This is a genomic window from Chitinophagales bacterium (genome assembly GCA_019694975.1).
GTDB lineage: Bacteria > Bacteroidota > Bacteroidia > Chitinophagales > UBA10324 > JACCZZ01.
This window is the reverse complement of the sequence record JAIBAY010000005.1, coordinates 57,672-288,357: the sequence shown is the minus strand read 5'-3', so window position 1 is coordinate 288,357 and position 230,686 is coordinate 57,672. Positions and strand designations below refer to the sequence as shown.

Sequence of the window (230,686 nt, the reverse complement as noted above, 5' to 3'; positions counted from 1 at the left end):
CAGGTTCACCAGGTAAATATTGATGTGAACCTTTGGGTCAGAGCGCCAGTAAGAATAATCAATTGTTTATCGCGCGACTAACAGCAAGCAAAAAAATGTCAGTCAGCAGGTACAGATGAAACCCCGTTTTCCTTTTTTTCTAATTCCTGTTCCTGTTTCCATTTTCGTCGTTCCTCTTTCTGTTTCGTTTTTTCAGCGTCTTTCTGAAACAGGTCTTTGAATTTATTAAACTCCCGCTTATAGGAAAGTGCAACGCCATTCTTGGTTTTATATCTTTCATCCACTACATCATACTGACTCTTGCTGAAGGCTTTTCCACTCAACCGGCCATCGGGTGTAATTTTGTAATCAACGGAAAAATCACCTGCCACATTGGTTGATCCCGTTGTTGGCGCAGCAGTATTATTCGCACCGGCGAAATCAAAATTGCCCCCGGCTTCCAGTGCAAGCCTGTCATTGAAGAAGCGTTTTGTCAATGCCACTTCTAATTCGTTTCGCTTGGTATAGTCATTTGGATTGGTGGAATTCAGTTTCGCTTCATAAGACTGGTAATTCAGGTTTACATCAATGTCGTTACGGATCTGTGAGGTCCAGTAGCTTAACTGATTCAGCAGGAATTCGCTCACGCTGTTGTTTACATCTGATCCGATGCTTTGGTTGCCGGTGCCGGAATTGGTAGGCAAAAACCGGTTCAGAATCAGTAATCCGAATACCTGCTTGTTCAATTCTCCTTCGTCCTGTTTCACTTTCTGCACCTGCTGATAAGCGGCGCTGCTGAGCGTTGTTTCATCCGGCAGCAAGATGTCAAAGGTAACATCAGGTAACAGTAACGAACCGCTCAGCTTCAACGCCACTCTAACCGGAACGTGACGTTGCAGGTCTTTGATTTCCTGGTCGGAGAAAGTGATTCCGGATCCAACCGCAAGGTCATATACAGATGCCTTGGTGGAATAAAGGGCATCAATATCAATCTGGGCTTCATAAGGGTCACCCGTCCATGAAATGGTACCGCCTTCATCAATCGTGAAGAATTTGTTGAAGAAATTTTGCAGTGTAAAAAGATAATCACCTTCCGCAATGGTATAGGTTCCGTACATGTTGAAATCTCCTTTCGTATCTATTTCCATCCTGATATTCCCGTTGCCGGTGCCTGAAATAATATCACCTGCTTTTTGGTCAAAGATGATGCTGATCTTCGCATCAGGCGTAATATCCATGTCAAAATTTAAGCGAAGGCCCTGTAAAAGTTCGTTGCCTGTGTTGGTAAAGTTTAAGGTATCATTGTCACGTTTCATATAGCGTATGAAGGAACGGTCGCCTATGCCTGTGCCTGAATTAATGGGAATGGCAATGGATGTTCCCTGCTCAGAGGCAACACTTGCGCGGATTTCCATATTCTCCACAGGGCCTAAGAACTGAATAATGCCGGATGCTTCAGCGGTTCCATAAAACAGGGTATTGTCTTTTTCCGTTGTATTCAGCGCCTGAATGCGGTTGGTATTCATGGATAGGTCAAAAACGAAGTCGCGAAGGTGATCATGTACAACCTGTCCTGTTGCTGTTGCTTCATGCTCATTGGCATCAAAGAGTTTCATCTTGCCAATGTCAATGTTGTAGGTGTTAAAAATGACTGTTTCGTTATAGGTCTTGTAAGTTGTTTGCAGGTAGTCCACTTTCAGCGATAAGAAGGGTATGGTAAGATTGCCGGCAAGCACAGGTTCATCCGGTGTTCCGGTAAGTTGAAGTGTACCTGCTGCCGAACCGGTTGTATTAGAGAAAAACCCGGGCAACAGCGTTTCAAAAAAGCTCAGGTCAAATTGGTGGATGTCGAGTTTGAAATTCATTTTGTCTTCCACGCGACGCGGGAAATATGAACCGGTTGCTTTCACATCATATGCAGCATCTGTCAACTGTACTTCGGTGGTTACTTCATCTGTTTCCGGAACATAACTCATTTGTATCGCAGATGATGCAATGGAGCGTTTGTTCACCGACAGGTCATTTATTTGCAGGCTCGCCTGGAAGCGGGGAGCGTGAAAAACATTGAGTACTTCCATGCTGCCTGTTAGATTTCCATCAATATCGAATCCGGCCTGTTGTATGAAGTGATAGAGGTCGGCTACCGGAATCTTATTGAATTGGAAGAGCAGGTTAGTGGCACGCGGACGGAGGTTGATATTCGTTACAGCAAGTGACTGGTCGTCATGGCGCAGCGTGAAATTGTTGAAACGCAGCCGCTCATCCTCGTAATGCAGGAAATTATCAGGTGAAACGGCCCATCGTTTATTATTCAGCACCAGGTCCGATGGCAATACTTTCATCATAATACCTGCCGTATCGCCGGTTACCAGGGCATGAAGGTTCATAAAAGTGCTACCTGGTATGTTGGCACCTGATAAGTTAAACAGGGCGGAATCACCTGATACCTGTAAATGAATGCCCGGTTGAGTAATGGACGTGGAATCACCGATCTGCAAATCGCTGGATACGGCGCTGAAAAGTAACTGATGCTGATTGGTGTTTGCCTGCAGGGACAATGTATCTACAAAAAGGTTTTTGTACTGCAATGCAGGAATGGTACCGGCGAATGTGAGGGTGTTGCCGAGCGAATTAAAATGGCCATGAACAGTACTGTTGCTTAAGCCGCCCCAGCCGGGAAAGAAAAAGTGTAACACGCCTGCAACATCATTCAAGGCAATATCAAAATCAAAATCCTGTTGTTCAGTTGCTGCTGTTGTATGCGGTAAGGATGGGAAATAATAATCCAATACCGAGAGAAAAGAGTTCGGTAATCGTGAAAGCAGAAAATGTCCGTTGAAAACGGCCTTGCCCTGATCGGCGGTCAGTTCAAAGTGTTTCGATCCGTTCGGTTCATTGATTTGCAGACTGACGGTATCCAGCGTAAGCGATTGGCCGGGTTTTGAGAATGTTGTATTGAAAGCGATGGCTTTGCCAAGCAGGTTGTCAATGTTATCGCCAGTCATATTCATGTTAAGCTGTGTGCTTACCACATAAGCACTGTCCGTGAACTGCAGTTTGTTTAAACGGGCACCGGTAATAGCTGCCTGGAAATTATAAACTGGCAGTGACTGGTTCAGATCAACGAAGCCGGCAAAATCAAGATTCAGGTTTTCATCATGCAGTTCAACATTACCGGTGAAAAGTCGCTTCGTGAAGGTTCCGTCAACCAACAAGTGCTGGTAGTTGTATCCGTTGAACTGCAATTGCTGCACTTCACCATTCATGCTTGCATCGAGATCAGCTATCTTCAGACCGGTGCCGGCTATTTTTGCATTGAAGCTGATGACACCCATTAAACTGTCGGCATTGGCATAATTTCCGATATCAAACTGGTTCATGGCCAGGTTGCCACTGTACGATGCATTGGTATATTTTTCATTGAACTTCATATTCAGGTCAGTGCTCACCTGTCCGATTTTTGAATTCATTACTCCGTATGCTACAAAATCATTGAAGAAACCTGTAAAGGAGCCATTGAAATCAACAGTGCCAAGTTTGCTGAATTCTTTGGGCAGCTTCAGACCGTTGATTATGGATCCGGCATCGTCAGCACTTGTAACCAGCTGATTGATCTTCAGGTCAACAAAAGTGGCCGCGATATCCGGCAATCCTTTGATGTCCACACTTCCGTTGAAACGGGTAAGAGCAGCTGTCTGCAGTTTAACCTCTTTGCCTTTCAGGTTATCTACTGTGCCATAAAAATTCCCGGATGTCAGCACCGTTCCGGGAAGCTTTTGAATTTGCGGCATAAAGAAGGCGATGTCTTTCAGCGAGATACTGGCATCGTTCAGCAGTGCTTTCATCGTTACCGCGGCATTGTAGTCGAAGAAGGCATGAAAATTCCGGTAGTTCATCGAATAATAGTTATTCACCGAACTGTTTGGTGTTTCAATTCTTAGCTGTTCGGCTATTGCTGCAACAGGTGTTACGGTTGCATTTGTTTCCAGGTGTTCGACGGTGAATCCTGATTTTTCAAGGAAGCTTAAGTGGCTGATATTTGCCTTGATGGTGTCAAGTATCATTGACCCATTGCTGATCTCAAGGTTGAGATCTTTGTATTGCTGATGATATCCGTCGAAGCCTGCTGCAGCCAGCGGTTCATTCATATCATCAAACTGAAACTGAGAGTCCTGAAAGCGGAACCGCTTCACCATCAGCTTCAGCGGTTTGGTGTTGAGGTGTACGATGGCCGTATCAGTGGCAGAAAGTGTGTCATTGGGGTCGATGTACCGTTGCAGTTTGGCGATTTTCAGGTCGGCCCGCTGAAATGTAATATCATGCAGGGCGATCACGGAATTGACAAGATCAAGTTGCCGAACGGCAATACTTAACTTCGGGATCTTAAAATCGAGCCGCACATCATTGTATTCATCGAGCATTACAAAGTGTGTTTCGTTGAGCACTACGGCTCCAAGGTTAAGCACCGGTGGTGTTGTTTCGATTGGAGAAGGACCTTTCTTGCTAAAAGCATCCACGATAAATTGAAAATTGAAGGCTTCGCCATCCTTTGGGTTATGCAGGTACACTGAGGCGCCGTCAAGCTTTATGCTTTTTATGACATACCTGCGCTGAATAAGATCAATCAACCCGAGTGTAACATCAATTGTTTTTGCCGCCACAAGAGTATCGTTGTTCAGATCCTTAATCAATATGTCATGTAAAAGGAGGTGGTCGAACAAACGGAAGTTTATGCTGCCAACCCTGATTTCAGTGTGTAACATGCCGGACAGGTAGTTAACCACTTTGTCGCCGATGTAACTTTGAAACTTCGGATTATCAACCCTTGCAGCGATGATTCCTGTAAGCACAAGGAGCATCCCCAGCACGATCAATAGTATATTTCCAATTTTGCGGAAGGTGCTCAAACCTGCAGGGGATAAGAGTTTCAGTGATTAACAAAATTACGGCTTATTTTTGCAAACATCCTGCCGAACTCCAATACCGTGTACCTGCTTGCCATCGAATCTTCCTGTGATGAAACATCCGCGGCTGTGCTTTGCGATGGTGTCATCCTTTCAAATATCATTGCTGCTCAACCTGTTCATGGCCGTTACGGTGGCGTGGTACCGGAACTGGCCAGCCGTGAACATATGAGCAATATTTTGCCTGTGGTGGATGGGGCACTGCAAAAGGCATTGGTTGAAAAGGAGCAACTCGATGCAGTAGCCTTCACAGCGGGTCCCGGCTTGATGGGTTCGTTACTGGTTGGCAGTTCTTTCGCAAAGGCATTCGCGTGGTCGCTGCATATTCCATTAATCACCGTTCACCACATGCAGGCCCATGTGCTTGCCCATTATATTGATGACCCCAAACCGGCTTTTCCGTTTTTATGCCTCACTGTTTCCGGCGGCCATACGCAGATTGTATTGGTAAAGAGTCATCAGCAGATGGAAGTAGTGGGCGATACGATTGACGATGCAGCAGGAGAGGCCTTTGATAAAACTGCCAAGATGCTTAATCTTCCTTATCCGGGTGGTCCGCTGATTGATGCCAGCGCGAAGGAAGGAGATAAGTATGCGTTTAATTTTCCGGAACCCGGAATAGCGGGACTGAATTTCAGTTTCAGCGGACTTAAGACATCCATCCTGTATTTCCTGCGCGATCAGATCAAGAATGATCCGCTGTTTATTGAAAAGAGGATGAACGATATATGCGCATCCGTTCAATACCGGATTGTTACCATCTTGCTCAATAAACTGCAAGCAGCGGCAAAACAGTATGGCATCAGCCGCGTTGCTATCGCCGGAGGCGTGGCTGCTAATGCAGGATTGCGGAGTGAATTGAAAGCATTGGCTGATGAAAACGGATGGACTGTATTCATTCCGGCAATGCAGTATTGTACTGATAATGCGGCAATGATTGCAATGGCAGGATATTACAAGTTTCTTGCTAAGGATTTCGGGCCGCTGGATGCTGCTCCTTCACCGGGTTTGCAATGGCATTGATCCTGCATGCTGAGTTAGCATTTGTTCAATCCTAACCCATTAAGTTCACGAACGAAAACATCTTATTTTTGCACCCGGGAAATCGCTTTTCTTATGAATGAAAACATCAAAACTTTTTCGCTGGCAGTTATCACGATCTGTGTTTTTATTATAACAGTGATTGATATTCTGAATCTTGTTCAGCAACGGAACGACCGGTTGGCTGCCCTTAATTACCCTAATGCCGGAACTGAGATAAATACACCTGCCACATCGGTGCCTCCGCAGGAATCATCCACATCCGTAATACCTCCGTTGGGTGATCAGCCGCTTACCACGATAAAATTTGACGAGATGCAGCACGACTTCGGTGATATGATGAAAGGAGATGTGGTGCATTATTCCTTTAAATTCAGGAATACAGGAGCAAATCCGCTGGTGATAACGAATGCACATGGATCCTGCGGTTGTACCATTCCTTCCTATCCAAAAGAACCAGTACCTCCTGGCGGTGAATCAACGATTGAAGTACAGTTTAACAGTGCTGGCAAAGAAGGATTACAGAATAAAAGTATTGCGGTGACGGCAAATACGGAACCCCGGCAGACGGTACTTACCATCAATGCCAATGTGATAAAGAAACAATGAAGAACTATCTGTCGCTGATAAAATTCAGCCATACCATATTTGCGCTCCCATTTGCCATGATTGGTTTTTTTCTTGCCGTATGGCAGGAAGGATTTTCCTTCAGCTGGCAAAAATTAATGCTGGTGCTGAGCTGTATGGTATTTGCCAGGAGTGCAGCAATGGCGTTTAACAGGGTGATAGATGAAAAATTCGACAGCAGGAATCCGCGAACTGCGAACCGTGAAATTCCCGCAGGGGTCATTTCAAAATATAAAGCATCATTGTTTACGGCAGCATGTATGCTGGCATTTATGGGTTGTACCTATTTCATCAATTGGCTTTGCTTTATGCTGTCGCCGGTGGCGTTACTGGTAATACTTGGATACAGTTACACGAAGAGATTTACGCATCTTTCGCATTTTGTACTGGGACTTGGGTTAGCACTCGCACCTGTCGGGGCATACCTTGCCGTGGCTGGTTCCTTTGGCTTACTGCCCGTTTTACTGGGCATGGCTGTACTTTGCTGGGTGAGTGGATTTGACATCATTTATGCCTTGCAGGATGTTTCATTTGATAAAGAACATGCACTTCATTCGGTTCCGGTGTGGATTGGTAAAGAGAAGGCCCTGTTGGTTTCTTCAGCCATTCATATTTTATGTTTTGCATGCCTGATATTGATTGGAATACTCGGTCATTTTGGAAGCTGGTATTGGACAGGATGCATCATATTCACCATACTGCTGATATATCAGCATACTATCGTTAAGGCTGACGATCTTGCAAGGGTTAATGTCGCTTTCTTTACCACCAATGGAATAGCCAGTGTTATTTTTGCCATCTTTGTTTTGATTGATATTTATTAAGCGGCGCACTTGGCACGAATACTTGCTTTGGATTATGGAGTAAAACGAACGGGCGTTGCTGTAACCGATCCGTTGCAGATAATTGCAACCGGACTCAGTACTGTTGAAACAAAACAGCTATTCGGTTTTCTGCGTGATTATTTCATGCAGGAAAAAGTGGAATGTTTGGTGATTGGCGAACCTAAAAACCTGGATAATACGCCGTCAGAAATCAGTGCTGAAATCAACCGGTTTATTACATTGTTTAAGGAAAAATACCCGGCAATCGCTGTGAAGAGAGTTGATGAAAGATTTACCTCAGTGCTGGCTCAGCAGGCAATCCTGGCAGCGGGCAAAAACAAAAAAGCACGCCGGGATAAAGCAATGGTGGATAAAGTGAGCGCTGTCATAATTTTACAATCATACTTATCGTCGGTTCAAAAATGATTCTGCCTATCATAGCATATGGTGACCCTATCCTGCGGAAAAGGGCATTGGCAATAGATAACAGCTATCCCCGGCTGGCTGATCTTATTGCTAATATGTTTGAAACAATGTATGCTGCAAGCGGAATCGGACTCGCCGCACCGCAGGTTGGTCATAGCATCCGGCTATTCATTGTTGATACAATTCCTGTACTGCAAAATCTTGATAAAGAAGATCCGGATCATGATTTTAAAGGTGAAAGCGGATTAAGGCAGGTGTTTATCAATGCAAAAGCCATTGAAAGGAAAGGCGAAGAATGGAGATATAATGAAGGTTGTCTGAGTATTCCCAGGATAAGAGAGGATATTGAGCGAACTGATGAGATTTTGCTGGAATACCAGGATGAAAACTTCATCAGTCACCGTTCTGTTTTCAAAGGATTGGCGGGCAGGGTAATTCAGCATGAGTATGATCATATCGATGGCATTTTATTCACCGATCATTTAACACCACTGAAAAAAAGGTTGCTGAAGAAGAAAATGGAAAATATTTCCAAAGGACTCGTGGAGGTGGATTATAAAATGAAATTTCCACAGAAAAAATAGCCCGGCCGGGTTAGCATTTACTTTTTCTTAAACGCTCCGTTCTGCAGTGCATTGAAGAACTGCATCCAGGCACTTGGACTGAGGATTGCCTGTGGCTGATACTGGCCGGCATAATAATAAGTGTAGGAATAGTTTTGTAAAGATTTTGTGGCATTGAGCGTTCCATCTTTGAGCGTTTCGCCCAATTCACGCAGTTTATTCGCATCCAGGTTTTTTCGTGCACGTTCAAGATCGTCATCCGGAATATTGAGGTGAACAAAAGCATCTCTGAACTGATCCTTTGAAAACCACGGATAGACCCTTGCTTCGGGCAGCATTTTAATATCAGGCTGCAGAAAGATGAGCGCCGTATAGCTTTCCTTGTCGGGAATATCCGGCACCACCACCAATCCCTTCTGATAGCCCACTGATGTGATTTCAATCGTGTCGCCAACACGTGCTGCAAAAGTGAAAAACCCCTGAAAATTGGCGATCGCACCCAATTTTATGCTTTTGTTATAAACACTGGCAAAAGGCACCGGTGTGGTGGATGAATCCGTTGAGAGAACGACACCGCTGTACTGAATCAGCCGCGGGCTTTGCGCCATTGACAGATTACATGCAAGCAAAACAATCAAAACAGTGAGAAGCGAATTGAATTTTATCATGGAGGATTCAAACCTACGCCATTTCAATGAAATTTCAGAAATTCCGGGTGGTACCGATCTGATGAGAAGACAATAAGCCGCGTGTAAATTCCGGAATAGACAAAGAGATGACCGTATTACAAATACAAATTAAGGGATAGGGATTTGCCGGATACCTAATGCATGTATTTCTTCATGGATTGGAAACCTATTGCAGATTGCACAAAAAAGTAAAGCCCAACCGGCCATGCAATAAAAATCACTCCGAGGATGAGGTAGATGCCCATTGACTGTTGCGCCAGCACAACTGTAACAAAGGGTGTTACCAGCAAAATCGCACCAACTATCATAAAAACAATTAAGGTCGGATAAGAATACAGGTAGGTATTCCGGTAAAATTTACTGTTCAGGAATTCTTTCTCCGACAAAGTTGCATGTTGAGCAGCCCTTGTTCGTGCTGCATTGATCCAATAGTAATAAACCTCAAATTGCAGCGGATCCTTGGTAGTATTGTAATCTTCCAGGTAGATCTCGTGTGTGTTTTTATGAATCAGAATTTCGTATGCCTCATTCACCAGGATAAAATTATCAAGTGCATCAGGGGAACGGTTGGTGGAAGGATGGTATTCTTTTGCTTTTTTGCGGTATGCACGTTTGATTTCCATCTCACTGGCATCCTTCGGAATACCGAGAATTGCGAAATAATCAGGAAGCATAAAAGGTAGATTTGGGAGAAAAGTTAATTATTAATCGTCTAATTTCAAAGATCAATGATCAGTATGCAGCATTATGCAGCCATTCTCGGCTGAATTATCAGGGTTATGCACAGCAAGATGCAAGTTGAATAACAACATGAGATTTTAAGAGCTTATCTTTTAACTTTGCCAGCCAAACTGTAAGAGCGCTATATGATTCCAATTATTCCCAAAGGATTTGTTTCACGTCACATCGGAGTAAACAACAATGATATCAGCGAGATGCTGCATGTAACCGGCGCATCTACACTGGATCAGCTGATTGCTGAATCAGTACCTGAAAAGATTAAAAGCAGCGAACCATTAAATGTTGGGGATGCTGTTTCGGAACAGGATTACCTTGCATCAATCAGGGAGATTGCGGAGAAGAACAAACTGTTCAGAACCTATATCGGAATGGGTTATTACAACACGTTCACGCCGCCTGTCATTTTGCGCAACCTGTTTGAGAATCCGGGTTGGTATACACAGTATACCCCATACCAGGCGGAGATTGCGCAGGGCCGCCTGGAATCATTGCTGAATTTTCAAACCATGGTCATTGACCTGACCGGTATGGAAGTAGCCAATGCCTCATTACTGGATGAGAGTACAGCTGCCGCAGAAGCAATGATTATGCTATACCATGCCCGTGAACGGAAGGATGAGCATAAGGCAGTGTTTTTCGTTTCCGAAAAGCTGTTTCCGCAAACCATAGATGTTTTGAAGACACGGGCTGCTCCGCTTGGCATTCAACTGCGTATTGGTAATCATCAGTCAGTGGCATGGGGAGATGATATTTTTGGTGCCATAGTTCAATATCCGGATGGTGATGGCCTCGTGGTTGATTATAGCGAATTCATTCAGCAGGCGCATCAGGCCGGTGCAAGGGTAGTGATGGCCGCCGATTTATTGGCGCTTACACTTTTAAAATCGCCCGGAGAAGCCGGGGCCGATGTGGCGGTAGGTTCTGCACAGCGCTTTGGTGTGCCAATGGGTTTTGGCGGCCCGCATGCGGCTTATTTTGCTGCCAAAGACGAATATAAGCGACAGATGCCGGGGCGAATTATTGGTGTATCTATTGATGCACACGGAAAGCAGGCGTTCAGAATGGCCCTGCAAACAAGAGAGCAGCATATTAAGCGGGAAAAGGCTACCTCCAATATTTGCACTGCGCAGGCATTGCTGGCCAATATGGCGGCGATGTATGCAATTTATCATGGTCCTGATGGACTAAAGGAGATTGCCGCACGCGTTAATGAATATGCTGCCGCCTTGCATGCCAAAATTGAAGCTGCAGGATTTAAACAGTTAAACGTATGCTATTTTGATACGCTCAAAATCAGTACGGGCAGGATCCCAGCAGAAAAAATCAAACAACTGGCACTCGATTCAGGCATTAACTTTCGTTATTTTGAATCGGGTGAAATTGGAATTGCACTTGATGAAACTGTCCGGTCAAAAGATGTAGAGGATATAGCCGGAATATTTGCCCGGGCTGCCGGATTCACCGGCGATTTATCAGTGCCAGCTAAGGTTGCAACAGGCATAGATCCGACAATCCGCAGGACATCGCCATTTCTGCAGCATCCCGTTTTTCATAACCATCATTCTGAAAGCCAGCTGATGCGTTACATGAAAATGCTGGAAAACAAAGATCTGTCACTGAATACCTCAATGATCTCACTTGGCTCGTGCACCATGAAATTGAATGCCGCAAGCGAAATGATTCCGGTAAGTTTTCCGGAGTTTTCCCAGTTGCATCCCTTCGTGCCGTTGGATCAGGTTGCCGGATACCTCCATATCATCAAGGCACTGGAAGATGATCTTTGCAGGATCACAGGATTCAAAGCATGTTCATTACAGCCGAATTCGGGTGCACAGGGAGAGTATGCCGGACTTATGGTCATCATGGCCTTTCACCATGACCGTGGCGATCATCACCGTACTGTAGCCTTGATTCCTTCTTCGGCACATGGCACCAATCCTGCCAGCGCAGTGATGGCCGGCATGCAGGTGGTGGTGGTGAAATGTGATGAAGAAGGTAATGTGGAAGTGGATGATCTAAGGGCAAAAGCAACCGAACATAAAGCGAACCTGGCCGCATTGCTGATCACTTATCCTTCTACGCATGGCGTTTTTGAAGAAAGCATCAAAGAAATTTGTGACATCATACATGCCAATGGGGGATTAGTGTATATGGATGGCGCTAATATGAATGCACAGGTAGGCCTTACAAGCCCTGCTGCACTGGGTGCCGATGTCAATCATATTAACCTGCACAAGACATTCAGCATTCCGCACGGCGGCGGTGGACCCGGTATGGGACCGATTTGTGTTGCCGCCCATCTGGCACCTTATCTGCCATCTCATCCTGTTGTGAAGGTGGGAGGAGAAAAAGGTATAACAGCTGTTTCCGGCGCTCCCTGGGGCAGCGCCAGCATTTTGCTGATCTCTTATGGTTATATCAGGATGCTGGGAAGCATTGGATGTACACTCGCTACAAAGTTCGCTATCCTGAATGCCAACTATATAAAATCACGGCTCGAAAAAAAGTATTCCATTTTATATGAGGGCAAGCTGGGCCGGTGTGCACATGAAATGATTGTTGATATGCGTGAATTTAAAAAATACGGGATAGAGGTGGAAGACATTGCCAAGCGGCTGATAGATTATGGTTTTCATGCACCCACCGTTTCCTTTCCTGTTCCGGGCACATTGATGATTGAACCGACAGAAAGCGAAGACAAGGCCGAACTCGACCGGTTTTGTGATGCATTGCTCTCCATCCGGCAGGAAATACAAGAGGTGATGGATGGTCAGGTAGATAAGGCAGATAATGTCTTAAAAAATGCTCCGCATACCATGCAAGATGTCACAGCTGATGAATGGCATCATTCCTACACGCGGGCAAAAGCTGCTTATCCGCTTGCTTATTTGCATCAATTTAAATTCTGGGCAACTGTAGGCAGGATCAATAATACCTATGGTGACCGCAACCTGGTTTGCACCTGTCCGCCGGTGGAAGCCTATGCTGATGCGATGGAGGAAGGAGGATGGAAAGAGTAATTCAAAGGTTATTTCTCCCTGAAGTAGATTAAATGCAAAAGAGACGCAAATGATTGTATGACGCTGCCCGCATATCGGGCAGCCTTTAAGTTCGCACGTAGCTATCTTACTTAGTCCTCCTGGCTTAATTATCAGATCCTGGATTTCTATGGATTTAATGGTGATATGGGTTTGTTCACTATTGCTGAAAACAAGAATGAATCTTGTAGCCCGGAAATGTTGCAGAAGAAAATTTGGGAAGATGATTTATGAGTCCTGTACAGGATTTTACTTCGTCTGAAACCAAACATGGTTAAAAAAACAAAGGGGCTCCGAAGAGCCCCTTTATTATCCTTTCGACTGAAAAAGAATTATTCTTTTACCACCTTAATCATTTTTTCATTAGTACCCTGACTTACTCTTACGAAGTATACACCGGGAGCGAGAGTTTCATTGATCTCGAAGGGAGCAGATGCATCTACGTTAAGGTACTCATGTAAGGTTCTTCCACTTAAGTCAACCAGGCGAACGGTAGCAGCTTCATTTGAACCGGAAGCCACATTGATCACCAGTGAATTGCTGAATGGGTTTGGATAGGCTTCAGCAGCGAAGATATCAGCTGCACCAGTTTTGCAAGAGATCGTAACAGACTTTTCAGAAGAAACGTCTTTGCAATTGGTTTCATCGATAGTTACCCTAACCTTGTAAAGGCCGGAAATGGTAGCATTGTAAGTGGAGTTTGTTGCACCACCAATCTTAACACCATTTCTGAACCATTTGTACAGCGGCGTACCACCCATAGGAGCGATAGTTCCCGTGAATGTAAGCGGTACAGAACCTCCTGAGCATGCGCCAATGCTGAATTTGGAAGTAGGAGCTTCTTTAACAGTTAATGTTACTGTTGCTGTGCAATCGCCACCGTCACCGGTAACGGTGTAGGTAGTGGTCGTGGTCGGGCTCGCAGAAACAACAGCACCGGTTGTAACATTCAGGCCTGTAGCAGGTGCCCAGGTGTAGGTAGTAGCGCCGGATGCGGTGATTTCTTTCGATTTCTTAGCGCAAACTTCCGGGGTACCGGGTGTAATATCAAGAGAACAGATAGGCTTGCAGGTAATAGGAAGGATGATGTTACTGATACCTGTGAATCCCCAGGTAGCGTAAGTGTACCATCCACCTCCATAGTAATTTGGATCCCACTCTTCAACAGCCGTGATAATACCTGCGCAGGAACCGGTCCTGTCTAAAGTAGTAACCATTGCAATGGTATCATTCTTTTTGTAACCGAAGTTAATACCGCAATAGAAAAGACTATCTGCCGGCATGGTAATTTCAGGGCTGAACTGTACATAAGTCAGATCGCCGTTAGTAACGTCAGTAACTACGTCGCTGTACTTAACCAGCTTGGTACCGAGAATTGTACCAGGTCCACCGGGTGAACCATCGGCAAATGTTCCGTCGTTGTCCCAAACACGAACGTTGAATTTGTCAACCGTATTAGCGGCTTTGGCAAATCCGAAATAAATAAGGCAACCTTTGATGGTTGTTCCAGGCAGATAGAAAATATCCGCTTTGGAAATATCGCCATATTCATTCTGACCTGCTACCCAACCACCGGCAGTGGACCAGAGGGCAAGCGTATCATCAAAGCAAAGGTTTGCAAAGGTGTCACAATCCTGGGTACGTAAAGAAGAACCCATCATGGATGGTTTTGCTTTTCCCAGGTTGGCTTTGATTTGGGCTGTACGCACGGGTTGCGTGGTTTGTGCGAAGGCATTGATTCCGATCAATGTCACAAGCACGATTAGAAAGGAAAATCTTTTCATGTGTTATTTGTTTTGGTTTAAGTGAAAAATTGAATTTGTGAAAGGAGCTTCAAATATAGCGTAATATTCAAATAATGCTACACCCTGCCTGATTTTTTTTGAAAGGAAATTTTATGGTTGACCGTAATAAGAGGAAGAGAAAACTTATAAATTATCTTCTTTGCTTTTGCAGGAATCGGTTACAGTAAATTAACAGCATTTTACTCCACCATTATTTCTGAATTGGTACGTTTTATGCTACCTTCGCGGCTTCAAAAAAACAATAACATGAAAAATTCAGGATCAAATCTTAATTACATCGCAACGGCTGCTTTCAGCCTGTTATTTGTCTTGTTTGCGCAACTGACTTTTGCCCAGCAACAACCTACTACTGAACAGAAACAGCAACGTAAAGAACAAAAAGCTGCTAAAGAACCTTCAGCAGAACAAAAGCAGCAAATGAGCGAGCAGCAAAGCACTGATGCGAAAGAGCCCACTGCAGAACAAAAGGAGAAAAGAGCCGCTCAACAGGAAGGAGGTGCAAACATGTCTGATGACGATATGAAAAAGACCTACGATGAGCATATGAAAAGGTATAATGAAACCTATGCTAAACTCGATAAAAAAGCTGCTTCAACCAATGACCCTCAGATGAAGAGCGATATTGCCGCTTTGCAATCACAGATGAATGAAGCAAAAACTTCGATGGATAATTTTATGAAGAATAAAGATTCCATGACGCCGGAGCAAAAGGAGCGCGCCAAAAATTCACTGAGGGAACAACAGGAGCAGCTGAAAAAGAATTATGAACAGCTGCGGACTAAATACGGAGCAGGTGAGTCAGGAAAATCAGAACAGAAAGGAGAACGGGCTCCTGCGAATCCCAAATAATTTATATAGGAATGACATAATGCTAAATCTCCCGGAAAATTCCGGGAGATTTTTTTTTGAATACGTTAGCCGATTTGTTGGCCATATCCTGTATTATCTTTTGTAAAGTAATTATCAAACTCTTTCTTCTATTGCTGCACGAAGGAAAGTGATTAACGCCAGGACATTATACGGCCGGTAGTATGCCTATATCCGGCACCCCATAAAAGAGCGATATTCATGGCGCATATTCGTCCGGGCGCGTATTTTTCAACTGAAAGATCATTCTTAAACTGCTACCTGCGTTGGTTTTCTTTCCCCGATTTGCTGACGCCACATAGCATAGTACAATCCTTTCTCTGCCAGCAGTTCGGAGTGATGGCCCTCTTCAATAATCTGGCCCTGCTCCAGCACATAGATTCTGTCGGCATGCATGATGGTGGATAAGCGATGCGCAATCATGATGGTGATATGCTGTTGATTTTTAGAAACCATCCGTATAGTATCAGTTATTTCTTCTTCCGTGAGTGAATCCAGTGCTGATGTGGCTTCATCAAAAACCATCAGGGAAGGCCTTCTCAGCAAAGCACGGGCAATGGATAACCGCTGTTTTTCACCTCCCGAAACCTTCACACCACCTTCACCAATCACGGTTTCAAGTCCCTTATCGGCACGTGCAAGCAAGCCCTGGCAGGAGGCTTTTTGCAATGCATCCATTATTTCTTCATCGGATGCCGCCGGATTTACAAACAAGAGGTTTTCCCTGATGCTGCCGGAGAATAACTGGGTGTCCTGTGTTACAAAACCAATCTGTTCCCTCAGTTCATTCAGATTGATTTCTTTTCCATTTATCCTGTTATACAGAATTTCACCGGCTGCCGGCTGATATAAACCAACCAGCAACTTAATAAGTGTTGTTTTGCCGGAGCCACTTGGCCCTACAAAGGCAATTGTTTCACCTAATCCCACATCAAAGGAAATATCTTTGATGGCAAACAGTTTCGAACTCTGATGCCTGAATGAAACATTTTTGAATTCAAATTCATTGACCTTGCCAATTGATAACGGATGGAGCGGGGTATGTTCCGCAGGCATGGACATGATATTGTTGAAATTGGCCATCGATACTTCTGCCTCACGGTAGATATTAATGATGTTGCCTAATTCCTGTAGCGGGCCAAAAATGAAAAAAGAATAGATGAATAATGTGGTGAACTGCCCGACCGTTATTTTTTGGGTGAAGATCAGGTACATCATCACTCCGAGTATCGTAACCCGCAACAGGTTTACACACGTACCTTGTATAAATCCAAGGCTTCTCACATAGCGGACTTTTTTCAGTTCCAGCTTCAGGATTTTGGCGGTGGTACTGTTCAGGTGGTCAATCTCCTGCTGCGCAAGTCCCAGGCTCTTCACCAGTTCAATATTGCGCAATGACTCGGTGGTGGCACCGGCCAGCGCCGTTGTTTCAGCAACAATCAGTTTTTGCATCTTCTTGATATTCCTGCTCAGGACGGAACTGATAATACCGATAATCGGTATGGCTGAAAAGTATATGGGGGCAATAACCCAATAAACCTGTACGGAATAAATTACCACCCAGATAATACCCACTAAGGAAGTAAAGAGAATGTTGACCATGGCACTCACCAGCTTTTCCATATCCGTTCTCACCTTTTGCAATTTTCCCAGAGATTCCCCGCTTCGCTGATCTTCGAATACCTCATATGGCAATTGAAGCGAGTGACGGATTCCATCCGTATAAATATCGGCGCCGGTTTTCTGAATTATTACATTGATAAAATAATCCTGGAAATTTTTTGCTATACGGGAAACCATGGCAACACTGATAAGTGCCAGCAACCCCATCAGCACGCCATGAAAAAATTCATTTTCGGAAAGGTTATTGAAATTATTCCCGTAATGGTCAATCATCTTGCCCAGGATAAACGGATCGAGCATGCTGAATACCTGGTTGATGGCTGCAAGGACTAAGGCCAGGATTAAGAGTTTCCAATACTTTTGGAGATAGGTGAGTAGTACTTTCATATCGGATAAGCAATCGTTTAATCGATGATGCAATTCTCAGGGCAAACGGCAAGCAATCTGAAAGCAGGATTTGCCATGTAAATCTGAAGTATAGAGTTGGTTAGTTCGCGCTTATTGCTAATTAAGTGTGAAATTCTGCGAAGTTTTATTTATGATTACAAAATAAAACTGAATGGAAGAATAACGCAAAATTTAAATAAGCGTTCCATCTGCCTATGGAAAAATCTGTCTGTTGAAACCATGCTTGTTTCGCCGGATATCATCACACAATGACGGTATAATATGGCTATCGTCGAGAAGGCAGTCCGCTCATGGGGCGTTTCATGGATCCCATCTTATTGAAGGTCTTCATCATCTTTTTCATTTCATCAAACTGTTTCACAAACTGGTTCAGTTCCTGAATGGAATTACCACTTCCTTCCGCAATGCGCTTTCTACGGGAACCATTTAACAATTCCGGGTTTTCGCGTTCTTCCTGTGTCATGGAAAGGATGAGCGCTTCAATCTTCTTAAAGGAGTTATTGTCAATATCGATGTCTTTTAACGCTTTGCCCATGCCGGGTATCATGCCCATCAGGTCTTTGATGTTTCCCATTTTTTTAATCTGGGCAAGCTGTTGGAGAAAATCATTGAAGTCGAATTGGTTTTTCCTGATCTTTTTCTGAAGGCGTTCCGCTTCTTTTTCATCAAACTGTTCCTGTGCTTTTTCTACCAGCGAAACGATATCGCCCATGCCCAGGATACGTTGTGCCATCCGTTCAGGATAGAAGAGATCAACCTGATCTGTTTTCTCACCGGTGGAAACAAACTTGATGGGCTTTTGTACTTCATATTTTATCGAAAGTGCAGCACCGCCTCTTGTATCACCATCCAGTTTTGTGAGCACCACACCATCAAAATCAAGTCGTTCATTAAACGCTTTGGAAGTATTCACCGCATCCTGCCCGGTCATGGCATCCACCACAAATAACACTTCCTGCGGCTGCAATGATTTCTTCAGTTTTGCGATTTCATTCATCATCTCTTCATCCACAGCCAGCCGGCCGGCAGTATCTACAATCACCGTATCAAATTCCTTCAGCTTTGCCTGGCGGATGCCATTTTCGGCGATTTGAACCGGATTGGTATTGCCTTCTTCCGCATAAACCGTAACGCCCACCTGTTCACCCAGAATTTTCAATTGTTCTACGGCAGCAGGCCTGTAAACGTCACAGGCAATCAGTATGGGTTGCCGGTTTCTTTTTGTCTTGAGGTAACTGGCAAGTTTGGCAGCGAAAGTTGTTTTACCGGAACCCTGCAACCCGGAAAGCAATATCACGACAGGGTTGCCTTTAAGATTAATGTCGGACTTGCCGCCACCCATCAGCGCCGTTAATTCATCCTGCACAATCTTTACCATCAACTGTCCGGGAGAAACTGCTGTCAGTACTTTTTCACCAAGCGCTTTTTCTTTTACCCTGTCAGTAAAATCTTTTGCGATCTTGTAGTTGACATCGGCGTCAACAAGTGCGCGTCGGATTTCTTTTACCGTTGCGGCAATATTGAGGTCGGTAATTCTTCCCTGGCCTTTTAAATTTTTTAATGCGCCTTCTAATCTTTCGCTTAGGCTTTCAAACATGACAAATGGAATTAAAGATTGAGTATAAATCTATACCGGAGGGCCAAAGTTCTGAATTCCCTCATTAATGTCAAAACCCTGTTCACCGTTTGATGAAACAGGGTTTTGATAATGCAAGTAGGCAGTGTAAAAGTTATTGCCCGAGATAGCTTTTTAACAGTTTACTCCTGGAGGTTGACCGGAGCTTATTGATGGCTTTGTCTTTTATCTGGCGGACGCGTTCGCGGGTAAGTGCGAATTTTTCTCCGATATCCTCGAGCGACATAGGATGTTCCACGCCGATGCCGAAGTATAACTTAATCACATCCTTTTGGCGTTCCGTTAAAGTGGACAACGAACGTTCAATCTCCCGCCGCAGGGATTCACGGTATTCGAGTGCTTCGTCTGTTTGCGGTGAGTTGGGATTTTCCAGTACATCAAGCAGTGAATTATCTTCTCCTTCCACAAATGGTGCATCCACAGAAACATGACGTGCTGCAATGCCCAGTGTGGTTTCCACTTCTTCCGTGTTTATTTCCAGTACCGTTGCCAGCTCATCAGCAGAAGGTTCTCTTTCAAATTCCTGCTCCAGCGCCGAGAATGCTTTATTGATTTTATTCAGTGATCCAACCTTATTCAATGGCAGACGAACGATACGGCTTTGTTCAGCCAGTGCCTGCAGGATCGATTGCCGGATCCACCAAACGGCATAAGAGATAAATTTAAAACCGCGTGTTTCATCAAAACGTTGCGCCGCTTTAATCAGGCCGAGGTTACCTTCATTGATCAGATCACTTAAGGAGAGACCCTGGTTCTGGTATTGCTTGGCTACGGATACCACAAAGCGAAGGTTTGCTTTAGTGAGTCGTTCCAATGCATTCTGATCGCCTTGTTTGATTTTTTTTGCCAGGTCCACTTCCTCTTCCGGAGTGAGGAGATCAACTTTTCCAATCTCCTGCAGATATTTTTCCAGTGACTGAGACTCCCTGTTGGTAATGGATTTTGTAATTTTTAGCTGACGCATAGATGGAGTGGGGGTTTTACGAAAAACGAGCAAAGATACTATAAAATAGCTTGCAGCTACAGGTATGCTCAAACATTTCCGGCATTTATAGGATGATTTCTTACCATTGATCCGGCATGACTCGTCTGTCGTGCACAGTTTCAATATTGATGATTTCGCATTTTTCACCAAATATTTTTTTTTATTTACTTGGAATTTCTACTTTTAAACGCTCCCCATTTAAAATACTCCGGCCTGAATCAAAGTTGGGTAACTATAGTGACAGAGGCGAATGGAGGAACAAAGGTCAACAAGCCGGGCTAATAACAGAATCATTAAAGATCACGGTATCGCAAGGATGAAATCAGTTGCTTCAAAAAATAAAAAGTATGTATTAGAGTATGTTATAAAATCGTCGCCGGGTATTCTCTACGATTTTTTATCAACTCCATCAGGTCTTGCACAGTGGTTTGCCGAAAAGGTGGATTCACTGCAGGAGACTTTTACTTTTTCATGGGATGGTTATCCACAAAAAGCCAGGCGCATTGAAAAGGCGGAAAATGAACGCATACGATTCCGTTGGGAAGGATCACCGAAGGATGAGTATTTTGAGTTTAAGATTCAAACTACGGAAATAACCGGCGATACAGTACTGCTGATCACAGACTTTGGTAACCCGAAAGAAATGAAAGACCTGACCAGGCTATGGGACAGCCAGGTACATGAGTTGAAAAAACGCCTTGGCGGATTATAGGCTGATAGGGTCGCGTATCGCTTATCTCATGGTGCTGTATGCCGCAGCAACCTTGCATATAGCAAAAAACTTTCCAGTATAAACCCTTCCATTTGGTTAATTCCCGACACCGGAATTTTCCTTGCCACTTTGATAAATCCCGCAGCATGCATAATTGAGGTCAACTCTTTGCCGGAAAAATGACGCATCATCCGGTAGTTGTCTTTCCCGAAATGGTGCAGCCAGGGTGAATCATGCACACAGATCCATGTTCTCTTTTTGGAAAGTTCATCATGATGCCGCAGCAATGCATGCTGCAAGCGATTGTCTGGCTTGCCGGCTACAAACAGGGCGCAGCTGATAAACTTTCCCCACCAAAACATGGTCCTGATGGCGAGCGATTCATTTCCTTTAAAATACCTTGGAAAGTCAAGCAGTATATATGGAAGGCCAAGATGATTTTCACCCTTTGATATTTTCCCGGTTGTACTATCGGTTCCGGTGGGAAAATCTATGCCTTCAAAAACCGCTTGCTCATTGGCACTGGATACGCAGTTAGCAAATGCATGATATATCTTTTGCGTGATACGGATTTTCGTTTCGAAAAATGAACGGTCTGATACTGCTTCAATCTCGTCTTTTGAAAGGATTATCTTTGCTTTTTCCGCCATATCGACGAAAGATAATTGAAAAAAATAGACCGGCTTTTACTCAAGTCCTTTGCAGGACCCTTCGTAGCGATCTTTTTCATCACGCTCTTTGTGCTGGTGATGCAGTTCTTATGGAAGTATGTTGATGACCTTGTTGGCAAAGGTCTGCCGGCATACGAGATCGGAAGGTTGCTTTTTTACGCATCCGCCAGCATGGTACCACTTGCCTTGCCGTTAGCCGTACTACTCTCATCTATAATGACAATAGGAACATTGGGCGAACATTATGAGCTCACTTCCCTTAAATCTTCCGGCATCTCGCTTCTGCGCATCATATCTCCGTTGATGATTGTTGCATTGCTGATAGCATGTGCGGCATTTCTTTTTTCCAACTACATTTTGCCGGTGGCTAACCTGAAATTCGGCGCATTACTCTATGACATCCGTCAACAACGGCCTGCCGTCAATATCCGCCAGGGAATTTTTTACAACGATATTGATGGCTACAGTATAAGGGTTGGTGATAAGGATGCTGATAACCAAACGATCCATCATATCCTGATTTACGATCATACCAGCGGCAAGGGAAATGACTATGTGATTACCGCGGAAGATGGAAAAATGTTTATGACGGATGATAAGCGATTCCTGGTTTTGCAGTTGTTTAATGGAAAGCAATACCAGGAACTGGCTCCTCCATCCGGTAAAAAATCAAAGGAATACGAACAACTGCGGATCGCATTCAGGGAATGGAAAAAGGTGTTCGACTTGTCGGAATTTTCGCTGAACCGGACGGATGAAAACCTTTTTAAAGACAATTACCAGATGCAAAATCTCGGTCAGCTGAAAAAATCAATTGACACGCTGCAGATTGGACTGAATAAAACATATCTTGAAGCGAAGGCTTTTTGTGCGACCTACTTTTCATTTGAGCGCACCAATTTTGACACTATAAAAATTCAACCCGACACTGCTCAAACGCTGGTAGCAGTTGATTCATTTGCCATGTATAACAGGGCGCTGGCATCATCCAGGAATATCAAGGGATACCTTTCCATATCCGCCAAGAATATTAAGTTTAAGCAGGAGGTGCTGCGTAAGTTTGAGATTGAGCGGCAGCGCAAATTTTCACTTTCGTTCGCCTGTTTCATCTTGTTTCTCATTGGTGCACCGCTGGGAGCTATCATTAAAAAGGGAGGCTTCGGGCTTCCGTTTGTGGTTTCGGTTTTCTTTTTTGTTATCTTTTATACACTTTCGATAATGGGAGAGAAGTTTGCCAAAGAAGGAGTGCTTACACCATTGCAGGGTATGTGGTTCTCGACTATGTTGTTGCTGCCGATTGCGGTGTTCCTGGTTTACAAGGCATCTATCGATTCTGTTTTATTCAATGTGGATGCTTACATCGGAATTGTCAAACAGCTTGTGCTACGCTTGCCCTTTGTGAAAAAAACGCAGCCTCACTGAAGCAGTCAGCATTATTTTGCCGGCTGATATATCGCTGACCTGACGATTCCTTTTTTATGCAGGAAATGACGGCAGCTGACAGAAAGCACTCCAAGGCCATAGACTACACTCCTCCTGAAATTAATGGATGATGCCGCTTCAAAATACTTAGTCGGGCAGGTGACTTCAGCGATTTCAAAACCCGCCATAAAAATCTGCGACAGCATCTGGTTATCGAAAACGAAATCGTCGGAGTTGGCGTGGTAATTAATTGCTTGCAGGACGGGCCGTGAAAAAGCGCGATAACCGGTATGATACTCCGATAATTTTTGATTGATCAGCAGGTTCTGCATAAAAGTGAGCACTCGGTTGAAATAATATTTATAGATCGGCATTCCGCCGGTTTGTGCGCCTTTTCCTAAAATGCGAGAACCCAGTACTACCGGATAAATATCATTGGCGATGATAGAAGCCATCGCCGGTATCAGCTTCGGTGTGTACTGATAGTCCGGATGCAGCATGATCACGATGTCGGCATTCAGCGCAAGTGCCTTATCATAACAGGTTTTCTGGTTGCCTCCATATCCTTTATTTTTTTCATGCACTACGATGTGGCGGATTCCAAGGCCGGTTGCCACCTTCACCGTATCATCGCGGCTGGCATCATCAACCAGCACCGTCTCATCCACCAGGTCATGAGGAATTTCCCGGTAGGTTGCCTCCAGTGTCTGCGCAGCATTGAATGCCGGCAACACGACCACAATTTTTTTTCCGTTCAGCATCTTGAATGACAAAAATAATTCTATTCGTGAAAGCAGGAAACAAGCAATGATGTAATGAAACAAAACGACAGGCGTCAGGACAACTGCTTAGCGGGCATTTGCTTATTCGCAAGAAATATATTTCCTGCTTAAGCAATAAATGAATCGTGTAAAGAAATACAAAATTTGACCGGTGAATCCCAACCTTATTTTGCAATCGCTTACTCAATGAATAATGGCCTTCTTATTTCACCGATTATTTTTTGGTGAATAGCGTAGTCAAAAAATTTTTCAATTGCGGCGCTGCCTTTTTCACCCAAAGAAACAGAGTAGTCATTCACATATAATCTGATATGCTGCCACATTACTGCCTCATCCATTTCCTGGGCATGCTCACGCACAAAGCTAATTGCCTCCTCAGGATGAGCAAATGCATACTGTACGCTCTGCCTGATTAGCTGACCGATGAATGCACCGATACCGGGCTCATGCGAACGTTTAATGGCGATTCCTCCCAGCGGAATAGGATGGCCGGTTGCTTGTTCCCAGCGTTCGCCTAAATCCACAATTTTTCGCAGTCCCCTTTTTTCATAGGTGAAACGGTTCTCGTGAATGATGACGCCTGTATCGATATTTCCTTGCAGCAAAGCATTTTCAATTTCGCTGAAGACCATTTCTGATTTGATGCCATGCTTCGGAAAAAAGGTTTCAAAAAGGAAATTGGCAGTGGTGTATTTTCCGGGAACGGCTACTGTATGCGTCGCCATATCTCCTTCATGTATCGATTTTCGGCTGATCAGCAACGGGCCACAGTTATTGCCCAATGCGCTGCCTGCAGTAAGCAATGCATATTGATCCTGAATGAATGGATAAACAGCAAAGCTGATTTTGGAAACATCCAGCTCGGCTGCCAGTGCCTTCCTGTTCAGTATTTCCACTTCAGCAAGCACCGGTAAGAAAGTGATTCCGCCGGTTTCAATTTTTCCATGAAGCAGTGCATAGAAAATAAATGTATCATTTGGGCAGGGAGAAAGGCCGATGCTGAGATTCATTGTTCAAAGTTACAGTGTTTCAAGCTGGACTGCCGATTTGGGATATTGAAAGGTAATAACAAGCAGCGGGAACTGCGCTCCTGAAAGGATGGGAAAATAATTCGGCTATTTTTGATAGAAACGGACAACCGTCTATGACACCGAAAAGAATTGTGCTTGCCTCACAGTCGCCCCGCCGGCATGAACTGCTCTGGAATCTCGGGATTGAGTTTACGCTGTTTGTAGCGGAAGTGGAAGAGGAATATCCTGCTGAATTACCGTTAAGGATGGTGCCATCTTTCCTGGCGGAGAAGAAAGCAAAGTCGGTGCTGCCACATCTTCAGTTTGATCAGTTGCTGATTACTGCAGATACCGTAGTGCTTTTTCAAAACAGGATTTTCGGGAAACCGGCTGATGAAGGCGAAGCTATTGAAATGCTGCAAATGCTTTCCGGCAATATGCATGAAGTGATTACGGGTGTTACGTTAGCCACCCGAGAACGGATCACCACTTTTTCAGAACTCACCAGGGTTTATTTCAAACACCTGACCACCGAAATGATTGAACACTATGTAAAAAGATTCAAGCCTTTCGACAAAGCTGGCGCTTATGGAGTTCAGGATTGGATCGGGCTGGCAGGCATCGAAAAAGTTTCCGGCTGCTTTTATAATGTGATGGGACTTCCTGTCAGCCGGCTCGTGGAAGAGTTACGGAAATTCGGATGGGTTCATGAATTTGAAAAGCAGGACCGGTGATAACACAACGTATCACGAGTGCCGTTATCAGCAGATTTGGTTCAGTTAAAAAGTATCATGCTATTTAAGAAGCTGCATTGCTTCCTGGGGTATTTCCAAACCCAGTTGTTGCATCTTTTTCAGTTGAGCCTTTGCGGCATCGGTTTGCTGTGTCTGCATGTAAAGCAGCAGGAGGTTGTTATTTCCCTGCGGATCAGCAGGACTCTTGTCGAGGAATATTTTCAGATAGTCAATCGCCTGGTTAAAATCATTTTTGACGAATGCGATGCGCGCCAGATGGAAATAGCATTCATAGTACCCGGATTTTTCAGTTTCCTTCAAAAAATACTTTTCAGCAGTAGCAATGGAATCCTGGTCAAGTTTCATTTTTCCCATGTAGAAATTCAGGTATTTTTCTTCCGGGTTCAAGGCATAAGCAGTGTTGATCAGCGTATGCGCTTTAACAGGATCTGTATCATTTAGCCTGGCACCGAGCATCATGTTGGCATAAGCGGAATGTGGTGAAGTGCGTACAGCTTCTGTCCAGAATGTAATGGGATCACTGAATTTTTTTTGATGATTAAAGTTGACAATGGCCAGCACAAGACATACGAAGATGACTGCCAGCGCTCTGTTTTTTTCCGACAGCTTATTTCTGAGGAAGACCGTCTGACTGAGGAGTAACAAGACTCCAACAATAGGCAGATACAGCCTGTGTTCGAAATCCTGATCATTCAAGGTGCCCGGCACAAGCAATACCGGCACCAGGAACAGCAGAAATACAGCGGCCCCGGTAAGTAACAGTCTAATATTTTTTTCGCTGGCGAAATAAATACCTGCCGACATCAACGCCAACGAGATGAATCCATACAGGTTAGCGGTATCCTTGCTTATTGGGAAAACGCTGAGATTCACGGGCAGAATAATCTTACCAAAGTATTGTAGCACAACCGGCAACCTTGAAGGCAAAGCGGCAAATACTGCTGCCAATTGTAACTGCTCATTTTTCAAGGTGGCCTGCGACCTCGTATAGAACCATATCAGGAAGGCAAGTATCCAGGTGCCGTATAAGATGATGTTCCTTTTGTGGAGCCAGTTAGTATGCAGGTAAAAAATAAGCAACAGCAAAGCAACCGGTGGTGCAAATACTGCTGTTTCCTTGGTGAAAAAGGCAAGCAGCAGCAATATGAATTGCAGGAATAATGTAACAGGCTTGCCTGCAACATGGTAGTTTATGGAAACAATAAAGAAGCCAAAAACAAATACAGCGAGCAATGTGTCATTTCTTCCCGGTATCCAGGCTACTGCCTGAGAAAGCACAGGATGTACGGCAAAAAGTAATGTGAGTGCAAAAGCCTCCCATTCCTTCATTTGCAGTTTTTTCAGCAATACAAACAGCAGTAATACAGCTAACAGGTGCAGGATTATATTCACTACATGGTACCCCTTGATATGCGTACCATTTACCTGGTAATTGAGCACAAAGGAGTTCAATAGCAACGGACGGTAATAGACATCTTCCGTCGGATTAAACACACCTCGTTTAAAACTGGTAATGAGATTGGAAAGGTCTTCGTTGTAAGCCTGCTGTTCTTTGATAAATATAGAATCATCTAATTCGGTAAAGTCAAAGTTTACCGATCTGCCGTAAAGCATGACGACTGTGAGCGAGAGCAGGAGAAAAGGATAAGGAATCCTGAACGTTCCCAATACCGCAGGTATAACCTTATTTTTTTCTTTCAGTGATTGTTTCCTGGGCTCCTTCATAAAATTGGCAATGCGCAAAACGACGGCAATTTATAAAGATGCAATTGAAAATACAGGAGCACACTAATTCAATAGCAGATAAAATTGTTGATTACAAGTGACAACCAAAGACGGGATACAGGCAAGAGTAATTTTTTCCAGCGGATTTGCTTTGCTCAGCGTAATGCATGGTAACACCGGAATCATAATGAATGAATCATGATAATTTCATCCTGATAAATCAACTGCGCGATTAACCGGTAGGCAGAAAATGTTCATCCGTTTGGAACAAATTAAGGATGAAAGCAGCATTATTTTCTATGGTTCATTTTACCCTTATCAAATGATGTTGTCTTGCCGGAAAGCATCAGCATCAACCGTTTTGGAGACAGCGTGAATGTCTTATATTTGCGCTACTTCATCAAAAAATGATCAAAATGCATTTTAAGAAATCAAAGCTGACCGTAATTTTTTTAACCATGCTTACCGGGCTGATGTCCTGTAATTCACAAAAGAAAGAAAACACCTCCGCGGCACTTGAATCGTACCTCAGGCAATACAATCTTGAATATCAAAAGCTGTATGCTGCTTCTGCTGCTGGCCAATGGATGCTGAATACGCATATTGTGGAAGGGGATACAATGGCTTCTCATAATGCTGCCCTGGCAGATGAAGCCATGGCGAAATTTACCGGTAGTAAAGCGAATATTGATTCAGCAAGAAAATACCTGGCATTGAAAGACCAGCTTACGCCGATACAGGTTCGGCAGTTGCAAACCATTTTATTCAACGCAGGCAATAACCCTGAAACAGCCGGTGATGTTGTAAAGAAGCGCATTGAAGCAACTAATGCACAAACAGAGAAGTTATACGGCTTTCACTATACGCTAAATGGTAAACCCACCACGGTAAATGCGCTTGATGAAATATTACAGAATTCAGATAATATGCAAGACCGGCTGCATGCGTGGACGGCAAGCAAAGAAGTGGGCAGTACACTGAAAGATGGCCTCGCCAACCTTCGTGACCTCAGAAATCAAAGTGTGACACCACTTGGCTACAGTGATTTCTTTAACTATATGGCATCGGAGTATGGAATGAGTACGGATGAAATGATGCAGCTGACGCATGGCATGATAGCTGATGTCTGGCCCTTGTACAGGGAATTGCATACATGGGCACGTTATGAGCTTGCTGCAAAATACCATCAACCGGTTCCCGATTACCTGCCGGCACAATGGATGCCCAATCGCTGGGGACAGGACTGGTCATCTATGGTAACGGTGAAGGGACTGGATATTGATTCTGTGCTCAAATCACACGATCCTGAATGGATTGTAAAGCAGGGTGAAAAGTTTTATCAGAGTCTTGGCTTCGGGCCGTTGCCTCCATCATTTTGGGCGAATTCAAGTTTGTACCCTGTGGCCGCTGACGCGGGATATAGTAAAAACAACCACGCTTCTGCCTGGCATATGGACCTTGATACTGATGTGCGATCGCTAATGAGTGTTGAAACCAATACCAGGTGGTGGAGCACTGTGCTGCATGAACTAGGTCATATTTACTACTACCAGTCTTATTCAAATCCTGATGTTCCCTATATTCTTCGCAGTGGCGCCAACAGGGGTTATCATGAAGCATTTGGCACCATGATGGGCCTTGCCTCCCTGCAAAAACCATTTCTGGAAGGGTTGGGCATGATTAAGCCCGGGCTGCAAACCAATGACACATTGAAATTGCTGAGTGAGGCTTTGAATTATGTGGTGCATATACCATGGGGCAGTGGAGTAATGACGGAATTTGAATATAACTTATATGCGAAGAACCTTCCGGAAGATCAATATAACAAGACCTGGTGGGAACTGGTGAAGAAGTACCAGGGAATTGTTCCTCCCGCTGAACGGGGAGAAAACTATTGCGATGCGGCCACCAAAACGCATATCAATGATGACCCCGCAGGCTATTATGATTATTCCATTGCCAATGTACTGTTGTTTCAGTTTCACGATTTTATAGCAGACAGCATTCTTCATCAGGATCCGCATGCGACCAATTATTGGGGTAATAAGGGAGTAGGTGACTTCTTAAAAAAGGTGATGTCGCCGGGCGCCAGTGTTGACTGGCGCGAACATCTGAAGTCGAGTATTCATGCTGATATGAGTGCCGGACCAATGGTCGACTACTTTGCACCACTGATGGATTATCTTAAACGGGCAAATGCCGGAAGGAAATATACATTGCCTGAGACAGTACCGATGTAGATTGTATAAGTTGATACAATCAATGAACAATCAAACACCTGATCCAATTTTTTCATCCACCGAAATTAATAACACGAAAGACAATGATTTGCACTACGACGCCGCACATTGAAGGAAAAACCATCACCGATTATCTTGGAGTGATATCGGCGCAGACAATTATAGGTGCCAATTTCTTTAAAGACATTATGGGTGGACTCACTGATTTCTTTGGCGGCCGTTCCGGCACCTATGAGAAAGTATTGGAAGAGGCCAAAGAATCAGCGATGGCTGAACTATCTCAAAAGGCGCAAAGCATGGGAGCTAATGCAGTGATTGGCATTGACCTCGACTTTGAAACAGTGGGCTCTAATGGCAGCATGCTGATGGTGATTGCCAGCGGAACAGCTGTGCGCTATGCATGATAAGCATGGCAGCTATTATCCTTTAATCCTGATTGCAATTGTCTCAAAAAAAAAGTGAGTAAAAATAGTGTTTGCATTATACAAGTCAACCCTACAGGTTCCGCTCAATCTTCCTGATTAACCGGTTTGCAGTTGGCTTTGTGAAGGGCAGGAAAAAATCGAGGAGATTCCCTTCTTTGTCAATGAGATATTTTTGAAAATTCCATAGCGGACTGATTGAAAATTTTCCATTCAGTTTTTTTTGTGACAGGAACCGGTACACGGGATTCGCATCCTTGCCTTTTACATGTGACTTCTCAAAAATCTGAAATGAAGTCAGAAAATGATCGCTGCAGAATTCACCGATGCCCGAATTATCCAACGGCTCCTGCTGTCCAAAATCGTTGGTAGGGAAAGCCAGTATTTCAAATCCTTTCTTCCGGTAAAAAAGATACAATGTTTCGAGGTCGTGCAGCTGTGGAGTATAACCGCAATGCGAAGCGATGTTCACTACCAGGCATACTTTACCCTTGTATGTTGTAAAGGGGATTTCAATACCCTCCAGATTTCTGAAATGCAGATCATGAAAACTCATCGGCAGCATAACAATGTAAAGGTGGAATTGTTCCGCTTCATGGCATTACGTTTAAGTGATTGAATTATTCAACATGTAACTGACCAAGAAATCAGAGAAATGCACGGATGGATGTTTACAATTCTATGGCAGTTACTATAACCAATGAAAAGATTTTCGTTAATTAGCGCCAATATTTTTAACTAAAAGGCATCCCATGAGACATTTTAGCAAACTCTTTTTTGCTGTTGTGCTGACAAATTTTCTGTTTGCATCGCAGTTAAGTGCACAAAGTACGAAGCGCCCCTGGTTGATTGGCGCGGGGTTGAACGTCATCGACTTCAATGCCCCATACAACTTTGATCAGATTGCGAAGACGGAATATTGGAACGTTCTGCCAGCCATCAGCAAACTTTCACTGGCGCGTACACTGAATCCATCGCTGGCAGTTGACTTGCAGGCAGGTGGTTCAAGGATTACCACTATTAACGGTGGTGAAGAGATTGGTGCCAGGGGATTTCTTGACCTGGATGCCGATTTGCGTTACAAATTTGACAATGGTTACATCATCAAGGAAAATGCTGTTGTGGCACCTTATGTTTTTGCCGGTGTGGGCATAAACTATTTGTCACAGGATCAGGTTCGTCCGAATGTAGGCGGTGGCCTCGGATTCAATTTCTGGTTTTGGAAAGACTTCGGATTATTTGTTCAGTCTGCCTATCGGTTGGTTCCCGGTGGTGATGAAACTGTTGCCGGAAAGCAAAATTATCTTAACCATTCAGCAGGTATAGTAGTGCGTTTTGGCAAAAATGATACTGACAAGGACGGCATAGAAGATGATGAAGATGCATGCGTTGACGAGCCTGGTCCTGCATCCACAATGGGTTGCCCTGACCGCGACAATGATGCAGTGGCTGATAAGACAGATGCCTGCCCGGATGTTGCAGGTCCTGTTGCATTGAATGGTTGCCCTGATGCTGATGCTGATGGCATCGCTGATAAAGACGACCGTTGCCCGAGTGCCGCTGGTTCAAAAGCACTCAATGGCTGCCCTGACCGTGATGCTGATAACGTTGCAGATATCGATGATCTGTGTCCTGATCAGAAAGGGCTTGTTGACATGAAAGGTTGCCCTGATACAGATGGGGATAAAGTTTCTGATAAGGATGATAAGTGCCCTACCAGGGCAGGTACTGTAGCCCTGAAAGGTTGTCCTGACCGTGACGGCGATGGTATCGCTGATGATGATGACCGCTGCCCGCAGGACGCAGGACCACAATCAAATGGCGGTTGCCCTGTACCAAAAGCTGAGGAAATTCAATCAATCAATGTCAGTGCAAAATCAATTCAGTTTGTAACAGGTAGTGATAAGATTCAAACCGGATCTTACGGCACACTGGATAACATTGCTTCGCTGATGCTGAAATACCCGAACACACGGTGGAGCATTGAAGGCCATACTGATAATGTTGGTAAAGAAGCGAAGAACCTCGCACTCTCCAAGAGCCGTGCTGCCTCTGTGAAGAATTACTTCATTTCGAAAGGAGTAGGAGCTGAACGCCTTGATTCGGAAGGTTACGGACAAATTCGCCCGATTGCTGATAACAAGACTGCAGCAGGACGTACCGAAAATCGCCGTGTAGAAATTAAGTTGATAGAAATAAATGTAAAGCAATAAAAGGCCTGACAGTTAAATGTAAGAACCGCCCTGCTGATTGAGCAGGGCGGTTCTTTTTTTGAGAACCTGTCAAAGCAGATTCCTGCTGATTGATTTGATACATTTGTGGCCTTATGCGTAAGTCGTATCTCTACCTTCATACTGCCATCCTGTTATGGGGATTCACCGGCATTTTTGCCAGGGCCATTGACCTTACGGAAGGTGTGCTGGTTTGGTACCGATTGCTGTTAACATCCGCCTGCTGGCTTGCCATTGCATTATTCACCGGCAAAGTGAAAAGACTGCCTTTTAAGGAGGCGCTACGCATCAGCTACGTGGGATGCCTCGTTGCGGTTCATTGGCTGTTTTTTTACGGCTCTATCAAATATTCCAATATTTCGGTTGGGATGAGCTGCCTTGCCATGATTGCCGTCTTTTCCTCGATCCTGGAACCGCTGCTTACGGGCCGCAGATTTCAATGGTTTGAACTGGGGCTTGCGCTTTTCGCCGCAACAGGCATGTTCCTGATTTTTGAATTCAATGTTCAGTACAGAACAGGCGTCCTGCTTGGCCTGATCTCCGCCTTTCTCGGATCGTATTTCACTATCCGCAATAAAATGCTGATGTCTGTTTACAATTCCGAAACAGTAACAACTTATGAATTGTGCAGCGGATTTTTGTACCTCACCTTATTGATGCCGCTCTATCTCTGGTTTTTTCCCACCGAAAAATATCTGCCGGCTCCCGGCGAATGGATATTGCTTACGATATTTACCGTGGTCTGTACGGTAATTCCCTTCAACCTTTCGATGAAGGCACTGAGAAATATCTCTGCTTTCACGGCCAATCTTTCCATTAACATGGAACCCTTATATGGAATTACCCTTGCATTTATCTTTTACCATGAACAAAATGAACTGCATCCCGGGTTTTATGCCGGAACGTTGATCATCCTCAGTTCTGTGGTGGTATATATGTTCCTGAAATTTCGACAGCTTCGTAAAAGCCGTAAACCGGCAACGGAAGACCTTGCAAGTGCTGAACTGCTTTGAACAGCATCTAAATACAATTCCTGGTTCAGGCGAGGTTATTTATCGCTGCGCTGTGATCCAGTAAGTAATAACTTCCCATCGGCCAATTGTAAAATGTTTCACAGAATCAGCATGTTCATCAAGGCGCAAATCATGCTGCTGATATGCCTGGTTCGATTCTTCTTCATCAGGTTCGGATAAAATGGCGGCAGGATGCTGCTGCAGCACATGCTCATCATTCATAAAATGATACCAAACGGGCCTGGAAATAACCTTGCTGTCCCAGGTAAAGGCCGGTGCCCATGGCCCAAGCACCAACGCATCTTTCTTGTCGGCTAATGTGTGTGCAAAGTATACGTTGATCTCTTTTGTTTTGAATGCGCGGCTGGCATACATGGCAGCATAATCAAAACCATTTACCAAAATAAAAGCAAAAAGCAAGAGGATGCCTGAAATCTTCCATGCAGTTTTGTATAACAGGTTGTACATTAATTCAGCGAGAACAATACTTGACAGCAGGCCACCGGAGAAGTAGTAGCTAACCAGGTACCTCGATGGTAAATAAATCATTGTCAGTTTATGAAGTTCCCATATCAACCAGCAAGTACTAACCGCAAAAGCAACTTTAAATTGAAAACCTGCGCCGATTTTCCATAGCAGGCAACCTGTTAAAAAGCAACAGATAAACAAACTGTTGATCATCCAAGTGGCTGAACTGAAAAGCACACAAACCGTATTGAAAGCAACTGTTCGAATGCTGTTTTCCAGACTGGTATATTTACCGGCTGCTTCTTCCTGCAGGACATAGTTGAATATCTCCCGGTGCGGAAAGTACCAGGATAACAGGTAAAATGAAAGAAAGGCAACAATGAGAAGGATAGAAAAAAATACCGGACCGTAGCCGAAGAATGGGGCAATTGTCTTTTGGCCGAAAATGATCCGGCAAAGTATCACGGTGGCAGGAATAAGCGGAATGATATATATAAACTGGATTTTAACAAAGAAAGCCAAAGCAAGTAACAGGGTTGCAATGAACAGGGTCAAATGGTTTTGCATGCTATTGCTGATAAAATGAATCAGGTAGATCAAGCCTGCCGCAATAAGCGATACCGAAAGCATTTCACTCAGGCTGTAATGCGAATATTGAAACACATGATATTGAATCAGCGTAGTCAGGCATAGAAACGGAACCAATTGCCGGAAATATAGATGAGTAGATAGAAGCAGCAATATCGAAAAAATAAGCAACAGGATGGTGAGACGTGCGATGATAATTTTGGTGCCGAAAAGCTGAAGTGGAAGGAAAAGCAATAAATTGAAAAGCGGGGTTTTAACCAGGTTGTCACTTTCCCAAAAATCGAGGTAGCCATGGTTAATGTAATTTCGAAGTTGGCTCGTGTTTAATCCTTCATCGGTAAATGCGTCACGACTACCGGAAAGATGAATGTCGGGATCGGCGGTGAGAAATGGCATATGCGCCATAAGCACGATCAGCAGGAATAGTAATACAATGCCCTTGCTGCCGTTTTTTTTGGGAATCATGTTTTTGTTTCGTGTTAATGAACCGTGTTGGTCGTAATGAAAGGTGCGAAATATTTCGGCCTTATATGCCAGTCATAAGGTTTATATGTGATGCGGAGTTTATGTGGATTTTTGAGTTGAAAATGATTACTGATGAGCCTCACTATTCCGGCAGTTCCGCCAAAATCAGCTTTGTACCATTTGAAAATTGCAGAAACCATTGCCTGCGAATGATCATGGTTGAAAACAATGTCGCTTTCAAGAAACGCATACATCGCCTCATTTAATTGTGTGTCCAGCCGGTGAGGCTGATAAAAGGTGATAGGAGGACAACTTGAAGCGCCGCAGTTTAAGGCAAAATGAATCCTGTAATCCAAATGTACGCGCTGCAGCTTTTCGAAACTCGAAGGATTGATTTTTCTCAGATGACCCATGCTCCACCAGATTGATGAATTTCTCAGGATACCATGTTCAATGTCATTCAATGAAAGGTGCTGACCGGCGATGAGAATATTTTTTTTGCTGAAGAAGCGGATCCTCTTAACAAAGCGGTTCAGTGCCGGCTGCGCATGCTGCAATTTAATCTGAAGAAAGGAATTGTAGATATTCAACCAGAATGACTTTCGCTCATTGATACCTGTTAAGTCATTTATTAATGCATTGCCGGATAAATTACCGAGTGCCGACAGCAGCGGTTCCACAGGCTTATCTGATCTCACTGCTAAGAGCAGCTCTTGCGAGAGTAAGGTGGCAGTCATAAGATACCGGCTTGATGCAGTGGGTGCGTGCTGCTGCTGATCAGTACATTGTTGTTAACACATTAATCACTCTTTGCAGCATTTCATCATCCACATCAAGGTGTGTAACCATGCGTACCTGGTTTTTCCCGATAGGGACAGCCAGTATTTCATGTGCTTTGAGCTGCTGTACAAATCCTGCCGCATCAAACTCATCGCGCAAACGGAAGATGATGATATTGGTGTCAACCGGCAGAAGCCAGTCGATGTAATGTGCGTCTGCTAAAACTTTCCCAATTGCCTGTGCCCTTCGATGATCATCTTTCAGGCGGTGGATGTGATGATCAAGGGCATAGATACCCGCGGCGGCGAGAATACCTGCCTGCCGCATACCGCCACCAAACACTTTACGATATTTTCTTGCCCGCCTGATAAACTCCTTATCAGATAACAGCAGTGACCCAACCGGGCAACCTAAACCTTTGGACAGGCAGCAGGAGATAGAGTCGAAGTGTTTTCCTACTTCAACAGGTGACACATTCAACTCGACGAGCGCATTGAATATCCGCGCACCATCCAGATGGATTTTAATACCTGATTCATGGGCAGCATTGCTGAGGGCAGTCATTTCCTGCAAAGTATAGTAGCTTCCACCACCGCGATTGGCAGTATTTTCAATACTCACCAGGCGGGTGACAGCATGATGGTCATTTACAGGGTTGATATTGTCAGTGATATCGAACGGCGTAATTCTGCCCCTGTTGCCATTGATCAGCCTGACGGAACAACCTGAATGAAAGGCAATGCCGCCGGCTTCGTAAAAGTAAACATGATTGGAACGTTCGATGATCACTTCATCACCGGGCTGCGTATGTGTTTTAACTGCGATTTGATTGGTCATGGTGCCGGATGGACAAAACAAGGCTGCTTCCATGCCGAATAATGCAGCCGCTTTGGCTTCCAGTGCATTGATGGTTGGGTCATCACCAAATACATCATCGCCGACCGGTGCGTTCATCATGGCATCTAGCATGGTTTTGGTTGGCCGGGTTACAGTATCACTTCTGAGGTCAATCATCTATCGTAGGGTTAAAAAACTTTTAGAACCATGAGCGGAAGCTGTTATGAAAATTGCAGGAGTTTATGAAAGAAATCAAGGCCCAGCGATGGTTTGAGCAAAAATGTGTAAACGATGCCGAAAACAGCGCCATAGAAATGAGCATCATGGTTAATGTTATCACCACCCTGCTTCGCCATGTACCATGAGTAACCAAGATACAGAATGCCCATTACAATGCCGGGCATCGGAAGAAAATAAAAATAGATAGTACCCAGGGGATCAAAGAAAATAAAAGCAAACAAAACAGCAGAAACAGCTCCCGACGCCCCAAGGCTGTTATACCATGGATGATTCTGATGCCTGATATAAGTCGGCAGATCCGATATAATCATGCCACCAAGGTATAAGATCAAAAAATACCAGGTGGCACGCATACCAAAGTGCGCATCATAATAATATTTAACAATTGAACTGAAAGAATAAAATACAATGATATTGAAGAGCAGGTGGGTCCAGTTGGCATGAATAAATCCGGAAGAGATGAACCGGTACCACTGCCGGTCATGTTTCACGACATAGGGATTCATGAGGAGTCTGTTCCTGAGGTCCTCTGACTGAAAAGCTGCAATGGAGACGGCCACCGTGATTATTATCAGCACTAATGTGATATCGAATCCCATATCAATTTTTTACAGGAGCAAAGATGCAGACATAAGTTGAGATTAGCAGCAGCGACTGCCTGATACAAATTATCACAAAAACCAGGAGTGACTTTATTCACCATGGTGATATTTTTCATTCCTGATAATTGTAAAAGCCCGGTAAAGCTGTTCAGCCATAACCACCTTTGCCAACTGATGAGGCAGGGTGAATTTTGAAAGTGATATCATCCCGTTGCACCGGTGATAAACACGCTTGTCGAAACCATAGGCACCTCCGATAACAAATTGAAGTGACCTGACCGCTGCGTTCATTTTGCCGGAAATAAAACCTGCCAGTTGAATAGAATTCATTTCCTCTCCTTGTTCATCCAATAGTATGAGCATGGCATGATCTTCCATTTTTTTCAGCAGCATATCCGCATCCTTCTTTTTTTGTGATGCAGGATCAGCCGATTTCTCCGGCTTGAAATTAAGGTACTCAAATGAAGTGTAATGCTTGAGACGTTGTGCATAGAGCTCAAAGAGGGCACGCACATGCTTGTCATCATCCTTCGAAAAAGTGATCAGCTTAATCTTCATTGGTGCAAGATAAGTTGCAGGCGATTAATGAAACAGGTCATTTATTACGGAGTTGGCTTCGTGTGATTTGGTGTATTATGTCATGAACCCCTGGATGCATTGTTAATTAGCGAAGAATGATGTAAAATAGGTTTCCCAAGGGAGTTGATTGAAGATGCGCATTCGCCATCGTTGCATCAACAGCAGGTTTTTTGCCGGAGCCTGGAATGAAGCATGAAAACAACATCAGCCATACAGTAAATTGTTGTTTGCGGTGAAATAAGCCAAGAGTAATTATTCTGCTTTATATTTGGCACCTTAAAGGTCGAATGATGAGTTGGTGGTTAGTGATATTAATTTTGTTTGTCGGATGGCTGCTGGTTTTCCTGGAAGTTTTTTTTATTCCCGGCATCACCCTGTTTGCCGCTATTGGCACGATGACGATGATTGCCGGTGTGGTCTTTTCATTTTCAAATTTTGGCGTTTTGGCCGGCACACTCACATTGGTTGGCACCGCAGTTTTCACCTTTCTTTCCATTGTCGTGGGCTACAGGACAGGCGTATTCAATGGCCTTACCCTGCGTGATACGGTAAAGGGAAAGATGAATGAGATAGATACTGCATTGATAAAGGTAGGTGACAGCGGTATCGCACTCTCTAAGATCAGCTTCATCGGTAAGGGATTATTTAACGATGTAACGTATGAAGTGCAGTCAATGGGGGAGTATATTGACGAAGGTAAACCCATTGAAGTGATAAAGATTTCTATGAATAAAATTTTCATCAGGCAAAAAACATAAACTATGGATCCGGTCTTTTTAGGAATAGTAGCGGTGCTGGTCATCATACTGATATTCTTGTTTCTGTATATCGTTCCGCTGAACCTTTGGATAAGGGCATTGGTAGCCGGCGCGCCGATTGGCATCGGGCAACTGGTGGCCATGCGTATCCGGAAGGTGCCGGCTGCTTTGGTGGTGGATGCACTCATCAATTCCACCAAGGCCGGCTTGCATGTTTCTTCCAATGAAATTGAAACACATTTCCTGGCCGGAGGTAATGTTAACCAGGTTATACGGGCTATCATATCGGCTGACAAAGCAAATATTCCATTGGATTGGAAAATGGCCACTGCCATTAACCTGGCCGGGCGTGATGTATTTGAAGCGGTGCAGATGTCGGTACAGCCTAAGGTAATTGATACACCACCGGTGACTGCTGTAGCCAAAAACGGTATTCAGCTTATTTCCAAAGCACGTGTCACGGTAAGAACTAACATCAATAAACTGGTGGGTGGTGCCGGGGAAGAAACAGTGCTGGCGCGGGTGGGTGAAGGTATTGTGAGTTGTATTGGTTCTGCCATGTCGCATAAAGATGTACTGGAAAACCCTGACTCTATATCCAAGGTAGTGCTGGCGAAAGGGCTTGATGCAGGGACGGCATTTGAAATTTTGTCGATCGACATTGCAGATATTGATGTCGGTAAGAATATCGGTGCACAGCTGCAGATGGATCAGGCCAATGCAGACAAGAATATTGCGCAGGCGAAGGCGGAAGAACGCCGTGCTATGGCGGTTGCCACCGAACAGGAAATGAAGGCCCGTGGAACAGAGATGAGGGCAAAAGTGATCGAAGCGGAGGCACTCATTCCGCAAGCTATGGCAGAGGCATTCAGAAACGGCAATATGGGTATTATGGATTACTACAAAATGAAAAATATCCAGGCTGATACTTCGATGCGTGAATCACTTGGCGGTCCGCATGAGGTGAAAAAGGATTGAGATGGAAGGGTAAATAGATATTGTGAAATGAGTGAGTATTCAGCAAACAACAATCAATCTTACTTTAATAATGTTCAAAGCGGATTTTATCCGGAGTTGTTTGTTTAGCAATAATTCTTTGCTCTGAAACGGATCAATGTAAGTTGCATGGTAATGCATAGAAATAAACTTTTCACCTGGGAGAAAGCAATGTATGGTCCCGTCAGATCTTATGCTGGCATTACAATTCAATAAAGCTTCGGTGGTTTGCCTTTGGTTGACACCACGCTGCGGACATATCCTTCCCATTCTCCGATAATCTGCCGCCATTCATCCGTTTGGAGGTAGTTCTCATCTTTTGTTAAATCAAATTCCGGCAGATAGATGCCTGATATTCCTTTCTCCAGGATGCCATCATCAATCACTCCTTTTTCCCGAAAAATCAGGATAGGCAGGCCAATCTGAAAAGCCATAGCCACTTCAATATGGCACCATGGACTCGACAGCCATCGCCCGGAAAAGTCGGTTGATGATTGATTTAGATCGCTGTTTGGTTTAGCGGTACCCTTTTCTATCGATATTCTTTTGAGCGCCACACTGATCAGGCCATTTGATTCGAGCATCAGTCTGCGAATACCTGTCAGCGGCTCGCGTGTGCTGTAATCAGTTTTACCTATGGTACGGGGTTGAAGTCCGCGACTTATGAGGTACTGCTCAATTTCATTCACAAAGTTGACCTGGCTTTGCAGAAAGGGATTCGGGTAGCTGAAAAAAACAGAAATGCCGGCCATAGATTGACAAATTAAGGTTGCTGGATGGAGTCTTAAAAGTAATTACTATTATTTCATTTTTCCGATCCAGTATAAATACCCTGATTATACAGGAATTAAATCTTCGTTAAGCCTATAAACCTTGCCTTTGACATTTGGTTGAAGTAGCGCATTGTTTGCATAAGCAAGCAACTGATTAAGGTGCTGTCGGGTAACAATCTTTTGTATTCAGCTTTCCGAAATCAAATAAAATTGGTTGTGTTTGAAATTACCGTTTGACTACTTTAAGTGCCGGTGAAAGTTCGGCTGTGGAACCCGATTGCTGACATCAGTGAATACCCTTAATTCGCCTCACCAGTGAATGAAATGCTTCGCCTGTTGATGCTTCAAACCTGCCCTGATTGATATTGGCCTTTTGTTGTGCGTTTTTGGTGATGTTGTATGAAAATACAAAACCGGCATACGGGTTATCCCATCCGCCAACCTGCCCGAATCGCATATCATGAAAGTCAATTCCGGCGGAGTCATTCTGCGTGATGCAATAGTAATCCTGGGAGAAACGTATGAGCTTTTGCACGCCCGGGTCATTACGGAAATCGCCCAGTAATGAATCGTTTTTTGGAATGAAGGTTAGCTCCATATCAGGTTTGGTGTCAAATATGGAATGATAACCAATATAGAATCCATTGTCAGTTTTGGCAAGATCGTACCAGAGAAAGTTGTTTAACGGTGTTGGAGTGGTCATAAAATCATCTGCTGCTATCTCATTTGTATGCAGAGATTGCTCAAAAAACTGGTCGACAGAAATCTTGTTAACCACTGTAAAGAGCAGGTATGCTGTACTTATGATTAAGCCGCCATACAAAAAATACTTTCGCGAAGGCGCCCTGAATTTCAGTAGCAGCAGGATGATAAATGACAGCAGCAGCGAGATCGTATAGAATGGGTCTAATACGAAAATGGTGTTAAAAGATACCCTGTAATGGCTGAATGGCTCAAACCACCCTGTGCCATAATTGGTCAGGGAATCTATAAAAATATGAGCGAAAAATCCGGTTGCAAAAATGAGATACCAGGTTGTGTAGCCGAAGTTCTTCTTCTGATATAATCGCTGAAATAGCCAGGCAAGGAGAGGAGGTATGATGAGCGCGCATGTGATGGAATGGGTGAATCCCCTGTGAGAAAGCAAGGAATCCGGCACGCTTTGCAGCAAGCCTGGAAATACGTCCAGGTCAGGCGCATTATTGGCTAATGCGCCCCACAACATGGCACGCTTACCCATTTTTTTGCCGGCAATTGCTTCGCCGATTGCTGCGCCAAGGACGATATGCGTAATTGTATCCAGAAATATCGGTTTTGGATAAAGATAGGTCAGTTCACCAAAAATGGTTGCTTTGGTGCCTTCTTCTTCTTAAATCGCTCCATATTTAATGACTAATGACACTGCCTCATAACGCATTTATATAGTCATGCTAAGATGATTTTAAGGATGGCATACGACCTAAATCCGGTCTCTAAAGGCTTTCTGAGCAGGATCAAGTATGCAGAGTGTTAATTTAGTAGATAGTAATTTAGCCATTGATAATCAAATATTTGTATTGAAATGTTTTTTGGTTAGTGAAATTTCTGATTCGTATATTCCTGATTTTTCGCCGGATTTCTTTTACACAGCATTTCCGTGTTTGTTGTTTAAAACTATTTTTTTCACCGCCCCTTCTTTTTGCTGCTTTTCAGATTACTTTTGTCGCGGGCAAGGCTTATACGACCAGCTCCCGTTGAACTCCCCCAGGGTCGGAAGGCAGCAAGGGTAGATGGTTGTAGCGGTGCGATGTAAGTATCTTGCCCACTTTTCTCCAATTAAAAAACAGTTTATATCCGGTATGAAGTTTTTCATCGACACGGCAAATATCAGTCAGATTGAGGAGGCGAATGATCTCGGCATACTGGATGGGGTGACTACCAATCCTTCTCTGATGGCAAAGGAAGGTATTAGAGGAGAAGAAAATATTCTGAAACACTATTCTAAGATTTGTGATCTGGTGGGAAAGAATGTTAGCGCGGAGGTGATTTCGACCGATTTTACCGGCATGGTTGCAGAAGGAAAAAAGCTTGCAGCACTTCATCCTGCTATCGTAGTAAAGGTGCCGATGATCAAAGATGGTATTAAAGCGCTGAAGTGGTTTTCTGACAATGGAATAAAAACCAATTGCACACTGGTGTTTTCAGCAGGGCAGGCCATTATGGCCGCCAAAGCCGGCGCCAACTTCGTATCTCCGTTTATAGGTAGAATTGATGATGCAAGCTGGGATGGTGTTCAGTTGATTGAACAGATCGTGCACATATACGGCAACTATGGATATAAGACAGAAGTCTTAGCTGCTTCGATCAGAAATCCGTTACACATCGTTCGTTGTGCTGAAGCAGGCGCTGATGTTTGTACCTGCCCGCTGGATTCGATTTTGGGATTACTGAAACATCCGCTTACAGATATTGGCCTGGAGAAGTTCCTGGCCGACCATAAGAAAAGCCAACAATAAAAAGCCGAAACTAGTAGCCATAGTTAGGACTTTTTCTCCCCCGATTCTTCGGGGGAGTTTTTTTTGCCTTCCTCAATTTTGCGGGTATCTTGTCATCCTTATCCATCTGTTGCTTTGACCCATCCACCTTCCGATCAGCGGCTCGTTCGCGGACTTGGCCTCATGCAGGCTACCGCTATTAATATGATCGATATGGTTGGCATCGGACCGTTCGTCACCATTCCTTTAATCATTGGCGCCATGAACGGGCCACAGTCTATTCTTGCATGGTTACTGGGTGCTCTGCTGGCATTCATGGATGGATTTGTGTGGAGTGAACTGGGTGCTGCCATGCCGATGGCAGGTGGCAGCTATCAGTTTCTCCGCAAAATATACGGAGAGAAAAAATGGGGATTGCTGATGTCTTTCCTGTACATCTGGCAAACCGTCATACAGGCGCCATTGGTGATTGCTTCCGGAGCAATTGGCTTTGCCATGTATGCACAATACCTGATTCCTTTGTCAGCCTTTGAGCAAAAAGTAGTGGCTGGCGGTGTTATTATTGTTATTTATGTTTTGCTCAACAGGCGCATTGCTTCCGTTGGACGGTTATCAGTACTTCTGTGGACCGGTGTTATTTTTACCATTGGCTGGTTAATTTTTGGCGGGCTTTCTCATTTTGATCCGGTGCTGGCATTTACATATCCGGAAAATGCATTTCAATTCAATATGCTTTTTTTTGCGGGCCTGGGCAATGCTTCAATTAAAACCGTTTATTCTTATTTAGGTTACTATAACGTCTGTCATTTGGGAGGAGAGATCAGGCAGCCTGAAAAGAATATTCCAAGAAGCATCTTTATTTCCATTGCCGGCATTGCCAGTTTGTATTTATTGATGCAAATCTGCATTTTGGGTGTCATTCCCTGGGAACAGGCACGCGATTCATCATTTATAGTATCCTTGTTTTTTGAAGCCATCTATGGCAAGACCGCCGCAACCATAGCTACGGTCATGATTCTATGGATCGCCCTTTCATCGTTGTTTGCCGTCATGCTTGGATATTCACGGGTACCTTATGCAGCGGCCGTGGATGGCAACTTCTTCTCTGTTTTTGCCCGGGTGCATCCGGTCAAGAAGATACCGCATATCTCCCTGATGATTCTTGCCGCCACGGCTTTTGTTTTCAGCTTAATGTTCAAGCTGAAAGAAGTGATCACCGCCATTATCGTAATGCGGATACTCATACAGTTTGTCGGTCAGGCTGCCGGCGTGATTTACCTGAGGCATAAAAAAGATCCGTTGCAGCTTCCTTATCGGATGTGGCTTTACCCTGTGCCGGCCGTTTCCGCTATTATCATCTGGTTATTCATTTTCTTTTCCAGCGGATGGAATTATATTCTTGGCGCTTCAGGCATCATCCTGGCTGGCTGTTTCATTTTCCTGCTAAGAGCGCGCAGTTTGGCCGAATGGCCATTTTACAAATCCGGTATTGAAAAGGATGCTTCCTGATCGGTGGCAGCAGAACATAACACATCTTCATTTTATTAACAGTTACTATAAGTGTTCTTCTGATTGGCAAATACACCGCTCATTTTTGTAAGCAGGTGTAATCACTATGTATTCCGTGCCTTCATCCATTTCCGGATTGTAACCGCCCTTCATTAATTGTGAAATAATCCTTCGGATATTGTTTCATCAATGATGTAATAAGAATCCTGGTAAGTGTACTATATCGAAAAATGATCAGCCTTTTAAAGCATCGCTGAAAACGAAGTAAAGTATTAGCATAAATCCCCTGCATAATTTTAATCTGTTCCATGCGCCGGCAGCGCCTATTTTGTGGTCGCAATGCTATTTGCTTATCTCGCATTTCGTTCGTTCCTTTGTGAGCCTTCCGATTGAGGCGCTAAATACTGCCGGTAATGATACTATTGCAAGCTGCAAATGAATCTGTGAGTCCAACAGTTGTCAATTATTTTCCGATTTTATTACAGTTTATTTTTGCTGGCGGTTTTGTGGCAACCACCATGGTCGGAACGCATTTTTTAGGGCCTAAGTTGCAGACGAATAAGAAACTGAAGGCTTTTGAGAGCGGCGTGAAATCTGTTGGCAATGCAAGGCAGCCTTTCGCCATTAAGTATTTCCTGACGGCCATCTTATTTGTTTTGTTTGATGTGGAAATTGTCTTTCTCTACCCATGGGCCGTGAATTTTTCGGATTTGGGATGGAACGGTATCATTGCGATGGGACTGTTTATGGGACTTTTGCTTTCAGGTTTTATTTACATTGTAAAGTCAGGTGCCCTGGATTGGGAATAGGAGCTTTGACAGACGGGTAAGCGGATCAGATAGACGTGCTTGTTTGAATCATAATGAACAAACCGGCGCGAATTGTTTTTTAAAAGGAATTGATAAAGATTAGAGTATGGAAACAACTATCAATTCAGACCGGAAAATTACAGTTGCAGAAGCCCCTGAAGGCATCTCTGGTGCGGGCTTTTTTGCCACAAGTTTAGATAAGGTAGTGGGACTGGCGAGGAAAAACTCGATATGGCCATTGCCATTTGCTACATCCTGCTGTGGCATTGAGTTTATGGCTTCCATGGCTTCTCATTATGACTTCGCGAGGTTCGGAGCAGAAAGAGTGAGTTTTTCTCCACGGCAAGCCGATTTGCTGATGGTGATGGGAACGATCGCCAAAAAAATGGGACCTATCCTTAAACAGGTATATGAGCAGATGGCTGAACCTCGCTGGGTGATAGCCGTGGGTGCCTGTGCATCAAGTGGAGGCATCTTTGATACATATTCAGTTTTGCAGGGTATTGATCAGATTATTCCTGTTGATGTCTATGTTCCTGGATGTCCGCCAAGGCCAGAGCAGATTATCGACGGATTGATGCGTATCCAGGATTTAGTAGCCAATGAATCATTAGGAAGAAGAAACTCGCCTGAGTACCAGGCATTGTTGAAGTCGTATGGGATAGAAGTGGTGAAGGGTGCTTAGTAAAACGTGAATGGGAATGCTTCAAAAGGACATTGCTGATTATTAATTGTTATAGTTTACATCAGAAAAGAAATGTACAATCATGTCAGTCATTGATGCTGCATTAATACTGGATAAAGTAACGAACCGTTTTGGCGATTTGGTTTCATCGTCCGGGGAGTCTTTCGGCATATTGACCGTGAATTGTACCAAGGATAAGATCATTCCGTTGCTGGAATATTTACGTGACGATGAAACGCTTGCCTTTACTTTTCTTACAGACCTTTGTGGCGTACACTACCCGCACCGTGCGGCACACTTTGAGGTGGTTTATCACCTGCACAGTTTTACTAACAATGTAAGGCTGAGAATTAAAGTGGCGCTGCATGATCCTCCGTCAATACCTTCCGCTACCGTTGTCTTTGAATCTGCCAACTGGATGGAAAGAGAGACTTATGATTTCTATGGGATAATATTTGAAGGCCATCCAAACCTGAAAAGAATACTTAATGTGGATGAGATGACGATCTTTCCGATGAGAAAACAATATCCGCTGGAAGACAATACCAGGAAAGACAAGAATGATGAAATGTTTGGCAGGGATCCAAAACTTATCCTGGCTGGCAATTGATTAATTAAGATTTGGCAGCATCCTGTTTGAGGCTGCTGTCTGAGATTGAATAAAGAAAGATACTACAGACAATTAAAGATGCTTACGGACAATCAACACATCAAGCTTGCTTCGCAGGATCTGGAGAAGGAGACCATCACGCTCAATATAGGTCCGACACATCCTGCCACGCATGGCGTTTTTCAGAACATTGTGGAGATTGACGGAGAGCGTATCGTAAGTGGAACATCTACTATCGGCTATATCCACCGTGCATTTGAAAAGATTGCAGAGCATCGTCCGTTTTATCAGATCACGCCGCTGACTGACAGGCTGAACTACTGTTCTTCCCCCATCAACAATATGGGCTGGCACCTGACAGTTGAAAAGCTGCTGGGTATCAAGACGCCGAAGCGGGTCGACTACCTTCGTGTTATCATCATGGAGCTGGCGCGAATTGCTGATCATCTTATCTGCAATTCCATACTGGTGGTTGATACCGGCGCCTATACCGGATTTTTATACTGCATGCAGCAGCGTGAAAAAATTTATGAGATTTGGGAAGAAGTTTGCGGCAGCAGGTTGACAACCAATATTGGCCGCGTGGGTGGCCTGGAACGTGACTTCAATGACATCGCTTTCCGAAAGCTTGAAAATTTTGTGGCCGAATTCCCAAGAGTATTAAAGGAATTTGAAAGCCTGGTTGTCCGTAACAGGATTTTTATAGAAAGAACTGCAGGTGCAGGCGCCATCAGTGCGGAGCGTGCCATGAGTTACGGCTTTACCGGGCCTAACCTGCGCGCAACCGGTGTAGACTATGATGTTCGTGCCATGAATCCTTATTCCTCTTATGAAGACTTTCAATTCAATGTGCCGGTAGGAACGAAGGGTGATACGCTCGACCGATTCCAGGTTAGGGAAGAAGAGATGTGGCAATCGCTCAGCATCATTCAGCAAGCCATGCAGAAGCTGGCATCGCTTGATGACAAAACCACTTTTCATGCCGACGTGCCTGCTTATTATTTGCCGGTGAAGGAAGAAGTGTATAACAACATGGAGGCGCTGATCTATCATTTTAAAATTGTTATGGGTGAAATTGATGCACCGAAAGGTGAAGTATATCACGCCGTAGAAGGGGGCAATGGTGAATTGGGTTTTTACCTGATCAGTGATGGGGGAAGAGCGCCGTACAGGTTGCACTTTCGCAGGCCATGTTTCATTTATTACCAGGCTTTCACCGAAATGGTGAAAGGTTCATTGATCTCAGATGCAATCGTAACACTCAGCAGCCTGAACGTGATAGCAGGGGAATTGGATGCCTGATGACGCTTGTATTGATTCAATAAACATTTGCTTTGTAAGTAACTGCCAGATAATATGCTTGCTATTCGCACAGGAAAAAAGGTTGAATTCTCTGAAGCAACTTTGCAAAAGGTGACGGAGATTATCAACCGCTATCCGGAAGGAAAACAAAAATCGGCATTGCTGCCATTGTTGCACCTGGCGCAGGATGAATTTGGCGGATGGCTGAGCGTAGAAGCTATGGATTATGTAAGCCGCCTGCTTCATATTCAGCCTATTGAAGTGTATGAAGTGGCTACCTTTTACAGCATGTATAACCTGAAGCCTGTTGGCCGTTTTTTGCTGGAAGTATGTCAGACAGGACCTTGCATGATTCGCGGAGCCGAAAAGCTTGTTAGCAGGCTGGAGGAAAAGCTGCAGATTAAAACCGGGCAGACCACTGCCGATGGCCTGTTTACTGTAAAAACAGTGGAATGTTTAGCTGCCTGCGGGTATGCCCCTATGTTACAGTGCGGCGATCACTATCATGAGTTCCTTGATTCAGATGAAAAGGTGGATCAGTTGCTGAACGAACTTCGGCAAAAGGCGCAGTTGAATAATTGATTATCAATTGTGCAAAGCTTGTAATCAGTGTTATTGGTTAGTGAAACTTGAGTACTGGTTATAAATTTATCTAGGTGAAGGATGGCAAGCGTAACTGTTCCGAGGGCATTTTTCGTGAGCAAACAGTAAGCGAGAATAATGAGTATGAAAATATTACTTGATAAAGTGGGCGTTGCAGGAATTGAAACCTTGCCGGTATATCGTGCGCACGGTGGTTATTCGGCTGTGGAGAAAGTATTGAAAATGGCACCGGCTGATGTGGTGGAAGAAGTAAAGAAATCCGGTTTGAGGGGCAGAGGCGGCGCGGGGTTTCCTACCGGAATGAAATGGAGTTTCATCGATAAGAAATCAGGCAGGCCGAGATATCTTGTTGTAAATGCAGATGAGAGTGAACCGGGAACATTCAAAGACCGGTACCTGATGGAGAAAATGCCACACTTGCTGATTGAAGGTATCGTGGCTTCCAGTTATGCATTGGAGGCCAACTTGTCTTTTATCTACGTGCGCGGAGAATTCCGTTGGATCATAGCTATTCTGGAAAAAGCAATAGCGGAAGCAAAGGAAGCGGGATTGGTGGGAAAAAATATCATGGGTTCCGGATATAACCTGGAGATCGTCGTTCAAACAGGCGCAGGTGCATATATCTGCGGCGAGGAAACGGCATTGATTGAATCGCTTGAAGGCAAGCGTGGCAATCCAAGGCTGAAACCTCCCTTTCCGGCTGTAAGCGGTTTGTATGGTAATCCAACTGTGGTGAATAATGTCGAAAGCATCGCTGCGGTGCCCTGGATTGTGAATAACAGCGGCGAGTCCTATGCAAAAATAGGCACACCGAAGAGCGCGGGAACAAAGCTGATTTCTGCCTGCGGAAATATTAATTATCCGGGCGTATATGAAATTGAGCTGGGCCTGCCAGTTGAAGAATTTATTTTTTCACCTTCTTATTGTGGTGGCATAAAGGATGGTAAAAGGCTGAAAGCTGTGGTGGCAGGTGGCAGTTCCGTGCCAATACTTCCTGCCGGCCTGATTCTCAAAACAGCTAATGGTGAACCGCGATTGATGAGTTATGAATCGTTGTCAGACGGCGGATTTCTTACCGGTACCATGTTGGGTTCCGGCGGTTTTATCGTGTATGATGAGGATCAGTGCATTGTGCGGAACACGTGGAATTTCACCCGCTTCTATCATCATGAAAGTTGTGGTCAGTGTTCACCTTGCCGCGAAGGCACCGGGTGGATGGAACGTATTCTGCATAACATTGAATACGGTCATGGAAAGCTATCCGATATCGATCTGCTTTGGGATGTGCAGAGAAAAATTGAGGGCAATACGATTTGCCCGCTGGGTGATGCGGCTGCCTGGCCGGTAGCTGCCGCCATCAGGCATTTCAGGGATGAGTTTGAATGGCATGTTCGGGAGCCGAAAGAATGCCTGGTAAGAAATTACGGATTACCGGAAGCAACAGTTGCAACAGTGTAAAATGGTTCACAAAGTCAGTCAGCAAAATTATTTACCACATCATAACCGGATGGCAAAACAGCGGTTAGTAGCAATATGATCAAAGTCACCATTGACGGCATAGCACTGGAAGTTGAAGAAGGAACTACCATTATGAATGCTGCACGCAGGATTGGCGGCGACGTGGTTCCGCCTGCCATGTGTTACTATACTTCATTAAAAGGAAGTGGCGGCAAGTGCCGTGCCTGCCTGGTGAAAGTGGCACAGGGTTCGGCCAAAGATCCGCGGCCCATGCCCAAACTTGTTGCCTCCTGTTGCACACCCGTTCAAGACGGTATGGTAGTGCTCAATTCTACATCACCGGAAGTGCTGGAAACGAGGCGTAGTATCGTGGAGTTCCTTTTGGTAAATCATCCGCTCGATTGCCCGATCTGTGATCAGGCAGGAGAATGTGAGCTGCAGAATTTCGCTTTTGAGCATGGACTGCAAAAGACACGCAGTGAATTTCACCGAAGGGAGTTTGATCCCATTGACATCGGTCCGCATATTAAACTGCACATGACGCGCTGCATTCTCTGTTACCGTTGTACACAGGTTGCGGATCAGCTGACCGACGAACGGGTGCATGGTGTACTCTGGAGAGGAGAGGCCTCTGAAATTTCCACCTATATTCAGAAAGCCGTAGAGAATGATTTCTCAGGGAATATGATTGATGTCTGCCCGGTAGGGGCGCTCACCGACCGTCACTTCCGTTTCAGAAACCGCGTCTGGTTCCTGAACCCGATGGATGCACACCGTCACTGTACTAAATGTTCAGGAAAAGTTGTGTTGTGGCTTCGTGGCGAAGAAGTGTACCGGGTAACTGCACGTAAAGATCAGTATGATGAGGTGAAGGATTTTATCTGCAATGAGTGTCGTTGGGAACATTTTGAAACTAAAGACTGGGTGGTGGAAGGACCGCGCACAGTGGAGAAATGGTCGGTAATCACAGCCAATAAATACACGAAAGAAACTGTGGAACTTCCCGATCAGCTTTATTCCAAACTGGACAATACGAAATGGGATGCGTTTGAAGGGGTGACTTAAACACGAATGTGGCATTTGCAGAAGAATGCCGGGCTTCCTGAATTTTTAACGGACTAAAAGATCGTCTATAACTTAATCAGATCGGATGACATTGCTTGGATTAGTTCCTACATTGATATTAATCGTTGCCTTATTTGCCGTGACGATGCTGGTTGCCCTTTACTCAACTTTTGCCGAACGCAAGGTGGCTGCTTTTATGCAGGACAGGATTGGGCCCAACCGTGCCGGACCTGGTGGCATATTTCAGCCATTGGCCGACGGATTAAAATTCTTCATGAAAGAAGAAGTAATTCCCGTTGCCTCGAATAAATTTCTTTTTGTCCTTGGTCCATCCATTGCCATCACCTGTGCACTGATGACAGGCATCGTTGTTCCCTGGGGCGATACGCTGACTGTTTTTGGCACCACCGTTTCGTTACAGATTGTTGATCTCGACATAGGTATTTTATATGTATTTGCAGTTGTATCGGTAGGAGTTTATGGTATCATGATTGGCGGCTGGGCCTCCAACAACAAGTTTTCACTGATGGGCGCTATTCGTGCCTCCTCGCAAATCATCAGCTATGAGCTCAGCATGGGACTTGCCATCGTGGCATTATTGCTGGTGACCGGTACCATGAGCCTGCATGAAATTGTTAGCCAACAACATGGCATGCACTGGAACATCTTTTACCAGCCTTTGGGATTCCTGCTTTTCCTAGTGTGCGCTTTTGCTGAAACCAACCGCACACCATTTGATTTACCAGAGTGCGAAACCGAATTGGTAGGAGGATATCACACTGAGTACAGTTCCATGAAACTCGGATTCTACCTGTTTTCCGAATACATCAATATGTTTATTTCCGGTGCCATCATGGCTACCTTGTATTTCGGCGGATATAATTTCCCGTTTATGGATGCACTCTTGCAGGCAACAGGCTCCCAGAACCTGGTGACACTGACAGGACTGGTTTTCCTTTTCCTGAAAATCTTTTTCTTCATCTTTTTCTTTATGTGGGTACGGTGGACGATACCGCGTTTTCGCTATGATCAGCTGATGAACCTTGGCTGGAAAGGGTTGATCCCGCTGGCATTAATTAATATAGTGGCTACGGCCGCAGGACTGATGATATTCCGCAGTTGAACCGGGAGGCAAGGCAGATGTTAAAGATGATCATGTTGTAATTAAAAGAAGCAATGCAAGCACTTACCAATAGAAGAAAAGTACTCGAGCAGAAAAAAATGACGCTGGTGGAACGGATGTACCTGCCGGCCATCTTCCAGGGTATGGCCATTACCATGCGGCATTTTTTCAAACGGAAGGCAACAATACAATACCCTGAAACGAAACGGGCAGTGCCGGCTGTTTATCGCGGCCTGCACGTGTTGCGCCGTGATGAAAACGGTGCTGAAAGATGCACCGCATGCGGGTTATGTGCAGTGGCCTGCCCAGCAGAAGCGATTACGATGGAAGCAGGAGAGCGTAAGCCGGGAGAAGAACATCTCTACCGTGAAGAAAAGTATGCTGTGAAGTATGAGATCAATATGTTGCGGTGCATCTTCTGCGGATTTTGCGAAGATGCCTGCCCTAAGGAGGCGATCTTCCTGGAAACTACATTCGCGCCGGCGAGTTTCAACAGGAATGATTTTATTTATGCCAAGGACAGGCTGGTGGAAGGCTACAAGCGCAATGAGATCATACCTCCCATCACCACGTTAAAAGATGCATAATTGCGGAAAGAATCAGGTTGTGATGTTCATCAATAATTTTTAATAGAATGATCCCATGCTAACTTCCGCTTTCTACTTCCTCGCATTTGTAACCATCTTTTTTGCACTGATGGTAGTCGTTTCGAGGAACCCGATTCACAGTGTACTGTACCTGGTGCTTACCTTTTTCTGCATTTCTGCCAATTATATTTTCATGCTCGACGCAACCTTCATCGGTATGGTAAATGTGATTGTTTATGCCGGGGCCATCATGGTGTTGTTTCTGTATGTGCTGATGATGATGAATCTCGACCGTGTGACGGAGCAAAAGCGATCGTTGATGTTCAAGGTAAGTGCTGCTGTTGCGGCGGGATTGCTGCTGCTGGTGCTTGTATCCGCTTTGAAAGATGCAGCCCTTCAGACCAACCCTGATACGTCGGCAGCCGCAATAAAAACCGGCAGCATCAAGACACTTGGCCTCATCCTTTATTCCAGGTACCAGTTACCCTTTGAAATAGCCTCCATCCTTTTCCTGGTTGCTATGATTGGTGCTGTAGTGCTGGGCAAAAGGGATGCATCACCAAAGACAATTGGTTTGGAACCTGTGAAATAATAAATCAAAATTTTCGAACGCAGCTAATCCGTCAGTTACCCTTCAACCTGAAACCAAGATGCCGCAAATTTTCCATACTGTTCCGATAGGACATTTTGTTTACCTCAGTGCTGTCTTATTTGTAATTGGCGTTGCCGGCGTACTGACACGCAGCAATGCCATCATTATTTTTATGAGTATTGAACTGATGCTGAATGCCGTTAACCTGCTGCTGGTTTCTTTTTCTGCCTACCACCAGGATCCCGCAGGACAGATTTTTGTATTCTTCATTATGGCAGTGGCTGCTGCTGAAGTGGCTGTCGGTCTAGCCATCATTACCATGATTTACAGGAATACACATTCGGTGGATATTAATGACATGAGCAGGATGAAAGGTTAGATTATTGGAAATGTAAAGCGCTGGGATGTAAGCATGGCCCTGGCAATTTTACAGGACAACAGGTTCCCGGCAGCAAGTGCATGACGATAGCAGCATAATTTTTAGCCAGTTTGTTTTGCTTTTACCAGGCTTATCGTCTTACTGAAATAGTAATTCACAACCTATCTCTTACTGTTCACTTCTCTTCAACATGAAAAATAAAACAGTCATCATAACGGGCGCCAACGGCAATTTAGGAACGGCAGTGGTGTCGAAATTTTTACAGAACGGATATCAGGTTGTTGCAACGGTGTTACACGAAAGCATGCTCGATGCTTTTGAGAAGAATGAAAGGCTGGAAGTTAATGCGGTGGATTTGTTGCATGAAGGCGCCACCGCTGATTTTGCGGCCTCTGTTATTGCCAGATATCAATCGGTGGAAGGCGTATTGATGCTGGCCGGAGGATTTGCAGCCGGAGACGTGGCAAAAACAAACGGCGATGAGTTGATAAAGATGTACAACCTGAATTTTGAAACGGCGTATAATATTGCCCGCCCGATGTTTTTGCACATGAAAGAACAGGGTTATGGTCGCCTCATTTTTGTAGGAGCGCGGCCGGGTCTCGATGCAGCAGCAGGTAAGTCTGCGATTGCGTATGCACTTTCCAAATCAATGGTGATTAGGCTGGCTGAATTATTAAATGCCGATGCAAAGGGGACAAATGTTACGGCAACAGTAATTGTACCCAGCACTATTGATACGCTATCAAACAGGAAGAGCATGCCCAATGCAAATTTTGATGATTGGGTAAAGCCAGAAGCGATTGCTGACGTGATGGAAATGGTCTGTTCAGCAACAGGAGACTCGCTGCGAGAAACGGTGCTAAAGGTATATGGCAATGCATGAGGACTGTTATCATTCATGCACTATTGCACGATCATAATGACCGGTGATGTCACACTGTTACTCCAATGCCCGGCCCTGTCTTTCAGCTGCACCGTGAAAGTTGCCTCTTCTGAAGTTGCCGTCTGATCTTTCAGGATAATATGTTCCAGTATCACCTTTAATTCACCGGCAATTACAAGGGAGGAACCTTGCGGAGCAAGTGGAATAATGTGAAATTTTTCCGTCAGCGGAAACCGGTTATCTGTTATCCATAGCGATAAGGAGTCTGCGGCATAGTCGCCAAGGTCGCCATCTCCATCAATGTAACTTACGACAAATAAAAGTGAATCCTGCAGATTGTGCACAACAGACGGTGCAACGGAGAATAGCGCGATTTCCGGAACGATGCTTACCGGAGGATTTGCAGAATCGTCCTTCTTGCACGAATGAAGAAAGCACAGCATCGCGAGCAGTAATAATTGCTTCAAAATACTTTGGCCGGAATTTTTCATTGCACGATAAAGGAACAATAAGTTTGAATGTATAGCTGGGATCCGTTTTCCGGAATTTCAGTAGGCGAGCTGTGGTCCTGATCCTGAACATAGGCTCGCATGTAAACGATGTCATTATGTTCAAATGAAGCGGTATTCACAACACAGGAGAGATAGAATGGAAGGTCCTGGCCAAACAGATGCTCAATATGCGGAGCAAACTGCAATTGTAATGGCACTTCAAGCGCCTCACTCCAGTCAAACGGATCGGTTGAGAATTTAACTATATTGAAAGTAAACTGGAAGGGCAGCGTAAGATCATCGTAAATGCCAATCCAGATTTTCACGTTTGTATTTTGTGTTACCATAAATGGGTTGGTGGTAATACCACCGCGCAAAGTATCCACCCTGTAATCACCCTGATCGGGCAGGTAAGCAACGAGCCCGTACAATGCCGGCTGATAATTGGGAATGGATGGAGAATTGCCGAAGAGATCAGGCGCACCTTGCATGATCCATTGGCTGATCTTCTCCCTTTGAGTTGGATATAGAGTATCATAGAGCGGCATCTTGCCTAATGTGGCATCATTGGTGGTTAAACGGTACCATAACCAGGAAGCTGATGTATCGTTGGGTACCACCCTGTACGTGAAAAAGGAATCCGCAGTGTTTTTCAGCACCGCCGCAAGCACAAGCGTATTGTAAGCGCTTTGCACGGTGCGGTAGTCCGGTTCAAAAGTTCCGTCATGACAGCCGCTGACTGCGCATTTCACCGCAAGAATATACTGATGAATACCTGCGAATGTAGATGAGTCGGGTGGCACCACGGGTACTAAGTCCTGATCGTAGGTGATGGTGTCGAATGGATTGAAAGGAAGTTCCGGCAGTTCTGCAATGGGATTCCGGTTGCAGGAAAAAAACAGGCAAGCCAACATACACGGCAAAAGAAACCGCCTGTTCAGCGTGATGCGGGCTGAATTGTTTGATTCAATAAGGCTTTGGTGCATGATGATGATGATAACCTGTTCGCTTTAGCTGTTTATACAAATGCCTCTTCTAAAATTCTTCCGGGCAACAATCCTGCAGGAATGTATTCATGAAAGCCGAGAATACGGGCAATGGTTGGCACGAGGTCAATTGTTTCGCCCACAGGATCAGCATCATTGCCTACCACCTGGTCCTGCTTCACTTTACCTGCAGGCCCCACAATGAGTCCGAAGAGTCTTCGCGAATTGTTATCACTGGTATGATCGAAAGCCCGCAAACCATTTACATCATACACACTGTTCGGTAATTCATTTCGGCCATGATCCGGCATGCAGATCATGATGGTATCATTCTTCAATACAGGATCCTGTTGAATTTTATTCCAAAGCCAGCCAACACCGTAATCTGCTTTATGCATATAGCTGAGGTAATTGGTAAAATTGAAATGACAGGCATCAAGATCGAAACTGTTGATGACAAGCAGTTCAGGCATAAATTTTTGCAGTACCTGCCATGCGTAAGCGATGTTAGTCAGATCACCGGTTAATTCAGCGGTACTGATGCCGGGTGGCAGGGGCCATTCAATTTGACCGGCAGATGTTTTGTTCAGCGTATCATAAATGAAGGCTTTGATTTTTTCGCGGTCATCTGCCGTATTAATGATGCCGGGATAATCAGCCGCGGTTCGGTCAAAGTTTTTATCCAGGAAACTTTTTATGGATTCGATCTTCGTGACATCATCCGGCTGAAAGGTGATGGCATCATTTAAATAGTCGAGACCATAACTGCCGAAGGTGGTTGCCGGTCTGATATAATTTGCACCATACATTGCGCCATACATTCCGTTGCGGCTGTAGTTTAAAGCAGGATATGGGCCAAGCCCTTCACTCATCCACCAGCAATTGACAGCGCTTCTCGCCGGATCGGTATGCTTGCGGTAATACTCAAACACGGTCGGAAAATCCGGATTTTGATTAAGGTCAAGGGATGATTGGGTATAATTGCCGGTGATGGCTGCCGTATGCCCGTTGAAATGGCCGGTCGGCCCCGATGCATAACGCATTTCTTTAAATAAGGTGCCTTGCTTGGCGAGTGGTGTGGTAAGCACCGGTTGCCATGGCATATAAACGAGGTTGGAAGAAGGTTCATTGCCAACGAGCATGTTACGTAACAGGTTACCAGTAGTAGATAAGCCCTGTGCAGACAGATAGGCCTGATCAATTGATTCCTGTTGCCTGACACCGCCGGCAAATAAAACCACCACTACATGATTCACAATACGGTCACCGGTGCCGGCGAATAAACGGCCTTCCGGCAGCAGGTAAGGTGCTGCAAACATGCCTGCTGTTGCCAAACCTGCTTTCCTGATAAATGCTCTTCTTTTCATAGATCAGTTTGAACCGTATTAATAGAATAAATATTCATTTGACTGAGCAAAAGCAGCATAAACCATTTCACTCGTGATGGTGCTGTCATGATTGATCAGGTCCTGGAAGTAATAGGCTTCATAAGCGGTTGGATTCCGGAGGTAGAATTTCAGGTAAGTCCCGTTCACGAAGGCTGTAATGTTGCTGCGCATCTCTTCATTCGAAGGAATACTGATCTGCGGATCAGCCAGCATATTCTCCAGCAATACACGGTTCATGAGTTCTTTATCGCCAACGGAAAGAGCGAGTTCTGCAAGATTTCCCAGATCATCTGCCGGAATGGATTTGTCTGTCAGATTGGAATAAAGAATGGAGATAAAGTGTTCAGCGCTTTTTTGCTTTGTCTTTTCCGCATTGTTCGCGTAAACACTTACCGGTGTTATTTCATAAATGACATTGTCATAAATCACCTGTTGGGAAATGTCTTTTTTACAACTGCCGGATAAAATGCATCCGCAAAACAATAACAGCCATGCTGCGAATTGAATGCGGTGCTCCATGTGAATTTGCCTAAAATCCAGCATACTCTGCCGTTTTAATCAATTGTTTTTGAAACGCCGGATAATCCTTGTTCAGTTGCAGCAAAGCGGCACCTTCCGAAAGTTCCTGGGAGGTAGCATCACGCAAGAGCAGCTGACTGTATGCTTTGATTACGAGTCCTTCATAAAATTCATTGTTAACCGTTGCGATGTAAATGAAGTCACCTTTGCTGTTACCATCCTGCTGAAAAAGGAATGCCGGGTTGCCATCTACCATCGTTGTACCATTGATCAGTTCAGATTGAGTTGGTGATCGCCTGTATAAATCGCTGAAAGCCCCTTTTACAAAATTTTCCGAGCCCATGTTGGTCATGTCATAAAAATAATTGTTGAGGAATGCCGCGTAAAATTCATTCAGCGTTGCTTCGCCAATCATGAATGCATCAGTTATATTTTGCAGCACGTAGAATCTGTTCAGCTCGTACTGGTAATAAATGAAATTATCCACGTTGCCGGCCAGTGAATCGTAGTAATATATCAATGTTATCAGCTTTACTTCCTGCGCGAGCGCCGCACTGTCTGCTGCATTAATGAAATCTGCACTGGCAATGCTGAACAGCACCCGGTAATAGTCTTTTGTATTCATGAGCAGTTGGATAACCGTATCCTTTGCAGCATCACTCAGTTTATTATTGATCAGGTAAAGACGGTTGCTGATGATTTCCTGCTGTGTTGGCGCCCTTCCCATCAGATCAATATACATCCTGTTGATATAGCCGTTGATCTGTGCTTCAGAAACACCATTGTATGGTGGAGGATTATTTCCGGTAATAACTGTATCGATGTGAAGTGCATCAGCTGACTCTTTCGTGCAGCTCAACCAGGCGGCAGACAACAAGAGCATTGAAAAAAACAGCAGGATGGGAAATCGCATGCGTCAATTTACAAATAATAGATGAACCGCAGTTTTATGATATCAAAACGGCATTGCCGGGATCTTGTTGCAATACATCATTGGTTGCATTACATGATTTTTTTTTAAAATAAAAATCCAAGGTGTTGCCGGATTCGTAATTACCGCAATTTTCTTCACCCAAATAAAAAATCCTTTATGAAACAAAAGCTCAACACCCTGGTAAAGGCAGGCCTTATGTTACTGGTAACCGGCTGTCTCCTTTACACCGGCAGTCACCGCGATCAGCTGATAGCGTCCAGCCATCGCGAAGCACCGCTCATCTCAGATGATCCGCTGGCAGACAACACGGATCTTTATTGCTTCCGTTCTCCGGAAGATCCTAACCGGATCATCATCATGGCCAACTACATACCGTTGGAGCTGCCCATGGGTGGTCCTAACTACAACACTTTTGGCCAGGATATCAATTATGAGATCCACATTAAAAACAATGCAGCTACAACGGGTGATGATATCACCTACCGGTTTAAGTTCGAAGCGGTTAATGAAGATCCAACAACCTTCTTTAACATACGGCTCGCGCAGCAAAACATCAAGACCACTTATAAATGCCTGAAAAGCACAGCAGGTGGTGCATTTCAAAAGATTGCTGAAGGACCTGTTCCGCCCAATAACATCGGTCCGCGCTCCATTGAAGATCCTGTAGTGGGTTTAGGAACAAATTATGATCAGCTGATTAGTGATGCCATCACAACGGCCGACGATGGTTCGCAGATCTACTGCGGTCCTGCTGATGATCCTTTTTTTGTTGACCTCGGCGGTATTTTTGATCTCGGACAAACGCGCAACGGAGGAACAGGAGCTGATGCGGCACGTGACGGTATAGCAGGCCGCAATGTGCATGTGATTGCCATGAGCATTCCTATAAACAAACTGCAAAAAGACGGTAAGAGCGTGCAGCAGGCCGCCAATATTCTCGACGGTGATTATGTCATCGGTGTATGGGCTTCTGCAAGCCGTAAGAAGGTGAAGACACTCGATGGCGAAGGCGGTGCCGTAAGCACTGGAAAATATGTGCAGGTTTCGCGCCTTGGCATGCCTTTGACCAATGAAGCAGTAATACCAATCGGTAAAAAAGATCTATGGAACTGGACGACGCCTTACAATGATGCCCAGTTCGAACAGTATTTTACCAATCCTGAGCTGGCGCTTTATATGGACGATGCTTTGTTTGGAACTGCTGTGCCGGCATTCTCGCCACTGCGCATTCAAAAGGCATCTCAAACTGTATTGGGCAACGTGAATTTCGGAAACGGAAATGACGGCCTTTATGTATTGTATGGAAATGCCGCCACAACAGGAACAGCATTGGATCCTGCGATTTTTGGCGGATACCTCTTGCGCGATAACGAGCCACGTTCTGTTGACATTCTGCCTATCTTCTATACCGGTGTTCCGAACCTTGCTCCTTATCAGCTGGCAGTAGGCAAGCCGGATGGCAATCCGCTGGCACCTGGCAAACCATTCGTCAACAATTTCCTGCCGACATTCGGTGATATGCTTCGCCTGAACATGGCTGTGCCGGTCACACCACGTGATGATCCCAAATTCAGTTCTGAAGGCCTGATACAGGCGGCGGTTTTGGGTTTAACAGATCCTGCATACAATGGAACAACAGATCTGCAATTCATTCCTAACATGGATGGCTTTCCTAACGGAAGAAGGCTGGAAGATGATGTTACCCGTATCGAACTGCAGGCGGTAGGTGGTGTAGCACTCGCAGCGATCGGTCTCTGGTATGATGATCATACTATCGGAACAGGCCAAAGTCCTGTAACGCAAGACCTGTTGGATGTGCTGACCTATTCCACCGGTGTGGAATCCAATGACGCACCATTCAAAACATCATTCCCCTTCGTGGCCAGTCCGTGGAACGGATACGACTATCATTACAACTACACGTACTAATCACTTTTGTCAACTACCACAAAATAAACAGACATGAAATCAATCATAAAAATTGCTGCTAAAGCGGTGCTTGTGACCGGTGTCATCGGGGCTTTACTGTATTTCTCCTCCAGGCATACAGATCTTGAAGCATCGAGCCACCGCGAAGCGCCGATGATTGCCAATGATCCATTGGCCGACAATACCGACCTGTATGCATTCAGGAGCCCTGATGATCCGAATTACATCACTATCATTGCCGGTTATGTTCCGCTGGAGCTGCCGCAGGGAGGGCCAAACTACAATTCATTCGGTACTGATGTCTCCTACGAGATTCATATCAAGAATGATGCATCAACTACGGGCGACGACATCAGATACCAGTTTCGTTTCCGCAAGGTAAATGAAGATCCTTCCACGTTCTTCAACATCCGCCTGGGAGCACAGAACCTGAAGACAACATATTCCTGTTATAAAACGGAAAATGGAATTTCAAAAAATATTGTTGCCAATGGAACAGTGCCGCCGCCGAATATCGGGCCGCGTTCTATAGAAGATCCAACACTGGGATTAGGAAGCACGTACGAACAATTATACACTTCAGCGGTGACAACAGCTACGGGTTCGGGTGGTGAAATCATCTATTGCGGGCCGGCTGATGATCCGTTCTTTGTTGATCTTGGCGGTGTGTTTGATCTCGGGCAGACCCGTGCAGGCGGTACCGGCGTGAATGCACCGGTTGATGCGGTTGCCTGCCATAATGTGCATGTTATTGCCATGAAGATTCCGATTTCCACCCTACAAAAGGACGGTAAAAATGTGAGCCAGGCGGCGAATATACTGGACGGTGATTTTGTCATAGGCGTATGGGCTTCAGCCAGCCGTAAGAAGATCACTACACTCAAGTCCAACGGGTCCACGGTATCCATATCAGGACAAGCGCCATTTGTTCAGGTATCGCGTTTAGGCATGCCTTTGACCAATGAAGCCGTGATTCCGATCGGTGACAAGGATAAATGGAATGCTGCTTCACCTTATGACGATGCAGACTTTGAGTCATACTTCTGCAATCCCGAATTGGGCCTGTACATGGATGATGATCTGTTTGGCGGTGCCGTGCCCGGACTGGCTCCTTTGCGCATTCAGAAAGCTTCGCAAACGGTATTAGGCAATGTTGACTTCACCAATGGTGCTGACGGATTATTTGTACTGTATGGCAATGCTGCCACAACGGGAACAGCGTTGGATCCGAATATTTTTGGCGGTTATCTGCTTCGCAAAGGTCAGCCAAGATCAGTTGATTTGTTACCGATCTTCTACACCGGCGTTCCGAACCTGGCACCGTATCAGCTGGCAGTCGGCAAACCTGACGGCAATCCACTGGCGCCCGGCAAGCCATTTGTGAATAATTTCCTGCCAACGTTTGGTGATATGTTGCGGCTGAACATGGCGGTTCCTCCCACACCGCGCGATGATCCTCAGTTCAGTTCAGAAGGTTTGATTCAGGCGGCAGTACTTGGATTAACTGATCCGGCATACAATACATCTACGGCCCTTCAGTTTATTCCCAACATGGACGGATTCCCGAATGGAAGGAGACTGGAGGATGATGTTACACGCATCGAGTTACAGGCAGTAAGCGGTGTAGCACTTGCGGCTATCGGACTCTGGTACGATGATCATACGATTGGCACCGGGCAGAGTCCTGTTACCACTGACTTGCTGGATGTGCTCACCTATACTACAGGTGTTGAGAAGAATGATACGGCATTTCGCACAGCATTCCCATATGTGCAGGTACCATGGAGTGGTTATGGAAAATGCAGTGGGCCTGCCGGTGTTTACCTGACCGGTATGAGGACAGGAGGTTTGGATATCGGAGCGCCTGAAATGGTGGCCGTGCAAAATTATCCGAATCCGTTTACGGAAGTAACCAACTTCAAATACCGTTTATCCACTGATGCCCGCGTAACAATACGCATCATTGACCTCACCGGTAAATTCATTGCTACGGTTGAAGATCAACCAAAGAAAACAGGCAGTTATGAAGTAAGCTGGCATGTTCCTTCCGGCCTGCCTACCGGAGTATACATTGCCACGGTTGCTTACAATGGAATCATTAATGCTACCATGAAAATCAATCATGTGAAGTAACTCACCGTGGTATCTTGCAAAAAACCGGATGAGCTGAATTTTCAGCCATCCGGTTTTTTTTACATAACATTAACCAGGATACTTTATGTCTGACAAAGATTAAGGCATGCGTTACAAAGGAAAAATTCCCCTTGATGATGATGCAAAACTGCCGTGGCAATATAGATTAGCAGACAAGGGAATTGATTTATAATTGATCAGCAGATTGCAACGTGGAAGAAAACCATTGATCATTCTCAATACGATATGCTGGTTTACTTTTCCTGCATAAAGCAGGTTTCTATTGCAACACTATTTTCTTCACCAGTGTTTGATTTTCATCTCTCACCTGCACCACGTAAATTCCTTTGGCAAAACCATTAAGATCCAGTATTGTCTTCTGCCCGTTCCAGTTCAGCTCTTTCACCAAATGACCCATCACATCGAACACAGAAACCCTGAAATCTTTATCAGGATGATTAGCGCCGGTGATAATGAATGTGCCATTCGACGGATTAGGATACAAGGCGAAATCAAAATTTTTGATTTCACCGGCAGTTGTTATCCCTGAAGGATCATCAAACCAGGTAATGAGGTTACAGTTAACATCCAGTGTGGGATTGAATCCATCATCGCAATTGGAGCAGGTGGTGCCTGTCACGCAATTCGGGTTATCCGGATGGCATTGATCCACATACGTTGAGAGAAATTTATAGCCAAGACTTACATTGGATGTTGCGATATAAGGCGTCATATCAAAATCAAAATAACGTGCGATGGAACCCGGGCACCATCCGGCGCGGCTGTAAGTCCAGGTACCGTTTTGCGGCGAGCAATCATCGGGATTAGGATTGCAGGTTGTCCAGTTATGCTGCGAGAAAGCATTGCTGCCATTCACCTGGATATCATGCGTGGCATTATAGAATTCAGCTGCATTGCCGGTATTCAATGTGCCCCAGCCATGGCCGGTGCTTACGAGTTTGAGCGTGGACGCGACGGTAAGCGGAGGATAGGTAAAATTGAAATCAGGAACAGGTTGAAGATTTGCATAATCACCAAACGGATAGATTTCTTTCCACACCTGCGTTACTTTGCTATAGTTATGAGGAGGAGCACCTTCTTTGAAATCAAATTTCAATTCATACAGATATCCATTGGTAAGTGTAAGGCAATTTGCCCTGAACGTAACCTTGCCTTGCAGCAATGACATATAATCAGCCAGATTAATGCTGTGTGAACAGGGAACGCCATAGGGCGTGATGTAACGGATTATCTCGAACCATTCGCCTTCATGACTCATGACGTCTACGCTGGCAACACGGTCCCATGGATCACAGCCACCGGTCGGACAGGTAACGGACAGCGTTGCAATAATTGTATCGAATGCGCCAACATAGGAGGGAAGATTTCCGGTCGCAATCAGTGAAGGTGTGCCTGAATCAAGCCACAGCCCGTTAAAGGCAGCAACATTATTGATATCTGCAACGCCTTGTACTACCGTGGCATCCACGTTTTGCGTATAGACGGCACCAAAGTTACTGGTGGCTTCAATTTTAATGGTGTAGTTTCCATAGGCCGGCGGTGTCCACCAGGCGGTGAAGTGGTTGCCCGGATGACTGGCAGCGGGAAAAGATTGTCCGTTGATAATAAACTGCACGCTCTGCACCGAAAAGAGTGGTGTATCAGGTATCGTTACCATGGCAGCGAGTTGCATGGCAGCCAGCTGCGGCATATAGATGCTGGAAGCGGCAACCGGGTTGAGTGCATCCACAACGGGAACGTTTAATGCAGGATCCACGACGGCGAATGCATTGGTCACCGGCGCTGCAGGATCATACGTTCCATTGCCGGGTTGATCGGCCTGCACTACAACGGTGCCCGGAGTGCTTGTCAGTGTCACTACATTTCCGTTTATCGTTGCCGGCCCTGAGATAACTGAGTAACTGATGGGTAAGCCGGACGTAACGGTGGCATTCAGTTCGAATGGAGGATCTGTTGTGAGTTTGGTGCCAATGGGAGGGAAGGAGATAGACTGAAAAGAAGGATTGAGTGTGCCATTGAAATTTGATGTGGCGCCGGTGAGTGCAAAGTTCAGCAGGTCGCCGTCATACGTTGGCGAATTCACTTCGGTGAGCAACTCGCTGATGCCCGTATTGTCGGCGCCGGGTACTCCCTGGTTGAATTTATAATACATCTGCAGGTTTGGTTCAGTGCCGGTGAGTTCATTAGTCATCAAATCCTGTATCTCCGACTGTGAGAGCGCCTTGTTCCAGACTGACACTTCATCAATGTGCCCGTTATAATTGAAGTTGAAACCGCTCAGAATACTTTTACCGATAGCGAAGGGTGTAGTGGTGTTGGTAATGCTTCCTGATGCAGCGCTGCTTCCGGAAGGATTGCCATTCACATACAGTGTCAGTTGTGAGCCGTTGTAAACCCAGGCAAAATGCTGCCATACCTGCGGAACGGTGGTAAAGTTGGGCGCAACATACTCGTATAATGTGTTCGATGAATTGATAAACCGGCATTCGATGGAGCCATTATTCAGCTGAATCATATAAAATCCGCAGGAAGTGGCACGGAAGCCCATCATACCCTGACCATAGCCGAGGGCATTATCATAAAACCAGCCTGTCATAGTGATACCTGAAGAACCGGCGATTGCAGTTGAACCATTCGTCACGCTCACGTAATCATCCACACCATCGAAATCGAGGTATTGATTGGATTGTGCCTGCAGCTTGAATGGCAAAAGGAAAAAAGAGATGAAGACGAGGGAAAGAAACGCAGTGTAACTTTTTTTCATAGGATGGCTTATGCTTTCTGTTAGCGAATGAAAGTAAATGTAGCATGAAAATCCCGAATCTGTGAAAGCCGGGGCAGTGAATTGAGTTTGGTGATCTGTCGCGGCAAAAGGAGTTCGATAGTCAATGGTCAATGGTCAATATTCAATATTCAATATTCAATATTCAATATTCAATATTCAATATTCAATAGTAGATAGCCGATAGCCGATAATGACCAGTCTATTATGTGAATGTGACAACCAATACTTAATGTTAAGATTCGGATACTCTGTTTCAGTTTTCGTGAAACACACCATTATCCACCCAGAAATAGGTCCAGGTACCACCGGAAGCGGTTGACCAGTCGCTCAGATCGAATGATCCGTTGCCATTCACCTCATTTTCAATTTTATAAACTTTAACGGCCTGGTTGTTCCTGTTCCAGGTTAATTTGGTATTGGGAATACATATTTCAGGTCCAAGGTCTGAGGGCTGCATGAAGAAGGCAGTTCCATTGTTATAACCAAACACGGTGGCTATATTATTGGCATCAATACAAACAGCGGTTTTCTCTTCGCAGGCAATGGCTTTGGCATTCATGTTCCAGTCCTGCATCATGCGCGCAAGAAATGTTGTTGTTCTACCGCGGCGATCAGGGTTATCAAAATGAGTATCAGTGATAGTTTGTGATAGGATGGGAATACTGATGAAGTCATCTTTTCCCAGTGCGACTTTCTGATTATAGGGATTGTTCAGTGCCTGTGAAGAAGTAACCGTGCCGTATTGCGCGGAGAAATAAACATTGCCCAGTATGGCACAACCTGCGCTCGTTCCTCCAACCGGCACATGCTTCGTATTGATCAGGTAGTTGATAGCATCTTCCACCTTTGTATTTTTCCAATACTTCACATAATCCCACTGATCACCGCCGGCAATAAAAAGTGCCTCCGCATTTTTGATTTTCTTTTCAATATTGGCCTTGTTGGCTTTGTTTACGGAATTGATGATGATGGTCTCAACGGAGTTCACATTGCCAAGCCCGTAAATGTAGCTGTCGTATGCATTCGTGCCTGTGGCACGTATCACCACAAAGTCGCCTCCGCCACAGCGGTCGATCATCCATTTAAATGCCTCATCCACATCGGTTCCTCCGCCCATCAGCACAAAGCCTGATTCGGTGACTGTCTGCACATCGCCATTATCTCCGATCAGTGAAGTCTGGTCACCATCTTTTTCCTCTGTGATTGAATTGCCAGCTGCCGGCAGCGGCTGCTCAGCTTTATTACAACTGAACATGAAAGCAAGCAGGAACAGGAGCAGGAAAGATTTGCTGTGTGTTGTGAAAGTGCCTTGTAAACTGGTTTTCTTAATTGACTTCATCATGGTGCTGTTATAGTTTTTGTTGATTCACGAAGTGGCCAAAGTTATTCAATATCGGATTATGAAAAAAAATATCGGGAGATAGAAGATTAGGGTTCTGGTTCGGTGATTAGCCGCTGTTAATCATTCATGATCAAATTTTTTGCCGCCGGTTAGAACGGGCGGCAAAGGATAACGGAGTGGCCTGGCGGTGATGCGCTGCTTCTTTTGAATTTGTCAATGGTGGAAATTGATCACTCAATATTCAATATTCAATTCGATCAACTTGATTCCCGGATGATTGAAGATCATTCAAGAAACGATGTTCCGATTAGCTATACCGTTATCCCTTGCCATTGAATTTATTCAACGGCAAAAAACGGAGTGGCTTGGAGGTGATGTGATACAAGAATGAAAAGGTTCACTGATGGGTATCAACTTGCTCAATAATCAAAATTGAGAATTCAATTTACAAGACACCCTAATGATACATGACTTAAAAATAATTTGACCGTATAAGACAGCAAAGAAATAGCAGCCGGTACATTCTTTATTTCATCCACCAGACCTTTGCATCCTGGTCATCGCCTGACGCGCCAATGGCGTTCATCCAGTTATCCTGGTTGTAGGCTACTTCGGAAGGTGGAATCGGGAAGCGGTAAACATCACTGGCCGATCCTTCATACGGTGTCAGTCCCGTTCTTCTTGCCAAGGCAAATGCTTCCTGCGGCTGGCGGAAGAAATCAATCCAGCTTTGCGCATATATTTCCCTCAGCTGCACTTCTTCGCTGCCGGTGAAGAAGTCAACATTATTTTGTACGGATATGAAATCAAGATTAGCAGGCACTGTGATGTTAGCGGAAAACAGCGTGCCCGGTGGCAGGTGCGAATTGTTCATCACCGTCTGCCAGAAATTGAGCGAGAACTGTATGCCATCAAGGAAAGCCGAACCCGCCATGCCCTGATCCTTTGCCACGCCAATACCCAGAAGGAAGGCTTCAGCACGGATGAAGATTACTTCTGCTCCGGTTATCAATATGTCAGGCTGATAATCCATATCACGGCAGAGATAATAATTGACCGGTGAATAAAGGCAGTCGGAACCTTTGATGGTGTAGTTGATGTCGCGATGATATTCATAAGGAATGCCGCCATCCGGCGTTGCAGCCGGCGGGTCGTTGGGAAATGCCATCCAGCCATTGTTGTTATTAGTCTCAAAAAAATAATAGGCCCGTGGATCGAAGATGCCACTGCCATCGGTGCTGTCGTGGCTGGATAACTGATGCCACATCGTTGTTCCCATCCGCACATCTTTCGATTGGTTGAAGGACCATCCCTTGCTTTCATTGCGATAGCCCAGCCGGTAAGGATATAATGCTGCACATTCACCGGCATCATTGTTCAGTTGTCCGAATTCATTCAGTCCGAATACAGGCCGCTGATTATCAAAAATATCTTTGATGATAGTTCCCGCCAATACCGGTTCTTTATTTACCATGCGCATCGCATAACGCAGCCGCAGCGAGTTGGCAAACTTTTGCCATTTGCCAAGGTCGCCGAAAAACAAGTTGTCGAAGTTTTTAAAAGTTAGTATCGGTTCTTTTGCAGTGGCAGCGGGATCAATATGATTTGCTGCCCATTCCAATTCTTTCAGCAAGTTTTTATAAATGGATTCCTGCGTATCAAACTTCGGATGCAGCCTTGTTACATCCTGGAAACCAAAACCGGCATCAGAAAAAGGAATGTCGCCGAAGAGGTCGGTGACCTTGAAGGTTTTATAAGCGAGGATGATCTTTTCCATCGCCATCATATTTTTCACTTCAGCCGCAGCAGTATCGAGCGATTGAAACCGTTTTTCAAGCTCACGCAGATTCGGCAGCATGGTGTAATAGTTGTCCCATATTTCTTCCGTTCCAAGCGTGTAATTATTCCACCGCACCTGAGGCAGCGCCACCAGCTGCGTCTCTTTATACAATACGGAAATGTTTACATACAGCTGCTCATTCCATCCCGACTGAAGTGAGCTGATGACTGCGTTGAACAGTGCGCCATCGCTTGCCGTGTTAAAGCCATTGGGATTTTTATTGATCTCATCAAAATCTTTTCTGCAGGAAGAGCTGAAGACCACCGCTATCAGCATAAGGTAAATAAAATGCTTATGCAACATGACAAATGCATATTGCAAGCGGTTTTTACGAATGTGAACAGGTGTCTGCATCTTTCTGTTTAAAACCCAGCGTTGAGTGAAAATGAAAACGACCGCACACCGGGCAATGAAGCCCATTCAAATCCCTGTGCATCACCTGCACCCATGATGCCTTCGGGATTGATATGGTCGGGTAGTGTATTGTAAATATAAAACAGGTCGCGCCCTGTCACCGAAACAGACAACTCACGGAAGATTTTCAGCTTTTTGACAGCGCTGGCAGGAAGGCTGTACGATAAGCTCACTTCGCGAAACTTGACCCACGTATCTTCCACAATGCCCGGCGTTGACAGGAAATGTCCCCATCCGCCGGCATTCGGCATGTATTTGTAGTAATAATGAACCACCGTTTCATTGGGTGTGCCGTCTTCATGCACACCCGGAAGGATTACACCCGAATTGCTTTCATTGCCTTCGGTATCTGTAAACGGAAGTGCATCTCCGTCGCGCTCAGTGAGTGTTGCAGGACTTTGCCCCGTCTGCAAACCGATGACATAGGAACCGCAGTAGATATCTCCGCCCCACTTGGTATCTATCAGTGTGCGCAAAGTGAAATTCTTATACCGGAATTCGGTGGTCCAACCCGCAAGAAAGTCCGGTGCAGCATTCCCGATAGGAACACGCGTATCGGTGATCTCATATTTTTTTCCATCATCACTCACTACAGGCTGACCATTTTTATACACGTAGTCCCATCCGAGGATGGTTCCAAAATCATCTCCTGCATGCAATGCCATCTGTGGACCGTTTTCACCCCAGATGTCGGCAAGAATGTATGTGTCGGCAAAATCACCGAGGCTGACTACTTTATTCCTGTTTCTGGAAATATTCAATCCTGTTTTCACGGCTACATGATTTTGCTGCAACACCGTAGCGCTAAGCGTGACTTCCCATCCCCGGTTACTGAGTACGCCTTCGTTAATAGATACCAGCGGTGCACCGGAGGAAGCGGGCAACGGAAGGGAGATGATCTGATCGAAGCAGTATTTGTAGTAATAGGTAAAGTCCAGCGTGATACGATCGTTGTTGAAGCCGAGGCTGGTGCCGGCTTCATAAGAATTCACCCTTTGTGGTTTTAGCGCTACAGGAGGAATGGTTCCCGGATACAAGGAGTACTGATCTCCGCCCCACAAACCGGTGGTGTAATAAAATTCAGTGAGGTAGGGATCGGTATCGGTAGCAGTTTGTGCGGCACCCATCCTTATCTTAAAGAAGCTGAGCCAGTCATTCCTAAAGTTGAATGCATCGGATGCTATAAAACTGACGGAGATGCCCGGATAAAAATATGAGTTGGCATTTTCCGGCAGCGTGGACGACCAATCATTGCGGCCCGTGAGTTCTGCAAAAAGGAAATTTTTGTAGGATAGATTCAGAAATGCATAGAGTGAGTTGATTCGTTTCCTGTAAAAGGTTGCCTGAGGAATGAGCGATGCCGGATCATCTCCTTTGCTGATGACGATGGTGTTGCCGTCAGCATCCTGTCCGTATACAGTTGGCGTATAATTGGAGAGGCTATACCAGTTGGGGAAATACCATGTTCCTGAATGCGCACTTTGGTTACGCATATTCCGGTCCCAGCTGGAGCCGCCGAAATTGACGGAGGCATTAATACCGGAGTTGAAGATCTTATTCCTTGTTGCCGTCAGCAGAAACTCATTGTTATAACTCCGGTCGCGTTGCTGTGTTACGGCATAATATCCGCCTAAGAGACCAATCAGATCGGCAGGTTTATTTTTCTGTTCAAACTCATCACCCGTATAATCAATACCAGTGCGGCCGGTAAAAGAGAGCCAATCAGTAATGGCATAGTTAAGGGTGAGGCCGCCGGTCAGCTTAATCCGGTCAAGCGTTGTATTGTTATTATAATAATTCCACCAGAGGTACTGATCGATATACAAATACGGATACCCTTCGAGCGGATCGCGTGTTCCGTCGGGCAGTGTGTAATGGCTGAGGTCTTCACCCAGGTAACTTCGAGGCCATGAATACAATAGTCCTTTGCTGAATGAACTGGGATCTTCACCCAGCATAGGGCTGTTCAGCCGGTGATAATCAGTATAAGCTGCCGATAAACCCAGGCTGATACGGTCAGAAACCTTCAGGTTGGAATTGGTGCTCAGGGTGGTTTGGTTGTAATTGCTGTTGTAAACTATTGGGCTATTATCGGTGCGGGTAAGTGAAACCCGGAGTGAGCCAGCTTCGCCTGCACCTTCTACTGACAGATTGTGTGTTGCCGTATGGCCGGTTCGGAAGGGAATCTGCAGGTTTTCCGGCTGTGGTGACCATGGGCGCATCACACTGTCCCACCATAGTATCATCTGGCCGTTATAAGCGGGTCCCCAGGAAACAGCTGATCCGGGATAACCGAATTCCGCATCGGTTGATAAAGATGGTAACATTGGAGTGCCATCGGAACTATAGGTGAAATCAGGTGCAGTGTACAGCGTGGAAGGCGCGCCTCCACCATAAGTATTTTGCACGTCGCGGTAGCGGTATGGATCCGAAATTTTATAGGAAAGGTTATAAGAAATACCAAGTCCTTTTTGCTGCCTGCCTTTTTTAGTGGTGATCAGCACCACGCCATTGGCTCCCCTTGAGCCATACAATGCTGAAGCCGCACCGCCTTTCAGTATTTGTATGTCTTCCACATCTTCCATATTGATGTTGTTGATGGCGGAACCCCAGTCACGGCCCCTTCCTACATCCACCATTCCGGGATCGTTGCTGATGGGAATACCATCTACCACGATCAATGGCTGATTATTGCCACCGATACTGTTGTTGCCGCGGATGGTGATGCGTGTGGTTCCGCCGTCCACACCGTCGGGGTTAGCTATCTGAACGCCTGCGGCTTTGCCGGTGAGCGCGTTGAGGACGTTTGGCGAATTGGATTGCCTGATTTCGTCGCCGCTGACTTTTTCAGTGGAGTAGCCGAGCTCGCGTTTTTGCCGGTTCAGTGCAAGCGCTGTTACCACCACTTCATCAAGTTCTGAATTGGGTTGCAGGGTGACATTTACAACATTTTGTGTTCCCGCAATTATTTCCCGTGTCGCATATCCGACAAAACTGAAAAGGATGGTATCGCCTGCCATAACCCGGCGGAGCGTGTATTTACCATCAGCGTCGGAGTTCACTGCATTGGTGGTGCCCTTTACTACTATGGTGACGAAAGAAAGTGGTTGTCCGTTTTCTGCAGAAGTAACAGTGCCGGTAATGTCTGATACCTGTGAAAAGGCGTAACCGGCACCAAACAGCAGCAAGAGGGCAATTAGTGGTAGAATTTTTCCCATCACGCGAAGGTTACTTTACTTTTTTGAGGCTGGTTCAAGGTAGAATAATTGTAAGTTATCTCAAAATATCAGGGTAAAGGGACCTGGTGTTCCTTTCATTATTGTTTTTTAAAGAAAACAAAGAAGAAAAATCAGGTTAAGGCCGAAAATAGTTGACTTTTCATCCCCGTAAAATATTTTTCAGTTTTTTAAATCGCAGTGCATCCGGATTTCGTATCTCCCTTTGCCTGTCGGCAAAAAAACTTTCCACTCAAAAAAATATACCATGGAGTTGATAAAAAAAAACTTTTACATAATCTCTGCGATTATTCTCATCCTTTTTGTAGGAGTAATTGTTGCCTTTCGTAAAGAGGAGCCGGATGTGCTGCCACTTAAGAACCGTATCGGCGGCACTTCTATGGGCAATGAATGGTTGAACACCAAAGCTGCCATTGAAGGATTACTGGAAAAGATCCGTAAGAACCCCGATGACGCCAGGTCAAAAATTCAGCTTGCACAGGCATATATTCAGGAAGCCCGTGTGACGGGAGATTATAACTATTACGATATGGCCTGTATCAAACTCCTGAACGGTTTGATCAGCAATGATCCGAAAAATTATGAAGCCCTGGCCACTCTGGCGACAGTGTACCTGTCGCAGCATCATTTTCAGCAAGGCCTCGATATGGGTAAAGCAGCGCAGCGCATCAACCCGCATGCGGCATTTGTGTATGGTGTGCTGACCGACGGATACGTAGAGCTTGGAAAGTATGACAGTGCAGTGTACATGGCAGATTCCATGTGTGCCATCAGGCCTGATTTGCGTTCCTATTCGAGGATTTCATATCTCCGTGAAATTTTTGGCGATGTCCCGGGTGCCATAGAGGTGATGAAGATGGCGGTAGATGCCGGAGTGCCGGGCCTGGAACAAACAGAATGGGTGCGTGTGTACCTCGGAAGATTATATGAGATCAATGGCAAGATTGATACAGCTGAAATGTATTACAAGGCAGCCAATAAGCTGCGTCCTAATTATGCCTATGCGATTGCCGCTTTGGGACGGGTGGAACAGGCCAGAAAAAACTACAGTAATGCTATCATGTACTTTGAACAGGCCGCTTCACTGGTGAAGGACTATGCATTTGGTGATGAACTGATGGATCTGTACAGGCTGACAGGACAAACTGAAAAGGCCGATTCGATAGGTAAGGAGACGATCAAACTGTTGAAGCAACATGCAAATTCCAATGATGAAAACGGCGATGCCGGCCACTATGCAGATAAGGAGCTGGCCACTGTTTACCTTAAAATGAATGATAAAGATGCGGCATTGAAACATGCTATGGCCGAATACAAGCGCCGCCCTGACAATATTGAGGTGAATGAGCTTATGGCATGGATCTATTATAAGCGTGGTGACAGCGCTGCAGGCATTCCGTATTTAGAAAAAGCAATGCGCACTGGTTCACGGAATCCGGTGCTGCTCTGTAGAGCAGGCCTGATCTATTGTAAAAATAATCAGTATGAGAAAGGCAAGACACTGCTGCAGCAGGCATTTGAGATCAATCCTTATCTTGCCGGAGACCTTGCGGAGGAAGCAAGTGCATTGATTACACTGCCGGCCACGAAACAGGAAGGCGGGGCTGCAACTTTAGTGATGTAGGAAATTAAATCAACCTGGAATGACGCAATTTTACCGGCAAACAGCATGAAAAATTCCGTAGCGGCAATTAGCATAAAGGCCACCTTGCTTACAGTGGCTATCGTAATGGCAGGCGGTGCGGCTGTTTATGCTCATTCGATGAATTATGATTTCAGCAAGATGTCGAGAACTGATATCGGGCTGGCGTATCTGCTACTGGGCTTCCGGCACATTATTCCGGCTGGAGCAGATCATATGCTTTTTATTCTCAGCATCTTTTTACTCTCAAGCAACCTTACTAAGGTGATATGGCAGGCCACCGCATTTACCATTGCGCATTCCATAACGCTCGGATTGGCGATGTATGGACTAATCACACCACCTTCCGCTATTGTTGAGCCGGTAATAGCTTTATCCATTGTATTGGTGGCTTTTGAAAATATCATCACTGCAGAGTTACATCCATGGCGCATCTTTATCATATTCCTTTTCGGACTCGTGCACGGTATGGGTTTCGCCAGTGTGCTAATCGGGCTGGGACTGCCACAAAAGGAATTCCTGACCGGGCTCATCACTTTCAATATCGGGGTTGAGCTGGGGCAGATTACCATTATTCTACTTGCTTATTTTTTATTCGGTAAATGGTTTGGCCAGTATCCCTGGTACCGGAAAAGAATTGTTATACCACTTTCCTGTTGCATCGCTGTCATTGCTATGTATTGGACAGTGGAAAGATTATCCGGCACCATTGGTTAGGTATATGCCGATATGATGGTATTGACCATCTGTCAATCAACCATTTCTCTCTAAAAGGCAACCTTACATCTGACGGTCACATTTTTTTTAATTATTTTGAAGTCAAATCACAGCTATGAATAAATGCGTACTCTTTGCTTTATTGTTCAATATTGCACTGCCGGGCTATGCGCAATTCCGATACATCTCACCGCAACCCGGTTCAATCTACCAACACCCCGAGCGTAATATCATTTTACGCGATGGTCGTGAGATAGATGAAGTTTCCATTCAACAGCCGGCACTTTTTAAGATCTCAGGTTCGCGGAGCGGATATCATGAAGTGAACTGCCGGCTTTCTGATGATGGTAAAACTATTTTAATACAGCCTGTTACACCGTTTTCATTTAATGAGGAGATTACAGTTGACATTTCCAATGGTATCAGGACGCAGGCAGGAGAGGAGTTACAGGGTTTTGTCTTCCGTTTCCATACCTGTCCTGCACCAACTGCGGAAGCCACGCTTGAGTTTGAAAAGTACAGAAAGAAGATGATGGAGGAACTTTCAGGTAGCAGCAGTGAAGACGGCTTGACTGATCCTTCCTTGCAGTCGCCACCACTTGAAATCAACGTGAACACTAATCCTGCACCGGGCGAAGTATTTTTTCATAGCATCAGCCTGACAGGTGCACCGGTGGAACAGGCTGCTATTATGAGCAGCGACGGCCATTTTCTTATGAGAACAGAATCGCAGGTGAAAGGACTGAACTTCGACATCAACCGCAACGGTTATCTCACGCTGTACGATGAAACCACGGCAAGCTACCAGTTGCTGGATTCCAATTATAATGTGATCAATTCATTCCAGGCAGGTAACGGTTATATTACCGATATTCATGAGTTTGTCATTCTCCCTGACGGGCATTCTTTTATCATCGGCCTCGATTATCAAACGGTTGACATGACGGTATATAACCCCAATTACAGTCCGCATGCTACAGTGATAGGAGCGGTATTACAGGAACTTGATGCTTCAAAGAACGTGATCTTTGAGTGGCGCAGCTGGGATTATGTCGATATTCCTGAAGCCCTGCATGAATCGCTCTTCTTCAGTTTTATTGATTATGTGCATGCGAATTCTATAGATATTGATACAGATGGAAATATTTTGCTCTCCTGCCGCCACCTCGACCAGGTAATTAAGATTGACCGGAACACAGGTGATATGATCTGGCGGCTTGGGGGTGTGATGAACCAGTTCACTTTCCTGAATGATACACTTGGCTTCAACTATCAGCACGATGCTCGCAGAATTGCCAATGGTAATATCACATTGTATGATAACGGTAATTATCACCCTGTGAAAACTTCCTTCGCCAAGGAGTACAGGCTGGATGAAGTAAACATGACCGCGTCCAAAGTATGGTCATACACTCATCCTTTCATCAACGGAAAAACGGTGCGCGGCTTTGCAATGGGAAATATGCAACGACTTCCCAATGGCAACACCTTTATCAACTGGGGGTCGATCTATATCGGCAGCGTGCTGGGTAAAGGATCACCTAACCTGACGGAAGTGGACAGTCTTGGCAATATTGTTTGGGAAATGACACTGGATCAAAGCACCAAAGGTGTTATTTACCGCGCACACCGGTATGTATGGGAGCCTTGTGCAAGGCCAACAGAAAATACACTCAAATCAAAAAATATTACTGAAAGCAGTGCGAAACTCACCTGGGGCCATGCAACAAATGCAACCGGCTATACCATTTTTTACAAATCGCTTACCGATTCAGTATGGAGTTCAAAATCGGCTTCAGGAACGAGCAAGGTCCTGAATGATTTGTTGCCGGGCACAGTGTATCAATGGTATATTCAAACCAAGTGTGATACGATACCAACAGTTACATCAGCAACAAGTAAATGGAAGAAATTTACCACACTGCCGCAGAAGAATGCCGCGGTTATTGCGGATGAATCGGATATCCATGTTTACCCGAATCCGGCAAACAGTTATCTGACGATTGATGGGTTAAACGGAATCGATAACCATATCACACTGTTTGATGTCTGGGGCAGAATGGTGCTCGCTTCATGCTCGGTTGCCGGTGAAACATGCACCTTTAATATCAACAACTTGTTACCCGGAATTTATTTCCTGAAGATAGTGCAGGATGAAAAGCAGCTGATTAAAACTGTTGAAATATTGAAACAGTAATCTTTTGTTGGGTCACTTTCCGCAAATATGGGTGCATGGCACTCTCCGCCCGTGAGCGGGATTCATTTAGTCTAGCAGTAGCATGCATGCCTTCAACATGGTTTCGATATTCAACAAAGAGAAGCAATCACAAAACAGGCAATCCATGTAGTCATGCCGAATTTATTTTGGCATCTGTCCATGAACGGAAGAGATCCGGATCCTGGCCAATCGGGACAGGTTGACTCCGGGTATTTTGAGATAGCTTCCAGGACTAACAGGCGCGTTCATGTTTCTGCAGAAGTTTTCTAACTTTCGGCTTAACCTGTCTTTTAACTTTCTAAAATTATACCTGATGAGGAATGCTGCTTTCCTGATTGTGTTGGCTGCTTTTTTTTACAGCCATGCTTCCTTGGCACAATACCAGTTTATTGCGCCGTTACCCGGATCAACGGACCACAACCCCGACAGAAACATCATCATTCGCGATGGCAACCTGATGGATGCTGCGATTGTGAACAGAAAAAACCTCTTTTCCATACACGGTTCACTGAGCGGTATTCATGATTTTGATATCGTGTTGTGCCGGGATCAGCGGACCATCCTGCTCAACCCACTAACTGCTTTTACGGAAGGAGAAACGGTAACAGTGAACATCGGAAACGGATTGCAGCGTTTGGATGGCACTGCCGCGCCGGCTTATACATTTCATTTTTCCATTCACCGTAAATATGATACCGGTGAAATGAGCAGAATCAACGCCGCGAGAGCGGAGCAGTGGGAACAGGAGTTTGGTAATCAAGTCATGGGCACGGGCAATGAGAAATCCGGTGACAATGCAGGCACTTCACTACCGCCATTCTATATTACTACCAATACCAACCCGTCGCCGGGTGAGATATTTTTTCATAACTATAATTTTTACGGGTACGAAACATATCACCATTGTATCATTACCAATAACGGTGATTCCATTTATTCCAGTGGTGCAAATAACATAGGATGGGATTTTAAAATCAATAAGAATGGTTACCTGACGATGTACAGGAATTTTCCGCCAAAGTTTGAGAGTTTTGATTCTTCCTTCATACAAATTGGCAGTTACCTCACTAAAAACGGTTACCTCACGGATATACACGAATTCCAGATATTTCCCGATGGGCACTATTATCTGCAGGCATACTCCAACACCTTTATGGATCTTTCAGTCTATGATCCTTCCTATAATAAAAATGCGCTGATCACCGGTCTCGTGATTCAGAAATTTGATAAGGACAAAAACCTGCTTTTTGAATGGCGCAGCATAGACCATATTCCGGTGATTGAAGCACCGCATGCTTATTTCGGTAATCCCACCATTGATTACGTGCATGGCAATGCCATAGAGGAAGATCTCGATGGCAATATTATCATCTCCTGCCGTCATCTCGACCAGGTGAATAAGCTAGATGTGAATACAGGCAATTTTATCTGGCGGCTGGGTGGTGTAAAGAACGAATTTACTTTATTGAATGATTCCATCTGGTTCACGTATCAGCATGATGTGCGGCAATTGCCCGATGGACACATCACCCTTTTTGACAACGGGAATTTTCATGCAGATCAATGTTCCTATGCGCGAGAGTATGCGCTCGACGTGGTAAACAAAACAGCTACATTGGTATGGTCATATAAACATCCCGACGTCAATGGCAAGCATGTATATGGTTCTGCCCTGGGAAGTGTGCAGCGCCTGAGCAATGGTAATTCATTTATCAACTGGGGTGGTATCTTGCCGGGAAAGGATTTTCCCAATCTTACAGAGGTTACGCCGGAAGGTGAAATCGTATGGGAGATGAAGCTGAAAGATAAATACAATGATGTCATTTACCGTGCTCATAAATATGAATGGAATCCCTGCGCGCGCACGTTGTCATCAAAAATGAAAGCTAAAGATATTACGGCTACATCCGCCAACCTGGAATGGCACGATGCCAATGGTGCCACTGCCTATAAGCTGCAACACCGTGAAGTGGGCACAACCCAATGGTCGAATAAAACCATTGATGACGGAAGCAGTGCAAAATTGTTGAAAAACCTTGAGCCTGCAACAACGTACGAATGGCATGTGCAAACGATTTGCAGTAATGGTGTCACCTCGCCATATACTGACATGGCCACATTCACCACATTACCACAAAAGCAGGCAGCAACTGCATTAACAATAGCTTCAACCGTTTATCCGAACCCTGCGAAGGATGTAGTGCATATTGCACTGGAAGATGGAATACAGCAAAACATATCGGTACAACTGCAGAACCTGTTAGGTGTTGTGCTATATCAGGATGTTTTCATCGCTTCGGTTTCCGGCAACCTGCTTACCCTTCCCGTGAAAGATTTTCCAGCTGGTATTTACTGCCTGCTTTTGAAATCCGGCAACACGGAGTCTGCCATGAAAATCGTTATCGAATAGATCGAAAGGGAAATGACAAATAGCGGTAATGAAAAATGCATCGAAGGAGGATTGGGTTTTCAAGTTGTTTTCTCACTGCACACCGATTATAAACCTTACAAGGCGTGATGAAGCCATGTATTGCTGGCAACCAACGCGGTTTGACAGGCAACTCAGAAAAATCGTGCAGTACTCACGTCATATTCCGGGAGCGGAATGCCCATTGGTTAACCGGTGGCAGGGTGGATGAAGATCATCATCATATTGACCGCTAAAACATTTTGACTGCATGATTGTTTTAAGGCTCGAAGCGGGTAGCATGATGCCGGCAATTTCGAAGATCTTATCTTGCTGTATGATGTTCAATTATTCATTAACATGAAATTTTTTGCTGATTCACACGATGGCCAGCTATCACATCAGGGACTTTGAGGCATTGTCGGGCATAAAGGCGCACACGATACGCATTTGGGAGCAACGCTATGGCCTCCTGAAACCTACGCGTACTGATACCAATATCCGGCAATACAGCGATGATGAACTTTTGATGCTGCTCAATATTTCTTTGCTCAATAGAAACGGGTTTAAGATTTCACAACTGGCGAAGATGCAGCGCAGTGAGATGGAGGAACAGGTAAGAATCATCACTTCCAGCAATTTCGAGCATGTGAACCAGGTAGATGCACTGACGATGGCGATGGTGGAGCTCGATGAGGCGGCTTTTGACAGGATCATCAATATCAATATCGCACAAGCAGGGTTTGAATCAACTATGGAAATGGTCGTCTTTCCCTTCCTGCAAAAGATTGGCATCATGTGGCAGACAGGATCGGTAAATCCGGCACAGGAGCATTTTATTTCGAACCTTGTAAGACAAAAGTTAATTGCAGCCATTGACAGGCTGCAACTGGAAAAGGAGAAGCTGATCAGCAAATCGCTTTTGTTCCTGCCGGAAGGTGAACTGCATGAGTTGGGTTTGCTTTTCCTCAACTATCTGCTGCGCAAAAACAACCATCATGTACTATACCTCGGACAAAATGTACCATTCCGGGATATTGAAAAAGTGGTAACATTATTCCGGCCCAACCAGCTGTTCAGCGTATTCACCAGTTGTCCGGTACCAATGCAACTATCCGCTTACGTGAGTAAGCTGTCGAAACTTCTTCCCAAAGGGCGGATTTATTTGTCCGGCAATCTTTTATTGCGACAAAAGATCAAACTTCCCGCTAACGTTGAGTTGATCAGGGAATGGGCAGCTATAAAATCAGTCATCTCTGCATAATCCCACTGACTGATGTCGTTATTATTTAGGTACCTCCTTCTTCCTGAAAAGTGTTCTCCTTTCAATGATTTAAAGTGAAGCTGTCTCAAGATAGCTGAAGTCATCCTGTCCAGATTGATCAGGATCTCTGCAATTGATTAACAAATGCCGGAATCAATTCAGCATGACCGCATTGATTACCTGTTTTGAGATGGCTTCGGGTTATTCAGTATCCGGACGTTCATATATTACCTATGTCATTGCATACTCTATTGCGCTTAGGTAATTCAATTGTTTGTATTGATAGCAGCCTGCCGGTATGTCATTGAAAGTTTGAATTGTATTCTCAGAACATCCGCAGCAGGCGTAATTTGTCTGGTGGTACATTGAACCTTACTGCAGAGATGAAGCGATATTGAGCGGACGGTTTATTAAACTGCAACCATTTGCAAAATGTGTAAGCAATTTATATAAAAAATAAACAAAAAAGGAGAGCATGTTTCACTCCGGATATCGGCTATGCAGTTTTTTTATTGACCGTTTTGTGACGGATTGCTGGTGAATTTATAAGGATACTGGCATGGTCATTGAACAATAAGGAGTAGTCTCCAAAGATTGCATAAAATAAATGTTTAAGAAAAAGATTGAAAAGATAAACAAATATTGTAGCTTTGTCCGGTCAATAATTGTTAATGTCTAACTCTTGCAGTTATGTCAACATTGGAATTTAATAACCAGGTGGAGCAATCTTCACAATCGCTCTATGCTTTTGCATTCAGCCTTACACGTGACATCGAAGATGCCAAAGACCTTATCCAGGAAACAGTTTACCGTGCCTTGCTGAACCGCGATAAATTCAGGATTGGCACTAACCTGAAGGCATGGCTGTACACCATCATGCGTAACATATTCATCAATAACTACCGTCGCAATCAGAAGCGGCCGACGCTGACAGATTCCGACGCGAATGAATTTGTGGTGAATAACCGGGCAGTTACGACCGTGAATGGCGGAGAGGTGAGGCTTGGTATGCAGGAGATAGAAAAGGCCATAGCAGATATTGATGAAAGTATCAGCGTTCCTTTTCTGATGTACTATGAGGGTTACAAATACAATGAAATTGCAGATCATCTCTCCATACCATTAGGCACTGTAAAGAGCAGAATATTTTTTGCGCGCAAAGAGCTGCAAAGAAGACTTCGTCGGCACTAACAACAGCCGTGTGTGGCGCTATCTGTTCCATTGAAGGTAAGAGAGGATCAGCAGAAAGAATAGGAATGATAGCATACGGCCGCTCCTTGCCGCTGTAACTGGTATTTATTAATATGCTTCGCTGATTTCATCCCCACCTTAACAGAAGGAATTGCTTACCGGCTAATCAATTAGGTATATCTGTTGTTTCTGTCTATTTTTTCAAAAAATTACAAATGCATCCGTTGTTGCCATTGGCAGTAGCCATTGCTCCGGGCATCGCTATTGCAATCTTTGTATACAGCAAGGATAAATATGACCGTGAACCCAGGAAACTGCTCATCATATCTTTTCTGATGGGCATGACGGCGACTATACCTGCCATCCTGATGGAGCAAGCCGGAAGCTCCTGGTTACCACTTATTGATTCAACGCAGCGGACAGCATTGCTGGCCTTTGTAGTGGTGGGTGGCAGCGAAGAGCTGATGAAATATTTAATACTGGTTGCATATGCCTACAGGCGAAAGGAATTCAATGAACCATTCGATGGAATAACCTATTCTGTAATGATCAGTATGGGGTTCGCCACACTGGAAAATATATTTTACGTCAGTCAGTATGGAATGGGAAATGCATTGCTGCGGATGTTCACCGCTGTGCCCGCCCATGCCACATTCGGTGTGATCATGGGCTATTATGTCGGGCTTGCCAAATTCAGGAAGGGTTCGTTCTTACTGTTGTTGCAAGGATTCCTGTTTGCAGCACTCATGCATGGCGCGTATGATTTTTTTCTCATGGCTGACAATATTCCGCTGATTGCCGGCGGAGCAATCGTTTCGCTGATACTCGGCATCCGTTATTCATTATTGGCCATCCGGCTGCATCAGCAGCAATCACCATTTATTTAAACGCAGGCAGGTATTAACGCTCTGCTGCATTGCGATTTTTAGAAGTTATCACAAAATGCCTGGCGTCATCCTGTCCCGATTGATCGAGATCAGGATCTCTTCCATTCATTGACAGCTACCGGAATAAATTCGGCATCACCGCATTGATTGCCTGTTTTGAGATAGCTTCTTGTTTTGAAACTGAGGGAATACAATTCGTCCGGCTGGATGCATGCTGTTAAGCTAAGTGTATTTCCCGATCTCATTTAGTAAACCGGCACCCGATTTCGTTGCCTTTCCTGAGTATGGGCCAACACTGATGTCAATTTGGAAACCGGTATTTTTTATCTTCTTTAGCAGGAATCATCGCGGTCTGTTAACTTTCCACCAAGAATTGCGCTTAGTTGAAAAAGGTTATTACTATTTCTGATGCTGCAACACTGGCCATAAACAGTCAGTGGCTGCAGTGCGGCGGTCAACTGGCCAGTAAGGAAACTGTGCTCAGCACTTTGGAGCATTTAGGGTACGTACAGATTGACACCTTGTCGGTCGTGGAACGCGCGCATCATCACGTGCTGTGGTCGAGGATGGGCGGATACAAGCAGGCCTGGTTGTCTGACTTGCTGCATGGAAAGAAAATTTTCGAGTACTGGTCGCATGCCGCAGCTTATCTGCCCATGAAGGATTTCCGTTTTTCCCTGATCCGTAAATCGGAATATGCCAAAGGCAAATCTCATTGGTTTGCTCAGGACAAAAAAGTGAAGCGCTATGTGCTGAACCGTATTAAGCGGGAAGGGCCGCTTCAGTCAAAGGATTTTGAAGCACCGGAGGAGAACCGGCAAAGCTGGTATTACTGGAAACCTGCAAAACGTGCGCTTGAACAACTGTTCATGGAAGGCAAGCTGATGGTTAGCCACCGGCAGGGGTTTCAAAAGGTTTACGACCTCACGGAAAATATATTGCCCACTGCAGTAAATACAGCGTTGCCGACGAAAATGGAATATGCAATGCACCTGGCAGAACAATCCATTCGTGCGCATGGCATACTGACGGAGAAAGAAATGTATTACCAGCGTGGCGGCTGGAGCGAGTATGTAAGCAAAGCCGTGCGCAGGATGCTGAAGGAAGGGCAGGTAACGGAGTGGAGGATGGAAGGACATGAAGCGGTAAAATGCTATTGTGCTGCGGGCACAGCATTTCATCCTGCTACAAGGATGCCGCAACAGGAAGTGGAAATTCTTTCTCCGTTTGATAATCTCCTGATACAACGCAGCAGGCTGAAAAGGCTCTTTGATTTTGATTATACGATAGAATGTTATCTGCCGGAACACAAAAGAAAATTCGGTTATTTCACCTTGCCGGTATTGTATGGCAATAGTTTTATTGCACGGATGGATCCCAAAGCCGACCGGCAGCAAAGAGTTTTTTATATTAAGAATCTGGTTTTTGAAAAAGGAATACAACCGGATGACGAAATGCTGACTGCATTTGCCGGCAAACTGAAACAATTTGCAGCATTTAACGGCTGCATAAAAATAGAATTCGGAAAAAGTAATGTGAAAAATTTGCAAGGCGCACTGAAGAAATTAACCTCGTAAACCGGTGAACTAAAGTGAAATACCAGGTTGTAGGTCATGTGCTAATTTCATGCTGCAGATAGTCAATGGAAGATGAGTTATGTTCTTGCGGCATAAGCAGTTCCTGCTTCTATAAGCAGCTATTAATATTCAGCTGTTACACGCTGGCACTTCCGCACAGGAAGATCTCAGCTGCATTTCATCTTCATCACCACTTGAATTTTTCCCTGCTAAGGAATGCACCAACTCCTTTTTTGCAATCATCACTGCTTCTCGTTGTTGCATTCATCTCAGCAGCATATTGGAGTGCCTCATGCAGTTCCATGCCCGGTACCTTTGTCAGCATTTCCTTGGTGGCTGCCAGCGATTGTGCAGATGATTCTTCAGAGAGCCTGGTGGCGAAAGCTTTTACATAGCCGGCAATTTCATCTTTTGCAACAACCATGTTGATCAGTCCGTAATCAACCGCTTCATCAGCGCTGATTAATTTACCGGTATAAAGCAATTCCCTTGTTTTTACACCGCTGATTTTTCTTAACAGGAAAACCATTACGAGCGCAGGTATGAAACCGATTTTAACCTCTGTATATCCAAACTTTGCTTCCGGCACGGCAAAACAAAAATCGCAAACAGCAGCCAGCCCGCAGCCACCGGCAATAGCATGGCCTTCCACCTGGGCAATCACTATTTTTTTAAGCGTATGTATTTTTAGAAGCAACGTTTTTAAAAGTGACGAATCGGCCAGGTTTTCTTCATAGGAAAAATGCTGCAGCTGCTGCAGATATTCAAGGTCTGCACCGGCGCTGAACACGTCACCTTCAGCCTTTAGAATTACTATCTTAACAGCTGCTTCATTTTCCGCTATTTGCAATGCTGCGGTCAGCTCAGTTACCAATAGCGAATTCAGTGCATTTTTTTTCTCCGCCCTGCTGAGCGTGATATAATACAACCGGTCGTGTTGCTCTGTTTTTATCAATGAAAAATTCATACGATAGCTTGTTTAACAAATGTACTATTTCAATTAATAGCCCAAAACCTGCATGGTAAGGGTTTCCGCAAAGGGCGTGCAAGCGCTTTGGCTGGTAACCAATCCTGCCGCATTATATACTTCCACCATCAGATATGCCGGATATAAGCCCCGTCTTTCATTACATCATGTGTCGCCATGCCAAGTTCTTCGGCTTCTCGCTGCCACTTGCTGACCTTGTAGCTGTTGTTCGAGCCATCAAAAATAATGGCAGTAGTTTCAAAATAGTTGGTCAGGTCATGCATGCTAATGGAGGGATTGCCGGAAATCAGTAAGGCATCCACTTTCAGTCTGCTTCCTGTTTTATTCGCTGGTAAGGGCCTGTTGACGAGGGCTATTTTGTAATTATAGAATTGAAAAAAAGAGCAGTCGGGTGATATGGCTGAAATTACCTTTTCACTGATAGCACCTGTTGTGTGACTGCTTGTGGCAGGAGTGATTTGGTGCAGCCGCCAGTGTTGCACCAGGTATAAGGAGTCACCACCGGATATGGAGCCTGCAGCCTGGTACATCACCGCTTCATTTTGTGATCTGAATTCCAGCACACCTGTCTTTTTAAAGGCGTATACCGTAAAAGAATGCTGTCCGAAAATGCTGCAAGCGTGTATGCAATGCAGGGTGAGTAAGAAAACAAAACTGACGGCTGTTGCGAACATCCAGTTCCTGGACCTGGTAATAAAATATCTGCTGATAAAAATGATCAGTGCGCCGGTGAGCAGCATCTGCGTAAAATCCGTGCCGGCGAGATGAATGATAGCGGCAGGCAGGCTTTGAATCCGCAGAATAAATTCATTCATAATATAGGTAATCCATTGCGCTGCTTCGCCGGTTAGTGTTGCTAACACTGGTATAAATTGAAGTGCTATAATGGCCAGACCGAGATGCAGGATGATACCGGCTGCAGGTATTACCACAATGTTGGCGGGCAGGAAATACAATGGAAACTGGTGAAAGTAAAAGGTTGTCAGCGGGAAAGTTGCGATCTGCGCCGCCAGTGACATAGCCATCATCTTCCACAGGAAATCTATGATTTTATTTTCCCTGGGAAGCCATTGATCAATGTATTTGTTCAATGTGCCGATGCCGGTTACTGCAAGGTAAGAAAGCTGAAAACCTACGTCCATCACCAGCAGCGGATCAGCCAGCAGGATGGCAAAAGCGGAGCAGGAAAGGATATTGAATAAGTTCACCGGCCGTTTCATGTTTTTGCCGATGGTAATGAAGGAAAACATGGCAGCGGCGCGCAGCACTGAACCCGATAATCCGGTAACCAGTGTAAAGATCCAGATGGCCGACAGAATGACGATGGATTGTATTGCTTTACCGTGCTTTTTCCTGTTAAGAAAAAATAAGAGTTGATGCAGCAGGGCAAATAAAATAGCAACATGCAAGCCTGATACTGCCAGCACGTGTACGACGCCGGCTGCGGTGTAAGATTGCGTGGTTTCTGCCAACATATGGTCCCGGTAACCGATCACAAGCGCTTCCACCACGCCGGCTTCCCGCGCTGATGAAATATGCTTTTGAATAGCTTGCAGCGACAGGTCCCTTAATCTAAAGGTGAATGCAATTAAGAAATTGCCGCTGCCTGATGACAGTTTCATCCAGTCATCAGATTGAAGGAAGGCAGTAGCGTAAATTTCCCGGTACCATAGATATTCTTTATAGTCAAACTGATCAGGGTTAGCAGGGCCTGCCACGAGCTGAAAAGAATTTTTAACCAACAGCACATCCCCATATTGCAGTGTTGCCGATTGCTCGTTTTTTTCAAGGTAAAGGACAGAGCGGCCTGCAACTGGCATCATGGATTCATGGCTGTTCATCTCCACTACTGATATCACTGCTTTATAGGTGCGCTCTTTTTCAACCGGTGGTTCTGTGATGATTACCCGGAAAAAATCAGCCTGTTGCAGGTGATGCACAAACTGCTCCTGATGGTATGCATCAATACGCTGATGCGCCAGGATATTGCCTGCCGTGAAGATGGACAGCTGAAAGCAGCAACCCAGCCAGGCGGCATATTTATAGAGCCTGAATGTTTTGTTTTTTGTGGAAAAGTGCAGGAGCATCACCACCAAAAGGAGGCAAGGCAACAAAAAGAATGGAAGGTGTAGTGGCGTAAAAACGCAAGTGAGCAGTCCGGCTAAAAAAGGTAATAGAATACGGACAAAAGGATATTCATTCCAGTGATGCATAGATATTATATATAGATAAGAATACAGGCGAAATATCTTCGCGGCATCTAAGTTAAAATTTAATAGTGATTCAAAAAAGTGCACCATGAACCGGTTGCATTAAATATCTCGGAAAGCGGATTCATCGCGATATTGCCTTATTGCCACTCACGTTTTTTTTAAAAGCAATGCTGCCTGTCTTCGTGTTACAATGACGTGTTGCAGAAAGCCATCCTTAACTAATAAGCGCTTTCAATCATACAATGATGAAAGAGGTGATAAACTATCTTGCCCGTGTTTTGGCGAAGTGCTATATTTGCCGAAACTTATTTCAGCTTGCAGCCGCGGATCATTCTTGACAGCAAACGATTCCTTCTCACGCTCAACCGGCTTTGTTTTCAGCTAATAGAAACGCAAAAGGATTTTACCGATACGGCAATTATTGGCGTGCAGCCGCGCGGCATTTATCTCTCCGACAGGATTCACCGCAGGCTGACTGAGATTACCGGCAAGAATATCCTTTACGGCATTATTGATCCCACATTTTACCGTGACGATTACCGTACCGCGGAAAAGCAACTGACACCGAAAGCCACAAGCATCAGGTTCTCAACCGAAAACAAAAAGGTGGTACTGATTGATGATGTGTTGTTTTCAGGAAGAACCATCCGGTCGGCCATGGACGCATTGCTCGACTTTGGCAGGCCGGCCAAGGTGGAGTTGCTCGTGCTGGTTGACAGGCGTTTTACCCGGCAGCTTCCCATTCAGCCTGACTATATTGGTATTTCCATCGATTCCCTTACCTCGGAACGTGTAAAAGTTGATTGGGAAAAAAGTGAAGGGGCCGATCGTATCTGGATTGTTCCGGCAAAACAAAATGAGCTATGAATGCACTGAGCGTAAAACATCTGCTGGGCATTAAGTATCTCACCCGCGAGGATATTGAGATAATTTTTGAATCAGCCGATGAATTTAAAGAAGTGCTGAACAGGCCAATAAAAAAGGTGCCTTCTTTGCGTGACACCACTATTGTGAATCTCTTCTATGAAAATTCCACGCGGACAAGGATCTCATTTGAGCTGGCGGAAAAGCGGTTGTCGGCAGATGCAATCAATTTCACTTCTTCAGGTTCTTCGGTAAAAAAGGGAGAAACGCTGATTGATACGGTCAACAATATCCTGGCAATGAAAGTAGACATGGTCGTGATGCGGCATCCAAGCCCTGGTGCTCCCATATTTCTTTCAAAGCACATTGATGCGAGCATCATCAATGCCGGTGACGGTACGCATGAGCATCCTACACAGGCTCTGCTTGATGCCTATTCCATCCGGGAAAAACTGGGAAAAGTGGAAGGGAAAAAGATTGCCATTATCGGTGACATCCGTCATTCACGGGTAGCGCTCTCGAATATATTCTGTCTTAAAAAACTCGGTGCCGAAGTGATGGTGGCCGGGCCACCCACATTAATTCCGATGTATATTGAATCACTGGGTGTAAAGGTGGAATACGATGTGCGTAAAGCACTGGCCTGGTGTGATGTGGCGAATATCCTGCGGATTCAGCTGGAACGGCAGGAGATTCAATACTTCGCTTCATTACGTGAATACGCATTGTATTTCGGTATCAACAAGCGGCTGCTGGAAGAAATAGGGAAAGATATCGTCATCATGCATCCCGGGCCGATAAACCGTGGCGTAGAGATTACCGGTGATGTGGCCGACTCTGAACACTCCATCATATTAGATCAGGTGGAAAATGGCGTCGCCGTCCGTATGGCAGTTTTATATCTGCTGAGCGGAAGGAAAGAAGCATAAGACCGGGATGCTGCTGCAACAGCAAGCCTTTTATCAGCAATATCACTGGCAGAATATGATCAAAATTCAATGCCTGCGTGAAGCGGTTATATTGGATAATGTTGGCCTTGAACAGGAGAGATTCTCATAACTCATCTCTTTGCTATGCTGGCATCCGTTGTCAAATTAAGTTCAATCATTAGCGGAGATTAGGTTGCAGCATTTGCCGGAATAATTTTGTCAAGTGCATGATTCCTCTTTTATTTCTGTTCTTGAAAATGTGTCGCGGATAAACTTTATTTGTTTAGGATAAATGAATCACTAAATTTAAACTCGTAACCCTCAAATCATACTTCATGAATAAAATCATTACTGTACTATCAATGGCAATTGTGTGCGTATTTACGTTCAACACATTCGCACAGCAGGGATCCAGGCACTACACAGGCACAGCTGCCACTCCGTATTACCAGGGCGCATCGCAGGTATATGTCAATCAAAAACGGAATACCATTTCCTTTATTCGATTACAGGAACAGGAGCATGTACCGCTTCTATCAGCTAAAGACTGGCTGAAAAACCAGGTGCTGAAACCTGCGGCAGGCACCGACCTTGTTGCCTACCAGCAATTCAATGATAAAAGTGGTTTCACCCACATACGTTACCGCGAACATTTCAAAGGTGTGCCGGTAGAATATGGTGTATACTATGTACATGCAAAGGATAACAAGGTGAAATCTGCCAATGGTGAATGGTATGATGGCATTTCAATTTCTACCTCACCTGCCATTACCGCCGCACAGGCTTATCAGTCTGCCTGCAACTATATGAATGCCAAAACCTGGTGGCATGACCGTGAAGAAACAGATAATAACAAACTGATGATCTTGCCTGATAATGGTAATTATCACCTGGTGTATAAATGCGATGTGTATGCGAAAGACCCCTGGAAACGGGAATGGATCTACGTGGATGCACAGAATGGTTCGGTGGTGAAGGCTGAATCGCGCATTCACGAAACGGATGTTCCGGGTACAGCCGTCACCGCCTATTGCGGCACACAGCCCATCGTTTGTGACAGCTTCCAGACGAATAATTTCCGCCTTCGGGAGTATACGCGTGGCGCAGGGGTGGAAACTTTTAATGCCTCAGAGCCAAATGACTTTACCGGTCCGAGTAAAAACTGGAACTACAACGGCGGATTCGACACGTATGCTTTGGATGCGCATTTTGGCGCCGAAGCTACCTACGATTATTACAATGATCATTACGGATGGAAATCAGTGGATGGAGCAGGCCTTCAGAAACTGAAAAGCCTGGTGCATGCCGGCGGAGGCATCAATGCCTTCTGGGATGGCACGTACATGAGTTATCTTGATGGCGATGCAGGCATGGGTGTTACACCGCTGACTTCGCTGGAAGTATGCGGGCATGAGCTGACTCATGGCGTTACTGAACATTCCTCAGGTCTCGTTTATTCCTGTGAACCCGGTGGTATGAATGAATCATTGTCAGATATTTTCGGTATCACCATCCGCTTCTTGAATGTTCCCAACTCGACCTGGTACCTCGGTGATCAGTTCAATTATCTTATCAGGAATATGGCCAACCCCAATGAATTCAGCAATCCTGATTGTTATGGAGGTTTGTATTGGTCTAATTGCCCGGAGGTGCATTCGGGAAGCGGTGTAGGTAATTTCTGGTATTACTTGCTTACGGAAGGAGGAGAAGGCGTGAATGATGTAGGCAACAGTTACTTTGTGGAAGGCCTTGGTTTATTGGATGCCGGTGCAATTGCTTTCCGTTGCAACACAGTTTACCTGACGCCAAATTCTGAATACGCCGACTTCAGGGATCTTTCATTGCAGGCAGCGCAGGATCTCTTCGGTGATTGCTCCAACCAGGCAGTGCAAACCGTTAATGCATGGTATGCCGTGAATGTAGGCGGACCATTTGATGATGCCGTAACGGCGATATTTTCCGCCCCGCAAACTTCATTTTGCACTGCTTCTGCCGCAGTATCATTTTTCAGCAGCAGCCTGAATGCCACAGATTATCTGTGGGACTTCGGTGATGGAACCACTTCAACAGCACAAAATCCCGTGCACACCTATCCCGGAGTTGGCGTCTACACCGTTACGCTGATTGTTAACGGACTTGCTCTTTGCAACACTTCTGATACCCTGGTGAAAACGGATTATATCACCATCGAAAATGTAGGACAACCTACCGGTGCGGCCTGTACACCCGTGACCACGCAGCCTTCTTCCGGCTTCGGTGTGTTCAAAGTAAACCTGAATGAAATTGACAAGACGAGCATTGGAAGCACCGAAGGGTACCAGGACTTTTCCTGCTCCGATTTCACACACCTCGTAGCGGGCGATCCTGTTTTACTTTCCGTAACAACAGGAGCAGGGAAGAGTGAGGACCTGCGTGTATGGCTCGATTACAACGGTGATGGTGCATTTAATGAAACCAACGAATTGATTTACCAGGACAATGCCGTGATCGGTGTACACAGCGGTATCATTTATACTTCCGCGACTGCTGTATTGAATACACCGTTGCGCATGCGTGTTACAGATGATAAGGGCGCCAATAGCATTACCGGTTCATGCTATAACCCGCAATTCGGCCAGGCTGAAGATTACTCCGTGATTTTTCAGGCCGCGAATGCCGCGCCTGTCGCTGATTTCACATCTGATGTTACCAGTGTGAATTTTGGCGGAGCAGTGAATTACTTTGATCTGAGTACCAATGTTCCCACAAGCTGGGAATGGACCTTTGAGGGAGGATTGCCCGCCACCTCAACGGCACAGAATCCAACCGGCATCGTATATAATAATGTGGGCACCTATGATGTGACGCTGAAGGTGACCAATTCTTTCGGCACGCATACCATTGTTAAACCTGATTACATAACGGTGGATCCTGTATTTAATGTATGTGACCTGTCTGCAGTCGGCCTCACGAGCGGAACATTCTATGATACCGGCGGACCTTCCGGCAATTATCAGAACAATGAAAACTGCACACTCCTGATTTCTCCACCCTGCGCAGGAAGTATCACTCTTACCTTTACTTCTTTTGCATCACAGGCGAACAACGATTATCTAAAAGTGTATGATGGTGTAGATGCTTCTGCACCGCTTTTACTCAGCGTTTCCGGCTTCCCTTTCCCATATCCCTCCGTGACTGGCACATCAGGAAAGCTATACATAACCTGGACATCCAATTCTTCACAGGCTAATGCCGGCTACGCAGCCAACTTTACGTCAGTGGTAGGAGGCACAGTTACACCGGTAGCTGACTTCACCATAAGCAACAGCAACCCGGCCTACGGACAGCAGGTTGACTTTGCCGATATTTCTACTAACAACCCGATTGATTATGCATGGGATTTCGGTGACGGCGGAACATCAGTCTCCCCGAACCCTTCACATACCTTCCCGGGATCAGGTTCTTATCTCGTGCAATTGATTTCATCCAACTGCGGTGGATCAGATACCATTACGAAAACAGTGGTGGTGCAGGCAGCTCCTATCATTAAGGTGAATCCCAGTAGTCTGAATATTTCGCTCAACTGCAATACTACAAGCGCTACGGTTCCTGTTACCATCAGCAATGAAGGTGCCGGTGACCTCGTGTATGACATACATGAACTGGAATATAATTTCCAGGGAGACAAACCCAACATCCTTGCGCTTACCTATGGAGCCGATGCCTTTGAATCTTACCCAAATACAATCAGTGCCATCAATTCCTATTATCCGGGAACGACTACGTTAGCTGAAATCAACACAACCAACTCTGAGGACCTGGCAGCAGCGCTGGTCGGTAAAAATGTTTGCCTTATTACAAAAGCCGTAGGTACGGCTTCCGACTATCTGAATTTCGCGATACCATTACAGAATTTTGTGAATAACGGAGGAACCGTAATTTTTTGCGGCACCACCAGTTCGAAAGTTAGTTGCCTCTGGAATACCGGTTTGCTGGCCGGAACCTACGGTGCCGTTGCTACCAATTTTGTGTTGCCCGTTGTTAATACCACGCATCCGATTACACAATCGCTGGGCAGTGAAATTGCAGATGGCCCGAAGAATTCTCATTCCCTTAACCTGACATCACCAATTAATGACCTTATCACTTATGCAGGCGCCGCAGTGGTAGGTTACCAGGATGTTGGATATGGTCATATCGTTTATCTTGGATTTGATTATAAGATCGTCGAAACCCCTTCCGGCACGGTGATAGGAAATACACTGTCATGGGTGAATTCGATGCTGGTGAGCGACTGGGTATCCCTGAATCCATCCGGAAACGGTACCCTGGAACCGGGCAATTCACAGATAATTAATGTGACGGTAAACAGTGAAGACCTGGCTGATGGTATTTACACGGAATATATAATAGTCAACAGCAACGACCCGACACATCCTACTGATACCGTACATTTAACCGTCACAGTTGATCAGGACAATTGCTCTTCCTTCAATGCATTTCATTCATGCGAAGGAATGGTTTGTTTTGATGACTCTGTGCCGGCAACAACGACGTCTGTTACCTGGAGTTTTGGCGATGGCGGAATCTCTTCACAGAATGATCCTTGCCACACCTACACTAACAGCGGCAGTTATGCAGTTCAGCTGATTGCCTGCGGTCCGGATGGCTGCGATACGGTGAATCAGAATGTAGACGTGGTCATTCTTGCTGCGGCAGTTGATTATTCACCGGCTGTAGTTTATGAAAATGAAATCGTTTCCTTCAACAGTAATTCTTCAGGGGCGGTTTCCTGGAACTGGAATTTCGGTGACGGCGGAACTTCAACGCAACAAAACCCAACGCATGTCTATACGGCCGGCGGAATTTACACTGTGACACTGATCGTGCATGATGCGGCAGGCTGTACTGAAACTAAAACAGAATCTATCAACATCCTTCATGTTGGTATTGATGAACCTGATTACGAACTGTCATTTGTTATATATCCAAATCCTTTCAACACGCAGGCCATTATTCAGTATACTTTGCCTGCCGGTGAAACTGTGAACATTGATCTTTGGAATGCGCTAGGTCAGAAAGTCAGCAGCATCGTCGATAATGCAACGCAACAGGCCGGCTCTTACACTTACCCGGTTTCTGCCGTAGAAGCTGGCATTTATATGGTAAGAATTGCCGTAGGAGACACCCTGATTTGGAAAAAACTGGTGCGCGTAAACTGATTTTGCATCAATAGTTAAAACCGTAATCTGCCTCTGCAACATTGCGGAGGCAGTTTTTTATATGTTGTATTAGGAAGGAAAGAAAAGACAAATTGCAGATTAGATAACCTTAGCCGGTTGCATCAGGCGGATCAGTATTCAATGAATAAGCCGTTGCTCATATTTCATAGGGGAAGAAGGCATCCTCAATATGAAATATTTCCGGGATATCATTTTTAAAGGTGATGGAAATGACGTCAAACCTCACATCCATGTCAAGATTGTTGCGTTCGAGATATTCTTCGGTTGCAACAGCGATATTCCGTTGTTTTTCAGCTCCTACGGCCTGTTCAGGAAACCCGAAGTGATTGCCGGTTCTTGTTTTTACCTCAATAATGACCAGTGTATTTTGCTGCCGGGCGATGATGTCAATTTCCGTTCTTTCAAACCGCCAGTTGATTTCCAGCACCGTATATCCCTTTTTTTCCAGAAATTCAAGTGCTAATATTTCACCTTTCACCCCCAATTCATTATGTTTACTCATTGATTCGGAAATTGTAACTAAAAATAATAAATTATGATGGATAACCTGATCGCAAATTTTACAAAGCAGATGGCAGAGGCCATAGAAATCGGCCGGAAAATAAAGTTATCGCCACGGCACAAAGAGATTCGCAATGTTGTTGTTGCCGGGCTCGGCGGTTCCGGTATCGGAGCTCACCTCGTGGCGGAATTGATATCTGAAAAGATGAAACTGCCATTCATTGTTTGTAAGGATTACCTGCTTCCCGAGTTTGCAGATGAACATACCTTGCTGATCGCTTCTTCTTATTCTGGGAATACAGAAGAAACATTGCATGCCATGGAAGACGGCATTAAGAAAAACTGTAAGATCGTTTGTGTCACTTCCGGTGGCTCCATGATGTCTATTGCCAAAACCGCCGGACTTGACTATGTCACTATTCCAGGAGGCATGCCACCACGTGCTTGCCTGGCTTATTCTTTCATGCAGCAGTTGTTTATTCTCTCTTATTATAACCTGATTGATGATGGCTTCATAGTGGGAATACAGGAAGCTATCGCACACTTGAACAAAGAGGAGAAACGCATTATGAAACTGGCAAAGTCCATTGCCAGGAAAATGAATAAGAAAATGACAGTGATTTACAGTGCTGCCAGTATGGAGGCAGTGGCAATGCGGTGGAGACAGCAATTAAATGAAAATTCAAAAGTATTGTGCTGGCACCATGTAATTCCTGAAATGAATCATAATGAACTGGTAGGCTGGAGGGCATCCGGTAAATATGCGGTGGTTTTACTGAGAAATGATACCGATTATCCCAGGATACAGCAAAGGATGAACATCGCAAAGAATATCATCTCTCAATACACTCCCAACATTATTGAAGTGTATTCGAAAGGCGACAGCATCATCGAAAAGGCATTGTACCTGATTCATCTTGGTGATTGGGTTTCTTATTACCTTGCTGAAATCAGGAAGGTGGATCCCGTTGAAGTAAATGTGATTGAATATCTTAAAGCTGAACTGGCAAATTAAAATTGGTTTTTGTTGTGATCTCATCCCCGCTTGCTTTCAGTAAACAGGCGGGGATGTTTTTATAAGGGCAGGAGAACGGATGAATTATTTTATGTGGTTAACTGTTCTGCAGGGAGTCCAAAGAAATCCTTACACAGAGTGAATCCAAATGTGCCGATCAGATAAATTCATATAACAGATGCAAAGCGATAAAGCAATAACAGAAATCCATAGCATAAATCATCCTGCCTTGCAGGATGTTGAATTCCGTGACCTTGGCATTATCGGATATAAAGAAGCCTGGGATTACCAGGAGGCTTTATTCTCCGGCATCATAAAAGGAAAGATTGCACAGCGGAGTCATCCTGATCCTGATTTTCAGCCGAGGCATTTTCTTCTTTTTTGCGAGCATCCGCATGTTTATACACTGGGTAAAAGCGGTTCAATGAGTAACCTGCTGATCAATGAGGAAGGGTTGCGTGAAAAAGGCATCACTTTTTTCAGGATTAACCGTGGCGGCGATATCACATATCATGGGCCGGGCCAAATCGTCGGCTACCCGATACTTGACCTCGATTATTTTTTTACAGATATTGGAAAATACCTTCGGCTGCTGGAAGAATCCGTCATTCTCACCTTACAGGAATATGGCATCACCGCAGGCCGCTCGAAGGGGGAAACCGGTGTATGGCTTGATCCTGAAAAGCCTTCGCGCGCCAGGAAAATATGTGCTATTGGTGTCCGTTGCAGCCGCTGGGTTACGATGCACGGTTTCGCATTTAATGTGAATACTGATCTCGGTTACTTCAATCATATTATTCCTTGTGGCATTTATGATAAAAGTGTCACTTCCATGCAAAAGGAATTAGGCGAACCATTGAACTTCGAAACTGTTAAAGCACAGTTGCGGTCTCATTTTGCGGCAGTTTTCCAGGCGCGTTTAACAGATGAAAAACGGTGAGGCGCCGCAGATGGATCTTTCTTGCATTGCCACTGATGGCGGCGTTGGTATTGCTGTACACAACGCTGACGGGTAACAATTACATCTATAAGGCGATCGTTTACAACTATGCAGATATAGATGACTATCTGCTCTTTTCCAATCGAACCGTGAAAGCTGGCGCAGCGCAACCATGGCCGCTTGCCATAAACTACAATAAGATAAGGCCGCCGGCAGCGCTGCGCCACGAATTGGATTCAATAAAAACCGTGGCTTTTGTTGTTTTGAAAAATGATTCAATCTGTTACGAAGAATATTGGGATCACTACAGTGCATCTTCACGATCGAATTCATTCTCCTGTTCAAAATCAATTATTGGAATATTGACAGGCATTGCATTGGACGAAGGAGCCATCCGGTCACTCGATGATCCTATAGGAGACTATATAAAGGATTTTATGGATCCTGCAATGAAATCGGTGACCATCAGGAACCTGCTGATGATGAGCAGCAGTACCGATTGGGACGAGAGCTATTCAGGACTGCTCTCGCAGACGACAAAGGGATACTACGGAACTTCTTTATACCAACAGATGAGTGAACTGCGGCTGACCGGAGCACCGGGCAAAACCTTCGCCTACCGCAGCGGCGATACACAGTTGTTATCGATGGTATTGCAGGCTGCAACCGGGCAAACGATCAGTGACTATGCCTCTCTTAAATTATGGCAACCGATCGGAGCGGAGCAGGATGCGTTATGGTCGCTCGATCATGACGGAGGCATTGAAAAAGCTTATTGCTGTTTTAATTCCAATGCACGTGATTTCGCGCGCATCGGTGATCTGTATCTGCATCATGGCAACTGGCGCGGTACGCAAATTGTTTCTGCCGGTTATGTGCAGCAATCGCTTTCGCCGGTGAATTTACCCGATGAAACAGGCAAAGTGACTGATTATTACGGCTATCAATGGTGGCTCATGCCAGAGCGAGGAAACATTTTTTATGCACGTGGTCTGAACGGACAATGGATCATCTGTATCCCGGATAAGCACATGGTTATCGTCAGGCTCGGACATCAGCGGGGACCAAAAATGCTCAATGCCTACCGCGAAGTATATGACATGGTTGATTGGGCCATAGCCGTTTTTTAAGGATGAGCATTGCGACCCCGGAATCAAAGCCGACTGCACTGCAACACTCATTAGCGGAAGTGCATAACAATGGAGCTTTCGGTATTGCTTTATAAAAAGGCCCGGGAATAAATCTTGTTCGTTTTATTTTCTCCCGGAATTTTGCAAATGATTATCCGTCATCAATTGCAATGATTGTCGGATTTTTATGTTCTAATTTTAATCAGTTTATGAAAAGGTAAATAAGATGATTAAAGATATTTTGATTGAAAAAGTGCAGGATGTTGCAGTGGCAGTAATTCCTGACCTCGATGAAAAAGGGTTGGAAGAATGGAACGTGTATCTCATCAATATGAAAAATGGCCGGATTGATGGTGTCCTGATCAGTTCGCAGGGCTATGGTAACCTCGAAGGCAGGGAAATAAAGACCAGCACGCTCCGCCAGTTTTTTGAACATGTAAGCGCAGGACAATATGTAAAAGTGGAATGGATTGACAAGCGCCTGTTTGGCATCACGAATGAATTTTGGGTGAGCTTCTGGTACCAGGGCACACTCTTCGACAAGCGTTATGTATTTGTTACGGAAAGTATTGTGGAAAATAATTTTACGGAGATACCGGTGATTGGAAAACGCGGGGTGATGATAAAGTAGTGAGTAGTTAGTCCTGAGCTTTAAGTGTTCAGTTTTTGATTACAGCAGGTGAATCCTGACATTTTATGCAGGTGACGATTCCTGAATTTTGAAAGTGTTTTGTATACAGACTGCGATTCAACTGCGCATCAAAACGATGCTACCGTGCGCCGTATGATCTCCACGCATTCCATCAATTGTTCTTCAGTAATTACCAACGGTGGGGCGAATCTGATTTTATCTCCATGTGTTGGCTTGGCAAGCAATCCGTTATCCTTTAATGCCAGGCAGAGATCCCATGCTTCTTTTCCATTGCCGGGTTGCACCACAATTGCATTTAATAATCCTTTTCCTCTCACCAGTTTAATAACATCAGTATTGATGCTGCTCAGTGCTGCCCGCAGCAGATTTCCCAGGTAAAAGGCACGTTCAGCCAGCTGTTCATCCTTAATCACTTCCAGGGCTGCGATGGCCACTTTGCAGGCAAGCGGATTGCCGCCATAAGTTGAGCCATGCTCTCCGGGTTTTATAGTGAGCATAATCTCATCATTGGCAAGCACGGCAGAAACCGGCAGCACGCCGCCTGAAAGCGCTTTCCCAAGTATTAAGATGTCAGGATGTACATCTTCATAATCGCAGCACAGCATTCTGCCGGTGCGGGCAAGGCCGGTTTGAATTTCATCACCCAAAAACAATACATTTTTTTCCTTGCACATTTTATATGCACCGGCCAGGTAACCGTCATCCGGCACATGCACACCTGCTTCACCCTGTATAGGTTCTACCAGGAATCCGGCAACCGACGGATCCTGCAAGGCTTCATGCAGTGCAGGCAGATTATTGTAGGGCACGGTTACAAAGCCCGGCAGCAACGGCCCGAATCCGTCTTTTGATGGCGGATCACTGGAGAATGAAATGATGCCAATCGTCCGGCCGTGAAAATTTTCTGAGCAAACAATAATTTTAGCCGTGCCCTCCGCAATACCTTTCACTTTATGTCCCCACTTGCGGCAAAGTTTGAGTGCTGTTTCCACTGCTTCAGCGCCCGAATTTACAGGCATCACTTTATCATAGCCGAACATCGTGGTAACATACTGCTCATATTCACCGAGCACGTTATTATAGAATGCCCTGGAGGTCAGCGTGAGTTGCTGCGCCTGTTCCGTTAACGCATCTATAATACGCGGATGACAATGGCCCTGGTTGACGGCCGAATAGGCAGAAAGGAAATCAAAATACCGCTTGCCATCAGTGTCCCATACGAAAACACCTTTTCCTTTTGCCAACACCACCGGTAATGGATGATAGTTGTGTGCACCGTATTTTTCTTCAAGTTCGATGTGATTGACTTTTAAAGTTTCAATCATGTGTTGTCGTTTGTAGATGAACTAATCTGGAATGAAACAGTCTTTATAATCCGCACTGCTGCAGGTTGGCGAAGTTACCGGAAGTAAATGGTAAATAAAACCCCGTCGTTAAAATGAAACACCTGCTATAAGATCTGCAACACATGGCGGAACCGGGTTGATGTTATTTCCGGGCAAAAATCTCGCACCAGGCATTGCCATGTTCAAATCTTTTGACCGAATAAAATTCTTCATCCGATTTCACTGCATCATAGTAACTTCCGATCAATGGATAATTACAGAAGATGAAATAATCCGCATTGTAGTTCAAGGTATCGCCCATTACATTAGAAAAGGCTGGACCGTCAAGTGCGGAAAGTTCAGGGTGTGTCAATAAAAAGTACAACGTATAGCTGGTGCAGATGCTTGCAGTTCTGACTGAAGTGCTTTCCATGTAACCGATTGCGGCTTGTTGCACGGTAATATTATCTGCATAGTTGAGGGAAACATCATCCATCCAGGTAGGTTCCGAAGTAAAATCATGGTGGAATGCAAATGCGATGCATATAGCAAGCAAGAAGCCTGTAAACTTATATCCCTTCAAATACAAATGATATCCCCAAATGCTTACCAGGAAAATTAACAGGGAAATGAGTGGAATCAGGTATCGTAGAGAAATAAAGTTGATGGCCGTAAAAGCAGTATAACAGCAGAAAACAAAGCAGGCCGTTATCGTAACTTTCCACAGTTGCTTGTTGTATTTTTTATGCTGCCACAAACAGGAAATTGATACCAGGCAAACTGTTAATGCCACCAATACAAAAAGTTCCTCTCTCCCATAGCCCCAAAAAACAAATAGCCACACCACCAGCAAGTGATTGCTGATCTTAGCCCAACTGAAATCCGCCATCTGAACATGTAATGGAAAAAGGAACCAGCCGTACGTTAATTTCTGGATCACGTAAAAGAGAATTCCTGTTATTACGGGAAGAAATACCGGCAGACTTTTTTTAACAGGGTTGTCAGTGAATACTTTTTCTCGGAGTACTGCTGTCTGAGAAGTTGTACGGCATAAACGATTCCTGTAGCGGTAGCGACCACAAGTCCCGACTCTTTGGTTAAAACCAGTAAAGTAGCAGAGATGATGTAAAGAAAAATGCGGTCAGTGACCAGGAGAAAGATCGTTGTCATCACCAGTAAGGAGATAAAAACCTCGGGCAGCATAAATGACGATTGTACGATAAAAACTTCCTGTGTCAATAGGAGGAGGGAACCAAGCAAGGCGAATGCAGGGTTTGAAAATCGAAGCAGCATGAAAAAAAATGCGATGAGGAAAGCGGAAGCGATAAGCAGCGAAAAGGTATGCATTACAAAAGGTGAGAACCCAAATGTTTTGGCAACAATCGCATTGATAAAATAGTACATGAGCGGATGTCCGCGCGAGAGTTCGGGAGAAAGGCTGGAGGGCAGGAGACTGGGAGTGCCTTCCGCCACTTTATTGATAGCGACGCCATATGACCAACTCTCATCCCAGAAGTAAGTTAAACCGAGAAATGGAAATTTGTAGAGCCACAGCAGCAGCAGGCTCAGGCAGAGCATTCAAAAAGCAACAGCAGCTTCTTTTCGTGGCATATCAGAACCGATAAACAACATTCATGGCAAGTTGCCAGGTTATGGAAAGACGTTGCCTGCGTTGATCAAGGGTTCAGGTCATCTCTTCCAAAAGAAAACGGTAACAGGATTTGTGCGGACTGCAGCCATAGAATTTTACCTGATTCTCCCTGCAGAATTATCTGTATGTTTTTCTTAAAACGCTCTTCATATTCAGCAATCGTTTGCCGGCAAATGCCACAAGGCGCCGCCGGTTCGTTCAAAGTATGGTTAAGTGGTTTTGCGGAAATGGCAAGTGCTTCAATGGCAATGCCGGGATACATTGCAGAAACAGCGGATAAGGTTACTCTCTCGGCACAGATGCCAACCGGCGATGATGCATTCTCCTGGTTACTGCCTTTCACCATCACACCATTTGCTAATAACGCTGCGGCACCTACATAAAAATTGGAGTATGGAGCATAGGCATCACCCACCGCTTCTTTGGCTTTCCGCAATAGTTCCTGGAAGACAGGTGGTAGTTCACCGGCATGTTCCAGTTCTTTATAAGCGACGATCAGTTGCGTTTCCTTCATATCAGTTTATTCGCATCGCAAAGGTGAAAATCATTTTATGTTGATTGCTAAAAGGTCACCTGCCGGTTGATTACTTTTGCAAGTTAATTTTTTTTGATGATGAATAGAATCCTGTTGTTAGGTGCCGGTCGCTCTGCCACAGTGCTGATTGATTATTTGCTGTCGCATGCTGTGGAGTTTAATGCAACGGTCTCCGTAGGTGATCAATCGGCGGAAGCCGCTGCCGATAAAGTCGGTAACAATGCTGCGGGCCGCGCGATTGCCTTCGATGCCCTTGATGAAGTGCAAAGAAAATCGGAGATTGAAGCACATGATGTTGTTATCTCTATGTTGCCGCCACATCTTCACATCCTTGTTGCTAAGGATTGCCTGTCCTGTAAGAAGCACCTGATCACTGCATCTTATGTTTCTCCCGAACTGCAATTGCTGAATGAAGAGGTGAAAAAGGCCGGCTTGCTCTTCATGTGTGAAATGGGGCTTGATCCGGGCATTGATCACATGAGTGCCATGCAGCTGATTCATGATATTCAGGGCAGAGGCGGCAGGATAACATCGTTCAAGTCGGGAACAGGCGGCCTGGTGGCACCGGAATCGGATGATAATCCCTGGCATTATAAAGTTACCTGGAATCCGAGAAATGTAGTGCTGGCAGGTCAGAACACCGCACAGTACCTCGATCGGGGTGTTCAGAAGTTTGTTCCATACCATCGGTTATTTTCCCATACAGAAAAATTTAAGATCAAAGGATTAGGGAAATATGAATCATATCCGAATCGTGATTCCCTGTCCTATATTTCAAAATACGGATTGGAGGGAGTGGAGACAATCTTGCGTTCAACACTGCGCAAAGAAGGTTACTGTGAAGCCTGGGATGCGCTCGTGCAATTAGGCCTGACGGATGACAGCTATACACTAAATGGTCTGAAAAAGATGACCTATGCGGGTTGGGTTAACTGCTATCTTCCGGAAAAGGCGAAGTGGGAAGGCAGGAGTGTGAAATCAAAAGTTGCGAAATTGCTGGATCTTGAACCTGCTGTTTTGCACCGCCTGGAATGGCTGGGACTCTTCAGCGATGATAACATTGGCATTGAAAGCGGTACGCCTGCTGAAGTATTGCAGGACTTGCTGGTGCGGAGATGGAAGATGCAGCCAACCGATAATGATATGATTGTGATGCGGCATGAAATACAATATACACTGGAAGATAAATCGCATGAACATATCAGCACCATGGTACTGAAAGGAGAAGATGCGCAGCGTACGGCAATGGCTAAAACAGTGGGCTTGCCGATGGGTATCATGGTGAGGCTCCTGCTGCAATCTGAAATATTCCTGACAGGTGTTCATATTCCTGTAATGTCACAGGTTTATAATCCTGTTTTGAAAGAACTCAGCTCACTGGGCATTGCATTTGACGGAGAAGAAAAAGCGCTGCAAAAGGAGCATTAATGCAATGTGGTTCAATGATGAGCAGTTCATCTTTGTCAACTTGCTGCAGGATGCAGTGATTACGATTCACGGCTAAACACATAAGCAATCATGGCAGACAATACGGTTTATTTTTGTGAAGCTGGACAGCATGCTGTGAAGCATGGAATATTTTTTACTTCAGGCTCGCGCATCATCAGGTACCGGTGTCAAAGTTGTGGTTTAATTGCCTGTCCTCAGCACATCGTAAAAAAAATGTTTTCACACCCGCAATGTAAGCGTTGCCGCAGCAAAGAGATGATAAGGGAACGCATTGCCGATGGAGTATGGCGCAACGATTTCTGATCGCTGCCGGTGAGGGAAATGCCGGCAGGTCAGCAAACTGAATATGCTGCAAAAGCGATCCTGATTTTCTTCTGCAATACAATTATTAACAGTCTCCGATGTTTGCATTGACTGATGATGACCTGTTCATCACATGCAATCACCTGCACAGAAAAATTTTGAATATTCACAGTTAAACTTTTTACTTTGCGCCAAAGTGAGGATGGAGATTTTTTGTAATTATTACTTATCAGTGTCTGCATGGCAAAAAAGAAAGTAAAAGAAGGCGGTAAGCATTTGATGATTGTGGAGAGTCCCGCAAAAGCTAAAACGCTGGAAAAATTTTTGGATAATGATTTTATTGTAAAGTCCAGCTATGGACATATCCGTGATTTGCCGAAATCGGACAAAGCCATCAACGTGGCAAACCGTTATGAGCCGACCTATGAGGTGAGTGCAGAAAAAAAGGAAGTGGTTAAAGAATTAAAGCGGCTTGTTAAGGGTGCAGGCGATGTGTGGCTGGCAACAGATGAGGACCGTGAAGGGGAAGCCATCTCCTGGCATTTATGCCAGGCACTCGGGTTAGATGTAAAAGATACCAAGCGTATTGTATTTCATGAGATCACTAAGCAGGCAATTCTCGAAGCGGTGAAAAGTCCGCGCAGCATCGACCTGAACATGGTTAATGCACAGCAGGCACGCAGGATACTGGATCGTTTGGTTGGTTTTGAACTTTCACCGATTCTGTGGCGAAAGATTTCCAATTCCAAGTCACTGTCTGCCGGACGTGTACAATCTGTTGCCGTTCGGCTGATCGTAGAGCGGGAACGCGAAATCAACAACTTCGTATCAGAATCCAGTTATAAGATCATTGCCTTGTTTAAGGCAAAAGATAAGTTTGGTAATGCCGTAACTTTCAAGGCCGAACTTCCGAAAAATAAAAGTAAAGAAAAGGATGCGGAAGCTTTTCTGAAAGCCTGCAGCGGTGCCGATTATACAGTGCGCGATGTGCAGGTGAAGCCCGGAAAGAAGTCACCCTCAGCGCCCTTTACCACCTCCACATTACAGCAGGAAGCAAGCAGGAAGCTCGGTTATTCCGTTGCAAAGACGATGCTTGTTGCACAACGGCTTTATGAGTCAGGTAAGATTACTTATATGAGGACGGATTCTACCAATCTGTCGGAGACGGCATTGCAACTGATTCAGGAAGAAATCGTGAAATCATACGGCAAGCAGTACGCGCAGCAAAGAAAGTATTCCACGAAAACCGCTAATGCGCAGGAAGCTCATGAAGCCATCCGTCCATCTTATATCGAACATAAAGATATTGAAGGAGAAAATGATGAGCAGCGGCTGTACAATCTTATCTGGAAACGCACCATTGCATCACAGATGAGTGATGCACAGCTGGAGAAGACTACGGCAAAGATTTCCATATCAACTATGAAGGACGAAGAACTGGCAGCAAGTGGTGAAGTGCTGATGTTTGATGGCTTTCTGAAGGTGTACATGGAGTCGGATGATGATGAAGCACAGGCTGATCCGTTGCCTTCCGCTGTGGAAGAATCCACCACCTTGCCTCCGTTAAAGCCCGGCCAGGTATTGGATTTTGTGGAGATGAATGCAACAGAAAGGTTTACACGCGCTGCAGCGCGTTACACGGAAGCTTCGCTGGTAAAAAAGCTGGAGGAATTGGGAATTGGCCGGCCATCCACCTATGCGCCAACGATCAGTACGATTCAGAAAAGAGGATATGTGGAGAAGAAAGACAAGGAAGGCATGCGCAGGGAATACCGGATGCTGAAGCTGAAAAATGATGAGGTTACGAAGGTGGTGGATACGGAAACATTCGGAACAGAGAAATCGAAAATGTTTCCTACCGACATTGGTATGATGGTGAATGATTTCCTGATGCAGCATTTTCAGACAGTAATGGATTATGGATTCACCGCCGAGATTGAGCGCGAGTTTGATGATATCAGTAATGGTATGAAAAAGTGGGACGAGATGATTGATGACTTTTACAAACCATTTCATAAAAACGTGGAAAACACACTGGAAAATGCTGATCGCGTAACCGGAGAACGGGATCTTGGAACGGATCCGCAAAGCGGACGCAAGGTGATTGCGCGTATGGGCAGGTATGGTCCGATGGTACAGATCGGCGGCACGGATGATGAAGAGAAACCAAGGTATGCGAAACTGCGGAGCGGCATGAACCTGGAAACCATTTCCTTCGAAGATGCGATGGAGCTATTCAAATTACCACGTGTAGCAGGCCAGTATGAAAACCAGGATGTGACTGTGAGCGAAGGCAGGTTCGGTCCATATGTGTTGCATGACAAGAAGTTTTATTCCTTGCGGAAGGACCAGGATCCGATGACGATTACCCTGGATGAAGCCATTGAACTGATTAAGGCAAAAGCTTCCAGTGTCATCAAAGAATTTAAAGCGAACGGGATATCCATACTGGAAGGCAAATGGGGACCTTATGTAAAAAGCGGGAAGCTGAACGCAAAAATTCCGGCCGGAAAGGAGCCAAAGGATCTTACGCTGGATGACTGCATGGAGTTGCTTGAAAAAGCGAAGGATGCTCCGAAAAAAACATTTGGCCGATTTAAACGTAAAGGAAGTTAAACTTGTCCTGATCATCATTTGAAATCGCATCTGAAAGAAAATGAGCTGAGTGCCCTCATCAACCTCCTCGATGATCCTGATGAAGAGGTGTACAGGCATGTAACAGACAGGCTCATTGCGCTGGGAACAGCCATCATTCCTTCGTTAGAAGCTGCATGGGAGAAAACTTTTAACCCTGATCTGCATTACAGGCTGGAAGAACTGATTCATCTTATACAGTTTGAAACAGTGGTGAAAGACCTGAAACGCTGGGTCAAAAAGCGACAGGATAATTTGCTGGAGGCGGCCATCATCATCGCGCGGTACCAGTACCCTGACCTGAGTATTGCAAAGATTAATGCGCAGATTGAAAAGCTCAGCAAGGAAATCTGGCTGGAGATGAATTACAACCTCACGCCACTGGAGCAGGTGAATGTTTTTAACCATGTATTATTCCAGCTCAATGGTTTTTCGGGTAATACTTCTAATATTCATGATCCGCAGAATGCTTACCTCAATATTTTACTGGAAACAAAGAAAGGGAATCCTGTTTCGCTTTCGTTGCTGTACCTGATTCTCGCCGATAAGATTAAGATGCCTGTGTATGGTATAAACCTCCCGCAACATTTTGTCTTATCCTTCCATAAAGATTTAATGGAACCTGATGAGACGGAGCAAAAGGTAAAAAGCAGCCTTTTGTTTTATATAAATCCTTTTAACAAGGGTATAATTTTCTCCCGCGACGATATCACGATGTTTCTCAAGAAACTGAATATTACACCAAAACCTTCCCACTATCTGCCTTGTACCAATCTCGAAACCATCCTGGCACTTGTTAATTCCATCCTGCATGATTATGAACTGGCGGGCGTTGCCGACAAAGTGATGGAACTGACGAAAATGAAAGAAGTGCTTACGGAGGTGTGACGATTTACATTACGCCTTTCCTGGTTTGATTTTTCTCTTTGCACCTGCCCGGTAAAAAATATTGCATAACCGGAAGAACGGTGTATCATGTACAATGGCATCAGTTACCATTGCGTGGAAAGCATTACATTTATTACAAATCCACCAACATGAAAATATTACACGCAATCGCAATCGGGTTATTCCTGTTTTCAGCTTCCTGCAGGCAACAGGCACCAACCACTTCAGGAGCGAATATGTCTGCCTCATGCAGCTACTTTGATGTGGCAGACAGCGGCATCCAAACAGCCGGTATTAAGCTGATAACCATTGATGGTAAATACAAGGTCTGGACAAAACGCTTTGGCAACGGGCCGATTAAGGTATTGCTGCTGCATGGCGGACCCGCCATGACGCATGAGTACATGGAGTGTTTTGAGAGTTTTTTTCCGAAGGCGGGTATAGAATTTTATGAATATGATCAGTTGGGATCCTATTACAGCGATCAGCCTGATGACAGCAGTTTATGGACCACCGCACGTTTTGTGGAAGAAGTGGAACAGGTACGAAAAGGGTTAGGCCTCGATAAGGATCACTTCTACCTTCTTGGGAATTCGTGGGGTGGTATACTGGCCATGGAATATGCTTTGAAATACCAGGATAATCTGAAAGGATTGGTTGTTTCGAATATGGTGGCGAGCATTCCCCGTTATGAGCAGTATAATAATAAACTCAGGAGTGAAATGCGCAAATCACTGGTGGATTCGCTGGAGGTGTTTGAAAAGAACGGAGACTACCAAAATCCTGTTTATCTGCAACTGGTGCAGAAAGAATACTATGATCAGCATATCTGCCGGATCGTCCCTAATCCTGATCCGGTGCTGCGGAGTTTCAAACATGTGAATGCTGCGGTTTATGTGATGATGCAGGGACCGAGTGAATTCAAAACCGGTGGCCGCCTGTTGCACTGGGACCGGTGGAATGACCTTCATAATATTCATGTTCCCACTTTGATGGTCGGTGCGAAATATGATACCATGAATCCGGAGGAGATGGAAGAGATGAGCAAGCTGGTTCAACATGGCCGGTATCTTTATTGTCCCGAAGGAAGCCATCTTGCTATGTGGGATGATCAGCAGCACTATTATCCGGGCATCATTCAATTCTTAAATGATGTGCAGCAGGGAAGCTTTTAAGGCCGCACCAGATGAGGTCTCAATGCCTCGCATTAAATGACGCGCAGACAGGTTTAATTCCGGAACGGATATTTCATTTTTTGGAAGCGATTCATCAGGATTCTTTTCTGTCGACAATTAACGTACAGCGCAGAACGGTTAAGCAGATTTCTTCCTGAGTGAGAGATAATCAAGATAGTAAATCAACTTGATCGAGAGACCGTTGGTTTGTGGCGTATCAAAAGTTTTTGCAACATTATCAAAATATTTATCCATGCCAAGGTCATCATATTGCTGAATGTTGTTTTTCCAGATGACATTGAGGTAGCTGCCCGGTGCAAACTCCCAGGCATACACAGCATCAATATTAAACACGTTAAAATTGATGTCATTATTGCCGGTATAATCTGTTTCCCCCAGTGTGCCGTCTTCATTCAATAAATAATATTCAGTCCAGTTTACCTTACTCCAATAGTAACGTGCCCTGAAAGAGATATTCATTTTCGGATTAAAGGTGTACCGCAACCGGAGATTATTCGAAACCGTTGCGGTATTGCGGCTCCCGAAGATGATATTGTCTTCATCATCAAAGGTGACGAAGCTTTCGGTTCCATGATCACTGCTGAGGTACAACTCATAACTTAATGAGAAATGATCGTTCACAGTAACAGTAGGAGCAATAGATCCGTCAAAAAATGGATTTCCGGCTCCAGGCGCATCGCCATATCCGGCAGAGACACTCACCATTATTTTTTTGCGATAGTCTGAATTAATCCAGGCGCTGCTGTAGGCAAAAGGGTTATGATAGTATTTTCTCCCTTCCACTCTTGGTTCGTAATAATCGTAGTACCAGAAAGGTTTTGAATAGAAATTAACGCCTCCGCTCCACAAGCTTTTAAATGTTACATAAGCCCCGCCGTTGGTTTCCCATTCTTCATACACCAATGGTTTCACCAGAGTTTTATAATTCAGCCCGAACCAGCCGCCGACGTTATAGAATGGCCCTTTCTTCAGTTCCTGGTTATTATAGTTGAAACCGGCGCCATTCGTCATCTGGTTGTTGTAAAATAATATGCCGAGGTCGTTCTGATCATAGTGATCGGTTATCAGTTCATGCGAAAACCATGGATTGAATTTGCCTTTTGTCTGATTCAGGTTTACCTGGTAATAGCCGCCAGTTGTTGGGTTTTTTCCTTCATCAAACAGCATGCTCAGGTTGCCGAAGCCGACTGCTTCAAGCGAGTTGGCCTTGTTCCTGATATCATAATGAACGGATCCGACATTGGCGTCGGGTGCACTGCCGCTGCGCATTACGTTGGTGTTTTCAAAGCTGAGCTTTGAATTATTTTTCAAAGTCTGATCGAAAACGATTACACTGTAGTTTGATAGCGGGTTTGTCTCCACCTTGCGCACTTCACCGGTTTCATCATTTTTTATTTCCGCAAAGGTGGCGCGTGTCACAGCATTTAAGATGCCGATGCCTAATCCATGATTGTTTCTTCCTGAAAATTTGGTGGCATTGTACAGTTTTGTTTCCGAAGGATTACTGATCAGTGTTTCACCATCCTGCACTTCATTCCCCGCCTCATAGTAATGAAGCGGTGTGCCACCGATGCGCCGCGAATAAAAAAGTTGCGACGTGCTGCCCCTGTTGTCCTGGTTAAATAATTCAGTTCCTTCTGTAAAGAAAGGCCTCTTCTCATCAAACTTGGTTTCAAACGGTGAAATGTTGAGTACAACATTGTCAGATTGTACCTGCCCGAAATCAGGGATAAGGGTTGCATCAAGCGTGAAACTTTCATTCACACCGTATTTGACATCCATGCCGCCACTGAGTATACTATTGGATGCATACTCAACAGGATCGTAGCTTATGGGCGTAACCTGGTAACCGGCAGTAAGGTACGGCGAAAACGAAAGCCGGAGCGGCGGTTTTATATTTTCAAGGCCTTTCAGTTTGCCCCATTGGTTAATGATGCCGGCCACTTTCGGATCCACGGGGCTCCATAAATCGAGCTCACCTTCACGGGTGATGTTGCGGCCAAACTGCATGCCCCAATCCTGAATTGACTTTGAAGGAAAACGGATCGCAGAGTAGGGGATTTTGATCTCGCACACCCATCCGTCATTTTTTATATCAACGGCACTTTGCCAAACTGCATCCCAGCTTACATCATGGGCATTGGATGGAGAACCTTTTTCATCGAGCTGCACGCCAGCTGCCGTCACGAGAAACCGGTAACCATTCAATCCGTCATCATATGTATCGAAGCCGACAATGAAATTATCAGCGAGAGCATCCGTTGCATCGCGTTGAGAAAGCTGCCGTTTAATGAGTGACGGCTGATTATCGTACATGTAAGCGCCGATATAAATAGCCTGATCATCATAGGTTACCCTTACTTCAGTTTTTTGACTTTCGGGTTTTCCGTATTCTGGAGCGAGCGTGATGAAGTTGGAAACCACCGGTATATTTTGCCAGCATGCATCATTCAGGTTACCATCAATTTTCGGTGCTGTTGCTGAGCGAATGGCCGGCATAGATACCTTATCAGCTTTTGCCACTGCTGCAGCTAATAAAAACCAGGTCAGGTACAGTAAATACTTCATCGGGCAGCTTTTAATGACGATTTCATGATGCAGGAAGAAATGCCGGAGAAAATCCTGTTCTGAAAGGCAGTTTAACGTAAAGGAAATGCAAACTGTGTGTTGATGGAATTATTTTAGACCAAGCAAAATTTTGCATAGACCAATTGCACGGCTAAGGCATTACAAAATAAGCTCAGCACATACTGCTTTGCTATTGCGTTGCCATCCAACGGTTCATCTTGCTTTCCAGCACGGCAATAGGCAGGCAGCCGTCTCTAAGTATTTCATCGTGAAACCTGGCCAGCGAAAATTTTTCGCCCATCTGTTGTTCTGCTTTTTTACGGAGCTCCAGTATTTTAAGCTGCCCTATTTTGTAACTGAGCGCTTGTCCGGGTATTGCCATATACCGTTCAATTTCGGCGGTGATATCGGCTTCCGACTCTGCTTCGTTTTCAAGGGAGAATTGTATGGCCTGTTCACGCGTCCAGCCTTTGGTATGAATGCCCGCATCTACCACCAGCCGGATAGCACGATGCATTTCTTCACTCAGCATGCCAAAATACTGGTAAGGATCTTTGTAGAGTCCCAGCTCACTGCCTAGTGATTCCGAATACAAGGCCCAACCTTCGCCATAAGCACCATACCAGATGAATCGCCTGAACTCCGGCAGATCTTTATTCTCCTGTTGTAAAGAAATCTGGTAATGATGGCCGGGAATAGCTTCATGCAGAAAAAGATCTTCCATGGAAATATTGTTAAACTTCGAGGGATCCACAATGGGTACATAAAAGATGCCCGGCCGCGATCCGTCCGCTGTTCCCTGGCTGTATTCCGCGCTGGCACTTGCTTCGCGGAATGCTTCCGTTTCTCTTATTTCAAAGGGTGTTTTCGGGAAGACGGTAAATAGTTTACTGAGAAAGGGTTGCTGTCTTTCTTCAATAGACCGGTAAGCATTCAGCACTTCCTCTTTCGTTTTGAATGGCATGAACTGCTTGTCGGTGTGCAGGAAACTGATAAATGATTTCAGATCACCTTTAAACCCTGTTTCTTTCATCACACGTTCCATCTCTGTCCTGATACGTTTGACTTCACTTTGTCCGAGTTCGAAAACCTGGTCAGCGGTCATGTCTGTCGTTGTCCAGTATTTAATAAGGAACTGATAGTATTCCGCGCCGCCGGGAACGGCAGAGATTCCCGCAGTGGTTCTGCATTTCGGGAGGTATTCGTTTTTAAAGAAGTCATGTAATTTCTGATAAGATGGGTTGATCTGACCGGTAATGGCTTTAGCATATAATGCAGTAATCCGCCTGGTATCTTCATCAGAAAAATTCAACTCTTTCATATTAAGTACCGGCTGGTAAAAGAGACTTTTTGTGACATCAGTGACGATGATGCTTTTCATCTGCGGCAGCACACGTTCAATCAGGATTTGAGGATACACCACTCCTTTCGACATTCCGATCCGCATATTCGCGATGGCTGAATCGCACCAGTCCGTGAATCCGTTGATGCGTCCCAGCCAGTTTTCATAATCCTTTACCGTCTTAAATGGCTGGTTACCCGTGCCTGAACCCAACTGACCCATGGTAAGCGGCAGGCTCCAGAACTGGTTAATAGGCATGAGGTCGTCCGGGTAACTGAACCTTTCCATGGAAATGTTCAGCTCCCATTCTAACACATCATAACTCATCTGATCATTTTCCGATAGTGTGGCACGGTCATAAGTCTTCAATGAATCAAGATAATTTTGCAACATCTGTTTTTCCCTATTGCGGAATGCGGCTGTCATGTCATTTGGTAATTGATCATTATACCGGTAGTCGCCGTTTTGAGTTGCTTCCAGCGGAAATAACTTAAGATGATCTTCATAATATTGATGGAGCAACGGAGCAAGCGAACGGCCGGTTGTATTTTCATCAGCTTTTTTATCACCGGTGTTGCAAGCAGCAACAGATAATGCAAAGGCAAGCAGGAGTGTTGATCTCATTTTGTATAATGTTGTGGAATTAGAGCTCAATTTACTATTTCAATTGTTTGGTGTTACTATGGATCGTATCAGTTGACCGGCTTTGATCAAATGTCTCAGGAAGAAATACAAGGTGGCAATAACTTGAATGAAGTTCCGGCGATGTTACTGTACGGAGATCAGGTGTATGTATCATTCCCGTAAATCTCCGCAGTGATAGAATTGTAGAAAACTTAAGCCGGGTTTTACAGGAAAAATTTCATCTCACATAACCCAAACTACCCGGGCAGACAGTTAAACGGGGATGCTGCCTGCCGGGTAGTTTTCCAATCCAACCATGAGAACTTTATTTGTTTAGATGATGCGATGTGCATCAGCACAATTACAGGGAATAAAGAAAATGTGTTGTGCCGTTCCATTAAAATAATTTAGACCAAACGGTTAATTCATCAGACCAATTGCTGCGAATAACGATAGCGGCAGGTCAGCCATGAAATGTGTTGGTTTCGTGCATAACCGGCAGGTTCTCCGGTGTGCTAAATTTTGTCGATGGAATGATAGAATTTGTCTATAAATTTAATACACCGGTTATGCGATCTGTAAATTACACCATTGATGGAAAACAGTGCATCGCTTTTTTTGCGGCAGTATAAATACCACCTGCAAAAGCCAGCAGTTTTAAGGGTGCTGATGCATGTTGGCTTCTGGCTCTTCTGGCTCTTCCGCACTTTTTATGATATTATTTCACTCTATGGATGGGGGCCCGGTGAGTTGCTGTTTATGCTGGTGTATGCGGCCACACAGATTCCGATGATGTATTTCCATTTGTATGTATTGGTGCCACAGTTACTGAATAAGAGGCGATATGTGATTTATGCGGTCTGTACTGTGGCACTTGTATTTGCATATTCCTATGTGAATTTCCAGTTGCTGACACTTATTCCGGATGCTATTTCCAGTGACGGCCTGCATGATTATATCAGTCAGTTGAATTCCAGGTATGATATTATTGAAGGCTTTTTTACACTCGTAATCACATACTCCATCAAATATGCGGGTCAGGTACGTTCCACACAAACAAGGTTATTGCAACTACAGCGTGACAACCTGACGCTGGAGCTGAATGCACTGAAGGCACAGATCAACCCGCACTTTTTATTTAATACACTTAATAACATTTATTCGCTGGCGCTGCAGCGGTCGGATAAAACAGCGGATATGGTGCTGCGGCTCAGCGACATGATGCGATATGTGCTCTATGAATGTAACACCGGCGCTGTATTGTTGGAAAGGGAGATAGAGTTTGTAAGCAATTATGTGGAACTTGAGCGCATCAGGCATGGCAAACATGTGTCGGTGCGCTATACACAAACAGGTGATGCCGGCGAAAAGCACATTGAGCCATTATTGCTGATTCCCATCGTTGAAAACAGTTTTAAGCACGGGATTAATGCACAGATGGCAAGTGGTTTCGTGGAAATAGACCTTGATGTGCAGGACGATGGCCTTACGCTGCGTGTGGTGAACAGCGTACCACGTGGTGATAGCATGATGAGGGAAAAAGGCGGTATCGGCCTGGAAAATGTGCGGAAGCGCCTTGAGCTGATTTACCCGGGAAAGCACTTGATGGATATTCAATCGCTGACCGACAGTTACCAGGTGACACTTCAACTTAAATTTTCATAGCTATGTTAAAATGCATTATTGTAGATGATGAACCGCTGGCACAGGAAGTGCTGGAGAATTACCTGCAACGGATCGGCGGCGAAATACAACTTGTAAAAAAATGCAGTAATGCGCTCGATGCTTTCCAGGCGCTGCACGATGAACGCATTGACCTGCTTTTCCTCGATATACAGATGCCGGTGATAGACGGATTGTCATTTTTGAAATCGCTCAAAAATCCGCCTTCAGTGGTTCTCACCACAGCTTATCCGAATCATGCGCTGGAAGGATATGATCTGGATGTGGTGGATTACCTGCTGAAACCAATTTCTTTTGAGCGATTTCTCAAGGCAGTCAATAAAGTGATTGAATTGCGTAAGACAGGCGATGGTGCAGGTAATGCGGACTTCATGTTTGTAAAGGTGGACAGCAAACTGGTTAAAGTAAACTATGCCGACATTATATACATTGAGGGCATGAAAGACTATCTGAAGATTTTTGTGAAGGAACGTCCGCTCGTGGTGCATCAGACCATGAAGAAAATTGAAGACCTGTTACCCAAAAACAAATTTATCAGGGTACACAAATCATATATTGTAGCCATCAGCGCTGTCAATTCCATTGTCGGCAATTTTATAGAGATTAATGGGAAGGAGATACCCATAGGTGCTAATTACAAAGAACATCTCATCAAGCTTGTGTTCAAAATGAATAGCTAAACTTTAGTGTCTGACACGATGATTATTGAACTCCCGACAAATGCAACTTTTCACCAAGTGATTGACATGAAGACCGGCAGCATTGCGGCGTAGTGCATTTTGTTCTCTGTATTATAGTGATCGCGGTTGATTGCTGCTCTGTTTTTCTTTAGCGCAAATAATAATGTTCAGAAAAGACAGCAACAGAAAAATGAACTGCTATTGCTCTGCAATTTGCTGCAGATCGGAAGATTCATAAATGACACGGTCGGTTGTCTGCTCAGATAAACGGATCATTGCTTTTGCAACGGTGGTGGCAGCAATAGGTTTGTATTTCCTCAGGGCGCCTGCCATCAATGGACTAATGAGTGATGCCAAAGCGATGCCTGCCCGTTCTGATAAACGAAATTCTTTGCGCTTGCCTGTTAAGATAGATGGTCGCAGAATAGCCAGCTGATCTATTGGCAGCGCTTGCAAGTCATCTTCCATCTCACCTTTGGTTTTAAGGTAAAAATTGTTGGAAGCAGCATTTGCGCCAACTGAAGATATCACCAGCAATTTTTTAACATGGTTATCAGTTGCAATCTTTGCGATGCGCAGTACAAGCTCATAGTCGGTTTTTCTGAATGCTGCTTGTGTTTTTGCCTTCCTCATGGTTGTGCCAAGGCAACAGAAAAGCACGTCCCCGACGATGTAACGTGCGTGATCTTCCAAATTGTCGAAGTTGATGACATGATTGATAAATGCTGCTTCAGCATGTGGTAATTCAATGGGCTTTCTTGAAAATGCAATAACCTGCAGCTCAGGGCGGGCAAGCAGCTGCCGGAGTAACGCATCGCCAATCAGTCCTGTGCTTCCAAAGAGGAGTATTTTTTTCATTGTCCTTGTACTTTCGGCAATAGAACGATTATGGAATATTTAGTTGTTGCTTTCCGCGTAATGGATGATGCACGTTAAAAACTCAAGGTTAGGGCAGTTGTAAACTCATCTCCTGATCCGTTCTTCCAAACGCTCCAGCAACCATTTCCTTTCGGCAAGATGCATGCTTTTGGTGAGGTCATGTTTCAGGCGGAGCAGCCGTTTCTGTTCGTGCCCACCGGTATGCGTCATTTTATAAAGGAAATTAATGAAGTTCTGGTTGTTTTTTTTGTGAACCTCTGAAATCTCCGCATTCCGGTGAATAAAAACCCTGAATGCATTCATCGCTGAGTCAAGTGAATCCCATTCCTTCAGGTCATAAAATACCTGGATCAACAGTTTCCTGCTGTCAATCTTGTAAAACACGTTATGATATTCCACCTGCTGTAAAAGCAGCAGTACCCGGTCGTATTCCTTTTTATAGAAATGCAGTATTGCCATGGAATAATTAAAGGCGTCATCCCGGATTTCTTCCGGAATGATACAATCTTTTTTGCCGGTAATAAATTGTTGTGCAAAGGCGGTTTTTCCCATGCGCAGGCACAAGGTCATAAAGGTTTTAACTTCACCGGATGTGATTTCTACTGCATCCAGCAACCTTGTTTCCAGGAGCCTGAACAGGATTTCGTAAAAGTCATCGCGCCCGGTATTGATCTGCCGGATACAGTGATTCTCCAGTATTTTACTGAAGGTTTCCACTTCGTGTGCACCCAGTTGTTTTTTGTGGTGATGCAACAATTCATACAAGTTGCTGAATTGTGTGTCCGGTGATTCATCATTCAGCAGCAAAACGCTGTAGCTGTATCCCAGGATAACAGGATTATCAGGAAATGCTTTTTTGGCAAGGCTTTCCCTGATTTCGCTGATAAAAAAGTTGTCGGTCTCATGACGGTAAATAAAGTTATTGCTCAGGCGGACGCAGGTCATCTTCAGCTTGTTTAAAAAATAATACGCCTCCAGGTTTTTAAAGAGGTGCTTCAGCGTGTAATCTTTCGAGCGCTTTGCATTGTAATTGCTTTTTAACTGTTCAAGCCTGAACCGTAGATGGAAGTAATGTTCATTGTGTATTGCCATTGCTTCCACCTTTTTTTCCAGTTCGGCAATTCTCCTGTAGGTGAGCTCATTGTTTTCCACTTTCATAAAATGCTCCAGCTGCAGCATTTCCAGTTCAAACGGTATGGCAGCAGCCATCCTGATGCCTATGAAGAAATGCACTGTTTTCAGTATATCGCTTTGCAGAAGGCGGATCTTCGTGTCGTTGTAAGGTTCCTTTTTAAAGAGCTTCCGGAATACGGCTTCTTTTTTCAGTTGTGGCGAAGAAAATGCAGGTGAACAGGTGAGTATCAGCTGCAGCAAAGCCAGCGCTTTTTCGCTGAGCGGAACAATGCCTGATTGTGCGAAAGCATTTAATTCCGTCAGCTCGCGGCGATGCAGGGTACGCAGTGTTTTTATCAGTTTGGTTTCCAGCACGCAGCTCAGCAATATTTTGACGAAACTATCAACTCCTAAAAGTCACCGTTTTCGGGTACACTTCAAAAAAAATGTAATTAAAATATTACACCTCAGCGATCAACTTGCCCGATATTTTGCGAAATTGAGTGCATAACACTCCTCCAACAACTACTGCTATGAAAAAAAGAAGTCGCTCCGTCATGATGCTCTTGCTGATGGCATTGCTGATGACATCTGTTTCTGCTCTCCACGGGCAAAACTGCCTTCCTCCACTGAAGCAAGTGGTACTGTTTGATCAGTCGGGCAATTACTACGTGTATTGGAAGCCGGCAACAGCAAACCCTCTGATCAATTATAAAGTACAGGTGATGTGTATCGGATCACCGGCCTGTTTGTACACAACAACAGTCACCGACGCTAATGTGCTGCGGATGAATGGCGGCTACCTTGGAACTAAGATTCCACCGCTACCAATATTATCCAACACAGTTAAACTGAGCATTTTTGCTCCTTCCTGCCCTGAACAGTTTACGCTTGCCTTTGTGCTGTCATTGGATATCATCACCGACAACCTCGACATCGCCACAGCTTCCTGCGACAGTGATACCTGCAAGCTGGTGGTTGATAAATGGACGAAACTGAAGAAACTTACCGACTACGCCAATTCAAAATGCGGCACCGGCGGCACCGGCCTTGCCGCATCCACTGTTACGGCTATCAATGCACCAATTGATATACTGTTGAGAAAAACAGCTGCCGGTAAATGGCAGATCAAGAGTCTCGATACCCTGAAATGTGATTCCTGCTATGTTTTCAATTTCCAGGTAACCTGTTCCAGTGGTTCGGTTTACTATGTGCAGGATACGATATGTTTTAATTACACCGGCCCTGATATCGGTTGCAGGGAAACGGTTGGTAATACAGCAGGGTGGGGAACCACTGTTTTCCCCAATCCGGCATCCGCTGAATGCACCATCAGGATTGCCTGTGAAGATGAAGTGGCAGCCACTGTTTCACTCTACAATGCAATGGGTGGTCTTATTCGTATCGTGGCCAATGATGAATCGTTAGAGGAGGGCCTGAATGATCTCTCCTTCTCAGTTGCAGACCTCGCTTCCGGCATGTATATTATCGAGCTGCGCATGAATAATGAAGTGAAAAGAATGAAGTTGCTCAAGTTCTGATACGTATAAATGCTGTTTAAAGAATGCCTCCATGTCCCGGAGGCATTCTCATTTATGACAGTTGCAGAGGCTACATCGACCACATATTGTAATTGCATCCGGGTAATGCCACGCTGTAGATTTGATGTATCAATCGGCGGAAGCTGAAAAGCCGGAATAGAGTAAGCATTCATTTAAAACTAACTGAAACATGAAAAAGACATTTTCCAATCAGCTGTTGATTACCTGTTTACTGATGCTAATCAGCACCACAGTGCTTAATGCACAAACCTTTCAGAATACTTTTATGCCTGCAGGCTCCGATAACTATGTTGCAGGGGTAGCCGTCAGCAACGACTATTGGGTAATCGGGAATACCAACAGCTTCACACCGGCTGCGGGTACCGAGCATATCCTGTTTTCAAGATATACCGGTGCTACCGGCGTTTCTGCCTGGGATCGTATTTATTATGATGGTGCCAACACATCCGTTGCTTATACAGCCACTGATATTCAAGCCGGTTATGGTAACCTAACACCTTCCCCTGCTGTCGGTATTCTGCCTTGTACTTTTACTGCTTGTCCGCAGATCGGTACAGCGGTGAATGCAGTAGCCATACCCAAATCAAAGAATTATTTTTATGTGAGTGGTTATTATAAAGATCCTGCATTTGGTGTCAGGAGGCCGGTCATGATTAAGTATGACAATAACGGGAATATCCTTTGGGTACGGACGAATATACTCGTTGCTGCAAATGTTTATGATGAAGCCGGGATTTCCGTTGAATCATGTCCGAACGGAGATATGATGATGGTTTCAGTTGTCACCAATCCCAATACAGGCATTACTTTTCCCGCTATCACACGTCTTGATATCAATGGGGTGTTGCTATGGAGATATTTTTATAACCCGGTTGCAGGGATACCACCGTCTAATTTCATCCCGCATCAGTCCTGCGTTTTCCGTGAGTTTCTGAATGGTGGAGTTAACGATCCGATAGGCATTGTGGTTACCGGCGAGCGCACCATTCCTGGAGCAATTGGTTCCACGCATTTCGTCATGCGTGTCCGTTATGACGGACTGATGCTTTGGAAAATTGAATACCCGCTGTTTTCTGCCAATGGTGCAACCACTACAAGTGCTGCCTGGGATATTATGTTTGAAGATGAAACCGTGGGTGCAGCTGCTGTGGTGGATAATTTTGTGTTAACCGGCCTTGCCAACGCTACCGGCATCGGAAATACGCCCGGCTGTCTCGGTTTTCTTTCCAGGGTAAGTGCCACAACGGGCGCTTTTGTGAATGCGCATCGTTTTGGTGTTCCGGGGACGCCTTTGCCTCCGGCTCCGCTGACCTACGGACAGAGCATTTACCAATCAAGGGCAGTGGCAAAAAATGTGGTGATCTCAGGAGGAGTGGATGATCCTAACTCAGGCATCTTTTCAGACACCTACCTTCTTGAAATGAATATCACCAATGGCAAAATGACCAATGCTCATCACTATGCCTTAACGACTCCTAATTTTCCGCGAACGGAAAGTGTAGTTTCTGTTGGATCAGGTTATCCTACGACTGGTTATTTTATCAGCACCAATGCTTCCTCTACAGCAACATTAACAGACGGGCATGTGATAAAGACGGATGGTGTCGGGATGATAAATGCGCCAGCCTGCCCGGCCGATACAATGAAACTATTGCTGGATACTGTTAAATCAAATCCCATTCAATATTGCACCGATCAGGTCTGCGACAATGTGATACCGCATCAACTGGTCATGAAGAAGAAAACCGCACCACATTCACTTTGTTTCTCACCGTTCAAGCTGGCAGATGGCCTGGAATCATTGACTGAAACCGTTGATGATGAAGTTGGTGTTTATCCCAACCCTGTCAGCACAGACGCTGCCATACAAATATTGTTTGATGCCCCGGATGCAGGCAGTTATACTATCAGGGTAATCGACATCAATGGACGGGTAATGAAAGAGATCAGCAACTATTTTGAATCGGGAGATCAACAGGTGGAAATTGTAACTTCCGGGTGGCCTGCCGGCATGTTTTTCATTTCTGTTTCAGATGGGCAGCATAATATGTCCACGAAGTTTATCAAAATCAAATAGCAGCCGAATAATCTGTTATGCAGCAAACCGCTCCAATTTGAAAACGGGCGGTTTGTTGCTTTTATCCGGTTCCTTCCGCTTCATGATGCAGAATGCAGGCGCTGGCAGTGTTATCAGGTATTGATTTGCCTGACTTTTTGGTATGGTAAACTTCCTTACTGTCAATTAATAATTTATTAAACTTATTACCTTGAGCAACTGAAACAGTTTGTCTGAACATTAAAAAAGATCATCAATTCCCACATCCTTATGGCGGTAAATTCATCCAATCAAACGTCAGGCAGGCCAATGCGACCATTTTTGCTGACCGTTATTTTGTTGCTGACTATGCATACGGCCGCCAATGCGCAAGTGCTTATTACCTTGTTGTTGGGTGACAAACTGAATTCAGATAAGCTGGAATTTGGTCTTGCAGGAGGAGTGGATTTTTTAAACATGAGCAATACCCCGGAAGCACGATTACTTACCGACTGGAACCTGGGTTTTTATTTTGATTTTAAACTTAATCAAAAACTGTTTCTGCATACCGGTGTTCGGGTGAAATCAAAAATGGGAACGGGCTCGCTTGAACCTTATCCGCTTAATAACATGACTTTGGACAGTGCGTTTTCAGGCGGCAGTGTTGACCGCAAAATAAATTACTTTAATGTGCCCGTGCTGATACGATACCGGTTGATTGATTATCTCCATATAGAAGGCGGTATTCAGTTGGGTTTACGCTATACTGCATTTGATAAATTCACCAATACCATAGTGGAAGACGATGACCTGAACTACGCAAACAATATTGCGGATGATCTGAAACGCCTGGATGCCGGTTTGCAGGCTGGCATAGGTTATAAACTAAAGCAGGGAACCGGTATGACTATTGGCGCGGACTATTACTATGGCTTCGTGGATGTAAATGAGGTACTGGAAGGCAGTCAGCGGAATTCCGCCATATATCTTGATGTCAGCATCCCTATCGGTCGGGCAAAGGCGGCGAAAAAAGAAGCGGAGAAAGCAGCACAGCAGGAGGAAGAAGCAAAATAATATAACAGGTTTCTTCTTGCGTTATTTACAAGTTCTGCAGGAATGCTGATCTTAAACATATATGCGACTTGCTGAAAAGCATTAGCGCGTAATGTGATTATTAATCACCTGCATTTTGTTAGCGGTCAGCTTTAGAAACATCCAACTAAATTGAAATAGAAATATGAGTTTTTATTTACTAATGCCATACGATACACCCACACTCATCGGGTTGACAGTTGCTTATGGAATTATTTCATCTATAACAACCTTTGACATTCGATTAATTCAAGCCAAGAGAAATGGGACATTACCCCCTGACGAACCCGACCTTCCAAAATGGGTTGCAGCACTTTATTGGCTCGAATGGATAATTTTTGCAGTGATGGTTTATTTGAATTGGCAATATGCACTAATAGTATTTGCCATTAAGTTCGCTCTTAAAGTATTGCCAGTCTTGGAGACTATTGGAAATATTCTTATGTCCCCATTCAAAAAGAAAGGAAGTTAATGACGAATTTTAATAGACTCGTTGAAATAAGCCGAACCGCTATCAGCACCTAACCAAAAGTGGCTGTTTGGTGGTTGTATCAAGCGTTGTGCTTTTATCAACGTTTGTGCTTGGTTGACAGTGAATCGCTCCGAAACTGCCACCTTCGGGTAGCTGCCAAACGTTTTATACAACTTCAATGCGTTTAGCAGCTGCGTAGAACCTTTCGGATGATTGAATGATTTTATAAAGGCTGGAATCAGCAAAAACTTAACTATTTTAGATCATAACCTCTTTTTTTCAATTGAAAAATAAGGGCACCCATCGTGGCTGGAGTGGTAGCAGCGGTCATCCTTCTTCTGATCAGTCTCTTGCTTGATTTACCTTCGTAAGCCTTCACAACCCTCGAATTTTGCATTAGGTATTTATGAATTCAGTTATTTAGTCTTTTATTTTTTTTTCTTTTCAGCCAAAATTTCCGATTTGAAGGCAAATGTCAGCATGGCGGGATATTTGACAATCCGTGCGCTTGTGACTCCGTTATACGGGTAGTTGTAATTTTGCAATTACTTTGCAGTGTTATGCGCGGATGAATTTTTCAATTGACGAAAACTTATAACCTAATTATGAACAACTTGAATTTTAAGTTTGATATGCAGGGCATGGAAGAGGACATTGAATTTATGCCATTAATCACACTGGAAGAGGAGGCTGACGGCAAGAAGGATGTATTTGCAGATATTATTCCGGTACTGCCATTGCGTAATACGGTTTTGTTTCCCGGTGTGGTTATTCCTATTACTGTAGGACGTGATAAGTCAATTAAAGCTGTGAGAGATGCTTATGCCGCTGACCGGTTTATTGGCGTGATTGCACAAATGGATGCCACCGTGGAAGAACCGGAATTTAAAGACCTGCATAAAGTGGGAACGATGGCCAGGATCCTGAAGATGCTGAAAATGCCCGATGGCAGCACAACGGCTATTATCCAGGGAAAGGTTCGGTTTTCCATCCGCGAATTTGTAACAGCGGATCCGTATTTTAAGGCATCTATTGATGTGCTCAATGATATTCCTTATCCCGACGACAAGCAGTTTGAAGCCATGGTTTCTTCCCTGAAGGAAATGGCCGGTAACATTATCAAGCTTTCACCAAATATTCCGACCGAAGCCAGCATTATGCTGCGCAACATTGATTCCCCTTCTTTCCTTATCAATTTTATCGCTAACAACTTGTCGATTGATCTGAAGGAAAAACAAAAAGTATTGGAGATCAACGACCTGAAAGAAAGGGCACAGGCCGTGCTGGTACAGCTGGAATCAGAGATTCAGGTGCTCGAGCTGAAAAACAAAATTCAAAGCAAGGTAAGGTCCGATATTGAAAAGCAACAGAAGGATTACTTCCTGCAACAGCAACTTAAAACCATACAGGAGGAGTTGGGAAGCGCGGATTCCATTGAAAAGGAAATTCAAAGCCTGCGCGACAGGGCAGCAAAAAAGAAGTGGTCGAAAGCGGTGGCAGATCATTTTGAAAAGGAGGTGAGCAAGTTGCAGCGCATGAATCCCGCCGCTGCAGAACACTCGGTGATACTGAACTACCTTGAACTGTTGCTGGAACTTCCCTGGAACGTTTATACCAAAGATAAATTTGACTTGCGCCGGGCGAAAAAAATCCTGGAGCAGGATCACTATGGACTTGAAAAAGTGAAGGACCGGATACTGGAATACCTCGCTGTTTTAAAGCTGAAAGGTGATTTGAAATCACCCATACTTTGTTTTGCCGGTCCTCCGGGTGTCGGCAAGACTTCGCTTGGCAAGTCAATCGCAAAAGCATTAAACAGGAAATACGTCCGTATGTCACTGGGCGGTTTGCATGATGAGGCAGAAATCCGCGGACATCGCAAGACCTATATCGGCGCAATGCCGGGACGGATTATTCAGTCGCTGAAAAAAGCACAGACATCCAACCCTGTTTTTGTACTGGATGAGATTGATAAAGTAGGTGCCGACTTCCGGGGTGATCCATCTTCTGCATTGCTTGAAGTGCTGGATCCGGAACAGAATAATTCATTCTACGATCAGTATGTGGAAATGGAGTATGACCTTTCTAAGGTATTGTTCATTGCCACGGCGAACTCGCTTGCCACGATTCAGCCTGCGCTGCGCGACCGGATGGAAATCATTGATATCAGTGGCTACAGTGTGGAGGAAAAGGTTGAAATTGCTGAGCGCCATCTTATTCCCAAGCAACTGGAAGCGCATGGCCTGAAAAATAAGCATGTGCATTTTTCCAAACAGGTTATTCAAAAAATCATTGAAGATTACACCCGCGAATCGGGTGTGCGCGACCTCGACCGCAAACTGGCAGGTGTAATGCGTTCTGTAGCCAAGGATGTTGCTTTGAACGAAAAAAGAAATGCCGACCTCAGTGTGGCAGATATTCAGCGTATCCTCGGAATAAAACGGTTTGATGCGGAAATGTACCAGGAAGAAAACCCGCCGGGTGTTGCTATTGGCCTGGCCTGGACATACGTTGGTGGTGAAATTCTGTATGTTGAAACAGCCCTGAGCAAGGGCAAAGGTAACCTCAAACTAACCGGTAACCTGGGTGATGTGATGAAAGAATCAGCTTCTACGGCTTTGACGTTTATTAAAGCACATGCTGAAAAAATTGGCATCAGGCAGGAGGACTTCGACAAAAAGGATGTACACATTCATGTTCCGGAAGGTGCCATACCTAAAGACGGGCCGTCGGCAGGCGTCACCATGCTGAGCGCAATTGCATCTGCCTACAGTGGACGGAAGGTGAAGAAGTACCTGGCAATGACTGGCGAGATCACATTGCGGGGAAAGGTATTACCGGTTGGCGGCATTAAGGAGAAGATCCTTGCTGCAAAGCGTGCCGGCATGAAAGAAATAATGCTTTGCAAGATGAATGAAAAGGATATTTCTGAAATCAATGGTGAATTCATTAAAGGGCTTACCTTCCATTATGTAGATGACATGATGCAGGTACTTGAGATTGCCCTTGTGAAATAAGCGGACGTCGAAGTCATTGCTGGTATTTCAGAAAAAGCTCTTTGCTGAAAGGCATGTTGAGTTGCAGCCATACAACTCTTGCATAGCGGAAATACAATGGAAACCCGATAATCAGCAGTACCGCATTGCCAATAACCAGTACAGGCAGATTCCATCCTGAAAGAATTCCTAACAGTACTACACTTACGGCTGAGGATATAACTGTAATAACGTAAGCCATATACATAGATCCCCAGTAGAAACCTGTTTCAGGAAAGAACGAAATGCCGCAGACAGGGCAGTGGCCGGGCATCTTCGTAATGTCTTGCAGTGCATATGGATTTTTGTTGATGAACATGTCACCATGATGGCAATGCGGGCATTTCGCATGCATGAAGGCGTACCAGTGATTTTCCTTGTCCCGTGACTTTTTCATCGCAACTCCTGCTGTTTAATTTATGGCAAAGCAACAAAATATAGTTGGGAATGAGTAGGATGAACGTGATGGCGGTTTTTCAGTTTACCATTATTATGGTTTTCATCTGCTGATAATGCACACCTGAATAGGGTATCAAAAATTGAAGATGATCGAATCACGTTTCTTTAGGCCGCAGAAACATAATTGCCAAACCGGCTTATTGCGTTAATTTTGGTCTCACATTTTTAATCCATGAAAACGATTCTTGCATTCCTGATTTCACTGAGTATTATGGTTTCCTGTAAAAGGGAGGTTGCGCCACCAAAATATTATGGGCAGACTTTTGACACGGTGCAGATTATTTCCGTTGCAGAGTTGATGAAGAGGATGGAAGGGCAGCAAAAGGTGGAAGCTGTCGTGAAGGGTGAGATAACGGAATCATGCCAGGCTGAAGGTTGCTGGCTGAATCTTAAAAACGACAACGGCGCGGCAGTCTTTGTTGACTGGGACAGGCAGTTCAATATACCTAAAGAAGTTGAAGGGCGGCAGGCAATAGCAAAGGGTTTTGCCTATATAGACTCCACGCAATCACCGAAGGTAATCGCTTTCAAAGCCAGCGGTGTCTTTTTATAACCTGCTGCTTCGGATCTTTATTCACCTAACAAAAGCAGCATTGATGAAAAGGGTTATCATCATCATTTTTCTGAGCATTTGCGGTAACATAGTTTATGGACAATCGCCGGAGGCTAAAGACGGCGAAATGAAAACATATTACATGGTGCTGCTCAAAAAAGGCCCTGACCGTATGCAGGATTCTTCCACTGTTGCGCGGATTCAGGAAGGCCATATGGCGCACCTGCATAAAATGGCTGATGCAGGAAAAATGAATATAGCAGGTCCGTTAATGGAAGATGGTGACATACGCGGAATATGTATCTATAACACCGCTTCATTAGAAGAAGCACGACAGTTGGCTGAAGAAGACCCGGCCGTGCGCTCGGGTAGGCTGTTGGTGGAAATTCATCCATGGTATGCCATGAAGGGAACATGCCTCCGTTAAATCATAGAATGCCTATACCTTTGCAGCATTGTCGAACCAGGCATATAATCTTGCAGTATCGAGTGCCTGTTTTTCTGCACCGGAAATGTCTTGTACTATTTTCCCCTGTTGCATCATCAGCAGGCGTGAACCATACTTTACGGCATATTGCATGTTATGTGTTATGAGGATGGTGCAAAGTTTTAACTCCTGTATCAAATTAGCAGCAATATGCATAATGTTTTCCGATGACCTGGGATCCAATGCGGCCGTCGGCTCATCCAACAACAGAATTTTTGCATCATCCATCACCGACATTAATAAAGTCAACGCCTGTCGTTGACCGCCGGAAAGTTTTCCGACCAGCGTTTCCGTTTTATCTTCCAGTCCGAGATTGAGTATTGACAATCGTTCCTGCACCTTTTTTCTGAATGCTGATGTTACGCCTGTCCGGAATGTTTTTGATTTTGTACGTAAGGCAGCCAGCCTGAAATTATCAAGTATTGTTAGTTCAGGTGCTGTGCCCGCCATCGGATCCTGGAACACGCGCGCAATGTATCTGCTGCGCATAAAATCCTTTTGATGGGTGACATTTTTACCGTCGATCGCTATTGAACCATGATCAGGCAAACTGGTGCCGGCAATAAGGTTGAGCAGTGTGGACTTGCCGGATCCGTTGCTTCCAATCACCATCACAAATGCTGCATCCCTGATGGTCAGCGAAAGATCATCCAGTGCCACCACCTCATTCGGTGCGCCCCTGTGAAAGTACTTTGTGATGTGCTCAAGTTGAAGCATGCGCTTTTTCGGTTGCAGGAATATGAAACATTTCTACTGAAGCGATTCTCTTTAAGTATGATTAGAAGTTTTGTTCATTGACATTGCAAATCATGTCTTATGTTTTGTTTTCAGGTTTGGTAACCCGACTACAAGCAGTACTATCAATGCAGTTACCAGTTTTAGCCAATTAGGATTAATACCGAGTGTCAATGCCAGTCCGATGATCATCCGGAATGCAATGCAGCCGAGTATGACGCCAGCCAGCCGGATGGGAATGGATTGCACGTTCAGGAAACCAAGTAATGATTCCCCCATCATCACTGCACCCAAGCCGAAAATAACAATGCCGATTCCCATATTGATATCCGCAAATTGCTGAAACTGGCAAACCAGGAATCCGCTGAGTGCTGTCAGCGCATTGGCCATCATCAACCCAAGCACTTTCATGTTCGAAGTATTTACACCCAATGCACGGATCATAGTCTCGCTGTTGCCAGTGGCTCGCATCGCCAGGCCGAAATCTGTTTTCAGCAACCATGCAATCAGGAGCCACGCACAAACTGAAAACATCAACAGGGTAATCAGCCAGTTGTTATTGGTAGAAGAGGACAATTGAACATACTGTAAAACGCTGCCTGTATTGATTAATGGAATGTTCGATCGGCCCATCACGGATAAGTTGACAGAATACAATGCAGTCATTACCAGGATACCTGCCAGCAGCGGGTTAATTTTCATCCTTGTGTGAATCATGCCTGTTGCAAAGCCGGCTATTGCCCCCGACATCAGTGTAACAATTAATACTAACGGAACAGGCCAATGAGCTGTAAGTAAACTTGCCGTCACCGCTGCTCCTAAAGTGTAGCTGCCGTCGGTGGTGATGTCAGGAATGTTGAATATGCGAAGTGTGATGTAAATTCCGAGTCCCATTCCACAATATGCTAATCCCAGCAGTAAGGCGGAGAGATAAAAATCCATTATTACAATGGCTGAAATGATGAGGGGAAGGTGATGTTGAACTGCTTTGCCACAGCGGCATTATAGATGCGCTTCCTGACTTTTAATAGCTCAGGCTGAATACCGTCGAGGTTGCCCTGCTTCAGAAATTGAACGGCTTGTTCGCCGGCCTGGTAACCCCATTGATATAAATCTGCCCCGTAAGCAGCGATGGCACCTCTTTTCACTAACCCCGCTTCACTGGTAAAAACCGGAATCTTCTGATCATTACAGCTTTTGACAATCGTCTCGAATGACGCAAAAATGGTATTGTCCGGCATTGCAAAAAAGGCATCTATTTTTTTACTGAGCAGTGAGCTGATCACTAATTGTGTTTCGGAAGAATTATTTACCGGCAAGGCAATTAATGTCAGCCCGAGACGATTGCACTCACTTGTAATCTCGGCCAGCGCGGCACGCGATTGTGGCTCAGCCTGATTGAACACAGTCCCGATGGTTTTTGCTCCGGGCAGCACTTGCCGGATAACACTGACAGATGTGTCAATATAGAGCAGTGTCTCAAAGACGCCGAAAAGGTTGGCGGGTGGATGACCGGCATTGTCTGTCAGGCCAGCCATCTGAGGAGTAGGCGCCACCATCATGCACACCGGAATATCCTTTGTCTTTTGCGCTGCAGTAATTGTTGCCAGTGTTGCATTGGCTGCAATCAGGTCTGCTTTTTCAGCAATGAAATAGTCAACGGATTGTGTCAGGGTCGGAATATCACCCTGCGCATTGCGGTAAATAACCCTGATCGTGCCGCTGTCTTTGCTAAAACCGTTTTCCGCCAATGCAGCAAAGAAACCTTGTTTGGCAAGGGCTATTGTTTCATCTTCAAATGCATCAAGAAACGCAACGACCGGCGGCAACTTCTTCTCTTTCACCTGTGGGTTGCTGCACGAAGCAAAAACGAGGATGAAAAAATAAGTGATGTATCTCTTCATGGTACTATTGTTCATGACGGACAAATATACCATTTCGATGAAACAAGCGTACCGCGTTAAAAGCGGAAAGCAAACAGCAAACAGACGGCGGCCGGAGTTTTGCTTAAGGAATCGTTGGCCGTTGCAACAGCATTTTATGTATTGCCAGTACTTGTGGAATCACCGGCAATTGTTCATCATTGCTGATAACAAATGCCGAGCGTCTGATTTTATCTTCTTCCGGCCATTGATGAAGCATCCGGGCACGGATATCTTTTTCAGGCACTTGGTCCCTCTTCACGATACGGTCTATCCGCAGCGCCTCGGGTGCCGTCACTGCAATAACAGCATCCAGCAAGGCATCGCCGCCTGTTTCATAGATGAGGGCCGCTTCTTTAAGAACGTAAGGTGCATTGATCTGCTGCAATGCCCAGGATTCAAAGCTTAGCCGAACAGCGGGATGCGAGATGGCATTCAATTGAGCCAGCTTCACGGTATCATGAAAGACAATATCAGCCACTTGCTTCTTGCGGAGTTTGCCGTCTTCATAAATTGAATCGCCAAAAATATTTTTTACCGCCTCTATCACGGTCGCATCTTCTTCCAGCAACCTTCTTGCTTCCTGATCAGCATAAAAAACAGGGATGCCCAGCAGTTCAAAAATTCTGCAGACCGTGGATTTTCCTGTTCCGATGCCACCGGTAATGCCGATTCTTAACATGCCTGCGAATTGTGTTTCAGGAAAGCTTTATCAAAGGTATTGAAGAAGAAATACCGCAGTTGGTTTTCGGCGGTTTATCCCGGAACTGTTACTTCTGATTCGTTGCAGGTGACTGCATGGCTTTTGTGTATTCCATGGAAATGCCGCTACGTTCCATCACTACCTTGGTATTGGTATCTACTTCCACTTCAAGCGTTCCGTTGTCATTCACTTTTGCTATTCTGCCATGAATGCCGGCCACCGTAACAATCTTATCGCCTTTTTGCAGGTTCTCCAGGAAAATACGCTGATCCTTCGCTTTTTTGGATTGCGGGCGAATCATAAAGAAATACATTACAGCAAATACTGCAACAAGCAAAACTAAATTCATATATCCGGCTCCGCTGCTTGAACCGGATGGCTGTGACATCAGAAAAATGGTGTGCAAATTCATGTTTGATTTTTGGGTTAATGATTAATGAAATGGAGAACTAAGCTGCTTCACACAGCTCATTACCGGTATTGGGTAACAACCGTTTGGTTATTTGAATACCACCCCCGATATTTTTATCGTCATTGTATTTGGATACGTATTGGCGGTTACCACAATGCCTTTGCTGAATTCACCTTCACGGCCTTTGCTGTCGTATTGTACTTTAATTTTCTCAGAGGCACCCGGCTGCACCGGTTCCTTGGGCCATTCAGGCGTAGTGCATCCGCAAGAGGCTTTAACGGCCGAGATCAGCAATGGTGTTTTGCCAGTATTGGTAAAATGGAAATCGTAAGTGACCTTATCACCTTCTTTTATTTTTCCGAAATCATGCTCTGTTGTTTCAAAGGTTAATATGGCAACATCTTCATTGGCAGAATCTGCTGCCATTGTAGCTGGATTTTGCACGATGCTGCCATCCACTTTAGTATTTTCCCGGCCGTCGTGTTTGCAGGAGGCGAGACTGAAGAAGCATAAAAAGGAAAGAAAGGAAATTGTTTTCACTGCTATTGTAAATTTTAGCCGCAAAGGTATGAAATGAAGACAGTATTAAAAACCAACCACCGGAATCAGACTTGCCGGATCGCGAAATTCAAGGCAGCTCAAACAGGTTGACCTTTCAGCTGTAAGGTTGCTACGGATAATGCCGATTCACTTTAGTAATGTGGCGGCAGGTGAAAAATAAATCAAGGGCAATTGTTTTAATGTGTTGCAGTTTGTCACTGCAGCAGATCAGGCCGGCGGATACGGGTTCTTTCCAGTGCAAGTTCATGCCTCCAGTTGTCAATTTTTTGCTGATCACCGGATAGCAGGATGTCCGGAACTCTCCATCCATTGTATTCTTCCGGCCTGGTGTAAACCGGTGGTGCGAGCAGTCTGTCCTGAAAGGAATCGAAGAGGGCAGAGGACTCATCATTTAATACGCCGGGAATAAGCCTGCCAATGGCATCTACCACCACCGCTGCTGCCAATTCACCACCGCTGAGCACATAATCGCCGATGGAGATTTCCCTTGTGATCAGATGATCACGGATACGCTGATCAATGCCTTTGTAATGGCCGCAGAGAATAATAATATTTTTAAGCAGCGACAATCGGTTAGCGGTAGGCTGATCAAAAAGTACGCCGTCTGGTGTCATGAAAATCACTTCATCATAGTTCCGTTCTTTTTTTAATTGCTGAAGGCAGCGGTCAACGGGTTCAATCATGAGCACCATGCCGGCACCACCGCCGTATTGGTAGTCATCTACCTGTTTGTGGCTGAAAATTGTATAGTCGCGCAGGTTATGCAACTCCACTTCCAGTAAACCTTTGCCTGTGGCGCGTTTCAGTATCGAATGCGCAAACGGGCCTTGTAATAATTCGGGGTGCAGTGTGATAATGTCAATACGCATGTGGTGAAATTCAATCGTAAAAATAGATTTTAATAAGACACCGGTATAACCAGCATGATTGACTTTCCCACGCATGACTAAGGCTAATTTGTAGCTTTGTGTCTTCATTCATGAAATCCAGTCCGCAGCGCATGGAATCAGCGTATATCATCGATGGAATCAGGACACCTATCGGAAGTTTTGCAGGCGCATTGTCTTCCGTACGCACGGATGACCTCGCAGCCCTTGTTATCAAAGCATTGATCGCACGCAATGAAAATATTCCTACAGCGGTGATTGATGATGTGATCATGGGATGTGCCAATCAGGCGGGCGAAGACAACAGGAATGTTGCACGGATGTCATTGCTGCTGGCAGGCCTGCCTCACACTGTTCCCGGAGAGACTGTGAACAGGTTGTGCGCTTCGGGCATGAGCGCGGTGGTGCATGCGAACCGTGCTGTTAAGAGCGGCGACGGCGCTGTATTCATTGCGGGTGGTGTGGAAAATATGTCGCGTGGTCCATGGGTAATTTCGAAAACAAGCAAACCATTTGGCAATGATGCGGAGATGTATGATAGCAGCTTTGGCTGGCGGTTTATTAATCCTTTGATGAAAGCGATGTATGGTGTTGATACCATGGGAGCTACAGCGGAAAACCTCGCATCGCAGTATAAGATTACGCGCCATGATCAGGATCAGTTTGCGTACTGGTCGCAACAGAAGGCTTCCATAGCACAGCAGCAAAAAAGATGGGAAACGGAATTATTGCCGGTATCTGTTGTGCAGGCGAAAGGACAGGCAGGCAATTTTGCTCAAGATGAATTTATGAAACCGTTTACCACGCAGGAAGGCCTGGCCAAATTGAAACCTGCGTTTCAGAAAGATAATGGAACGGTAACTGCAGGCAATTCATCCGGATTGAATGATGGTGCTGCTGCCATGTTCATTGCTGCTGATTCAGCTATAAAAAAATATAACCTTGTTCCTAAAGCAAGGGTTGTAAGCAGTGCTGTGGTAGGCGTGGAGCCGCGTACAATGGGTATCGGCCCGGTAGGTGCAACACAACAGGCACTTGCAAAAGCCGGCATCAGCCTGCATAATATCGGAGTAATTGAATTGAATGAAGCCTTTGCGGCGCAGTGTCTTGCATGCATCAGGCTGTTGGGGCTGCAAGACAATGATCCGCGTATTAATATCAATGGCGGTGCAATTGCGCTTGGACATCCTCTGGGAATGAGCGGTGCCCGTATAGTTTACCATGCAGCAATGGAGCTTAACCGGCAGCGTGCCCGTTATGCTTTAGCGACTATGTGTGTCGGTGTCGGGCAGGGATATGCAGTTGTACTCGAAAGAGTATAGTGAGTCAATTGTTTTGTTTGCAATTTCCGTTTTTTTTGTTCAGTAAATTCTTCACTTAGACAAGAGGAAAACAGCTGGTATGGCAAATCGTTTGCGCCATGCGGTTTCGTTATGACTTTCTCCCGGAAATTCTTTTGTCATCCAATTGGAAGAAGTATATCCTTTGCTCTTCATCACTGCATCGGCCTTTGCCTGAAAAGGTGCATAGAGGCTGTCGAGTTCCTTAGTTCCATAGTCGAAATAGATTTTATGATCTGCGGGAGAAGGAAGATGCGTTTGCATATATTCGATTAAGGCGGCTGGCACGGGATTGTTGTCTGACCGGTATATGCCCGTCCAATGAGTAGACAAGCATGCTGCACCGTGAAACACTTCCGGATATTCGCAGACTGCATAGAGTGAAATCAGCCCACCCATACTGGAACCAGCAATAAAGGTATTAGACTGATCAGGCAGTGTGGAGAACGTGCTGTCAATAAATGGCTTTAATTCTTTGACGATAAAAGAGAGATAACGGTCTGCCACCGGCCCGCCGCGTAACATCAGATTCAGTTCGTCAAAATTTCCGGAAGGAAGGTAGTTCAGTGCTTTCTGTGGAAAGAACTCCGCATGCCTTTTTTCACCATTGTTCCAGATGGCTACCACAATACAGTTCCTGATTTTTTTCTTTCTTTCCAGTGCATTCAGTGTGGCATCAATACACCATGCCTGTTTATTCCACGTGACCGTTGAGTCGAAGAGCATCTGACCGTCATGCATATACAGCACCGCATATTTTTTTTCCGGAGTGTATTTTTCCGGCAGCCAGACATCAATGGTACGGGGATCAATATTTTGAGAGGCAAAGTGTTCATACCGCTTCAGGGTGCCGGAAGACAAGTGTGGTAGTTGGGCCAATGTAATGCAAGGCAGCAGCATGCAGGAAAGGAAAAAATTTTTTGTTTCCATGGCTATACTGGTTTGTTGTATTGAGCTTAATGAAGGTAATGAATGTTCCTGTTCAGATATAATAGCATTGAAGACAACACCGCGGAAGCTGCGATGCAACAGGAATGCGCTGATCAGTTTACGGATTTAAGGTCAATGATGAATATGAGATTGGAATTAGCCGGTATGCTGCCATTGGCGGCCGAACCATAAGCGAGACTTGGCGGAAGATACAGCGTAATGCTTCCTCCTTCAGCAATAAGCGGTATGCCTTCCTGCCAGCCGGTGATGAGTTGTGAGAGTGAGAAGGAGACATTATCGCCATCGTCGAAGGTGATTCCATTCGTAAGCTTGCCGGTGTAGTTGACCGTAACATGTGAGCAGGCGGTAGGATAATCACCGGTGCCGGCACTGGCGATGGTATAAAAAAAGCCGCGGTCATCTTCCACCGCCGTGATACCGGCTGCATCCAGATACGACTTGAGGGTGGCCACTTCAGCGGAAGGCGCTGTGATGGTTACTTCCGGACAGTTACCGTCTTTCTTATTGCAGCCAAAGATGATGATGCAGGCGAGTAATGCAAAGAGTGGTTTATGCTTCATCTGTAATTATTATTTGACGCTGCAAATGTAAATGGTTGACGCAACTGATGTGTGATTTGTAACCGTAAATCATTATGAGATTGGTTTTTCACCGCTTTATTCTAAGGATAGAAACCTGCCGGCAACGATTCCGGAATAGCCAGAAAGGAAGAAGAACGGTCGTTCATCATTTCCATAAAATCATTTTCAACCCGATGAGGATAATGATTACGCCGAAAGCCTTTTTAATTTGCTCAGCGGATAATGATATAGCCAGCTTGCTGCCAAAAAAACTTCCCGCAACAAAGCTGATGCAAAGGATGGCAGCCACCTTAAAATCAACCTGGCCTGCTTTATAATAGTTGAGTACAGCCATAACGCCAATGGGAGGCAACATCATGGCAAGTGATGTTCCCTGCGCGGCATGCTGCTCCATGCCCATAAACAAGACAAGACAGGGTACCACAATCAGTCCGCCGCCAATACCAATAAAGCCACTGAATACACCGGCGAAAATGCCAATGACGAGAATAACAAGTGTGTTGTCCATGGAGCTTGATTTTGCTGTTTGAATCATGGTTGTTTAGTATAGGATGAATAACCGCTACACGGCATTGAATAACTGCGTTAATTTTTTTAAATCAGCACAGGATACCCAAGGAATCTGGAAACATTAATTGTTGATTATCGAAACATGTTCCTGTATGAAATGAATGAGAAAGCAATAGTTACCAGTATAAGTGAAGCTTTAACCAACACTACTTTTTCAGCAGATAGGTTAATTGTCCCAGGTGATAACTCTGATGATTGGTTCGGTTGAGAATAACATTCAGCCTGTTGCGGTGTGGTTCTTTGGCAAAATCTTCTTCCGACACGGCTGTATGCCTTGCAAACCAATCTTCCGGCGACAATTGATTCATCTGTTCGGTAAGCCGGGCATTCACCGATCGCCAGCATTCTTTAAGTATGGCGATGGATGGCATCCGCTGATTTGATTTATCCGGGTTGTCGATAAATGCAACATCCAGTTGCGGGTACATCCGTTCGCCTAAGCCGAGCAGTGGCAGCAATGCATCATTCACGGCGGTGAGATGGCCCAGCAGGTAAATGCCGGTATTGCGGCCCGCTGCCGTTTCAGCATGCAGCTGCGCATCGGAAAGTTGTTCCAGTAATTTATTCACCCTTTCATTGTGCGAATGCCATGCACTAAGCGCCATTTTAACAAAGAGTTCGTGTTTACTCATGATGTGTTTTATTGAATGTTGACTATTATCTTTTCCGGCAGCAGATGAAGTATTGCCGCAAAGTTAAAATGATTGCCATGAATATTCCGCATACGTTCTGTCAGTACAACCGGCCTGTGCTCTGATGCCAGCATCCGCTTTCACATTTTCAATATCAGCTGTGCGGTATAACTTCTCGGTGCTTCCAGCAATGCCGGCCTGATGGAGTATTCACGGTTAAAGGAGTTCTTGGTGATGAGCGATACGCGTATGTTATCAGTGATATTGTAGGAGAGCCGGAGGTCAACCACGTAGTCGCCGTGATGATGATTTTCGCGCCACGATTTCACGCCGGGAATGAATTCTGTCGGTTGTCCAAAAAGATATATGATCAGGGGATCATTGCCTTCAAAGAACGGATCAATATTAATCATGAAGCTGTTATAGCGTACTTCAACGCCCCAGCTGAATTTACGGTATGACTGATCAAGGTTGAATTTGATGGTAGTCCTGAAACGGTAATTGAGAATAGTGGATTGCTGCAGCGAGTCCTTGACTTCTTGTGTAAGGGTTTGATCATTATCGATGATGCTGTCGACAAATTCCTTTTGGTCTACATTGATGGGATTGATATAGGTGAGGCCTGCCAGCACATTCGTGGTCACACCAAAAAAAGATCCTTGCCCGACCATGGTAAATTCAAAACCGCTGATACGTGCATTTTCAATATTCACCGATTCGAAACCCAGGTAATTCAGATCGTATTCACCGGGTATGGGGTTGGGATGATAATAGCCGAACTTGAATTCAATCATATCATGGTAGCGTTGCATGAAGCCGGCCAAATCAGCATACCCCATCCAGTTACTGATTCTGAAAGCTTGTTTGATGCCGAGTTCTGAACTCCATCCGTTTTCCGGCTGCACTTCCGGATTCGGAAAAACTTTTAACGCACCAACGGAGGTATTCACAAATTTTTCTGCAATAGATGGGAAACGATAACCCTGCCCGAAGGAGCCACGGAGGAAGGTAGACGGTGTAAGTTCATAATTCAGTCCTGCACGGAAAACGGGATGAGAGTTTCCTTTTACGGAATCAACCCTGAACGTTTCATAGCGCAATCCGGCCAGAACGATCAGCTTACCGAAAGTTTTGTCAAGCTGTGTAAACAATGCCGAATTGCTGGCGGAATGATCTCCATAGAGTTCGGCATTTACCGCCGAATAGCTGGTTGATGCACCGGCCACCAGGTTCAGATCAAAACTAAAATGTTTGTGATACTGGTATTCGCCGTAGTAATAATTTGATACAGAGCCCTGGTCTGTATTGTTATTGTTTTTTGTATAGAAATAGCGAAACTTCAGATCGTGCTGATCACCCTTTCCGGAAAAATAGGTTACAAACGGATCAATGGTCATACGGGTATTTTTACCTTCCGAAATAGTAGTGGTGGCAGAATCAAGTCCGCCCAAAGCACGATAGGCGCCTGTAGTATCATCGGCCCATATAAAATAAGTGCCCGAATGGTAATACATATAATTGACGTTGATTCCTGCAGAGAGGCCATCAACTTTTTTAAACCTGTATCGCGTATTGGTATTGATGCGGCCACGGAGGTTATATTGCCCTTCGTGAAAACTATGGTCGTTATTGATGTTACCACCCGTAACAAGATCAAACTGCCCGAATTTGCGGCTGTGTAAAAAGCTGCCTCCGCCAAAATAAGGTTGCTGATTTCCCCACCATACTTTCCCCTTGTCCTGCGGGTTTTGATAGATGCCCTGGAAAGCCGTGATGTGTGTCTCCGGTACACTGGTGGGATAGCGTGTCCGCAGGTTGATGACACCATTTAATGCTGATGAACCGTATAAAACGGAAGACGCTCCTTTGATGATCTCTACCTGTTCTACATTCTCTACCGGAAGAAACTCCCATTTCACATCGCCTGCATCACCGGTAAGCTGCGGAATACCATCTACCAAAACCAGCACACGGCTGCCTGCTCCATAAGAGAAACCGCTGCCACCTCTCACATTGGCCTGGTTGTCTATCATCGTCATGCCGGGCACTTTCTGTATTGCTTCATCGAGATCAATGGTATTCGCATTAACAAGAAACTCGGGTTTCAGCACTTCCATTGATACGGTTTCTTTAGTAATGTTCTTTTCATACTTGCTCGCTGTTACCACTACCAGGTTAAGTTCATTCGCTACCTGGTTCATTTCTATGTTTTGTATGATGCTGTTTCCCGGCTTAATATTCAGCCGCCGGCTCTGATTCTCATAACCGAGATAAGAAAACACTGCAGTATATTCACCTTGCGGTAAGACGATATTGTATTTGCCTGCACTGTCGGTCACGGTTCCGTTGTTGTTTCCAAAACTGATACTGACGCCCATCATGGGCTCATGGGTGACAGCATCTTTCACGGATCCTGATACACTCACTTGCTGGCCTGATGCCGGCACACGGAAACATAGTGTTAAAGCAGCAATCAACAGTCCTCTTTTCAAATAGCTATATACCCGGTAGTCATACATTTTAAGCATGGAAGGGTTAATTTGAAATTAATGTCTGAATAAATAGGCTGACAATGCCGGTCAAGGTAAATTTTTTTGGAGAATTTTTGAAGTGGCAACGCAGTACTTCCCGGAACGTTTAACCAATGATGCCGGTCATGCCATTCCGGTTACCGACAGGCAGATCAGCAGGCAGCCATTTTTTTAGCATTGTACGATCATTTAACCGGTAATTGCAATATTCAATTCCTGAAGAAATTCTTATTTTTCATTATTCAAAATGTGGTCATGCAGCAGCCTGTTTTAATTATCCGTTTATTAAATCTTATCATGCTGATTTCCTGTGCTGGCAACCCGGCACCGACAGGAGAAGATGATGCAGCAGGCATTGAAAAGGACAGCGTATCAGCGTTCAGTGCTGATCACTTTCCCTATGATCTGGCACAGCCAGCTGAAAAAATCAAGTTACCTGAATCGCTGACAGAAATTTCAGGGATAGATTTATACAGGAAATCAAAAATGGTATGTGTGCAGGATGAAAAGGGAATAGTGTATGTCTATGATCTTGCCAAGGGAACGCTGAAAGAAGAGATCAGCTTCGGATCAAAAGGGGATTATGAAGGTGTTGCCAATGTGCACGATACCATCTGGGTTTTAAGCAGTGACGGCAACCTGCATCGCATCGTCAACTTTAATACAAAGCATCAAAAGACTAAAGAATTTGATACACCGCTCAACAAAGACAATGATACGGAAGGCCTGTGTTACGATGAAAAGAATAACCGCTTACTGATAGCCTGCAAGGAGAAGCCGGGTGCTTCGATGAAAGGCATGAGAGCAGTGTATGCATTTGACCTGCATTCAAACGCAATTGTAACTATACCTGCTTACACAGTGAAACTGGACGAAATCCGGCAGTTTCTGCAGCAGCACGATAAGGATAAATTCATGACCAATGAACTGCGTGCTTTACTGGATCCGGGCAAAGGTGATGTGACTTTCCAGCCATCAGAAATTCATGTTCACCCGGTGACAGATGAGTTGTACATACTTTCTTCGGTCGGAAAGTTGTTGCTCGTAATTAACCGTGACAATAAAATATTACACATGGTCAATCTCGACCCGTCTATGTTCAGGCAGCCAGAAGGCATGACTTTTTCGGATGATGGCACCATGTATATCGCAGATGAAGGCGGTAATGGTCATGGTAACATCCTGAAATTTAATTACAGGCCCGATGCGCCATCGAAGTAAATCGTTTGTTATGATCGCATTGCTGCAGTTGGTGATGCTGGCAGCCGGAGCGCAGGATCGCAACTACAGCGACAGCGTGATTGTGCGCGCAGCCAGTGATAAGTATCATGCCCAGTTTATCGGCAGATTGTTATTGGGTAATCACTATCGCGCAGTATGGTCGGCACCGATCAGCATGCAATACCTCGATATGCAGCATATGAAAGGCGGGCTTACACCGCTGAAACGCGGCGGCGGTTTTCAGACCTTATCACTGCGCCTGCTGGGTGGCGACAGCAATCAGTATGTGATACGCACCATTGATAAAGACCCTTCCAAAACTGTTTCAGGTGTTTTTCGCAACACCATTATAACTGATGCCATTCAGGATCAGATTTCCGCATCGCATCCATACGGATTCCTGGTAGCGGCAGAACTGGCAAAGCCCGCCGGCATTTATCATTCCAATCCAATGGTTTTGTATGTACCGGATGATCCGGCACTCGGCGATTTCCGCGAGGTATTTAAGCATCAGGTAGTATTGTTTGAGGAACGTGAACTCAACAATGCGGGCGTGGAAGAAGGACTGAGCGGCTTCAGAAAAGTGACAGGCACTTTTGATCTCTATAACATCCTCCTGAAAAGCAGCGACAATTTCGTGGATGAAAAATTTGTGCTGCGGTCGCGCTTATTTGATATGCTGATTGGCGACTGGGACCGTCATGAAGATCAATGGCGATGGGCGCAGTTCAACCTGCCCGACGGGCGGAAGATGTTTCGCCCGATACCACGTGACCGTGACCAGGCTTTCTTCAATTTCGACGGCATACTGCCTGCTTATGCCAGCCTGAATGTGCAGAGTACCCGGAAAATGCAACGTTACAAGTCAATGCCGCTCAGCACCAAGTGGTTCAACTATGGAGCGCGTTATTTTGATCACAACTTCCTGACGCGCATGACCCGTAGCGACTGGCTTCAATGCGCCGATACGCTGAGGCAATTATTGTCTGATGATGACATAGAGACTGCGTTCAGGATCTGGCCGGATACCATTTATAAACTTACGGCGCCTGAAATTATGCAAACATTAAAAGCGCGTCGCGACAACCTTCCGGCAATTGCCGGACAGTACTATGCATTCCTGGCCAGGAAAGTGACCGTTACCGGCACCAATAAACCTGACTATTTCGAAATCAAAAGAACAGATCCAGGGCAAACCGAGGTAACCGTTTATCAATGGAAGAATGGTGTTAAAGGCAGGCCATTCTATCAACGTACCTTCACGAAAAGCGAAACAGGCGAGTTGATTTTATATGGCCTCGGTGATGATGATTTTTTTGATGTATCCGGAAAATCAGGCCATAATACCTTGCTTAGGCTGGTAGGCGGAGAGGGAAGCGATAGTGTGGTTGACAGGAGCCAGACAGCTGGATGGGGCAAGCGCACGAAAGTGTATGACAGTGATGCGGGTAGCTACCTTAATGCCGGAACCGAAGCAAGCGATCATACTTCCGCGGATACGGTATTTAATAGCTACACCACCAGGAGTTATGAATACAATTTCAACGGCTTCTTTCCGGTGTTTGGTTACAATACCGATGATGGTGTATTTCTGGGTGCGAGTGTTACCCGAACTACGCAGGGATTCAAAAAATTTCCTTACAAATCAAAGCAGTCATTCGACGGCGAAGCAGCTATGAAAACCGGTGCTTTTCATTTCGGCTATAAGGGTGACTTTACAGATGTGATCGGTAAGTTGGATCTTAATGTGAGTGCGAATGTTTATGCACCGAACTACCGTCAGAATTTTTTCGGTTATGGAAATGAAACGAAACAGGAATTTCCTGTGGAAGATTACAAACTCCGGATCAATCAGATGCTGCTGTACCCGGCGCTGGAAGCAGGCGGGGAAGACGATGTGCGTTTTTTGTTCGGCCCCATCTATCAGCAGGCGCGGCTGTCACCTGATACAATTGATAATTTCAGCGAGGTCTTTCCTACACTCTCTGCTGATAATATTTCGCGCAAGCATTATCTGGGAATAAACACGCAGCTTACCTATCAGCCTTTCCGGAAGGATACCATGCCACGTTTTGAGACGAGTTTTTTAGTGAATACGGGTTACCTGAAACAGACAGAAGACAACACCGTCAATTTCGGTTTTCTGCGCGGATTCATTTCCCTGTATTATCATTTTTATGACCGGCATGGCGAACGGCTCGTGCTTGCAACACGCTTTGGAGGTGGCTATAACCTCGGCGACTTTGAATTTTACCAGGCCAATATTATCGGCGGAAGATCAAATCAAAATGTTCGCGGGCTGCGCGGAGAGCGGTTTTCCGGTCGCTCCGCTTTGTATAATAACCTGGAAGCAAGGCTTAAGCTATTTCACTTTAATGCGTATATTTTTCCTGCCGATATCGGTGTAATTGGTTTGCTAGACAATGGCCGTGTCTGGATTGATGACGACGCATCCAATGTGATACATACCAGTTATGGCGGTGGTGTTTGGCTGAATCCATTTGGGTTGGCTGTACTCTCGGCCACCTATGCCGTTTCTGATGACGAGCCACACGGACTATTTAATATCAAGTTGGGATGGTGGTTTTAACAAGCAGCTAAAAATCATATTTGTAACTCAACCCTGCTATATGCCTTTGCAGGGCATTGTTCACGTTCATCTCCTGGGTAAGCAGGTAATAAAGTTTCACTGCATGCTGTTTGGTGAAAGAATATTCAAAACCCGCGCTCAACCGGTATTGGTCGAATTCATTTCCTTCATTATAAAATGCATGATAGAATAATTCGCCGCTCACATATGGCTCCCATCTTTTATTGATACGGTAATTGACGGAAAGCTTAGGCCTGATGTAGTTTTCAGCAGGCTGATCATGCTGTATTTGGTGCAGGTAACGCAACCTTGGTTCTGCAGACCAATGCCCGGCTTCCACCTCATAGCTCACATCCAGCGAAACCCTGTGCGACACTGCATCCTGTGCCACAATGAAACGGTAGGAAGCTGCGACGTCGAGTTGCTTCCGCACTTTATACTTGCATCCGGCTTCCGTAAAGGTTGTTCCCAGTTGGGTAGAATTGTTCTTAAGCCGCAGCTCTTGCGAAAGCTGCAGATCAATCTTCTTGCTGATCTTCTTATTGATTTGCGCGCTGGTCCAGGTTTGAAAATCCTGCTCCTGTGCATGTACGGTTAAAATGCCCAACCTGCCGATAAAGAAGATCAGGATGACAGTGGTGCGGACAGGTGCGCTGATGCTCACGGCGGGCTATTCGAAATAATAGATCTTAATCCTTACGATGTCGCGCATAAAATCGATACGGCCGATCTCCACACGGTGCACATCAAGTCCGGTGCGGTCTTTCAGATCAGCGATAAGCTTGTCGTAATTTTCCGGCCTGATGTTTTCAATCTTTTCATATATCACCAGTTTATTGGAAGCAATGCGGACAAGCCAGATCTTTTCCAGGATATAGATTACTGAAACGATGAGAAGATTCGCGAATAAAATCTCCACGATGCTCACCTTTTCATTGCTGAGCGAGTTGATCACACCCACGCTGATTATGAGGAACAGGTAAGCCATGTCCATAATGCCGACGTTGAGTGTACGGTAACGCAAAATGGAAAAAACAGCAAAGAGGCCAAACGCCACACCGATCTCCAGCTGCGTATTGCGCATCATGTAGCAAAGGATGAAGATGATGATATTGAAGAGGAAATAGGTGAAGAGGTAATCTTTGTTTTTATGCGTCGGATAGTAGATACGCCTGATAATGATATAGGCAATCAGGAAATTAAAGGCAAACCGGAAGAGCAGGTCGAGCAAGTCAGCAGTATTCCAGAAAATATAGTCCGTGGCAAAAAGTACATCAGTCAGCAGCATTACAGATTTTGTTTAGTGCGGTTAATTTTGGCTTAAATCGGTTGTATTTGATACCGGAACAGGTGAGCAAGGTACCCAAACAATATTTACTGAATCCGGTGGGGAAGATACGGTTGGATTGCATCAGCTTCTTGAAAGCTGATAAGGAAGTGGAACGGTGTTGCTTCACTTCGGCTATCACCAGGTCATCCAGCGATTTCTCAGTGGTGTTATTACTGAAGTGAATCAATAAATCAATAGTGACTCTCTCGCGGTCTTTTTCATTGACCAGTGTGATGCGTGAAAAATTATTGGCGAGTTGCGGGAGCAGCGTAATATCCGGCCTGCCAAGCTGTGATTTTGCAAAATCAAGCTGTGCTGCCGTCAACTCCCTGCTGATACCTTCGGCACGCTGCCTCGACTTCAGTGTCTGCCCTTTATTGGTTTTTTTCTTTACCTCGAGGTAACTTTTGCTGGTATCAGTGTATCTTCTCAATCTCACTTTGAATCTGCCTGCTTTGCCGTTATGATGATCTGTATATGATTGCAGGGCTGGCGTGTCAAAATATAAATTCTCATACCTGAAAAGGGGCAACCCGTCAATTGTAAGCACTTTATAATACGGTTGCAGCTGCAGCAGAAATCCGGTTAGCAGCGAGCGGTTGAAGATGTACTTGCTGTCGAAGCGGCTCATCAGCTCCACGGCTTCCATTTCCCTGAGGCCTATTGATGAGAATCCTGCCATGCATTGCAAGATGTCATGCTTCACAGATACTGTCTCAGCGGTACTCATACCGGTATATTTTTTTCGATTTCACTTCACCATTTCTGTCCATAACTGTCTTGGAAATGCGGTTACCTTCATGATCATAAACAAAACCGGTAACTGTATCCACCTTGCCATCCGGCAGAAAAGAGGTTTCTCTCACCTTCATGCCCTGCTCATTGTATTCATAAGTGGTGTGCGATTTTATTTTAGTGTCATCATCAAACTCTATCTCTTCAATCACGTTGCCCTGTTCATCAAATGCCTGGAATGACTTCTTTCTCTCCGTTTCTTTCCCGTTTTTGTTTTCAATAACTACCTCTGTTACGGATTTTACTTTTCCAGGAAATGGTTTTGTCTGTGCCTGCGCCAAACAATTCCCCCAAAAGGTAAGCGACAACAAGAGGAGCGGAATAATTCTATGCATGGATTTGTTTAGCATCATCAGGTTGCCCGTGTGAGCAGGTTATTTTTTAAGAATAATATCATCCACCTCCACGGTAGCATGATTTTCAGTAATCTCAATGTGCTTTAGACTGGGTTCCACCGTTGATGCGCATGTGTCGCAGTCGGAATAGGCAAAAACGGTATAACTTCCTTTCTTCAGGTATAAAAATTCATAGGTGCCGTCATAGCTTGTACGGGTATCCAGTCCATAAAAATCATCATCGCCGAAAATCAGGTAAACGCGTTCTTCCGGAGCATAGTAAGATGACTGCAATACGCCTGCACCATTGTAATCATTGATAAATACTTTTCCCTTGATGGTGGAGGTACCGCCTTCGCCAGGCCCTTTCGTGCAGCCATTCATCCAGATTGTTCCGCTTAACAGGAAAAATAAATTGAAGATGGATGACGGTTTAAATTTCAAAGCAGATGACATTGTTAGTGAATGAAAAACTTTTGTGTCCACTGTTTAGTTGCAGATTGAATACTCAACAAAAAGATGCCGCCCGTTATATGACCTGTCTCTATCTCTGTAATTGGTGAAACTGCGCGCTGATAATACAACCTTTCGCCAAAAACATTAAAGAGCGTGATGGCATAGTCACGATAATTAACATTCGCCGGGAATACGATAGTCAGCTGCTCATTTTGCTGTGTGCAGCTAACTTCAATTGCAGCAGCGGAAGCAGCCTCAATGCCGACGTTACAGTCAGGGTTGTAAGCAACGCCAGGCGAGCCTTCAGGGCAACCGGTGAACCAATTGGTAAAGCTGTTCATGTTGCCGGTGGGGTTCAGCAATTCAAGGGTGTAGTCTCCTCCATCAGCACCTTCCGGCCAGTCACCGTCATCGTCGTACAGCACGGAAAAAGTAAGTTTGCCGGTATTCTTGTAAAGCCGTACCAACTCACCGTCATTACTGAGGTTGAAAATGAATGGCCCGATATAATTTGTAACGTCCGGATGACGCGTATTGAATTTCACAGGATCATGGACAAGCACCAATCTCGCACCGGCAGCAATCTGTGTGTTGTTGGGAAAGCTGTATGCATTGTCGTTGTTACTGTCGGTGAAGTGCCAGCCGGTGAGGTTGATACCGCTTCCTGAACGGTTGTATAACTCAATCCAGTCGCCGGCATCGAGCAATGTATCCGAATTATAATTGATTTCGGAAAACACGAGCGGATCATCACAAGGCGTAAAGGCTTTGCCCGGTGAGCCCAGCATGCAGCCCACAAACCAGTTTGATGATTCGCCGGGCGATTGCTGCGGATCCAGCAGTTCTAATGTGCGACCGGTGCCATCTGCCGCCGATGGCCAGGGCAGCGTGTCGGTATAATTCATATAAAGTTTTAATGCACCGGTATTATCGAACAGGCGCACTTCATCGGCATCATTTCCAAAACTAAAACTCATTTCGCCCAGGTAATTCGTCACGAGCGGGAATTGCTCTGTGAATTTTACCTGATCGTTTACCACGACAAGTCTGGCGCCTCCAGCAAGGTTACTTCCGGCAGGAAAAATAAAAGTGTTGGCACTATTATCATCTTTCAGATACCAGCCACCAAGGTCTATATTCGTTGTTCCATAGTTGAACAGTTCAACCCAGTTGCCTGAGTTGAGCGTAGAGTCTGAATTGTAATTAAGTTCAGAGAAGGTTATCGACTGCCCGTAAAGCAGCGGACACAGGTGGATAAACAACCATAGCAACAAAAGCAGACGACGAGGCATAATTTCTAATATGTGAAATTGAAAGTGAAACGGGAATCGGCGAATTTATCGAATTTAACCATAACTTAACAATGATACAGTCATGCATAATAAAAAGCTACTTTTGTCACTGCGTATTAAAGGTCATGGAGGTTACTGATCACATCTGCAAATTGTTAGCGTTCCAGGACAGGGTCGTCATTCCTGGATTCGGCTCACTTGAAGCCGCGTATGCACCGGCAACTATTCATCCAACCCAACATCTGTTTCAGCCGCCGCATAAGTCCATTTCATTTATTAAAGACACAGCCGTGCAGGATGATTATCTCGTGCAGTTTATTTCGCATGAGGAAGAAATCAGTTATCAGATGGCCGCTGGCAAAGTGAATCAGTTTGTCCTGAAAGCGGAAGAGGAGTTGCTGAAAAAGGGCAGTTACCTTGCTCCTGGCATTGGTAAATTTTATTTCGACATAGAGAAGCAACAACAGTTTCTTCCTGATACCACCAATAATTTCCTCTTAAGTTCCTATGGCCTGAGCGATTTTATCTCCAGACCTGTCTTACGCCCTGAAAATATTGCGGGCTATGCCAACCCGCAGCCTAAGGCGGAAAAGAAGAAGAAAAAATTTATCTGGTTCAGGTTCTGAGATGAAATGATACGAAGAATAAGTTAAAACCTCGGGCTATAAATTCTTCCCGCAGAAACGCCTTTCACACGCCCTGTAAATATGATCGACAACTCCGGGCCGCCGGCCAGCTGATTAATTTCTGAAAGGCTGCCTGTATTGAAATCATAACTTAATCCGAATGCCAGGTCCCCCATATCAATACGCAGCCTGGGGATTAAAGCATCACCTACACGGTAATAACCTCCGAGATATAATGCATAGTTGGCATTGCTGTTTTTTGCCAGCACGATTTTAAGATCAGTGCCCAGTAAAATTTCAGTGCTTTTGCCTTGTTGGAAAAAAGCGATGCGCGGCTGAATTTCCAGCATTGCTGAAATTGATTTTGCAAAGCCGGCATTGATGGCATACTTGCGGTGGATAACAGAAAGGTCGTTGCTGTAGTAAGACAGGGAAGGTTGATTAAGATGAAATACAGAACATCCTATGTTCAGATGCATGTTATCATTCATATAGTTGTATTCCATACCTGCTGACACATCAGGATAGCTTGCATTGTCTTTCGCAGGAATATCTGAATTGATTCCGCCATTGAAGTCTTCATCAAAGGTCATTTTTGACAGGTCGAAACTTGTGCTGGCGAAACCGCCCAGCAATCCAATCCCGAAGTAATGCGAGAAGTTGGAACCGAAATTCTTATGGAAGGACAATGCCGCTTCAAAACAGTTGGTGCTGTAATCTGCATCACCCGCCTTGTCGGCAAAATTCATGACGGCAAATCCGAATATATTATTCTTGTTTTTTCCGGCCGGTACGCTGATATCCAATGAGCCGGATAAGGTCTTGAAAGGTTGCGTGATATCCTTCCACTGGCTGCGGTAGATGCCTGCCAGCCGGTAATTATCTTTAAAAAAACCGGTGCGCGCAGGGTTGAGCAATAAAGGCATCTCGTACACCTGCGACAGATGACTGTCCTGTGCCTGCACAGCTACAGGGCAGAGCAACACCGCTGCAAGGCACAGATTCCATACTATTGATATGATGGTTATCCGGTTCAGTTTACAGGTTTTCAGTTTTCATGATTAAAAGTCCTCATCTATGGTTAAGCCGATATTTCGTTTATGGAAATTTTAAAAAAACAGAATCATTTTATCAGCGTTACATTGCCTTGCTTCTCAATCACATCATTATTGCCGCAAGTAGCTTTAAGAGTGTACAGGTAAACTCCGGCCGGCATCAGTTGATTGTTAAAAGTGCCGTCCCAGCCACTATTGATATCAGACGATTCAAAAATAATTTTTCCCCATCTGTCGAAGACGCGGAAATAATTAACGGTAATCAATCCGGTACTGCGAACAAATAGGATGTCATTATGCCCGTTATTATCAGGTGTGAAAGCATTGGGAATAAAGATTTCCGCCGCATCGCATCCTGCGGTAAGCGTGATCTCATCATCAGCCATACAGCCGGTTGTGTCGGTAACCGAAACGGTGTAGGTGATGGTGGAAAGGGGAGTGGCAACAGGATCAGGACATTCAGTGCAACTGAGATACGTTGCCGGACTCCAGGCATAGCTGCCTGCAGAACCGGTTGCATTTAACTGGTAGGCAGAACCCGCTACAACGCTTACATCATCTCCCGCATTAATAAAGGGCTCCGAAACAAATACCGACACCTGTAGTGTATCTTGATAACAAATGCCATCTGATACTATCACCATAAAAACGGTGGATTGTGCAGGTGAGGCCAGTGGCATAGCAGAGCCGGCATCACTTAACGATTCCGCGGGCGACCACTGGTAGAAACTTCCTCCTCCGGCCATCAGTTGTGCTGATGTTCCGGAACAGATTACTGTGTCATTCCCGATGATGCCGATGAGTGGCGGAACCACTTCTATGTGGACAGAGTCAATGTTCTTGCATTGATTGATATCAGTCACTGTAACGGAATAGGTAACGCTTACCGTAACAGCCGTTACAGGATTGGGAATTACGTTTGAAGAAAGTCCGGCTGAAGGTGTCCAGTAATAGTTAATACCACCGGTTGCATTCAGTTGAACAGTATCGCCATGACAAACAATCGTATCCCGGCCTGCATTTGCAACTGGCAATGGATGAACGGTAATGGTTACCGAATCATAGCCATAGCAAATGCCGCCATCATTCACTTTTACAACGTATGTTGTTGTGACCACAGGCTGCGCTACCGGATTGGCAATTGCTCCATTACTGAGTGTTGAATCCGGGAACCACCAATAGGAGGTTCCGCCGCCTGCATGCAGCATGATGCTATCGCCGATACAGACAGCCGAATCAATTCCAGCATCAGCAGCCGGAACCGGAAGCAACGAGATAAGTATTGAATCTGAATTCTTGCATCCGAAAGCATCAATTCCCGCAACGTAGTACATGGTAGTAACCGTTGGCGAGGCTGTTGGACCGGAAAGTGTTGAATCATTCAGCGAATAGGAAGGGCTCCATGCATACGCTATTGCACCATCAGCCTGCAGCTGCACCGAATCGCCAGGGCAGATAGAAGTGTCTGCTCCTGCCTCAACCGCCGGCAGTGCATTCACCATGATATGAATAGAATCTACAAAGGAGCAGAAGGATCCAATGCTTACGGTGACAGTGTACGTGGTAGAAGTTAGCGGATATGCTACAGGTGCAGCAATAGCGATGTCACTCAATCCTTCAGATGGAGACCATACATACGACCATCCGCCGGAAGCATGCAGCACAACACTGTCGCCGGCACAGATAGTGGTATCCGGCCCAGCATCAACAGATGACGAAGAAAGGACGAGTACATAAATGGAATCGATGCCGGAACAACCTGCGCTGTCAGTTCCGGTTACAAAAAATAAGGTGCTCGTATCCGGAAAGGAGAAAGGTTCAGCAATGTTGGAATTACTCAGAAAGTCTGCCGGCGACCATTGATAACTGATACCACCTGTTGCAGAAAGCTGTAGTGTGTCACCGAAGCAAAGGCTCGTATCAATGCCTGCATCGATAATGGGCAATACCAGCACTTTGATTGTTATGCTATCCGTTCCCTTGCAGCCATTTAACGCAGTTCCTGTTACTGTATATGTAGTACTGGTTTGAGGGAAAGCTTTGGGGTCAGCAACCTGGTTAGTATCCAACGCATAGGAAGGCTCCCAGCTATAAACCTCTGCTCCTTCAGCATGAAGCTGTATGGTATCTCCAAGGCACATTGACACATCATTGCCGGCATTCAGCTGAGGTATTTCCTCCACGGTAATTAATATGGAATCAATGCCGGGACAAGTGCTTCCGGCATTCACTGTTACCGTGTACATTGTTGTTTGTTCTGGAAAAGCCATTGGATTGGCTAAGGTGGCATCATTCAGTCCTTCAGACGGCAACCACATGTATGCACTTCCTCCGGAAGCATGCAATATGGTAGTGTCGCCTTTACAAATGGTATCGTTTATACCTGCATCCGCGTTCAGGGCATTGAATACGGTAATCAGGATTGTATCCGAATTGCTGCATCCATCAACATCAAGAGCTGTTACTGTATACTGCGTAGTAATATTGGGATATGCATAGGGATTGCTGACTAAGGAATCTGTGAGAGAAGAAGCAGGTGACCATGCGTAAATCAAACCTCCTGATGCTTGCAGTTGTATGGTATCGCCTTCGCATATCACCGTGTCATCGCCGGCATTAATATTGGGAAGTGCTATGACAGCAATATGCGTTGTGTCATAAGCAGCACAGTTATTGGTGTCAGTAAAAGTATAGTAAACAGGATGGATGCCGACTCCTGCAAGTGTAGGATCAAAGAGGTCATTGCTGATGCCGGTGCCCGATAAAATTCCGCCGGTGGGTACCAGCAAAAATGAAACCGGTGCAGCATTCATGCAAATGGTGGAATCAACTGCTGAAACGGAAACCTGCGGTGCTTCATTGATAGCGAAAGCAGCGGTATCGGAAGCGCTGCATCCGTAAAGATCTGAATATGCATAGTAGACTGCATACGGTCCGCCGGCAGCAAGCATCTCCGGCAGCAAAAAAGTGCCGTTGACGCCATCACCGTAAAATAGGCCGCCTGCAGGAGCAGCCATCAATGCTATTGGAGCACTGTTGCCGCAATATTGATCCTGCAATCCAAGTATGGTTACCACAGGTACAGGAGTAATATTCACAACAACAGAATCCTGTGCAGAACATCCTGATTCATTGGTAACAGTCAGTGTATAGATGGTTGTGGCAAACGGTGATGCGATAACTTGTGCTGCAGTATCATTGTCAAGTGTTGCAGAAGGCGACCATAAATAGGTTACTCCGCCGGTGCCTTGTAAAACAGCAGAGCTTCCTTCACAGATGATAGTGTCGCTTCCTGCATTTGCTGCCGGCAAGGGCAATACGGCAACCTGCACGGTATCGTAAGCGCTGCAGCCATTATTATCTGTGCCGGTTACAAAAAAATCCTGTGTGCTCACCGGGAATGCAATAGGATTTGGTGAATTGTTATTACTCAGGAACTGTGCAGGCTGCCACACATAGTTTACTGCCCCTTCGGCCTGCAACTGCACCGAGTCTGACGGGCATATTGCCTGATCAGTTCCTGCGGAAACAACAGGTAATACATGAACATGCACCGTTTTTTTTAGTGAATTCGTACACCCGTTTTCTGTGGTGATCGTAAGCCGCACATTAAAGTCTTCGCTTTCATGAAAAATATGAAAAGGGTTTTGTTTGATAGATACATTGGCGCCACTCGTGGGATCATCAAAATTCCATGACCATGCCACTACTTCATCCTGCGAAGTTGATAAGTCGATAAAGAATACTGTATCATTCACGCATGCCGAATCCGAAATGGCAAAATAGGATTGCGGGTGCAGAACAATGACGGTATCAGATGCAGTTGAAGTGCATCCTGCACTTGTTGTAGTGGTAAGAGAGACCGGAAACAAACCAGGAACATTATAATAATGCTGCGGATTTTTCTGAGACGAGGAGTCATCAGCGCCGGAGGTGGGATCACCGAAATTCCAATGCCAGTTTATAATTGAATCACCGGGCGTACTGTTATCGGTAAAAGTAACAATGGCGGAATCACAAACATTTATCGGCGAAAAAGTAAATGCAGCCACAGGCGGACATTGTATAACGACCAGTTGTGTATCGGCCGAATGCAGTCCGTTGCTGTCTGTCACCGATAATACGACTGAAAAAATGCCGCAATCCGTGAAAGTATAAGTAGTGTTTTCAGCAGTATCTGATGCTCCATCAATACCAAAATGCCAGTTGTAGGTAAGTGGCTGATCACCGGTGGAGGTACTGGTGAAAGTGAACTGCGCCGGTGCGCATGGTTTAGGCGGTGCGGTTATCTCAAAGGAGGCAACAGGTTGCGCTTCCGCTGCAGCATAACAGCAAAAACTGAGCAAGCCTGCCAGCATTTTCATTGTATATTCTTTCATTGGTCGCCTCAATCACCTGCTGCAAAGAAAGTGAAAAGAGAGGATATGAGCTTTGAAGTATTGCTGGCGAATGAGGGTATTGATGCTGATGGCAGTGTCATTGATTTTGTATTTTTTGATAATATAATCGAAATTGCAATTACCACCATGATGCGAATCTCCCATATCAATGGTGTCAAACGGCATAGCTTGTATTTGCTGCCCGATGGATTTTACTCTTTTAAAAGAAATATATAAACACTGCGTCTTTATCGGTTAAATTTCCAATCAGCTACGGACAGGCAATGCTGTCTATTTTCGGATTTACGCACGCGATCATTTTAATGATAAATATTTTTAAAGTGGAGTTTGCAGGCATCGATGCCTTTCGGAAAATCACGCAGTTAAATCGACCTTTTATTTATTTTTGATTGTTAACGCAGTTAATTTCTTTTCCAATCTTCATACTATTCTTAATAGAAGCAATTAGTGATGGTGAAAGAAATTGGTTCAACTGGGCAAGGATGTTTAAACAGCTATTAAATTTAATAGGATTACGCAATCACAAATCAGGATGCAGCCGGTGTAAACCGGCGGAATAGAACAGATAGTTAACCAGAAAAATTTAAGATGAAAATTCAGGGAAATATCGTTGACGTGGTGACTTGCACTGTTTTTCCGGGCGAGATCAAAGTCACTGATGGACGCATTCAAGCCATCATGCGCTTACCGGAAGCCAAATTTGATCATTTCATTTTACCCGGCTTTGTGGATGCACATGTTCATATCGAAAGTTCAATGCTGATTCCCTCAGAATTTGCAAGGCTTGCCGTGGTGCATGGAACGGTAGCCACCATTTCCGATCCGCATGAAATTGCCAATGTCATGGGAACAGCAGGAGTGGAGTATATGATTGAAAATGGCAACAGGGTACCCTTTCATTTCAATTTTGGCGCACCTTCCTGCGTACCGGCCACTCAGTTTGAGACAGCCGGTGCAGTAATGGATGCTGCTGTCATTGACAGGCTGTTGTCACGAAAGGAAGTGAAGTATCTTTCGGAGATGATGAATTATCCGGGCGTACTATCGGGCGATGAGGAGGTATTGAAAAAAATTGCTGCCGCGAAAAGAAGAAATAAGCCCGTTGACGGGCATGCGCCGGGCTTAACAGGCACGAATGCGCTGCAGTACATTGGTGCGGGTATCAATACGGATCATGAATGTTTCACGTATGAAGAAGGGTTATTCAAATTGCAACATGGCATGAAAGTGTTGATCAGGGAAGGCAGTGCCGCTAAAAATTTCGAGGCATTGATTCCGCTGCTCAGCGAATACCCTGATATGATCATGTTTTGCTCGGATGACAAGCATCCTGACGATCTTGTAAGGGGCCATATCAATCAGCTGGTGTTGCGTGCGCTGGCGAAGAATATTGATTTCTGGAAAGTAATTCGTGCCGCTACCCTAAATCCCGTAATCCATTATAATCTTGAAAGCGGGCTGCTTCGAACAGGAGATTTTGCTGATTTTATTGTAGTAAATAATTTAAGTCAGCTTAAGGTGCTGCAGACCTATATCAAAGGCATTCTCGTAGCGGAGAACGACAGGAGCCTGATAGAGAAAGTAAGTTCAACGGTCATCAACAATTTTGTTTGCCACGAAAAAAACGCGGCTGACTTCAGGATAGTACAACCGGCAGAACACGCAGGTATGAGTCACACATTGTCTGTGAAGGTGATAGAAGCCAGCGATGGTCAGCTTATTACCAAAACTTTTCATCATCCGCTTGCACGGCTCATCAATCAGGACGGCGAACTGGTTAGCGACATTGAAAATGACATATTGAAGTTTACAGTTGTCAACCGTTATGCTGATGCAGCACCATCTGTCGCCTTCATAAAAAATATGGGGCTGAAAACTGGGGCAATAGCTTCTTGTGTTGGTCACGACAGCCATAACATCCTTGCTGCCGGCGTTTCCGACGAAGTGATCAGCAAAGCGGTTAATGCCATTATTCGTGAAAAAGGAGGGCTGGCTGTAGCTACCGGTGACCAACTTGAAGTGTTACCGCTCCCTGTTGCAGGAATCATGTCGAATGGAGATGCGCTCGAAGTAGCTGCAGCTTATGAAAAGATTGATCACGCGGCTAAAAAACTCGGGTCAGGATTGTCTGCACCCTTCATGACTTTGTCTTTTATGGCATTACTGGTAATTCCGCAACTTAAACTGAGCGACAAAGGCTTGTTTGATGGTGGCCGGTTTGAATTTACCTCGCTTTATGATTAAGCATAAAAGGGTGCGTATAGCGCTATTCTGCTGATCGAATTTTCAAGTACTACGAAATCGGTTAAGCTATCTGATGTCTCCTTTTTTCATGCTTTTTTGTTCGAAGCAATTTTTTCTACTTTGCACAGATATGAAAGTATATTCAATCAAATTGTCAGGGGAGAAGCTGGCCACCTTTTTCCGGCAAGTTTTACCTTGTCTGTTATTACTCCTTTCACAGGAGGTATTTGCGCAATACCAGGAGAAAGGAATTATGTTCTGGATTTATCGTGGTGAAGATAAAATAGGAAGTGTGGTCGCCATCAGTATCAAGGATGGAGCGAAGCAGGTGTACCGCATTGAAACACATGTTGATGTCAGGGTGGTATTTTCTTTTAAAGCTGATATCGTTGTCCGCAATACCTTCGTAAATGAGGTGATGACAGAAGCATCTGCACGCCGTGTATTGAATGGCACGGTCAAAATCAATAACGCTATAGAAAAGCAGTCAGGCCGTTACCAGATGGTTGATAAAGATCGCGACACTACATATTACAAAGGGCTGATCAGTAATTGTGTTTCGCAACTCTATTTTAAAGAGCCTGTTAATCAGACCTCTGTTTTTTCGGAGGCTTTCCTCGAGCACATTCCGCTTATTAAGAACACTACCGATATCTATGAGCTGAGAATGCCGGATGGACATATCAACCACTATTTCTACAATAATGGTGAATGCATTGAAGTGGCTATTGAAACACAGCTCAGTAATGTCAGACTCGTGAGGGTGCCGGACTGAAGCAAGGGATCAATGTGGATAAACAGGCTTTTCATTGATATTGCTCCTGCTGAATTACGACTGCAGCGCAGCCCGAAACAGCACTGTTGGCAAATTTTACCCCTCACTTTGTTTTTCCAATGTCATTAGCTATCTTTGCCGTCCCGAATTTTAAAATCATTTAGCATACCAATGCCTAATCACTATGAAACGGTAGTCATCCTCTCACCCCTTCTTTCAGAAGAAGATGTGAAGAGGGAGATAGCCAGGATTACCAAAACGGTAACTGATGCCGGCGCAACCATTGTTGAAGAACGTAACTGGGGTCTTCGGCAGCTGGCATATCCAATCCAGGCCAAATCCAATGGTATCTATTATATCATGGAATTTGAAGGTCCCTCCACGCTTGTCAGCAGGCTGGAAGTGGAATACAAACGGGATGAGAATATCATCCGTTTCCTCACCGTAAAACTGGACAAGTACGGCATCGATTATAATGACCGTCGTCGTAAAGGTTTAGTTGGAAAAAAGAAGGACTCAAAAGATGAAAAAGAACTCAACAGCGTTTCAGCCGAAGCCTAAACGTAGATCAATGGGTGGCGGAAACAAAGAGATTAAATATCTCACCGCACCTAAACTGGTTAAACGCCAGAAGAAATATTGCCGGTTCAAGAAAAACGGAATAAAGTACATTGACTATAAGGAGACAGAATTTCTCTTAAAGTTTGTGAACGAGCAGGGTAAGTTGTTGCCGCGCCGATTAAGTGGCAATTCGCTGAAATACCAGCGTAAAGTAGCCGAAGCTATAAAGCGTGCCCGGCAGTTGGCACTGATGCCATACGTTACTGACCTTTTAAAGTAATCCCATCATGGAACTAATCTTATTACAAGACGTCGATAAATTAGGCAGGGAAAATGAACTCGTGAAAGTTCGTCCCGGCTTCGCCCGGAATTTCCTTATTCCCCGCCGGCTGGCAGTAGTAGCCGATGAAAGTCAGAAGAAAATGCTGGCGGAAAGAATGAAGCAGGAGACACGCCGTGAAGAAAAGCTGCTCAAGCAAATTAACAGCGTGGTGGATGTGCTGAAGAATACAAAGTATACGATTGGCGCAAAAACCGGAACGAGCGGTAAAATTTTCGGCAGCGTTACCACTATTCAGTTGTCGCATGCCATAAAGAAGCAATCCAATCTTTCCGTTGATCGCAAAAAAATTACTTTGCCCGACGAAATCAGTGTGTTGGGAGAATACAAGGCAAATATCAGTTTGCATAAGGACATCAATGTAGAAGTTGCATTTGATGTAGTAGCAGAATAAGATAAATCATGTTGCTTCACCGCAGCTGCGAATCCTTTTCATTGACATGAAAGGGATTTTTTATTTTTAAAGGTATGGCAGATGGCCAACTGCAATGTTTGTTGCAATCCTTGTTTTCACCTGATCGTTATGGGAGGGGAGTTTTCCTGAGCAGTTACCGTGGCTTCAAGTGCAATGGAGAATGAAAAGGCAAAAAATAATCAGACGTATATAGGAAAGTGGTGATTTTAAATACATTTGCTGTTATCGTATCCGATTGATTGATCTTAAAAAAATAGAAACATTCATTATTGAGAAGCTCCGGAGAGGACTCGATCCGCGCCTGACCTATCATGGTGTTCATCATACCATAGATGTGGTGAAAGAAGCCATGCAGATCGCCTCAGAAGAACACGTGACTGACCCTGAAGATTTGCTGATCTTGCATATTGCAGCGCTGTTTCACGATACCGGTTTCCTGTTTATTTATAAAGATCATGAAGAACGAAGTTGCCTTATTGCAAAAGAATTTCTTCCGGCATTTGGCGTAAGCAGCGATCAGTTAAACCGGATCTACGGTATGATAGCGGCAACAAAACTCCCACAATCTCCCAAGAACCACCTCGAACAAATCATTTGTGATGCCGACCTTGATTACCTCGGCCGTGAGGATTTTTTCGCCACCGGCAAGGCCTTGTACCTGGAATGGAAATCATACCGTTTTGTAAAAGATGAAGATGACTGGAATGTGAAACAGGTGCGTTTCCTGGAAGGGCATCACTATTATACAAAATCTTCGGCACTGAGGCGGGAAGCATTAAAAGCACAACATCTTACGGAGTTGAAAAAAGCGGTAATTCCCTGATCATGCAATACCAAGCCGGGCTTTCAGCTCTGTATTCAGTTCATTTTGCTCGCGCAGGCGCTTGCATAATATTTTTAAGACCCCTTTTACTACTTCCACGCGGTTGGACATCAGTTCGTAAAAAGGTTCCTGGTCAAGTTTCAGCAGATAGCAATCATTGACAGTGGTGGCAGAAGCTGAACGCGACTCGGTATCCAGCAGCGACAGCTCACCAAAAAATTCTCCTTCTTTTAAAACAGCCAGGGTATGTTCATTGCTGTGAATACGCACTTCGCCCCTGTAAATTATATAGAGACAATTTCCCGTTTCTCCCTTCCTGAACAGCGTAGTGCCAGCCTCAGGCTCCAATTCTTCCAAAATAGCTGCCACCTCTACCAGCAAGGGCTCCGGTGTTTCCTGGAAAATACTCAGCGATTTCAGAATTAGAACTTTCTCAATCAGCAGCATGTATTAAGGTCATTTCGCAAGCACAAAATTTCTTGTTTCCTCAACAATATAATCACCCTTTGGCGGATAGGCGGAAAGATACGCAACACTTTCTGCATGATTAATCTGGTTCATTACATAAATGGCGGCTGCTGTGGTCCAGGAACTCAACAACATGGGAGTATTGGAGATGATCTTTTTAATTAATCCGATCATTTCAGCTGAAGAAGATGTTACTATTTCATCCGGTTGTTGCACCATGTGTAAATATTCAATTACCGGAATAAACCTGCTACCGATTTTTTTTGATACGCCGATATCAATGATTTCAATGGCATTTGCCAGCAGTTCCTTTTTCCCGGAACGAATATTCTCGGCAGCCTGCAAGAGTTTGACTCGGTCGAAAAGAAAGGACAACAAATAAAAAATGTTCGATTCGCAGGTCTTAAGTTCTGTTATCAGTGCATCTCGCAGCACGCCTGTAACATTTTCTTTTGCAAGCAAACCGATATAGCCAATGATGCCGGTTGCCATGTCAATTTCTGCCATGGCCATTTTCTGAATACTTCCGGTCATATGCCGTGGCGCAGCATAGCCCATGTCTTTCAGGGCAGTGATGACGCTTGTTTTCACTCTTGCGTCGGCAAGCAGTAAGGTCTCCAGAAATTCCTTGGCCTTTTCCCCGGGGATGCGCTCCGCTATTTTGATATACTGATTCACTTCCTTAAGTTCAAATTGCATCAATTTTGCCTGCACTGGAAAATATTTAAAGACGTCATCGCCGCATGCTGCGAGCGCACCAATGGCCGTAGCTGCCATGGCAGGTTCTTTTAGCTTATCCATCATTGCGGGTATCAGTCGGATACTTTTAATTTCACCTGCGGCAACAATTGCCCTTTTTTGTACGGCGGGTGAAACATCATTGAGCAATTTTGATAACGAGTTATAAAAATTCTTGTCAGCAGCTTTGCCGATCGTGGAGGCTGCAAGCACCCTGAACTGTTCATCTTCACTGTGCATCCAGTCCATGAGTTTCTTGCCGGCAACAATAATGGCATTTATATCTCCGCTTGTGAACAGGGCAATCATGGCCTGCTGCTGCAGTTTGACATTGTCATGGTCAAGATAGTTAAACAGGATGCCGGTATTATCTTCTTCCAGCCCGGAAAGTGTGATAAGGCATTCAATGCGCAGCGCATCCGGCACTGCTGCTTCGAGCATGGATTTTACCTGTGGAATAACCTCGGTCATGCGATGGTCATGAACCTTATGCAATGCAAATCGTTTCACATCATCATGCGCATGTTGCAGCAATACCGGAACAAATTCATGAATAGCGTTCTTGTCGAGTTTTTCAAAAGTATCTGCAGCATAAATGACTTCAAGCGGCCGCGGGCTTTTCATTTTTTCCAGCAACACTTGTTTAATGGCCGCATCATTGGTCAGCAGGAAGTTGCCCCTGAACAATCCGGTCTTCAATGATTCAATCAGGGTTAACATATACTGACGGTCGAGGAGGTACACCACCAGCATCCAGGCGGCACACATAATCAACAGGAGATAACAGGTAGTGGTGATATTGAGTGTTCCCGAGAAGTACAAGCTGGCATAAATGAAGATCCCGGCGGAAAGGAGTCCAAGCGGTGCAAGGATACCTTTTGAGATCAGGTGACCTTTCAGGCGCAGCAAGGGCTGCAATGGCTGAAAGAGAACGAGGATAAGCGGATCCTGTAAAACCGATTTCAGCACCTCTGTAATCAGCACCATGCTGCCGAACACATACAGGTAAAAAGTGAAATCACCTTCCATCTTCTGACTGATCAGTACAAATATGGTAAAGGAAATAAGCAAAACAGGCAGTATCAGCAGTGATTTTTTGATGCCTAACTTCTGCTCAATGCGGCTTGTCAGCGTAATTTTTGCCAAAATGGCGAATACTCTCCCAATTGCGAAAAATCCCGAAAGGAAGGCCAGCAGTGTCTTATCATCTTTGTATTTGAGTTTCACATCACTCAAAAAAGTGAAATCAATAACCGTCAGGGAAGCAACAACGATGAACGACAGGATGGATATCAGCAAAATCAGCTGATTACCGAAGATGCCTTTCAGTATTTCAACCGGCCCTGGCGGGCGGATAGCCTTTGCAGTGCTTTTATGTTCGACGTGATGGGAGAGTTTCACGAAATCGACCCGCTTCGACCGGATGATCCGTTGCATAAAGAGGTAAGAAATCAGGAAACAGATCACGGAAATAAACAGGAAATTGCTGATCCCAAATACACCTGACAATGCATTTATGGACAGGTATCCTAACAGTTTGGCCGGTGTATCACCAGCACTTAAAATGCTGAAAGTCCGCTTGCTTTCCCTCACGTCGAAAACCTGTGCTGCAAGCCCCCAGAATGAATTACTGCACAGAAGATAAATCACCTGATACCAGATTAGTAACAATACCGGTGCATAGTTGTATTCAACAGAATAAATTAAAATACGAATCAGCAGAATTGAAACTGATGCGGTAATGAGAATGTACAGGATCAGCCGCTGAATCGGTAGTTTATGCTCAAGCTTGGCGTATATATAATTCACCAGCAGCAATACCAGGGCCGACAGGACATATACCTTGGGTAATTCATCAACATTAAACTTCGCAAGGAATAAAGTATTGGATGATGTGAGCAGCATCGCAATACCAATGCTCTGAAATAGCTGCAGGTAAAACAGGTTGCGCACCATCCATGCTTCTGAAGGCTTGATGTTCAGTAATCGTAAGAGCGCAGTGTTCATGGTGATTTTGACAGCGGTAAAGATGCGTAACAAAATCTGCTTTACCTATAAGGCAAATTCACGCAACAGGGCATGGATGGTTCATCACAACACTTTGCGCTCCGGAGCAACCGCTTATTTTCTGGGCGGTGAATAAAATCCTTTTGCTACCTTTCTTTCCACCAACATGGTGGCCGTATGACATACATTTTAATGCGGGCCGTAATTAGAATTGAAGTGATTGACTTCATTTGTTGAATCACGGATGAAGCTTAACCGGCGCGAAACTGAAGTTCAGGTAATAAGAATGTTTTTCACTCTAAAGAAGTCTCGATGACTGTTTCAACAAATATCAACTCATGGAAGGGAATTGACCTTGAATCCCGCAGGTCGGTAATGGATCCGGTAGCTGATGATGTAATCAGGCAAATTATCAGCAACGGAGAAGAAGCAATCGTAAATAATGTTTTCATGGCACTCATACATAACGATCAGGTGCCGGATGGACTGCCGCCAGAAGTAAGTGAATATTTTAATGCTACCTCGAAACTACCTGCCTGGGCCGATAATGATGAAGGCCGTGAACTGATCAGGAGAGGTGAAAGAGTCTATAGCGATAATGGTCCTGCAATTGCACTGCTGCTGCTTTGTAAATCGCTGCCGGAATGTTATTCCTGTGTGCGCGGCGCCAAAGTGTTGTATGAAACCGGCAGGTTGATGGAAGCGCAAGGCAGCGACAGGATCCGTTCGCTCGACACGCTGAAACGGCGATTAATGGAAACATCACAGTATGTTATCAATGTGATGTCACCCGGTGGCTTGCTAAGTGCTGAGGGCCGCGGCATCCGTTCATCTCAAAAAGTCAGGCTGATACATGCTGCCATCCGTTACTTCCTGAAGAACAGGCCCGGTGGATGGGATAGTGCACAGTATGGCGAACCCATTAACCAGGAGGATATGGCTGGTACACTCTTGTCTTTTTCAGCACTGGTCATTGAAGGCCTCATCACATTAGGCATCTCGCTTTCCGATGAAGATGAAAAAGCATTTTATTTCTGCTGGCGTGTAGCGGCACATTTCATGGGTGTTAATTCCGACCTCGTGCCGGAGACAGCTGATGAAGGTCGTGCGCTCGGCCACCAGATACTGGATCGGAACAAAGGAAAATCCGCAGATGGTATGGAGCTTACCAAAGCATGTATAGAGTTTACGGAAAGCACCATACCGTTTCATACCATGGATGGTGTGGTAGAAGACCTGATGCGGTTCTTAATTGGTGATGAAATAAGCAATCTCCTTGGTATCAGGGAATTTAAAAATAAACTGGCGGAGAGGTTACCCGGAAAGCTGCAATGGTTCTTTCGTCTGATCGAGCGGTTCTTTTCCAGGAATCCGATATTGCGCCGGGTCGCATCTGTAGCCGCTAAATTACTGATGCAGGGATTCATAACAACCTACAACGATGGCAAAAAGGTTTACTTTTTTATTCCGCCATCTTTGCGCGATGACTGGAAGATTGCGGACGTTTCAAGAGAAACATGATAAAGCATAAAAAATTTCAGGGGGCGAAATGATTTTATTTAACATCAATTCCATTATCACTGATTTTTTTCAGGATGGTGCTTTGTACGATGACCTGAGTTGGCTGGACAAGTATATGAGTGTGTCCAAATACTCAGGCCTTGATATGCTGATTGTGCTTACCGGCACGGTTTTCTGGTGTGTGGCTTATTATAACATCATTCTGAATTCATTCAGAAAAAATTTTATTGAAATGCCTATGATGGCGGCTGCCGCCAACATCGCCTGGGAATTTGTGCGTGGCTGGATCTTTCCAACCGACATGGGAGCTGTCTTCGCATGGGGTTTCAAGATCTGGTTCTTTATGGATGTTTTTATCTTCTATCATGTTTTCACCAAAGGCCACAGCCAGACAAAAATTGCCTTCGTTGCCAGATATTGGAAACCATTGTTCCTTATTAATACGTTCTGCTGGGGTATCACCTTGTATTTCTTTGGGCTTGATCACCAGGATACCAGCATCGGAGCCACTTCAGCATATGTGTTGACAGTTATTATGTCGCTGCTATACATTCTCTTGTTTATTTCGCATGACGACCCGGGCGATTTTTCATTCACTGCTGCATGGACGCGAATGACCGGAGATCTCTTTATGAATTTCTTCGTATGGATGCACTACCGGCATTTTGCATATGTGCATGTGCTTGCCGCTATTGTCCTGATACTGGATGTCGCATATGTTTTAATATTTATGATGCGGCTCCGACAGGCTAAAGAGGCGGTTGCAGCTAAGCATTCAGGTAACTTTACCCATTAAATCTGTCATCCCATGGTACACTCCCTTTTCACCAGTGATAACTACACATTCTTTGAGTTGTTGATGTATTACCTGGGCGCAACGTTTTGGGTTATTACCTATATTCTAGTGGTAAGAAAAATAATAGTGTATAAGTCGGTTGAATTTCCAGTCATAGTAATCTGTGCCAATGTGCCATGGGAATTTTTATGGGGCTTTGTTTTCAAACTTGATTTTGGCGGGCCTTACCTTTTATGGTTCTGGCGATTTGGTAATTTTCTCGATATGTTCATGTTGTATTCAGCACTCCGTTATGGCGCTGCGCAGTTTTCTTCTGCACTGGTGCAAAAGCATTTCCGCCCGTTTGCGCTAGGAGCGGTGGCGATGTTTGCCATTCTTAATTACTTCTATACCAAAGCAGGCTATGATCTGGCCATGGGATTCAACAGTGCGATGATACTGAATGTGCTGCAGTCGGCCTTATGCATACAGATGGTACTCAATCTGCCCAATCAGAAATTCAGCTTCAGCATTGGGCTGGCACGGATGATTGCGACGGACGTATGCTTCACAGCCTATATCGTGTCGCATTCGCCGCAGGCCTATTTCCCTATTGCCATGTGCATCATTTGCTTTATTTTAGATGGCTTCTACCTTTACCTCGTCAACCGGCAGAATAAGCTGAATGCGGTGCATGCCTAATTTAATCAGTCACTATGAATGATGTGGAACTGGAGATACTGGAGACGATTGCTGCGCAGTCAGGTTTTATCTCCTATAAGGTGCTGAATAAAAAGGATGGCAGCTTATTAACCGCAAAGGTCACCGCCGAGGAATTTCCGCCGCTTCATAAGATTGCCTATCTCAAAAATGAAATAGAGATTACGCAATCACTCAACCATACCGGTATCCCAAGGCCTATCGAGTTTACCCGGTTCAACAATCGTCCCGCCGTACTTTTTCAATATGATGAAGGCAGGCCTTTTTCAAAGGCAGCAACTGAAAAATTATCCATTGATGTGTTCTTGTCGGTTGCCTTGCACCTTTCTGAAATTATCAAGAACATTCATGTGCAGGATATCACCCATAAAAACATTTCCTGCAACAGTGTTTTTTTTGACGCCACAGCACTAAATGTCACCCTCACCGAATTCGGATTTGCTTCCCGCCTCAGAGCGGAAAATCAGCAACTCGAAAATTTTGGGTTTTTCAATACCTCACTGGAATATTATTCTCCGGAGCAAACGGGAAGGATGAACCGTTCCATCGATTACCGCACCGATTTCTATTCACTCGGTGTCGTTTTTTATGAGTTGCTCACAGGCATCAATCCTTTCCGAACGGATGACAGGCTGAAGATTATCTATAACCACATTGCGCGCATCCCCGATTCACCAAGTGCAGTGGATCCCGCCATTCCAAAGGCAATCTCCGCAATCATCCTTAAGCTGCTGTCAAAAAATGCCGAGGACCGTTATCAGTCTGCGCTGGGGCTGCAACTCGATCTTGCGCGTTGCAAATCGGAATGGGATGCAGGAAATACCATCAGTACCTTCCTTCCCGGGTTAAATGATTTCTCCGGCAAATTCCAGGTTTCGCAAAAGTTGTTTGGCCGTGAAAAGGACATTGAAATGTTGTTGCATTCGTTTGAAAGTGTTGCTGCAGGCAACCGCGAGGTGATATTCATTACAGGCTATTCGGGCATCGGAAAATCTGCGCTGATCAATGAGATACAGAAGCCGATTGCCAGCAGGCAGGGTTTATTCCTGTCGGGAAAATTTGAAGAGTTGCAGCGTAATATTCCTTACAGTGCATTTATCCAGGCATTTAAAAAATTGATTGATGAAATCCTTTCCGCGCCGGCTGATGTGCTGGCCAGCTGGAAGAGCATACTTACCGGCGCGCTGCGCACTAATGCTTCGGTGGTGATCAACGTCATTCCGGAACTGGAGCTCATCATCGGCAAGCAACCGCTGGCTGATGCTTTGTCGCCGGCTGAATCACAGAACCGGTTTAACCAGAGCTTCCGCAATTTCATGCTGGCTTTTATTACCGATAAAAGGCCGCTGGTACTGTCGCTGGATGATCTTCAATGGGCAGATGGTGCTTCCATTTCTCTTATTCAAAACCTGGCCAAAACAGATGATGCGCAGTACCTGATGCTGATCGGTGCCTATCGTCATAATGAAGTAGACCCGCTGCATCCGCTGGCGCTGGCCATGGAACAGCTGCGCAAAGAAGGTACTCATTTCAGAGAGTTGTTTTTGGAGCCGCTCGACAGCCAGGCAGTTAATCAGCTGGTAGAGGAGCTTATCGGCACTGCAAATCAAAAAACAAAAGAGCTCGCTGCGATTTTATTGCGCATCTCGCAGGGCAATCCTTTTTTCATCAACCAATTCCTGCAGTCGCTTTATAAACACGATAAGATAACTTTTAACTATCAATCGGCGCAATGGGAATTTGATCCCGGCGAAATTCAGGCGGTCGATATACCGGAGGAAGCGCTTGATATAACCATTAATAATATGCAGTCGCTGCCAGCCGAAGCACAACAGGTTCTTAAGCTGGCGTCTGGTATCGGCAGCCGTTTTGACACGGTAACCTTATCTGCCATTACAGGCAAAAAAACACCGGAGCTTATTGCTGTTATATGGGACATTATCCAGGCTGGCATTATTCAGCCGCTTGACAGTAATTATCAATTGATCTTTCAGTTACGCAACGATCAGTTTGAACTGCCGGTGGCCCATTTCAAATTTGTGCATGACAAGATGCAGCAGGCGGCTTATTCGCTGATGAATGATGATGAGAAATCTTCACTCCATTATCGTATTGCGAAAGCGTTACTGGCTCGTATCACCGGTGATGAAGTGGGCGAACGGGTTTTTGATATCGTTACGCAACTGAATTCAGGAAGGCCAATGTTGCAATCGCCGGCTGAAAAGGCAGAAGCAGTTACGCTTAATATGCTGGCTGCAAAAAAAGCCAGGGAGTCGATCGCCTATGAGTCAGCATTGCAATACCTGGAGGCTGCAATTAAGCTATTCGATGAACAGGCCTGGATAACCGGCTACACACAGACTTTTAACACTTATCTCTCTGCCGGTGAATGCGCCAGCCTCTGCGACAGGCAGCAGGAAGCAGCAAGGTATTTTAAGTATGCGCATGAAAATGCTCAGACTAATTATGATCGGGCACGGGTGTATTATACGGAGTCCGTTTTATTCAACCTGAAGGGCAAGCTTCCTGAAACGTTTACCGCTGCCCAAAAGGCGCTGGAATTGCTGAATGTTCATTTTCCATCCGATGTAAATAAATGGACATTGGCCATTGCATTTATAAAGATCAGGTGGCTGCTGCTGCATCGCAACATAGAACAATTGAAAGCACTTCCGCTGTGTTCGGATGCAACAGTGCAGCTCGCTAATAAAATACTGGCTGAATTGAAACCTTATGCATACAATAAAAGCAACGATACGCTTGGCTTGCTCATTCTGAAATCGCTTGAACTGAACCTGAAATATGGTTTGTCGGATGCCTTTATAGATGGATTTGCCGGTTACGGAGTAATACTGGCGGTAGGACTCAGCAACTTCAGAAAGGGGTGGGACTTTACTGAAGTGGCTTTTGAGCTGGCAAAAAAACTCAACAGTGCTTTGTTCTTCGCTCGTGCAAGCTATAGTTATGGCGGCATGACCATCAACTTTGTGCAGCCTGCCCGCAATGGATTGGTTCACCTGGAAAATGCCTACAAACTGGGTGTGGAATGTGGTGACTATACCAATGCGGCTTATGCCACCATGAACCTGGTGATCAGTATGTACTACAACAGTTTTGCGATTGATGAATTGCTGGAGAAGAGCAGGCAATACCTGTCGTTTACAAAAAGGATCAGGTATGATGACATGATCATGTTTCAGACAGTACTGCAAAGACATTTATTTAAGCTGAGTGACACCCCGCCGGAGAATTGGCCATCTGAATTGCAAGAGCCGGAAGCAGAATTTTATGCCCGGCTGAAATCACTCACCTTTAAATTATGCCTTATCTATTATCAGACACTGGAAATGTCACGTCTGTATATGGAGGAACAATATGCGGAGGCTGCAGCCATGCTGAAGGAGGCAGAAACAAATATTTTCGCCATACAAGGCACCTTGCTCCTCGGTGAATTTTACCTGTTCAAGGCACTTATTCTATCCGCCGTTTTGCAAAAAGGTAGCCCGGCATCAGAAAAGTTATGCAGGAAAGGCATGCTGGAATGCCGGACGAAGCTGATGAAATGGAGCAAGACAGCACCGGATAATTTTCGACACCGGTTGTTTATCGTAGAAGGTGAACTGGCAAGGCAGGATGGAGATACTGCGCAGGCCATCACGCATTTTATTAATGCGGCCAGGGATGCGGCATCGCAAAAGTTTCTTCATATGGTGGCGCTTACCCACGAATTATCAGGAAAACTATTCCTGGAAAAAGGTATGAAAGAAGTGGCAGCACCGTATCTGCAATATGCATTCGCCGCCTTCAAATCATGGGGTGCACATGGCAAGGCAAATCAGTTAAAGGAGAAATATCTGCACGAGGGAGGAGAATCAGTGACGGAAGTAATGCCCGCTGCACTGTACGGACGATTGGAGGAAAAACCTTTTGACAACTTATCCGAACGGCTCGACCTCAATTCTGTGATGCAGGCTGCGCTGGCGATCTCCGGCGAAATTGTTCTTGATAAACTGCTGGTCAGCCTTATTAAGATCGTTATGCAAAATGCCGGCGCTGAAACCGGTTACCTGATCGTGGAGCGGCAGGGAAGATGGCTGATTGAAGCGGAAGGTGAAGCAGGTGAGGATACGATACAGCTGCATAAAGGCATTTGTGTAATGGAATCGGCTGTGCTGCCAAAGTCGGTGATACAGTATGTGATCAGGACCGGTGAAACACTGGTGTTATTTGATGTGAATGCTGACAGCAGGTTTGCATTTGATCCAGCAGTCATTGCACGCAAGTCCGTTTCGGTATTGTGCCTCCCTGTCATCAATAAAGGAATAACTACCGGCATATTGTATCTGGAAAACAACCTGAGCAAAGGCGTGTTTACCAATGAACGGGTTGCATTGCTGAAATTCTTATCAGGACAGATTGCGGTATCACTTGAAAATGCATCACTCTATGATAACCTGGAACAGCGGGTGCGTGAAAGAACACAGGAAGTAGTGGCGCAGAAAGAAGTGATTGAGCAGGAAAAGAAAAAATCCGATGACCTGTTGCTTAACATTCTGCCTGCTGAAACGGCCGATGAGCTGAAGCGCAAGGGATTTTCCAAGCCGCGGCGGTTTGAACTCGTGACTGTAATGTTTACCGACTTCGTAAACTTCACCGGCCGCAGTGAGCTGGTAAATCCTTCGGAGCTCGTGGATGAAATCAATGGTTATTACAGTGCCTTCGATAACATTATTGCAAAGCATGGTCTGGAAAAAATAAAGACCATTGGTGACAGCTACATGTGTGCCGGCGGCTTACCGGTTGAGAACGCCAGCAATCCTTATGATACCATTAATGCCGCGATCGAAATACAGCAATATGTGCAGCAGTTGGGGAAGGAGCGCAAGCAGGCAGGGCAGGCCTGGTTCGACTGCAGGATTGGTGTTCATTCCGGCCCTGTGGTGGCAGGCATAGTAGGCATACGCAAATTCGCTTATGACATCTGGGGCGACACGGTTAATATAGCTTCGCGAATGGAAGCATCCGGTGAGCCGGGCAAGGTCAATATCTCCGGTGCAACCTATGAATTGGTAAAAGACAGATTCAACTGTGAACCCCGTGGTAAGATTGAAGCCAAGAACAAGGGATACATTGATATGTATTTTGTGCTGGGAAAGAACCTTAACTGACCTTGAACATATTTATAGAAAACAACACACCTGGTTTGCAATGACTGTACCCGCTGCATTCATTTCATGCCGGACTGGTTACAGTTATAGCCTGTTGCAATGCTCAGGTATTTTCCTATTAATCAGTATGAAAAAGCCATTCAAAGTCCTGAATCTCAGCTACACGGAATTTTAGCAATCTTATACGCCTGGTTGAACGATCACTATGCGTTGCGTATAGGATGGTTGATGTGGTATGATTTGATCCGCCGTTGGTGTATGCAATGTAATGTTCCCGGTAAGTGTATTGTCTTTCTAAACCTGCTTCAAAAAATTATGAAAGCTGCAATCATTAACAATTTGCTTTCAGATAAGGGATCCGGTCAATCGCGAAATAAATTCCGGGTGACCTGGTAATTTTGCGATGGCTTGTAGTATCATTGTAAGGTTAATAAGACATCCGATATCACATGTACATTTTACACGTAAGCGCAGAGTGCTATCCTGCAGCCAAGGTTGGTGGATTGGGTGATGTGGCCGGCGCTTTGCCAAAATACCTGAATAAAACCGGTGCAACTGCCAGCGTGGTGATACCACATTATCACAATAAGTTTTTCAGGGAACATAGCTGGGAAAACGTTGCCGCTGGTGCATTTTACCTTGGAACCATTGAATACAGGTATAACATTTTAAAAGAACGCTCAGGCATGCTGGGGTTCGACCTGTTTATTGCCGAAATTCCCGGACTGCTTGATGAAGAGCTGCCTTATGGATATGAAAATGATATGCGCAGGCACCTCGGTTTTCAAATCTGTGTGGTTGACTGGATCAGCCATCAGCCGAATAAGCCTGATGTGGTGCATTGTCATGATCACCCTACGGGGCTCATCCCATTTATGATGGATTACTGTAACAACTACCGCCATCTGAGCGAGATTAAGACCGTTTTCACGATTCACAGTGCGCAATACCAGGGGCAGTTTGGACTTGATAAAACGTACCTCATCCCGCCTTTCGATGAATGGAAACGTGGCATGCTGGAATGGAATGACATGGTAAACCCGCTGGCCTGTGCCATTAAATGTTGCTGGAGGTTCACAACCGTTTCCCCAAGTTATCTGGCGGAGCTGAGGCAAAGTGCCTTAGGTATCGAACAACTTATAACCGATGAACAACAAAAGTCAAGAGGTATTCTGAATGGTATCGACGCAGATGTATGGAATGCACAGACTGACGAATGGATTGAACAGACATTCGATGCTGCTACCGTAACGGATGGTAAGATGGCGAATAAGCGGGCGCTCTGCGATTCATTTCAGTTGAATCCGCAACTTCCACTAATCGTTTTTATTGGTCGCCTGGTGGGCGATAAGGGAGGAGATTTACTGTCTGATGCCCTCCGCCAAACTGTAATGAGGTTAAACAGGGAAGTGAGCTTTCTGGTTTTAGGAAGCGGTGTTAGTGAGTATGAGAATGCTTTGAATGCCTTGAAAACCGATCTTCCTGAGAACTTCAATTGTTATATCGGCTACCATGAAAAACTTGCGCATCTCCTGTATGCAGGTGCCGACTTTCTGCTCATGCCTTCGAGGGTAGAGCCCTGCGGGCTCAATCAGCTGTATGCACTGCGATATGGTACCATACCGTTGGTGCGAAGCACGGGCGGACTGAAAGATACAGTAACAGACATTGCGGAGCCGGATGGATTCGGAATCAGATTTGAGCAGGCAACAGTGGCATCTGTTGATGTAGCTGTCGAAAGAGCGCTTACACTTTACAGGAATGCCCCGGAGATGGAAAAGATCAGAAAAAGGATTATGCTTTTTGATCATTCATGGGATCATGCAGCATATGTATATCTCGAACTATACCGATCAATGGAAGGATAGATTTGGAAAGCAAGGCATAAATAAAAGTCTGGGATAAATAACCAGTTCGGCTGCGCATCGTATTTTTGATTTGTTGTTCAGTTTTTCACAATAGAAAATAACTAATTATGCAACAAGAAAGAGTGCTGGCTGTCATCCTCGGTGGTGGTGCGGGAACGCGTTTGTCGCCGCTGACGACTTACCGGTCTAAACCCGCAGTGCCGATTGCAGGCAAATACAGGCTGGTGGATATTCCGGTTTCAAACTGTATTAACTCCGGTATTCAGCGGATGTTTGTGCTTACACAGTTTAATTCGGCTTCATTAAACAAGCATATTAAAAACACTTATCACTTCAGTGCATTCAGCAAGGCCTTTGTTGATATACTTGCGGCTGAACAAACTCCTGATAATCCGCGATGGTTTATGGGAACAGCCGATGCTGTGCGTCAATCGCTTCACCACCTGAATAACAATGATTACGAATATGTACTGATCCTTTCCGGAGATCAGCTGTACCAGATGAATTTCATGGAGATGCTCGATTATCATGAAAAAATGGGAGCGGAAATCTCTATTGCCACTATTCCGGTAAATGACAGAGATGCACCTGAATACGGAATCATGAAAACCTCCGCTGACGGATTCATTGATTCATTCATTGAAAAGCCGAGGAAAGAACTGCTGCCGGCATGGTCGTCGGAAGTGAGTGACAGTATGAAAAGCAGAGGCAGGAATTACCTTGCTTCCATGGGCATTTATGTCTTTAATAAAAAAACACTGATTGAATTGCTGGAAGATAAGATGGATGCCACCGACTTCGGCAAAGAGATTATTCCGCAGTCGATCGGTAGTTATAAAATGCTCAGCTATCAGTATGAGGGCTATTGGACTGATATCGGAAACATAAGATCCTTTTTTGAAGCCAACCTCGCACTTACAGATGAGATTCCTGAATTCAATCTCTTCGATAATAAAAATGTGATATACACGCATGCAAGGATGCTGCCACCGGCAAAAATTTCAGGTACAACACTGAATGCTTCAATCATCGCCGAAGGGAGCATTGTGCGCGCTGCAAAGATCGACCGGTCTATTATCGGCATACGGTCACGCATTGGGGAAGGAAGTGTAATTGTGAACAGTTATATCATTGGCAACGATGCTTTTCAGACACTGGAATCCATTAATGCTTCCATCAGTAAGAATATTCCCATTGTAGGTATCGGTGACCGTTGTTACATACAGAATACCATTATTGACAAGGATTGCTTCATCGGCAATGATGTGCATATAAAAGGCGGCAGCCACCTGCCTGATATGGAAACAGAAATCCTGACGGTGAAAGATGGCATCGTGGTGGTTAAAAAAGGCTCTATCGTGCCCGACAGTTTTGGGCTTGGCTGACAATCATCAACTGCCGGTAAGCGAAGCATATGCATGGATACTTTTAAAATCAGGACCGATTATATTAAACTGAATCAGCTGCTCAAGCTGATGGGCTGGTGCACATCCGGCGCTGAAGCTAATATGGCCATTGAAAACAGACTCGTGATGGTGAATGGCATAGTAGAAACCAGAAAGAGAAATAAGATTCTCCCGTCATTTAAGGTATCATACCTGGATAAGTCGGTATTGATTGAGTAATCATGATATTGAAGATGGCACTGGCGTGATCCAGCCGTTTTCTCAGTCATACTGATGTAAAACAAGTTTTCATTCTCCTGTTGGTATTTCCAGTGGTCTTTGTAATATATAACTATATTGACCGGCAAAAGGATAATACGTATGGAAAGTATGGAAGCTATAGTGCATGCTATAAATTCAGTAATCTGGAGTAATGCTCTTATTTTCCTGTTACTGTTAACAGGAATATACTTCTCGGTCAGGATGCGTTTTTTCCAGGTAAGAATGATCAAAGATATGGTACGCTTAATGGTGCAGAGCAATGCTTCAACAGCAGGCATTTCTTCGTTCCAGGCATTATCGGTTTCATTATCAGGCCGCGTTGGAACCGGTAACATTGCAGGTGTTGCCACTGCCATTTATCTCGGCGGACCCGGCGCGGTTTTTTGGATGTGGGCAGTGGCATTCTTAGGGTCAGGTTCGGCATTTATTGAATCTGCTCTTGGACAGATTTATAAACGCAAAGAGAATAATGAGTACCGCGGAGGTCCGGCATACTACATCGAAAGGGGCTTTAAGAATAAGCGTATTGGAAAAATTTATGCTACGGTCTTTGCTGTAGCCACAATTCTTGCCTGCGGCTTGCTGCTTCCGGGTGTTCAATCAAACAGCATCGCAGCTGGACTAAACAGTGCATTTAGCATGAACTATGCTTACTCCGGAATCCTGCTTGCTGTACTGCTCGGGTTGATCATATTTGGCGGAATTAAAATGATTGCCAATGTGGCTCAGTTCGTGGTGCCATTTATGGCAATTGCGTACATCGGCACAGCCATAGTTATCCTCATCATAAATTATGATAAAGTGCCCGGCATCTTTGCTTTGATTTTCTCCAGTGCTTTCGGCCTTCAGGCCACCTACAGTGGCATCATTGGTACCATGATCACAATCGGCGTCAAGCGCGGCGTTTACAGCAATGAAGCAGGACAAGGCACCGGGCCACATCCGGCAGCAGCTGCTGAAGCGTCGCATCCTGCAAAGCAAGGCCTGGTACAGGCTTTTTCCGTTTATATTGATACCCTGTTTGTTTGTTCGGCAACAGCCTTTATGATCCTGATAACAGGGACGTACAATGTAAAAGGTCCGGGAGATGCACTGATAGTTGATAATGGTATCTATTACGAACAAAATGGTGAGAAGCATATGGATGGCAGCCCGACCTATACACAGGCGGCCATTGATCGTGCTTTCAGCAAGGGACAACAAACCTTTCACCCTGAATTTGTTGGCACGGGTAGTTATTTTGTAGCGATTGCCTTGTTCTTTTTTGCCTTCACCACGCTCATGGCATATTATTATATCGCTGAAACCAACGTCGCTTACCTTTCCAGAAAAAGAGGAAGACCGCTGCTGATGTTTTTACTGAAGATATCCATTATGGCAGCTGTCTTCGTAGGGTGTGTGCGCACCGCAACCATTGCCTGGGATTTGGGCGATATGGGCGTAGGCATCATGGCCTGGCTGAATGTGCTGGCGATTATTATTCTTGAAAAACCAGCGCTGAAGGCCTTCAGGGACTATGAACGTCAGAAGAAAGCCGGCAAAGATCCAGTTTTTGACCCGGTCGCTTTGGAAATTCATGATGCTGATTTCTGGGAAAAAGAATATGGAAAGGAATCTTAGTCCAGTTCACCGGCATTGCTGCATCAGCTGGAAGGTTGCATCATTTTCCGAATTATAAGGCGTTTAAGCAGGCTGTTAATTGATCCTGCTCTCAGGCCAACATGCAGCAGTTTTTTTGATTTCTTTAAATGAAAACGCATGCTGATTCTTTGCTGCCTGTGAAATTAAACTGTCGTTTTCCAGATTGCAGCGGCATTGCTATCCAATGTATATTGATTCTGCAAAAGCTGTAATTGTGTTTCAACAGACACATTATCTTCCATTACGTGCAGATAATCATCATACGGTCCTCGTTTGGCAAATGCCTTCCAGGAAACGGCCAGTGTGTCAATCAAGACGAGAAAAGCAATCAGGAAATACCGGACAGACCTTGCATTGGAGCCCGGCATGTTTTCCAGTTGCACTAGCGCATTTTCACGCGCGATATAGCCATTGCTGAATGTATGATCGTATTTCTTTAGTGCTTCTTCCTTCATAAGTTCAGCAGCATGTTTGTTGATACTGTCCTGCCGCTGTAGTACAAGCAATTCCTGCTCGGTTTGCATAAGTTGCTGACTGATGGTTGCAGCACGTTTTTTATAACCCGGAATGCCGGAGGTGGAGCCGCAGTCTGTATTGATTTTTACATCCGATTGTTCGTATATCAGCAGCTTTCGCAGGCATTCAACAGCATCTTCTTTTGCTGTCAGTGCATCTTTCAGTGCCAGCGATTTCTTGTCATAGTCATCTCGGATGGTATTCTCTGCCAGCACTTTATTCGCAGCCATCATCTGCTCAATATCTTTATGAAAATAAAGCAATGTAAAGGGATGTGCAATGCCCACGCCGATAAAAGCTGCCAGTACAAAACGACTGAGGAAGGAAAAAGAAAAGAAATCATGCAACAGGTTTTTTACCGCAATGTCGCGTTGATTGGTGCCTGGCTTGCGAAGATTATTGGCCTTTCGGAATGATGAAACGAGAAACCGGTCGGCGAAGAAAATAATAACCGACCAGCATAAGCCCGCAGATAAATAGATGTACCATTCCTCTACAAATGTTGAAATAGCATAGGTCATGGTGAAACACGCCAACACTGCAGGGATGAGCACTAAAACACCATAACCTGCATGTTTGATATGTTCAGAGCGCGGACACTTTGCCAGCACATCGGGGTTGGAGCCGGAGCACCAGATCAGGAACTGATAAGCAGCTTGTTTCATGATAAAGGATTTGATGAGCGTAGAATAGTGCTATAGCGTTTCTTCTGTCAATTTGTTACCCGGAAGAATAAAAATGATGACTGCGAAAGCATGATGAAAGGAATGCCAAAACGCATCGTTAACAATAATATTATATGCTTTGTAAGTGATGTCCCGCTTTATCAGCAATGAATTCCAGCTGGCATTAGTATAAATGAGGGTATAATCAGAGCCGTCAGGTAAGCATTGATACGTTTAGGACTCATAAAGGAGTATGTAAGACTGGATTTGAACTTCCCTTCCTTAGACTTCATAAAGAGCGCATTGCTATCCGGTTTAGTTCTGGAATAAAATTTTTAAAGCTGCTGTAACATTTGCGAATCGGTTGCCGTCCTACTTTCAACCAAACAAAAAAAACAAACATGAAAAAGTTAATACTTGCCGCAGTAGTTGTAACACTAATTGGCGCACAAACCGCCGGAGCACAGAGCATGCAGTTCACAAAAGGTTCAAAAAGCACGGAGATTGTTACTGCTTCACAAACCAATGCCGCCAAACAGCATGCTGCAGTGCTGGACAAACTTCAGCAGGAAACAGAAGATCTGATGCTGGCTATTACTCCCGCTCCGCTGGTTTCACTGGCACAGCTGATCAATCAGAAACTGTCTAACAACAAGCAGCATAAGGCAGCGGCCCGAAAGGAGAGGATGGATTTGAACCTGACTGATTTATAGCTGTAAATCAAAGGGTAAGGGGAAAGATTACCGGGTCGGGAAGGGGAACAGGCGATGCGAAAGGTAAGCGGTTCGGAATTTTCCTTAATAGCTGTAACTTTTCGGAACCATTAACCGTCGTACCGCCGGATGACACCGCAGGAATACAATAAATGTGTGGATCAGTTTGCTGATCGTGTGTATCGTTTCATCTTGAAAAATACACGCAACAGCGATGACGCACAGGATGTTGTGCAAAATGCATTTGAAATTCTGTGGAAAAATCATGAGAACGTTGATTTTATGAAAAGTCGATCCTATTTGTTTACAGTCGCTTACCACAATATGATTGACCAGTTCAGGAAAAGGAAGAATGAGGCGGACCTGACCGAAGAACATGAGCAGGTGCAGGGCAGAAGCAGTCAGTTTACGGGAGCAAAGGACGCACTGGAACTCGGATTATCGAAACTGCCGGAAATGCAGAAAAATGTCATCCTGCTGCGCGATTATGAAGGATACAGTTATGAAGAGATTGGCGAGATAACAGGATTGAATGAATCACAGGTGAAGGTGTACATATTTCGTGCACGCACCGCTTTGAAAAACTTTTTAGTTACACCGGAAAATGCGATCTGATATGAAGATCAATTTGCAGAATTACGAAATGTATTTTGTCCGCTTCCTCGATAATGAGCTTACGGGAGAAGAAGCGGAGGAGATGCAGTTATTTCTGCAACTGCATCCCGAGTTAAAAAATGAGCTTGATGCTTATCGTTCGGCCATATTAGTGCCGGATGAGCAACAAATATTCCCGGCACGGTCATCCCTTAAACGTTCGGTGCACACTGATAACTATGATGGTTATTTCGCACGATGGGTTGAGAACGACCTTTCCCAGGCAGAAATTTCCGAGGTGAATGCCTTTCTGCAGGAATACCCGGAGTATACGAAGCACCTGGATGCCTATAAATCAACCTTACTGGTGGCTGACAGGTCCGTTGTTTTTCCTGATAAGCAGTCGCTGAAGAAAAAAGAACCCGGCAGCATAATTCCTTTGTATGCACGCTATCTTTTATCAGGTGCGGTAGCAGCCGGGTTGCTATTGCTGCTTTTTGTTAAAGGCGTTCCCTGGTGGTCAACTGACCATGATATGCCAATTGCCGCTACAGAGTCCACTCAGCCGGTAATATCTGACACGGTAACTGATGTTGCCGATAATAACCGCCAGGCAGTTAGCAATGAAGTTCATTCCACAATGGACGGTGAGACCACTGCTGCGCAAAAAGATTTGGCGGTGAAACCTAAGCATAAGATAAAGTCAAATGTGCCGGGTAATCTGAACAGCAATGATGTTGCACCTGCTGTATTTGCATCTGTCATGGAGCCGTTAACAGTTGATGATCCGGATAAGCTAACGGTGTATCGCAGGGGCACAAAAGCACCTTACCTGGTTCCTGTATATACAGAGGAAAATATCGCTCAGCGGCAGGAAACTGGCAGCAATAACCTTGGTGGCTGGCTTTCCATTGCATCGGTTGTAGGTACTGAAATATTGAAGTTAAGCGGCCGTGGAGAATTGTTGAAGGTGGAGGAACCGGCCACGGAAACAAGGCGAAAAGAGGCGTTGACTTTATCTATTCAGACAAAGAAGTTTTCCTTCTATCATAAGTTTTTGAATAAAAAGCAATCATCCGTTAAAAACTGACCTGTTATGAAAAAGCTCTTTTTAGGATTGTTGATCATTGCTCTTCCGCATTGGATGTATGCGCAGCAGGCAACGGTGCCTGTGCCGCCAAATGATGAAAGGCTGAAACAGCAGGTAGCGGTAATGCAGGAAGAACTGTTGCACCGGATGAGCATGCTGCAGGATTCTATCAGCGAATTGAGCAGGCAGCTTAGTCAGTCAGCGGCTGGCAGGGATATTAAAGATGCTGTGCAGGATGGATGGAGCGGCTTTGAGCATGAGTTGAACAAGATGCCCCCTTTGCCACCACTTGCGGAAATTCCACCGGTTCCTGAAATGCAACAGGCCTGGTTCAAACTCAAGAGCGGGTTGCAGGATTTGCATTTCCGGTTTGAAGCGCCGCCTGCCCCTGATGCCCCTGAACCGGAAGCACCACCAATGCCACCAGCGATGGAGGATTGCCCTTACCATAAGTAAAGGTTTGCCGGCTATGTTATGAAACTGATGAACGGATTTTTGACGCATTGATCGAACAATAGAGATGGAAAATTCATTGCTGATAATTTAATATTAGTTGACCCGCATTTAATTAAAATACCTTTTAAGACATGAAAAAAATTGTATGGCAGTTGATGATGCTGATAGCTCCGCTGATGGCTTTCGCGCAGCAAAATTCGTGGACACCGGAGCAGCAGGAACAGTTTAAAAAGCAGATGGAAGATTTCAGGCTGCAGCTCAACAGTGAAATGGATCAGCTTCGCGACTCATTGGCGCAGATGCAAATGCAAATGAAGGAAGGTGAACCCGGCATGCCCGACTCCATGAACTGGAATTTCGCTGTGCCTGAGCCACCGCCGCCACCGGAGCTGTTTGGTGATGAGAACAGCACCATGGAAATCTATGCCGGTGATGACAGCACGGAGGTGAGGGTAGGTAAATGGAGAATATCTGTAGACGAAGGAGATGACAATGATCATGTAAAGTTCTATCGTGATGATGATTGTTGCCCGGATGAAGAGAAAGAGTTGAAGGATATACAAACAAAGTTTTTGCTTTTTGATCTCGGCCTGAACAATTACTTCGCTTCCGGTCTCAGTTCAAATTTTCCGGCACCATACGATCCACTAGTTCCCAACCCCGGGAAGTCGTGGGTGGTAAACCTGCATTTGTTTAATCAACGGCTTAATCTCATTGATCATCACCTCTGGCTTTCCTATGGCGCTTTCTTCGAATTCAATTCGTATAAGTATAACAGTGAAGAATTCATGATACCAAGAATTGATTCAGTGGCATTCCAGTCCAGTGAAGTATCGCTGAAAAAGAATAAGCTTGCCTGCACCTACATCGGCATTCCGGTTATGTTGCGCTATGAATCCAACAGGTCAAACCTGAATCACTCCTTTCATATTGCAGCCGGCGGATTTGGCGAATACCTTATCGGGTCGCATACCAAAACAAAATCTACGAGCAACGACAAGATCAAGCAGCATGACGATTTTAACCTGAACCGGTTCCGTTATGGTATCACAGGCAGAATCGGCTATGGCTGGGCCAGCTTATTTGTAAACTATAGCTTGTCGGAGTTATTTGAAAGCGGCACAGGCCCCGTGTTATATCCTGCTTCCGCGGGGTTGGCTTTGGAATTTTAATAATGTGCTTTGAAAGACATTACGGCATCAGGAATACCACTTTTTCAGGTATTGCCGTTTGAAAGTTAAGGCCAAACAGAAAACGCCATTTTCAGGAAAGCGGCTGTTCTGCTTTAAGGCAAAACAGCCGTTTTTATACTGATAAACCTGCGATTGAAAATCGACCTGAATAACACATTATATTTGCATGCTTAAATGCAAGCTGCATATGCGTTCCTGGTTCAAAAAAATTGGTATTGGTGCTTTTATATTTTTTTTAGTCAAAGGACTTATCTGGCTTGCTGTGATATTTCTTGGTGTGGATTTACTGGAAAGCTGTTAAGGTAACCTGATTAAATCCTTGAGCCTGTTGCCTGTCAGCAAGGAACCAACATCATCGTTTATTTATCCCTTTACCAACTCCATCACCGTAATTTCAGGAGCAATGCCAAGCCTTCCGGGATAAGCGAGGAATCCTAATCCCCTGTTCACATAGAGATATTGATTTCCTTCCTGATACAAGCCGGCCCATTGCTTATAAAGGTATTGTGAAGGGCTCCAGCGGAACCCCGGAATCTCAATCCCCATTTGCGCACCATGGGTATGGCCGCTAAAGGTGATATCCACCGCTTTATATCGTTGCCTTACTTCTGCATCCCAGTGAGAAGGATCGTGGCTGAGCAGCAATTTTACACTGGCTTTTTCAGCACCTGCATAAGATTTCGACATATCACCATATTTCTGGAACCTTGTGCCCCAGTTCTCCATCCCAATAATGGCCAACTGATTATTTTCTTCACCCAGCAGCACATGCTCATTCCGCAATAACTTCCATCCTAATGCCCTGTGAACATCGGCGAGTTGCTGAAGATTAGCCTTTTTTGCTGCTTCATCCGGCCATGTGTAATAATCTCCATAGTCATGGTTGCCTAAGATGGAATAGACGCCGATTTTAGCACTGATATTTTTAAAGATGCCAATGTATGGCAGCACTTCATTGGTTTGATTGTTCACCAGATCACCGGTGAAGAAGACCAGGTCGGGCTTTTGAGCATTGATCAATGCAACTGCTTGCCTTAATGGTTCTGTAACTGTGAAACTTCCGCTGTGTATATCGGAAATCTGAACAATACGTAACCCGTTGAACGGCTCCGGCAGGTGCGGCAGTTTAACCAAAACCCGTCTTGTGGTATAATTATAGCCTCCGCGTAACACACCATAGATCAATCCGCTCATAAACAATCCCGAAACTAAGACGCCTGCCTGCATCAGAAAATCGGAACGGCTGATGACTTTTCCGCCGGCAGGCAACGATTTTGGCGCGAAAGCGGCGGCGATCCATCGTACCAGTCTGCCGGAGTCATCCATCAGGAGAAACGGCAGCATTATTATTTTCGGCAGGTAAGCTATGATCATTGCTCCAAACCAAATAACCCGCACGGCCTGTGGAAATTCGAACGGACTGTAAAAGGCGAAGAGAAAAATACTGCCAATAGTTACAGCAGAAATCATCCAATAGGTGATGGCCACTACCCGTTTCATAACCGGTGATAAACTGAGCGCTGTATGCCGGATAGCCTGGTAAGCATAAAGGTCAATGACAAACAAGATAAGTGCTGCTATCAGCAAGGGGAGATACCGGCTCATGTTAATTTAAGTCAGGAAGGGTTTTAGCGTAAGGTAAAAATGCAACAGATGACGGCTACTTTTATTGTCTCGCATAACAACCGTCAAGCAATTCAATTGTTTTGCCGGCAAATGTCTTTAATATTGACGGGAAAAGGACGCCGGTATTTTAACGGGTAGAAGGAAATGTTACACAGGTACTATGAGTAGACAATTAAGAATGAATAAGGTTTTCATAAGAGATAAGACGGTTTTTCCCGGCCGTGCCGACTGCCTGTCAGGGAGCAGACTTATTATCAGAATGCTATTGCCAGCCGCTATGCTGTTGCAACTCATGAGCTTTTCGCGGAGCATGGCTCAAACAATGCAAACAACAAAGTTCACGCATGCGGATACATTACGCGGTATGTTGTCGCCCACGCGTGCGTGCTATGATGTAATGTTTTACGATTTGCAGCTGAAGGTGGATGTGAAAAGACATTATATCACAGGTAGTAATACCATCAGCTACAGGGTTGCAAATGATTTTGACTCGATGCAGATTGATTTATTCGCTAAAATGAAAATTGAAAAGATCCTTTATAATAATTTGGAATTGAAGTACCGCAGAGATGCTGATGCGGTGATCGTAAGATTTCCTCAACAGCAAAAAAGGGGGGATAACGGCGCTATTACCTGTTTCTATTCCGGCTCACCTATGATTGCCAAATCTCCGCCATGGGACGGTGGTTTCGTTTGGAAGAAGGATGCGTCAGGGCTTGATTGGGTTGGCGTTGCCTGCGAAGGAACAGGCGCTTCCCTGTGGTGGCCATGCAAGGACCACCTGAGTGATGAGCCTGATAGTATGTCCATGTCATTTACCGTCCCTTCCGGGCTGATGTGTGTTTCCAACGGAAATTTGCGTAACAATAAAGTAAACACGGATGGTACCGTTACCTGGAACTGGTTTGTCAGTTACCCGATCAACAACTACAATGTCACATTCAACCTGGCAAACTATACGCACTGGCACGATGAATACATGCACGATCATGACACGTTGCCGCTGGATTACTATGTGCTGGCCGGCAATGAACGATCTTCCAGCCAGCATTTTGAACAGGTTAAACTGATGATGGCATGTTTTGAATATTATTTCGGGCCATATCCTTTTCCCAGAGATGGTTATGCGTTGGTAGAAACGAATTACTGGGGTATGGAACATCAGGGAGCCATAGCTTACGGCAATAATTATCAGAATAACAAACAGGGCTTCGATTACATCATCGTGCATGAAAGCGCCCATGAATGGTGGGGCAATAATGTCTCCTGCAGTGATGTGGCGGAGTTGTGGATTCATGAATCTTTTGCAGCATATTCCGAGCCGCTCTATGTTGAATGTACACAAGGAAAGGATGCTGCCATAAAATACCTGGTCGGACAACGATGGAGCATATCAGACAAGTATCCGATCATTGGACCCTATAATGTCAATTTCCAGGGTACTGAGAATGACAATGACATGTATAACAAAGGAAGCTGGATGCTGCATACATTTCGTAGTGTACTCAATAATGATAGCCTGTTTTTCAGTGTGCTGAAAGGTATTCAGCTTCATTTCAGCATGCAGACAATCACCACTGATCAATTGATTGCTTATATCTGCCAGTCGGTGGGAAAAGACTATACTTTTTTCTTCAATCAGTATCTTCGGTATCCTTCTCCGCCAGTGCTTGAATACCGTGCCCGGCAAAAGGGAAAGGATACACGGCTGGAGTATCGCTGGCATACGGATGTTGCGGATTTCAACATGCCGGTGGAGGTTACCGACAGCTACCAGTCAGTTTTCGGGACAGTGACAAAGACCTTTATTCGATTAAATGCCACCAATGACTGGCAGACAGTTACTATTAAAGGGTTGGACGCAGGAAATTTTGATGTTAATACTGATATGTTTTATGTGAAAAAGCAGGAACTGAAGTAGGCTTATTGCTTTGTGCCTGGCAGGGATGATCTTTATTTCTCATTTCATCCTGACGGTTAATGGCTGTAATAGCATAAACGGCAACCGAAAAACAAATCAGGTCTGTAACTTCAGTGACCGCTTTTCGTCTTACTGCTGTTCTCATCAATTACTTTAACTATTTTTCACGAAAATCAAATCTTTATGAGCCGGTTTTTTTTACTCATCCTGTGCTGTGTTCAATTTATTTCGTTCCGTGTATCTGCGCAAAACTATTATCTCGCTTCTGCCGGCGAATCAATATTTTCCATTGGTACGGTGGATGCCGGTGATGCGGACATACATCCTGTACTTCGCTGGTCGCCGGTTCTTAATTTCCAGGAACAGCTGCATTTTGATTTCAGCCGTGCCTTTGGCATATATACAGGGCTGGGCTTCCGTAATGTTGGATTAATCAGCAAAGTGGACTATAATTTTGATGATGCCGGAACATCGTATTATAAAACAGCAACTATTAAGGAGCGGTCCTATTCACTGGGCTTGCCTTTGCTGTTTAAACTGGGCGACATGAAGGAGGGTACTTATTTCTCAGCAGGCGCGGAAGCGGAAGTGATGTTCGTTTACAAGCGCAAAATCTTTGAAGGAGATTCTAAAAACAAGACCCTTAACTGGTTTGATAACAGTGTCAATATTTTCAATCCATCTTTACTGGCGGAAGTGCATTTCCCAAAAGGGCAGTATCTCCGTTTCAAATACTACATCTACGATTTCCTCAACTATAAAGGCATCAAACTGATTGACGGAACAGTGTTGCCGGAGTATGGAGCTAAAAGTCCGCTGTTTTATGTTGCATTTGGTGCCGTCACCTTTAAGAAAAAGGTCAGCGACAAAACGCAGAGCATATCCACGCAAACAGCCTACTTCAAAGCAGACTGACCCTTAATCGGTTACGCAAAAAATCAGTCACCATCCGCAGCTCCGTTTTGATTTTCACCTTTTCCATTTGGAAGGGATAGGCTTCCCTGACTATTGCTTTGCCACATTGCATGGATTTTCTCTCCAAAGTCCATCTGAAAGGCATTGAAAAGTAGCTTAAACTGATCGCAGATTTCACCATTATGGCAATCATTATCACTGTAATGCATTAGGCTAAAGGGCTGTTTCTGATGAGAAAGGAGAACTCTGCGGCCTAAGGCCACGACTTTTACGAAGCGTTGATGGACTACTTTACTGCGATGATGGTTGATTTTTGGAGTATTCAAAGATGTTAACGCTGCCAGGCAATTTACCGACCGATGAATTATCGCGGTATTTTCAGAATTTCATAAAATAATACTGTCAAATTTATTATTCTTACGAGAGGGAATTTGAAAGAACTGTGCAGGCCATATGAAACATATTCAGAAAAATGTTGTTGTACCAAATGACTTGCATAGCTTATTATATAGCATTGGAAGCAGCTAAAAAAAGATGGGTTATTCTGAAAATGGGATGATATGTCGCTATTGGTTTCGTTTGTAAGGTTTTTAAATGAAGAGGAGCTTGGGATGCTGAAGCAAATGCCGCTTTCAGGCAAAGAAAAACTTGTATTACAGACCATCATTGAACAACCTGCTATTGAAGAATTTTCTAAGCCAGGAATGTTAAGAAAGCTTGGCCTTACTTCTTCTCACTACGATAAAATAAGCACTGTTGTGCTTAAAAAAGCATACCGGACGCTTGCCGGTGAAGATGAGCTCGAACAATTGAATTTCCTCAGTAAGAAATTTATGTTCCGCCATCTGTTTCACGAGATAAGGCATCTGTCGTCTAAACCGGAACTCCAGCATTTTACACCGGAAGCCCGGGAAAAGTATGCCAGTGCCCTGTTTAATTTTTCCATCAATGTGCCGGCAAGATATTTTGATGAAAAATTTGTGGATGAGAATGCACAGTCTTATCTGTTAACGGTAACAGAAAACAAACCGGCAAGGGAGCTGGAAGTGCGGGCAAAGATCTTATTCGCGCGGCTTAACAAACTTACGCAACAGGTGCCGGATGCGCGTGCCACCGGCAGAATTCTGAAAGAGGTGAAAGACCTTGAACTTGAATTTGGTACTGTTGAAGCAATTGATCCGAAAGTGGTGCTTTACCATGTGCTGGTGAATTATTACCGGCTGGTGGAAATGAATGCGGAAAAACGTACCCTGTATCTTGGAAAAATTGCAGAGCTGTACGGTGGGTTTGAAAAAATGCCGCGGTTCGAACAAAGCATAGCTGAATGCCACTTTGCAGAGATGTATTTTGAAAAGAGCGAGCATCAGAAGGCGTATGAACTCTATCGCCATGTCTTTGCACATCACATGGTGCACCTGAAAAACCAGTTCCATCACTTTGCCCGCTGTATTGAGCTCGCATTGATTCTGAATGATTTTACCGTCGCGCAGCGCATGCTTGACTCGCTGTTCAAAGTCTATATTGTTAACAGGCATGAAAGCACTGGCGTGGTAGGCGCAATTCAATACGGACAAATGTATCTGAAGAGCGGACAGCTGGAAAAAGCGTTTGAATACATCAGCATAGCGAAGTCGTTAAACTCCATACAAACCTATTTCCACTATGAGATCAGGATCAGGATGCTGGAAACCATGTTCTTTGCTTTTACAGAAGATTATGATTTTGTTACACGGCTCTCGCAACGCAACATACGCTATATACAGTTGCAGAAGCTCTCGCTGAAGAAATATAAATATGCGCATTTCTTCTATCTCCTGAAGGATATCAGATCTATCCGTAAATTATATCCGCGGCACCTGCCACCTAAAATAAAATTTTACCTGGGTGAATTTCAGCATGGTTATGACCTTTTACTTGGCCAGTTGCTTGAAAAATTATTGGAGAAAGGAGAGGAATAGTCGTCGATAGCTTTTATATATTAACCGGCATGCTCCTTTCCATGCCCTGTTTATTGGAGTCTGTTATGATGATAAGATTTACAGGTTGATTCATTTGGATTTAACCTGAAATTCGCCGAATAGGCAAACATCGTGACTTTAAGTGGGCAATAAAGGCATCATCGCCCGAAAAGGTATGACCAATATTTACTGCATTTTTTGCCAGCGAAACATAATCGCCCCGCATCAGGTACCAGAATATCTGCAGGTAACCGATCCCCTGGAAAATGATAGCCTTGTTCTCCATATAGTGGTTGATATTTTTTATAAAGAAATCGGGATGCTGTGTATAGTGCATCCCTTGCCTTATATGGTGTGAGGCATGGTATCCGTCGTTCCAGCATGTCCGGTTGAAACGGGTGTTCAGGCATGTTATCGAATTCTTATAGGGATTTTCAGGATCTTCAGCCGCAATAAATGCATGTTGTGTCCAGTTTCCAATCATCATCACCAGTCTCGATAAAAGAAATGGCACAATAAATACGACAAGTGTTGCAGGAAGGTTAATGAAAGAAAGTGCAATGCAAAGTAAGAGAAATGAAAGCTCACCTGTAAGGCATTTGATGATCAGCGACGGATGGTGCTTTAACCTGAAATAGTTAATGAGCCTGATGAACCCGACAAAAAGAAAATCAAGAAAGTAATACAGGAAATGCAATAATGAGTCACGCTGATAGGGCATCGTAGTGCTTCTGTCATTTTCAAGATTATTTTCCGGATGATGCATCCAGATATGATGACTATAATAGGTCTCGGGTGTTTGCCCGAAAAAGGGCCCGATTAACCATGGCAGATAGTGATTCAGGAATCGGAACTTCCGGTTGAACAATTTTCTGTGACTGGTGCAATGCAACATTAACCCGAATGGGCCCTTGAATAGAATGTTATTAAGCAGCGTATATACAATGGCAATCGTCCACCAAAGCATGCCATTGATTGCTGGCACATACAGCAGTATGCCAAGCGGAATCAGGCTAAGTGAAATAGTGACGATCAGTTTGATAAAAGGCAGGTCACGCTTGTCGGAGATAAATCGGAGCAGCAATCTGTTATAAGTGCTATACGCGGGTTCATAGTAGCGCGGGTCTGTAATCGGTCGTAAGGTTTGCATAATTAATTTGAAATGAATGCAGGATAAGGAGGCAGGTTAGTAAATGTAATCTAAATGTTCCGTGTTTTCTATGATGCTCCTGATGTATTCGGCACATGCATTGGTTAAATGACCTGATGTAATGGATAAGTTACATGTAATGATAGTACTCATCGGAGAGCGGAATTCAATAATTCAGACAGGCGCAATGTGCAATGCCGTTGCTCTAAAGATCTTTAACAAAGCACTTTGTTAAACATCAATAAGACATAGTGCTGAAATGTAAATAAGTCGGGTTGTTAATGTGGAGAAGATAGAAAATCCAGTGTTCTGCTCTCGCTGTAATAAGCCCCAGAGAATAAACCACAGCAAAAGCCTACGTGGCCACCCTCAGCCGGTGTTTCAAGAAAAACAGAAGAAGACTGATTGCATTCTTCTGTCGGAAAGCAAGCGGGCGTAAAAAAGGGATCATTCAATGCTGTCAGGATAAGTGTGGGAATACGGATGAAAGGAATGAATTGCTTAGAGCTGCATCGTTTGTAATAGTCAGCAGCGTTTTCAAAACCATATAGCCTGCTCGTGTATCGGTCATCAAATTCAACAAACGTGCGGATATTGCGTACTTGCTGTTGTGTTATTGAAAAAGGAAGACGGCCAATCCTTGTGAGGGCTTTTTGTTTCAGCGTGCGGAGAAAACGATCGCGGTACAGGAAAGGAATCCTGCTGTCCAGATGTACAGCACAAGCCTCGAGGTCGCAGGGAACAGATATCGTAACAGCGCATTTGATGCCGGAGGATACGTTTGTTTTTTCGCCCAGGTATTTGAGTACGAGGTTACCGCCAAGGCTGAAGCCAACCAGCATCAGTGATTCACAACCATTATCCTGCAGCAGATGTTCAATCACAATGCCGACATCATCGGTGCTGCCGCTATGATAGGATCTTACCAGCCTGTTTGTTTCACCACTGCACCCGCGCAGATTCATGGCAGCTACACGATAGCCCGACGCATGCAGTGCCTTTGCCATGCCTTTCACATAGGGCGTATCTGAAGAAGCTTCCAATCCATGAATGATCAGTACCACCTTAGTGGATTCATGATCCACCCAGTCAATATCTATAAAATCCTGATCCGGTGTATAGATCCTTTCCCGGCGATAGCTGATGCCTGTAACAATCCTGCTGATGGCAGGCAGGATGGATTGCAGGTCACCTCCGGGCAGGTAAAACGGAGGGCGGTATGTGGATGCAAGCAATGGCAATGGTTAACTACAAATTGAAAAGTGAATCTATTGAAGGAGCTTTAACTTATAGTACATACAGAAAAAGCATCATAAAGTTGTTTCGTTGACGGTTTACAGGTTCCTGATCAGTAGCAATTCCACGATGCCAAGCAGTAAGCCTGTTATTGCTGCAGTAAGCTTGAGCTGCAACACACCTTTGCCAGCATGTGAATAGAATAGCTTCTCCAGTGATGCGGCATCTATTTGTTCCATCTTTGCGGTAATCATTCGTTCAATGTTGAATTTCTTTTGAAGGTCATCTGCAAAGAACCCAACCAAATCGGGAATCATGTGATCAAGTTCATTCATCAGCGTTTCTTTCATTTTACTGATCATGCCTTCGGTAATAAACATACCGAAAACCGGTATCTTATCCTTCAGTTTGTTACGAAGAAAATCATCCACCTTATCATCCAGTATTTCGTTGATTTTGCTGAGCCTGTCGCCTTCCAGCAGGTTGTCTTTCAGCTTCCCGAAATCCGGCAGTTGCGTTACTGCAAAAGCGCAGGCCTGCTGTCCCCATTGCGGAAGATTCCTGGGAACAAATCCTTGCATATCAATGATGAAGAAGTTCTTTTTCCGGACGGGATGGAACAGCATATAAAATAACAGGGAGATCATGCACCATCCAAAGGCCGCATTGAGTAATGGTATCGCGTATATCATTGTGGCATTCCCCATGTTGACGGTGAAAGTCTCCATTGTTCAAGCGTTTGCAGATCACCTGCACCAACGGTCCCTTTTTTGTATGCCTCTTTCACCAGTGTTGCATAATCGGTAAGTGTATAAAACGTACATCCGGCTTGTAAAATATGTTCTTCTGCCACGGGAAAACCATAGTTAAAAATGGCAATCAGTCCGCTTACCGAACAACCTGCTTCGCGCAGCGCATGTACAACGGCAAGGCTGCTTCCGCCGGTAGAAATCAGATCCTCTACTACAAGGACTTTTTGTCCGGGCAATGCCAGTCCTTCAATCTTGTTTCCGAGGCCGTGTCCTTTGGCTGATGATCGGACATAACAGAAAGGAATCCCGAGTTCATCTGCGGCCAATACACCATGTGCAATGCCTGCCGTGGCAACACCTGCAAGCAATTCCGTATCAGGGTAATGTTCACGGATAAGCGAAGTGAGGGATTCTTTGATAAATGTTCTTATTTCAGGAAACGATAACGTGAGCCGGTTATCACAATAGATGGGAGATTTCCAGCCGCTCGACCAGGTGTAAGGCTGTTGCAGGTTGAGTTTAACGGCATCAATTTGCAGTAACAGCGAGGCCATCTTTTCAGCAATCTTTTCGGACCCAATCATTCTCTTATTTTTGCTGCGCAAGATACTAATGTCCTGCCATAAACAACTCGATTTTGAATTGGTACATCTGCCGTTGATAACGATAGATGATTGATGTGAAAAGATAAAATTCAGCAGTGAAAAAGATATTTATTCAAAACAGCACACTTTATTTGGCCGGTAGAAACGGGGCTAAGAAAATCTGTTCTGCTTTACAGAAAGAGCGGAAGGAATTTACCCTGATGAATTTCAAAGGCACGCCCATGAGGGAAGAACTGGTTGCTCAGTTAGCATCATCTGCAGCAGGAACTAATCTGTTGCTGGTAGATGATTCATCTGTTGCCATGGAAAAAGCATTTTTTGATACACATCAACTGATTCATGCAGCCGGTGGTGTAGTATTCAATGAAGATGGCAGGCTGCTGATGATTTACCGGCGTGGCAAGTGGGATTTGCCAAAGGGCAAGCTGGATGAAGGAGAAACAATAAAACATGCAGCCATCCGTGAGATTGAAGAAGAAACAGGTGTATCTGCGCTGAAGATTATCAGGCCGGTAAAATTTCTTTTCAATAAACAGCCATGCACCTATCATACCTATGATTTGAATGGAAGGAAGATGTTAAAGGCGACTTACTGGTTTAAAATGATGAGCAAGGATCGCCGAACACCAAAGCCACAGGCGGAAGAGGATATAGCAACTGTAGAGTGGAGTTCCGCTGAATTGGTTAGGGAACACCTGAAAAATTCTTATCCTGCTATCGCGGAAGTTATCAGCGAATCGGGAATGAAATATTGAGCCTGTATTCTTTACGCGATCCAAACTTTCGACCTGCATTACGGGTCACGCAATATTTGGCTGGATAATAATTTCCTTTACCGGATTACTATTGCTTTGGAGAGGCTCCGGCGGATAAAAAACTAAAATATGAAAATGGCAGCTGCAGCTTCAATCGGTGGCAAGCAGCACCACAGTGGTGGCAACGATAAAACCAAGGCTGAATCCAATAGCGCCGCCGATAGCGCCAAACAGCCATTTTTTCTTTTCTGCACGGTGTACCATTTCCCCGACATCTGCAAGGTTGGTTTCAGCATTGCTGATGATATGTTGCATTGTGTCAAGGTTGGCGTTGATGACCTGTAGCTTTGCATTGGCATTATTCACCAATAATTTTGATGAATCAGATAGCCGGTGATAGTATAATCCCAATGTATCAAATTGTGCCTGCTGTTCCTGCACATGATCCTTATAGATGGAGACATACCGTTCTACAGAATCGGTGAATGATGAAATTAAATTGCTTTGTTGCTGATAATCCAGGTAAGATCCATGTAAGAGGCTGAATGTCGCTTTGTTAAGCAGGTAAACCGTATCGCAGGATACATGAATATTATCACCTGCCACGCGCAATAGAACACGGTAGGAACTGTCATTGCAGAATGGATCCGACAACTCCTGTGCATTGACAGGCGATTCAATCAACAAAGCAATAAATAATGATAATATGACCGATCTAATGCTCATCAGGAAATTTAAAATGTGAGGTGTCTATCGTTATGACAGGCCAGTTGGTCCGGGCACGCTGATGCAGCTGTTGTTTGAAAACTTCATAGCCCTGCTGCGATTTGGCAATTTTGCGGAGGAATTCATTTTCGCGGTAGTTGCGGCTTGCCTCCAGGGCCGCCACACTATTATCCGATTCTCTTACCTGTTGCGAATAGGAGTCAACGTCGGCCTGAAGGTTGGTGATCAGCCTTTGCGAAGTATGAATTTTAGCCTGCGCACTGTCGAGCAGCAACCTGGTAGAATCCAGTTTCTGCATAATTTTTTCTATGCCGGCATCCTTTTTAAAATAATTCATGATCAGCAGGATGAGTGCTATAATAACACAGATAATGAACGCACGTTTCATCCAGGGTGGCATGGCATCACGTTGTGATGGTGAATATAAAAAATAATTGCGCTATAACAGGAGATGACCCCTTACACAGTTTCCAGCCGTATGTGAAGACCTGGGTCGGCGATGCACAGTAATGAGGGATAAAACGGAAACTTACCAGGGCATGCGTGCAAGCATGAATAGGAGTGACAATCCGAAGAGGATGGTGCCGCGCTTGAATTTAGTGTCATCCGTTGGCATCTTTTTAACCATAATCCGTCCAACATGCGCAAGGACAATAGCCAGCAACATGGTAAATGGATGTTCAACTACGGCAAACCGTACACCGGCATCACTCATAATATTTTCAGCGGACTTTAAGGCATGCGTAGTAACCGGACTTAAAAAGAAGTAAAGCGCCAGGCCGAACAGCAGCTGAATATCCATGGCGGTTACAAAGAATAAGCTGAGCCTGTTATCCCATGCATTGAAATTCTTCTTGCCTAGCCAGCCTGCCAGGTATTTTATCACAACGATCACAGCCAGAGCGAGGATTATCCATCGCCAGTAGGCGTGCACTTCTTTCAGGTGATCATACCATGGGTCCATAAAAATTGATTCAGGTTTTTGTAAATGAACAGTATTCTTGAATGATGCACTTAACTTTTAAATCATGCTGCTTTTGCAGACACACATTGGCCTTAGTATTCACGTTTCGGGTCAAATGACTCAAGGTAATCCGCAACTTTTCTCAGGAATGATCCGCCCAATGCACCATCCACAATCCGGTGATCATAAGACAAAGAAAGAAACATCATATGCCGGATGGCAATCACATCACCTTGTGTTGTTTCAAGCACCGCAGGTTTTTTCTTAATGGCGCCGGTGGCCATGATGGCAACTTGTGGCTGATTGATAATGGGTGTGCCCATCAGGTTACCAAACGTGCCGACATTGGTAAGCGTGAAGGTGCCGCCTTCAATTTCATGTGGCTTCAGCTGGCCTGCCCTGGCGCGCTTCGCAAGATCATTCACCTCTTTTGTAAGCCCAACTAGATTTTTAGTGTCTGCATTTTTAATTACAGGCACAATCAGGTTACCGCTGGGTAATGCAGCTGCCATACCGATGTTGATATCCTTTTTGCGGATGATCTGCGTACCGTTGGTGGATGAGTTGACCAATGGAAAATCTTTAAGTGCTTTCACAACAGCTTCAATAAAGAGCGGTGTGAAGGTGATTTTCTCGCCTTCGCGTTTTTCAAAGTCTTTTTTCACACGATCGCGCCACAATACGAGATTCGTAACATCCGCTTCCACGAAGCTGGTAACATGGGCTGAGGTACGCTTGCTCATCACCATGTGATCAGCAATCATTTTGCGCATGCGGTCCATCTCAATAATTTCCACATTTCCGCTGACAGCAACAGCAGGTGCCGCTGGTGTGGGCACTGGTCCACTTGCTGTTTTCTCTGGCACCGGCACAGTGGTTTTTGATCCACCTTGCTGAACAAAGTTCAGGATATCTTTCTTCGTAACGCGTCCGCCTTCACCGGTTCCCGCAATTGTGTCAAGCACCGACATGGCAATATTTTCACTTCTGGCTATATTCAATACCAAAGGAGAATAAAACCTGCCTACCGTAACGGCAGGCTGAACAGGTTGTGCTGCAGCTTCTGTTGATTTTACAACCGGTTGTTTATTTTCCTGAACGACCGGTGAAGAGACCGGTGTGACCGGTTTTGGAGAAACCGATGCATCTGTTTCAAGCAAAGCAATCACTTTACCAACAGGCACAACATCATTAACCTGGTAGAATATCTTACTCAGTTTACCTGCATGCGTGGAAGGTACTTCTGAATCAACCTTATCGGTGGCGATTTCCAGCACAGGTTCATCAACGGCAATGCTGTCACCTACATTCTTCAACCACTTTAAGATGGTTGCTTCCATAATACTTTCTCCCATCTTGGGCATGATCAATTCCACTTCTGCCATGGTTGTTGCCGGTTTTTTTGAGGTGGTCAAATGTAAAACGAAACGGGGGATTAATCAAACGCGACGGAATTGAAGCAAAGTGATGATTATCGTTTTTGATCAACAAACTGATTTTGCTTCAGGCGGAAAATTCCGGATCCAGTAAAAATTTTCTAAGCATGTTCAAAGCATTGATCGAAGTTAACTCCATGTTCCTTTCGCGGTTGCCGGAGAAAAGAAATTTCCGGGCAACCGTTTTTGCACTTCCTGCTATAGCTATCCAAACTGTACCGACGGGCTTTTCATCAGTACCTCCGTCAGGACCTGCAATACCGGAAACGGCAATGGCATAGCTCGTTTTCATTTTCGAAAGCACACCCTGAGCCATCTCACAAACGGTTGCTTCGCTCACGGCTCCATATTGCAGCAATGTCTCATTGCTGACACCTAACAGGTTGTGTTTGACGTTATCGGCGTAACTGATGATGCTGCCTGAAAAATAATCTGAAGCGCCCGGCACCGAAGTGATCCGGTAAGCAATCAATCCACCGGTGCAACTCTCTGCCGTACTCACCGTTGCCTTACGCTTTCTCAGCAAATCGCCTACAACTGCTTCCAGCACTTCATCGTCATAACCCCAGATGAATTCCGAGATTCTGTTTTTTAGCTGTTGGGTCAGCTGATTGATAGTTTGTTCCAGGTAGGCGCGGTCATCGCCGCGTGCTGTGATGCGTAACCGAACGGAAGAGAGATAGGGGAGGTAAGCCAGTTTGAAGCCGGGTGGAAATGCTTCTTCAATATCCTGTATTTTTTCAGCCAGGTAGGATTCGCCGATTCCTTGTGTCAGGATGGTTTTGTGAAGAATGAAAGGTATCCTGAACCGTTTTTTTATTTCAGGCAGCACTTTGTCCGTCATCATCAGTTTCATTTCCCATGGTACGCCGGGCATGGAAACGTAAACTTTTCCTTCATGGTCAAACCACATGCCCGGGGCAGTGCCATTATTGTTGATGATTGGTATGCAGCTTTCAGGCAGCTCGGCCTGCCCGCGGTTACTTGCCGGCATTGGCCGTTTATAACGATCAAAAAAACCTTTCACCAGAGCAAAAATTTCTTCGTGGAATACCAGCCTTGTATTAAAGTATTCACACAGTGTGTGCTTCGTGATATCATCCCTGGTTGGCCCGAGCCCTCCGGTAATGAGTATCAGATCGCTGAGGCTGTGAGCTTCATGCAATGCCGAGATGATTTCATTTTTATCATCGCCAACGGCAATTTTCCGGATGACAAATACACCAATTTTATTTAGTTCCTGGCCCATCCAGGCGGAGTTCGTATCGACTACCTGCCCGATAAGCAATTCGTCGCCTATAGTGATAATGGTTGCATTCATGGTTTGTAAAGATGTACCGGATTGTATCAATCCAGCGCGAGGCAAGTTACATCACCGTATCAATATAATACCGGCGTTACGCTATAACAATGAACTTCATTCCAACAATTGGCATGATTTTGATAATTTCGGCACTAAACAAAAATCATGATAAGGTTTCCGCTCTCCATTTTCTTGGTTATTGGTTGGTACTGTTCTTCCCTTGCACAGGTAGCCCATCCCTCATCTTCCACATCGCAATCAACAAGGCCGGGTGCCACCACAACAGTTCCTTCAACAACCGGTAATACATCTTCTGCGGAAGATAATATCACAGATGCTTTGTCAGGCTTGGGCAGCGATAACATGGTTAACGGATTAAAGGAGGCACTCAGTGTCAGTGCCATTAACAGCTCAACGATACTGTCAGCCAAGGATGGGTTTTTTAAGAACCAGGCAATAAAGATTTTATTGCCTCCCGATGTCAAGATGGTAGAAACAAAACTTCGTTCCATCGGACTGGGCAGTGAAGTGGACAAGGCTTTGCTGAGTATGAACCGGGCTGCAGAAGAAGCGGCCAAAGATGCAGCGCCAATATTTATCAGTGCAATAAAAAGCATGTCAGTGAATGATGCTGTAGGGTTGGTGAAGGGGCCAAAAGATGCCGCGACACAGTATCTGAAAAAAACTACCTCTGCACAGCTGACACAGCAGTTTTCGCCGGTAATCAGCAAAGCGCTCGATAAAACGGAAGCTACAAAATACTGGAGCGATGTATTCGGCACCTATAATAAGCTTCCCTTCGTTCAACCGGTGAACCCTGATCTTGACAAATATGTAACCCAAAAAGCGCTTGACGGCTTATTTTATACAATGGCAGCGGAAGAAGCAAAAATCAGGAAAGACCCTGCCGGAACAGCGAATAGTCTGATTGAATCGGTGTTCGGAAAACACTGAAAGGCCGGTTGATTATCTTGCAGCAGGCGGTCAGCATCAAAGAACAAGGCAAGCGGGCCAGATGATGCTTAGAACTCATTCCAGTCACTTCGCTTCGGAAGTTTCAGATCCTGCAACACGGAGGCTTTAACCCTTAACACAAAACTATAACTCGGCCGTATGCCGAAGGGCACCCATTGAATACTCATCTCCCAGCAGTGCAGATCGCGATAGATGCCAAGTGCTGCAGTCGGGAATTTATGATTCACAAAATCATAGGAAGTGCTCATCGTGAGTTTCCAGTTTTTGGTGAGGTTCAATCCGCCACTGATATTGAGTGTCTGATTAAAGGTGAGTGAGTCGTTGCCTTCTGCAGTGTTAATCGATTGCAGAAAAAGGCTGTAAGCCAGATTAAGATTCCATGGCACTTCAAAACTTACGTACTGATTCATTGAAGCGGCGAGATACGATTCCTGGTCCTGAGTCAGTTCCTGCTTAACGCTTTGCTTCGACTGAAAGGAAGTTCCAATGCTGAGATTCGCATTGGTTAATCTTGCCAGCCGGTTGTTTTCATTCCATTCAAAACGGTTTAATCTTCTGCCCGTGCTGTCAATGATATATGGGTCGAAACGCGAACCAAAATTGATATCGAACTTATCGAAAAGTTTTGTCCGGCCTGTGATAGAGATGATGGACAAGTTCAGCGAATCTGCCGCCAGGTTATAGGATGCTCCAAGATTCAGTGCATCAAGCAACTTTACTTTCTTTGTTTGCTGCAGTGTGTCTTTCTTTGAGAAGACCTTCATTTCCAGCGTATTTCCCAGTGAAAAATTGATGCTTCCCGATTCCCCCTGGCCCGGCCCCTGGTAGATCGCATCACTGAACAACGAATAACGTTGTGTGTTTCCTTCTGCATCATATTGCACTGTCTTATAGGTATTCCATTTCGGATCGCTGAAGTCAGGATGGTAAGAAAAGCCAAGGCTTGGTGTTACTACGTGGCGGATCGCTTTCACTTTCCCCTTTTTGAAGTTGACGACGCCATACACCCTGGTAGAGGTACTTATGGATAGATTGAATTCACGTGTTGCGGCAAAACTCCGGATAGTGTCGTAATCAATTTGATTCGAATCAGGGTTCCATGTTTGACGGGTGGTTTGCAGCGACCATGATTCGGTATAGTTAAATGCAGGTGTTACAGTCAGGTGTTTCAGCATCTGAAATGGTGCGCTGACGGGAATGTTATGCCGCATACCGGATTGCAGATTCTTTAAGGTCTGTGCGGAAAAAAATAATGAATCGGCATTGGCCACCTGGTTCTGCGCATTCATCGTATAGGAAAATCCGATCTTTTCATACCACCGTTCACTGCCAATACCTGCCTGTCTGCGGAAGGGATAGATGGTATTCATGTTGAATGCAACAGTGGGCAGAGAAACGCTTACGAGGTGAGAAAGCGTGCTTTGTGAATGATTGGCGGAAACCGTGAAATTGAACGGTGAATATGGAATCGTCTGTGAATAAGAGATGGATGACTGATAGGTGTTATTCAGATAGTTGAAGTTTGTGTTGGAGGCGAAAAGTTTGTTAAACCCTGATGTCCCGAAATTGATGTTGGCACCGAAGTGACTGTTGGGTTTCGCTTTTCCGTCCTGGTTATAGCGGGCGGCAATGTTAAACTGTTTGTTGGATGTAAAATCATTGATTTCATTACTGAAGGCACGTTCATTGGCAAAAGTCATCCTCACATCGCCGTTAAATTTGTATCGCTTGTTAAACCTGCTGGCCGCAACGGCTTTCCATGAACCGCGTGAATAGATATCTGCAGTGAGCGCAAGGTCCACGTTATCGCTGATGCCAAAATAATAACCGCCGTTCCTGAGGAAGAAACCGCGGTTTTTATCTTCACCGTATTCCGGGAATATGATGCCCGACTTTCGTTTGGCATTCAATGGAAAGATGCCGAATGGCAAAAATAGCGGCGTGGGTACATCGGCCACTACGAGGTTTGCCGGCCCGGATACGATGGACTTGCCCGGAATGACTTCAATTTTTGACGAAGCGATATAGAAGTGAGGATGATCTTTGTTGCAGGTGGTATAGATATTATTTTTGCCGAATAACACTTCATTGGGCATCCTTTTCACCACACTGCTCCTGATAAATCCTTCATCTTCCTGTGTCAGTATTTCGCTGATCTTTCCTTTGTTGGTTTTAAAGTTGTAATGAATTTCCTGTGCATCATATTTTCTATCGCCCTGCGAAAACACCGGACGGTTGGCGAGGCGCCCGCTGCTGTCTTTTCTTCCCATGGCAATCACAATGCTGTTTTGCCAGTCGAAGATGATGGAGTCTGCTGTCAGCGTTATGTCTTTGTACTGAACCTGTGCGGCACCTATAAGGTACACCCGTTGATTCGTTAAGTCGTAGCAAATGGTATCGCGTGCTTTATACCTCACCTGAGCATCGAGGCCGTCTGAAGATATCTTTACCGCAAGCGTTGTATCAGGGTCAGCATGGAGAGAATCGGTGATGGCAAGTCTTGCAATAGTATCTGCGATTAAAGTAATGTTTTGCTTTTCATCAATAACCTGTTGCATGCAGGCGGCGCGGCTGGTGTCCGCATCTGCATACAGCAGACACAGTATTAACAAAAAGATGGGGAAACCTTGAGGGCTATATCTCTTTTTCAAAAAAATATCAGGTATAACTTTGCGTTTAATGCTGATTTTTGCACCAAAGCTACTACAAAGCACTCCATTAGTGAAACGGTCTATTCTTATCATACTGCTCATTACCTTTTGCTGGAGTCTTGCTGCGCAGGCACAATCCGGTGCTGATTACAAATTTAAAACGGTTGTGCTGGATGCGGGGCATGGAGGCCATGATACAGGTTGCCGTGGCGTTTCTTCTTATGAGAAAAACGTAACGCTGGCACTGGTCCTGAAATTGGGTGCGCTGATAAAAAAAACCTATCCCGGCATCAACGTTGTTTACACCCGGCAAACGGATACATTCATTGAGTTGTATGAACGGGCTAATATTGCCAATCGCGTCAACGCTGATTTGTTTATCTCCATACATTGTAATGCCAGCAAATCAACAACGGCTTATGGCACGGAAACATGGCTGATGGGTTTGCATAAGTCAGGAGGTAACCTAGAGGTATCTAAAAGGGAAAATGACGTTATCATGCTGGAAGATAACTACCAGGAAAACTATGACGGCTTTGATCCCAACTCTCCGGAAGGGTATATCATCCTTTCTATGAATCAGAATGCACACATCGATCAAAGCATCAATCTCGCTTCCAAAGTAGAGGATGAGTTTGTGAAAGATGGCCGCCTGACACGTGGCGTGAAGCAGGCCGGGTTTCTGGTGCTATGGCGCACTACCATGCCATCTATCCTTATTGAGTCAGGGTTTCTTACGAACAGGGAAGAGGAAAAGTATCTTAACTCCGCTGCCGGTCAGAATGAGATTGCGTTTTCCATCTTACAGGCAGTTGCACTTTACAAAGCGGAAATCGAAAGCGATTACAGTCAGCTCGCCCTGGTGCAGCACGATCGTAAGGATGCATTGGCGGATTCAGCCGGCACAGAGCTTACAGTGCAAAAAACACTTGAGGATTCCATTTCGCAACAGAAAAAGGTGGTGGCTGATGCAGGTAGCCATCAGGGAACGCAGCCATCAGTCATATACCGGATTCAGATTGCTGCGTCTGAAAAGGATATTCCTTTAAGCGACCCGCGCTTTGCCGGTATTAAGGATATTTCCAACGATAAGAGCGACCATAATATAAACCGTTACATGGTGGGTAACTATATTGATATGGCTGAAACGCAAACGCGTCTCGCTGCCTTGCGCAAAAAGGGATTTAAAGATGCCTTCGTGGTTGCTTACAGAGATGGCAAGCGTATACCGCTCAATGAATTACCATAAATGAGTCGCAGCACTACTATAAGTGAAGCCGCCATCAATTTGCAGCAAAAAGTAACAGCTCCCTGACAGACTATTACGGGGAAGTATTCCGTGACGATTGCAATCATGGTCAAATAACTTACCCATCACTGCGTTTGTCTTCCATGCGACATAACTTATAAAACTTTATTTTTGCCGCGAGCTAAAATTATGCAGTTGAAAGTATCGAATGAAACAAAGGTGGGAGTGCTTGCCACGATTGCAATTGTTTTGCTTGTACTCGGATACAATTTATTGCGCGGCAAAAATGTGTTTGGCCGTGATAACATCTTTTACATCCGGTACGACAATGCCGCCGGTATTGCTCCTGCAGGTGCCGTTCGCTACAATGGCATGAAAGTCGGACATGTACAGGATATCAAGTTGGCCAATGATGGTTCCGGGCAGATCGTGGTTTCCGTAGCGGTTACCCCTGATCTGAAGATTCCGGTCGGAACAACCGCCACAGTGGTAAGCCCTGATTTTATCAGTCCCAAAGCCATTCAGCTGGATTTTACAGCCTTCAGTAAATTTTATGAAAGTGGTGATACGCTTGTTTCCGGTGTGGCAAGAAATGGTATGAAAGAAGTACAATCACAGGCGGAAGCGCTTATTGCATCGATGGATTCGGCCATCAATTCCATCAATGGTATATTCAACAGCGAGACGAAGCAGCATCTTCAGCGTAGCGTGAAAAGTATTGAAACAACACTGAACACACTTGATAAGGCATCCACTAAAGTAGATGAAATGCTGTCGGCTAATGTGAGCCGGCTGGATCGTATTTTTTCAAATGTTGAATCTATTACAGTTAACCTGAAAAATAACCAGGATGAAATCAACGCACTGCTCAATAACCTCACGGCCATTACTGATACCGTAAGACGGAGTGAAATAGGTAACACCATCCGGCAGGCGAAGGAAGTGCTGGAACAGACAGCAGAAGTGATGAGTAAGATCAATGAAGGCAAGGGTTCTATGGGTTTACTGGTGAATGATGACAGACTCTACAATAACCTGGAGGCATCCTCAAAGTCACTCGATGCTTTAGTTACGGATCTGAAAGCTCACCCTAACCGTTATGTGCAGGTATCTGTTTTTGGGAAAAAGGATAAATCAGCTAAGGAAACGGAAAATAAATAATTGAAGAACTACTTCACATCACGGCTGTCAAACAGGCGGAGGAAGTTCTGCCGTGATAAGATGCTGTGTTCCATGAAATGCTTTGGATGGCGGGCAGCCGCGATGCTGGTATGCTTTCAGTCAATATGTTTTTTGAAGCTGGCAATCGCACAAACCGGAGAGCCGATCGAAATCATCAATGCCGACGAATTGCAGTACAACGAACAAGGCGGCATGCCAGTCAGAAAACTGGTAGGCAATGTGCAGCTACGGCAAAAGGAAGTAACCTTGTTTTGCGACCAGGCCGATTTTTACTTTGAAGAAAATAGGGTAGACGCTTTCGGAAGTGTACACATCAAACAGGGTGATACCATTAACATCTATGGTGAAACCTTGCATTATGATGGCAACCTGAAAAAGGCCAAGCTCGAATCGAAGGTGAAGCTGACCGATGCGAAGATGGTACTCACCACGGAACAACTCGACTATGATCTCAATACGCGTGTCGGCTTCTATCTGCAGGGCGGCAAACTGGTGAGTGATGATGCAGTGCTTACAAGTAAACACGGTTATTATTACGCGAATACAGCAGATGTTTATTTTAAAAAGGAAGTAAAACTAAAGCACCCCGACTACCTCCTCAGCACCGATACGCTGAAGTTTAATACAGCCAGCCAGACTGCTTACTTTGTAAGTCCTACCACCATTCACTCCGATTCATTTGATGTTTATTGTGAGAGCGGATATTACAACACCCGTTATGATATCTCTCAGTTTGAAAAAAACGCCCGGCTGGATACAAAGACTCAGCAATTGAAAGCAGATACGATCTTTTTCCAGCGGAAGAAAGGTTATGGCCATGCCCGCTCGAATATACGGTGGTCAGATACCCTCAATCACCTTTATATGCGGGCAAATTTTGCACAGTATTATGAAAACAGCGACCGCATACTGGCCACAAAAAATGCAGTGCTCATTATCGGGATGGATAACGATTCGATGTTCGTGACAGCCGATACACTGTTTTCTTACAAGGATACCGTGGGTCAGTTCCGCAACTTGTTTGCATTTCATCACGTGAAAATATTTAAGAGCGACCTGCAGGGCATTTGTGACTCAATCGCCTTCAGCTACCGCGATTCTGTGTTCCGTATGTTTGATAAACCTGTCTTGTGGGTGGATAATAATCAATTGAATGCTGACACCATGAACATGTACCTTAAAGGCAGTCAGCTGCACCGGATGGATCTACTTCAGAATGCTTTTGCCGTTGAAGAATCGGGTGCAGGATTATACAACCAGGTTTCAGGCAAAGACATGCATGGCTTTTTCAGCGATGGCTATTTGCAAAAGATGGATGTGGAGGGAAATGGGGAGAGCATCTATTACGCGAAAGATGACAGTAATGCTTATATCGGCGTCAATAAGGCCATCTGCAGCAATATGACGATCTTATTCACGGCTGATAAAAAAGTTGACCGCATCTATTTTCTCACACAGCCTGATGCTACGCTTTTTCCGCTAAAAGAATTTCCGGCAGAAGAATCGAGGCTGAAAAATTTTCAATGGCTCATCGGCGAAAAACCAGGGTCGAGGGAAGAATTGCTGCGCTTTGACGAAGTGAAAAAATAATGTGGTATTTCAGGTCATTACACTTTGCAGCCAACTCAATATGCTTGGGGATAACTTGTTCCGTCATGATTTTTTGATCCCATAACTCTTCCCGAACTTTGATTGCTTCTGTGTAAAAAGCGACAGCATGTTCATCATCAAGATTCACGGCAAGGTAAAAATTCCCGATTACGTGCAGATTCGCGATGACCAGTTTACGTTGTTGTCTTATTTTCGCGCCGACAGGCCGGAAGACGCTCTGAAAAAAATCGGATTGCTGGATAAGGCAGCAGCCGTGAAAAAAATAATAGCAGAATTACCTTACGGGAAAATACAGAAACTGGAGCTGTAAGCATCAGGTGTAACAGGGAGTTAATCAATTTAATGAGGTGTAACATGGAAGAACAAGTGATTATAGAATTGCGGGATGCTGTCATCTATCAGCAGGAAACATTGATTCTGAGCAATGTGAATCTCACGATCCGCAAAGGCGAGTTTGTTTACCTGATTGGCAAAACAGGCAGCGGCAAAAGTTCATTGCTGAAAGTACTCTATGGCGACTTGATGCTTGCCGGCGGCAGCGGTTTTGTGGCGGGGCACGACCTGAAGTCAATCACCTGGAAAAAGCTTCCTTTCCTCCGCAGAAACCTCGGTATTATTTTTCAGGATTTCCAACTGCTGACAGACCGCTCGGTTGACGCCAATCTCAGTTTTGTGCTGCATGCCACGGGCTGGACAGACAAGCAAAAAATGCAGGCACGCATTACGGAGGTGCTGGAAATGGTGGGCCTGAAGACAAAAGGATTCAAGATGCCGCATGAACTGTCAGGGGGCGAGCAGCAGCGAGTCGTTATAGCCCGTGCATTACTGAATCACCCTGCGCTGATATTGGCGGATGAGCCTACCGGCAACCTTGATCCTGATACTTCCGATGAAATTCTGCGGCTGTTGATGGATATCAGCCTTAAATCAAATACCGCGGTGCTTATTGCCTCGCACGATTTCATGACTATTCAGAAATTTCCATCGCGCACGCTGAAGTGCGAAAACGGAAAGGTGCACGATATGGCAGTGCTGGAAACGGCATAGCAGGTTACCGGCTCACACTAAATAAAACCTTCATCAGTTTTTCAGCATTAGCGGAATTGGAATAATCTTTTCCCAGAATAATTTTTCGCAGCGCCACATCTTCATCTTTAAAAGGTACCGGCATCAGTTCTTCCACCGCATGCTTCATCTCGCCGGCCTTGTCACGTACAATACAAAGCTCTTCCAGTCCTGTGTTTTCAACCATCGGTGAATTGGCCACCACAAAACGGCCGTTGAACAGGGCATTGAGCAATTTCAGTTTAGTGCCCGTATTCTGAAAAGTAGGCAACAGGTTGATATGCGCATGGCGTATCAGTCTCATCATCTCCACTTCGCCCGGATTGATCCTTAATTCTACCAACCTGTTCTTTTTCACGCTGTCCACAAGCATCGAGGATGGATCAGAGCCGGCAATGATCAGCTTCACATTAAGGTCATTAAAGATTTTACTTACCAGGAAAAGCGCTGCCTGGTTGTTTTCCACCACGGCAAGGTTGCCATGGTATAAAACATAATTTCCCATGCCCGGGGTTGAGATGACTTCTTCATTTGGATGAAAGGCCGGTAGTTCCGTAACACTGTCAAATTTCTTATGCAGGTAGTCAAAATCATTTTTGGAGATCGGCAGGAGATGATCTGCCGCTGCCAATACTTTCTCAAAGCTTTTCAGCTTCACCGACTCAGTGAAGAAATAAAACTTACGGAACATTCCGCTCTCATTTTTCCCGAGGTGCCGGTAATAATCCCATTCCACATTGTGCATCCGTACTGCCTTTACCCTGTTCTTCAGCTCTTCATGATCGAGGTAATAGCAGGTATGCAATCCTTCAAACAGGATAGGAGCTTCATCCTGCGCAATGTTTTTGAGCAGTTCGCTTGACTTGCGTGTTTTAACAATGTAAGGTGTGCGGGAAGTGAAATCACGCAGGCTGTGCTCCCGTTTGTAATAGAATACTCCGTTACAGAGCTGGTTCAGTACATCAGATTCCTTTCTGCCATACTCGAAACAATGGAGTTTGATTTTTACACCCGCATCATGCAACGCTTTGATCTTGTAGAATACATCCATCACTCCGCCGTAATCAGGAGGATAGGGGATATTGAAGGAGATGATGTGCAACGATTTGCTCATGACAGCGATTGATAAAAGGCCAGCAGCTTTTGCACTTCCTTCTGCCAGTTCCAGGCATTCCTTGCAGTAAGGCAATTTTGCCGGAGGCGAAAATACGCATCTTTATTCTCGGCAAGACCGGTGATGGCGCTTACCAGTGTGGCAGTGTCGAGATCATTTACCAGTACCGCGACTTCATGTTGCGCATTCAGGTTGCGGTATTCGGGAAAATTCATCGTTATCACCGGTATGCCGGCATGCACATAATCAAAAAATTTGTTGGCCAGTGAATAATAGTAACTCAGCCCTTTGTTTTCGAGCAGGTTCACGCCGATGAAACTTTTATGTGTGATGTTTCTCAAATCGCCTGGTTGCACTTTGCCGAGGAATTGCACTTTGTCCTGCAATCTTTTATCATTTACGAGTTCGCGGAGTTGCTCAGACAAGTCGCCGTCGCCCGCAATTTTCAATTGCAGCGGAATGAATTCCATTGCAGTTATCAACTGTTCCAGCCCTCTTCCTTCATTCAGCGCGCCCTGGTAAAAAATAAATTTTGTATCACCCGCTGCAGCTGTTGCCGTTGATTCTTTGGCAAGCAATGGCACATTCCTGATAACTTCAAAATGACTTCCATACTTACTGCTGAAGTACGCTGCAAGTCCTTCACTTACCGTGTAACAATTCCTGATTCGCTTCACAGCAAATTGCTCTACGCGTCGCCAGACATGCTGTGTGAAAGGCCGGTTAATCACTTCAGGAACTTCCGGAAACAATTCATGTGCATCATAGATAACTTTCGTACCCTTCATTTTTCCAGCTATAATGCATGGCAGTATCGTGTCGAGATCAATACCGCAAACGGCATCAAATTTTTTAAACAAGAGGTAGCAGAAGAGCCGGATATTAAATTCGGTATAAAACATTTTTCCATTGCGGAAGAAGGGGCGGAGGCGATGCTGACGGTAAGCGGCAGCACCGAGTGGCGCACTTTCTCTGAGTTTCCTTCCGACGAGTGTGACGTGATAGCCCGCCTCGCTCAGCGATGTGCAGATTCTGTGCATGCGCTGATCGTAAGTGAGATCATTAACTACCGTGAAGATGATGCGTTGCAAGTAGATGATTGGTTTATAGCCGCCTTTTAGTTTGCTTGATTTGTTTTATGCTTTAAATTTTATACTTGCTGGAATTAGTGGTGTGTTCCATCAGACCAGGTGAGTTGATTATGATCATTAAGCTTCAACTCTTCATTATCTAACAGCCATTGAATGGTTTCCAGTGTTTTCTTTTCATGCATTTTAGGTGTTTTGCTCACTACTTCACTGATGGAGTGTGGCTTGCTTTGTACCAGGCGTTTCACCTGTTCTGTAATTTGCTCAAACTCGAGGTCAGTCAGTTCGATGCGGTTACGCCGCAGACACACATCACAGATCCCGCAGCGTGGTGCTTCTTTTTGGCCAAAGTAATTCAGTAATATCTGGCTGCGGCATGTAGTGGTAGTGGTAAGATATTGTTTCATGGCAGTCAGGCGGGCCTCATGGGCCTCCTTTCTGCGCCTGAGCAAGGCATAGTCAAAGGAAAGGGTATCGCTGTTTTTCCTTGGCTGCAGAAAAATAATCTGTGGTGCATCCTTCTGCGGTTCATATTTCAGTATGTTGAATTTTTCCAGTTCTTTCAACTGTGCCACCACCTGATCCCTGGTTAATCCTGTAAATCTGGCAAGATCATTTTCATTGATGGTGACAAAGTCTTCAAAGATGCCGGAATAAGCGCGTAATAATGTGCGGAGCAATACTTCATGGCGCTGATTTTCCACCTCAAACCGGTAGAGCACCTCTTTACTTACGGGCAGCAGCAGCCGTGAACGGATAAATACTGCATCTGTAAGCGCGATGTAACCTTCAATTTCCAGTGTTTTTAGCGCCTGCACAGTTTCGAGCGGATGGAAATGATTGTTTTTGCAAAATACTGCAACATCAAAGTCAAAACTTTGATTGGCACCTGCTCCAATTGCCAGTTGAAAATTGTTGGCGAGTGCCTGGTACACCTGCCGGATTTTTGCGATTGGCGGAATATGATGTTCAAGGCGTTCTGTAAGATCGGTCACGTCACTGCTATTGTAGAGCAATACGGCAAATGATTTCTTTCCATCCCTTCCGGCCCTGCCCGCTTCCTGGAAATAGGATTCAATATCATCAGGCACATCCATGTGTACTACCAGGCGAACGTCGGGTTTGTCGATTCCCATTCCAAAAGCATTGGTGGATACCATCACCCGTAACCTGCCTTTTGTCCAGGCTTCCTGCTTTTGCGACCGTGTAACATGATCCAGCCCTGCATGATAATAATCAGCACTGATCTTTTTCTTCTGCAGGTACCCTGCAATCTCTTTTGTTTTGCGCCGGTTGCGTACATAAGCAATGGCAGAACCGGGCACTTTTTCCAGCATTTTTACCAGCCGTTCCAACTTACTTTCTTCCATCAATACAGAATAGGAGAGATTGGTACGCTCAAAACTTTTTTGAAATACCACCTTGTTTTTGAATTGCAGTTTATCGCAGATGTCCACGACAACGGCCGGTGTGGCGGTGGCGGTTAATGCAAGCACTGGCACACCAGGTATAATAGCCCTGAAATCCGCAATGCGCAGATAAGGTGGCCTGAAATCATATCCCCATTGGGAGATGCAGTGCGCCTCATCGACTGCGAGCAGGTTTACCTTCATTTTGGCGGCGCGTACCTGCAGCATATCCGTTGAAAGCCGCTCTGGTGATACATATAGAAATTTATAGTCGCCGTATACACAGTTATCTATTGCACGGTCAATTTCCTGTTGGCTCATGCCGCTGTAAACAGCAATTGCCTTTATGCCCTTCTGTGAAAGATGAGCCACCTGGTCTTTCATGAGTGCAATCAACGGTGAAACCACGATGCATATACCTTCCTTTTCCAGCGCAGGCACCTGGAAGCAGATGGATTTTCCGCCACCGGTTGGTAATAGTGCCAGTGTATCATTTCCCGATAACACAGATTGTATGACATCTTCCTGCATGTCGCGGAAATCCGCGAAACCCCAATATTTTTTCAGCAGGCTATGGATACTCATCACCATAAAATTATAAAAGGCATATTAATACCGATACGTGGAACGAAAATGCAACATTTATCTATTGCTGAGCCGCCAATTTATTTTACATGCCGGCTTCTGCCTGCACTATACTTTTGATACGTAAGAAAACTGATTCAAGGGAAGGGACATAAATTTTGCAGCGCATGATTCATGCAGTGATGGTAAGCCGTGAATTGTTTTGCCACTAAGCCGCCCATCAGTTGCCTTTAAACAATTGGATGTTTATATTTAACGGAGAATGCAATACGGTGATCAAGTGGTTCTTTATTACCAGATTCTGATGCGCTGCTCTTCCGGCACAAACATCTTATCACCTTCTTTAACATCAAATGCGGTGTAGAAAGGAGTGAAGTTCATCAGCGGTCCAAGCACCCTGTAAATGCCGGGTGAATGAGGATCTGTTTTCACTTGCTGCAATAATGCTTCGTCCTTCACCTTTTTGCGCCAGCATTGTGCAAAAGACAAGAAGAAGCGTTGATCCGGCGTCAAACCGTCAATCTTCGTTGTGTCCTGTCCCTGTTTGGTAAGTTTAAAGGCATCGTAAGCAATGGCAATGCCGCCGATATCCGCAGTGTTCTCGCCTTGTGTCAATGCACCGTTGATATGCACGGAGTCGAGTACGACAAAGCCGTCATAAAGGCGGATTACCTGTTCTCCTTTTGCCTTAAACTTCTCATTGTCTTCTTTGGTCCACCAGTTTTTAAGATTCCCGTCCTTATCGTACTGCGATCCCTGATCGTCAAAACCATGCGTGAGTTCATGGCCGATCACCATGCCGATACCGCCGTAGTTTAATGCATCGTCTGATGCGACATCAAACATGGGGAACTGTAAGATGCCTGCCGGGAAAACTATTTCATTGGTAGTTGGATTATAATAGGCATTATTGGTAGGTGGTGTCATACCCCATTCATTGCGGTCAACCGGCTTATCAATTTTAGCCATCTGGTAATTGAATTCATTTCTTCCTGCATTTTCAATATTTTCAAACCAGTTGTTACGGTCAATAATAACAGGGCTATAGTCGCGCCATACATCAGGATAGCCAACCTTCTTCATAAAAGCGTGCAGCTTTTCTTTCGCCGAAGTTTTTGTGCTGTCGCTCATCCAGTCGAGCCGGTTGATGCGTGCTTCAAATGCCTGCTGAAGATTATCAACCAGGTCCTTCATGCGTTGCTTTGCTTCCGGAGAAAAATACTTTCGCACATACAGTTGGCCAAGGTCTTCACCAATGCTTGCGTCAATGATGCCATACACTCTTTCCCACCGTGGTTTAATTTGTTGCTGGCCGCTCAGTGCTTTACCGTAATAGGCAAAATGAGCCATTACGAAGTCATTGCTTAATACATTGGCTACATCATCCAGCAAGTGGAAACGGAGATAGGTTTTCCATACGCTGACTGGTGTTGATGCAAGTAACTCATCCAGCTTCTGATAATAAGCAGGCTGTCCAATATTGATGGAATCGGTTTGAATGCCCAGATCAGCGAAAAAAGTATTCCAGGCAATATGCGGCATTTTTTTATCGAGGTCTGCCACTGCCATCTTATTGTAGTTAGATGCAGGGTCTCTTAACTCCACATTAGTGCGATGACTTGCCGCCATCTGATTTTCCAACTGATAAACAATCGCTGCATGCTTAGCTGCCGTCAGGGAATCATCTCCGGTTAATCGGAAGATCTGTGTAGCATAAGCCTTGTAAGCATTTACTACTTCCAGGGTGCCTTCATCTTTCATAAAATAATAATCACGGTCGGGCAAACCAAGGCCTGCCTGATAAAATACCAGCAGGTTTTTACTGCTGTTTTTATCGTCAGGCCCCACATACTGCCCGGTGAGCAAGGGATGATTCAGCTTCCATTGCGCCGCAACAAATTTCATTATGTCACCAGTACTTTGCAGTGCCTCAATCTGCTGAAGAAAAGGTTGTACGGGCTGAAATCCGAGTTTTTCTATGGTGATGGTATCCATGCCAGATGCATAAAAATCCCCGATTTTTTGCTCCACCGAACCTTTGGGAGCTGCAGTGGCTGCGGCTTCCTCCAAAATACTTTTGATATTCGCTTTGGTCTTGAAATCCATTTCCAGGCGCGCTCCGGCTCTTGATTCAGTGGGAAGAATAGTAGCCGTATCATACCAGTTGCCATTGGCGTAAAGAAAAAAATCGTCGCCGGGCCTGATGTTATGATTGATATTCTGTAACGAGAGCGTTTTTCTCTCTGTGTTTTGCGTGGAAGGCGTCTGTTTGCAAGCGGTAATCGCGAGTATGAGGAACAGCACCACCGGCAGGTTTATGGGGTTATTTTTCATTTTCAGATGATGTTTTGGTTACAAGATATTTAACCGCAGCGGGCGGGAAAGTTTTTTTCGACCAACAGGGCAATTAAACAATCATACCATCCTTCATCGTCAACTTCCTGTCAGCCAGGTTGGCCAGTTCCGTGTTATGGGTCACAATGATAAATGTCTGGTTAAACTTTTCGCGCAGCTGAAAAAAAAGACGATGCAGTTCTTTGGCAGAATCAGAATCCAGGTTGCCAGATGGTTCATCTGCCAACACCACTTTCGGTGCATTGATGAGTGCACGGGCAACAGCTACACGTTGTTGTTCGCCACCGGATAGTTCAGCAGGTTTATGTTCCATCCTGTCCTGTAGGCCAAGGTAGGTAAGCAGCTCAACAGCTCTTTCTTTAGTTTGCTTTACATCCTTTCTTCCGATATGTGCGGGGATGGATACATTTTCAATCGCCGTAAATTCGGGCAACAGGTGATGAAACTGAAACACAAAACCGATGTGTTGATTTCTGAAAACGCCGAGTTTCTTATCAGGAAGTTGGAAAACATCCGTTCCTTCAATCAACACCTGGCCCTGGTTCGCACGGTCGAGTGTGCCGATAATATGCAGCAGTGTACTCTTGCCCGCACCGGAAGGACCCACAATAGACACCACTTCACCCTTTGCAATTTCAATGGATACATCCCTGAGGATATGAAGATCTCCGTAGTATTTATGAAGGTGGGTGGCTTGAATCATGTATAAAAAATTGCCTGACTCAAAGAAACAATTTTTACAACAGATCATTCATTAGGCTTGTCTGAAGTGCTATGCAGGCGATCTTTTATTGAATGTATGCGGTGCCGTTTTTTCAGCAGCTTCATGAAGGCTTTGTTATTCCGGCAGCCTGCATTTTTTGGCATTTTCCCATTGAATTGACTATCGTTTGGGTCAGCTTTTAATACCAATCTTTCCTTGGCACTTTAGTTGGTCGAAGCAAATTCAGGATACACCGAAAGCTTTTTCTGATTTCAGATTATTCAAGCTATTTTTGCGCGTCTTTTAAAAAGCTACCATGAATCTACACGAATACCAGGGCAAAGAGTTGTTGAAGCGATACGGCGTTCCTGTGCAGGAAGGCATTGCAGTGGAATCGGCAGATGCAGCCATTGAAGCAGCCAAGCAACTTAAAAATGAAAGAGGCACCACTGTATGGGTGGTAAAAGCACAGATTCATGCCGGTGGCAGGGGCAAAGGAGGCGGCGTAAAGGTGGCCACCTCTCTTGATAAACTGAAGGAGAAGGCGGAGCAGATCATCGGCATGCAACTCATTACACCACAAACCGGCCCTGCCGGAAAAAAAGTGCATAAAGTATTGATTGCAGAAGATGTCTATTACGGAGATGAAAAGGATCGTAAGGAATTTTATATGAGTGTGCTGCTCGACCGTGAGCAGAAAAGGAATGTGATCATCTATTCAACCGAAGGTGGAATGGACATTGAAGAAGTGGCCGCCAAAACACCTGAAAAAATTCACAAGGAATGGGTTGATCCCAAAGACGGGTTGCATCCTTACCAGGCCAGAAAGATTGCTTTCAACCTCGGCTTGTCAGGCGATGCTTATAAAAACATGGTATCCTTCGTGACTAATGTTTATAAGGCCTACGTAGATCTGGATGGAGCATTGATTGAAATCAACCCAACTTTGAAAACTGCCGATAACAGGATCATCGCAGTTGACGCCAAAGTGAAAGTGGACGATAATGCTTTATACAGGCATAAGGAATACGCCGATTTGCGTGACCTTTCTGAGGAAGACCCCACAGAAGTAGAAGCAAGCAGGTTTAATCTTAATTTTATCAAACTCGATGGCAATGTGGGCTGCATGGTGAATGGTGCCGGTCTTGCTATGGCTACCATGGACATGATTAAGCTGGCAGGCGGCTCACCGGCAAACTTCCTCGATGTAGGTGGCACAGCCAATGCCCAAACAACGGAAGCCGGTTTTCGCATCATCCTGTCAGATCCGAATGTGAAGGCTATCCTCATCAATATCTTCGGCGGCATTGTTCGATGCGACCGCGTGGCGCAGGGGATTGTGGATGCTTATAAGAATATCGGAACCATTCATGTTCCGATTATTGTGCGGCTGCAGGGCACTAATGCGGAAATGGCAAAAGAACTCATTGACAAATCAGGACTGAAAGTCTATTCTGCCATTGAACTGCGCGAAGCAGCAGAGCTGGTGAATAAAGTGATTGCGGCTTGATTTGTAAAAAGCACGCTGGTTAACGTTTGCTTGTGTAAACACACCAGTAAGCAATACAGTATTTTTCAACTATAATTTTTGCAATTTTGTTACTGAAGATTCATCCAAACCGTATCAGCGATCAGAAAATCAACCTCGTTGTTGAGGAGCTGAAGAAGGGTGGATTAATCGTTTTCCCGACAGATACTGTGTATGCCTTCGGTGGTGACCTCTATCAATCCAAAGCAATCGAAAGACTGATTAAATTGAGCGGGAAGAAACGTCCGGATTTTTCCTTCATCTGCAGCGACATAGCGCAGGCGCAAGAATATACTTCCGGACTGGATACTCCGGTATTTAAAGAAATGAAAAGGCTTTTTCCGGGGCCTTATACCATGATTGTAAACGCTGCGCCGCAGGTAGCCCGTTTTTTTCAAACCAATAAAAAGACGGTGGGCATACGCATTCCGGATAATGAAATTGCAAGATCCATCGCAAAAGAATTAGGACATCCGATCATCTCCACTTCACTGCACGATGAGGATGTAATTCTTGATTACATTACCGATCCGCGTGAAATCGAGAACCGCTTTCATAACCGGATTGCCGTCGTTATTGACGGTGGAACAGGCGGGAACCTGCCTTCCACAGTGATTGACTTTACATCGGATGAGCCGGTGCTTGTGCGCGAAGGGTTAGGACCGTGGCAATAATGAATTTTCAATTCATTCAGATTACAAACTTTATCAACGAAAAAATAACATTCTTAAAATTTCCAGCTAACAATTAACTGCTTTCTCTTCATCATAACTCCTGCAAACCAATTCATGCGATTTATTTCTGTTTTTATCCTGCTTTCGGTGATCTTTATTGGAAATGCGGTTGCGCAAAATGCTACCATCCGCGGCCTTGTGTTTGAAAAGGGCAGTGGCGAACCTGTGATATACACCAACGTATTGCTGAAAGGAACCACACTTGGTGCGCAAACCAATGAAGACGGCTTATATAATATTGCAAATGTGCCGCCCGGCTCTTATATGATTTTCTGCACTCAGCTTGGATTTGATACGGTAGAAATTCCGGTTACCGTACGTCCGAATGAGATTTTCAACCAGCAGATTTTTCTCGACAAGTCTGCAATAGAATTGGAGAATATCAATATCACCGCCGTGAGGGAAGAAAAGAAAACGGAGACTGCTGTATCCATGACGAAAATCACCACTAAGGATATTGCCCGAATTCCCGGTGTCGGTGGTGAGGCCGATCTTGCCCAGTATCTTCAGGTGCTGCCCGGCGTTGTCTTTACCGGAGACCAGGGAGGCGAATTGTACATCCGCGGAGGTTCCCCGATACAAAATAAGGTCTTGCTCGATGGTATGACCATTTACAACCCATTCCATTCCATCGGCCTGTTCTCCGTTTTTGAAACCGACATCATTCGCAATGTGAAAGTATTTACCGGAGGTTTCAGCGCCGAATATGGCGACCGGCTTTCTGCTGTGCTGGATGTTACCACACGCGATGGCAACAAGAAGCAGTTTGGCGGCAAAATAGGAGTGAACCCGTTTCTCTCTAAAGTGATACTCGAAGGTCCGATCAAAAAACTCAATGATGCAGGGTCGAGTATCTCTTACATGTTCACGGGCAAAACTTCTTACCTGGATAAATCGTCGCAGTTGTTTTACAGTTATATTGATACAGGCGGATTGCCCTACAGCTTCACCGATCTGTATGGAAAAGTGTCAATGAATGGTGCCAATGGAAGCAAACTCAGCTTCTTCGGATTCAATTTCCGGGATCACGTTAACTATCAGTTTGTTTCAGAATTTGACTGGAAATCGTATGGCTTCGGAACCAACTTCGTGATTGTTCCCGGCGGTTCAAAGGTGCTCATCGGTGGCACACTGTCATATTCCGACTACAATATTTCTTTACAGGAAGCAGATGGCAGGCCAAGAACAAGCGGCATTAATGGCTTCGACCTTAATATTGATTTTACCTATTTCCTGCCACACGGTGAAGTAAAATATGGTTTCGATATTGGTGGATTCCGGACCGAACTGGAATTCTTCAATTCACTCGGACTAAAAATTGAACAGAATAACAATACCACGGAACTTTCTGGATTCCTGGTTTACAAACACATCTTCAATGAAAAGCTGATTATTGAGCCAAGCATACGACTGCAGTATTATGCCTCTTTGCCGGCTTTCTCACCGGAGCCGCGTATTTCTATGAAGTATAACCTCACAGACGGTGTCCGGCTGAAAGCAGCGGTCGGCATGTATTCACAGAATTTCATCAGCACCAAATCTGATCAGGATGTGGTGAATCTTTTCACCGGATTTCTCACCGCGCCCGACGGGCAACTTTATGGCACCGACGGCAAAGTGGTGAAAACCAATTTACAGCGTGCCAATCAGGCTGTCATTGGTGTAGAAGCGGATCTTACCAAACGGATTGAATTGACAGTGGAACCTTATTATAAGAATTTCGGACAACTCATCAATATCAACCGGAGCAAACTGTTACCGGAAGACCCTGACTTTGAAGTGGAAACAGGAAAGGCCTATGGAATTGACTTCCTGGTAAAATATGACTACCGTGATTTTTATCTCTGGATCGCCTATTCACTCGGATATGTTACCCGTGATAACGGCGAACAGGTGTATCCTCCCCACTTCGACAGGCGTCACAACTTCAATGTGGTGGCTTCTTATACATGGGGCAAAGACAATAGCTGGGAATTAGACGCACGATTCAACTACGGGTCGGGTTTTCCATTCACGCTTACGCAGGGCTTCTTTGAACAGGTTAACTTCCTGGATGGCATCAACACTAACTATACCACGCAAAACGGTAATCTTGGAATTGTATATGATGACAGCCTGAATACGGGTAAGCTGCCCTACTATCACCGGCTTGATCTGACGATGAAAAAGAGATTCCAGATTGCTGAAAACAGTCAGCTGGAAATCAATGCCAGTGTTATCAATGTCTATAACCGCGAAAACATTTTCTATTTCGACCGTGTGAATTATCAGCGCGTAAATCAGTTGCCCATACTACCAAGTGTTGGTGCTTCGTTAACATTCTAAACAAACCGGCGCTATCCGTTTTATCTACTCATGCACAAGGTTCATTGCTGTGCTCTTAAGCCGTTAGTGTAATCAACTTCGTACAGTCGGTGCATGTGATGTGCATATCATTTCATGACATTCACCCGATATGTTGATGGAAGGCATGATTTTTAAACCCATTTATCAGTTAAGCATCATCATCTTGGGAACAACCACCGGCAGGCTATTCATCTTAGTGGCGGCGTTTATCTTTTTGACGCCGTTTGCCTTTGCACAACAGACGGACGTTTACACCGATCCGGCAATCGACTACAAGGAAGGCATTGTGCTTTTTCAACAGCAGAAGTATGGCGCTGCACAGGAGAAACTGAGGTTGGCCATTGCGGCATTGGAGCGGACTGATGTATCAAACAAGCACCTGCTGCTGCTCGACGCAGTATATTTCGATGCGCGCTGCAGCAAAATCCTGGGGCATCCCGACGCAGAGAAACTGTTTGTCGATCTCATCAGCAACAACGAAGAAAACACTACCACGCGCCTCGCCTGTTTTCACCTGGCCGACCTCTATTTTGATCAGAAGAAATATGATAAGGCCATCACCTGGTATAAGAAAGTGGATCCTGCCGACCTTACCCAAACGGAGAAAACGGAATATACCTTTCAGTCCGGCTTCAGCTATTTCTACAAGAAAGACTTCGACAAAGCAGGGCCTTTGTTCAATGAGGTGCGCCGGCAACAGGGGCCCTATTATTATCCGGCCAACTATTACTATGGTTACATCGCATACAAGGATGGTAATTATAAGGATGCACTCTCAGCATTTAAAGAAGTGGAAAAATCTTCCCTCTATCATGCTATTGTTCCATATTACATCGCTAATATTTATTTCAGCGAGAAAAAGTACGATGAAGTCATCAGCTACACCGCGGGCTTCAATAGTGCCGATAACCTGCAATATGCACCTGAAATGCAGCAACTGACCGGCAAAGCCTTTTTTGAAAAAGGGCAGTACGAGCAAGCAATGCCCTACTTCGCTGCTTATATGAATGCTACCGCCAAACTGGCCAAAACGGATATCTACCAGGTTGGTTATTGCCAGTACAAGACAAAAAATTTCCGGGATGCCATCAGCAGTTTTAAAGAACTGAATGTATTCAATGATTCATTAGGACAAAATGCATTATACCTGCTGGGAGATTGCTATATCAGGACGGATGAACTCAATAATGCAAGACTGGCATTTGAGCAGGCATCCAAAATGAGATATGATTTGTTCATTACAGAGAATGCTTCATTTCAGTTTGCCAAATTATCGTATCAGCTCAGCTATCACGATGTAGCAGTCAACGCGCTGCAGGATTTTATCGCCGCCTTTCCAAAATCATCATTTATACCGGAAGCTAAAGAATTGCTCTCGCTTGAGTTTTTATCAACCAAAAACTATAAGGAAGCACTTACTGTGCTGCGTTCTATGGATACCCGCAGCACTTCAATGCGTAAGGCATACCAGAAAGTAGCCTTCTCGTATGCCACTGAATTGTATAACAGCGGCAACTATCCGGAGGCAATGCTCACACTTGATGAATCACTCAAAAATCCGGTGGATCCATCACTGAAGGCTTCGGCTTATTTTTGGAAAGGGCAATCGTACTATAAACAAAAGGATTATCCGAATGCTATTGCTGCGCTATCGCAGTTTATTGATCTGGAACAGGCATCTGGTTCTATTTCTCCCGCTGCATCTTCAGTTAATGCCGGCTATACATTGGGCTATTGTTACCTGAAGCAAGGTGAATTTGCCACTGCCCTTGATTACTTTCAACAAGTTGCGAAATCGAGGGCTGGTTCAGTGGATGCTGATGCCAGGAAAATGGAAGCTGATGCTTTGCTGAGAAGCGCTGATTGTAATTTTGTACTGAAGAATTATACGGCCGCGCAAGAGTCATATAAGAAAGTTTCTGCCAACAAAATGCAGGGTGCTGATTATGCTTTGTATCAGCAGGCCATTATGCTGGGCCTGCAGAATAAAACGGCCGAGAAACTCACTACGCTTAAAAGCCTTATCGATGGCTATCCATCAAGCATTTATATGGATGATGCACTTTTTGAACTTGCATCCACCGACCTGACCGTGCCGGCTTATCAGGATGCCGCCTCCAATTTTAGTGAGATCATTACGAAATATCCAAAGAGCAGCTATGTCAGTAAAGCACATCTGAAGCTCGGGTTGATCTATTACAACCTCGACCGGGATGAGGATGCACTTACTGAATATAAATGGGTGATTGACAAATATCCAAAATCACCGGAGGGCCATGAAGCACTGAATGGTGTGAAAGAGATTTTTACCGCGCAGGGCAATGCGCAGGGTTACCTTGATTTTGTAAAGGGTATTTCCAATATCAGCATTACCGATGCCGTAAAGGATTCGGTGATGTATCAGGCTGCTGAAATTAAATACTCAAAAAACGACTGCAGTGGTGCTATACGGGAATTTTCAAGCTACCTCAGTGCTTTTCCGTCAGGTGCTTTTGCATTGCATGCTCATTTTTACCGGGCTGAGTGCCTCTTCAGGCAGGAAGATTATGAGTCGTCGCTGAGTGACTACGCATTTGTAACGGCACAGTCACCATCGCGCTTCACCGAAAAATCACTGCTGAATGCCGCTCGTATCAGCTATACGCAAAAGAAGGATTATGGCAGCGCTTACAACTATTATAAGGCATTGCATGAAAACGCGGAGTTCAAGACCAACCGGTTAGAAGCATCAAAGGGAATGATGTACAGTGCATTTTACCTCGCCCGTTACACCGATGTGGAGGCTGCTGCACAGCAGGTGTTAGCATCAGAAAGCGCAGGGCAGCCTGACCTGGTTGAGGCGCATTATTACCTGGCCAAGGTTTATGATGAGCAGCATGATCTCACCAAAGCATTCGCGGAGTACTCCATCGTGTCGAAAGAAAAATCGCTGATCGGTGCCGAAGCAGGCTACAGGATGGCGGAAATCTATTTCAGGCAAAGTAACCTAAAAGCAGCTGAAGAGCAATGTTATGCAGTATTAAAACAAAAACCCGGATATGACTATTGGATTGCGAAATCTTACCTGTTGATCGCCGACATATTCGAGTCAGACAGTGATTATTTCCAGGCAAAATCCACCTTGCAGAGCATCATCGACAATTATAAAGGTGCTGATGAAATTGTGGCCGTTGCCAGGGAGAAATTATCAAAAGTAACGGAGCAGGAAGCTGCACAGTCGAGGCTGAAGATTGAAGGTGAAAACAATGATATGGAGCTGGATTCCATTCCATCTTCGGATCTGAAATAAAACAATAATGATCTCATCGAAAATTATTTCCATTGCATGATGATGCCTCAAAATAAGGTTGTACCAACAAAGTTGAAAACAGCGCTTCACAGCAGCTGGTATTGCATCATTGCTTCTATGCTGTTGTATGCATCGCCTGTTTTTGCGCAGGGCAACATTGCTGCAGAGCAGGTAGATATCGTTAAAGCATATCAGCCGCTGCTCGCAGATGCCGAGAAGATTGATTTTGCGGCAGAACCTGTTGGTGCTGATACCAGCATGCCGGTTCTTAGCTACGAGGTAAAATCTCATCTTATTGAAGTCCCCTTCACTCCTGCTGAAATTCGGGCAGTGTCGTTACCGGCTGCTGTACCGGACACCCTGCAGAATAATATACTGACTGCAGGATTCGGCATGCAGCTTACGCCATTGATTGACCTGCAACTGCACAATGGTGCGGCGGGTAACCTGAGCTATGGACTAAATCTCCATCATCTTTCTTCAAACGGCAGCAAGATTGACTACCAGGATTTCAGCCATACCGGTGGCAATATATTCGGAACGGCCTACGTAGGAAGTTCCGCATTAAGCGCATCATTCGGCTATGATCACCGGAAGAACTATAACTATGCTGCTGCCGCAGCCGATACCGGCAGCATTGAGAAGCAATCGCTGAAACGTACCTATAATTTAGTTCCTGTTGAGCTGGCCTTTGCCAACACAAAAAACGCTAAAGACAAGATGAACTACCGTTTTGGTTTCAGGTATCATCATTTTGACGGATTGTCGGATGCAGATTACTTGTTTACCGAGAAGGAAGACTATTTCAATTTCAATGTATCGTTGCAGAAGCCATTCCGGAAGATACATGCAATCAGCCTGGAACTCTCTTTCGAACATCTTCAGCATAAACTGGTAAGTGTTACGGATACGGCACAGTCGCTGTTGACTGTTGTTCCGTATTATCAGTTGTTATGGAAAAACCTAATGCTGCAAGCTGGTGTGAATGTTAGCCTTTTGGGTAAGGAGGTAACATTTTTTCCGCGTATTCATGCTGAATATAAACTCATCGGCGAATACCTGATTCCCTATGCCGGTTGGGAAGGAGGGTGGCATCCGGTTACATTGCCGGAACTTACTACAGTCAATCCATATCTTGGTAATTGCAGTCCGGATTTCACAAAGGTGAATAAAGGTTATGCCGGCATTAAAGGCAGTTATGGAAACTTTATTAGCTACAATGTTGGAGCGGAGTTGCGCTCGCAGTCTAATCTTCCATTGTATCTGCCAGACAGCCTGAATCCTGCTTATTATGAAGTACTGTATTATTATCACGCCGATATCATTAATGTACATGCTGAAATCGGCTACCGGCAATCAGAAAGGATTAGCTTGCTACTGAGCGGCGAAACAAATATTTATGATTTGGATTTTGATGATGAACCCTGGGGGCTTCCAAAGTCAAAGATCGATCTTGCCTTCAATTACAATATCCAGGATAAAATAGTAGCCAAACTCGATTTGTTTGCCAACAGCGGTGCATTCACGAAGATGCCTTCCGACAGTGTCTCAACGCAACTGAAAGGAAGAGCTGATGCCAGTATCTCGGTAAGTTATGATTATAAGAAGAACATTTCCTGCTGGCTTGCTTTCAATAATATTTTCGGAGCGAATAATACTCCATGGTTCAACTATCCGACCTATGGTTTCCAGGCTATGGCAGGTGTAAGGCTGAAGTTTTGAGAATCAGCAGCCGGATCTAAGTGGAAGTGAAATATTTCGTGGTTTCACTAAGCCAATCTTCATTAAAAAAAGTTGGTGATTTCCTGCTGTAAATCATAAAATGATTCAGCGAAATACATGATATTGCCCGCAGGCTGCTGATACCGCTATGAGATTCCGTTTCATCAATCATCCGTTTTTCAAGTTGCTGGAAGTCTTTCTGGTATTTATGAGCATGGTGGTTTTTGGAACGGTTGGTTATATGATGATTGAAGGCTATTCATTCATCGAAGCAATCTATATGACGGTGATTACGATCGGCACCGTGGGATTTGAAGAAGTGCACCCGCTTTCAGAAAACGGGATGATTTTCACCATCCTGCTGATTGTATTTACCTTCTTTGCAATATCACTGTCAGTAGCTTTCGTAACCCGTTACCTGTTGGACGGGCAATTTCAGCGCACCTATAAATTGTATAAAATGAAACAAAAAATCAAACAACTTGAAAACCATGTCATACTGTGCGGTTATGGCCGCAATGGGCAGTCGGCAATGGAAGTGCTGCAGATGAGGCACATGCCGGTGGTGGTGATCGAGAAGAATGAGGAACAGATGGAAAGTGCAGCTGCCATTGCTGACCATTACCTGTTGGGTGATGCCACCATTGATCAGGTATTGCAGGATGCCGGTATCATGAAGGCGCAGGCTTTAATCATCACACTGCCCAATGATGCCGATAATGTTTTTATTGTTCTCACAGCACATGCGCTCAATCCGGCGCTGAAGATAATTGCAAGGGCTTCCGGCGATTCTTCCGTAAACAAAATGAAAATAGCAGGCGCTACCAATGTGATAATGCCGGATAAGATTGGTGGTACACACATGGCAACCTTAGTGGTCAATCCGGATGTGAAGGAATTCCTGGATTATCTCTCCACGCAGAATACCGATAACTTCCAGGTGGCTGAACTGCTGGTATCGCGCAGTTGCCTTTTGTCAGACATTGACGGTTGGAAAAGTACCGGTGCTACAGTGCTGGGAATAAAAAACAGGACAGGTGATTACATTCTGAATCCATCACCGGCCGCTGAAGTTGCTACTGGCGACCGGCTGATAACGATGGGCTCGCGCACGCAACTTAATCAAATGCAGCAGCTGCTCCGGCAATGATGAAAGAGCAGTTAACGTTTCATTTATGAATAGTTTGCAATGGTTACTTCTTACTTTCTTAACTTGCATATTAATTCCGACACAGAATGAGCGAGGTTTCCGCCTTCATGATGGGCATGCAGCAGCACGATTTCCTGAATCCTACAGCAGGATCTGATGAAGAGCGAAACCTGTTTCGTGTACTGCAGCAAAATTTTGCCAGGGAATATGAAGATATCTTCCAGAATGTCCTGGCGGAAAAAACAATTGTTATCATTCCGAGCCTTTCTGTTGACCAGGAAATCCTGTCGAAGGTAAAAGGCTATATCTACTATGAAGAACGGCTCCTGTGCCTGCTGATGCTGTTAAGGATGCCTCGCACGCATATCATTTATGTTTCCAGTGTTCCCATCGACCCGGTAATCGTTGATTATTATCTCCACCTGCTTCCCGGCATTACAGGTTACCATGCACAACAGCGGCTTACGATGCTCAGTTGTTTTGATGACAGTGCAAAATCACTCAGTCAGAAAATCCTGGAACGGCCCCGGTTGATTGAGCGCATAAAAAGCAAAATCTACGGAGGACACCTGGCGCATATTGCCTGTTTCAATATGACTGAGCTGGAACGCACCTTAGCCGTACAGCTGGGTTTACCCATTTATGGCTGCGACCCGGATCTCCTGCATCATGGTACCAAAAGCGGCAGCAGGCGGATATTCAAAGAATGCGGCATTCCGGTACCGGATGGCTTTGAAGACCTGCAGGATGAAACGGATATTGTAGATGCCCTTGAACATCTGAAGAGAAGGGATCTGTCACTGAAAAAAGCGGTGATAAAACTGAATGAAGGTTTTTCTGGGGAAGGAAACGCCGTATTTTCTTTTGAAGATTATGTGACTACTTCCAGCCTGAGAGGTTTTATACGCAATAACCTGAGGAAGCGAACTGAAATTGTGGCTTCCGATTTATCGTATGAAGGATTCATCGAGAAGTTCAGGATGATGAAAGGTGTTGCGGAAGAGTTTATTCCCGGCGAGATAAAAAAATCGCCTTCAGTGCAATGCCGCATTAATCCGCTGGGTGATGTAGAAGTGCTCTCAACACATGATCAGTTGCTAAGTGGGGATAACGGACAGATTTTTATTGGCGCCAATTTCCCGGCAAGTCCCGGCTATGCAAGGGAAATAGGATGGATGGGAAAACTAATTGGCGATAAATTGAAGGATTACGGTGTTGTCGGGCGTTTTGGTGCTGATTTTATTTCTGTGAAAACGGAAACAGGATGGAACCATCACGCACTCGAACTGAACTTGCGCAAAGGTGGCACCACGCATCCGTTTCTGATGTTGCAGGGCTTAACCGTCGGCAATTATAATGTTGATACGGGCATGTATCTTACGGCTAATGGTCAGCCGCGTTATTATTTCAGCTCTGATAATCTGAGCAGCGAAAAATATGCAGGCCTTACTCCACATGACCTGATGGATATCGCTATCACCAACCGTCTTCAATATGATGGCAGCCTGCAGCAAGGTGTGATGTTCCACCTCATGGGTGCGCTTTCGCGCTACGGAAAATTAGGCGTTGTATGCATTGGCGACACAGCAAGCCGCGCCAATGCTTTTTACCGTCGTACTGTTCAAGTGTTGAATAAAGAAGGAAGAGCAGGCGTGTATTGATAGCACCGGCAGCATGCTCCAACACCATTCCACTTCACGAATATGCTGACAGATGAACAGTCGGTGATATATTCATATTGAGTTTCCTTCTGTCAGGCGGAATTCTTTTTCAGTCAGTATACTTTATGAAGCGTACCGGTCACACAGATGGCTTCATGCAATGGCAACTAATTCCTTCGACTTTCTTGCACGTTCATTGTGATCCAGCATAATTTTTCGCATGCGAATAGATTTCGGCGTGATTTCCACAAATTCATCTTCCTGTATAAATTCAAGCGCCTCCTCCAGTGAAAAATGAATTTTGGGTGCAATGCGGACCGCTTCATCAGTGCCTGAGGCGCGCATATTGGTCAGTTTCTTGGTCTTTACCACGTTGATCACAAGATCTCCCGGACGAATGTGCTCTCCGATAATCTGCCCGCCATAAATATCTTCTCCCGGTGCAACAAAAAAAGTACCGCGGTCCTGCAGGGCATCAATCGAATATGCGGTGGCTGTTCCTTTTTCGAGAGCAATCAAAACGCCATTATTCCGGCCGGGAATATTGCCCTTCCAGGGTTCAAATGCCTTAAAGCGATGGGCCATGATAGCTTCGCCTGCTGTTGCCGTCAGCATGTTATTGCGCAATCCGACAAGGCCGCGCGATGGTATATTGAACTCAAGGTGTTGTACGTCACCCTTCGGTTCCATAATCGTCATTTCCCCTTTTCTTGCAGAAACCAGCTCAATCACCTTTCCCGCAAATTCCTGCGGAACATTGACTGTCAATACTTCCACCGGTTCACACTTTACACCATCAATATGCTTCACAATAACTTTAGGTTGTCCGACCTGTAGCTCATAACCTTCCCGACGCATGGTTTCAATCAGGATAGACAAGTGTAAAATGCCACGGCCATAAACGAGAATGGCATCCGGCGACTCTGTGTCTTCGAGCCGCAAAGCCAGGTTTTTTTCGGTCTCTTTCTCCAGCCGTTCCCGCACACGCTGCGATGTTACCAGTTTTCCTTCTTTGCCGAAGAAAGGGGAGTTGTTTATCGTAAACAACATATTGATGGTAGGTTCATCAATGGCGATAGGTTTCAGCCCTTCCGGGTTTTCAAAATCAGCGACGGTATCACCGATCTCAAAATCTTCAATGCCAAAGATGGCGCAGATATCTCCTGATACCACTTCCGTCACACGTTTTCTTCCTAATCCTTCAAAAGTATAGAGCTCTTTAATACGTGATTTCAGCACTTTCCCATCACGCTTCACCAGGCTTACGGGCATGCCTTCTTTAAGGATACCTCTCAGCAAACGGCCAATGGCTATCCTGCCGGTAAAGGAAGAATAATCAAGTGAAGTAATCTGCATCTGTGGCGTACCTTCCAGTGCAGGTGCCTCCGGAAAATAATTAATGATGGTTTCAAAAAGCGGTATGAGGTTATCAGTCGGTTTCTGCCAGTCATCGCTCATCCAGCCTTGTTTGGATGATCCATACATGGTTGGAAAATTGAGCTGTTCTTCCGTCGCATTCAGGTTGAAGAATAATTCAAACACCTGTTCATGCACCACATCCGGGTGACAGTTGGGTTTATCTACTTTGTTGATTACTACAATAGCTTTTTTGCCAAGCTCCAGCGCTTTTTGTAAAACAAATCGGGTTTGAGGCATGGCACCTTCAAACGCATCTACCAGCAATAAGACGCCATCAGCCATATTCAGCACACGTTCTACCTCGCCTCCGAAATCGGCGTGGCCGGGTGTGTCGATGATATTGATTTTTGTATCGCCGTAACGTACCGATACATTTTTGGCAAGAATAGTGATACCACGTTCACGTTCCAGCGGATTGCTGTCTAAGATAAGGTCACCGGTTTCCTGGTTATCACGAAAGAGATTGGATTGATGAAGGATTTTGTCAACTAAGGTTGTCTTTCCATGATCGACATGGGCAATTATGGCAATATTTCTGATGGATGGCATGCTTCAGGCTGAAATTTGGAGGCGCAAAGATAGCTTTATAAATCGGCAATAAGAAGGGCGCGGTAAAATCTGCAGGCATTGTGTATCCCGGATCAAAGTCTTGTAGCTCCGCGCTGTTATACGGCTTTCCATATTGTTTTGATTGATAGCATGAGCTTAGATTACACTTCAAGTTTTTTGAAACACTGCTGGACACGACTGTCACCTCGTCAACATCACCTATTCAGATGAAGGTGAATGTCTTTGTATTTTTATTTCGGTGGTTATCCATCGAGAACGGAGCCTGCTTTCTATACGCAATCATTTCTACACAATCCTGACAGTTCCGTTGCTTACCAACCGTCAACTTCAATTCTTTTTCTGCTAATTTTACGCACATGAAGCTACGGCACTTTTTCCTGTTATCTGTTTTATTATTGAGTGGGCAGCCCTCTCTTTTTTCGCAGCCATTAGCCTTTCACCGTTATGTTATTGAATTTAAGGATAAGAATGGTAGTCCGTATTCCACGGATATTCCTGCTGCATTTTTGTCGCAGCGTGCGATTGACCGGCGGATCCGGTATCATATTCCGGTAACAGAGAGTGATCTGCCCATCAACCCATCCTACATCGGGCAAGTGTCTGATATTGGTGTGAAAGTGCTCAACAGATCTAAATGGCTGAATTCAATTTCAATCGAGACGGAAGATTCTGCAATGTTGGCAGCCGTTAATGATTTACCGTTCGTAAAGACGTCGTTTCCGGTTGCACTTCGTGATGGCAATCCTTCATCTGTTCAAAATATTTATGAAGATGTTTTTCCATCTAAGTTGGCAAGTGAAGAATTAGCTGAATATGGGAAAGCCGGTAACCAGATTGAGATGTTGCACGGACAGCAGTTACATACGCTGGGATATAAAGGAGAAAGTATCATTCTGGCTGTTCTGGATGTCGGGTTTTCCAATGCACCCAATATTCAGGTATTCGATAGTCTTTTTTTGCAGGGAAGAGTGTTGGGAAAATGGAATTTCGTTGCAGGAAACGACAGCGTCTATAACAACTGGGGGCATGGATCATCGGTTCTTTCAACTATAGCAGCTAATATTCCGGGTACTATGATTGGCACGGCTCCGGGAATAAGTGTTTACCTTTTTGTTACGGAGGATGGCTTTAGCGAATATCCGATTGAAGAGCATAACTGGGCCGCAGCAGCCGAGTGGGCTGATAGTCTTGGTGCCGACATGATAACATCATCGCTTGGTTACAGCGTTTTTGATAATGCTGCTTTTAACCATGACTATGCAGATATGGATGGCAATACCACTATGATTGCCCGCGCTGCAGATTATGCCGCAGCTAAAGGCATGATCGTTTGTTCCAGCGCCGGTAATGAGGGCAATAAGGAATGGCATTATATCACCAGTCCTGGTGACGCTGACAGCATCATAACCGTTGGTGCTGTAGATTCGCTAGGTTTGATCACCGGCCTCAGTTCCAAGGGGCCTTCATCAGATGGTGATGTCAAGCCTAACGTTGTGGCACAAGGCATCAGGGCTACCGTTGTTGAGCCTTTCTCTGGTACTATCGTTACAAATACCGGCACCTCCTTATCGAATCCGGTTATTGCAGGCCTGACAGCTTGCCTTTGGCAGGCACATCCTGATAAAAATAATATGGAAGTCATCCGAGCAATTGAAAAAAGTGCCAGCCTTTATTATAATCCCAACGATTCAATGGGTTATGGAATTCCAAATTTTGAGGTAGCTGACTTGCTGCTTTCAGGTACTGCACCGGATAATCTTGCTCTCACCGGTCCGCTGATTTATCCTAACCCTTTTCAGGATTACGTACAGATGCTCTATTATACGGCAAGGAAGCAGGAAGCCGGAATAGAGCTGTTTAACTACTATGGAGAAAGAGTGCAGTCATTTCAGACTTCGTTGCAAACCGGCTATAATTATTTGAATATTACTGCTTTGTCTAATATGGCGAACGGCCTCTATTTTATGAAAATCAATTTCGAGGACCACAGCGAAATTGTTAAACTCCTGAAAGTGCCATAATATTTTATGCTGTTGAAATTTACCGGCCGTAAAGTGAGCATTCAATGTTTCACAGGGTTACCTGCTACACCGGTTAACAAATCGTAATAAGACTATTTTCTCACGTGCTGGCAAATGATTTTTAAATCATTTGAAATCCGGATATGAATAACAAGTAATCAAAGGTGGCACTTCAGCAAGATGGAAGTAGTTCACCAATAGCAATCAGCTAATTGTATGATGGTATTGCAAAGCACTACTGCAAGCAGGAGGGCAGTTCAGATAAAAATCATCCTACCTGCTTTTTATGACTTTGAAAATTGATTGTTGCTCATTGTCCACCGCGACTTTCACAATGTACAGCCCTGCGGGAAGATCTGCGCCCCAGGTGATGGAACCAGCCGGCGAATGAATTGCATGCGATTCAACCAGTTGTCCAATTATGGAATGAACGGAAACGGATGCTTCTTTAAATGTTATAGCGCCGAGGTTATAGGTAATGCTGCTTTCCATTGAAAACGGATTGGGATAAAGTTCACAACAATTATTCTTTTGCTGTACTGCCGCTGTGCCGGTAGACAGTGCTTTATATACCCTGAATCCGTCAACTGCTGCTTCCACTACATGCGAAGAAGATGACAAGTCGCTGGTCGTGAAAATGACTTTCATCGAGGCAGTGGAAGCCAGGTAATCATCGAGGTGATATTCATGATAATTCCATTGCGACATAGGGTTTTTTATGCTTGCAATTTTCACGGTTACCGTACCATTGGTAACAGATACAAACAAAGTGTCATTCGGCGTGCCGCTGCCGCCGCCATTGGCAAACCAGGAATAAAATCCAAGTATAGGGTCAATAAATTCTGATAAGTCCATAACCGGTGAGGTGAGTGTAGTGGAGCCATTATCCACGTCGTCAGTGCCAATCCCACCACCGCCGTTGCCGGTTACAAAACACAGATTCCCATAATCTCCCGCTATATCTTCTTCCGGGTTAAAATAAACACCACTGGAAGAAGTGCCAATTGGTTCGCCGCGTTCCCAGCTACCGGTATTTGCATTACCTGTTATGGTCCAGTTGTTATTGACAATAAAATCATCATAGTAACCCTTAGAAATTTTCAGCTCAACCGGCGAGCTGGATTGATTGATGGTGATGTTTTGAATTCCCGTTTCGCGATATCCCCATTTGCCGGCATAAATTTCATAGCTGTCTTCAAAGATCGGGGATATGCTGAAATTCCCGCTTGCGTTGGTATTTACTTCATAGGTGAGACCAACATTTAAAGCGTGGAGATATACATGAGCATTGGCAAGCGGCTCTGCAGTGATGGAATCAGTAACGGTGCCTGTTACAGATGTTTCAACCAAAGGTGATAATTGTACGTCCAGTTGCACTGTGGACCCGCTTGTCAATATCACATCCTGGATTTCTTTCGTGACATAACCGGCTTTACTGACTCTTACCGTATATGTGCCTGCGATACCACTGCCGGTTTTGTAGTTACCTCCCAGGTCGGAATAATCATTTTGCGTGGTAGTGAGAATTTCCACCAGTGCGTTATTAACCGATGCTGAGGTAACCGCATTCGTGACATTGCCTTCTAACCAGCAAGCTGATACGTACGTTGGTGTGATGATCGTCAGTTTACCATTGGTGGTGGAAGTATAGAGATCGGATACGATTATATTGCCTGAAGGCAAATAGGGATAAACACCCCAGCTACCGCCATATCCTCCTCCTGACTCTTGTGGATCTGTATCGTAAGCCGCAACCTGGATCATATTATCCGGATGAGAAACATCAAAAAGTGCTACTCCGTCTTTGTAATAGGCAGTCCATGCAAACTGATCATTTAAGAGGTGAACGTTGTGGACGATTGACCCCGAACCGGGATTGGATTGAATGCGGTCCACCTCAGTAATATTGCTCAGATTGGAGACATCATATGCCGTTAAATAACTGTTGTCAACTTCATCAGTGGTGAATGCATAATGATTATCATGTGTGGGCCAGGCATTATGGGTGAAGAAATTAGGAGTATTAACCGATCCGAGCGGCACTGGCAGTAATGGATTGGAAACATCCACAATTTCAAGCTTTCCATCATAAATTTCAGACGCCCATAACGTATCTCCCCTGACAAACCCATCATGTATATAATGTTGTTCATACTTGCCGAGATACGGAGGATTCAAAGGATTTGCAGCAAGATTAAATATGGTGGCTCCGCCGGCTCCATAGTCTCCGCCAAAGATGAACAGTTTGCCATTTTCATCAATCCAGAGTGTATGGCCTTCACTCTGCATGGTTCCGAATGCATCAGTATAAATAAAGTTGGATGGTGTTACACTGTTTGGAAGGTCGCTCAGATCTATCACCAATAAACCGTCGCCAACCTCATTGGTTGCATAGGCATAATGGCCATATGTCTTTATCTCTCTCCACAGGTTTTGTGTATGCGGAACATCAAATTTCACCACCGGATTGTCAGGATCGGAGATGTCAACAATGGACACGCCTGCGTAGGTGCCGACAAGGGCATACTCTGTTCCGTCATCATCAACATAACCCCATATGCTGGCACAAGAATATGGATAAGAGATTTCACCTCTCAGCTCAAGATTGAAATTTTGTCCATAGGATGATGGAATGGTAATGAGCAGCAGGAGGGTGATCTGTATAATTGTTTTCATGTTGTAGGAAAAGATTTGATGAATGGTGGCCACAGCAAATAAACAA

At 44.9% G+C, this 230,686-nt stretch carries 184 protein-coding genes and 1 other RNA gene; 102 read left to right on the top strand and 83 right to left on the bottom strand.

Annotated elements, in window-relative coordinates:
* Positions 1-98 precede the first annotated feature (98 nt).
* Positions 99-4,847 carry a translocation/assembly module TamB domain-containing protein gene (locus tag K1X61_11580; GenBank protein MBX7109279.1) on the bottom strand — a complete coding sequence of 1,583 codons (4,749 nt, stop codon included), beginning with the start codon at positions 4,845-4,847 and terminating at the stop codon, positions 99-101.
* Between the two features lie 117 nt (positions 4,848-4,964).
* Here K1X61_11580 and tsaD point away from each other — a divergent pair, with 117 nt between their 5' ends.
* The 5 genes from tsaD (at position 4,965) to def (ending at position 8,445) form a co-directional block, all read left to right on the top strand.
* A complete protein-coding gene (gene tsaD / locus K1X61_11575; GenBank protein ID MBX7109278.1) occupies positions 4,965-5,966 on the top strand; it encodes a tRNA (adenosine(37)-N6)-threonylcarbamoyltransferase complex transferase subunit TsaD in 1,002 nt (333 codons plus the stop codon).
* Between the two features lie 93 nt (positions 5,967-6,059).
* On the top strand, positions 6,060-6,593 hold the full coding sequence (locus K1X61_11570; protein ID MBX7109277.1) for a DUF1573 domain-containing protein: 534 nt from the start codon (positions 6,060-6,062) through the stop codon (positions 6,591-6,593).
* Positions 6,590-7,435, top strand: a complete 846-nt coding sequence (ubiA, locus tag K1X61_11565) for a putative 4-hydroxybenzoate polyprenyltransferase (protein ID MBX7109276.1) — start codon at positions 6,590-6,592, stop codon at positions 7,433-7,435. The genes K1X61_11570 and ubiA overlap by 4 nt, the downstream gene beginning before the upstream one ends.
* A 9-nt stretch (positions 7,436-7,444) precedes the next feature.
* Positions 7,445-7,861 (top strand): Holliday junction resolvase RuvX, encoded by a 417-nt coding sequence (ruvX, locus tag K1X61_11560; GenBank protein MBX7109275.1) that lies wholly within the window; start codon positions 7,445-7,447, stop codon positions 7,859-7,861.
* Positions 7,858-8,445: a peptide deformylase gene (def, locus tag K1X61_11555; GenBank protein MBX7109274.1), complete on the top strand. Its 588-nt coding sequence runs from the start codon at positions 7,858-7,860 to the stop codon at positions 8,443-8,445. Before ruvX ends, def begins: the two co-directional genes overlap by 4 nt.
* Before the next feature lie 17 nt (positions 8,446-8,462).
* On the opposite strand, the gene K1X61_11550 is transcribed toward def, so the two are convergent.
* Positions 8,463-9,092, bottom strand: coding sequence for a carboxypeptidase-like regulatory domain-containing protein (locus K1X61_11550; protein MBX7109273.1), 630 nt, complete (start codon positions 9,090-9,092; stop codon positions 8,463-8,465).
* A 155-nt stretch (positions 9,093-9,247) separates the two neighbouring features.
* Positions 9,248-9,787, bottom strand: coding sequence for a DnaJ domain-containing protein (locus tag K1X61_11545; GenBank protein ID MBX7109272.1), 540 nt, complete (start codon positions 9,785-9,787; stop codon positions 9,248-9,250).
* Positions 9,788-9,979: 192 nt separating this feature from the next.
* Here K1X61_11545 and gcvP point away from each other — a divergent pair, with 192 nt between their 5' ends.
* A complete protein-coding gene (gene gcvP / locus K1X61_11540) occupies positions 9,980-12,874 on the top strand; it encodes an aminomethyl-transferring glycine dehydrogenase (protein ID MBX7109271.1) in 2,895 nt (964 codons plus the stop codon).
* Between the two features lie 350 nt (positions 12,875-13,224).
* Here the strand turns inward: gcvP and K1X61_11535 are convergent, their stop codons facing one another.
* Positions 13,225-14,676, bottom strand: coding sequence for a T9SS type A sorting domain-containing protein (locus K1X61_11535; protein MBX7109270.1), 1,452 nt, complete (start codon positions 14,674-14,676; stop codon positions 13,225-13,227).
* 267 nt (positions 14,677-14,943) lie between these two features.
* Between K1X61_11535 and K1X61_11530 the strand changes: the two genes are divergently transcribed.
* Positions 14,944-15,546 carry a hypothetical protein gene (locus tag K1X61_11530; protein MBX7109269.1) on the top strand — a complete coding sequence of 201 codons (603 nt, stop codon included), beginning with the start codon at positions 14,944-14,946 and terminating at the stop codon, positions 15,544-15,546.
* A gap of 267 nt (positions 15,547-15,813) precedes the next feature.
* Here the strand turns inward: K1X61_11530 and K1X61_11525 are convergent, their stop codons facing one another.
* The 3 genes from K1X61_11525 to K1X61_11515 form a co-directional block, all read right to left on the bottom strand.
* Positions 15,814-17,574 (bottom strand): ABC transporter ATP-binding protein/permease, encoded by a 1,761-nt coding sequence (locus tag K1X61_11525; protein ID MBX7109268.1) that lies wholly within the window; start codon positions 17,572-17,574, stop codon positions 15,814-15,816.
* Between the two features lie 286 nt (positions 17,575-17,860).
* The gene (ffh, locus tag K1X61_11520; GenBank protein ID MBX7109267.1) at positions 17,861-19,192 is read right to left on the bottom strand and encodes a signal recognition particle protein; all 1,332 of its coding nucleotides are present in this window, start codon (positions 19,190-19,192) and stop codon (positions 17,861-17,863) included.
* A 133-nt stretch (positions 19,193-19,325) separates the two neighbouring features.
* Complete coding sequence (locus tag K1X61_11515) at positions 19,326-20,195, bottom strand: RNA polymerase sigma factor RpoD/SigA (GenBank protein MBX7109266.1); 870 nt, start codon at positions 20,193-20,195, stop codon at positions 19,326-19,328.
* Between the two features lie 337 nt (positions 20,196-20,532).
* Here K1X61_11515 and K1X61_11510 point away from each other — a divergent pair, with 337 nt between their 5' ends.
* Positions 20,533-20,928: an ATPase gene (locus K1X61_11510; protein MBX7109265.1), complete on the top strand. Its 396-nt coding sequence runs from the start codon at positions 20,533-20,535 to the stop codon at positions 20,926-20,928.
* Between the two features lie 26 nt (positions 20,929-20,954).
* Here the strand turns inward: K1X61_11510 and K1X61_11505 are convergent, their stop codons facing one another.
* The gene (locus tag K1X61_11505) at positions 20,955-21,578 is read right to left on the bottom strand and encodes a hypothetical protein (protein ID MBX7109264.1); all 624 of its coding nucleotides are present in this window, start codon (positions 21,576-21,578) and stop codon (positions 20,955-20,957) included.
* Positions 21,579-21,593: 15 nt separating this feature from the next.
* Here K1X61_11505 and K1X61_11500 point away from each other — a divergent pair, with 15 nt between their 5' ends.
* Positions 21,594-23,021, top strand: a complete 1,428-nt coding sequence (locus K1X61_11500) for an LptF/LptG family permease (GenBank protein MBX7109263.1) — start codon at positions 21,594-21,596, stop codon at positions 23,019-23,021.
* Between the two features lie 11 nt (positions 23,022-23,032).
* On the opposite strand, the gene K1X61_11495 is transcribed toward K1X61_11500, so the two are convergent.
* On the bottom strand, positions 23,033-23,782 hold the full coding sequence (locus K1X61_11495) for a glycosyltransferase family 2 protein (protein ID MBX7109262.1): 750 nt from the start codon (positions 23,780-23,782) through the stop codon (positions 23,033-23,035).
* A gap of 200 nt (positions 23,783-23,982) precedes the next feature.
* Positions 23,983-24,813, bottom strand: a complete 831-nt coding sequence (locus tag K1X61_11490; protein MBX7109261.1) for a 1,4-dihydroxy-6-naphthoate synthase — start codon at positions 24,811-24,813, stop codon at positions 23,983-23,985.
* Positions 24,814-24,947: 134 nt separating this feature from the next.
* Between K1X61_11490 and K1X61_11485 the strand changes: the two genes are divergently transcribed.
* Positions 24,948-25,547, top strand: a complete 600-nt coding sequence (locus K1X61_11485; protein ID MBX7109260.1) for a Maf family nucleotide pyrophosphatase — start codon at positions 24,948-24,950, stop codon at positions 25,545-25,547.
* A gap of 60 nt (positions 25,548-25,607) precedes the next feature.
* Here K1X61_11485 and K1X61_11480 read toward each other — a convergent pair whose 3' ends face one another.
* Positions 25,608-27,311: a hypothetical protein gene (locus K1X61_11480; GenBank protein MBX7109259.1), complete on the bottom strand. Its 1,704-nt coding sequence runs from the start codon at positions 27,309-27,311 to the stop codon at positions 25,608-25,610.
* Positions 27,312-27,709: 398 nt separating this feature from the next.
* On the opposite strand from K1X61_11480, the gene K1X61_11475 reads away from it, so the two are divergent.
* Both K1X61_11475 and K1X61_11470 read left to right on the top strand, forming a co-directional pair.
* Positions 27,710-29,533, top strand: coding sequence for a M2 family metallopeptidase (locus K1X61_11475; GenBank protein MBX7109258.1), 1,824 nt, complete (start codon positions 27,710-27,712; stop codon positions 29,531-29,533).
* An 83-nt stretch (positions 29,534-29,616) separates the two neighbouring features.
* Complete coding sequence (locus K1X61_11470; protein MBX7109257.1) at positions 29,617-29,937, top strand: heavy metal-binding domain-containing protein; 321 nt, start codon at positions 29,617-29,619, stop codon at positions 29,935-29,937.
* A gap of 91 nt (positions 29,938-30,028) precedes the next feature.
* Here K1X61_11470 and K1X61_11465 read toward each other — a convergent pair whose 3' ends face one another.
* Complete coding sequence (locus K1X61_11465) at positions 30,029-30,511, bottom strand: glutathione peroxidase (GenBank protein MBX7109256.1); 483 nt, start codon at positions 30,509-30,511, stop codon at positions 30,029-30,031.
* A 196-nt stretch (positions 30,512-30,707) separates the two neighbouring features.
* On the opposite strand from K1X61_11465, the gene K1X61_11460 reads away from it, so the two are divergent.
* Positions 30,708-32,168 carry an OmpA family protein gene (locus K1X61_11460; protein ID MBX7109255.1) on the top strand — a complete coding sequence of 487 codons (1,461 nt, stop codon included), beginning with the start codon at positions 30,708-30,710 and terminating at the stop codon, positions 32,166-32,168.
* A 113-nt stretch (positions 32,169-32,281) separates the two neighbouring features.
* Positions 32,282-33,199 (top strand): DMT family transporter, encoded by a 918-nt coding sequence (locus K1X61_11455; GenBank protein MBX7109254.1) that lies wholly within the window; start codon positions 32,282-32,284, stop codon positions 33,197-33,199.
* 39 nt (positions 33,200-33,238) lie between these two features.
* Here the strand turns inward: K1X61_11455 and K1X61_11450 are convergent, their stop codons facing one another.
* The 5 genes from K1X61_11450 to K1X61_11430 form a co-directional block, all read right to left on the bottom strand.
* Positions 33,239-34,720: a hypothetical protein gene (locus K1X61_11450; protein ID MBX7109253.1), complete on the bottom strand. Its 1,482-nt coding sequence runs from the start codon at positions 34,718-34,720 to the stop codon at positions 33,239-33,241.
* A gap of 14 nt (positions 34,721-34,734) precedes the next feature.
* Positions 34,735-35,457: a DUF547 domain-containing protein gene (locus K1X61_11445; GenBank protein ID MBX7109252.1), complete on the bottom strand. Its 723-nt coding sequence runs from the start codon at positions 35,455-35,457 to the stop codon at positions 34,735-34,737.
* Between the two features lie 40 nt (positions 35,458-35,497).
* On the bottom strand, positions 35,498-36,514 hold the full coding sequence (ltaE, locus tag K1X61_11440) for a low-specificity L-threonine aldolase (protein ID MBX7109251.1): 1,017 nt from the start codon (positions 36,512-36,514) through the stop codon (positions 35,498-35,500).
* A 44-nt stretch (positions 36,515-36,558) separates the two neighbouring features.
* Positions 36,559-37,176 (bottom strand): rhomboid family intramembrane serine protease, encoded by a 618-nt coding sequence (locus K1X61_11435; protein MBX7109250.1) that lies wholly within the window; start codon positions 37,174-37,176, stop codon positions 36,559-36,561.
* Between the two features lie 93 nt (positions 37,177-37,269).
* Positions 37,270-37,737, bottom strand: a complete 468-nt coding sequence (locus K1X61_11430; GenBank protein MBX7109249.1) for a 23S rRNA (pseudouridine(1915)-N(3))-methyltransferase RlmH — start codon at positions 37,735-37,737, stop codon at positions 37,270-37,272.
* 311 nt (positions 37,738-38,048) lie between these two features.
* Here K1X61_11430 and K1X61_11425 point away from each other — a divergent pair, with 311 nt between their 5' ends.
* Positions 38,049-38,516: a hypothetical protein gene (locus tag K1X61_11425; protein ID MBX7109248.1), complete on the top strand. Its 468-nt coding sequence runs from the start codon at positions 38,049-38,051 to the stop codon at positions 38,514-38,516.
* Positions 38,517-38,519: 3 nt separating this feature from the next.
* Positions 38,520-39,494, top strand: a complete 975-nt coding sequence (gene floA / locus K1X61_11420; protein MBX7109247.1) for a flotillin-like protein FloA — start codon at positions 38,520-38,522, stop codon at positions 39,492-39,494.
* Positions 39,495-39,721: 227 nt separating this feature from the next.
* Here the strand turns inward: floA and K1X61_11415 are convergent, their stop codons facing one another.
* Positions 39,722-40,264, bottom strand: a complete 543-nt coding sequence (locus K1X61_11415) for a hypothetical protein (protein MBX7109246.1) — start codon at positions 40,262-40,264, stop codon at positions 39,722-39,724.
* Positions 40,265-40,571: 307 nt separating this feature from the next.
* Positions 40,572-41,630 carry a metal-dependent hydrolase gene (locus K1X61_11410; GenBank protein MBX7109245.1) on the bottom strand — a complete coding sequence of 353 codons (1,059 nt, stop codon included), beginning with the start codon at positions 41,628-41,630 and terminating at the stop codon, positions 40,572-40,574.
* A gap of 361 nt (positions 41,631-41,991) precedes the next feature.
* On the opposite strand from K1X61_11410, the gene ffs reads away from it, so the two are divergent.
* The 15 genes from ffs to K1X61_11335 all read left to right on the top strand — a co-directional run bounded on the left by ffs (position 41,992) and on the right by K1X61_11335 (position 54,367).
* An RNA gene (gene ffs, locus K1X61_11405) (signal recognition particle sRNA small type) lies at positions 41,992-42,091 on the top strand.
* Between the two features lie 32 nt (positions 42,092-42,123).
* Positions 42,124-42,780, top strand: a complete 657-nt coding sequence (gene fsa / locus K1X61_11400) for a fructose-6-phosphate aldolase (GenBank protein ID MBX7109244.1) — start codon at positions 42,124-42,126, stop codon at positions 42,778-42,780.
* Between the two features lie 162 nt (positions 42,781-42,942).
* The gene (locus tag K1X61_11395; GenBank protein MBX7109243.1) at positions 42,943-44,268 is read left to right on the top strand and encodes an APC family permease; all 1,326 of its coding nucleotides are present in this window, start codon (positions 42,943-42,945) and stop codon (positions 44,266-44,268) included.
* A gap of 413 nt (positions 44,269-44,681) precedes the next feature.
* Positions 44,682-45,077: an NADH-quinone oxidoreductase subunit A gene (gene ndhC / locus K1X61_11390; protein ID MBX7109242.1), complete on the top strand. Its 396-nt coding sequence runs from the start codon at positions 44,682-44,684 to the stop codon at positions 45,075-45,077.
* Between the two features lie 106 nt (positions 45,078-45,183).
* Positions 45,184-45,762 carry an NADH-quinone oxidoreductase subunit B gene (locus K1X61_11385; protein MBX7109241.1) on the top strand — a complete coding sequence of 193 codons (579 nt, stop codon included), beginning with the start codon at positions 45,184-45,186 and terminating at the stop codon, positions 45,760-45,762.
* An 82-nt stretch (positions 45,763-45,844) separates the two neighbouring features.
* Positions 45,845-46,372: an NADH-quinone oxidoreductase subunit C gene (locus K1X61_11380; GenBank protein MBX7109240.1), complete on the top strand. Its 528-nt coding sequence runs from the start codon at positions 45,845-45,847 to the stop codon at positions 46,370-46,372.
* Positions 46,373-46,450: 78 nt separating this feature from the next.
* On the top strand, positions 46,451-47,674 hold the full coding sequence (locus K1X61_11375; protein MBX7109239.1) for an NADH-quinone oxidoreductase subunit D: 1,224 nt from the start codon (positions 46,451-46,453) through the stop codon (positions 47,672-47,674).
* Positions 47,675-47,728: 54 nt separating this feature from the next.
* The gene (locus K1X61_11370) at positions 47,729-48,256 is read left to right on the top strand and encodes an NAD(P)H-dependent oxidoreductase subunit E (GenBank protein ID MBX7109238.1); all 528 of its coding nucleotides are present in this window, start codon (positions 47,729-47,731) and stop codon (positions 48,254-48,256) included.
* A 138-nt stretch (positions 48,257-48,394) separates the two neighbouring features.
* Positions 48,395-49,735 carry an NADH-quinone oxidoreductase subunit NuoF gene (gene nuoF, locus K1X61_11365; protein ID MBX7109237.1) on the top strand — a complete coding sequence of 447 codons (1,341 nt, stop codon included), beginning with the start codon at positions 48,395-48,397 and terminating at the stop codon, positions 49,733-49,735.
* 75 nt (positions 49,736-49,810) lie between these two features.
* The gene (locus K1X61_11360) at positions 49,811-50,800 is read left to right on the top strand and encodes a (2Fe-2S)-binding protein (protein MBX7109236.1); all 990 of its coding nucleotides are present in this window, start codon (positions 49,811-49,813) and stop codon (positions 50,798-50,800) included.
* Positions 50,801-50,885: 85 nt separating this feature from the next.
* Positions 50,886-51,923 carry an NADH-quinone oxidoreductase subunit NuoH gene (gene nuoH, locus K1X61_11355; GenBank protein ID MBX7109235.1) on the top strand — a complete coding sequence of 346 codons (1,038 nt, stop codon included), beginning with the start codon at positions 50,886-50,888 and terminating at the stop codon, positions 51,921-51,923.
* Positions 51,924-51,976: 53 nt separating this feature from the next.
* Complete coding sequence (nuoI, locus tag K1X61_11350; GenBank protein ID MBX7109234.1) at positions 51,977-52,510, top strand: NADH-quinone oxidoreductase subunit NuoI; 534 nt, start codon at positions 51,977-51,979, stop codon at positions 52,508-52,510.
* A 55-nt stretch (positions 52,511-52,565) separates the two neighbouring features.
* The gene (locus tag K1X61_11345) at positions 52,566-53,102 is read left to right on the top strand and encodes an NADH-quinone oxidoreductase subunit J (GenBank protein ID MBX7109233.1); all 537 of its coding nucleotides are present in this window, start codon (positions 52,566-52,568) and stop codon (positions 53,100-53,102) included.
* Between the two features lie 58 nt (positions 53,103-53,160).
* A complete protein-coding gene (gene nuoK / locus K1X61_11340; protein ID MBX7109232.1) occupies positions 53,161-53,481 on the top strand; it encodes an NADH-quinone oxidoreductase subunit NuoK in 321 nt (106 codons plus the stop codon).
* A gap of 190 nt (positions 53,482-53,671) precedes the next feature.
* Complete coding sequence (locus K1X61_11335) at positions 53,672-54,367, top strand: SDR family NAD(P)-dependent oxidoreductase (protein ID MBX7109231.1); 696 nt, start codon at positions 53,672-53,674, stop codon at positions 54,365-54,367.
* A gap of 20 nt (positions 54,368-54,387) precedes the next feature.
* On the opposite strand, the gene K1X61_11330 is transcribed toward K1X61_11335, so the two are convergent.
* Genes K1X61_11330 through K1X61_11310 form a run of 5 tightly spaced genes read right to left on the bottom strand, consistent with a single transcriptional unit; the run spans position 54,388 to position 58,664 of the window.
* Entirely contained in the window at positions 54,388-54,834 is a 447-nt protein-coding gene (locus K1X61_11330) for a hypothetical protein (protein MBX7109230.1), read from the bottom strand.
* Positions 54,835-54,854: 20 nt separating this feature from the next.
* A complete protein-coding gene (locus tag K1X61_11325; GenBank protein MBX7109229.1) occupies positions 54,855-55,844 on the bottom strand; it encodes a hypothetical protein in 990 nt (329 codons plus the stop codon).
* Positions 55,845-55,876: 32 nt separating this feature from the next.
* Complete coding sequence (locus tag K1X61_11320) at positions 55,877-57,211, bottom strand: hypothetical protein (GenBank protein MBX7109228.1); 1,335 nt, start codon at positions 57,209-57,211, stop codon at positions 55,877-55,879.
* Between the two features lie 18 nt (positions 57,212-57,229).
* The gene (locus K1X61_11315) at positions 57,230-57,751 is read right to left on the bottom strand and encodes a hypothetical protein (GenBank protein ID MBX7109227.1); all 522 of its coding nucleotides are present in this window, start codon (positions 57,749-57,751) and stop codon (positions 57,230-57,232) included.
* A 10-nt stretch (positions 57,752-57,761) separates the two neighbouring features.
* Complete coding sequence (locus K1X61_11310) at positions 57,762-58,664, bottom strand: hypothetical protein (GenBank protein MBX7109226.1); 903 nt, start codon at positions 58,662-58,664, stop codon at positions 57,762-57,764.
* Positions 58,665-58,880: 216 nt separating this feature from the next.
* On the opposite strand from K1X61_11310, the gene K1X61_11305 reads away from it, so the two are divergent.
* The gene (locus tag K1X61_11305; protein ID MBX7109225.1) at positions 58,881-60,614 is read left to right on the top strand and encodes a DUF4331 domain-containing protein; all 1,734 of its coding nucleotides are present in this window, start codon (positions 58,881-58,883) and stop codon (positions 60,612-60,614) included.
* A gap of 33 nt (positions 60,615-60,647) precedes the next feature.
* Positions 60,648-62,747 (top strand): DUF4331 family protein, encoded by a 2,100-nt coding sequence (locus K1X61_11300; GenBank protein ID MBX7109224.1) that lies wholly within the window; start codon positions 60,648-60,650, stop codon positions 62,745-62,747.
* 280 nt (positions 62,748-63,027) lie between these two features.
* Here K1X61_11300 and K1X61_11295 read toward each other — a convergent pair whose 3' ends face one another.
* The 4 genes from K1X61_11295 to K1X61_11280 all read right to left on the bottom strand — a co-directional run bounded on the left by K1X61_11295 (position 63,028) and on the right by K1X61_11280 (position 72,367).
* Positions 63,028-65,532 carry a T9SS type A sorting domain-containing protein gene (locus K1X61_11295; GenBank protein MBX7109223.1) on the bottom strand — a complete coding sequence of 835 codons (2,505 nt, stop codon included), beginning with the start codon at positions 65,530-65,532 and terminating at the stop codon, positions 63,028-63,030.
* A gap of 274 nt (positions 65,533-65,806) precedes the next feature.
* On the bottom strand, positions 65,807-66,895 hold the full coding sequence (locus tag K1X61_11290; GenBank protein ID MBX7109222.1) for a cyanophycinase: 1,089 nt from the start codon (positions 66,893-66,895) through the stop codon (positions 65,807-65,809).
* A gap of 526 nt (positions 66,896-67,421) precedes the next feature.
* On the bottom strand, positions 67,422-69,089 hold the full coding sequence (locus K1X61_11285; GenBank protein ID MBX7109221.1) for a SusD/RagB family nutrient-binding outer membrane lipoprotein: 1,668 nt from the start codon (positions 69,087-69,089) through the stop codon (positions 67,422-67,424).
* Positions 69,090-69,097: 8 nt separating this feature from the next.
* Complete coding sequence (locus K1X61_11280; GenBank protein MBX7109220.1) at positions 69,098-72,367, bottom strand: SusC/RagA family TonB-linked outer membrane protein; 3,270 nt, start codon at positions 72,365-72,367, stop codon at positions 69,098-69,100.
* Positions 72,368-72,632: 265 nt separating this feature from the next.
* On the opposite strand from K1X61_11280, the gene K1X61_11275 reads away from it, so the two are divergent.
* The 8 genes from K1X61_11275 to K1X61_11240 all read left to right on the top strand — a co-directional run bounded on the left by K1X61_11275 (position 72,633) and on the right by K1X61_11240 (position 84,288).
* Positions 72,633-74,009, top strand: a complete 1,377-nt coding sequence (locus K1X61_11275; GenBank protein MBX7109219.1) for a hypothetical protein — start codon at positions 72,633-72,635, stop codon at positions 74,007-74,009.
* 45 nt (positions 74,010-74,054) lie between these two features.
* Entirely contained in the window at positions 74,055-74,744 is a 690-nt protein-coding gene (locus K1X61_11270) for a HupE/UreJ family protein (protein ID MBX7109218.1), read from the top strand.
* 115 nt (positions 74,745-74,859) lie between these two features.
* The gene (locus K1X61_11265) at positions 74,860-76,941 is read left to right on the top strand and encodes an aryl-sulfate sulfotransferase (protein MBX7109217.1); all 2,082 of its coding nucleotides are present in this window, start codon (positions 74,860-74,862) and stop codon (positions 76,939-76,941) included.
* 334 nt (positions 76,942-77,275) lie between these two features.
* Entirely contained in the window at positions 77,276-79,372 is a 2,097-nt protein-coding gene (locus K1X61_11260) for an aryl-sulfate sulfotransferase (protein ID MBX7109216.1), read from the top strand.
* Between the two features lie 367 nt (positions 79,373-79,739).
* Entirely contained in the window at positions 79,740-80,633 is an 894-nt protein-coding gene (locus K1X61_11255; GenBank protein ID MBX7109215.1) for a MerR family transcriptional regulator, read from the top strand.
* Between the two features lie 690 nt (positions 80,634-81,323).
* Entirely contained in the window at positions 81,324-81,824 is a 501-nt protein-coding gene (locus K1X61_11250) for an RNA polymerase sigma factor (protein MBX7109214.1), read from the top strand.
* A 215-nt stretch (positions 81,825-82,039) separates the two neighbouring features.
* The gene (locus tag K1X61_11245) at positions 82,040-82,711 is read left to right on the top strand and encodes a PrsW family intramembrane metalloprotease (GenBank protein MBX7109213.1); all 672 of its coding nucleotides are present in this window, start codon (positions 82,040-82,042) and stop codon (positions 82,709-82,711) included.
* Between the two features lie 383 nt (positions 82,712-83,094).
* A complete protein-coding gene (locus tag K1X61_11240; protein ID MBX7109212.1) occupies positions 83,095-84,288 on the top strand; it encodes a winged helix DNA-binding domain-containing protein in 1,194 nt (397 codons plus the stop codon).
* A gap of 187 nt (positions 84,289-84,475) precedes the next feature.
* Here K1X61_11240 and K1X61_11235 read toward each other — a convergent pair whose 3' ends face one another.
* Entirely contained in the window at positions 84,476-85,255 is a 780-nt protein-coding gene (locus tag K1X61_11235) for an enoyl-CoA hydratase/isomerase family protein (protein MBX7109211.1), read from the bottom strand.
* Between the two features lie 128 nt (positions 85,256-85,383).
* Complete coding sequence (locus K1X61_11230; protein MBX7109210.1) at positions 85,384-87,489, bottom strand: ComEC family competence protein; 2,106 nt, start codon at positions 87,487-87,489, stop codon at positions 85,384-85,386.
* A gap of 315 nt (positions 87,490-87,804) precedes the next feature.
* Between K1X61_11230 and pyrR the strand changes: the two genes are divergently transcribed.
* The 3 genes from pyrR (at position 87,805) to K1X61_11215 (ending at position 94,483) form a co-directional block, all read left to right on the top strand.
* Positions 87,805-88,356 (top strand): bifunctional pyr operon transcriptional regulator/uracil phosphoribosyltransferase PyrR, encoded by a 552-nt coding sequence (gene pyrR, locus K1X61_11225; GenBank protein MBX7109209.1) that lies wholly within the window; start codon positions 87,805-87,807, stop codon positions 88,354-88,356.
* Entirely contained in the window at positions 88,353-89,282 is a 930-nt protein-coding gene (locus K1X61_11220) for an aspartate carbamoyltransferase catalytic subunit (protein ID MBX7109208.1), read from the top strand. Before pyrR ends, K1X61_11220 begins: the two co-directional genes overlap by 4 nt.
* A gap of 335 nt (positions 89,283-89,617) precedes the next feature.
* Positions 89,618-94,483 (top strand): PKD domain-containing protein, encoded by a 4,866-nt coding sequence (locus K1X61_11215; protein MBX7109207.1) that lies wholly within the window; start codon positions 89,618-89,620, stop codon positions 94,481-94,483.
* A 157-nt stretch (positions 94,484-94,640) separates the two neighbouring features.
* Here K1X61_11215 and K1X61_11210 read toward each other — a convergent pair whose 3' ends face one another.
* Positions 94,641-95,006, bottom strand: coding sequence for a YraN family protein (locus tag K1X61_11210; GenBank protein MBX7109206.1), 366 nt, complete (start codon positions 95,004-95,006; stop codon positions 94,641-94,643).
* A 33-nt stretch (positions 95,007-95,039) separates the two neighbouring features.
* On the opposite strand from K1X61_11210, the gene K1X61_11205 reads away from it, so the two are divergent.
* From K1X61_11205 to K1X61_11190, 4 genes are all read left to right on the top strand, one after another.
* Positions 95,040-96,020 carry a bifunctional phosphoglucose/phosphomannose isomerase gene (locus K1X61_11205; GenBank protein MBX7109205.1) on the top strand — a complete coding sequence of 327 codons (981 nt, stop codon included), beginning with the start codon at positions 95,040-95,042 and terminating at the stop codon, positions 96,018-96,020.
* Positions 96,021-96,198: 178 nt separating this feature from the next.
* The gene (gene lipB / locus K1X61_11200) at positions 96,199-96,960 is read left to right on the top strand and encodes a lipoyl(octanoyl) transferase LipB (GenBank protein MBX7109204.1); all 762 of its coding nucleotides are present in this window, start codon (positions 96,199-96,201) and stop codon (positions 96,958-96,960) included.
* Positions 96,957-98,090 (top strand): beta-lactamase family protein, encoded by a 1,134-nt coding sequence (locus K1X61_11195; GenBank protein ID MBX7109203.1) that lies wholly within the window; start codon positions 96,957-96,959, stop codon positions 98,088-98,090. Before lipB ends, K1X61_11195 begins: the two co-directional genes overlap by 4 nt.
* A gap of 226 nt (positions 98,091-98,316) precedes the next feature.
* Positions 98,317-98,721 carry a hypothetical protein gene (locus tag K1X61_11190; protein MBX7109202.1) on the top strand — a complete coding sequence of 135 codons (405 nt, stop codon included), beginning with the start codon at positions 98,317-98,319 and terminating at the stop codon, positions 98,719-98,721.
* Positions 98,722-98,849: 128 nt separating this feature from the next.
* Here K1X61_11190 and rocD read toward each other — a convergent pair whose 3' ends face one another.
* The 4 genes from rocD to K1X61_11170 form a co-directional block, all read right to left on the bottom strand.
* Entirely contained in the window at positions 98,850-100,067 is a 1,218-nt protein-coding gene (gene rocD / locus K1X61_11185; protein MBX7109201.1) for an ornithine--oxo-acid transaminase, read from the bottom strand.
* 163 nt (positions 100,068-100,230) lie between these two features.
* A complete protein-coding gene (locus tag K1X61_11180) occupies positions 100,231-101,007 on the bottom strand; it encodes a hypothetical protein (GenBank protein ID MBX7109200.1) in 777 nt (258 codons plus the stop codon).
* Between the two features lie 20 nt (positions 101,008-101,027).
* Positions 101,028-101,645, bottom strand: coding sequence for a hypothetical protein (locus K1X61_11175; protein MBX7109199.1), 618 nt, complete (start codon positions 101,643-101,645; stop codon positions 101,028-101,030).
* Between the two features lie 98 nt (positions 101,646-101,743).
* Positions 101,744-102,232, bottom strand: coding sequence for a cytidine deaminase (locus K1X61_11170; protein ID MBX7109198.1), 489 nt, complete (start codon positions 102,230-102,232; stop codon positions 101,744-101,746).
* A gap of 96 nt (positions 102,233-102,328) precedes the next feature.
* On the opposite strand from K1X61_11170, the gene K1X61_11165 reads away from it, so the two are divergent.
* The 4 genes from K1X61_11165 (at position 102,329) to K1X61_11150 (ending at position 108,702) form a co-directional block, all read left to right on the top strand.
* Complete coding sequence (locus K1X61_11165) at positions 102,329-103,681, top strand: saccharopine dehydrogenase NADP-binding domain-containing protein (GenBank protein MBX7109197.1); 1,353 nt, start codon at positions 102,329-102,331, stop codon at positions 103,679-103,681.
* A gap of 564 nt (positions 103,682-104,245) precedes the next feature.
* Positions 104,246-106,621: a type I DNA topoisomerase gene (topA, locus tag K1X61_11160; protein ID MBX7109196.1), complete on the top strand. Its 2,376-nt coding sequence runs from the start codon at positions 104,246-104,248 to the stop codon at positions 106,619-106,621.
* 18 nt (positions 106,622-106,639) lie between these two features.
* Positions 106,640-107,527 carry a transglutaminase-like domain-containing protein gene (locus K1X61_11155; protein ID MBX7109195.1) on the top strand — a complete coding sequence of 296 codons (888 nt, stop codon included), beginning with the start codon at positions 106,640-106,642 and terminating at the stop codon, positions 107,525-107,527.
* Between the two features lie 236 nt (positions 107,528-107,763).
* Entirely contained in the window at positions 107,764-108,702 is a 939-nt protein-coding gene (locus K1X61_11150; protein ID MBX7109194.1) for a proline iminopeptidase-family hydrolase, read from the top strand.
* 138 nt (positions 108,703-108,840) lie between these two features.
* On the opposite strand, the gene K1X61_11145 is transcribed toward K1X61_11150, so the two are convergent.
* Positions 108,841-111,291 (bottom strand): carbohydrate binding family 9 domain-containing protein, encoded by a 2,451-nt coding sequence (locus tag K1X61_11145; GenBank protein ID MBX7109193.1) that lies wholly within the window; start codon positions 111,289-111,291, stop codon positions 108,841-108,843.
* A gap of 190 nt (positions 111,292-111,481) precedes the next feature.
* Positions 111,482-113,257, bottom strand: coding sequence for a DUF885 domain-containing protein (locus K1X61_11140; protein MBX7109192.1), 1,776 nt, complete (start codon positions 113,255-113,257; stop codon positions 111,482-111,484).
* Positions 113,258-113,851: 594 nt separating this feature from the next.
* Here K1X61_11140 and K1X61_11135 point away from each other — a divergent pair.
* Positions 113,852-114,922, top strand: coding sequence for a sensor histidine kinase (locus K1X61_11135; GenBank protein ID MBX7109191.1), 1,071 nt, complete (start codon positions 113,852-113,854; stop codon positions 114,920-114,922).
* 2 nt (positions 114,923-114,924) lie between these two features.
* Positions 114,925-115,620: a LytTR family DNA-binding domain-containing protein gene (locus tag K1X61_11130; protein MBX7109190.1), complete on the top strand. Its 696-nt coding sequence runs from the start codon at positions 114,925-114,927 to the stop codon at positions 115,618-115,620.
* A gap of 198 nt (positions 115,621-115,818) precedes the next feature.
* On the opposite strand, the gene K1X61_11125 is transcribed toward K1X61_11130, so the two are convergent.
* Together K1X61_11125 and K1X61_11120 are read right to left on the bottom strand one after the other, a co-directional pair.
* The gene (locus K1X61_11125; GenBank protein MBX7109189.1) at positions 115,819-116,478 is read right to left on the bottom strand and encodes an NAD(P)H-binding protein; all 660 of its coding nucleotides are present in this window, start codon (positions 116,476-116,478) and stop codon (positions 115,819-115,821) included.
* A 105-nt stretch (positions 116,479-116,583) separates the two neighbouring features.
* A complete protein-coding gene (locus K1X61_11120) occupies positions 116,584-117,987 on the bottom strand; it encodes a hypothetical protein (protein ID MBX7109188.1) in 1,404 nt (467 codons plus the stop codon).
* Positions 117,988-118,145: 158 nt separating this feature from the next.
* Between K1X61_11120 and K1X61_11115 the strand changes: the two genes are divergently transcribed.
* The 5 genes from K1X61_11115 to lon all read left to right on the top strand — a co-directional run bounded on the left by K1X61_11115 (position 118,146) and on the right by lon (position 125,790).
* Positions 118,146-119,153 (top strand): T9SS type A sorting domain-containing protein, encoded by a 1,008-nt coding sequence (locus K1X61_11115; GenBank protein ID MBX7109187.1) that lies wholly within the window; start codon positions 118,146-118,148, stop codon positions 119,151-119,153.
* A 190-nt stretch (positions 119,154-119,343) separates the two neighbouring features.
* Positions 119,344-121,251, top strand: coding sequence for a T9SS type A sorting domain-containing protein (locus tag K1X61_11110; protein MBX7109186.1), 1,908 nt, complete (start codon positions 119,344-119,346; stop codon positions 121,249-121,251).
* Between the two features lie 288 nt (positions 121,252-121,539).
* Positions 121,540-122,283, top strand: coding sequence for a PorT family protein (locus K1X61_11105; protein MBX7109185.1), 744 nt, complete (start codon positions 121,540-121,542; stop codon positions 122,281-122,283).
* 163 nt (positions 122,284-122,446) lie between these two features.
* Positions 122,447-122,773 (top strand): hypothetical protein, encoded by a 327-nt coding sequence (locus K1X61_11100; protein ID MBX7109184.1) that lies wholly within the window; start codon positions 122,447-122,449, stop codon positions 122,771-122,773.
* Between the two features lie 605 nt (positions 122,774-123,378).
* Positions 123,379-125,790, top strand: coding sequence for an endopeptidase La (lon, locus tag K1X61_11095; GenBank protein ID MBX7109183.1), 2,412 nt, complete (start codon positions 123,379-123,381; stop codon positions 125,788-125,790).
* Between the two features lie 13 nt (positions 125,791-125,803).
* On the opposite strand, the gene K1X61_11090 is transcribed toward lon, so the two are convergent.
* On the bottom strand, positions 125,804-126,205 hold the full coding sequence (locus K1X61_11090; GenBank protein ID MBX7109182.1) for a DUF983 domain-containing protein: 402 nt from the start codon (positions 126,203-126,205) through the stop codon (positions 125,804-125,806).
* A gap of 234 nt (positions 126,206-126,439) precedes the next feature.
* Between K1X61_11090 and K1X61_11085 the strand changes: the two genes are divergently transcribed.
* Entirely contained in the window at positions 126,440-126,820 is a 381-nt protein-coding gene (locus K1X61_11085; GenBank protein ID MBX7109181.1) for a DUF4920 domain-containing protein, read from the top strand.
* A 43-nt stretch (positions 126,821-126,863) separates the two neighbouring features.
* Positions 126,864-127,247 (top strand): YciI family protein, encoded by a 384-nt coding sequence (locus tag K1X61_11080; GenBank protein MBX7109180.1) that lies wholly within the window; start codon positions 126,864-126,866, stop codon positions 127,245-127,247.
* A gap of 12 nt (positions 127,248-127,259) precedes the next feature.
* Here K1X61_11080 and K1X61_11075 read toward each other — a convergent pair whose 3' ends face one another.
* From K1X61_11075 to trmD, 7 genes are all read right to left on the bottom strand, one after another.
* Positions 127,260-128,024, bottom strand: coding sequence for an ATP-binding cassette domain-containing protein (locus tag K1X61_11075; protein MBX7109179.1), 765 nt, complete (start codon positions 128,022-128,024; stop codon positions 127,260-127,262).
* Positions 128,025-128,114: 90 nt separating this feature from the next.
* Positions 128,115-128,984 (bottom strand): ABC transporter permease, encoded by an 870-nt coding sequence (locus tag K1X61_11070; protein ID MBX7109178.1) that lies wholly within the window; start codon positions 128,982-128,984, stop codon positions 128,115-128,117.
* A gap of 2 nt (positions 128,985-128,986) precedes the next feature.
* The gene (locus tag K1X61_11065; GenBank protein ID MBX7109177.1) at positions 128,987-129,946 is read right to left on the bottom strand and encodes an ABC transporter substrate-binding protein; all 960 of its coding nucleotides are present in this window, start codon (positions 129,944-129,946) and stop codon (positions 128,987-128,989) included.
* Between the two features lie 103 nt (positions 129,947-130,049).
* On the bottom strand, positions 130,050-130,646 hold the full coding sequence (coaE, locus tag K1X61_11060) for a dephospho-CoA kinase (protein ID MBX7109176.1): 597 nt from the start codon (positions 130,644-130,646) through the stop codon (positions 130,050-130,052).
* An 88-nt stretch (positions 130,647-130,734) separates the two neighbouring features.
* Positions 130,735-131,055: a preprotein translocase subunit YajC gene (gene yajC / locus K1X61_11055; protein ID MBX7109175.1), complete on the bottom strand. Its 321-nt coding sequence runs from the start codon at positions 131,053-131,055 to the stop codon at positions 130,735-130,737.
* A gap of 111 nt (positions 131,056-131,166) precedes the next feature.
* On the bottom strand, positions 131,167-131,505 hold the full coding sequence (locus K1X61_11050) for a DUF1573 domain-containing protein (protein ID MBX7109174.1): 339 nt from the start codon (positions 131,503-131,505) through the stop codon (positions 131,167-131,169).
* A gap of 329 nt (positions 131,506-131,834) precedes the next feature.
* Positions 131,835-132,509 (bottom strand): tRNA (guanosine(37)-N1)-methyltransferase TrmD, encoded by a 675-nt coding sequence (trmD, locus tag K1X61_11045; protein MBX7109173.1) that lies wholly within the window; start codon positions 132,507-132,509, stop codon positions 131,835-131,837.
* 131 nt (positions 132,510-132,640) lie between these two features.
* Between trmD and K1X61_11040 the strand changes: the two genes are divergently transcribed.
* Positions 132,641-133,849, top strand: coding sequence for an acetyl-CoA C-acyltransferase (locus K1X61_11040; GenBank protein ID MBX7109172.1), 1,209 nt, complete (start codon positions 132,641-132,643; stop codon positions 133,847-133,849).
* A 51-nt stretch (positions 133,850-133,900) separates the two neighbouring features.
* Here K1X61_11040 and K1X61_11035 read toward each other — a convergent pair whose 3' ends face one another.
* The 5 genes from K1X61_11035 to K1X61_11015 form a co-directional block, all read right to left on the bottom strand.
* Complete coding sequence (locus K1X61_11035) at positions 133,901-134,797, bottom strand: hypothetical protein (protein MBX7109171.1); 897 nt, start codon at positions 134,795-134,797, stop codon at positions 133,901-133,903.
* A 113-nt stretch (positions 134,798-134,910) separates the two neighbouring features.
* Entirely contained in the window at positions 134,911-135,378 is a 468-nt protein-coding gene (locus tag K1X61_11030; GenBank protein MBX7109170.1) for an FKBP-type peptidyl-prolyl cis-trans isomerase, read from the bottom strand.
* Between the two features lie 166 nt (positions 135,379-135,544).
* On the bottom strand, positions 135,545-135,907 hold the full coding sequence (locus K1X61_11025; protein ID MBX7109169.1) for a sulfite exporter TauE/SafE family protein: 363 nt from the start codon (positions 135,905-135,907) through the stop codon (positions 135,545-135,547).
* Positions 135,908-136,115: 208 nt separating this feature from the next.
* The gene (locus tag K1X61_11020; protein MBX7109168.1) at positions 136,116-136,601 is read right to left on the bottom strand and encodes a DinB family protein; all 486 of its coding nucleotides are present in this window, start codon (positions 136,599-136,601) and stop codon (positions 136,116-136,118) included.
* A gap of 140 nt (positions 136,602-136,741) precedes the next feature.
* The gene (locus K1X61_11015; GenBank protein ID MBX7109167.1) at positions 136,742-139,129 is read right to left on the bottom strand and encodes a TonB-dependent receptor; all 2,388 of its coding nucleotides are present in this window, start codon (positions 139,127-139,129) and stop codon (positions 136,742-136,744) included.
* 300 nt (positions 139,130-139,429) lie between these two features.
* On the opposite strand from K1X61_11015, the gene K1X61_11010 reads away from it, so the two are divergent.
* Both K1X61_11010 and K1X61_11005 read left to right on the top strand, forming a co-directional pair.
* Entirely contained in the window at positions 139,430-140,353 is a 924-nt protein-coding gene (locus tag K1X61_11010) for an SdiA-regulated domain-containing protein (GenBank protein MBX7109166.1), read from the top strand.
* Between the two features lie 10 nt (positions 140,354-140,363).
* Positions 140,364-142,943 (top strand): outer membrane protein assembly factor, encoded by a 2,580-nt coding sequence (locus tag K1X61_11005; GenBank protein MBX7109165.1) that lies wholly within the window; start codon positions 140,364-140,366, stop codon positions 142,941-142,943.
* A 7-nt stretch (positions 142,944-142,950) separates the two neighbouring features.
* On the opposite strand, the gene K1X61_11000 is transcribed toward K1X61_11005, so the two are convergent.
* From K1X61_11000 to K1X61_10975, 6 genes are read right to left on the bottom strand one after another with little or no spacing between them, the layout of a single operon-like run.
* Entirely contained in the window at positions 142,951-143,607 is a 657-nt protein-coding gene (locus K1X61_11000) for a DUF2490 domain-containing protein (GenBank protein MBX7109164.1), read from the bottom strand.
* Positions 143,608-143,613: 6 nt separating this feature from the next.
* Positions 143,614-144,231, bottom strand: coding sequence for a DUF4956 domain-containing protein (locus K1X61_10995; protein ID MBX7109163.1), 618 nt, complete (start codon positions 144,229-144,231; stop codon positions 143,614-143,616).
* Positions 144,218-144,955, bottom strand: coding sequence for a polyphosphate polymerase domain-containing protein (locus K1X61_10990; GenBank protein ID MBX7109162.1), 738 nt, complete (start codon positions 144,953-144,955; stop codon positions 144,218-144,220). The genes K1X61_10995 and K1X61_10990 overlap by 14 nt, the downstream gene beginning before the upstream one ends.
* Before the next feature lie 34 nt (positions 144,956-144,989).
* Positions 144,990-145,403 (bottom strand): hypothetical protein, encoded by a 414-nt coding sequence (locus K1X61_10985; GenBank protein ID MBX7109161.1) that lies wholly within the window; start codon positions 145,401-145,403, stop codon positions 144,990-144,992.
* A gap of 39 nt (positions 145,404-145,442) precedes the next feature.
* Entirely contained in the window at positions 145,443-145,847 is a 405-nt protein-coding gene (locus K1X61_10980) for a hypothetical protein (GenBank protein ID MBX7109160.1), read from the bottom strand.
* A 14-nt stretch (positions 145,848-145,861) separates the two neighbouring features.
* The gene (locus K1X61_10975; protein ID MBX7109159.1) at positions 145,862-147,151 is read right to left on the bottom strand and encodes a lamin tail domain-containing protein; all 1,290 of its coding nucleotides are present in this window, start codon (positions 147,149-147,151) and stop codon (positions 145,862-145,864) included.
* A 152-nt stretch (positions 147,152-147,303) separates the two neighbouring features.
* Here K1X61_10975 and K1X61_10970 point away from each other — a divergent pair, with 152 nt between their 5' ends.
* Positions 147,304-147,777 (top strand): hypothetical protein, encoded by a 474-nt coding sequence (locus K1X61_10970; protein ID MBX7109158.1) that lies wholly within the window; start codon positions 147,304-147,306, stop codon positions 147,775-147,777.
* 23 nt (positions 147,778-147,800) lie between these two features.
* Here K1X61_10970 and K1X61_10965 read toward each other — a convergent pair whose 3' ends face one another.
* From K1X61_10965 to K1X61_10955, 3 genes are all read right to left on the bottom strand, one after another.
* Entirely contained in the window at positions 147,801-148,763 is a 963-nt protein-coding gene (locus K1X61_10965) for a PorP/SprF family type IX secretion system membrane protein (protein ID MBX7109157.1), read from the bottom strand.
* A gap of 137 nt (positions 148,764-148,900) precedes the next feature.
* On the bottom strand, positions 148,901-153,211 hold the full coding sequence (locus K1X61_10960; GenBank protein ID MBX7109156.1) for a gliding motility-associated C-terminal domain-containing protein: 4,311 nt from the start codon (positions 153,209-153,211) through the stop codon (positions 148,901-148,903).
* 12 nt (positions 153,212-153,223) lie between these two features.
* On the bottom strand, positions 153,224-153,397 hold the full coding sequence (locus K1X61_10955; protein MBX7109155.1) for a chromate resistance protein: 174 nt from the start codon (positions 153,395-153,397) through the stop codon (positions 153,224-153,226).
* 423 nt (positions 153,398-153,820) lie between these two features.
* On the opposite strand from K1X61_10955, the gene ade reads away from it, so the two are divergent.
* The 6 genes from ade to K1X61_10925 all read left to right on the top strand — a co-directional run bounded on the left by ade (position 153,821) and on the right by K1X61_10925 (position 158,390).
* The gene (gene ade / locus K1X61_10950) at positions 153,821-155,476 is read left to right on the top strand and encodes an adenine deaminase (GenBank protein ID MBX7109154.1); all 1,656 of its coding nucleotides are present in this window, start codon (positions 153,821-153,823) and stop codon (positions 155,474-155,476) included.
* 130 nt (positions 155,477-155,606) lie between these two features.
* Positions 155,607-156,251, top strand: a complete 645-nt coding sequence (locus K1X61_10945) for a hypothetical protein (protein ID MBX7109153.1) — start codon at positions 155,607-155,609, stop codon at positions 156,249-156,251.
* 171 nt (positions 156,252-156,422) lie between these two features.
* Positions 156,423-156,812, top strand: coding sequence for a 30S ribosomal protein S6 (rpsF, locus tag K1X61_10940; GenBank protein ID MBX7109152.1), 390 nt, complete (start codon positions 156,423-156,425; stop codon positions 156,810-156,812).
* Positions 156,813-156,822: 10 nt separating this feature from the next.
* On the top strand, positions 156,823-157,092 hold the full coding sequence (rpsR, locus tag K1X61_10935; GenBank protein MBX7109151.1) for a 30S ribosomal protein S18: 270 nt from the start codon (positions 156,823-156,825) through the stop codon (positions 157,090-157,092).
* A 7-nt stretch (positions 157,093-157,099) separates the two neighbouring features.
* Entirely contained in the window at positions 157,100-157,546 is a 447-nt protein-coding gene (gene rplI, locus K1X61_10930) for a 50S ribosomal protein L9 (GenBank protein ID MBX7109150.1), read from the top strand.
* A gap of 256 nt (positions 157,547-157,802) precedes the next feature.
* Entirely contained in the window at positions 157,803-158,390 is a 588-nt protein-coding gene (locus K1X61_10925; protein ID MBX7109149.1) for an HD domain-containing protein, read from the top strand.
* Here the strand turns inward: K1X61_10925 and K1X61_10920 are convergent, their stop codons facing one another.
* Both K1X61_10920 and K1X61_10915 read right to left on the bottom strand, forming a co-directional pair.
* Positions 158,391-158,837 carry a cyclic nucleotide-binding domain-containing protein gene (locus tag K1X61_10920; protein MBX7109148.1) on the bottom strand — a complete coding sequence of 149 codons (447 nt, stop codon included), beginning with the start codon at positions 158,835-158,837 and terminating at the stop codon, positions 158,391-158,393. It lies immediately after the preceding gene.
* 9 nt (positions 158,838-158,846) lie between these two features.
* Positions 158,847-161,603, bottom strand: a complete 2,757-nt coding sequence (locus tag K1X61_10915; GenBank protein ID MBX7109147.1) for a hypothetical protein — start codon at positions 161,601-161,603, stop codon at positions 158,847-158,849.
* Positions 161,604-161,915: 312 nt separating this feature from the next.
* Between K1X61_10915 and K1X61_10910 the strand changes: the two genes are divergently transcribed.
* The 8 genes from K1X61_10910 (at position 161,916) to K1X61_10875 (ending at position 174,942) form a co-directional block, all read left to right on the top strand.
* On the top strand, positions 161,916-163,124 hold the full coding sequence (locus K1X61_10910) for a DUF2236 domain-containing protein (protein MBX7109146.1): 1,209 nt from the start codon (positions 161,916-161,918) through the stop codon (positions 163,122-163,124).
* Between the two features lie 28 nt (positions 163,125-163,152).
* A complete protein-coding gene (locus tag K1X61_10905) occupies positions 163,153-163,920 on the top strand; it encodes a hypothetical protein (GenBank protein MBX7109145.1) in 768 nt (255 codons plus the stop codon).
* 12 nt (positions 163,921-163,932) lie between these two features.
* Positions 163,933-164,601: a hypothetical protein gene (locus K1X61_10900; protein MBX7109144.1), complete on the top strand. Its 669-nt coding sequence runs from the start codon at positions 163,933-163,935 to the stop codon at positions 164,599-164,601.
* Positions 164,602-164,615: 14 nt separating this feature from the next.
* Positions 164,616-169,787: an AAA family ATPase gene (locus K1X61_10895; GenBank protein MBX7109143.1), complete on the top strand. Its 5,172-nt coding sequence runs from the start codon at positions 164,616-164,618 to the stop codon at positions 169,785-169,787.
* A 449-nt stretch (positions 169,788-170,236) separates the two neighbouring features.
* Positions 170,237-171,655, top strand: coding sequence for a glycogen/starch synthase (locus K1X61_10890; GenBank protein ID MBX7109142.1), 1,419 nt, complete (start codon positions 170,237-170,239; stop codon positions 171,653-171,655).
* 107 nt (positions 171,656-171,762) lie between these two features.
* On the top strand, positions 171,763-173,040 hold the full coding sequence (locus tag K1X61_10885; GenBank protein ID MBX7109141.1) for a glucose-1-phosphate adenylyltransferase: 1,278 nt from the start codon (positions 171,763-171,765) through the stop codon (positions 173,038-173,040).
* Between the two features lie 33 nt (positions 173,041-173,073).
* Positions 173,074-173,280, top strand: a complete 207-nt coding sequence (locus tag K1X61_10880; GenBank protein MBX7109140.1) for an RNA-binding S4 domain-containing protein — start codon at positions 173,074-173,076, stop codon at positions 173,278-173,280.
* 141 nt (positions 173,281-173,421) lie between these two features.
* The gene (locus K1X61_10875) at positions 173,422-174,942 is read left to right on the top strand and encodes an alanine:cation symporter family protein (GenBank protein MBX7109139.1); all 1,521 of its coding nucleotides are present in this window, start codon (positions 173,422-173,424) and stop codon (positions 174,940-174,942) included.
* A gap of 164 nt (positions 174,943-175,106) precedes the next feature.
* Here K1X61_10875 and K1X61_10870 read toward each other — a convergent pair whose 3' ends face one another.
* Positions 175,107-176,144, bottom strand: a complete 1,038-nt coding sequence (locus tag K1X61_10870; protein ID MBX7109138.1) for a DUF4407 domain-containing protein — start codon at positions 176,142-176,144, stop codon at positions 175,107-175,109.
* A gap of 401 nt (positions 176,145-176,545) precedes the next feature.
* On the opposite strand from K1X61_10870, the gene K1X61_10865 reads away from it, so the two are divergent.
* The 5 genes from K1X61_10865 (at position 176,546) to K1X61_10845 (ending at position 180,169) form a co-directional block, all read left to right on the top strand.
* A complete protein-coding gene (locus K1X61_10865) occupies positions 176,546-176,857 on the top strand; it encodes a hypothetical protein (protein ID MBX7109137.1) in 312 nt (103 codons plus the stop codon).
* 129 nt (positions 176,858-176,986) lie between these two features.
* Positions 176,987-177,472 (top strand): RNA polymerase sigma factor, encoded by a 486-nt coding sequence (locus K1X61_10860; protein MBX7109136.1) that lies wholly within the window; start codon positions 176,987-176,989, stop codon positions 177,470-177,472.
* Between the two features lies 1 nt (position 177,473).
* Positions 177,474-178,541 carry a hypothetical protein gene (locus K1X61_10855; protein ID MBX7109135.1) on the top strand — a complete coding sequence of 356 codons (1,068 nt, stop codon included), beginning with the start codon at positions 177,474-177,476 and terminating at the stop codon, positions 178,539-178,541.
* Between the two features lie 6 nt (positions 178,542-178,547).
* Positions 178,548-178,997 (top strand): hypothetical protein, encoded by a 450-nt coding sequence (locus tag K1X61_10850; GenBank protein ID MBX7109134.1) that lies wholly within the window; start codon positions 178,548-178,550, stop codon positions 178,995-178,997.
* 131 nt (positions 178,998-179,128) lie between these two features.
* Positions 179,129-180,169 (top strand): PorT family protein, encoded by a 1,041-nt coding sequence (locus tag K1X61_10845; GenBank protein ID MBX7109133.1) that lies wholly within the window; start codon positions 179,129-179,131, stop codon positions 180,167-180,169.
* 384 nt (positions 180,170-180,553) lie between these two features.
* Here the strand turns inward: K1X61_10845 and K1X61_10840 are convergent, their stop codons facing one another.
* Positions 180,554-181,795: a metallophosphoesterase gene (locus K1X61_10840; GenBank protein MBX7109132.1), complete on the bottom strand. Its 1,242-nt coding sequence runs from the start codon at positions 181,793-181,795 to the stop codon at positions 180,554-180,556.
* A 343-nt stretch (positions 181,796-182,138) separates the two neighbouring features.
* Here K1X61_10840 and K1X61_10835 point away from each other — a divergent pair, with 343 nt between their 5' ends.
* Both K1X61_10835 and K1X61_10830 read left to right on the top strand, forming a co-directional pair.
* Positions 182,139-183,737, top strand: coding sequence for a M1 family metallopeptidase (locus tag K1X61_10835; GenBank protein MBX7109131.1), 1,599 nt, complete (start codon positions 182,139-182,141; stop codon positions 183,735-183,737).
* A 183-nt stretch (positions 183,738-183,920) separates the two neighbouring features.
* The gene (locus tag K1X61_10830; GenBank protein MBX7109130.1) at positions 183,921-184,652 is read left to right on the top strand and encodes a hypothetical protein; all 732 of its coding nucleotides are present in this window, start codon (positions 183,921-183,923) and stop codon (positions 184,650-184,652) included.
* Positions 184,653-184,675: 23 nt separating this feature from the next.
* Here K1X61_10830 and K1X61_10825 read toward each other — a convergent pair whose 3' ends face one another.
* Positions 184,676-184,978, bottom strand: coding sequence for a hypothetical protein (locus tag K1X61_10825; GenBank protein ID MBX7109129.1), 303 nt, complete (start codon positions 184,976-184,978; stop codon positions 184,676-184,678).
* A gap of 234 nt (positions 184,979-185,212) precedes the next feature.
* Here K1X61_10825 and K1X61_10820 point away from each other — a divergent pair, with 234 nt between their 5' ends.
* The gene (locus tag K1X61_10820) at positions 185,213-186,610 is read left to right on the top strand and encodes a hypothetical protein (GenBank protein MBX7109128.1); all 1,398 of its coding nucleotides are present in this window, start codon (positions 185,213-185,215) and stop codon (positions 186,608-186,610) included.
* Between the two features lie 100 nt (positions 186,611-186,710).
* Here K1X61_10820 and K1X61_10815 read toward each other — a convergent pair whose 3' ends face one another.
* The 4 genes from K1X61_10815 to pyrE form a co-directional block, all read right to left on the bottom strand.
* Positions 186,711-187,760: a fatty acid desaturase gene (locus K1X61_10815; GenBank protein MBX7109127.1), complete on the bottom strand. Its 1,050-nt coding sequence runs from the start codon at positions 187,758-187,760 to the stop codon at positions 186,711-186,713.
* Between the two features lie 278 nt (positions 187,761-188,038).
* Positions 188,039-188,995, bottom strand: a complete 957-nt coding sequence (locus tag K1X61_10810; GenBank protein MBX7109126.1) for an alpha/beta fold hydrolase — start codon at positions 188,993-188,995, stop codon at positions 188,039-188,041.
* Between the two features lie 99 nt (positions 188,996-189,094).
* On the bottom strand, positions 189,095-189,724 hold the full coding sequence (locus K1X61_10805; GenBank protein ID MBX7109125.1) for a hypothetical protein: 630 nt from the start codon (positions 189,722-189,724) through the stop codon (positions 189,095-189,097).
* Positions 189,685-190,314 (bottom strand): orotate phosphoribosyltransferase, encoded by a 630-nt coding sequence (pyrE, locus tag K1X61_10800; protein ID MBX7109124.1) that lies wholly within the window; start codon positions 190,312-190,314, stop codon positions 189,685-189,687. The genes K1X61_10805 and pyrE overlap by 40 nt, the downstream gene beginning before the upstream one ends.
* Positions 190,315-190,448: 134 nt before the next feature.
* Here pyrE and K1X61_10795 point away from each other — a divergent pair, with 134 nt between their 5' ends.
* Positions 190,449-191,108 carry an NUDIX domain-containing protein gene (locus K1X61_10795; protein MBX7109123.1) on the top strand — a complete coding sequence of 220 codons (660 nt, stop codon included), beginning with the start codon at positions 190,449-190,451 and terminating at the stop codon, positions 191,106-191,108.
* A 150-nt stretch (positions 191,109-191,258) separates the two neighbouring features.
* On the opposite strand, the gene K1X61_10790 is transcribed toward K1X61_10795, so the two are convergent.
* The 5 genes from K1X61_10790 to K1X61_10770 all read right to left on the bottom strand — a co-directional run bounded on the left by K1X61_10790 (position 191,259) and on the right by K1X61_10770 (position 195,555).
* The gene (locus K1X61_10790) at positions 191,259-191,834 is read right to left on the bottom strand and encodes a hypothetical protein (GenBank protein MBX7109122.1); all 576 of its coding nucleotides are present in this window, start codon (positions 191,832-191,834) and stop codon (positions 191,259-191,261) included.
* Positions 191,824-192,234 carry a hypothetical protein gene (locus K1X61_10785; protein ID MBX7109121.1) on the bottom strand — a complete coding sequence of 137 codons (411 nt, stop codon included), beginning with the start codon at positions 192,232-192,234 and terminating at the stop codon, positions 191,824-191,826. Before K1X61_10785 ends, K1X61_10790 begins: the two co-directional genes overlap by 11 nt.
* A gap of 129 nt (positions 192,235-192,363) precedes the next feature.
* Positions 192,364-192,798, bottom strand: coding sequence for a hypothetical protein (locus tag K1X61_10780; protein MBX7109120.1), 435 nt, complete (start codon positions 192,796-192,798; stop codon positions 192,364-192,366).
* Positions 192,799-192,890: 92 nt separating this feature from the next.
* Entirely contained in the window at positions 192,891-194,183 is a 1,293-nt protein-coding gene (locus K1X61_10775; protein ID MBX7109119.1) for a 2-oxo acid dehydrogenase subunit E2, read from the bottom strand.
* Between the two features lie 118 nt (positions 194,184-194,301).
* A complete protein-coding gene (locus K1X61_10770) occupies positions 194,302-195,555 on the bottom strand; it encodes a competence/damage-inducible protein A (GenBank protein MBX7109118.1) in 1,254 nt (417 codons plus the stop codon).
* A gap of 147 nt (positions 195,556-195,702) precedes the next feature.
* Between K1X61_10770 and K1X61_10765 the strand changes: the two genes are divergently transcribed.
* Positions 195,703-196,491: a DUF4197 domain-containing protein gene (locus K1X61_10765; protein MBX7109117.1), complete on the top strand. Its 789-nt coding sequence runs from the start codon at positions 195,703-195,705 to the stop codon at positions 196,489-196,491.
* 68 nt (positions 196,492-196,559) lie between these two features.
* Here K1X61_10765 and K1X61_10760 read toward each other — a convergent pair whose 3' ends face one another.
* Positions 196,560-199,070, bottom strand: coding sequence for a hypothetical protein (locus K1X61_10760; GenBank protein ID MBX7109116.1), 2,511 nt, complete (start codon positions 199,068-199,070; stop codon positions 196,560-196,562).
* 163 nt (positions 199,071-199,233) lie between these two features.
* Between K1X61_10760 and K1X61_10755 the strand changes: the two genes are divergently transcribed.
* The 5 genes from K1X61_10755 to K1X61_10735 all read left to right on the top strand — a co-directional run bounded on the left by K1X61_10755 (position 199,234) and on the right by K1X61_10735 (position 204,252).
* On the top strand, positions 199,234-200,412 hold the full coding sequence (locus K1X61_10755) for an N-acetylmuramoyl-L-alanine amidase (GenBank protein MBX7109115.1): 1,179 nt from the start codon (positions 199,234-199,236) through the stop codon (positions 200,410-200,412).
* 195 nt (positions 200,413-200,607) lie between these two features.
* Positions 200,608-201,573 (top strand): MlaD family protein, encoded by a 966-nt coding sequence (locus K1X61_10750; GenBank protein MBX7109114.1) that lies wholly within the window; start codon positions 200,608-200,610, stop codon positions 201,571-201,573.
* Positions 201,574-201,705: 132 nt separating this feature from the next.
* A complete protein-coding gene (locus K1X61_10745) occupies positions 201,706-203,184 on the top strand; it encodes a hypothetical protein (protein MBX7109113.1) in 1,479 nt (492 codons plus the stop codon).
* A 127-nt stretch (positions 203,185-203,311) separates the two neighbouring features.
* Positions 203,312-203,515, top strand: coding sequence for a hypothetical protein (locus K1X61_10740; GenBank protein MBX7109112.1), 204 nt, complete (start codon positions 203,312-203,314; stop codon positions 203,513-203,515).
* A gap of 44 nt (positions 203,516-203,559) precedes the next feature.
* On the top strand, positions 203,560-204,252 hold the full coding sequence (locus K1X61_10735) for an ATP-binding cassette domain-containing protein (GenBank protein ID MBX7109111.1): 693 nt from the start codon (positions 203,560-203,562) through the stop codon (positions 204,250-204,252).
* A gap of 4 nt (positions 204,253-204,256) precedes the next feature.
* Here the strand turns inward: K1X61_10735 and K1X61_10730 are convergent, their stop codons facing one another.
* The 5 genes from K1X61_10730 to K1X61_10710 all read right to left on the bottom strand — a co-directional run bounded on the left by K1X61_10730 (position 204,257) and on the right by K1X61_10710 (position 211,524).
* Complete coding sequence (locus tag K1X61_10730; GenBank protein ID MBX7109110.1) at positions 204,257-205,384, bottom strand: glycosyltransferase family 4 protein; 1,128 nt, start codon at positions 205,382-205,384, stop codon at positions 204,257-204,259.
* The gene (locus tag K1X61_10725) at positions 205,381-206,475 is read right to left on the bottom strand and encodes a glycosyltransferase (protein MBX7109109.1); all 1,095 of its coding nucleotides are present in this window, start codon (positions 206,473-206,475) and stop codon (positions 205,381-205,383) included. Before K1X61_10725 ends, K1X61_10730 begins: the two co-directional genes overlap by 4 nt.
* Positions 206,476-206,549: 74 nt before the next feature.
* Positions 206,550-208,466, bottom strand: coding sequence for a RecQ family ATP-dependent DNA helicase (locus K1X61_10720; GenBank protein MBX7109108.1), 1,917 nt, complete (start codon positions 208,464-208,466; stop codon positions 206,550-206,552).
* 291 nt (positions 208,467-208,757) lie between these two features.
* On the bottom strand, positions 208,758-210,800 hold the full coding sequence (locus K1X61_10715) for a M13 family metallopeptidase (protein ID MBX7109107.1): 2,043 nt from the start codon (positions 210,798-210,800) through the stop codon (positions 208,758-208,760).
* 73 nt (positions 210,801-210,873) lie between these two features.
* Positions 210,874-211,524, bottom strand: a complete 651-nt coding sequence (locus tag K1X61_10710) for an ABC transporter ATP-binding protein (GenBank protein ID MBX7109106.1) — start codon at positions 211,522-211,524, stop codon at positions 210,874-210,876.
* Between the two features lie 316 nt (positions 211,525-211,840).
* Between K1X61_10710 and sucC the strand changes: the two genes are divergently transcribed.
* The 7 genes from sucC to K1X61_10675 all read left to right on the top strand — a co-directional run bounded on the left by sucC (position 211,841) and on the right by K1X61_10675 (position 223,954).
* The gene (gene sucC, locus K1X61_10705) at positions 211,841-213,034 is read left to right on the top strand and encodes an ADP-forming succinate--CoA ligase subunit beta (protein ID MBX7109105.1); all 1,194 of its coding nucleotides are present in this window, start codon (positions 211,841-211,843) and stop codon (positions 213,032-213,034) included.
* 86 nt (positions 213,035-213,120) lie between these two features.
* A complete protein-coding gene (locus K1X61_10700) occupies positions 213,121-213,726 on the top strand; it encodes a threonylcarbamoyl-AMP synthase (GenBank protein ID MBX7109104.1) in 606 nt (201 codons plus the stop codon).
* A gap of 114 nt (positions 213,727-213,840) precedes the next feature.
* Complete coding sequence (locus tag K1X61_10695) at positions 213,841-216,111, top strand: TonB-dependent receptor (GenBank protein MBX7109103.1); 2,271 nt, start codon at positions 213,841-213,843, stop codon at positions 216,109-216,111.
* Positions 216,112-216,247: 136 nt separating this feature from the next.
* The gene (locus tag K1X61_10690) at positions 216,248-219,421 is read left to right on the top strand and encodes a tetratricopeptide repeat protein (GenBank protein MBX7109102.1); all 3,174 of its coding nucleotides are present in this window, start codon (positions 216,248-216,250) and stop codon (positions 219,419-219,421) included.
* A 72-nt stretch (positions 219,422-219,493) separates the two neighbouring features.
* A complete protein-coding gene (locus K1X61_10685; protein MBX7109101.1) occupies positions 219,494-221,143 on the top strand; it encodes a hypothetical protein in 1,650 nt (549 codons plus the stop codon).
* A gap of 148 nt (positions 221,144-221,291) precedes the next feature.
* Positions 221,292-222,293, top strand: a complete 1,002-nt coding sequence (locus K1X61_10680; protein ID MBX7109100.1) for an NAD-binding protein — start codon at positions 221,292-221,294, stop codon at positions 222,291-222,293.
* A gap of 86 nt (positions 222,294-222,379) precedes the next feature.
* Positions 222,380-223,954: a hypothetical protein gene (locus K1X61_10675; protein MBX7109099.1), complete on the top strand. Its 1,575-nt coding sequence runs from the start codon at positions 222,380-222,382 to the stop codon at positions 223,952-223,954.
* A gap of 153 nt (positions 223,955-224,107) precedes the next feature.
* Here K1X61_10675 and typA read toward each other — a convergent pair whose 3' ends face one another.
* Positions 224,108-225,922 (bottom strand): translational GTPase TypA, encoded by a 1,815-nt coding sequence (gene typA / locus K1X61_10670; protein MBX7109098.1) that lies wholly within the window; start codon positions 225,920-225,922, stop codon positions 224,108-224,110.
* 377 nt (positions 225,923-226,299) lie between these two features.
* Here typA and K1X61_10665 point away from each other — a divergent pair, with 377 nt between their 5' ends.
* Positions 226,300-227,964, top strand: coding sequence for a S8 family peptidase (locus K1X61_10665; GenBank protein ID MBX7109097.1), 1,665 nt, complete (start codon positions 226,300-226,302; stop codon positions 227,962-227,964).
* Between the two features lie 273 nt (positions 227,965-228,237).
* Here the strand turns inward: K1X61_10665 and K1X61_10660 are convergent, their stop codons facing one another.
* On the bottom strand, positions 228,238-230,640 hold the full coding sequence (locus K1X61_10660; GenBank protein ID MBX7109096.1) for a choice-of-anchor B family protein: 2,403 nt from the start codon (positions 230,638-230,640) through the stop codon (positions 228,238-228,240).
* Between the last annotated feature and the right edge of the window lie 46 nt (positions 230,641-230,686).

Coding starts and splice junctions, on each gene's coding strand:
- K1X61_11210 (MBX7109206.1), bottom strand. CDS start 95,006: ATGAGTAAACATAATGAATTGGGGGTGAAAGGTGAAATATTAGCACTT.
- K1X61_11485 (MBX7109260.1), top strand. CDS start 24,948: ATGACACCGAAAAGAATTGTGCTTGCCTCACAGTCGCCCCGCCGGCAT.
- K1X61_11230 (MBX7109210.1), bottom strand. CDS start 87,489: ATGCATCACTGGAATGAATATCCTTTTGTCCGTATTCTATTACCTTTT.
- K1X61_11380 (MBX7109240.1), top strand. CDS start 45,845: ATGTCAGTCATTGATGCTGCATTAATACTGGATAAAGTAACGAACCGT.
- ndhC (MBX7109242.1), top strand. CDS start 44,682: ATGATACTATTGCAAGCTGCAAATGAATCTGTGAGTCCAACAGTTGTC.
- K1X61_11505 (MBX7109264.1), bottom strand. CDS start 21,578: ATGGCGGAAAAAGCAAAGATAATCCTTTCAAAAGACGAGATTGAAGCA.
- K1X61_10955 (MBX7109155.1), bottom strand. CDS start 153,397: ATGCCGTTTGACACCATTGATATGGGAGATTCGCATCATGGTGGTAAT.
- K1X61_10890 (MBX7109142.1), top strand. CDS start 170,237: ATGTACATTTTACACGTAAGCGCAGAGTGCTATCCTGCAGCCAAGGTT.
- K1X61_11275 (MBX7109219.1), top strand. CDS start 72,633: ATGGAGTTGATAAAAAAAAACTTTTACATAATCTCTGCGATTATTCTC.
- K1X61_11435 (MBX7109250.1), bottom strand. CDS start 37,176: ATGGGATTCGATATCACATTAGTGCTGATAATAATCACGGTGGCCGTC.
- K1X61_10815 (MBX7109127.1), bottom strand. CDS start 187,760: ATGCAAACCTTACGACCGATTACAGACCCGCGCTACTATGAACCCGCG.
- K1X61_10945 (MBX7109153.1), top strand. CDS start 155,607: ATGAAAGTATATTCAATCAAATTGTCAGGGGAGAAGCTGGCCACCTTT.
- floA (MBX7109247.1), top strand. CDS start 38,520: ATGGATCCGGTCTTTTTAGGAATAGTAGCGGTGCTGGTCATCATACTG.
- K1X61_10885 (MBX7109141.1), top strand. CDS start 171,763: ATGCAACAAGAAAGAGTGCTGGCTGTCATCCTCGGTGGTGGTGCGGGA.
- K1X61_11515 (MBX7109266.1), bottom strand. CDS start 20,195: ATGCGTCAGCTAAAAATTACAAAATCCATTACCAACAGGGAGTCTCAG.
- K1X61_10845 (MBX7109133.1), top strand. CDS start 179,129: ATGAAAAAAATTGTATGGCAGTTGATGATGCTGATAGCTCCGCTGATG.
- K1X61_10785 (MBX7109121.1), bottom strand. CDS start 192,234: ATGCCACCCTGGATGAAACGTGCGTTCATTATCTGTGTTATTATAGCA.
- K1X61_10720 (MBX7109108.1), bottom strand. CDS start 208,466: ATGAGTATCCATAGCCTGCTGAAAAAATATTGGGGTTTCGCGGATTTC.
- K1X61_11445 (MBX7109252.1), bottom strand. CDS start 35,457: ATGACTGCCACCTTACTCTCGCAAGAGCTGCTCTTAGCAGTGAGATCA.
- K1X61_11280 (MBX7109220.1), bottom strand. CDS start 72,367: ATGGGAAAAATTCTACCACTAATTGCCCTCTTGCTGCTGTTTGGTGCC.
- rocD (MBX7109201.1), bottom strand. CDS start 100,067: ATGATTGAAACTTTAAAAGTCAATCACATCGAACTTGAAGAAAAATAC.
- K1X61_11020 (MBX7109168.1), bottom strand. CDS start 136,601: ATGAGTAAACACGAACTCTTTGTTAAAATGGCGCTTAGTGCATGGCAT.
- K1X61_11205 (MBX7109205.1), top strand. CDS start 95,040: ATGATGGATAACCTGATCGCAAATTTTACAAAGCAGATGGCAGAGGCC.
- K1X61_10860 (MBX7109136.1), top strand. CDS start 176,987: ATGACACCGCAGGAATACAATAAATGTGTGGATCAGTTTGCTGATCGT.
- K1X61_10680 (MBX7109100.1), top strand. CDS start 221,292: ATGAGATTCCGTTTCATCAATCATCCGTTTTTCAAGTTGCTGGAAGTC.
- K1X61_10895 (MBX7109143.1), top strand. CDS start 164,616: ATGAATGATGTGGAACTGGAGATACTGGAGACGATTGCTGCGCAGTCA.
- K1X61_11425 (MBX7109248.1), top strand. CDS start 38,049: ATGAGTTGGTGGTTAGTGATATTAATTTTGTTTGTCGGATGGCTGCTG.
- K1X61_11370 (MBX7109238.1), top strand. CDS start 47,729: ATGCTTGCTATTCGCACAGGAAAAAAGGTTGAATTCTCTGAAGCAACT.
- K1X61_11450 (MBX7109253.1), bottom strand. CDS start 34,720: ATGATTCCCAAAAAAAACGGCAGCAAGGGCATTGTATTACTATTCCTG.
- K1X61_11070 (MBX7109178.1), bottom strand. CDS start 128,984: ATGGATTTTTATCTCTCCGCCTTACTGCTGGGATTAGCATATTGTGGA.
- ltaE (MBX7109251.1), bottom strand. CDS start 36,514: ATGATTGACCTCAGAAGTGATACTGTAACCCGGCCAACCAAAACCATG.
- K1X61_11295 (MBX7109223.1), bottom strand. CDS start 65,532: ATGAAAAAAAGTTACACTGCGTTTCTTTCCCTCGTCTTCATCTCTTTT.
- K1X61_11165 (MBX7109197.1), top strand. CDS start 102,329: ATGATGAATAGAATCCTGTTGTTAGGTGCCGGTCGCTCTGCCACAGTG.
- K1X61_11030 (MBX7109170.1), bottom strand. CDS start 135,378: ATGAAGCATAAACCACTCTTTGCATTACTCGCCTGCATCATCATCTTT.
- K1X61_11250 (MBX7109214.1), top strand. CDS start 81,324: ATGTCAACATTGGAATTTAATAACCAGGTGGAGCAATCTTCACAATCG.
- K1X61_11470 (MBX7109257.1), top strand. CDS start 29,617: ATGATTTGCACTACGACGCCGCACATTGAAGGAAAAACCATCACCGAT.
- K1X61_11260 (MBX7109216.1), top strand. CDS start 77,276: ATGAGGAATGCTGCTTTCCTGATTGTGTTGGCTGCTTTTTTTTACAGC.
- K1X61_10675 (MBX7109099.1), top strand. CDS start 222,380: ATGAGCGAGGTTTCCGCCTTCATGATGGGCATGCAGCAGCACGATTTC.
- K1X61_11235 (MBX7109211.1), bottom strand. CDS start 85,255: ATGAATTTTTCATTGATAAAAACAGAGCAACACGACCGGTTGTATTAT.
- K1X61_10710 (MBX7109106.1), bottom strand. CDS start 211,524: ATGATTCAAGCCACCCACCTTCATAAATACTACGGAGATCTTCATATC.
- typA (MBX7109098.1), bottom strand. CDS start 225,922: ATGCCATCCATCAGAAATATTGCCATAATTGCCCATGTCGATCATGGA.
- K1X61_10915 (MBX7109147.1), bottom strand. CDS start 161,603: ATGAACACTGCGCTCTTACGATTACTGAACATCAAGCCTTCAGAAGCA.
- K1X61_10960 (MBX7109156.1), bottom strand. CDS start 153,211: ATGAAAGAATATACAATGAAAATGCTGGCAGGCTTGCTCAGTTTTTGC.
- K1X61_11335 (MBX7109231.1), top strand. CDS start 53,672: ATGAAAAATAAAACAGTCATCATAACGGGCGCCAACGGCAATTTAGGA.
- K1X61_11265 (MBX7109217.1), top strand. CDS start 74,860: ATGAATAAATGCGTACTCTTTGCTTTATTGTTCAATATTGCACTGCCG.
- sucC (MBX7109105.1), top strand. CDS start 211,841: ATGAATCTACACGAATACCAGGGCAAAGAGTTGTTGAAGCGATACGGC.
- K1X61_10660 (MBX7109096.1), bottom strand. CDS start 230,640: ATGAAAACAATTATACAGATCACCCTCCTGCTGCTCATTACCATTCCA.
- K1X61_11545 (MBX7109272.1), bottom strand. CDS start 9,787: ATGCTTCCTGATTATTTCGCAATTCTCGGTATTCCGAAGGATGCCAGT.
- K1X61_10990 (MBX7109162.1), bottom strand. CDS start 144,955: ATGGCAGGATTCTCATCAATAGGCCTCAGGGAAATGGAAGCCGTGGAG.
- K1X61_10995 (MBX7109163.1), bottom strand. CDS start 144,231: ATGCTGCTGACTGATGTACTTTTTGCCACGGACTATATTTTCTGGAAT.
- K1X61_10985 (MBX7109161.1), bottom strand. CDS start 145,403: ATGCATAGAATTATTCCGCTCCTCTTGTTGTCGCTTACCTTTTGGGGG.
- K1X61_11310 (MBX7109226.1), bottom strand. CDS start 58,664: ATGCGATTTCCCATCCTGCTGTTTTTTTCAATGCTCTTGTTGTCTGCC.
- K1X61_11395 (MBX7109243.1), top strand. CDS start 42,943: ATGCAGGCTACCGCTATTAATATGATCGATATGGTTGGCATCGGACCG.
- nuoI (MBX7109234.1), top strand. CDS start 51,977: ATGCAAGCACTTACCAATAGAAGAAAAGTACTCGAGCAGAAAAAAATG.
- K1X61_11175 (MBX7109199.1), bottom strand. CDS start 101,645: ATGCTCTGCCTGAGCCTGCTGCTGCTGTGGCTCTACAAATTTCCATTT.
- K1X61_10905 (MBX7109145.1), top strand. CDS start 163,153: ATGATTTTATTTAACATCAATTCCATTATCACTGATTTTTTTCAGGAT.
- lipB (MBX7109204.1), top strand. CDS start 96,199: ATGCAAAGCGATAAAGCAATAACAGAAATCCATAGCATAAATCATCCT.
- rplI (MBX7109150.1), top strand. CDS start 157,100: ATGGAACTAATCTTATTACAAGACGTCGATAAATTAGGCAGGGAAAAT.
- K1X61_10910 (MBX7109146.1), top strand. CDS start 161,916: ATGACTGTTTCAACAAATATCAACTCATGGAAGGGAATTGACCTTGAA.
- rpsR (MBX7109151.1), top strand. CDS start 156,823: ATGGGTGGCGGAAACAAAGAGATTAAATATCTCACCGCACCTAAACTG.
- K1X61_11460 (MBX7109255.1), top strand. CDS start 30,708: ATGAGACATTTTAGCAAACTCTTTTTTGCTGTTGTGCTGACAAATTTT.
- K1X61_11130 (MBX7109190.1), top strand. CDS start 114,925: ATGTTAAAATGCATTATTGTAGATGATGAACCGCTGGCACAGGAAGTG.
- K1X61_11325 (MBX7109229.1), bottom strand. CDS start 55,844: ATGCACCAAAGCCTTATTGAATCAAACAATTCAGCCCGCATCACGCTG.
- K1X61_11385 (MBX7109241.1), top strand. CDS start 45,184: ATGGAAACAACTATCAATTCAGACCGGAAAATTACAGTTGCAGAAGCC.
- K1X61_11010 (MBX7109166.1), top strand. CDS start 139,430: ATGCTGATTTCCTGTGCTGGCAACCCGGCACCGACAGGAGAAGATGAT.
- K1X61_11290 (MBX7109222.1), bottom strand. CDS start 66,895: ATGATGAAGTCAATTAAGAAAACCAGTTTACAAGGCACTTTCACAACA.
- K1X61_11005 (MBX7109165.1), top strand. CDS start 140,364: ATGATCGCATTGCTGCAGTTGGTGATGCTGGCAGCCGGAGCGCAGGAT.
- K1X61_11465 (MBX7109256.1), bottom strand. CDS start 30,511: ATGAGTTTTCATGATCTGCATTTCAGAAATCTGGAGGGTATTGAAATC.
- K1X61_11535 (MBX7109270.1), bottom strand. CDS start 14,676: ATGAAAAGATTTTCCTTTCTAATCGTGCTTGTGACATTGATCGGAATC.
- K1X61_11285 (MBX7109221.1), bottom strand. CDS start 69,089: ATGCAGACACCTGTTCACATTCGTAAAAACCGCTTGCAATATGCATTT.
- K1X61_11135 (MBX7109191.1), top strand. CDS start 113,852: ATGGAAAACAGTGCATCGCTTTTTTTGCGGCAGTATAAATACCACCTG.
- K1X61_11530 (MBX7109269.1), top strand. CDS start 14,944: ATGAAAAATTCAGGATCAAATCTTAATTACATCGCAACGGCTGCTTTC.
- gcvP (MBX7109271.1), top strand. CDS start 9,980: ATGATTCCAATTATTCCCAAAGGATTTGTTTCACGTCACATCGGAGTA.
- K1X61_10920 (MBX7109148.1), bottom strand. CDS start 158,837: ATGCTGCTGATTGAGAAAGTTCTAATTCTGAAATCGCTGAGTATTTTC.
- K1X61_11035 (MBX7109171.1), bottom strand. CDS start 134,797: ATGGAAACAAAAAATTTTTTCCTTTCCTGCATGCTGCTGCCTTGCATT.
- K1X61_11115 (MBX7109187.1), top strand. CDS start 118,146: ATGAAAAAAAGAAGTCGCTCCGTCATGATGCTCTTGCTGATGGCATTG.
- K1X61_11305 (MBX7109225.1), top strand. CDS start 58,881: ATGTTACTGGTAACCGGCTGTCTCCTTTACACCGGCAGTCACCGCGAT.
- K1X61_10765 (MBX7109117.1), top strand. CDS start 195,703: ATGATAAGGTTTCCGCTCTCCATTTTCTTGGTTATTGGTTGGTACTGT.
- K1X61_11145 (MBX7109193.1), bottom strand. CDS start 111,291: ATGAAGTATTTACTGTACCTGACCTGGTTTTTATTAGCTGCAGCAGTG.
- K1X61_11065 (MBX7109177.1), bottom strand. CDS start 129,946: ATGAAGAGATACATCACTTATTTTTTCATCCTCGTTTTTGCTTCGTGC.
- lon (MBX7109183.1), top strand. CDS start 123,379: ATGAACAACTTGAATTTTAAGTTTGATATGCAGGGCATGGAAGAGGAC.
- K1X61_10735 (MBX7109111.1), top strand. CDS start 203,560: ATGGAAGAACAAGTGATTATAGAATTGCGGGATGCTGTCATCTATCAG.
- K1X61_11220 (MBX7109208.1), top strand. CDS start 88,353: ATGAATGCACTGAGCGTAAAACATCTGCTGGGCATTAAGTATCTCACC.
- K1X61_11490 (MBX7109261.1), bottom strand. CDS start 24,813: ATGAATCTCAGCATCGGCCTTTCTCCCTGCCCAAATGATACATTTATT.
- K1X61_10840 (MBX7109132.1), bottom strand. CDS start 181,795: ATGAGCCGGTATCTCCCCTTGCTGATAGCAGCACTTATCTTGTTTGTC.
- K1X61_10865 (MBX7109137.1), top strand. CDS start 176,546: ATGAAAAAGTTAATACTTGCCGCAGTAGTTGTAACACTAATTGGCGCA.
- K1X61_11125 (MBX7109189.1), bottom strand. CDS start 116,478: ATGAAAAAAATACTCCTCTTTGGAAGCACAGGACTGATTGGCGATGCG.
- K1X61_11455 (MBX7109254.1), top strand. CDS start 32,282: ATGCGTAAGTCGTATCTCTACCTTCATACTGCCATCCTGTTATGGGGA.
- K1X61_11345 (MBX7109233.1), top strand. CDS start 52,566: ATGCTAACTTCCGCTTTCTACTTCCTCGCATTTGTAACCATCTTTTTT.
- K1X61_10695 (MBX7109103.1), top strand. CDS start 213,841: ATGCGATTTATTTCTGTTTTTATCCTGCTTTCGGTGATCTTTATTGGA.
- K1X61_11475 (MBX7109258.1), top strand. CDS start 27,710: ATGCATTTTAAGAAATCAAAGCTGACCGTAATTTTTTTAACCATGCTT.
- K1X61_10855 (MBX7109135.1), top strand. CDS start 177,474: ATGAAGATCAATTTGCAGAATTACGAAATGTATTTTGTCCGCTTCCTC.
- K1X61_11495 (MBX7109262.1), bottom strand. CDS start 23,782: ATGCTGAACGGAAAAAAAATTGTGGTCGTGTTGCCGGCATTCAATGCT.
- K1X61_11170 (MBX7109198.1), bottom strand. CDS start 102,232: ATGAAGGAAACGCAACTGATCGTCGCTTATAAAGAACTGGAACATGCC.
- K1X61_11150 (MBX7109194.1), top strand. CDS start 107,764: ATGTCTGCCTCATGCAGCTACTTTGATGTGGCAGACAGCGGCATCCAA.
- ubiA (MBX7109276.1), top strand. CDS start 6,590: ATGAAGAACTATCTGTCGCTGATAAAATTCAGCCATACCATATTTGCG.
- ffh (MBX7109267.1), bottom strand. CDS start 19,192: ATGTTTGAAAGCCTAAGCGAAAGATTAGAAGGCGCATTAAAAAATTTA.
- K1X61_10875 (MBX7109139.1), top strand. CDS start 173,422: ATGGAAAGTATGGAAGCTATAGTGCATGCTATAAATTCAGTAATCTGG.
- K1X61_10790 (MBX7109122.1), bottom strand. CDS start 191,834: ATGAGCATTAGATCGGTCATATTATCATTATTTATTGCTTTGTTGATT.
- K1X61_11550 (MBX7109273.1), bottom strand. CDS start 9,092: ATGATAAAATTCAATTCGCTTCTCACTGTTTTGATTGTTTTGCTTGCA.
- K1X61_11100 (MBX7109184.1), top strand. CDS start 122,447: ATGAGTTTTTATTTACTAATGCCATACGATACACCCACACTCATCGGG.
- K1X61_11110 (MBX7109186.1), top strand. CDS start 119,344: ATGAAAAAGACATTTTCCAATCAGCTGTTGATTACCTGTTTACTGATG.
- K1X61_11360 (MBX7109236.1), top strand. CDS start 49,811: ATGATCAAAGTCACCATTGACGGCATAGCACTGGAAGTTGAAGAAGGA.
- def (MBX7109274.1), top strand. CDS start 7,858: ATGATTCTGCCTATCATAGCATATGGTGACCCTATCCTGCGGAAAAGG.
- yajC (MBX7109175.1), bottom strand. CDS start 131,055: ATGTCACAGCCATCCGGTTCAAGCAGCGGAGCCGGATATATGAATTTA.
- K1X61_10760 (MBX7109116.1), bottom strand. CDS start 199,070: ATGCAACAGGTTATTGATGAAAAGCAAAACATTACTTTAATCGCAGAT.
- K1X61_11525 (MBX7109268.1), bottom strand. CDS start 17,574: ATGAAAGTACTACTCACCTATCTCCAAAAGTATTGGAAACTCTTAATC.
- K1X61_11315 (MBX7109227.1), bottom strand. CDS start 57,751: ATGGAGCACCGCATTCAATTCGCAGCATGGCTGTTATTGTTTTGCGGA.
- K1X61_11320 (MBX7109228.1), bottom strand. CDS start 57,211: ATGAAAAGAAGAGCATTTATCAGGAAAGCAGGTTTGGCAACAGCAGGC.
- K1X61_11105 (MBX7109185.1), top strand. CDS start 121,540: ATGCGACCATTTTTGCTGACCGTTATTTTGTTGCTGACTATGCATACG.
- K1X61_11375 (MBX7109239.1), top strand. CDS start 46,451: ATGCTTACGGACAATCAACACATCAAGCTTGCTTCGCAGGATCTGGAG.
- coaE (MBX7109176.1), bottom strand. CDS start 130,646: ATGTTAAGAATCGGCATTACCGGTGGCATCGGAACAGGAAAATCCACG.
- K1X61_10770 (MBX7109118.1), bottom strand. CDS start 195,555: ATGAATGCAACCATTATCACTATAGGCGACGAATTGCTTATCGGGCAG.
- K1X61_11085 (MBX7109181.1), top strand. CDS start 126,440: ATGAAAACGATTCTTGCATTCCTGATTTCACTGAGTATTATGGTTTCC.
- K1X61_11040 (MBX7109172.1), top strand. CDS start 132,641: ATGGAATCAGCGTATATCATCGATGGAATCAGGACACCTATCGGAAGT.
- K1X61_11025 (MBX7109169.1), bottom strand. CDS start 135,907: ATGGACAACACACTTGTTATTCTCGTCATTGGCATTTTCGCCGGTGTA.
- K1X61_11570 (MBX7109277.1), top strand. CDS start 6,060: ATGAATGAAAACATCAAAACTTTTTCGCTGGCAGTTATCACGATCTGT.
- K1X61_10880 (MBX7109140.1), top strand. CDS start 173,074: ATGGATACTTTTAAAATCAGGACCGATTATATTAAACTGAATCAGCTG.
- K1X61_11300 (MBX7109224.1), top strand. CDS start 60,648: ATGAAATCAATCATAAAAATTGCTGCTAAAGCGGTGCTTGTGACCGGT.
- K1X61_10820 (MBX7109128.1), top strand. CDS start 185,213: ATGTCGCTATTGGTTTCGTTTGTAAGGTTTTTAAATGAAGAGGAGCTT.
- K1X61_10665 (MBX7109097.1), top strand. CDS start 226,300: ATGAAGCTACGGCACTTTTTCCTGTTATCTGTTTTATTATTGAGTGGG.
- K1X61_10850 (MBX7109134.1), top strand. CDS start 178,548: ATGAAAAAGCTCTTTTTAGGATTGTTGATCATTGCTCTTCCGCATTGG.
- K1X61_11415 (MBX7109246.1), bottom strand. CDS start 40,264: ATGGCCGGCATTTCTGTTTTTTTCAGCTACCCGAATCCCTTTCTGCAA.
- K1X61_11245 (MBX7109213.1), top strand. CDS start 82,040: ATGCATCCGTTGTTGCCATTGGCAGTAGCCATTGCTCCGGGCATCGCT.
- K1X61_11015 (MBX7109167.1), bottom strand. CDS start 139,129: ATGCTTAAAATGTATGACTACCGGGTATATAGCTATTTGAAAAGAGGA.
- K1X61_11510 (MBX7109265.1), top strand. CDS start 20,533: ATGAAATCAGTTGCTTCAAAAAATAAAAAGTATGTATTAGAGTATGTT.
- fsa (MBX7109244.1), top strand. CDS start 42,124: ATGAAGTTTTTCATCGACACGGCAAATATCAGTCAGATTGAGGAGGCG.
- K1X61_10835 (MBX7109131.1), top strand. CDS start 182,139: ATGCAAACAACAAAGTTCACGCATGCGGATACATTACGCGGTATGTTG.
- K1X61_10775 (MBX7109119.1), bottom strand. CDS start 194,183: ATGGCAGAAGTGGAATTGATCATGCCCAAGATGGGAGAAAGTATTATG.
- K1X61_11080 (MBX7109180.1), top strand. CDS start 126,864: ATGAAAAGGGTTATCATCATCATTTTTCTGAGCATTTGCGGTAACATA.
- K1X61_10715 (MBX7109107.1), bottom strand. CDS start 210,800: ATGAAAAATAACCCCATAAACCTGCCGGTGGTGCTGTTCCTCATACTC.
- rpsF (MBX7109152.1), top strand. CDS start 156,423: ATGCCTAATCACTATGAAACGGTAGTCATCCTCTCACCCCTTCTTTCA.
- K1X61_10830 (MBX7109130.1), top strand. CDS start 183,921: ATGAGCCGGTTTTTTTTACTCATCCTGTGCTGTGTTCAATTTATTTCG.
- nuoH (MBX7109235.1), top strand. CDS start 50,886: ATGACATTGCTTGGATTAGTTCCTACATTGATATTAATCGTTGCCTTA.
- K1X61_10805 (MBX7109125.1), bottom strand. CDS start 189,724: ATGGAGACTTTCACCGTCAACATGGGGAATGCCACAATGATATACGCG.
- ade (MBX7109154.1), top strand. CDS start 153,821: ATGAAAATTCAGGGAAATATCGTTGACGTGGTGACTTGCACTGTTTTT.
- nuoF (MBX7109237.1), top strand. CDS start 48,395: ATGAGTATGAAAATATTACTTGATAAAGTGGGCGTTGCAGGAATTGAA.
- K1X61_10870 (MBX7109138.1), bottom strand. CDS start 176,144: ATGAAACAAGCTGCTTATCAGTTCCTGATCTGGTGCTCCGGCTCCAAC.
- K1X61_10975 (MBX7109159.1), bottom strand. CDS start 147,151: ATGCCTCGTCGTCTGCTTTTGTTGCTATGGTTGTTTATCCACCTGTGT.
- K1X61_10780 (MBX7109120.1), bottom strand. CDS start 192,798: ATGGACCCATGGTATGATCACCTGAAAGAAGTGCACGCCTACTGGCGA.
- K1X61_11270 (MBX7109218.1), top strand. CDS start 74,055: ATGAAAAATTCCGTAGCGGCAATTAGCATAAAGGCCACCTTGCTTACA.
- topA (MBX7109196.1), top strand. CDS start 104,246: ATGGCAAAAAAGAAAGTAAAAGAAGGCGGTAAGCATTTGATGATTGTG.
- nuoK (MBX7109232.1), top strand. CDS start 53,161: ATGCCGCAAATTTTCCATACTGTTCCGATAGGACATTTTGTTTACCTC.
- K1X61_10740 (MBX7109112.1), top strand. CDS start 203,312: ATGTTCATCATCAAGATTCACGGCAAGGTAAAAATTCCCGATTACGTG.
- K1X61_11075 (MBX7109179.1), bottom strand. CDS start 128,024: ATGCTTCAACTTGAGCACATCACAAAGTACTTTCACAGGGGCGCACCG.
- trmD (MBX7109173.1), bottom strand. CDS start 132,509: ATGCGTATTGACATTATCACACTGCACCCCGAATTATTACAAGGCCCG.
- K1X61_11215 (MBX7109207.1), top strand. CDS start 89,618: ATGAATAAAATCATTACTGTACTATCAATGGCAATTGTGTGCGTATTT.
- K1X61_10690 (MBX7109102.1), top strand. CDS start 216,248: ATGGAAGGCATGATTTTTAAACCCATTTATCAGTTAAGCATCATCATC.
- K1X61_11050 (MBX7109174.1), bottom strand. CDS start 131,505: ATGGCAGCAGATTCTGCCAATGAAGATGTTGCCATATTAACCTTTGAA.
- K1X61_11430 (MBX7109249.1), bottom strand. CDS start 37,737: ATGAAGATTAAGCTGATCACTTTTTCGAAGGATGATGACAAGCATGTG.
- K1X61_10900 (MBX7109144.1), top strand. CDS start 163,933: ATGGTACACTCCCTTTTCACCAGTGATAACTACACATTCTTTGAGTTG.
- K1X61_11140 (MBX7109192.1), bottom strand. CDS start 113,257: ATGAGATCAACACTCCTGCTTGCCTTTGCATTATCTGTTGCTGCTTGC.
- K1X61_11090 (MBX7109182.1), bottom strand. CDS start 126,205: ATGAAAAAGTCACGGGACAAGGAAAATCACTGGTACGCCTTCATGCAT.
- K1X61_10730 (MBX7109110.1), bottom strand. CDS start 205,384: ATGAGCAAATCGTTGCACATCATCTCCTTCAATATCCCCTATCCTCCT.
- K1X61_11190 (MBX7109202.1), top strand. CDS start 98,317: ATGATTAAAGATATTTTGATTGAAAAAGTGCAGGATGTTGCAGTGGCA.